Below are 230686 nucleotides of genomic sequence, written 5' to 3'. Positions count from 1 at the left end.
GCATTTGAATAAAAATTTTATTTTTGCCGTTCACTAAATTAAATTTTAAATGGCTACTTACAGTAAAAGAGGATATAAGACACCAAAAGAAAAAGAAGTAAAAGACGATGCAGTTGAGAATGTAATTATTGATGAGAAAGACAGTACTACTGCTGAGGTTTTTTCTAAATTAGACGAAACAGCTTCTAAAACAGAAGACTGGGTTGCTAAAAATCAAAAAATTATTTTTGGAGTTGTTGGTGCTATTACATTGGTAACTGTTGGGTATTTTGCTTATCAAAAATTTGTAGTAAACCCTAAAGAAGAAGATGCAGCGAGTGAAATGTTTGTGGCGCAATCTAATTTTGAAAAAGCAACTAATGGTGTAGCTAGTGATTCATTATATAAATTGTCATTGAATGGTTCTGAAGGTAAATTTGGATTTGTAAAAATTGCCGATGAATATTCTGGTACAGCAGCAGGTAATTTAGCTAATTACTATGCAGGAATTGCTTATTTGAATACTGGTAAATACGATGAAGCAATTACTTTTTTAGGTAAATTCACTTCAGAGGATGTTATTTTAGGTGCTTTGGCAAAAGGTGCTATTGGAGATGCTTATTCTCAAAAAAATCAACCAAAAGAAGCTTTAGATTACTATTTGAAAGCTGTTGAAACTAGTAAAAATGATTTTACAACTCCACGTTTCTTGATGAAAGCTGGAAAAGTAGCATTGGCTTTAGGAAATAAGGCAGATGCGTTGAAATATTTTACAGATATTAAAGAAAATTACGAAAACACTCCAGAAGGTGCTGTAGTTGATGGTTTGATTGGTTTGTCACAAGAGTAAAAAATGATTTAGGATTGTTGGTTTATGATTTCAAAGTTTTATCTTTATTATCTGAAATCTGAATTCTAAAATCTAAATTCTAAAATAAAATGGCTACCGTAAATAAAAATTTATCTGATTACGATAAAAACACAATCCCAAACGCGAAAGACTTTCGCTTTGGGATTGTTGTTTCAGAATGGAACGATACTATCACCGAAGGACTTTATAATGGAGCTCTTACGGCTTTGTTGGAAAATCAAGTGCCGTCTCATCATATTATTCGCTGGAATGTACCAGGGAGTTTTGAACTGATTTATGGCTCTAAAAAAATGTTGCAAACCCAAAATGTAGATGCAGTAATTGCAATTGGTTGTGTGATTCAAGGACAAACCAAACATTTTGATTTTGTGTGTGAGGGAGTTACTCAAGGGATTAAAGACTTGAATGTTCAAACGGATATTCCTGTTATTTTCTGTGTATTGACTGACAATACGATGCAGCAATCTATTGATAGAAGTGGAGGTATTCACGGAAACAAAGGAACTGAAGCTGCTATTGCGGCCATAAAAATGGCTTATATTCGTCAACAAGCTTCTTTGACCCACCAAATAGACAATCAACATTTGTTGTCTCCGGGTGCTTTGCGAATTGAAAATTTACCTTTACAAATAGAGGAATAATCAAATTTAGTGATTAGTAATAACTAAACACTAGTAACTAATAGCTAAAAAAGCCTATGCCATTCGCTGAATGGAATAGGCTTTTTTTATGCTTTTTTTGTGATTCACGGGATTTTACAGAATCTTCTTAATTGTTATATTTGATGCTGAACGTTTTAATTTAGAAAATAGAAGTTTTTGTGTCTAAATAAATGTTCATAGATCTTTTTGTTGTTGGTTTTAAAAGGATTAGCTGTAGGTGTAAATTTGATTTTTTTTATGACTCTCAAAGAGGTAAAACCCAATGGAAATTCATTAAATTTGTCCTCCTTTGGTTTTTTAAAAAAAGTCCCCATAAATTAAAAATAAGTTATTTAATGTCGAGTATAATTCAATTGCTTCCTGATCATGTTGCCAATCAAATTGCCGCTGGAGAGGTGGTTCAAAGACCTGCTTCTGTGGTAAAAGAACTGTTAGAAAATGCTGTTGACGCGAAAGCGACCGATATTAAATTAATCATAAAAGATGCAGGAAAATCATTGATTCAAGTAATTGACAATGGTTCTGGAATGAACGTAACCGATGCACGCTTGTGTTTTGAACGTCATGCAACATCCAAGATTCGTCAAGCCGAAGATTTATTTTCATTACATACTAAAGGTTTTCGTGGTGAAGCTTTGGCTTCTATTGCTGCGATTGCCCATATGGAAATGAAAACCAAATTGGAGCAGGAGGAATTAGGGACCCACATCATTATAGAAGGTAGTAAGTTTGTATCTCAAGACGTGGCTGTTTTACCAAAAGGTACTTCATTTGCTGTCAAGAATTTATTTTTCAACATCCCTGCGCGCCGTAATTTCTTAAAATCGGACACCGTGGAATATCGTCACGTAATTGATGAGTTTCAGCGTGTTGCTTTGGCACACCCTAAAATTCATTTTACGTTTTACCACAATGGTAATGATATGTACAATTTGCCACCATCGACTTTAAGACAGCGTGTTGTTAATTTTTTTGGTGGAAAGACCAATGAAAAGCTGGTTCCAGTTGTTGAAGATACAGAAATGATGCATATTCAAGGGTTTGTTAGTAAACCGGAATTTGCTAAAAAAAGTAGGGGAGAGCAGTTTTTCTTTGTCAATGATAGATTTATAAAAAGCCCGTATTTGCACCATGCTGTTATGGCTGCTTATGAAGGAATCCTGAAAGATGGTGCACAACCCAGCTATTACTTGTATTTGACTGTGCCTCCAAATACTATTGATATCAATATACATCCTACGAAAACTGAAATTAAGTTTGATAACGAAAGTGCGATGTATGCTATTTTAAGAGCATCGATAAAACATAGTTTAGGTCAGTTTAATGTAGCTCCCGTTCTGGATTTTGAACGAGATGCTAATTTAGATACGCCTTATCATTATAAAAATATGGAAGGTGAGGCTCCAACTATTCAAATCGATACTAATTTTAATCCTTTTGCAGAGGATAAGCCTAATAAATCTTTTTCAACTTATAAAAGAGTCGAACCTACTGCCAGTTGGGAGAGTTTGTATGTTGATGTAAAGCACGATACTGGTATTGTTTCCGGAGGTACTGAATTTGCTTCAAGCAATAATGACTATACTTTTGAAAATAATGAATTCGCTTTCGAAAACGAAGAGGTTACTTCGTCTTTGTTTAATGATCATGAAGTAGAACAAGCGGTTCATAAAACTTACCAGATTCATAAAAAATATATTGTTTCTCCCATAAAATCTGGGATGGTAATTGTCGATCAAAATAGAGCACATCAGCGTATTTTGTATGAACAATTTCTTGTAAATATGACTGTGCAACACGCTTCGAGTCAGCAATTATTGTTTCCAATCAATTTGTTTTATTCAGAAAGAGAAATGGAACTTATTGCGGAGCTACAGCAATCTTTAATCAATACGGGATTTGTTTTTGAAGAGTCTAATACAGATCATGTTGTAATTTCTGGTATTCCAGTAAATATTACCGAGAGCGAAGTAGCAGTTGTTTTAGACCAATTATTGAGTGATTTGCATAACGGAATCCCGGAAAATAGTTTCAGTCAAAACGATACTATAGCTAAGTCAATGGCCAAAAGTTTAGCAGTCAAAACTGGAGCTTATTTGACTGAAAAAGAACAAGAAAATTTAGTTAATGGTCTTTTTGCTTGCAAAGATCCTAATGTTTCCCCATTTCAAAAACCCACTTTCATCACCATGCGTGTGGAAGATTTAGATAAAAAATTTGCATTATGATGAATATCACACCTACAGTAAAGCAGTTGTTAATAATGAATATACTGTTTTATATTGGCTCTATGATCGTTGGAGAGCCTGCTTATAAATTGCTTTCGATGTATTTTTTCGAGAGTCCCGATTTTCATTTTTGGCAAATTTTTACGCATATGTTTATGCATGCGCCATTGCCTAATATTATGCATATTGCTTTTAATATGTTTGCTTTGTATTCTTTTGGATCGGCATTAGAGCATTTTTGGGGAGGCAGAAAATTTGTGTTCTTCTATATTTCTTGCGGTTTGGGAGCTGCGTTATTGCATACTGGAGTAAATTATTATTTTTTTGAAAACGGAATCAGCACTTTAGTTGCTAATGGATACCAAAAAGCTGAAATATTAAAAATCTTAAGTGAAGGAAAATACGATAATAGATGGCAAGAAGTTTTAACAGCTTCAGATTTTCAAGCGTTTATGAGTGCTTATTTAGGGAATGTTGTAGGAGCCTCAGGAGCCATTTATGGTTTGTTGGTTGCTTTTGCTTTCATGTTCCCGAATGCAGAATTGGCTTTGATGTTTATCCCAATACCTGTAAAAGCAAAGTATTTTGTGCCAGTATTGTTGTTAATTGATTTGTATTTAGGTGTTTCAGGAGGCTCTCTATTTGGAGGTTCAAGCGGAATTGCCCATTTTGCCCACCTCGGAGGGGCGTTAGTTGGCTTTTTGATGATGTGGTATTGGAAGAAAACACAGTTTGATAATAATCGTTGGAATTAAGAATAGTATTTGGTTTTTGCCACAATAGATATTGTGAGACTGAGCTCAGTTGTTAATCTAAAATCTAAAATCTAAATGAATATCATAGACGATTTAAAATTGCAATATAAATTAGGAGGAATTGCCCAAAGAATGATCTATTGGAATGTAGGTTGTTTTCTAATCTCATTAGTGTTTTTCTATCAATTTAAAGATGGTGCTTTTGATTTTCCCAATTGGATAGCTTTATCATCAGAACCAGCTGTATTCCTTTTAAGACCTTGGACACTTCTGTCCTATGCTTTCTTTCATGATGGATTTTTGCATTTGTTTTTTAACATGATGGTGCTAAATTTTGCAAGCTCTGTATTCTTAACTTTTTTTAACCCAAAACAATATTTAGGGCTGTATATTTTGAGTGCAATTTTTGCAGGATTAATATTTGTTTTAGGATTTTATATACTGCATTTTAGCGGAGCTATAGTTGGTGCTTCGGCTGCAATAATGGCAATTTTGGTAGCTGCTACGACCTATAGTCCTTTGATGAATTTGAGATTATTACTTATAGGGAATGTAAAGTTATGGCATATTACAGCCGTAATCCTTATTCTGGATTTAATGCAATTTCGATTAGAAAATTCAGGTGGACATATTTCACATTTGGCGGGCGCTTTTTTTGGTTTTATGTTTATTAAATTGCTTCAAAACGGAATTGATTTGAGCAAAATAGTAAGTGCTATTATCGATCTATTTGCGAATGGTTTCAAAAGACCATCAACCCCTTTTAAGAAAGTGCATAAGAATTATAAAAAGCCAGTCGAAAAATCGAGTTCAAAAATTGTGATAAAAGATAAAAAGCAACAGCAAATTGACGAGATTTTGGATAAAATTAGCCAATCTGGATATGATAGTCTGAATCAGGAGGAAAAAGAATTTTTGTTTAAGGCTGGAAAATAACGTATTTTTATTCAGATAATTCAATTGGTAAGTGTTTATTTTGCAGTAATTTAGTTTTAAATTTATTATAAATGAAGAACCTTTCATGGTTTAATAAAGGAATGTTTCTCTTGAATTTAGTGCTGATTGTGCTAACATTCATTGCTTATTTACTCCCTTTTTTGGCACCCAAAATATTTCCGCTTTTATCGGTATTTACATTGTTTATGCCTTTGTTTTTTTTAGCAAATGGATTGTTCTTTTTGTATTGGACGATTCAATTTAAAAAACGTATGATTTTGTCTGGGCTGGTACTCTTAATTGGGATTACTTTTTTTAATAAATTTTATAAGTTCTCAGCCAAAGAGTTTCAAGAAAGCGATAAAGATTTTACGATTATGAGTTATAACGTAAGATTGTTTAATGTGTTTAAGTGGTTGGATAGAGATGATGTTCCGGAAGTGATTTTAGCCTTTATAAATGAAAAAAATCCAGATATATTATGCATTCAGGAGTTTTCTAATTCGGCTAATATAGATTTAAAAGTATATCGATACAAATATGTTTTGATGGAAGGAAAACAAATTAAGACAGGTCAGGCGATATTCTCTAAATTCCCTATTATTGATCAAGGGAATATTGTTTTTCCAAACTCTAATAATAATGTTGTTTTTGCAGACATCAAAAAAGGGAAAGATATAGTGCGGATATATAATATGCATTTGCAGTCTATAAAGATTTCACCGGATGTAAATGAAATATCTGAGAATATAGATGTTATTGATCAACAAAAATCAAAGTCGCTTTTTATTCGAATAAGCAAAGCGTTTAAACAACAACAAGAGCAAGCAGCAATTTTTAAGGAGCATGAAAAGGATTGTAAATATCCTATTATCATTTGTGGTGATATGAATAATAGTGCTTTTTCGTATGTGTATCGAAATATAAAGGGGAAATTAAAAGATAGTTTTGAAGAAGCAGGAAAAGGTTTTGGAGCTACTTACAAATTCAAGTACTACCCAGCCAGAATTGATTATATTTTTGCTGATGAAACGATGGAAGTTAAGCAATTTGAAAGCTTTCCTGAATTTCAAAATTCAGATCATTACCCCATTATGGCTAAGTTATCTATGAAGTAGTTTTTGAGTGATCTCAAGCAAAAAAATAACCATTACAGTAATTAATTCTAAGCGAATCTATAATTACTGTAATGGTTTATTTTTTAATTAGGCTCTTCTTTTAAAAGAGTAAATGCATTATCGAATAAGTGTTTGACTTTTCAAATAATCCATTGCAAATTTACCTTCATTAAATAATAGGTCTAGGACGCTTAGATTGTTTATAAATCCATGTTTATCGTCAAAGACTTGCGGGTAGTTTTCAAAAACCGAAAGGTCTTTTTTCCCGTTTATCAGATATCGAAAATCTGTAATTTGGTTATTGTCTATTTCATGAAAATATTCTGTTGTAGTACCAAACTCTATTTTCATTCTTAAACATTTTGAGACTATCTCTAAAACTTCAAAATTGAGATCCATCAAAAAAGTATGCTTTTTTTGGAAAATAGGTAAGATATCATCTTCGAAATACTCAAAGAAAGGAGAACTTCTATAAGCGGCTTCCAACGATTTAAAATGTTGTTTTTGCCAATCAAACTCCGATTCTATTTTAATATCCTTAGTTTTCTGATGAGATGAACGAGAATGTTTTATAGGGATGTTCAATAACTGAACCCCATTTGGACTATAAATATAGGTTCTGTTACGATTGGTTTGTTTCTGGAAATTATCCTCCATTTCAAACGTAATACTGTCAGATTGAGCCATAGCAGCAAAATGACTGATAGATGGGAAATAGGAGGGGTGTATTAGGATATTCATTGTTGTTAAGGTTAGGGAGTTCAAAAAGTTAAGTTGTAAAAAACTTAACTTTTTGAAGTATGTAACTTTTAGGCTTTTTTCACTTTTCTTTTTTTCCAAAAATATTCCCCAACGAAAAAGATCGCAAGAGCAATCAAGAACAGTTTGAAGTACGATTGTGGTTGTCCTTCACCACTAACAGTTGTAAATACCCTATCCCAACGAATTTTATTTAGACCTTTACCATTGGTATCCCAACTCATCCAAATGAATATTGGTTTTCCTACGATATGGTTTTCTGGTACATAGCCCCAGTAGCGACTGTCTTCAGAGTTGTGACGATTGTCTCCCATCATCCAATAATAGTTCTGATCGAAAGTATAGGTAGTTGCAACTTTACCATCAATTCTGATTTCATTACCATTTACTTTTAAATCCTTTTTCTCATAATCAGTAATGATTGTTTTGTAGAAAGGCAAAGTTTCGGTTGTTAGAGCAACTGTTTTTCCTTTTTGAGGGATATAAATTGGGCCAAAATTATCGCGGTTCCACTTGTGAATATGCGGGAAAATACCATCTTCTACATCTTTAGAAATAATTCTGTTTACAGAAGAAATTCCCGGAACATGTTTCAATCTTTCAGCTCCAGCTGCAGTTAAAGCACTTACAAATAGGGTGTCTCTTGATTCATTGATGAATCCAGCTCCATCAGTAACGTCCATATCTTTCAATAAGTATTCAAAGTCTATAGGTGTTTTACCATCTAGAGCGACATTATAAGAAAACTGAGGTTTTGCACGCTCTGGTAAAGCTAGTTCTTTTCCGTTAATATAAACTAAACCGTCTTTTATAGATAAACTATCACCTGGAACTCCAACGCAACGTTTTACATAATTTGATTTTTTGTCTATTGGTTTATTTACGCGAAGTCCAGATCGGTCTCTGAATTTATAAACGGTATCAGCTGGCCAGTTAAAAACCACTATATCAGTACGGTTAATAGTTTGTAAACCCGGTAATCTAAAATAAGGCAATTGAGGCCAATTTAAATACGATTTTTGTTTTGTCATAGGTATCGTATCGTGTACCATTGGCATTGCAACAGTTGTCATAGGAACTCTTGCACCATAATTCATTTTACTTACGAACAAAAAGTCTCCTACCAATAATGATTTTTCTAATGACGAAGTTGGAATGGTATACGGTTGAATAAAATAGGTGTGAACAATTGTAGCTACAATTACTGCAAAGATTAAAGAACTAACAGTGTCGGCAGCTTTATGTTCAGGATTTAGATTTCTATCTGGTTCATAAGCCAAAGTTTGGGTATAATTGAGATAAAAAATGTAAAATCCGAATGTTCCTATTACAAGTAGTGTATCTATAAATGTTTTTTTGCCAAAACTACGAATAGTCTCTACCCAAATAACCGGGAACATAATAAGGTTGATAATTGGAATAAAAAGTAAAATAGTCCACCAAGTTGGTCTGCCAATTATTTTCATTAAAACAATTGCATTGTAAACAGGGATTGCTGCTTCCCAAGCTTTTCTTCCGGCAGTTTTGTATAATTTCCAAGTTCCTAAGAAATGTATAACTTGAACAGCTAAGAAAAATACAAACCAAAGAGATAGAGTCATAATATTATATTTTAGAAGTTAGATTCTAGATTTCTTTTAGAAATTTAAAACTATTTTTTATTTGGAATTTACATTTAGTACGTCTTTCATTGTGAAAACACCATGTTTTCCAGCTAACCATTCGGCAGCAATTACAGCTCCTAAAGCAAATCCTTCACGGTTATGGGCTGTGTGTTTTATTTCGATAGAATCAACTTCGGACTTGTAAGTTACCGTATGGGTTCCAGGAACAGTTCCAGTTCTTATAGCTTCTATATGAATTTCATTTTGTTTAGGATTGTCTAATGTCCATTGGGTATAGCTACTGTTTTCAATAACTCCTTTGGCTAATGAAATTGCTGTTCCGCTTGGTGCATCCAGTTTTTGATCGTGATGTATTTCTTCCATATCTACTTTGTAGTGGTCGAATTTTGACATGATCTTAGCTAAATATTCATTGAATTCAAAGAATAAATTTACTCCTAAACTAAAATTAGAACTAGAAATAAAACCACCATTTTTAGATTTACAAAGGGTAACCATTTCGTCATAATGTTCTAACCAGCCTGTTGTTCCTGAAACGACAGGTACATTAGCATTGAAACAATTGGAAATGTTGCTAACGGCAGCTGAAGGTACGCTGAAATCAATAGCGACATCTGCAGTAGAAAGTCCGTCATAAGTATTGAATTCGTCTTTCTTCAAAACAATTTCATGTCCTCTTTCTAAAGCAATTCTTTCGATTACTTTTCCCATTTTTCCGTATCCTAAAAGCGCAATTTTCATTTGTGTTTTGTTTTTTGATTTCTAAAAATAGATGAATAGTATTTTGTTCTAAAAACTATAGTTTAGGGTTAGTCCCATATTTGATTTAAATGTTACAGAATCTGTATTGAATTCTGGTCGTAACGATAAATTTTGATTTACATTAAATTGTATCAAAGCAGCATCAACATTAGCATCTATGATGTTTAATACATAAAAGCCTAGTGCACATAATGCAGATAATGAGGCATTTCTTTTGTATACATCCTGAGCTTTTATTAGCTGTTGATCAGAGAGATAATCGTACGTTGGGTCAGGATTACCTGCTAGTCTGCTTTTGTAAGCATCTCTGTATTGATTGTAGAGTTTTTTGTTGTCAATGTATAGATAAACGCTGGTTCCAATCGCACCATATACGATTGGAATTTTCCAGTATTTTTTATTGTAAGCTTGACCTAAACCTGGTAGAATTGCTGAATAAAATGCAGCTTTTGCAGGTGTTAGAGGGTTGTATTCATCGGATTTAATAGTGTCTTTTGTCTTTAGAACGGCATCATCTTTTTTTGCTTGAGCAAAAAGGGCTGCGTTTCCAAAAAGAAAAAGAAGTAGGCCTATGGAAATGATTTTATTCACTACCCTTTTATTAATTTGATAATTCTATTGAAGTCTTCTTCAGAATGAAATGGAATGGTAATTTTTCCTTTTCCGTTTCCTGCTACTTTTACATCAATTTTTGTTCCGAAATATTTGTTAAACGTGTCTTTATGCTCGTCTTCAATTACAAATGAAGCCGGTTTTGCTGAGCTAACAGGTTTTGGTTTTAAACTTTCATGGTAGTTTTTTACCAAGGTCTCAGTTTCTCTAACAGAAAGATTTTGACTAACTATTTTTTGATAAATGTCAGTTTGTATATCGTGATCATCAATGTTAATGATGGCTCGACCATGCCCCATGCTGATAAAACCGTCTCTAATTCCAGTTTGGATTATTGGATCAAGTTTTAAAAGTCTTAAATAATTGGTAATAGTAGAACGTTTTTTACCCACTCTTTCACTCATTTGTTCTTGAGTCAATTGAATTTCGTCAATTAATCGTTGGTATGAAAGTGCAATCTCTATCGGATCTAAATCATGACGTTGGATGTTTTCTACCAAAGCCATAACAAGCGATTCATTATCGTTTGCAATACGAATATATGCAGGAACTGATGTCAAACCAATCAAAGTAGATGCACGCAAACGACGCTCTCCAGAAATTAATTGGTATTTATTAAAGTCTAATTTACGAACAGTAATAGGTTGGATAACACCTAATTCCTTGATAGAAGTTGCTAATTCTCTTAGTGATTCTTCATTGAAATTACTTCTGGGTTGAAACGGATTTATTTCTATAGCATCAATTTCAAGCTCTATAATATTCCCTACAACTTTATCAGCATTTTTATCATCTACAGATTTAATATCGTTTTCAGGATCTTTTAATAATGCAGATAAACCCCTTCCTAAGGCTTGTTTTTTTATTGCTTTTGACATAGAACTATTTACTGTTTTTCTTTATAATTTCTTGAGCTAAATGAATATAATTTACCGCTCCTTTGCTTGTGGCATCATAGTTTATGATACTTTCACCAAAACTTGGGGCTTCACTCAATTTTACATTTCTTTGAATCACGGTATCAAAAACCATATCGTTAAAATGTTTTTGAACCTCTTCTACAACTTGATTGGATAAACGCAATCTAGAGTCAAACATTGTTAATAACAAACCTTCGATATCCAAATCTGGATTATGAATTTTTTGGATACTTTTTATAGTATTCAATAATTTACCAAGTCCTTCTAGTGCAAAATATTCACATTGAATAGGAATAACCACAGAGTCAGCCGCAGTTAAGGCATTCAAAGTTAATAATCCAAGGGATGGAGCACAATCTATGATGATATAATCATACTCATCTTTTACACTTTCTAATGCTTTTTTAAGCATATACTCTCTATTTTCCTTATCAACCAACTCTATTTCGATGGCAACAAGGTCAATATGTGCAGGAATTACATCTACATTTGGAGAAGAACATTTTATACTTGCCTCTACTGGAGTATGGCTGTGTTCTAGAATTTGATAGGTGCCAATTTCAACTGTTTCTACATCAATTCCTAAGCCTGATGTGGCATTTGCCTGAGGATCAGCATCTATTAGTAATACTTTTTTTTCTAAAACACCTAACGAAGCCGCTAGGTTAATAGAAGTAGTAGTCTTTCCAACTCCACCTTTCTGATTCGCAATCGCTATGATTTTGCCCATTTATTTTCTAAATTTTGAACGGTAAAAATACAATTATTTATGGGTTTAGAAAATCTATTTTGTTAACAAAAACAAATAGTTTTTAGATGCTTCAATTAATCGTTGTAATACCGTTTGTTCTTTGTTTTTTAGCTGCTATTTTAGTCAAAAAAAGAGAACTGTATGAGTAGTTCTCTTTTGTATTTATTGCCAAAACTTTATTTTTTAACACTAACAATACTTGCTGAAACGGATCATTAATGCCGTAAATTGTTAGTTTCTTTTCTTTGCTTTTATCATCATTTCTAACTGATCCCAAAGTTCTTCTGGTATGGCTTCAAGTAAATTGAATTGCCCTGCACCTTTAAGCCATTCGCCTCCATCAATAACAATTACCTCTCCATTTACGTAGGCAGAAAAGTCTGAAACTAAATAAGCGGCTAAATTAGCTAACTCTTGATGATCACCAACTCTTTTTAGTGGTACTTTTTTGGACATATCAAATTTTTCGGCTAGATCGCCAGGTAATAATCTGTCCCAAGCTCCTTTGGTAGGGAATGGTCCAGGGGCGATTGCATTGGTACGAATACCGTATTTTGCCCATTCTACTGCAAGACTTCTTGTCATGGCAAGTACTCCTGCTTTTGCAGTGGCACTCGGAACAACATAAGCCGAACCTGTCCATGCATAAGTTGTAACAATATTTAGAACTGTTGCCGAAGTTTGTTTGGTGTCTATCCAATGTTTTCCAAAGGCTAGGGTGCAGTTTTTAGTTCCTTTTAGGACAATGTCGATTACTGTATCAAAGGCATTGGCTGATAAACGTTCTGTTGGTGAAATAAAATTACCTGCTGCATTGTTCAGTAAAACATCTACTTTTCCGAAAGCTTTCAATACTTCCTGTAGCATGTTTTCTACTTCTTCATAATGACGAACGTCACATTGTAGCGGTAAACAAGTGCCTCCAGTTTCGGTTTCTAACTCCTTTGCTGTGTTTTTTAGTTTTTCTAAATCCCGGGAAGTAATGGCTACTTGAGCGCCTAATTCTAAGAAATATTTGGTCATAGCTTTTCCTAAGCCACTTCCGCCTCCTGTAACTACTATTACTTTGCCTTTTAAAGCATCGTCTCTTAACATTTTATCGGTATAATTCATATCTTTTTATTTTTTGAATTGTAAATATATTAAATAAAATAGTATGCATGCATATAAAATTACTGAATTTCTGAGTTATTAAGAGTCTAAAGAAAAAAGAACTTAGCAACTTAGTATTTATACCCGACTCAATCGTCTGGCGGCTTCTTCTAAAGTATAATTATCTTTGGCGAAGCAAAAACGTATTAATTTTAAATCTTTTCCATCGGCATAAAAGGTAGAAATAGGAATTGCTGCAACGCCATATTCTGTAATTAATCGTTTACAAAAATCGACATCATTTTCGTTAGATATTTTAGCATAAGATACTACCTGGAAATAAGTTCCTTCACAAGGCATTAGTTCGAATTTGCTATTTTGTAATAGTGATCTAAAATAATTTCTTTTCTCTTGATAGAATGCACTGATTTCGTTTACGTCAACCAGATCTAAATACTCGGAAACAGCCATTTGACAAATACTGTTGACGCTAAAGACCAAAAATTGATGCACTTTTTTGATTTCTTTCATCAAGTATTCTGGAGCTACAAGATAACCTATTTTCCAGCCTGTAACATGAAAGGATTTTCCAAAAGAAGAAACCGTGATGCAACGGTTCAGTAATTTTGTTCGAGTATGAGTTGAAATGTGTTTTTGTTCGAAGGTGATGTATTCGTAAACTTCGTCTGAAAGTAATACTACATTTTGGTATTTTTCTAAAAGGGCTTCTAATTTCTCAAAATCGGATTCATTTAGAATTTTTCCTGTAGGATTGTGAGGATTATTAATAATGATCATTTTGGTTTTATCCGAAAATGCATTTGTAATGGTTTTCCAATTGGGAGTGTAGTCATCATTGAGAGCTACCCGTATTGGTTTTGCCTGACTTAATAGTATTGGGGCTTCATAGCAATCATAGCTTGGATCAAGAATAATGACTTCATCATCTGGCTGTAATAAAGCAAGCAATGTTGTAAATAGTGCTTGAGTGGCACCGGCTGTAACAAGTATTTCGCTATCGGGTAGAATGTCTCTGTTGTAAGATTTTTTTACCAATGTTGCAATTTTGGCTAACAAAGGGGGATAACCGGACATAGGAGTGTATTGATGTACGTCTTTTTGAGCCAGTTGAGAAACAATCTTGGTCAGTCTTTCGTCTACAGGAAAGTTTGGGAATCCTTGTGAAAGATTGATTGCGTTGTGTTCGGCAGCCATTTTAGACATAACCGTAAAAATACTTGTCGTTACATTTGGTAGTTTACTCATGCAATAAATGAATTTATTTAGGAGTATAAATGTAGTTGATTTATCTGTATTTTTTTCTTTTTAGGAATGTAAAAGAAGGAATTTTAATTCGATACTGAACTCAGAAAATCTTTATTGGTAGGCTGAAATAGGTCTATGAAAAATGATTTTTTGTGTTTGATAAGTGTTGTTGTGAGCTGCGTGAGGGGTAGGAGCAAGTTACCTTGTAACGCGGATGACCCGACAGCATCTCTATAAAAAGGGGTGTCGACGCAAAGAGAATTGTCCTTTTTATAGAGATGGTGGCACGCCCAAAATGGTTTTTTACATTTTATGGATGATGAAAATAGTAGGACGTTTGTGTAAATCGATGGTTTCTTTTTTCCAGGCAGAAATTTTCTTTGTTTTGATGTATTCTGTTGGTAAAGTGATATCAGCAGCAATACATAAATAGGTCTCAGGGTGTAATGTTTGGATTAAATCTTCCAGTAATTTATTGTTACGATAGGGAGTTTCTATAAAAATCTGAGATTGATTTTTTTCGAAAGATATTCGTTCTAAACTTTTGAAACTAGCTCTTTTTTCGTCTTTTTCAATAGGCAAATAACCGTGAAAAGTAAAACTTTGACCGTTCATTCCTGAGGCCATCATGGCTAATAATATAGAAGATGGACCAACGAGAGGAATAACTTGGATTCCTTTTTCGTGGGCTAATTTTACGATTACGGCACCAGGATCTGCTACTCCAGGGCATCCGGCTTCGCTCATAAGTCCCATGTCTTTACCTTCTAATAATGGTTTGATGAACTCTTGATGGTCTTTGGTTTCGGTGTGTTTATTAAGGACAAAAAGTTTTAATTCGGATTGTTTTTTGTCAGGATTAACCAGTTTTATCGATTTTCGGGCTGTTTTGTCATTTTCAACCACATAGTAATCAATTAGATCAATGCATCTTTTTATGGTTTGTGGTAATACATCCATAGGGTCACAATCGCCCATGGTAGTTGGGATTAAATATAATTTTCCAAAAAGAGGTGCTGGTTTCATAAGTATTACTTTCGGTTTTTAGAAATAAAATCTTTTAGCCGTTTAATAATGGTTTCGGGCTACTGTTTACCGTTATGGCAAAGTTATATAAAACTATTTAGCTTTTTTAAGAATGTTTTGCAATCAATCTTTGGGCAAGGATTTCGCAAGCTTCGTCTAGCATTTGGTATACCATATCGAAACCATTCGCCAAACCGTAGTATGGATCTGGGACATCTACATTCTCGTCTGGAAATATTTCATTTAGAATGAGTTGCACTTTGTTTTTTTGCAATTCGTTTGTGGCTAGATCAAGTACATCGCTATAATTGTTATTGTCCATAACAAAGATGTAATCAAAAGTATCAAAATCTGATCTTTTGAATTGTCTTCCTTTTTGATTAGAAATATTTAAGCCATTTTTTTTTGCGGTCGCTATAGAACGATTGTCTGGTGCGCGACCGATATGCCATGAGCCAGTTCCTGCTGAATCTACAAGAAATTTTCCTTTTGGCAGTTTAGAAGCTAATATGCCTTCGGCCAAAGGCGAGCGGCAGATGTTTCCTAAACAAACCATTAAAATTTTGACTGGCATGGGGGATTATAGCGTTAATTTGGAATTAATGTCTTCGACGTATTTCTTAAATTGCTTGTCGGTTGCTACTAAATTATCTACAGTCTTGCAGGCGTGAAGTACTGTTGCGTGATCACGATCTCCTATTTGTGAACCAATATTGGCCAATGAGGCTTTAGTGAATTTTTTAGCAAAAAACATAGCTAGTTGTCTAGCTTGTACAACATGTCTCTTTCTTGTTTTAGATTGTAGTGTTTCTATATCCAATTGGAAATAATCGGAAACAATTTTTTGAATGTAATCGATAGAGATTTCTCTTTTTACATTTTTTACGAATTTCTCTACTACACTTTTGGCTAGTTCGATCGTTACTTCTTTTTTGTTGAAAGAAGACTGTGCGATCAAAGATATAATTGCGCCTTCAAGTTCGCGAACATTCGATTTTATGTTACGAGCTACATATTCTATGATTTCGTTTGGAATCTCAACTCCATCACGATATAGGATATTTTTTAAGATAGAAATTCTGGTTTCATAATCCGGTTGGTGTAACTCGGCTGATAGTCCCCATTTGAAACGTGATAATAAACGTTGTTCGATATCTTGCATGTCAACAGGAGCCTTGTCTGAAGTTAGGATAACCTGTTTTCCATTTTGGTGTAAGTAGTTAAAAATGTGAAAAAACACATCTTGTGTTCCTGATTTTCCAGAAAGGAATTGAACGTCGTCAATGATTAAAACGTCTATTAATTGGTAGAAATGAATAAAATCATTTCTGTTATTTTTCTTAACCGAGTCAATATATTGTTGGGTGAAAATTTCGGCCGAAATATATAAAACGGTTTTTTCAGGATATTTGTCTTTTATTTCAACACCAATAGCGTGGGCTAAGTGTGTTTTTCCTAATCCAACCCCTCCAAAAATCAATAACGGATTAAAAGACGTACCGCCTGGTTTATTGGCAACAGCCATACCTGCAGAACGGGCTAATCTATTAGAATCTCCTTCAAGAAAATTATCAAAACTATAGTTGGCATTCAATTGTGATTCGATTTTTAAATTACGAATCCCAGGAATGATAAACGGGTTTTTTAATTCTGGATTTAGGTTTTTTAAAGGAGCATCAACCTCTTGTGGTTTCATTGGTCCTCTGTTGGCACTTGGCAATTGTTCCGTAAACGGTTGTTTGTTGCCATAAGTGTTTTCCATTTTAATTTTATAAAGTAACTTTGCGTTTTTGCCAAGTTCCTTGGTTAGGGCCACTTTTAGTAATTTTACATAGTGTTCTTCTAACCATTCGTAGAAAAATTTACTAGGTACTTGAATATATAATGCATTATCGGTAAGTTCAACTGATTTGATTGGCTCGAACCATGTCTTGTAAGCCTGATCTTGGATGTTGTCCTTTATAAAGGATAAACAGTTTTCCCATACTGATTGTGCAGTTTTGTTCATATTCTAGTTAAATTTTATCTTATTTGGGTACTTATAATCTTATTAAAAGAATGTGAATAATATTCTTTTTTCGGGATAACAAATATGTGAACAATTATCTGTAAAAAAAAATATTTTAGGTTATAATTTTTCGAAATATTGTTGTAAGGCGCTTTTTAAAATTCAAATTTTTAACACATAATTAATGAAAGATCATCAAATTCAAGTTCGTGTTCGTTACTCAGAAACAGACCAAATGGGGGTTGTTTATCACGGAAATTATATACCCTATTTTGAGATAGGAAGGGTCGAATGGCTTAGAAATAAAGGGATTTCATATAAAAGGATGGAAGAAAGTGGTATTGGACTTCCTATTGTAAATATGAATATCAATTATAAAAAATCGGCTGTGTATGATGAGCTATTAACAGTGCACACTGTTTTCAAAAGTCAGACGTCTGTGAAGATTGAATTTGATTGTGCGATTTATAATGAGGCAAAGGAGTTATTAACAACTGCTCAATTTATGTTGGTTTTTGTGTCCTTAAAAACGGGTCGACCAACCGCTCCTCCGGACTACATTTTGGAACTAATAAAAACTTTTGAATAATCGTCAAAAGAAACTCTTTTTAATGAGAATTTATAGTTTTATTATATCGATTTCAAATAAAGATTTAAAAATGTCGAATACTATTTCGGCATTTTTTTTTCTAGTTTTTATTACAATTTTGCCAATTGGTAAATTAGTGTCTTCGTTTATTTCCATTTCTTGGGAAACAATATCTACTTTTTTTTCTTTGATCACGCGCATGACTTTGTTCATGTTTTTATAATCAAACGAAATCTGGAAATGAATATCAATTGTTTTTTCGATAATTTCAGAAGCTTCCAAGGTGATTTGGGCTGATGTCTTGTAAGCCGAAATTAATCCGCCCACTCCCAATTTTACGCCTCCATAAATTCGGACAACCACAATTAGGATATTGGTAAGTCCAAAAGATTGTATCTGACCATATATTGGAGTTCCAGCAGTATTACTCGGTTCTCCATCATCGTTAGCTCTGTATTGAATGTTTTCAATACCTATTTGATAAGCATAACAGTAATGACAGGCGTGTGGATGTTGTTTTTTCAAGACTTCTATAATGGGTTTTACTTCTTCCTCAAATTCGATTGGAAAAGCGTAACCAAAAAATTTACTGTTTTTTTCTTTAAAAAGGGTTTCTTCTGAGGGAAGTGCAATGGTGTTATAGGTATCTTTCATTTTCAACAGGAAAATTCAATTTAAATATGTAGGAGGGTAATGAGTTTGATTTTTTTACTTTTCATAGCCATTGAATTCTATCATTGCTATTGAAGTATTTTTTTATCAAACAAATCAACCACATCTTCTTCTCCAACCTTGAGATTCCATACTTGAAAACCAAGTGCAGATGCAGCATCTGTATTTTCTTTTTTGTCGTCTATAAATAGGGTTTGCTTGGCTTGAAGACCATGATTGTCTAAAAGGTAATTGTAAAGTTCTGCATTGGGTTTTCTCATTCCAACTTCATATGAAAAGTACACTTTTTCAAAGCATTGGTAAAAAGCGCTATAAAAAGAAATTCCGGATTTTTGTTCAAAAGTTTCAATATGAATAGCATCTGTATTACTCAATAAAAACAATCTGTATTTTTTAGAAAGCATTTGAAGAAATTCCAAACGATACAAAGGGAAGTCAAGTAATATGGCATTCCAGGCTTTGGAAATATCTTCAATGGATGCATTGTTGGTATGTTTTTGAATACCGGCGAGGAAATCTTCTCCTGAAATAGTTCCCAATTCGTATTTTAGATTCAGTTGGTCTAAATCTTCATTCCATTCGGATACACCAAGATCTTTTAAAGCATCCGTAGTGGCTTGCTTGTCTAAGTTGATGAATACATCTCCAAAGTCAAAAATAATAGTATTAATCATGATTTCTAGCTATTATAAGTTCATCATCACTGATCCATTTTTTTTTGTAGATTGATTTAGAAATCTGAGGGGCATTTATTCCTTTTTCAAGCGTCAATTTTCCGGTAAATATTCGAGCTTCATCCCAAAGATTAGCATCGATAAAGGTTTGCAAAGTCTGAAGGCCACCTTCAATTATAACAGATTGAATTTGATGTTGAAATAAAATTTGAACAATTTGTGACGCTATATTTTGATTAAAATTAACTACCTCAAAGATAGTATTTTCTTTGTTGATAGCGTTTCCTGATTTTGTAAATACAATAGTTTTAATTTGATTGTCAAAAACTGTGTTTTCTTCGGGAATGCGATTGTTTTGGTCTAATACTAAACGGATAGGGTTGTTTCCGTACCAATCTCTCGCATTCAGTTTTGGGTCATCATCAATAACAGTTTGTGTTCCCACTAGTATGGCTTGTTCCTCGGTTCGCCATTTATGGACCAATTGTCTGGAATAGGTATTGGTAATCCAAACCGGTTTTTTTTCGAGTTTTTGAAGAGGGGCAATAAAACCATCTTGACTTTCTGCCCATTTTAAAACGATGTAAGGTCTTTTCTTTTGGTGAAAAGTAAAGAAACGTTTGTTAAGCTCATTACATTCGTTTTCGAGAATACCAATAGTAACATGAATTCCGGCTTCTATTAATTTTTTGATTCCGTTTCCAGCCACTTTGATGTTGGGATCAACGGTACCAATAACAACATTTGGAATTTTATTTTTTATAATCAAATCACAACAAGGAGGTGTTTTGCCAAAATGGCTACACGGCTCCAAGCTCACATAAATAGTTGCTTTTTGTAGTAATGATTTGTCTTGTACGGAGTTTACAGCATTGACCTCGGCGTGGGGTTCACCAGCTTTTTTATGCCAGCCTTCGCCTATGATTTTGTTATTATAGACAATGACGCTCCCAACCATAGGATTAGGATAGGTAGTGCCTAGTCCGTTTTGGGCTAGGGCTATGCAACGTCTCATGTATTTTTCATGTGTTTTCACTTTGCAAAAGTACTAATTTTGAAATTAGTCTAGAAGCTTCGGGATTAGTTTTGAAACATAGGATGTTTTACCATTTACAATCTCTATTTTTGTGTACTGAATTAACAATAGAGTGCTTTATGGATAATTGGATTATCAGAAAAATACAAAAAGAAGACAATCAGCAGGTTGCTGAATTAATACGATCTGTTTTTGACGAATTGAATATTCCAAAAGTAGGAACGGCTTATGAAGACCCATATCTTGATTTGATGTTTGAAGAATATAGTAAGGCAAAATCGGTTTATTATGTGGTAGAGAAAGAAGGACATATAATTGGTGGAGCAGGAGTGGCACCACTGGCAAATGAAGCTGATACTTTTTGTGAGTTACAAAAAATGTATTTCCTTCCGGAAACTCGCGGTAAGGGAATTGGCAGCCAAATGATGGAACAATGTTTGCAAAGTGCTCGCGATTTTGGTTTCGAAAAATGTTATCTGGAAACTATGCCATTTATGTTAGATGCCCAAAAGTTGTATAAAAAAGTAGGTTTCGAAAATATTTGCTCTCCAATGGGAAACACAGGACATACGAGCTGTCCGGTTTGGATGCTTAAAGATTTATGATTTTAGATTATTAGAATGTTCGATTATTAGAATGTTCGATTTTTAGATTTCTAATGAATAAGCATCGTTAAAGATTACTTTGCGACTCTGTGTCTTTGCGAGCAAAATTTCACGCAGAGTCGCAAAGTAGGAAAATATTAAAGTTTGTAAAAAAGAATTAATAACCGATTTTAAGGGAGACAACAAATCCTAAATTTGGAATAAAAATGAAAATAAAAGAATATAGAACCCAATTTATTGATGAACTTACTTCGATTTATGATGCAGGAGAAGCAGAGAGTTTTTTCTATTTGATATTAGAAGAAAAACAGCAATTAAAAAGAATAGATTTGGCTTTGCAGCCCGATTTGGTTTTCTCTGAGGAAGAGATCGAGGTTTGGAATTCGATTTTAGAACAATTGAAGCTGGAAATCCCGATTCAGTATTTGTTAGGGAAAACGAGTTTTTATGGATTGGATTTTGAGGTCAATGAAAATGTTTTGATACCAAGACCCGAAACTGAGGAATTGGTGGATTGGATAATTTCTAAAAATCGAACAATCGAACAATCGAGCAATCTAAAAATTCTGGACATCGGAACAGGAAGCGGATGTATTGCTATTTCGTTGGTAAAGAATCTTCCGAATGCTCAGGTTTTTGCGATTGATGTCTCTGAAAAAGCTTTGGCAACCGCCAAAAAAAATGCTGAACGTAACGAAGTGAGAGTTACTTTTATATCCCAAAATATTCTTGAGACATTAGATTTAGGACAAGAGTTTGATATTATTGTTTCGAATCCACCTTATGTAAGGAATCTAGAAAAAGAGGAAATCAAGAAAAATGTTTTAGACAATGAGCCTCATTTAGCACTTTTTGTTGAGGATAATGATGCTTTGATTTTTTATAGGAAAATAGCTGAATTAGCTCAGAAGAACTTATCAAATTCAGGACAATTGTATTTTGAAATCAATCAATATTTAGGGAAAGAAATGATTGCCTTATTAGAAGAGATGAATTTTGAGAATATTGAATTGAGAAAAGACATTTATGGAAATGACAGAATGATGAGAGGTTTACGATTGTAATATTCAATTCTCGTTTTATGTAGCCCGCTGCGCAAGGATCTCCTGATTCTTTGCGCTTTTTTTGCGATATTATTTAGGTTAATGTGTTTGTTTACAGGGTAATATGCGCAAAGAATAAGTGTGTTTACTCATAATGTAAAGTAGTTATAATCAGTACTTTAGGTAAGGTTATTCTTTCTTTGGTGTTTAACGATGTAAAGAATGTTTTTTTAGAGTTTCAAAATAATTATTAATCATTTCAAAAAATAAAAAAGATGAAAAAATTAAAAAATTTAAACTTAGGAAAAGAGTTGAGTAGAGTAGAGATGAAAAAAATAAATGGTGGTGATGGTTTCTGCGAATGTTATCCTGGACAATGTTTTTGTCGTAGGCTACACGATCAAAACCTTGGGTATATATGCGGTGACCCACGTTTGTGTACTGCGGGAAGTGTTTAATAAATTTTAATGATCAAGAAGTACTTATTTCTCGTTATACTAGGATCAGAACTTCTTTAAGTAAAAGGGGCGACTAGCATGTATGCTGGATTGCCCCTTGTTTTTATACAGTTACACCAACATTAGCTTTGGCAACAGCTAAAAAAAAATGCAGAACGCAATCAAGAGGAGTAGTTTTTATATCTCAAAGTATTTTGAAGCATTAGATCTAGGTCGAGAGTTTGATGTTATTGTTTCTAATCCGCCTTATGTAAGGAATTTAGAAAAAGTAGAAATTAAGAAAAATGTTTTGGATAATGAACCTCATTTAGGATTTTTTATTGAAGATAATGATGCTTTGATTTTTATAGAAAAGTAGCTGAATTCTTTGCGCTTTTTTATAATGTTATTTAAGGCAACATGTTTATTTATATGGTAATATGTGCAAAGAATAAGTGTGTATACTCATAATATAAAGCAATTACAATTGATATTTTAGTAGGGTTATTCTTTCTTTGTTGTTTATTGTACAAATCAAGTGCACGTGGTGAATTGATATTTAACGATGTAAAGAATGCTTTTTAAAGTTTCAAAAATAATTATTAATTATCTAAAAAATAAAAAGATGAAAAAATTAAAAAATTTACAACTTGGAAAAGAGTTGAGTAGAGGAGAAATGAAAAATTTAAATGGAGGTGGTCGTCCTCTTTGTGAATGTATGCCAGGGAAGTGTTATTGTTTTCCTCCAAACTCAAACGTTGGGATTTTATGTGGTGATCCTCGTTTATGTCAGATAGGAAATGAATAATAAATTATAATGACAGAGTAGTGCTTATTCATTGAGGTGCTTCTCGATTATATATAAGAATCCAACCTTAAGAAAAGAGGGCGACTGGCATGTATGCTGGGTTGCCCCTTTTTTATATGGTCACGTCTACAAGAATTTTAGCGAACTAAAGAAGAAAAATGTTTAGAAAACGATAGGATTTCTGAAATTTACTCGTATCGCAATGCCTCAATAGGGTCCAGATTTGCAGATTTAATGGCAGGATATAAACCAGAAACCAAGGCTACTATAAAACTGGTCACGAAGGCGGCCATGATCGCTCCCCACGGAATTACAAAAACAAAATCTATAGCGGTAGATATTCCATAACCAATAGATATTCCAAAAATTATCCCTACTAAACCGCCTAATTGTCCGATAAGTAATGTTTCTATAAAAAACTGAAAAGCAATAGTACTTTTCTTTGCTCCTAATGCTTTACGAACTCCAATTTCTCGGGTACGTTCGGTTACAGAAACAATCATGATATTCATTAAGGCAATAGAAGAACCCAGAATAGTGATGACCCCAATGAGCCAAGAGGCAAACCCTAAGTATTTTGTGATGCCAAGGATTCTGTTAATCAAGTCATCGCTTCGGACTATAGCAAAATTATTGTCTTTTACCGGGCTTAATTTTCGAACTCTACGCATGACACTATTGGCATTGTCGATGGCTTGATCCAGCAATTCTTTTTTGGAAACCATAACACTCATGGTGTAGTTTATGTTGGGAGCTGTAAACAAGGAACGAGCCACTTGTATGGGAATCAAAACTCTTAAATCTTGGCTTTTACCAAACGTAGATCCTTTTTCTTTTAGGATACCAATAACTTTAAACTTGGCACCACGAATCGAAATGATTTTTCCAATAGGATTCACATCTTTTAAAATTCCTTTTTCAAAATCAGAGCCCACGATACAAGAGAAGGAGTTGTTACTGATATCAAAATTGGTAAAATTCCTTCCAGAATTGGTTTCAAGACCAGAGTTAACTAAGAAATGCTCGTCTACACCCAGAACGCTTATTTGAGGATCCGTTTTTTGGGCTTCATATTTTACTTCGGCAGTTGTGGTTGCAGTAAATGAAAGCGAAGTTTCGGTCAAAGGATAGTTGTATTTTTTTTTGAAAGCGACAGCTTCAGGGTATGAAATGACCGGATTTATTATTTCGCGCTCTTCAGGACCGTGTCTGCGAGTAGTATTTTCGTATTGGTTAATGTTGAAAGTATTGGCACCCATCGAGGCAAAATCGGTCGATAAAGTGTTTTCCAGGGCTGATACAACAGTTAGAATTCCAACAAGAGCCGTAATTCCAATAGCAATAATCATTACTGTGAGTATCGTTCGTAACAGTTGAGTTCGGATAGAACCAAACGCAATTCGTATATTTTCTATAAATAGTTTTAGCATAATAATCGTTTGACTCGAAAGTACAAATTTTGTTACAATTATGATTTCAGAAAATAGTCTAATATCTTTTTCAGGAGCTTTATCCAGCTGTCCACAATATCTTTTATGCCGAACCCCGGCATAAAAGGATATTTGCTACCATCTGGGCTAGGGCATTTCATTATTAAAGAGCATTAAATTAAATCACAAATTTTTTAAACTTAATTATTTTAAAAGTAGGATATTTGCAGCTGGAAATTTAAAACGTAACAATTTAGGTTTTCTTAGTAAAATATGATTTTGGATAATATATAAATCTAAAATCTACAATCTACAATCTAAAATCTAGAATTAACAAAATGGCATCAAAACCAAGTATTCCAAAAGGAACCAGAGATTTTTCACCGGCTGAGGTGGCAAAAAGACAATACATTATCCAAATTATAAAAAGTAATTTTGAGAAATTTGGATTCCAACCTATAGAGACTCCTTCATTTGAAAATTCCGAAACCTTAATGGGAAAATACGGAGAAGAAGGCGATCGATTGATTTTTAAAATATTGAATTCAGGAGATTTTTTGTCAAAAGCAAATGCTACTCATTTAGAGAATAAAGACAGTATTAAGTTGACTTCCAGTATCTCGGAAAAAGCATTGCGTTACGATCTAACAGTACCGTTTGCGCGTTATGTGGTGCAACACCAAAACGAAATCGAGTTCCCTTTTAAAAGATACCAAATACAACCCGTTTGGCGTGCTGATCGCCCACAGAAAGGACGTTTCAGAGAATTTTTTCAATGTGATGCGGATGTGGTAGGGTCTAAATCCTTATGGCAAGAAGTAGAGTTGGTGCAATTATATGATTCAGTTTTTACCGCTTTGGGATTGGAAGGTGTAACAATCAAAATCAATAATAGAAAAATACTTTCAGGAATTGCAGAAGTTATTGGCGCATCCGATAAATTGATTGATTTTACTGTGGCTTTAGATAAGCTCGATAAAATAGGCGAGGATGGAGTAAAAAAGGAAATGATCGAAAAAGGAATTTCCGAAGAAGCGATTGCCAAAGTGCAGCCTTTATTTAATTTCACTGGAACAATTTCGGAAAAAATCGAAAAACTTTCGCAACTTTTAGCCGCTTCAGAGGAAGGAATGAAAGGGGTAGAGGAACTACGTTTTATTTGCGATAATGTGATAAATCTAGGTTTGAGTACAGCAATTTTAGATCTGGATGTAACATTGGCCAGAGGATTAAATTATTATACAGGCGCTATTTTTGAAGTGGCACCGCCAAAAGCAGTTGCCATGGGATCTATCGGCGGCGGCGGAAGATATGATGATCTTACCGGAATTTTTGGTTTAAAAAATATGAGTGGAGTAGGGATTTCTTTTGGACTTGACCGAATTTATTTGGTAGTCGAAGAGTTAGGTTTATTTCCAGAAACAGTTACCTCAACATCTAAAGCATTATTCATTAACTACGGAGAGAAAGAAGCTTTTTATTCTATGAAAGCAATCAAGGAATTGCGTTCAGCAGGAATAAAAGTAGAATTATACCCTGATAATGCCAAACTGGCCAAACAGTTTCAGCATGCAGATAAACGCTTTATTCCTTTTGCAGTAATTGTAGGAGGAGAAGAAATGGAAGCGAACCAATATAGTTTGAAAGATTTGACTTCTGGAGAACAAAGAAAAGTGGGACTCGACGAATTAAAAGAAATTTTAAAATAACACCCCAAAAGTTTAAACAAGTTTATAATCAAATTTGATAATGATGAGCTCGATATTGTATCGGGCTCATTTTTTTTGAATTAGATTTTTCTTCCATTGTTGTAATAAATGATTATATAGTTCTATTTTTTTTAATCATATGGCATATGGATATAATTAGAATGTGATATTAAGTGAAAATAAATAGGAGGTTATAAATGTGTTAACATCTTAAATATTCTAAAAAACAGGTATTTATACCTAGATTTTCAAATATTTAAAAAATTAGATTTGGTTTCTAATAATGCTATAAAGAAGATTTTTACAAAAATTAAATTTCAAATAGTAGCTTTTATTGGATAACCATGAAATAATTATAAATTAAAAATTATAAAGATGTCATATTTAAACACTCCACGACTTACCTTTTCAGGACAGTTTCAAGCCGATCCATCAACGGTTAATAATGATCCAACACATTATAACAATGAAACATTTCAACCGGAATATCAAAACTACCAGACAGCTGATGCAGCAAATGGTTGGTGGAATCCTGATGGTACGGGGAACTGGCGATTTATAGGTTGTAAAATAACAAGCGTGACCTATCAGGATGGAACCAGTACTAATGATCCATTGTTAGACCCAATTATTGGTATGTCAATAATGGATACTGATAGTCGCACCGCTGCCAAAATTGTAGACTTAGATACCCAACAACAAATGGTGTCTGAACTTTGGGGACTTATTGTAAGGATTGTAAGTAATGACGGAAATACACTTCTGAAAGGAGATTATGAGGTAGCGGCATTCAGTAATATTTGGTTCACGAGATCGATTGATAAGACTCATGATGCAGCTGCGGGAGCTACTTATCAGTCAATTATCAAGAATCTTAATTGGAATTTTGGAGTATCGAATTCACGATACCTAAATGAACTAAAAAGCGTAAGTTCTGATCAGTTGTCAATACAGTTTACTCTAGATAGATATAATGGCAATAATACATCTCCTCAATTTACATTTGGTAGAATTGTGGGTTCAATAGGGCCATCAAGTAATAAAGAACCAAAACATTTTGTGTTAGGCAGACAATTATTCCCAAGTACACTTCCACAGAATTTGCAACCAGGACAAGTACAAACTTGTAATTATGCTACTGCATTGGTAGATGAAAAACTAAAACAAGTGGTCCTTGATTTTGGAAATGCACTGCAATTTAAAACAGGAGGTCTGGTAAATGAAACAAGAAATTTGCATCTGGTTATAAATAACAGTAGTTCAGCTTCACCAAGCTATGTAGATATAGGAAAAATAGATTATTCGGCTCCAGATTGGTATATGGGGACATCCGGTATATGTACTTTTGATCTTTCTGATGAACAATTAGACCTAGCAAATCAATACCCACTTGCCATTGTGGCATTGGTAACTACACCTAATGATGTTTTTACAATACAAACTACCACCACGTATAGCTATGTTTATAATGAGTCAGCTGAGTATGCATGTGCTGATAAATTTGTATTCCGTTTAGATCCAAAAGATAAATGTACAGTTCATTTTTATGCTACTAATCTCGGAAAAGCACTATCTAACGTAAAAATTCAATTCCAAGATGATACTGCAAATTTACTTGGACCACCACCACCAGTAATGGGTGTACCTAAAATCGCTTATTTTTCGGAAAAAAAGCCAGTCGAAATTACGACAGATGTAAATGGAAAAGCAAAGCTTCAGTTTAAAGCTCCAGATCCTGGAAATCCTAGAGGATATATCGATGGGCAAGTATATGCCATTTCTTATTTTTTAAGCACGCAAACTTTTGCTTATTGCAATCAATCGAATTATATCAGTACTCAGATTTATTCTGGTGCTCCAGAAACAGACATGGTACCTGATTGGGATAACTTTATCCAGCCTATCATGCAGCAATATGCAAATTTGTATCCCTTGATGTCAAAAGGAGTTTTTAATCTGGCAGACAAGACGGTGTTTGAAAATAATGCTCAAATATTAAAATTGGTTTTTAGCAAAGATCGCCATGATCCTAATTATATGCCTGCTACCAGAGACTTGTCAGGATATAAAAGAGCTGTTATTTTAGACTACCTACAAGGAGTTATTGATAAACAAGCGGAAATTACAGAAGAAAGCACAGCATATAAAAGTATCTAAAAAAATATAGTTATGATATTACTTAATACAATAAAAATTGAAACCCTTGCAGATCTAAAAAACGCTTTACAAACAGCAATCGAATTAGAGCATGCAACAATTCCGCCTTATTTAACGGCAAATTTTACACTTTTCAATACGGGAAATGATCAAATATCTAACTTAATAGGTTCAGTAGTTGGAGAAGAAATGCTTCACTTATCTATTGCCTGTAATATTTTGAACGCTATTGGAGGAAGTCCAGTGTTGAACAAACCAGGTTTTATTCCAACATATCCAGGGGTATTGCCAGGTGGTGTAGAAAACGGATTGCAAGTGCCATTGAAAAAATTCTCTTTGGAGCTTGTATATGATGTTTTTATGACAATTGAAGAGCCAGAAAACCCAGTTGAGATAAAAAGCCTTTTAGTAAGTTCTGATGTCTTGACTATTGGAGAATTTTATGCCAACATAAAAAATATTATCACTTCGCTTGAAGCCGAAGCTCAGGCCGATGGCAAAACAATTTTCACAGGTAATCCGAAGCGTCAAATGACTTTTGAGGATTTTTATCCATCCTCATTATTGTTTCCTATCATAGATGAGGAAACAGCTTTAAGAGGTATAGATATTATTATTGATCAAGGAGAAGGAACAACAACAGATCCATTTGTTTCACCTATTGATGATGACGACCATAGAGAATTGGCACATTATTATCGTTTTGAGGAAATTTATAAAGGTAAAACAATACAAAAAAATCCTTCTGGCGGATATATGTATGGAGAACCTCTAATTCCTTTTCTTCCGGAATTAGTTCCAAATATGTGGCCAAATCCTAAGATGAACGATTATCCTAAGGATTCTCAGGCATACATTAACAGCAAGCTTTTTAATTATAACTATACTTCGTTGTTAAATAGTTTGCATAAAACTTTTAATGGGGAACCTCATCAAATTAATGCAGCAATGGGAATCATGTTTTCTTTAAGATTATATGCGCTTAAATTGCTAGCTATTCCAGATCCAAATAATCCAGGTTATGTGGCAGGACCAAGTTTTGAATACGTTACTGGGGAATAATTTGTTTTGCAAAAAGTTATAAAAACCAAAATGAAATTTAAGTCTAAGGGGATTATTATTAAACTATCTGTGAGCGATATACTTAAATCCAAAAAATTCTATGAGAAAATTCTAGGATTTAATACAGATGATAGGTATACGCTCAATTCAGGTGGGAATTATGGAGCAGATTCCTTTATGCAATTATATTTAGGCCCAAAGGATAGAAGTATTTGTACTTTGGGCTTATATAAAGATATTGATAAACCCTTTAACCCATTACCTCAAACAGGAACGACTCCTACTTTTGTCGTAAACGATATAGAAGCAACACTAGATTATTTTAGAAGTGAAAAAGTAGTAATTGATGAGATAGATGGTCAAATCATTATCTCTAATACATCAGATAAAGGATATACAGATCACTTTTTCTTTTTCCGGGATCCTGATAATAATTCTTTGGTCATTCGGCAAGATATTTAGGCTTGATGCTCAAAATAAAGCAATTGGACGTAACACTATAGTTTATGCCAATAATGAAAGCATAACCTTTTGTTAAGAATTAGTTGTAATATTTAGTTGTAAGTTTTTTTTAATATTGATGTAAGAATGTTCGATCGGACTAAAGCTTTGTTCTATTGTCAATTAAGTTTGAAATATTCTTTTATTATGAATCTAAGATTCAATATTTATTAATTCTGTATTTAAAATGTATGAATATTGCGTTTTTAATAATGAAAGAAAAAGAAGTTTAAAATTATTTTTACATTACAACTTTTCTTATATTTTTGCAAAACACTAAACATGTATTGATTTTAAGAAATAAAATTGAAACAATGTAAGTGGGCTGCTAGAAATAGAGATATCGATTCGGATTTACTCGGCAAATTATAGATCTGTTTTTTTATAATTTATTTTGAATCAAATAGATCAATCTTAACTCTGTTTTGTGCTTAATTATAAAATTTAAGAAAATGTTGGAAACTTCAATTAAAACAAATTCAAAGAAAATATTGTATCCAATAATTCAGAGCAAACTTTCGAGTTCTGAATTAAATTGGCTTGAAAGTGTTCTCTCATTCGAAAATGAGGCTCTGTTTTTTCAGGCTTTTGGATTGATCTCCAGACGCATTTCATCAACTATTCCAGAATGGACAACGCAAGAAAAAGAGTCACTAGAACAACTATATCCTAGTTTTACAAAGAGTAGTTGGGACCTGCAACAGCTTTGTCGCAGTTTGTTAATGATCCACATTCCAATAGACCAAAACGAGGAAGTACTAAAAAAAATAGCCGAAATGGCAGATATAAAAGAACTTATCTGTTTGTATAAAGGATTGTTTTTTTTAGAGAATGCTCAGGATTTTGTTTCACTGGTTCAAGAAGGAATCAGAACCAATATGGTTGCTGTTTTTGATGCGATTGCATTAGAAAACCCATTTGCTGCAGAACATTTACCGGTTGATGCATGGAATCAATTGGTTCTAAAAGCCGTTTTTATGGGGCGCCCACTTTATCGAATTGTCGATTTAGATCTACGTAAAAACGAAAAACTTGCCCTAATAGTACATGATTATATTCACGAACGCTGGTCTGCAGGAAGATTAGTTACGCCCGAAATTTGGCGATTGGTTGCCGGATATGTAAATCAAGACATAGCATCAGATTTATTCAATGCTATAAATTCAGGAGATAGTTTAACCCAGCAAGCTGCTATAAAAGTCCTAAAAGACAGTTCATTTTATAATCAAGATACATTTCAAACCGAAGTAACACTAAATAGTGAAACTTCATGGGAAGAAATAGGAGAGCAACATTATTCACAATCAAATTTTTAGTTTATGTATTATATAGATCCGCACATTCACATGGTTTCCAGAACCACTGATGATTACCAAGCTATGCGTGCCGCAGGAGTTGTGGCTGTTATTGAACCTGCTTTTTGGCTAGGGCAAGCCCGAACAGAAGCATCATCTTTCAAAGATTATTTCAGCACCCTAGTGGGCTGGGAAAGATTTAGAGCCTCCCAATTCGGAATTAAACATTATTGTACAATAGGTTTAAACTCAAAAGAAGCAAACAATGAAGCTCTGGCAGAAAAGGTAATGGAGTTATTGCCTTTGTTTGCAGCGAAAGAAGGAGTGGTTGCTATTGGGGAAATTGGTTATGATGATCAAACTCCAGCTGAGGATAAGTATTTTAGATTACAGATTGAGCTGGCATTGAAATTTAATTTGCCAGTGATGGTTCATACTCCGCATAGAGATAAAAAAAATGGAACCATTAGAAGTATGGATGTGTTAGAAGAGCACGGAATTGCCCCTCATATGGTAGTTATAGACCATAATAACGAAGAAACAGCTAAGCACGTTTTGGATAGAGGGTACTGGGCCGCTTTTACGATTTATCCTAATACCAAAATGGGGAATGAACGTATGGTTGAGGTTGTGAAACAATATGGATCTGAAAGGATTATTGTTGATAGTTCAGCCGATTGGGGAGTTAGTGATCCTTTATCTGTTCCTAAAACAGCAGCTTTAATGCTCGAAAGAGGCATAGCCAAAGAAGATGTTCATTTGACATGTTATAAAAACGCATTAACCGCCTATTCTCAGAGCGGACAAATGAGCGAGGAAGATTGGAAAAGCGAAATGACAATTACACAAGATTCATTATTTGAAGGAAACGGTATATTGAGAGGACAAGAAGCTCAAGAAATTGTATATCCTAATATTATTATCGAAAACTAAATGTCTAAGAAAATATTTTATTTGCTTACCCTATTGCGCCCTGCTAATATCATTACAGCTGTATCTGATATTATAGCAGGTGTTGCTATTTCGGGAGTTCTGGTTTTCAATACAGCAAGTAATTATTTTATACTTGATTTAGTGTTACTCATATTATCTACTATTGGTTTATATGGAGGAGGAATTGTATTTAATGATATTTTTGATTTGGAAGCGGATACCATTAACCGCCCAGAGAGAATACTGCCTCGTGGTTTAGTGAGTAAAAATGAGGCTCTGTTGCTAGGATCTACAATGCTGTTAATGGGAATTGGAGTAGCTTTTGCAGTATCAGTACTTAGTGGTATTTTGGCACTTATTATTAGTCTGCTGGCACTTAGTTATGATAAAATAAGTAAGCATTATTCAGTTGCAGGACCTTTAAATATGGGACTTTGTCGAGGAGGAAATTTACTCTTGGGAATGAGTATTATTAATGATGCAGTTGCTAATTATTGGTACATTGGGATTATCCCTATTATATTCATAGCAGCCATAACGCTAACAGCAAAAAAAGAAGCGTTTGGAAATAATAAATCAGCGATACTTCTTGCGCTCATGTTAGATGCAATTGTAGTAGCCTTGTTTTTTTACATAGGCTACATAATTGGATTTAGATTTTGGGTTTTATTACCTTTTTTACTTTTTTGGTATGGCATTAATTTTTTCGCTAAATACAAGGCCTTCATTTACAATCAGCCTATATATATTCAAAAAGCTGTAAAAACAGGAGTGCTGTCACTAATTCCACTTAATGCAAGTTATGTGGCAGGTTCAGCAGGATTGTTTTATGCTTTGCCAGTTCTCGCTTTATTACCATTATCTATTTTATTGGCCAAAAAATTTGCGGTCACTTGATTATACCCCCACAAAAAATGAAACACCAACACATACTTCAACAAAATTTTCAAGTCTCATTTAATTATGATATTATTTTTAGTCGTTCCATATTTGATGTTAGCAATACATCACTTATAGAGGTGATTAAAAAGGAACCTTTTTTTCAGCAACCCAAAGTAGCAATTGTAATTGATAAAGGGGTTGTAGATTGTACAGACCAATTGGTCACAAACATTATTAGTTATTTTGAATATCATCAATTTATAGTTACTGAGACTAATTTTCTTGTAGTAGAAGGAGGGGAAGTAGTTAAGAATAATCCAAATCATATTGAAGAGGTTTTAGAACTAATCAACAATAACAAAATAGACAGACATTCGTTTCTTATAGCCATTGGTGGCGGAGCGGTACTCGATGCTGTAGGATATGCGGCAGCTATAGCCCATCGAGGTGTACGTTTAATTAGGATACCAACAACGGTTTTGTCACAAAATGACTCAGGGGTTGGGGTTAAAAACAGCATGAATTATTTTGGAAAGAAAAATTTCCTGGGAACATTCGCACCTCCTTATGCAGTACTCAACGATTCTGATTTTTTAAAAACACTTAGTCAGCGCGATTGGAGATCGGGTATTTCTGAAGCTATAAAAGTAGCGCTTATCAAAGATGTTGCCTTTTTTGATTGGATAGAAAGTAATACTCAATTACTCAATAATAGAGATACTGAGATTATGGAAGAGCTAATCATTCGTTGCGCAGCCTTACATACCCATCATATTTCTAAAGAAGGAGATCCTTTCGAAAAGGGTTCATCTCGTCCGTTAGATTTCGGACATTGGGCTGCACATAAATTGGAGCAACTCACTAATTATGAAGTTACACACGGAGAGGCAGTAGCAATTGGTATAGCACTTGATGTTACATATTCTTTTTTATCAAAAAAAATTGATGAGTATAGTTTAAATCGAGTTTTAAACTGTTTTATCGCATTAGGGTTTTCTATAACTCATCCTATGCTTACTATAAAACTAGATGAGGTTATAAAAGGTTTGGATGAATTTAGGGAACATCTGGGAGGACAACTTACTATTATGTTATTAAGAGAGATTGGCAAAGGTGAAGAAGTGCATTTTCTCGATAACACACAAATAGCTGATTCAATTCAACATATTACTTCGTTTCACCATTTAAATACCGCAATATGCTAATTAGTCAAAATGGTCATTTAAGTTATTGCACCAATATTCATGCTGGTGAATCATGGGAGGCTGTTTTTAAAAATATAGTGGACTATTGTGTCCCTATCAAAAAAAAAGTATCCCCTTATGAGCCTTTTGGTATAGGTTTGCGTCTTTCGCATCAAGCTGCCACCGAACTATTGCAAGATGGTAACTTATTGATGTTTAAAGTTTGGCTCCTGCAAAATGAGATGTATGTATTTACTATAAATGGATTTCCGTATGGCAATTTTCATGATGAAGCTGTAAAAGATAAAGTCCATTTACCAGACTGGACAAGTAACGAGAGATTGAGTTATACCCAGTTACTTTTTACGATTCTATGTGAACTCTTGCCATCTGACATGGAAGGTGGTATTTCAACTTCTCCGCTTTCGTATAAACATTGGCATAGAACAGAGGAAGAGCTTAATCAAGTGAAACAAACCGCAACAAAAAAGCTTGTATATTTAGTTGCTCAGTTAGTGAAATTCCACGAGACTAGGGGTAAAAAAATGCATTTGAATATTGAACCGGAGCCTGATGGAGTAATTGAAAATAGCGATGAATATATCGCTTTCTTTGAGGAGTATTTGCTTCAAGAAGGAGCTTCATTGTTAGCTTCTACTCTTATGTGCAGTAATTCGCAGGCACAAGAATACATGCGCACTCATATACAACTTTGTTACGATGTTTGTCATTTTGCAGTTGGCTTTGAAAAAAGTGAAGAGGTATTGCAAAAAATGGAAAAACATGGCTTGAAGATTGGAAAATTACAAATTAGTGCAGCCCTTAAATGCAAAGCTTCGGATACAGTCTCAATTGCTGATCAACAACAGCATTTGCGCATTTTTGATGAGCCTACCTATCTGCATCAGGTGGTAATAAAAACAATTGGTGGGGAGTTGCTGAAATTTGATGATTTAGGTAAAGGTATAGAGGCTATGAATTGTATTGACTTCGAGGAGCTTCGTACGCATTTTCACGTTCCAATATTTGTTGAAGATTTCCAACTATTGCAGTCTACCCAAAATGAAATTATTAGTGTTCTGGAAAGTTGGTGTAAAAAAGAGTTTACCAAACATTTGGAAATAGAAACCTATACATGGCAGGTATTACCTTCTCATTTGCAAACGGATTTGGTAGAATCTATAGAAAGAGAATTAGAGTGGGTTATGAATACAATAGCCAACGAAACATTTAAAAAAAATAGTTATTCAGCCATAGGGAATAGGGGATAAAAAAATAAAAATGTCGAGACTATGTAAAAGTACTCTCAATTAAATTGTTCTCAAAAACTATTTATGATTTAATAATTATCTGAATTGATACTTTAAAAGTACACAACAATATTAAAACCATGCAACAAACAGCCGTCATTAATGTAGTAGGACTTACAACTACTTTACTTCAAAATCCAGATTTATTTTTGCATCAATGGCTTAAAAAAAACGGACATTTAAGTATTATTGAGCCTGTATTACCGGCTCTTACCTGTTCAGCCCAAACAACTTACTTAACAGGTAAATGGCCTTCTGAGCATGGTATTGTAGGTAACGGTTGGTATGATAGAGAGGATGCCGAAGTAAAGATGTGGAAGCAATCAAATAAGCTGATACAATCTCCAAGAATATGGGATTTAGCAAAAAAGATTGATCCAACTTTTACTTGTGCCAATTTATTTTGGTGGTATAACATGTATTCAGATGCTGATTTTACAGTTACTCCTCGTCCACAGTATTGGGCTGACGGACAAAAAAAGCCGGATTCATATTCAAAACCTGCTGAGTTGCGTGATCGCTTACAGGACAAACTTGGTGTATTTCCGCTTTTTGATTTTTGGGGACCAAAAACAACCATTCTTTCCAGTCAATGGATTGCAGAGGCATCAAAGTTGGTTTATGAATGGCATAATCCCACGCTCAACTTAATTTATTTACCTCATTTGGATTATTGTTGTCAAAAATTTGAGCCCGGATCATCAAAAATCGATGCAGAAGTAAAAGCTATTGATCAAGTCTGTAAAAATTTGATTGAGTATTTTGAAAGTAAAGGAGTGCAACCTATTGTTTTATCTGAATATGGGATTACTAAATCTACTAATCCAATCCACATCAATAGATTTCTTCGTATTCACGGCTATTTACAGATTAGAGAAGAACGAGGGTTAGAATTATTAGATACAGGAGAGTGTAAAGCTTTTGCATTAGCAGATCATCAGGTAGCTCATGTATATGTAAAAGAAAAGAGTGATCTTTCTGAACTCAAAAAATTGCTGGAAAAAGTGCCTGGAGTAGCAATGGTGTTGGATGATGAAGGAAAAAAAGAGTATAATCTTAATCACAAACGAGCAGGTGATCTTGTTCTTGTATCAGAACAAGATAGCTGGTTTACCTATTATTATTGGTTAGATGATAGCAAAGCACCTGATTTTGCCCGTACTGTAGAAATTCATAAAAAACCGGGTTATGACCCTGTAGAGCTGTTTTTAGATCCTAAAAAGAAGTTTATTTTACCACGCATTGTGCTAAAATTAATTAGAAAAAAGCTAGGATTTCGTACCCTTATGAATGTTATTCCATTAGATGCTACATTGGTCAGTGGTTCCCATGGATGCATCCCAAAAAGCGATGGAGATAAACCTGTATTTATAGGTAAAGCAGCTATAGCAGACAAAATAGAAAGCAACTTAGTATGTCAGTACATATTGAATACTGTTTTTAAAAATCACAAAAGTGAATTAGTAAAAGAGGAACAGCTTTCAAAAATGAGTGATACTATTTGATAGTATTTTATGGAATGAATTTACATTGATTCAGCATCCAGTTATAGATTTTATCTTCTCTAAAATAATTTTCTACACTACCATGATTACCACCTTTAACAATAGTAAAAGTGAGGTTGGCATCTGGTTTACAAGTCTGAATGGCTTTGACCATTTTTTTGGATTCTGAAATTGGGACAATAAAGTCTTTGTTTCCATGAATAACCCATAATGGAACTGTTGCTAGATTACAAGCTTCTTTTGGATTTCCGCCTCCGCAAATAGCTACTGCTGCAGTAATTTTATCGGGATATTTACCAGCGAAATCAAAAGTACCATATCCTCCTAAACTCATTCCGCATACGTATACCCTAGATAAATCGGTATTGTAGTTGCTTTGTACGTATTCTAAAAGTTTTAAAAGTTTATCCGGATTCCAAGGTCCTGAAGACACTTGCGGAGCAATTACAATGGCAGGTATTTCTTTTCCTCTTTCGATTGCTCGGATTACACCGTAGCGTTTTACCCGGTTCAAATTAGTGCCGGATAAGCTTTTTCCGTGTAAAAATAGAATAACTGGTGCTTTTTTATCTAATACATCCTGATTAGGAAGATTAATCCAGAAAGGGTAATCGGTTTGGTCTGTGATGGCTTTTAATTGTGCTTGTGCAGTTGGAATTGTGCAAAGGATAAGTAGGTAAAATAGAATATAAAAACGCATTAATTTGGGGGTATTTTTTTGATTTGGGTTCGCAAATTAAGTTTTTATAATCGATGATGCCTAATTTTTTATGTACAAAGCGTGAAAAATTTTAGTTATTAAAATGGAGTTTTTTAGTTTAAAAAGCGTTAAGAACTATGTTTTTTATAAGCGCTATCTTTTTATAATGAGTATTTTATGCATGATTTAGCAAACATTTTTTCTAATGATTTTGCTCTGAAAATTTGCATAAAAAAATACCCCAAAAATGGTATTAAACATTTTTGGGGTATAAAATAAATGGTGTGATTTATTAAACTTGTTTGTAATCACTATGCCATACAGCCTCTTCTGGACCATCTCCTTTATGTCCGTCTAATTGAATTACGAAACTTTTAGCAGGGAAATAAGGTGTGATATGGATATCTAATAAAATTCTATCCTTTTGAGTCTTGTCTTGCTCAATTTTCATTACTGTAAACTTCTCAATAAGATTAGTTGGACCTTTAATTCCATCTAAAAACTTAATGATTTGACTTCTTAAGTCAGCTTCAGTTCTTGTAGTCCAGTTTTCGAAAGCTCTTCTGTTTAAGAAATCGAAAAGTACTTTTGTAATGTGGTCAAATACCCTAACTACTGAATACGTTTGTAAACCTAAGTTATCTCCATTAAATAATGTTTTAGCAGAGAAAGCCATGATTTTACTGTACTCATTTACCATTGGTACAAGCCCCATTTTTTCAAGTTCAGAAATTTCGCTTTTCTTCAAATCAAAACGAACACTTTCTACTTCATTTAGACCTCCAAACTTTTTACCCGCAACAACTTGAGACATTAAAGTTTTGTATATTTTACCAGCTAATGAAGTTGATGGTGGTACATATAAGTTGTCTTCTTCTCCTACTTCATCATATTTACTTCTTCCTAATAAATAGTTACAAGTCATGATGGTATTAGATTTATGTACATCTCCTCCTGTATGATTAGCGTTAAAGAAAATATCTATAACGTCATCTGGTGTTTCAAGATCTTGGAAGTCAGTCAATAAAACAGCTTTGTTTTCATGAGCTATCTTAGACCATTTGTCTAAAACGGCATTAGAACCTAAATACCCTGGTACAGAAAGAATAGAATAATTTTTTCTTAAATCTAATCTATCAAAATTTTGTTTCAACTCATTTGAAACATAATCAAAAAACAAAGTATTATCTAAATCTTTCAATTGAGATAAATCTGCATTTAAGATAGTTACATTTTTGATTTTATCACTTTCAGTATTCTTATAGAATAAAGCAACACTTCTATATGAAGTTTCTAATTCTCTAGAAACATTCAAAGCGTATTTTAAGTTCTTGTTTAATGTTAAATCTGTAGATGTAGCTTTTGCATTAGCCACTTCAATCATTGATTCAACAGAACCATTTCCTTTTAGTAAATCCAACCATAAATCAATTTTATTGGTAAGATTTGTTCTTTCACCTTCCCATTGAGCATCGTTAAGAAAAATATTTTTTCTTGCTTTTCTTGTAGGGTTTAAGTTAGATAATCCGTCAATAACGTTTTCTAAAAAGGCAAAACCTCCGTATTCGTTTAATAAATTTATTTTGCTACTTGGAGATTCTTGTAGCAATTGTTCGATTGAAGAACCTTGAACTTTTTGTTCTTTAGTTTGAGTTGCCATATTTATTGTTTGTTGTTATTGATTTCATTTTTAGCGTTTTCAAGTAATTCGATGATAGCATCCTTAACAGCAGGATCTTGAATAGCTTTGATTAAACCTCTATTGCTTGAGAGTTGACGCACAATTTTATAAGCTTGCTCTTTCTCTGTATTTAATTTATTCAAAAAAGGGCTGTTTTCTTTGATAGATTTTGCTCCAAAATCGCCTAAATTTTTAAATACCATCGATTCATTCAAATCGGAACCATCCTCAGTAGTAAATTCAAAATCTACACTAGGTTTGAATTTGTCAAAAACGGCTTCTACCGTTTGTAAATCATAAACTGCCTCGGGGCCGACAGGTTGCTCGTTTGTAAGTTTTTGGATTAATAGTGTTCTGTTAGAAGGAATTTCCAAAATTGATTCACTAGCATCAACTTTTACCTCATTGCCACCAATACCATAATTGAACATGCTCATAATTTTATAAGATTTTTAGTTACATAGTGCAAATTAATAAAAAAAATACTTGTAATTTAAGTTGATTAGTAAGTTTTTTATTTCGATTTTTGTACTGGTTTGTAAAAAAAAAACTAGTGGCCCCGATTTTGTTAAAAAACAATTTACCATTATTTAAAAATGAAATATCTAAAATATCCGGTTAATTTCAAATCTTTACTAAGAGGTTCTCAAGAGAATTTTTGTAAGATAGAAGAATCGATAGCGTATAATATTATGATGATAGTTACAACTTCTTTTGGAGAAATTCCAGAGACACCTCAGTATGGAACTATCATTTGGGATTTAGAATTTAATCAACATATCAAGAAAAGAGATTGGGAAGATTTGGTTCGGAAATCATTATTCGAATCCATTACCGAATTTGAAAAAAGGCTAGTTCTTAGTGAAGTTACCATTTCTTTAGATGAGATCGATGATAAAGAGTTAAGATCAAGCATCAGGAGAAAAGCCAACATAATCGTAAAAGGCTCTATCGTAGATAGTTCAGTTCCTTTTAATTTTCATACAAAATTAAATATAAGCCCAATTTCTCAATAATATAAGATATGAAAGACGCCAAGTTTATCGAAATAAAAAACAGGATACAAAAAAAATGCTTAGAAATTTGGGGAATAGATGATATCAATATGGCAGATCCTTTGGTGATGATGCTGTTAGAGATATTTGTACATGAACTTTATTATTTGCATCATGAAGGAGTAGAATCTGATAATAAAATTATCGAGCGTATAGCTCAGGAAATTGTACCAAGTCAATGGAATTTGCCAATGCCTGCTCATGCCTTAGCCAGTACAACCTCTACTAACGGTGTTGTTATTCTAAATGATGATACTGAGTTTGTCGTAAAATCGAGCATGATGAATAATATTAATTATGATATTCATTTTACTCCTTTTGCAAACGAAAACATTATTGAGGGTGAGGTTAGTTTCCAAATGTATGACTCCTTTTTGATTGACTCTTTAAAGAATGTCTCGAATTTGCCTCTAAAAAACAAGATCTTAGATCATCGTATATGGGTTGGATTGGATATTTCGAAAGAAAATCTGGAAATACTAAATTCCTTAAAATTTACATTTATAACCGAAAATTCATCATTGGATGCCTTTTTAAAATTTGTAACTGTAAAGGATACCGCTGGAAATATTCTTGAAATAGAAAATGAAACTTTCGATAAAGTTCGAGATAACAAGCATTATACAGAAACGGTAAAAGCATTCTATAAAAATTTTATTTATAAATTAAAACTAGATACAGAAAATCTAGTCTATGAAACCATTTTAGATAAGTTTCAAATAGATAAAGAAGTGCTAAAATCCAGCAAGTTAAATTCTGGATTGATTTGGTTAGAATTTGTGTTTCCTGAAATCTTTTCTAAAGAAGAATTGGATAAAATTCAAATAAAAATAAATACGTTTCCAATTGTCAATAGAAAATTAAATCATAGGGTTCATAATGCTAAGATTGAAGGACGTCTCTTTCCTATGAAAGCCGAAAGAAATACTCATTTTCTTGATGTGATGAAGATTTTTAACGAAAAGAATATTGAATTTATCAATGGTATAAAACAGCCCAATCATCTTACTTCAAATACATTTACCCTTTTTTACGGAGGTTTAGAAAATTATGATTCCCGTAATGCTAAATTTTTCCTTAAAAAATTAGCTCGTGCGTTAAGAGAAGACATTAGTATTTTTTCGAATATCAATGCAGATTATATTGATGCCACGATGACTAAAATCAATGAAGAAATCAATTCAATAGAAAACAAAATTAATAGCAGTTATAGTCAGGTAAATGATGAAGAAGAAGTGTATGCTTTGATTCATGAAACCGATAAATCTAAAATTCTATATTGCTCTTATTGGACTTCAAATGGGCAAGCTGCAAATAATTTAAAAAGCGGGACAATTTTAAAACAAACCGTTTTATCGGAATTAGCTCCGGATTCTACCGTTTTTGAAACCAGTTCAGTTGGAGGAATTTATAGAAATAATAAAGTCGAGAAACTAATCAATCTTAGATATGGTTTTTTATCCAGAGAGCGATTGGTAACCAAACAAGATATAAAATCAGCCGTACAATATCATTTAAGAGATATTACAGAAGAGATAGTAATAAAAGATGGAGTAGGTATTAGCGACCAAAGAAAAAAAGGCGTATTCAGAACCATTGACATAGAGGTCATTTTACAAGAAAAATATGCTTTACAGATAGAAAATAAGCAAAAAATAGGATTGTTTCTAAAAGAAACATTAGAAAAACAATCCGTTATGAACATCCCATTTCAAATTACAATAAACTAAACTTATGAATGAATTAGATTATAGTCCAAGCTTATTATCTGCAATTAAATCTGCTAAGTCATTAGCAATACAGGATGGGCATAGCACTTATGGTGTTGCACATTTGGCTTATGCATTATTATTTGAGCCAACGGGATTGGTAGAAGTATTAAGAACATTGTCAAAAGACATAGAATATATAAAAGAGTGGTTTGATGTGAGAAAAGAAGTATATACTTCGTCTCAAAACAATGATAATAGCATAACAGCTGATAATGAGGTTGAGCATGTTTTTTCAGAATCAAATTTCAATAAAATCAGATTAGGAGCAGATTATATCGATGCGTTTTGTGTTTTTATAGCCATTATAAAACCAGGATTGGTGTATAGTGACAAACAAATAGATGGATTAAATCTAAGTGATAAAGAGCTTCTAAAACATTTTGGATTGCGAAATACCCAAAAAAGTTTTAGTCTGGCAGATGAGTCTGATAGTGAGGAAACTATAGATATAAATTATTGCGATCCATTATATAAAAAGAATAATATTGAGGAAGGCAGCTATATTATTGGCAGAAATAAGGAAGTAAGACTGATTCTGGAAAATATAGAGCGATATGAGAATCACGGTATTTTATTGATAGGAGAGTCCGGTGTTGGAAAAACCAGTATCATAAAAAATCTTATTTATTATTTACACGAAACAGATCCTAATTTCTTTGAGGAGACACTTGTGCTGTCATTGAATGTATCCAAACTGGTGGCAAATTGTGCCAGCGAAAATGAAATTTCTAAGAAACTAATCGAAATTTTTGAAAAAGTAGCCAAAAACGGAAAAAGCATACTTTTTATTGATGACATACAGGTATTGTTAAACTCATCAAGCTCAAAATCGAATGCCGTAATCAATATTATAAATACACAATTAACGGAGGGTACGATCAATATTATAGCTTCAATTGATTCAGATTCTTATAGAAAATCAATAGAGGGAACCACCATAAATGGAAAGTTTGAAGATATCTTCATAGAAGAATTAGATTATTCATTATTGCTAGAATGTCTGGAAGTTTATAAAAACAAACTGGAAAAGCATTATAAAATAGCTATCAGTAGCGAGGTTATACAAGAAGCTATCCATTTGTCTAAGCGATTTTATAAAGAAAAAAAGCTGCCTTATGGAGCAATCGATTTATTAGACAGAACAGCTTCTTCAGTAATTGTTTCTAATGCAAATTCACTAGTTGAAATTGTAAAGATAAAAGAGCAAATAAAAGAATGTGAGCCAGATAATGAGTCAAAAATAAGTTTGCTGAAAAAGGAAATATATAACCGAATAAGCTGTGTAGTAACCAGTAAAGTTAATGCAGTTGAAAACGTTAAAAACTCCAAAAAAGAGGTAGTTACTTATGAGGATATAGAAAAGCTGTCAGCTGATATAGAAACTATTGCAAAAGAAAAAATTACAACCGTTACAAAATCTGAGATTTTAGCAGTTGTCTCTAATGCAACCGGTATACCATTGGGAAAAATAAGCGCTGGAGAAAAAGAAAAGCTGCTAACCATAGAGGATAAATTACAAGAAAGAGTAAAAGGACAGTCACATGCCATAAAAACGCTTTCGGAAGCAATTATTGAATCTCGAAGTGGTTTGAGCAATCCTAAACAGCCTATAGGATCATTCTTTTTCTTAGGTCCAACAGGAACCGGAAAAACAGAATTAACAAAATCATTGGCCGAATTGTTGTTTGACGATGAAAATGCCATGATCCGATTTGACATGTCAGAGTTTAAAGAAGAACATTCAGCCGCTTTATTATATGGAGCGCCTCCAGGATATGTAGGTTATGAAGAAGGAGGTATGCTGGTGAATAAAATCAGACAAAAGCCTTATTCAGTTGTACTTTTTGACGAAATCGAAAAAGCACACGCCTCTGTTTATGATGTGTTTTTACAAATTATGGACGAAGGTAAGGTTCACGACAAATTAGGACGCGAAGGAGATTTTTCTAATGCAATTATCATTTTTACCTCTAACATAGGTAGTCAATGGATTCAGGAACAAATAGAAAGCGGTCATTTACCTACTTCAAATCAATTAATTGATATTATGAGTCAGCATTTCAGACCTGAGTTTTTAGGACGTTTGACAGAAGTTGTACCATTTGCCCCAATTAATATAGAAATAGCAAAAGCTATCTTTAAATTACACCTTAGTCGCTTGCAGGAACAATTAAAGAGCATCAAAAATATTTCTTTTGATTTATCAGATAGTGCTTTAGAATATCTAACCAATAAAGGATTCTCTAAAAAATATGGTGCAAGACCTATTGCTGGAACAGTAAGAACGTATCTCAAGAAAACAATTTCAAAACTAATTATATCAGAAGCCATCCTTGAAAACGAAACAATAGTTTTAGATATAAAAGAGGATGAATTTATCTGGGAAAAGAAATAAGTTATGGAACAAGATATAGCAGTTTTAAAACAACAGCTTAATTTCAATTTAAGAGCAGAGATTCTTTTTTATGAATTGCAAAATGTTCTAAAAGGTGAAACCGAAGTTTTTGTTAGACACAAAGGGCTTTCAAAAAGAAATAACTCCAGAGATGCTATTGATATCTCTACAATGTTGTATCAGGAAGGTTCAAGACTTACTAAGGAAGCACTTGTTTTGCATCTGGCAAAAAATAGTATCTATCATAATTTGCCGGAATTACTTTTTCATCCCTTATCAGTCAGTAATCCAACAATGTCTAACAAAGAGATTGTAGAGGCTGTAAAAGAAAACAAAGAGGCAGAAAATGATGCTTTGGATTTCTTCATGCCATTTGATAACGAAATCTTTTTTGCAAATACAGATGCCTCAATAAGAAGTCTTCACCTATTTAATGATAAAATTGACTTGTTTCTAAATATAGTAGATGAGTTAATCGCCATTGAATTTGATTTGACTGAACTCCAAAAAAAGAACTTATTTATTTATCTGTGTGAGTCAGAAAAGCTAAAAGAAAACCTTCCGGAGCTGGAAAAAGTTTTAGAAATGCTATTGGGTAATGAGGTAAAACTAAAATATAAAAAACATGTTTTTACAGCATCACCTTTTTTAAAATTAAGCCAAGGTGTATTAGGTTTTGATTTAGGACTTTGCGGATCTGTAGAAAGTGAGATAGATGATGTAGAGGTTAGTCTGTATTTTGAAGGGAATATAGATTACTCCATTTTAGAGCGCAAGATGGCACTTACTCGTAAAGTATTAGAGTATTTTATCATTAGTAACAGAAAAATAGATATCGTTTTTTTTAATAACTATCAATTAGGGATAAAACTAAACGAAAACTATTTAGGCATAAATACCATTTTATAATTTTTAAACGACAATAAAGAAAAAAACATACCCCCATGAATACAATGCTTCCCTTTTTTTTAAAATACTTATTGGCACCGCTACTTATACTGATTATAACTTTTATAATGAGTCAGTTTTCCGGCATAAAAATCAAAACAAAATCGGCCATAGTATTTGTTTTATGCTTTTCGCTTATAGCGGCATTACCATGTTTATTCGCTTTTTTCAACAATGAGTTTATTTGGTTAGGCTTGTTGTTTTCTGTTTTTTACTATTTAATGCTCGGAATAGGACTGATATATTTTATGGATACCGCCTTATTTCAAAATATGAATGTTCAGGATAGCGCACCAGCAAAACTATTTTTGTTTTTAATTGTGACAATCCTATCCTCCTGGATATACTATTTAGTGTTTAATTATATAGCAATATCAAGCTATGCCCATATAAGTATGCTTAATATACTATGGGTATTTGTAGGAATCTTTTTTATAGAATCAAAAAAGAAATTTTTACAAATTCCAGACCCATTTTATGAATATTGGAGAGTAGGGAGAGAACGAAAAGATATTGATTATTGGGACAATATAGATAAGTTCCGCTTAATGCAGGTATCTATCAACATAAAGAAAAAAGCCAATTCTGAATTCTTTTCAAAATTTGACGTAAAAATAGCCCAGGAAGTAAATCTGGGGAATTGGTTTGATAAGTTTATTGAAGACCAGAATTATAGATTTCCAAATGATGCCATAGAATCCAGTGCAGAAAATGAAGATTCGGGCTGGATCTTTTATACCGCAAAGTATTTTAGTTTTCCGCTATTTATAAGAAAGCTGAATCCACATGAAACTATTGCAGAAAGCAAGCTAAAAAATAAGCAAATCATTTTTGCTAAAAGGGTTATCCTAAATAAAGGAGAAGAAAATCAAATTTTAGAGTAATGGGTAACATATGCTATTTTAAAAAATGATAACAGAACAATAATTTTTTGACGGACAAAAATCAAAATATTTAATAAAGACATTTAAAAAAACACATATAGAATTATGAAATCTAACAAGCATTTACCAATTAACTGGACAGATGGTGTAAAGCTAACCAAAGACCATTTTATCGATAATTATTTCAACTTTATAACAATAGTAAGTGACTATAATAAAGTTCAGTTAAACAATTTTAATTATGGTTGTATTCAAACAGCAAATGACAAATCAATTGATATTGAAATAAAAATAGAAGGAGGGCAATTAGTGGCCTATTTGAAAAAATGTGAATTAATCGCCAAAAATGGACATATAATTTCCTTCAACCAAGATATCTATGGTTCAAAATTGCCGGAAGTAAGCATTAATGCCAATGATTTAGATAGAAACTCTACTGAGGATTATTATGTAATAGTTTCTATAAATCCTTATGAGTTAATACCTGTGGGAATTCCAGATCCGGAGATGATTCCTTTACATCATCCGCATGCACTACCGGAAATAAAATTGCATATCATCAACAAAAAAGAAGTAAACGATAATTTCTTGGAAGGTTACTTTTTGATAGTCAGAAAAATAGCATTCCAAAACGGGACTTTCATTACAGATGATAAATATATAACTCCGGTTGTAAAAACGAAAAACAATGAAATTTTAAATCAGTTTATTACAAAAGTAAATAACGAGTTATATCTGTTAAATGATTTTTCAATAAAAATCCATAAAAAGAATGGGCAAAGCTCAGCAAATAACAGACTAGTGGCGAACACATTTAGTCTATGCACTAAAATAATAGATTATTATGCAGAGCACTGCTTCTATCTTAAAAACATAGCTTCAGAAGAGTCTCCGGTGTATATGTTTGACAAGATAATTGTTTTGGCAAATCATCTTCTTTCTACCTTAACCCTTATGGATGACAAAGAAAAAGAAGTACTGTTACAGTATTATTACGAATGGATTGATGTTAAGCCATCAGAATTATTAGCAGTATTGTTTGATGCTAAAAATGCAGTCTATGACCATAATGATATAGCACAAACGCTTGTAAAACTAAATCAATTTCTTGGAGTTTTAAAGCGCTTATGGCAAAAATTAAGCGAATTAGAATACATAGGACTTAGAAAAGAGAACATTGTAATTAGTGAAGAAACCAAAACTGCACCACAAAGAAGCAGTACATGGTCAATACTAGATTAGTGGTGAAATTATGAGATCGGCTAAATTATTTATTTTAGGAATCGAACGAGAGTTACTCTGGGTAAACACAAATTATTACAGATTTACTGCCGGAGATGGCTCAATAACCAGCGACGTAAATGGCGGTATGCTTACGGTAAGTTTTGTTTCGCAGGAAGATGATGATTGTTTTATTCATAATATGACAAAGGAAGTCGAGAAAGAAACGGATAGGATGGAGAAAGGAGAAATACACTTTTATAATAAAGGTGATGAAGATTCTCCAGTAAGGAAATATAAATTTAGGGATGCCTATTTGATACAATTTTCTGAAACATTCTATGCGTTTGGAACAGGAAACATGCAAACGGTATTGACTATTTCTCCAGCAATTCAAGATTATGGCAAAGAACTAATAAAACCTTGGCAAGTATCTTGGCTGCCGCCTAGTGAACCCAATTATTATACACCTAAAGAGGAAGAAGATCGTGTTGTATATATAAATGGACACTTTTATAATACAGAAGGTATTTTTGAAGGCAAAGTCAATAACAATGCAAATTCTGGAAATGTAGAAGATGTATATGTTTGTGAAGGAAAAGGTAAAGAGAAAGATACTTTTTTAAATATTAAAAAGTTGGACATTACACACGAAAATTTCTGCTACATAGCTGGCGTAATAAAAGCAGAAGATTCAAGTACATTTGAGAGTGCAGCTGCAACTACTCAAGCTACATTTAATGCCGTTAAGTTTGAGAAAGGATCTGATTTAGCAATGGGGGAACAAAGTAAGTTTGCTAAAAAGTTGTTAGCAACTGATTATTCATCAGTATCTTCAAAAACTGCATTGGATGATTCCAAAAAAAATACGGAGGACAAAAATGCAAGAAAGGGATTAATACACGTTCTACAAGGAAAAAAAGATTACTCTGAAGGAGCTGTATTATGGGATGGTATTGATTTTGCAGATAAAGGAATAAATCATAATAAAGCAACAAAGGATGGAGGAATAAGTATTACCAAAGAATTATGGGTGAAATTTATAAACAGTTGTGAATATAAACCCGACAGTAAAGGAGTACTGCGTCTTTATCGACATACGGGTATTAATCATGATAAAGATAAAACAAAAACGGAAGCCTTAGCTACCATACCTTTTGAAGAAAAAAAAGTAGTAACATCAACTTCTAATGAACTTTATGTTTTTGAACCTTTTCCTTCTCAGAATACCGATTGGAATTTTCCGACTGGATCACAAGATGAAAAAAACATAGACTATTATGAAACTGAAGGTACAAATAAATTCAATAAGGGAATGACGCTCAATAAAGCTACAGTAGTTGCAGGGAGACATATATTTTGGAAGGCTTATAAAGAAAATCCAAAAAATAAGGGGTATTACTGGAAATCATTCATGAATCGTTTATGAAAAATAAAATTTTAATGATTTTGTTTCTCTGCCATATAAGTTGCAAGAATCATATAGGAAAAACTGATTTTAAGGAAAAAGCGGTACAGATAACTAAAGAAACTGTTTTTATTGATAAAAGTGGAGATACAATTAAAACAGATTCTTTTAATCTAAAAAACAACTATAAATTGATAATTTTTCCTGCAATAGAAAACAATGAAGAGGTAATAAATTTTAGATTAATAAAAGGTAAAAAAGATAATACATATTTATTAGTTGATACGTTTATAGCAAATTATATGCGATATTTTCATGAAATTGATTTCCATGACTATTTCGTATTACATGGTAACGGAGGAGGGACTAGTCACTCTTATTTTTGGTTATATGATAAAGCAACAGGTAAAGAAGAGCTGACAGGAATAACGCACGATTTTGACCTAAAAAATGAATTGATTTTATATGAAGATGAAGGCAAAGATTATGAACTTTTTATATATGATGTAAACACTAAAAAGAAAACATTGATTGATATACCTAAATCATTTTTAGACAAACATATATGTATGCAATACAATGATTCTGAAAAATATTTATTTATAAAAGATGTTACAAAAGATTATTACTTGTTGGCATTTAAGAATTGTCCATCTTCAATTGTTTATAAGATTAAAAAATAAAAACAATACTTCTTAATACTTGATTTGGAAAATCTCAAAATAAAGAATAAAAAAAGAAGAAAATGTAACTTATTTATAAGGGAAAAGAGATTGTAAATGGGAAAGTATGGCAGCTTATGGAGGTGAAATTTAAAAGAAAAATTATTGGGTACATTTTTATGAAGATTTCATAAAAAAATAAAATTGAGGGAAATATGAAATTTATTTGTTACATCTTTTTAGCGGCTATATTTTTTATTTCATGTGATAAAATTGTAAAAAGGAGTAGAGAAAATGGAGGTTTTCCAAAAGATACTATTAAGAAACCTGAAAGGATTTTTTTAGACAAGAATTGTTTAGGACAAACTCAAGGTTATAAAGATAGATACGGACTGGTATTCTCAAACTATTATCGAGACAAAGTATTAAGTATAAATTTCGATAATGATGAAACAATAGATACAATTGCAGTTTTAAAGCCGTATTATGAAAACAGTAATGATGATTGTTATTCAGCAAATTCAGAATCGGATTTTCCTTTTCTAATTATATCAAAAACTATAAAGAATAAGAGTACTCTCTTTAAAATTTATAAAAACGCACTAAGAATTAATGGAGCAAATTATTATGAGGAAGTAAATATTAAAAATGATGGCTTTATTATTTCAAAAGATTATAATGGTAATAATGGTTTTTTTTCAAAAACTTATATTTCATTTAAAGAATCAGATTTTTATGTTGATAGTATAAGCGTAGAGTCTTGGGGCTCGCATCAATATAACAAAACGATTAAATTCAGAGATAAAGCTTTTGATTTGTCAAAATATAAAAGAACAGATATTGATTCGATAAGGAATTTATTGGATAAAGATTAAAATAATTTATATGAAAATGAAGATTATTGGAAGTCAGGAGATTTCTATTATGAAACGAAAGTGGAAACAGCTAATGGGAGTTCAAAGAAATTTAACACCATCAATCAATTATAAAAAACAACAATCAATAAAATAAATTAATGGAGAAAATTAAAACAGCGTTCGCAACAGAAAAATATCCTAAAAAATAAAACCATGAAACCACTTAATCATACTAAAATATTAGCTGAGAAACGCAAGTTCTACAGCATCTTTTCGATAACCTGCATTTTTATATTTGGTTGCCTGTATATCACATTAATAACAGCAAACAAAGGAGTGGCAGAGCTAGAGCAAAAACACAAATACTACAATGATATTGCAGTAAAACAAGGAGAAATGAACCTGCTTCTGGATGAAATCTTAGTCGAAATTAACGATTTGAGATTCAAAGACAGGACGCTAAACGAACGCAAAAATCTACAATCCTTAATCAATGAAAAAAGATTTGCAATCAATAATGAAATTCGAAAAGCCAAGACTGATTTGACAAATTCTTTTGTTTTATACGAAGAATTTTTAGCTGAGCTTCAGCAAATACAAACAAAAATTGATGTTTTAAAGGAGGCCGAAACCAGTTATAATATAAACAAAGTCCAGCTTGAAAAGTGTATCGATAAGCACAATCTAGAAAATAAAAAAAAATAATCCCGTAAGCATGAAAAAAGCATTAGAATTTGATGAAACATACTGGAAAAAGCTAAAGTTCAATTTATTATTTGTCATAAGCTTTTGTATTATATACATAGTTGTAGCAAAGTTTTTATTAAAAACACCCAATTTTAATAATACAGATATGCTCAATAGAATAAATGATTATGAAAAAATGCAGAAGGTTAAAATTGATTATGGTGATAAATCAAAACTAATTTTTAAGACCATCGATACTATAAAGTATGATATAAACCAGGTTCAGAGAATAGACGAAGTAAAAAGAAACATCTCAGAGTATAAGCAGTTGTATAAAGATAACGAATTCCATTCGGCGTATAATTTTTGTCTAATAGGCGGGAATTTATTGAACGTTTTTCTAGAAATAAATCTAGAGGAAAGTACAGTTCAAAAAAACGACACCTTAATACAGAGAAGCCTTAACGAATGTAAAGCAAATTTTAAAGATGAACATTAAGAACAAAACAGTAGTTATCATTTTGCTCTGCATAACGGTAATTTTAGTAGCAGTGGCATTGCTATTTCCTTTTAATAAAAAATTAAGCAATCTTGATTTTTCAATACAGGATACAAACGATAATCATCAGTATGAATTAAATGAAAAGTTGTCTTTCAAAATAAACGACAGTACTTTAATATCAGATAAAAAAGCCGTTTGGTATTTTGGTAATGGAGATTCAATAGTAAGCAAAGGAAATGTAAATTATACCTACAAAAGAGCAGGTAAGTATTTAATAACATTGAAAATTAACGATAAGTTCGATTTTTCAAAACAAATCAATATTGTCAACGGAAGAACCCTGACAGCAAAAGACTCGATACCAAAGATATTTTGTGAAGACTTTGGCTATGTAGGCGAAGAGATAGTATTTACGGGATATTCCCCAAGTTCTAATAATTGGTATTGGGAATTTGGAGAAACAGGAACAATAGATTCTTATGAGAAACAAGCCATTTATGTTTTCAACAAACCGGGTGTTTATACCATAAAACTGGAAACCGATAAAACCAGATACCCGATAACCAAGGAAATAGAAATTTTTCCGTTGTATGAACCATTCAAGGAACCAGAAGTAATAGACTCGGCCGGAATAGTATTAAATGATATAAAAAAACGATTACAGATCATAGCCAATCTGGGCGCGAGTGATACCAGAGCATACAAGGAGCAGGTTAACTACATAAAAAATAAGTACATCTGTAATAATTTATCAGATGTAGTAGTGGTGGTTAACGAAGAAAAATACAACGATTTTTTAAGTTACTGTCAGGGGCTACATTATTTAGATGGAAATGCTACAATCATTCAAGAAGTAAAATTGGATACCATTAAATGCTTTAAGCAAATAAATGTTACCCAAAAAACTAAAAAAGCAAAGTAATATATGAAAATTAGCATTTTACTTAGATATACATTTTTGATGGGCTTATTGGCAGCAAGCCCTGTTTTTTCGCAGGTAAATAATAGTACAAGTGTCATCGAAAAAACAGAGAAGACAATTAATACTTATGAAAATGAGGAGCAAAAAGAAAGGGAAAAAACGGAGCTTAAATTAGTTTACTCAGACAGAAATGATAATTATATATATGAGGAGCCCTATGGTTCAAAAATAAAAACTAAAATAAATATTTTGTCTCCAATGTATGTTATCAATGAAGACAAAAACTATTATGAAGTTGTGGTAGCCGACAAAAAAATGCTTGGCAAACCCAAAGGGACATTATCTTTTTTTAGAAATAAAAACACACATTTTTCTAATGCCAAGGAAGTACAATACTTGGGATGGATCAAAAAAGATAATGTGATAGAATATAGTAGAGCCATGCAAAACCAAGCCAATCTAAAATATGTAAAATATTTTATAGCATGTAATACATTAGAGAGTTTGTTTTCCAGTGATAAAAATGTCAAAAAAAGCACACTTTTATTAAAAACAGATCCCAATCTGGAATCAATATCTAAAAAAAATATTAAGCTAAATGATTTTGTGTATGTGTACAAAATAAATAAAACCACAAAATCAGCTTTTGTATCCAATTTTGATGATATAATGCCAAAGGATACAACCAATCTTAAATATGGTTGGGTACCTATGCAATATTTGAATCCGATAGAAGATAATATGGTTATAAAACTGAATCCAACAGATACGATTCAGTTTCCTTCAGGAAAAATTACATTTCAAGCCAACGAGTTATATAGAAATACTTTGTTTGTAAATGAGAATCAATCCAGTAAGCCAATCAGGTTTGATGTTTCAAATAAGATTTCGTTGCCAATAAATGTTTGGAATCATGATAAAAACAAAATTACGAATCTAAAAGGGGATGATATCTCGATAAAAACAATTGAGCAAATTGCCACACAAAGCAAAACCATTAACTTTTTTTATGTTTTTGAGAACAATAACTCAACGAGACAACATTTAAAAAAGACCCTTTCTGCATTGCAAAATCTAAAACTAACTATCAGTAGTGAGAAATATGCCAATTATAATTTTACTTATTCGTTCATTGCAAAGGGAAGCACCAAAAGCTATTATTTGATAAAATCACCTTCTTTTTCAAAATGGTTTGATTTAATCGAAAAAAGCATCAAAACACCGGATGAGATAACTAAAGAGAATATTTCATATAACAATATTAGTGATATAAGTAAGTATTGGAGTTCGGATATCAGTTTTGAAAACAACTTCTTTATATTGGCCGGTTCACATAGCACTGTAAATAGCACCTTGCCGGATAGCTTCAATGTATTGGCAAAAAACAATGCAAAGTTATTATTCATACTATTTGAAAATGAAAACACAGCCGAAAATCAGGACTTTATACTGCAAAGCAAAATGTACCTGAACGAAGCCAGTAATGCCAATAAAAGAGTTATCCAAAACTATTATGTAGACCCAAAACTGATTATAAAAAACGATCAGTTTATCTATAATGGAGAATCAGATAATAATTATATCTACGATGCACCTCTTAAAAGTAATTTTAACGGAGGTATTTTGTTCCCAAAACTAAATGGGGAGCTAACACCAATAACGATAAACAAAGCTATAGACAGTATCATTAATAAGACCATCAAAACAAACGATGTATTATTAAAATCATTGACACAATATAAAAATGAGTTTAGCTTTTTGAGAAGCCAACCGAGTAAGAAAATAAACAATCTGATTCAAAATTTTTCTCAAAAAGATGGTACAGACACTAATATACCAAAAAACTATAAGAACGAAACCTATGTAATAAATACAAAAGATACAGTTGGTAATAGCATAAATGACAAAGTAAATCTTTTGTTGACAGAGAATGAAATCAAGCAGCTAATAGAAAACTACAGAGAGTTAATTAGCAAAGAGTATACAAACGAGAATATTGACAAAGCCGAGATTTCGAATTTTAAAGACAAATGCGAAAAGATTGTTAAGAGCATTAGAAAAACAGATCAGATCAGATTCAGGAATTCTCTAGCGGATTTACTTTATTTCAAGACAAGGGTATTTGTAAATAGTTCATGGTTACATCAAACAAAAATTAGAGATATCGATAAGTTTAAGAGAAAACCAGAAGAGTTCAGAACGCTATTTACAGCATTAAATACAAAACTGGAAGTTTTAGAAAAAATGCAGCGCAACAACACTTTTGAGGTTTTTGATGATGAGTCACAAACAAAATATTATTACATACCAAAAAAACTTTTACTATAAACAAAGATTATGGAGACTATCAGCAGAATAGAAATAGCAAAACCTTTGCATGAAATAATTTTAGAATTATTTTATTTTGAAAGTAAAGGCAAACCTTGTGAACTGACCAAAAAGGAAATTTTATGGAAATTAAAAGATCCTAGTATTACAGAATACCAAATGGAGGAAGTGCTCAATTGGATGGTGCACCATAAAAAACTAAACGAAAATTTAGGACTTTATACTTTAGATCGTTTTGAGCTAATAGATTTAGAAGAAAAATTTAAAAGCGAAAGATTGAATCAAGAGAAAAAACAAGAGCCTATTTTTTTTACAAATTATAGCACGATAAACAATATTCATAATGCAGTAAAGCCAAAACCACTGGACATATTTATACAGTATATATTGCCAACTTTTTTACTCTCCTATATAGTCTTTATCTTTTTTTTGGTAAATAAGTTGAATAGCAGCTTCGAAATCAATAATAATAAAATAGAAAATGTTAGTGAGGTAACGCTTAAAGAACCAAAGACAGGAGTAATTAAGAAGAAAAAGGCCTTATCAGATAAAGAAGTGAAGAGATTGTTTTCTAATCAGCACCAAAACATTTTGTATTTAAACAGAACAATTGACTCATTACAGAAGCAAGTAAATAAAATAAACGAAATTCATACCACAGCCACCTTAGCTATAAATAGTCAGATAAATTCCCTGCAACCCCAAGTAAACACTATATTCTTACATATTGCAGTAGTTCTTTTAGGATTTATTTTATTATTTTTTTTAAAAAATGTTATAAGTTAATTTGGAGATTCAAATAATAGTCGTATATTCGTACAAGATTGATTGCGAATCACCTTCATCTTCCTACAAGAAGCAAATCAAAAAGTACGTTAGTACAAAAAGAGGTATTCTAAAATCAGTTAGAATACCTCTTTTTTTTGTTAATACTAGTCAGACAACTTAAAGGGGATTCTAAAAAAACAATTTTTAACAATTTAATTATTTTTATCATGGCATTTAAAGCAATTTTAGAATTCGAAGGAAACGAGTACCAAGTATTATTTTCAAAAGTTGATATGTTAAGACATACAGATGGTAAAGGAGCTGTTTCTTCTGAAATTAAAGGAGGTAGATTAAACGTAAGAGTAAAATCTACAGACAACACTACTGTTATTGAGCAAGCAGTAAACAGTCAACACAAACCAGTAAGCGGAAAAGTAAAATTTTTCAAAGCTGATTCTGAGCAAGTAATGAAAGAACTTTCTTTTGAAAATGCTTTTATTGTATTCTTCAGTGAGCAATTAGACGCTTTGGCTGAAACTCCAATGACTACTGAGATCACTTTCTCAGCAGAGAAAATTACATTAGGTAATGCAACATTAGATAACAACTGGGCTAAAGTATAATTTATCCCTATGACAAGAAGCGGTATCAAACCGCTTTTTGTTTTTATAATGTTTTAATGTTTGTCATGATTAGATGTTTTTCTCCAAAATATAAAAAAAAATCGACGAGTAAACTAATGATATTATTGCTACTTGTTTTAAGTTTTTCATGTAGTAAAAAAAATGAACTAGAAAATATCTTTATATCAAAACAAAATGAGTATTGGTGCTATAAAGACGATTGTCAGGGTCTTGGAGTTTATTTTAGGTTCAATAAAAAAGGGGATTATGATAAATACAATCGTGACATTTTCGATGGTTTCGAATTATTCAACAATGACGGTGATTTGATAAGTGGCCCAAGAAGTTGGAGTATAAAAAACGATTCTACTTTTGTTTGGAATGGAGAAGATTATAAAATTGAGAGTTGCAATACTAAAAAAATAATTTTATCCTATTATCATTATAAAGAAAAAAACAAAAAATGTAGAGTAACTTTTAATAAGGTAATAGATAAAAAGCCCTAATAGAAATACTAGTTCAGATTTATGTCGATATGGATTTAAACATAAGATTTATCCCTATAAAATATGAAAAAAACAACAAGTAAGCTAATAATATTATTGCTACTTGTTTTAAATTTTTCCTGTAGTAAAAAAAGAGAGCTAGAAAGTATATTTATATCAAAACAAAACGAGTATTGGAGTTATGATAATGATTGTCAAAGTCATGGAGTTTATTTTAGATTCAATAAAAAAGGTGATTATGACAAATACTTAAGTAAGCCTATAAATCAGGGTAAAGGTTTTGATTTGTTCAATAATGATGGAGATTTGAAAAGTGGTCCAAGAAGTTGGAGTATAAAAAACGATTCTACTTTTGTTTGGAATGGGGAAGATTATAAAATTGAGAGTTGCAACACTAAAAAAATAATTTTATCCTATTATCATTATAAAGAAAAAAATAAAAAATGTAAAATAACCTTTAATAAGGTACTAGATAAATAAGACTAATAGAAATGTAGCTAGCATTTATATAGATATGGGGTTAATGGCAAAGAGTTTTTGCGCAGATAGTTATAAAAACTTTAAAAATGAGAAATGCATTTAATATTCTATTGTATTCCTATTCAATCTTTATTATATCAATAATTGTGAGTTGTTTAAATGGGTATCTATGTTTTGGAAATGGGTTAGGAGATTTATACTATTTGATTTTTGGTACTGTTGTCTTGTTAATTGTATGGATTATTTTTTTTCTTAAAAATTCAACTTCAAATAAAACAAACTACGGTAAGTTTTTTGGAATATTTCTGATTGGATTTACCATAATAATTTTAACATCAAAATTAACTGTTTTAAGAGGATCGGAATGTTAATCGTTAGTGTTCTAAAAGACCTTTCTAATTTTTTCAAGCTTCAATTTTGAAATGATAACTCTTTTTGGACAAAGCCAAATATTTACAGCTATTTTAAATGAGATTATTTAGTTTTTCAAGGATATTTTTTACGAAAGCATTCCAATTAATAGTGCTGTTATTGTGCTTTAGTTGCTCAAAGACTGATAAGGAATTAAATAATTTGAAGGCTAGTTTAAATAGCTCCACAGATATTTCAAAAAAAACAGATGATAAAAATACCCTTCATAAACTGGAAAAATTATTTTGTGTTGGTGATTTTGATGGTGATGGAAAAAGAGATACCATTTTTCAACATAACTTTTCAAAATTAAGAAAAGGAGAAATTGAAAAATCTCCAGATCCTGCCAAAAATGAATGGGAAGACATTATAAAATGGTTCTCTAAGCAAGATTCAGATGTATATCTTGCTTTTAATAAAAAAGATAAAGACACATTGCACTTAGGTACTGTACAAGGGCTTTATTGTTTATTAAATATCGGAGATACTAATTTTGATGGTAAAGACGAAATGGCTTTTGTAATAGATAATTTAGATTTCAGCAATTTGAATAGTTGCAAAATTTATTCTTTATGCAAAGGAAAATGGGTAGAGCTAAAGCAATTTAATATTGATGAAAGTGCTTTTGATTTTACATCAACTAAAATTGCATCATCTGATATCCAAAATTATTTGGAACAAAAAGACAATAAGTGGTTTTACAAAGATAATTTACAAGATGAACCTAAAATGCAATTATTAAAACTAGATGAATGTCAATGATTTAGATAGTTTGCTTTGCAATTTTGAGTTTAAACAATTAAAAAAAGATTAATTATGTTTAGATCAATATCTTCAGGGAAATATAAAAATGCAAGCTCATTAGGCGTAAAAGGTCCTAGATTCAATCGGGAAACTGGTCAATGGGAAAATAGTAATGTTTTAGCAGCAATGATGGAAAGAAGAAATAATCAATATCGTGCTAATAATCCATTTGACGTTGTCCCATATTTAGTTACTTCATTAAAAAAGCCCTCTCATGATCCTATATTTAGAAAAGGAATTTTTACTAGAGAGCTTGGTCTTACAATGAGAGATATAATGAAAACTGCTACAGGTAGAAATTATATATCACTGTTTATGAAAAAAAACGATATGTTTTATGGTTATAAAGCAAGAACAGATGGAAAATATTCTGATGTCATACTTAATATAGTTCAATACGAATTAGACAAAGACAATAAAAAATATGAAGGAGCAGTAGGTTTTGCTTATCGTGAAGGAGTTGTTGAATTATCTGAATCAAATGGTAAATTAATGATTAATATTTATACAAATCATTCTGATATTGAGGCAATATCTCACGAGCTTTTTGTTCATAATGCTGGAGAGATAGAAGATATAATTCAAGGTTTCAGGAGAGGTGGTTTAGATGAAGCGAAAAAAGTACAGAAATATAGTGCAAATGATGATCATATAGCACTTCGAGATTTAGATTCAAATCATAATGGAGTCAAAATGTATAAAAAACTCAGTGAAGAATTAGAAAATGTTAATCCTAAATATAAGAAAATTTTTGATCAAATAGAGAAAACTAATTTGTCAAAATATAGTGATCTTAAATAAATATTTTGAACTAGCTATTCAAAAAAGTAAAAGGATGTTTTTTAAATAAAAAGTATGTATTACTATGATAATACAGATATATAAGTAATTAAAAAAAAATAAATAATGAAAAATATAATTTGGATAGTTACTCTTTTTCTGTTTTTAGGATGCAAAAAACAGAAAGAAGAAACTAAACTTCAAGATTCTAAATTTAGTGATATTAATCAAATCGTTGAAGTTATAATCAACCAAGATAGCTTATATATTTCCAAAAATGACAAAAGTTCAATAGCTTTTTGCATAGATCTAGTAAAAATAAATATTCAAATTCCAATAAAAAATAAAGAAAAATTATATGAACCCCCAACTCCATTTAATAGTGTGTCAATAAATCAATTATTAAGTTATAAAATAAACAATGATAATTTTTTCTCTAAAGCTGATTCTACGTATTTAGTTTCACAAAGTTTGGGACTAAAAGAATTTAAAATAGAACAAAAAATAATAGAAAAAATAAAATCAACAACATTTGACAAAGAAGAATTAAAGCAAAAAACTGGGAAAAAATATGATTTTTATGAAATGACAATACCTGTTTTTTCAAAAGATAATTCTAAAGCTTATGTCGAAATAAACCATTATTGTGGAGGTCTTTGTGGAAGTGGTAAAGCATTTTTCTTGTCTAAAATTAATGGAGAATGGAGAATTATAAATAAAACTCAAACTTGGATTAGTTAGATATTGCATAAATAGTTATAGAATATTTAAGATTGAAGTAATTAGTGATATAACTTTTAGCGTTCCTAAATAATAGTAATTATGAAAAAAATATTATCTATCTTTTTGACACTGCTTTTTTTTGCTATTTTTTATTTATTTTCATTTGTTTTTCTTACAATTATTGATGATAATACTCCCAACAGTGTTACTCCTTTAATAAGAAATAACTTTGATATTTTATGGATTGGATTAGCAATTATACTTACTTCATCATATCTTTTTTTATGCTATATAAATAATAAAAATTTCAACGAGTTTAGTGGTAAACTATTAATGGTTTTTGTTTTTTCATGTCTAATTAGTGGTTTATTAGTTTTTATGTTCGGAAATAGTCCTTATTGGTTTTTTAAATATACAATTGGATTTTTTGTTGGGTTGTTATTTTATTTATTCAATAGAAAAGAGGTTAATAAAAAAATAAATCTTTTATCAGGAGTTACTTCAATATTTGCTCTTCTGTTTGGTGAGCAAGTAGAATACTTTTTAATTATGGATCCATCAAGTTATCCAACAATTTTAACAATTAAATCATTTTCGAGTATTGTACTTTGGTTTATAACAATACTATTAGTTTTTTTCTCAGCATACTTTTTTTCTACAGGATTTTGGAAAAAAAATAAATACAACAGCTTGCTTAATAAGCAGATTTTTTACAATAACAACAATCAAAAAAAGATAAACTTATGACACCTCCAACAATCATTTTTGGAATAGATTCTAAAAAAATAAGTCACTTTACCAGTATCGAATTGGTACAAGTAATAAATGACCACCATCGATTTGAAATTCGTGTGCCGCATGCAGCTGTAGAGAGTCCTTTAGCGTACACTCTGGAAAATGCACAAGCATGGTTAGGCAAAGTGGTACATATTGTACTCGAAGAGAAGAATAACTTTTTGGGCGTTGTTACCAATATCGATTTTGATCAGGAAATGGGGCATTCAGGGAATCACATTGTAGTGTCCGGTTTTTCTAAAACCATATTATTAGAATCGGGAGAAAAGTTACATTCTTGGGAAGAATCAGCCTTAAAAGATATTGTAAAAGAAGTTATCAAAAATGGAGCAGGAGAGCAATTGCAAAACGATATAAATCCTGAATATGCCAGTAAAATGGAGTATCAGAATCAGTATTTGGAAACTGATTTTCAGTTCATTCAGCGATTGGCAAAACAATACAATGAATGGCTGTATTATGATGGGGAAAAATTAATTTTCGGGAAGCCAAAAAGTTTCGATGCTCCTATATCGTTAACTTACAACAGAGATATTTCTAAATTAAAAATATCAGTACAGGCAGTACCTAATAAATTTAGTGCTTTTACATACAATGAAAGTGCCGATAAACGCTATACAGCTAAGTCTAAAGATACAGTCGGAGGTTTACCAAAATTAGGAAACGAAGCTTTTGCAAGCTCAAAAGACGTATTTGCAACACCAGCTTTTACACACGGTATTGTGAGTACAGGCGATGATGCGGTTTTGGAATCCTTCTTGAAAAAGAAACAGGCAAGTGCAGCTGCCAATACTAACTACGTTAATGCAACTACAAAAAATTCAAAATTAAAAGTAGGAAGTATTGTTAATATACAATCCAGTGTTTTAGAAAACTCCAGCATGCTTACTCAAGAAGTAGGTTCATATATTATTACCGAAATTACACATTATGCTACACATTTAGGAGAGTATGAAAATAATTTTAGAGCCATACCATCTAAAGTGCTTAGCTTGCCGGAACCAGATGTGTCTTATCCAATTGCACAAACACAACAAGCAGTTGTAGAGAGTAATACAGACCCTAAAAATAAAGGAAGAATTAGAGTGCAAATGCTTTGGCAGCAAGGGACTTCTATGAAAACAGCCTGGCTTCGTGTTATGACTCCGGATGCGGGTAGTAGTGGTAAAGTAGGTACAAATAGAGGAATGGTATTCATTCCGGATGTAGGAGATCATGTAATGGTGCATTTCCGTTATGGCGACCCTAACAGACCTTTTGTACTAGGAAGTGTTTTTCACGGAAAAAGCGGTGGCGGTGGAGGAGCAAACAATAACAAAAGAAGCTTTGCAACCAGAGGAGGAACATCACTTGTTCTTGATGAAGAAAAAAACACCTTTACGGCAACAGACCCAAGTGGTAATATGGTAAAGCTTAACGGAGACGGAACAATGACACTTTATGCACCAAATAAGATCGATTTACAGTCTAAAGAAATAAATTTTATTGCCGAAGAAAAAGTAAACATCAATGGGGTAAATGAAGTAAATGTCGAAAGTAAGAAAGTATCTGTTATGGGTACCGATGAAATCACGCAAACAAGTAACACAAAAATTACTGATGAAGCGCCAAGTATCAATATAAAAGGGAAAAATAGCATTTTGGCAGAAGGAAAAGTTGTTGATATAGATGGTAAAGCAATGACAAATGTAAAAGGAGGAATCATAAATTTAAATTAAAACCAAAAATGAATAACGCTCACAATCCTATTGCTGTAAGGGTCGAAAATATTCAAAAAATATGGAATACAACCAGAGCAGCCAAACCAAAAGCACAAATCTTTAGTATGGTTTGTCATACCGAGGACTATCCTTTGGTAGACGGTTTTATTCGTTTAGAATCTTCGGCATATGGTAAATCAGATGATTCATTTGTCGCATTTGCGATTGATTTTTATGATAAAAAAGATTTCTACACCACCCTTATAGAGCAATGGATATTAACATTTGAGGAAGACCTGAAAAAAAATCCAAGCTGGAATTGGGAAGATTTCGATACTTTTAAAGGAGCACTGCCGGAAATTGAGAAACTAAGCATCGAAAATCTTAAAGATTTTTATATCAAAATGCTTGTAAGTTTTAAAAAATTTGAGGCAAAAACAGACAATCTTTTAATCGTTAGTCTTTTAATAAAAAAGGTCAGTGATTCAGATTTACTAAACGAGAGTATAAAAGAACTTATAGTTTTATTACCAGATAATATAGGATTCTTATTTATTGATTATCAAGAAAGAAAGCAGTATAAAGAAATAATTGATTCAGTAAAAGAAAAAGGAATCTTTATCGAAATCCCAAACCAAGATATCAGTAAGGCTTATAAAGAAATTGCCACACAAGGAAACCCAAATGATCCACAGGTGCGCTATAGAAAATGCTTATTTGAAATTGGTGAGGCAGCAAAAGATAAAAAACAAGAGAAAGTAAAAAAACTAGGCAACGAGCTTATAGATATCAGTAAGAGTACAGGGGAAACCAGTTTTTGGGCATCTTCCTATCTTATTTATGCCAGTTTTTTATTTCAGTTTAAAGACGAGAAAGAGCTTATTCATCAATTATTAGATAAAGGAATAAAAATAACGACACCAGTTTATAAAGAAAAACAGGATGTAGCGGGAATTTTATTGCAATTATTGGCATACAAAGGATCTCATTACAGTATTCTGAATCAGCCTAATCTGGCAATCGAATACTTTTTGAAACAAGTAGCCATTGCCAAAGAAGTACAGCAGGAAATGCAAGTTATAAATGGTTATAACTATGCTTTATTATTGGCTGCCAAAAAGAGAGACGGACAATATACAGAAATTTTAAATGACGCTTTTGAGTACGGATATGCATTGACAGATGACACTCTCAAAATCATCAATTTTACATTTATAGCCAATAGCTATTTAGAGAATGACCCTAAAATAGATTACTCAGAAAAAGAAGCTATTTCTGAAAGAATGGTGACCATTTTTGGAGAAAACTGGAAAGACAATCCAAAACAAATTGCAAAACAAATACAAGAGGAATATCAATTAAGTAATGCCTAATTAATTATGCTGTTAACCGATAATCATTTGACCATTGTGGTGGGTATAGATATCCATTTTACGACTTTACCACCTTTTAATCCTTTTCATCCCTATATTGGTATTGTCATAGATCCTTTTGATTATGTTCCTTTTCTAGGCACCAGTGTACATGTAAATGGCTTTAAACGTGGGAACTCAGATACCAGCGGGATTATAATACCATTGGTACATATTCCGCTGTTTACACCGCCATGGCTTATGACACCGATTATCGGGCATGAGAGTATGAACTTTTTTGCTTCGCAAACCGTATTCTCAGACAGCACCAGAATGAGTCCAAAAGGACACATGCTGATGACCTGTAATGATATTGGACTCCCGTTATCGTTATCAGTAGGGAAAGTCAAAGTAGGCAAGAAAATGTTACCCTTTGCACCAACATTATTTGCACCAACCTCATTTTCATTACCAATTCCAACCGGAAAACCCGTAATGGTGGGAGGTCCCTATCCACCGGATTGGGGAGGAATGTTAACAGGTTTATTGGCCAGTATAGGGTTTAGTACCTTAATGAAACTCGGAAAAAAAGCATTTAATAAACTCCTTAAAGGAGCTATGGGGCCTAATAAGCTTAGTAAGTTGTTGTGTAAAGCAGGATTCGAACCCGTAAACCTCATCAACGGGGCGGTGATTTACGAGGGTAGCGATTTTGATATTGCAGGCCCGATTGTGCTCAATTGGGAACGTAGTTGGTCCTCCGATTCAGGCTATGTGGGCTGGCTCGGACATGGTGTACACTGTAATTACGATCGCGCGGTAGAGTTATATCCCGAAGATGATGCTTTGGGACTTCGTATGGAGGACGGTAGACTCGTGGCATTTCCTGCCCTGCTGCCGGAAGAAGAATTTTACCTACGTCAGGAAAAAACAACCCTGAAAAGAACCCAAAACGGCTATCAAGCCTATGATCATAGCAGCAGACTCTTTTATGATTTTACCCTGTTTGATGGCAAAAAACACCAACTCACACAAATAGCCAATCATGATGGATTAGCTATTGTTTTTGAATTTACAGGATTTGGTTTAAGCAAAATTATAGATGCCGCAGGCAGAGAAATAAAAGTAAGCACCAAAGACGGATTCATCCAAAAGCTAGAACTTATAGCCCCACAACAAGACGAACTATTAGTGGCCTATGAGTACGATGAGCACTATAATATGGTGGCGATTCTAGATGCCCTGCAAAAACCAACTCAAATCGAATACAGTAACCACCTGATGGTTAAGAAAACCGACCGCAACGGACAAACCTTTTACTGGGAGTACGATGCGCAAAACCGTTGTATCCATACTTGGGGCGATGGAGGTTGGCAAGAAGGTTGGATCGAGTACCATACCGAGGAAGGCTACAACTTGGTAACCGATGCCAATGGTGCCGTAACCACCTATTACTACGAACCAAGCCAACTAGTAACCCAGGTAAAAGACCCAATGGGTAACAGTATTTTTTATGACTATACCGAGTTTATGGAGTTGTATCGTGAGATCGACCAAGAAGGTCGTATCTTGGGATTCAGTTATGATGATATGGGGAATAAAACAGGCACCACTTATCCTGATGGTACTGAAGAAATGACGCTGTATGATGACGAAAATCGTCCATCGATAGCCATAGATCCGGAGGGACAGAAAACAATCTATCTGTACAACGACCAAAAAGCACATCAGCTCAAAACCATAATAGCGCCAGACAAGACCAGTACCCATTTTACCTACAATAAAAACGGGCTATTGGCAACTGTAGCCAAGAACAATAACCAACTTGAACTAGTTTACGATCAGCAGTACAACCTAGTAGAATGGCGTGAAAATGACCAAAAGTTAAAATCCTGGGAGTACAACCATAGAGGGCGTGTACGAGCGGTCTATACTCCGATGCAAATGGCGGATTACTTTACCTATGATGCACTGGACAGGGTACAACAAATCGTGGAGAAAGACAGCAACATCATAGAATTTAGTTATAACAATTATGATGAGGTAATAGCTCTAAAAGACAGCAAGAACAGTATCAAGTTTAGCTATACTCCAATGGGAAGTCTTGCCAGTAGAGAACAGAACGGCGTAAAAGTACGTTTTGATTACGACAAGATGGAGCAGCTAACCAGCATAAAAAACGAAGACAACGAAGCCTATTATTTTGACCGAAATAAAGCTGGACATATCATAAAAGAAACCGCTTTTGACGGTATTATAAAAAAATACAACCGCAACTTGGTGGGTGAAATAACCCGAATAGACCACGGAGGTGGGAAATATACCGAGTACGAACAAGATGCCTTGGGACGCATCACCAGAGCCGATTACCACGATGGCACTTGGGAAACTTACACCTATAACAAAAACGGACTCTTAATAGAAGCTACCAACCAAAACGTGAGCATACGCTTAGAGCGGGATGCCAACGGACGCGTTGTACAGGAAACCCAAAAGCAGACTTTAGATAAAGATGAGAATGCTATAATCCTTACCTCAACTTACAACGATCTAGGACAGCGAACCAATATTAGCACCACATTAGGTGTTAATATAAACACCCATTATGACCAAAATGGGCAACTCGAGCGCATAGAAGCCCAAAGTAATGAACTCAAAGAGCAGCATAAGAATTGGGAAACCACGCTAAAGCGAGACGAATTGGGTCGCGAGATAGAGCGTTATGCTACAGGAGGCCTGCACATAAAAACCAGTTACAACAGTAGTGGGAAGCAAAAAGAACAAGAGGTATTTGTCAATGGCAAACGCACTGGTTCTCGTTATTACAATTGGGACACCAACCAGCAGTTGCGCAGTGCGGTAAACCAGTTGACCAAAAGCATGACCTATTTTGATTATGATGCATTTGGTAATCTTGCCAGAGCTGATTATGATGGCAAAGGGGAACTGTACAAAACACCAGATGCCGTGGGGAATCTCTATAAAACCCATGACCGCAGCGACCGTACGTATGGCAAAGGAGGCAAACTGCTGAAAGATGAAAAATACTATTATAAATACGATGAGCTGGGTAACTTAGTACACAAAAGTCCACGTGATATTAGTAAACCATTGGTTTTTGAAAAACCAACCAACTGGATAGACAAACTAGCGAGCAACAGGGAAGAAGAAAAACGCTTACAGCAAGAACACGAACAGTGGCAAAGTGGTGACACTACCTATACTTGGCTAGCTAACGGAATGTTGGAAAGCGTAACAAACCCTGATGGTAAAGTTGTGAGTTTTGAGTACGACGCTCTAGGCAGACGTACTGCAAAAATTGCAAACAAAGAAATAAATCGCTATGTTTGGGACGGTAATGTTTTTATTCATGAATGGAACTACGACTTAAAAGATAGACCAAGACTGGTTGTCCTTGAGGATGATTTATTGTATGATAAAGTTGAACCAATTGAGAATTTAATCACTTGGGTGTATGAGGGAAGAAATTTTGTACCAAGTGCTAAGATTGTTGGAGATAATAAATACAGTATTATAAACGATTACATTGGTCGCCCAGTACAAAGTTATGATGATAAAGGGAATTTAGTTTGGGAAACTGATTATGATATTTATGGAGGCTTAAAAGATTTAAAAGGCGATAGAGGTTTTATTCCTTTTAGACAATTGGGTCAGTACGAAGATGTAGAAACAGGTCTTTATTATAACCGTTTTAGGTATTATAATCCAGATACAGGAACATATTTGAGCCAAGATCCAATAAGGTTGAAAGGAGGTAACCCTAATTTTTATGCTTATACAAAGAATAATAATTATCAGGTAGATTTATTTGGACTAGACCCGCTAGGGACGGGAGGTTATTCCGTTTATGCACTTTATGAAACTGGCTCAACGAATCCATATTATATAGGAATTACTAAGCAAGAGGTTCAATCAAGAATGGATCAACATATGGATACTGGAAGATATGGTAATGATACAACTCATGAAGTTTTGCATAGTGATTTAACTATAGAACAAGCAAGAGGTTATGAGCAGCATTATATTGAAACATATGAAACTAAAACAGGAATTATTGGAGAAGAAATATCTTGGACAAATAAGGGTAATAAAATAAATTCATTCGATAAAGATAGAACCGATATAAGAGGAAAAGCGTTTAAAGCTGAATATGATAAAATAAAATGTCACTAATTATGAGTTATTTAGAAGAAAAAGAAGGAGGCGTATTTTGTATACCATTGTTTTTACCAAATGATCTAAAAGATAATAGAAAAAATTATTCCAGTTCTAAGTATGATTCTAACTTGGAATATGCTTTTGGAAGATTAATAGAAATAGATAAATCTACAGGAGATTTAATTGAAATTTTCAATTATATAGGTTCAATTCCAGTTGAAAAGAAAGTTATAATAGAATCAGGTCAAATGTTCACACCAATACGTATAACTCAAGCATTTGAAAAGAAAAGATGGAAGTTTATTTTTGAAAGTGAAAACTATAAAAAAGAAATAGATTCTAATTATAGCGAAATTTGTTTTGTACAAGGAGATAGGGATTTTCCAATTCTATGGAAGGGAGGCAATAAGTCTAACATAAGTATAGATGAAGCTAAAAAATACAAAAGATGGGTAATTCATCATCCAACAAGAATCGAAGAAGCTATTAGAAGTAAAGATTTTTCTATGATCATTTAGATTAATTTGAGTATTCTAAATATTTCAATATTTCTGGAAAATAGAATGAGAGGGTTAATATTAGTATATATTAAAGATGTGGTAGAAATAATTTGACATGAACTTTTAAAGAATTAGAGCAATATGAATATTGATAATCTTAAAGAATTAATTACCCCATTTTTTTGGGTTGAACATGAGAAAAGTGTTTCAGTATGCTTAAATGTTGGAGAATATAAGACTGAAATTTTCCAGGCAAGGGAAGAGGAAGGCTTTGAAGGTAACGGTTACGATTGGGCTTCCTTGGCACATGTTTTTTTAGAGGAACAAAAGCCTGAACTTATTGATGTCGTTAAATTTGATCCTGAGGGGAGTATGTTTTGCGCTTATTCTTCTGATGTAGAAGCACTAAAAGCTTTTATTATTTCGTTTAAAGAAGCCTGTGAGAATGAAAAGTTAATTCAAGATTTGTTTTCAAGGGCAGAATTAGATTAGAAGTATTTTAGATATTAATAATTTAATGATAATAGACTGCTTGGAAATTATTTTTCAAGCAGTTTTTATTTTTAAGTCTAAAATCATATTTTTTTGATTAGTTAGTGCACCAACATTTTTTACAGATAGTCTTGGTGTATATATTATTTCAAGCGGTAAAGAATCTTATGTAGGAAGTTCAGGTTATGGAAAGCGAGGAATGAAAAAAATACCTGCAAATTTTAGAGAAGGCATAAAAGAATCAGCGGATGCATTATTCTCTGAACTAGAAAAAAATTAAATAGTAGTGAGGATATGAGCTATGAAATGATCTTCTTAAAGAATTAGAATAATACCACAATCAGCAACACAAATTAAGAGTAATCTTGGTGATAAAAAGAGTTGTCGATATGTTTGGTGAAAGAGGAATGATTTTCCGATTGGGATGAAGTTGCTAAACTTTGTAAAAAATAAATAATAATGAGTAAAAAATATTTAACTAAAGTTGTCGGAGAAATAAAAAGTAATTTTGAAACAAGGGACAATACTAATGACGTTAAATTTTATTTAAATTGTATAAACGAATTTATCAATTCGGGTAAAAAAGAGTTTAGTTATGAATTTGAAGAGTTTGGTATGACTTTTACAAATCAATATCCTTTAAATGATATTATTAATTTTTTGTTTTATTATAAATCAGAAAAAGCAATAATTTCATTTGAGGAAAACCAAACACAAAACGAATTTGATAATTTGGTAGACGCTTTCAGTTGGTTAAATTTATCTTTTATTAGTGCTCAAAATGATGAAGTTAAACAGTCTGGAGAATTTTTCCAAGATATTGTTTTCTCTTGTTTGTTTGCTTATTGCTTTTACCCATCATCTTTAAAGCAAACTCTAAATTATTTAAATAATTATTATGATCAAGAATCTATAAATTGGTCTGTTGAAGATTTTAAAAATAACTATGGTTATTCTGATGTTTTACAGTTATTGCAGTTTATTCTTAATCGCGAAGGTATAGCATACAATCTTAAACTTAAAGAGCAGGAATTAATTAATAGCGAATATGATTTTGTTATAAAAAATCTTTTGGATAAGGATGAAAAAGTATTTTCTGAAATAATTAGTAAATTATCGAAATTTCATATCAATAATAAAGGCAAAAGCTATTTAGATACTTTTAATCATGATGCTTGGAAATATTTTCCTTTAGAGTTAATTGCTATATCTAAATTTAGAGCAAAGAATAACTTATCTAATACTATTAATTCTGATTTAATTAATAAATTCATCCCTTTTATAGATTTAGCAAAGTGTCCTTCTGAAGTAACAACTCTAGACTTGGATAGTAAACTAATTAAATAATTTTAGGTAATCAGAGTTTCTCGAAGTCTCACAACTTTGTACTGGTAAAGTGAATTCACAAAAAAAACTAAAACAAGCATTCTGAAAATTTGAAGGATGCTTGTTTTAGTTTTTTTTGGGTATCCATTTGGAATGGAAAAAGGTGGAAGATTTAGAAAGAAGTGCATTTGATAATTGGAGAAAAGAGTATCATGTTGATCTAGCTGAAACAGGCCTTAATGAAAGAAGAATGAAATGTAAATAAGAGATATGAAACAAGAATTAATTAATAAAATTAAAGTAATATTATCTAACAATGATTTTTTCGCAGGTAAGTCTGTTAGTGAAGAAATAATTAGTAATGCTGAAAAAGAGCTTAATGTGCATTTCGATAAAGACTATGTACAGTTTTTAAGTCTTTTTGGTGGTAGTTTTACAGGTTTTCCAGTTTATGGATTTAATAACTGCGAAATGTTATCGGAAGAAACAGTAATAGATTTAACAAAAGATTTTAGAAATAATTATTCAGTAGATAATAGGTGTGAATTAATACAATCTAGCTATGTTATTTCTATAAGCGGAAATGGGGACCCTGTATTTATTTCTCCAGATAACAAAGTTTGGATATATTATCATGATAATGATGAAACTGAAGTATTAAATGAATCTTTTGAAGAGCTAATAGGAGAAAATTTAATAGATTAATTTTCTGTGAACATAAATTACTAGAAATACTATTGATCGATCTCTTATTTTAATAATTAATTTTTGTAAAAATGGATGTATATAGAATTTCACAAAACTATGACGAGTATAAATTTTTTGTTTACAATGAAGACAATAATAATTCACAGCAAGCATTAGAATTTAAAGGGCAATTATTAGTAAGTAATTATCAAAAATTAGATTTTAAAATATTTATCGACCCTAAAAAGAAACAAGATAAAAGAAGAATTGATTTCGATGCTAGTTGTTATTACACAGGTATATTATTGATAAATGAAAAAAATATAGATACACTTATAAATAAATTAAATTCTGGAATAGAAGTATTAGATGTTGATACTGAACTACCTGAAAAATTCTATCTTATAAATTTACTAACAAAGATTGATTGTATAAATAAGGACAATAAATCTAATAGTGAAATTATGTCAATGATAAGAGAAAATAATATTTTGTTCAAAAAAGACAACATTTTAAACAGTATTGTTTTTAGAGATGATAAATTAACATCGTCTTACTTTTGTACAAATGAATTTGTTAATTTTATGAATGATAATGACATTAAAGGGCTTAGGTTTGAAAAAGTTGGAATAGCAGTATAATCAGCTGTTCGTAGTTTTTTACTTCTGAATATTTTTAAAAAAGCAGGGCAATATTCCCCTGCTTTTTTTAATTTAAAAACACTTTAAAATCAACATAAAAAGTATCAGTCTTGTGTTTTAGAGTCATAAAAAATAGTATTTGTACTATGTTTATGATAAATACAAAGAAATAAATCGCTATGTTTGGGATGGTAACGTTCTTATTCATGAATGGAAATATGATCTAGAGAGATAGATCAAAACTCATCGTTGATGAGGATAATATGGTCTATGACAAACTTAGTACAAAATGAGGGGAACTAAGTTAAAAGGACAATCAGCTTTGCAAAATATAAATAGAAATGCTGCATTGACAAGACGTGGTATATATGAAGGGTTATTTAGTAGAGATTGGGAGCCTTTAAATGCAAAAAGATATGCTACAGAATTAACAAATAAACTTAGAGAAGATGCAATTGATTTTGCAAAGAAACAAGGTTATATATGTCACTAAAATTAAAAAAGAATGAACGAATTGTATGCTACTTGTTTGATCTATGACAAGACTTTAGAAGCCAGAATAGGAGGAAAACCTCCTAAAGTTATTGAAAATGATATTCCGAAAGATTATAATTTTTATGCAGTTATTAATCATCCAGAGAAGCAAGATAAAATGCTCTCAATAGTGATACATAATAATCTTGATGTCCTTTTAGAAAATAATATTTATCCTGACATATCTGTAAAAGTGATAGAGCATGAATATTCCGAAATTGGAGACAGGGAAGATAAGGTGATCTCTGATCTTGGAATTTTCTCGATAAGTAATTATGCTACAGACAATTTAAGCGAATTCTTATTTATAAAAGTTGGTGGAGAGCCACGTTTGATTCAGCCTAAAAGTTATTTTTATGAAAAATTAGAGAAAGATAATTATTCATTTTTTTTACAAATAGAAGAAGAAGGATATTATGATGGTATGGATTATGTTTTTATGTATGGAGCATTATATTTGTATAAGCACAATGTAACAGGTGAAATAATAGCAGGTTTTTGGCAATATTCTTAGCTAAAATGCTAAGAGAAGCTTTTTGACTTGTAACAACAAGATTATAAAAAAAATAAACCCCGCTGAAATGAGTGGGGTTTGTTGTGAATACTAAATTATCTATTGTTCAATAAGTTTTAGACTTTTTCGCTGGTCTAATAATAAGGATATCTTTTATTACCGTAATGGTTAAATCCTTGTCGATAGCAAATCCGAAATGGCAGATGATGTGACAAAAATAGAATGGAAACTAGAAGTGTTTTAATTAAAAATATTAATTATGAAAATAAAAGAGATATATAAAACTCAAGATGATGATAACAAAGTAGAATTAATAAATAGCCTGAATTTTGATGATTTTGATGATAAATGGGACTTAATCTTAGAAGTGATAGAAGATGAAAAAGAATACGATTTGGCTAGAATAGAAGCCCTTAAAATTATAGAAATAGCAGACATTCCTAAAATAGTTGTAGAGGAACTATGTGATATCGTCATTAATTTATTAAAAAATGAGAATGATTATGATGTGAAAAACTATGCATTTATTGCTTCAAGAAATTTAATTAATGATAGTATTGAGATTAAAAATTACATTAATAAAATAGTATTGTCTAAAGAAGAAGATATAGATATAAGGCATAATGCATATTCTGCAATCTTAAAAATTACAAACCAAACAGATAAATCAAAAATTTTAAATTCATTATTAAATGATGAAGTCTTCTCTAAGTTTGCAAAAAAGGATATAAATTAAGGTAATATTGTAGAACCCTATAGCACAGATTCTCCAAGAAAAGTTGAAGGATTGAAATTTAAATATACTAACTAAGTAAATAAAAATAATAAAAAATGAAAATTTACAGTACAGCACCAGAAGGAAATCAAATGGCTGATTTAGAGTCAGCACGTTATTTTAATTTAGCTATACAACAAATTCAAAAAGCCGAAGAGTGGCTTAGAACTTCAGAAGAAGCTTGTCAGCCTTTGTTGGTTCATGTTGATGCTTTTGTATATTTAAGCAAAAGATATCCTGAAATGGCAAATTGGAGAGTAGAAGAATTAAATAGAAATCAAATAAAAGAAACTTTCAATTCTTGGTTTGAAAGATGTGGAAAAAAAATACCTGTAAGTTTTAGAGAAGGTATAAAAGAATCAGCGGATACATTATTCTCTGAACTAGAAAAAATTTAAATATTCAGTGGGGATATAAGCCATGTAATGATCTTTTAAAGAATTAGAACAATATGGACATTAATGATTTAGAAACAGTAATTAATCCATTTTTTTGGACAGAACATGAGAAAAGTGTTTCGGTATGCTTATATGTAGGAGAATATAAGACTGAAATTTTCCTGGCAAGGGAAGAGGAAGGTTTTGAAGGCAACGGTTACGATTGGGCTTCCTTGGCACATGTTTTTTTAGAGGAACAAAAACCTGAACTTATAGATATAGTTAGATTTGACCCGGAAGGTAGTATGTTCTGCGCCTATTCTTCTGATGCGGAGGCTTTGAAAACTTTCATTATTTCGTTTAAAGAAGCCTGTGAGAATGAAAATCTAATACAGGATTTGTTCTCAAGAGCAGAATTAGATTAGTAACTAACTTAATGATTACTAAAAGACTGTCTGGAAATATTTTCAGACAGTCTTTTTATTTTTAAGTCTAAATCACAAAAAGCTTAACTAAAAATACATCATTGCATTAGCGTTTAAATTCATGAATGAAATATGTCATATAAGGATATACTTGATCTCGTAATAGGCAAAGGTGATTGGGTTTATCAGGAAGAAAGTTTTGTACTAAGTGCTAAAATTGTTAGAAATAGTAAGTATAGTATTATAAATGATTATATTGGCAGACTAATAAAAAATTATAGGAGTGATATAGTTAAGGCTATAAAGATATACATATGAAACATATTGATTTTATTGATTTAATAGATGCGAAAACTGAAAATCTTCATAATGATAAATTATTGTTTTGGGATTTATGGTGTGTTGAGTTCTTATTTGAGAAAATAAAGGATTTAAATAATGAGTTGTTATTTAACTTAAAGAAAGTTAATGAATTATTATGGAAACTAAATGATAAAGAGATTAGCATAAATGATTTATTAAGCAATGATATAATAGATTTAGTATTATATAATTCTGAGGAGGATTTAGAAAATTTGAATGAAGATGAATTAGAAGAAAAAGCATTGTATGAAATTTTTATTGCTTATGAAAGTATTCTTTCAAATCTTAAAGAAAACGGGGAAGTGATTTATAATTGCTATGAACATTCATTAAATTATATTGATTATGAAATTGAAGGGATTTCTATTACTACAAGTAATGCAAATCCTATTTATTTAAAAGAAATTAATTCACAATTACAACTGTCGGAAAAATTAGATAATTCAGACGAAAAATTAACTTTTTTGAACAGAAAGATGTATAGATAAATTTTGTGTGTTTTCACGTTTTAAAATCAAGATAAACTTATTATTTATGTTTTCAATATTCTCTAAACCGATTATAGCTTCTTGTGAAGAAATCCAAGATTCTTGTATTTTAAATATTCAATTAAAATCCAATAAATGTGGTTTCATAAATATCTCACGAGAGCGTGTTACATTTCAATTTTCTTGTGGTTGGAGAAAGTTCGGAAAAGGTACATCAAAGATTGAAACCGTATCTTTTAAATACATGAATAATAAATTGATTATTTTTAAAATTAGCAATAATCAAGAAATACTTGCACTTGAATGCAATAAAAGTATATATGATAAAGCTTTTGATTTTCTAAAAGTAAAACAGAAAGAAAGGAAGGACCCTGAGTTTAGATCGAAGTCGGGTCAGTTCTTCGGACGTTAAGAAATAAACTAAATTATCCCATACTGGTGCAAACGTCTGGTTTTTCTTTAGACAATTAGGACAGTATGAAGATATAGAAACAGACTCATATTAGATAATAAAAAATGAAAATTTACAATACAGCACCAGAAGGAAATCAAATGGCGGATTTAGAGCCAGCACTTTATTTTAATACAGCAATAGAACAGATTTTAGAAGTTGAGGAATGGCTTAGAACATCGGATGAAGCCAGTCAGCCTTTATTGGTGCATATTGACATCTTTGTATATTTAAGTAAAAAATATCCTGAAATGGCAAATAGAAGAGTGGCAAAATTGAATAGAAGTCAAATAAAAGAAACTTTCAATTCTTGGTTTGAAAGATGTGGGAAAAAAATACCTGCAAGTTTTAGAGAAGGTATAAAAGAATCAGCGGATACATTATTCTCTGAACTAGAAAAAATCTAAATAGTAATGAGGATATGAGCTATGGAATGATCTTTTTAAAGAATTAGAATAATACCACAATTAGCAACACAAATTAAGAGTGATCTTGGTGATAAAAGAGTTGTCGATATGTTTTGAAAAATGATAAAAAAAATGTTAGTAAACTTTATAGTTGAAGGAGAGATTGATAAAAATGTAATTGTTAAAAAATATAAACTATGTCTGTAGATTATTTAAATGAATATTTAGAGTATAATGATAGTGATATTGAATTAGAATTTTGTTTAAGAATGAATGCAGAATGGAATGAAGAAAGTTTCAAAAAACTATTTAATATTTTGACATCATTTTTTGAACAGTGCAAAAATGAAAATGAAATTCCGAGTGAAATTGATTATTTTTTTACAAAAACAATAGATAGAATTATAGGTATTATATCAAACCCTATATTTACAGAAAATAACTTACTAGGTATTGATAATGAAGAGTATAAAAAAATCATTTCACAGAGAAAAGATGTGTTGGAAAAATTAAAAGCCATTTATGAAAAACGTCTTTTCTTTAAGTATCATTTTTTTTATGGATATGATAATCCCTTATCTTAATGGTATAACTCTGATGGGAATTAGAAACAAAATATAAATTACACTCGCTCCGCAAAGCCTCCTACTTTGAGGTAATATAAAAAACAAAAAAACTGTCGTTAACTGTACAGCCCAAAAAGTTAGACACTATTCGGGGCTGTACAATATTTTCAGACAGTCTTTTTTATTAAAAAAACAAACTACTTATAACTCAATTTTACAACAAAGCCAATTTTTGTAAATGGGAAAAAGATTATAAACGATAGTTTCATCAATCTTATATTTGGTTAATTATTAGATGTTCTAGTATATTTCTATACTTGCCAGAATTATTAAAGCAATTTAATAGGTATATAAATATCAATAATATGAAGATTTTCTGGATGTGATTTAGGATCATTTAAATGACTTAAAAAGAAATTTCGGTTATCAGGTTGGTATCCGTTTTCTTCAAACCAAATCTCATAAATGTAGTTCCATGTTTTAAAGCATTCAGACATAGGTGCTTCTTTATGGAAAATAGCATACAATCCTCCGCTTATTGTTGTATTACCTATCAATCCTTCTCCAACTATTTTATCAGGGACAGACAAACAAGCATCAGCTTGAAGCATTCCAGATATATTGGCATTGCTTCTATAAACCGTTAGCGCTTTGGTTTCGGGGAAATTAATTAAATTTCGTGGAGCCGCCCAACTAAATAGCTTTTCGAACATCTTACCAAATGTTTCACTATCATGTCTGTGAATATTGAGATTTCGAATATAGATAACATTAAACTCTTCAAGTTTTTTGATTTCAAAATCAAGTTTCATTGTTTCACTCATTTTACTATTTTTTAAATTATTTAATTTGAGTGCAAGGTAGTCTTGGATTTTGTCCTGCATTTGTCCAATATTGCTATCCGTTATTCCAATATTGCTACTTTCAAATGACTTGCGCCATTCTGTAGGTGTTACACCTTTAGCCTCGCGGAAACTTCTTGAAAAAGATGAAATACTTAGAAAACCACAATCAATAGAAATTTCATTAATGGTTTTTGATGGATTATTCATTAAGAAAAAAAGAGCTTTTTCAATTTTAGCATTCTTAATAAACTCATTTAAGGTTATTCCAGTCACAGATTTAAAAATTCTATGGTAATGAAATTTAGAGAAGCTGGAAAGAGAAGCCATTTTTTCTAAAGAAAGTTCTTCATTAAGATTTTCTTTAATATAATCAATGCTTTTATTGATTCTAAAGTAATATTCTTTGATAGACTCCTCCTTTTTCATATTGACTTTTATTACAATTTTCTCTGCGAATATATAACTATTATATTCTCCGGAGAATCTTAATATTAGTGTGGAGTTTATTTGCGTATTCAAAATGGGACTGCAACATTATAGTAATTTTTGTTTATATAAATTTTGAAGTGAGCAAGAAATAGGGGAGTAGAGTAAAACTAAGAAAAGCTCCAGATTTCTCTGAAGCTTTTTGTCTTAGTAGTGGGAAGCATTCAAATATCTAACCAGTTTATTGAGGATTATTATAGTGTTATAAAATGAGCATTTTAATTTTAATTGTGAAAGGTCACGATAATATGTTTGAAAAAAAATTAGACACTTTGCTGTGCTATTTGAAGCTATTGAAAGAATTTGATAAGTTCACGAATTACCCAAATGTTGCTTAATTTTTTCCTCTGCTTTTGTCTCTATACTTAAATAGAGATTGATGATAGATTTTCATTTGGTAATGAAAGCAGCAAAACCACCGAAATTTGCACCCTTGTTAGTTAAAGGTATTCAACAAATAAAAGACCATTTGATGAATTATGAAATAAAAATTCTGTTTTTGAAAACAAATAAACACTGACATTTCTCAGAAATATATACAAGTTAGCGGTTATTGTAGAGCTACACTCCAAAATACACATGCAAAGGAGCTAAAAATTTTGTCATAAAATTTGGTTTGTATTGCAAACTACTTTACATTTACAGAGTAAATTAATATCTTCTTTATGGAAAAAGAAATCAAATTGACACCACAACAGAGTTTGAAACTTATTACAGAAGTAATTAATCAAACCAAAGAAAACATCAAGTCACATAGCTTTATATTTTTGCTTTGGGGTTGGACTTTGGCTGCGGCAAGTATTCTTCAATTTTTGATTCAAACGAAAACTGATTTTAAATACTACTTTTTACCGTTCCCTATTTTGGTTGCTATTGCGTTGATAGTAACAATTAATTACAACCGAAATAAAACATCAGAAACTCATTTGAATTTTTTCCTTAAAAAACTTTGGATGGCTTTGGCTTTTGGATTTATTACCATAGTATTTGTAAGTGTATATCAAAAAATTGAACCCTTTACTTATACATTGATATTAGCCGCAATTGGCACAACAGTTTCGGGAATGGCAATGAAATTTAAACCGTTGATGTTTGGTGGTGTTTGTTTTCTTATTGCATCTATTTGTTGTGTTTTTATTACAGACGAATTCAAAGTTTTGCTTCACGGTTTTGCAATTATTGTAGGTTATTTAATTCCGGGATACATACTTAAAAATTCAAAATCATAATCGAATGGCGGAGACTTTTGAGGAACTAGACCCTGTTTTGAATGCACCTGTACGTTTGGCTATTGTTTCAGCTCTTGTAAAAATGAAACAAGCTGATTTTGGTTATCTGCAAGAGATAACCAAAACAACACAAGGCAATTTAAGCCATCAGATAAAGAAACTAAATGAAGCAAAATATATTGAAGTAGAAAAAACATTTAAAGGAAACTATCCGCAAACAATTTGTAAACTAACAAAAACAGGGAAAAATGCCTTTGAAAATTATGTAGAAACAATAAAAAAATATTTGCATCTCTAATTTTTTTGCTTTTTTAGTCTGCAATACAAACTAAAATTATTTACAAACTAAAATTACTTAATTATGATGAAAACGATCAACAAAGTATTTCTGACGCTACTCTTTTTAAATAGTATAGGAAACGTAAACGCACAACAAAAAACAACTAATAAAATGGAAACAAAAAAAGTAGCATACGCAGACAAAATATTGCTTCATATGCACCCAGAAAAGTTCTTGAACTTTTTACCAAACCTAAATGATGAGCAAATTGCACAGCTATACGGTATGTCAACAGAAGAATATCAATTAGCTAAAAAAGTTTATGATGACCAGGCCCAAAATACAGCATCAGAACTTTTGACAAATTCAGACTTTACATTTAAAATTGATAAACTCCCTTTTAAGAAAAATCAGACTGTTTTAGTAATTGGCGAAAGTACAGCAGATGCTTTAAACTCCTGGGTTTATATTTTGCAATACCTTTTAAATCAAAGACGACCACAAGACCATATTCGCATAATTAATGCTGCGATTTCAGGACAAACTACAACAGAAGCACTTCGCAAAATAACAGCACAAGTAAAATTAAGTCCCGATTGGGTAATTTGTCATTTGGGCGCAAATGATTGTATCCGTTATGGAAACCAAAAAACATCCGTTTCTTTAACAGAGACGATTGCAAACCTAAATGCTATAAAAGAAATAATTAATAAAGACACAAAAGCAAATATTGTTTGGTTGACACCAGCATCAATTGACGAGAAAAAAGCAGAAAATTTTCAGCCATTCAAAATGCAACAATTGAGTTTAAAAAATTCCGATTTAAATGAAATTAGTAAATATTTGAAAGCCCAACCAGAACCTGTAATTGATTTAACAGAAGAATTTGGAAATCCTGTAAATCCTGAATTCGTTCAGTATGATGGTATACACCTTACTATTGACGGGCAAAAAGCAATAGTAAAATCTTTAATCAATAAATTATCAAACACAAAATAGTATGAAAACGAAATTGACAAACCCGATTTTAATTGCCTGTATTATCTTTTTAAGTATAAGTGCATCAGCAGGGCTTTACGAACATTTATTTGGCATTCCAGAAATGCTAAAAAGTCCGTCAACAATGATAACCAGAAGTAATAACAACTTGGGGCAAGCCATAAAATTTTGGATACCCGTTCATCTTTTGATCTTATTTACAATCGTGTTATCATTAATTTTTAACTGGAAAATTCCAACTCGAAAAAAATTAGTCCTATCGGCATTCATCTGCTATATGTATATCACAGTAATAAGCATATTCTTTGCGAAAAAATTGGAAATATTTAAAAATATGACAGACAATATTGACTTTCAACAGCAGACTAGTCTTTGGATAACAGTTTCGTGGCATAGACCAATTTTGATGATAATAATTGAAATACTATTGCTTATAGCGCTTTCACGTCCTGCATTATACAGACAAGTATGATAGGGAAACAAAAAGCAACGAACCACTAACAAGGGTTTTGTAAAATGGGGACACAAGTACTAAATTTAAACATTAGTAATTCTAATTTACATTTGTAGCTTATTAAAAATTTCCCCTCTGAAAGCCCGCTCTTCTAAGAGTTATTATGGAAAACTGTGCAAATGTCATCGACTTTGTGCTGTTTTATTTTGTAAAGTTTATGCATAAAAAAAGCTTCAGATTTCTCTGAAGCTTTCTTAGTAGCGGGAACAGGACTCGAACCTGTGACCTTCGGGTTATGAGCCCGACGAGCTGCCTACTGCTCTATCCCGCGATGTGCGTTTTGTAATCTCAATAAGGCTACCTTAGTAGCGGGAACAGGACTCGAACCTGTGACCTTCGGGTTATGAGCCCGACGAGCTGCCTACTGCTCTATCCCGCGATGTTTCGGTTGCAAAGATACGACTAAAAACGACACTTTCGACAAAAAATTAAAAAAAATGTTTTATTTCGTCTATTGGCTTGATATGACTACCTTTGCAGCATAAATTATAGAAAAAATGTCACATAAAGCAGGTTTTGTAAACATCATAGGAAACCCAAACGTTGGAAAATCAACGTTAATGAACGCCTTTGTTGGTGAAAGGTTATCAATTATTACGTCTAAAGCACAAACAACACGTCATAGGATTCTTGGGATTGTAAACGGAGAAGATTTTCAAATGATCTTGTCAGACACACCTGGAATCATCAAACCGGCCTATGAAATGCAGGAATCGATGATGAACTTCGTAAAATCAGCTTTTGAAGATGCCGATGTTTTAATCTATATGGTAGAGATTGGTGAGCAGGAACTGAAAGACGAAGCTTTTTTTAATAAAATCATTCATTCGAAAATCCCGGTTTTGTTGTTGTTGAATAAAATCGATAATTCTAACCAAGAACAGTTGGAATCCCAAGTGGCTTTTTGGACTGCTAAAGTTCCTAATGCGGAGATTTATCCAATATCTGCCTTGCAGAATTTTAATGTGCCGGAAGTTTTTCAAAGAATCATTTCGTTATTACCGGAATCTCCAGCATATTATCCTAAAGATCAGTTGACAGATAAGCCGGAACGTTTCTTTGTAAACGAAACTATCCGCGAAAAAATATTATTGAATTACAGTAAAGAAATCCCGTACGCTGTTGAAATAGTAACCGAAGAATTTCTGGAGGATGAGAATATCATCCGCATTCGTTCTTTGATTATGGTAGAACGCGATACCCAAAAAGGAATCATCATTGGTCATAAAGGAGCTGCTTTGAAAAAAGTTGGAATGGATGCCCGTGTAGATTTAGAAAAATTCTTTGGGAAACAAATCCATATCGAATTGTATGTGAAAGTAAATAAAAACTGGAGAAGCAACGCGAATATGCTTAAGCGTTTTGGATATAATCAGTAGTCCTTTTAATTATAAGTTATGAGTTATAAGTTATGAGTTATAAGTTATGTGTGAAAGGATGATTTATTAAAATTTTAAATCAGCATTGGATTTTGTTCTAATGCTGATTTTTTTTGCAAATTAGTTTAGCTAAAGTACTTAATATTGTTTTTCTGACTGAGGAGAATACGATCGAAAGTGAACTTGCGAAACAATCTCCTTTTTATCTGCGAAAGTCTGCGAAAATCTGCGTGCCATTTTTTCACGCAGATTTTCGCAGATTTTTAAAAAACACACTAAAATGTAATTTGTTATACACTCGTAATTAGCCTTGAGTATGAAAATTAAAAATTTGTCCTAATTATTTTTAGATTATTAGTTAATGACCAACAACTAATAACTGACAAGTTGTGATTCTATGATTTCCAGAAACACTTTTTCGATATCATTCATTTGTTTTTTGCCATTGCTTCGGATTTGTTTGGCGATTACGTAGAGTAAAAACCAAGCAAAAACCATGAGGGACATAACAATGAAATCGGTTGTTGTGGATGCTTTTAGAACGTAATGGGAGTAGGCGATGCCGCAAAAAATGATGAATGTTCCAGCAATCATAAAATGCAGGAACATGAAAAATGTCCATAAATTGGGATCGGGTCCAAATAGTCCTCGAATGTGGGTTTGATTATCACCTTTTGATTCCATTTCAATGTGTAAATGAGGAGACCAATAGGCTTTTTTTGAGCCTTTTATATTAATCCAAATGTGGTATTCTTTTATTTTTAGAAAGAAATCCGGTGAATTGGTAGTGGTAAATTGAATGAATTTTTGACGCAGGGAATCTATGTTTTCATTGACTTCTTTGTAGAATCGCAAGCGCAAACGGATCTCATTATTGGTGTCCATAAAATTAGAAATGAAGGGATTAAGTAAATAAGGTATAGCGAATATACCAAAAAAATTGATAATCATGGTTTTATACACTACCTTTGCAGCCCGAAACTGCGAAGCGGTTGTACGGACGAAGTAAATATTTGAATTTAGATTATGAACAATATAGTTGCGATAGTAGGAAGACCTAATGTAGGGAAGTCAACCCTTTTTAATAGGCTGATACAAAGAAGAGAAGCTATTGTGGATTCGGTTTCTGGAGTTACCAGAGATAGAAACTACGGTAAAAGCGAGTGGAACGGAAAAGAGTTTTCTGTGATTGATACGGGTGGATACGTTCGTGGATCGGATGATGTTTTTGAAGGTGAGATCCGTAAACAAGTAGAATTGGCTATTGATGAAGCCGATGTTATTATATTCGTAGTAGATGTAGAGGAGGGGATTACTCCAATGGATGATATTGTTGCACGTTTGTTGCGCAAAGTGACCAAGCCGGTTTTATTGGCGGTGAACAAGGTAGATAATGCCATGCGTGAGAAAGATGCTGTAGAGTTTTACAATCTTGGTTTAGGAGAATATTTTACTTTTGCGAGTATTTCTGGAAGCGGAACTGGGGATTTATTGGATGCCTTAATTGATGCTTTCCCTGAGAAACCGGAACCTGTAAAAGCAGAGGTTGTTTTGCCTCGTTTTGCTGTAGTGGGGCGTCCTAATGCAGGGAAATCGAGTTTTATCAATGCATTGATTGGTAAAGAACGTTTTATGGTGACTGATATTGCTGGAACAACCCGTGATGCGATTGATACCAAATTCGATCGTTTTGGTTTTGAATTTAACTTGGTAGATACGGCGGGAATTCGTCGTAAAGCCAAAGTAAAAGAAGATTTAGAATTTTACTCCGTAATGCGTTCTGTACGTGCAATTGAGCATGCTGATATTTGTATCTTGGTAATTGATGCCACTCGTGGATTTGAAGGTCAGGATCAAAGTATTTTTTGGTTAGCCGAGAAAAACCGTAAAGGGGTTGTAATATTAGTGAATAAATGGGATTTGGTTGAAAAAGATACCATGTCAACCCGTGATTACGAAGAAAAAATCAAAAAAGAGTTAATGCCATTTACAGATGTGCCTATTCTTTTTGTTTCGGCTCTAACGAAACAACGTTTGTTGAAAGCATTGGAAACGACTGTTCAGGTTTATGAAAATAGACAGCAACGTATTCCTACTTCAAAATTCAATGAATTTATGCTAAAAGTGATCGAAGCATACCCGCCACCAGCAACAAAAGGGAAGTATGTAAAAATTAAATATTGTATGCAGTTGCCAACAGCCACACCACAATTTGTGTTTTTTGCCAATATGCCACAATATGTAAAAGAGCCTTACAAACGTTACCTTGAAAATAAAATTAGAGAAAATTGGGACTTCGCAGGAGTGCCAATCGATATTTATATTAGAGAGAAATAATAAAAAAGTCCCTGAACGGGGACTTTTTTTATTTTATTTTTGAAAGCTCGATTGCTTATTCTTCTAGACTTTCATTGGGGAAATCTTCATACCAATCCTTGAAAGTTTTTGAGGTCTTGTAATCATCATGTAAGACGGTGTAGACTAGAAAGAGTATTAGACACACTCCAAAAAGGTACATACTCATTATTATAGAAAGAAGTAATTCTGTCTGACATAATATTGCAAAAACCATAACATATATAGTGGTAAACCACGTTAGTTTAATTGCAAAATTTTTCATGAACATATCTTTATCCATTAAAGATACGCCACGATTGTATAAAATTTAGTTAATCCATGGTTAAATAATGGATTTTACTCAATGAACTAAAATTATAATAGTTTGAGCAAAACTCCCAAAAGAGCTGCGATACCAATAATGTGTGGTTCTTGCAGTTTTTTGACATAAATCAAAATTAGAACCGTTCCGGTTGCAATAAGTGCTGTGGGTATATCTACAATGGTTCGGGTGGCAATTACTATAACTGCGCCAACTAAAGCACCAATTACTCCAGCCGTTATTCCATCAACAAAAGCTTTGATGCTTTTGTTTTGTGATATCTTTTTGAAGTAAGGAGCAGGAATAACAGTAAATAAGAAACAAGGAAGGAAAACCCCTAGAGCAGCAATACTTGCTCCGGTAAATCCTGCTGCTAAATAGCCAATGAAACCAACAGTGATAACAACGGGTCCGGGTGTAATCATGGCTACCGCTACCGCATCTACGAATTGATTTTCAGTTAACCATCTGTGTTCGCTGACAACTCCAGCATGCAAAAAAGGAACAATAGCCAATCCGCTACCAAAAACAAAGGCTCCGGCTTTGATGAAAAACCAAGCAAGATCTCCTAATTTGTCAAGTTCTATAGCTGAGAATCCTGCTGTAGAAAGAAAAAAGAAAGAAGCCGTTTTAGGACGTTTAATCCATTGTGGCGGTGCTTTTACGATCATATAGATGAAACCTAAAATGAGAAATAACAGTAGTTCTTCTTTTTGGGTTACCGCTGTAAGAATGACGGCTGCGATGTAAAATAGCCAGAGTAGCCAATTGTTTTTTACGGCTGGGATTTCAAATTTACTAATAGATTTAACAGTAAGCTTGTAGGAACTCAAAACGATAATACCAATTACTGCTGCACTTATACCATAGAAAATAGCCTGCATCCATGGCAAACCGCCGTATGCTTGGTAGGCGATTCCTAATAAAACGACCATTATAAAAGAGGGTAAAACAAACGCTAATCCGGATAAGGTAGCACCTAAAACACCAAAATGTACAAACCCAATATAAATGCCCAATTGAGCTGCTAATGGACCGGGTGCTAATTGCGAAAGGGCTAATCCCTCTTTAAAATCAGAGTCGTTAATCCATTTTTTATTCTCAACAAGGTCGCGATGCATATACCCTACCAAGGCTACTGGGCCACCAAAGCCAGTAGTGCCTAGTTTGAAAAAATATTTTATTAAATCAATTAAGGTGTAATTAAGTTTTTCTGTACTCATATTTGTTATGCTTTTTGATGTTTTAAAAAGACATTTTTTTCATTAAACAAACCAAAAAGGTATAAGTCAAACTTTACTTAGGAATAGAACTTCCTAAAATCTTAATTGGTTTGTGTTTTGTTCTTTTCTTTTAGTTTTATTTTATGAAAAAGGGTAAACCGAATAATATCTCTATCAAAATAATCAACACCACTTGCGCGCTGTTGGAAACTGTTTAAATAACCCAATTCTAAAGCAATGTTTTTATTAACACCGTATTGCAAGGCGGCGTAAATTCTATTTTGGTCAAAGGTGTTATTAACAATGCTTTTTCCGGCATTAATCATTAATTCATCATAAACAACAGCTTTTAGATACTGACTTTCTTTTTTCCAACAGGAATATTCACCTTGTAGACGGTATCTAAATCTCCAAGAAAATGTAGTTCCTGGCTGTAATCCTTCTTTATTGGCATTGTGAATAAATCGTTCTTCTACTTGAAAGCGTTGATTCATTGTGAAGTTGCCATATTCTTGTTTCCAAGTGATGTCTTGCTGAGTTCTGTATTCTGGTACTCTAAAACCATAAGTAATATCCGGATTTTGTGTTGCTACAGAGAAATATGAAAAACCGACTCCTACGTCTAAATTAGTATTGATTTTATAGCGTCCGTGTTCACGAATCAGATATAAATTTTGTTCAAAAGGCTGAATAAAAACCCGATTGTCAAATTCAGTATGTAACGACCATTTGTGATTTAATGTCAATTGGTTGTAATAGCGTATCCAAAGCAGACTTTGATGATCTATATTTTTTTCAGTTTGAGCTCTGGAAACAAAACATACTAATAAAAGACAAAAGATTCTGATGGTTTTCATGGGGTTTTTTCTGTTTTTGGCAAATGTACATAAACTCTATCATATAAATAGAATTTATTTTTTGCTTTAGACCAAAAAGCCTTTTACATAATCCTTGGTTAGTTTTTCTTTTGGATTCAAAAGCACTTCTTCGGTAGGACCAAATTCAATAATCTCTCCCATATAAACAAAACCAATATAGTCAGAAACTCTTCTAGCTTGGCGCAAAATATGTGTAACAAGTACAATTGTGTATTTGTCTTTCAATTGCATAAATAATTCTTCGATAGCTTGGGTCGATATAGGATCTAAGGCAGATGTTGGTTCGTCTCCCAAGATAATTTCCGGTTCAATAGCCAGTCCTCTTGCTAAGCATAATCGCTGTTGTTGACCAATAGACAGTCGGGTAGCAGGAGATTTTAGACGGTCCTTTACTTCGTCCCAAAGATTCACACCACGAAGGTATTTTTCTACGATTTCGTCCAGTTCTTTTTTGTTATTATTTCCGTGAATGCGTTGTCCGTAAGCAATATTATCATAAATGTTCATTGGCAACGGAAAAGGTCTTTGAGAGAGCAAACCCATCTTTTTTCGGATGTGTGTCACTTCAGCTTTTGGATCGTATATGTTTTCACCATCCACCAGAACTTTACCATCTACATGCACATCATTTTGACGGTCGAGTAATCGGTTCATGGTTTTCAGTAAAGTTGTTTTTCCGCAACCGGACGGACCAATTAAGGAGGTTACTTTCTTGTCTGGAATGTCAAGATTAATGTTCTTCAGAATATGGTTTTCGCCAATGTGAACATTTAAATTTTGGATACTTATGTGTGGTTGAATGATCATATTTTATTTTTTGAAAGATTTTTGCTGGCTATTTTTGCCACAATGTTAATGACTAAAACGATAATGGTAAGGATTACTGCTGCGGCATACGCACGGTTTTGAACTTCTTTAATCGGGCTGCTTAATTGAAAAAATATAGACAGCGGCAAAGTTGCTGCAGGTTGATCGAGAGAAGTTGGGATGCTATCCGTAAAGCCTGCAGTAAACAGCACACAGGCGGCATCTCCTATAGCTCTTCCGAATGACAATAAGATGGCTGTTACAATTCCCGGAATGGATTGTCGCAATATGATCTTAGCCGATTCATAGCGTGTTCCCCCCAAAGAAAAAACTGCATTGCTCATGTCTTCCGGTACGACGCGAACGACTTCGTCTATAGCTCTTACCAATATTGGGATTATCATTAGTGTTACAGTAATGATTCCTGCCAATAATGAAGTTTTCAATCCCATATAAACCATGATAGCAAATCCAAAAGCACCGTAAACGATAGATGGAATCCCAAACAAGATGTCGTAGCTCAATCGGGTAATCGATGCTAAAGTTGCATTTCTTTTGGCATACACATTAATATAAATAACAATCGGAAGACTGATTAAAAGACCTAATAAAGTTGAACCTATGGTGATGTAAATAGAACCTACAATGGCATTCAGAATACCGCCTCCTTTACCAATGTAAAAACCACCTTCGGGGATTTTAGAAACCATGTCCCAACTCAATGAACCAATGCCCTTTGAGAACAAGGTGTACACTATCATAAACAAGGTACTGCTGATGATGACGGTACTTAGTATCATCAAAACTTTGAATATATTTTCTTCTATTTTTCTCATTTTGATTGGGTTTAGTTGTTTCTTTTTTCGATTCTATATAAAATGATTCTCGAGAGCGCATTGAATATAAAGATGATGACAAATAGGAGCAGAGCTGCAAACATCAATGCCGAATCATACATGGGAATAGACATCATTTCTCCATAATTATTCGCAATAAGTGCCGGAAGGGGATAAGCCGAATCAAATAGGTTTTGTGGAACTTGTGCCAAATTACCGCAAACCATCAAAACAGCAATGGTTTCCCCAAAGGCTCTGGAAATTGCGAGAACTACAGCAGCAACAATTCCGTCAATTGATTTTCGGAGAACTACTTTTTTGGTAGTTTGCCATTGCGTAGCACCCAATGACAAAGAGGCATTCCGTAAGTCTTGTGGCACATTATCAAAGACTTCAATCACAATGCTGATTATAAGCGGAAAAATCATAATTGCCAAAACGATCCCTCCAGCCAATACAGAATAACCTGTTGTGAATTCAACAAAATGTGGCGCTATTTGGTCTTGTATCAAAGGGATAATGACCAGAACTCCCCAAACACCATAAAGAACAGGAGGTATTCCCGACAATAATTCTATTAACGGCAAAACCAACTTTCGAACGCGAATGTGCGCATATTCAGAGAGATAAATAGCAGTTAGCATTGATAATGGTAAAGCAATAATAATGGCAATTGCGGTAACCCAAAGTGTGCCAACAATAAAAGGATAAAATCCGAAGGCTTCTTTGAAAGGTTTCCATTCGGACGAGAATAATAAATTATATAATGAAGTGCTGTTTAATATAGGCACTGACTTGTAGAACAAACCTAGCGCAATCAATACCACTGTTGAGATGGATAGGAGGGTAAGTGCTAAGAATATTTTACTGATAAGATGATCTTTGAGTAATCTTATGTTTTTCATTTAGATATAGTAGACCACCCCGGCAAAATTATTTTTAAGGGGCTTATTATTTTGGTATTTTGCCTTGGGGTGGATGTTTTTGATTTAGAAGTATTATTTAATCTTCCCTAATTCTTTTTTCAATTTTTCTTGCGAAAGTTTGATGTATCCGGCTTCCGAAACAAATTTTTGACCCTCCGTAAGAATGTATTTTAGGAATGCTTTGACAGCTGCATTTTTTGGTTTTCCAGTAGTTACAAAATACAAATCACGAGCGGGAGGTGATGGGTATTTGCCAGATGCAATTGCAGCAATTAATTTATCGATGTCACTATAAAAATTTTCATTCGGATCTAGTTTGCCATTATTGTTGAGGTCAATAGGGACAGCCACTATCCCATTAGTTGGTTTATTGGTTTTAGTGTCGTAGATATAAACGATATTGTTAAAACCAATTCCTGAAGGATCTCTCTGAACAGCCTGTGCCAATCCTGGATCTCCAAATACGGCAACTCCTTGTAAGTCTTCTTGCTTTTTGCCAAAATAGCTAGCCCAGGTTTCGGCAGCTCCAGCCGCATCGGATCTTGTGTAGACATGAATTGGAGCAGCGCTTTTGAAACCTAAAGTGTTCCAAGTTTTGTATTTTCCTGTGATGAAAATATTATTGAAAGCTTCTTTTTTTACCCCTTTTTGGTACAATACTTTTTTGTAAGGGTTAGAGGCGCTAATGGTTGGAATTACTGCATCTTTAGTAACAGCAATCGGATAAGCGCCTTTTTTGAATTCTGCTGCATTCAGTTCACGAGAAACCAGTCCAATATCGGTTACTTTAGACAGTACATCTGTTATACCTTTTCCAGCACCGCCGGCTTGAATGTCAATTTTAACTTTTGGATGTGCTTTTTTGAATTCTTCTGCCCATTTTACGGTAATAGGATATAAGGCAAAAGCTCCGGAAATACTGATGTTGCCTGATATATCTTGTGCAGAAACTTTATTAGGCGTTATGTTTGCTATTATTAGCACAGTTAATGATAACAGTGTTTTTTTGTACAGTTTCATTTTTTTTTTGTTTTTATGTTAGAAAAAAAATACTGAATCAAAAAGTTAACTTGTTTACTGTGTCAAGCTAACTTTTTGATTTTCTAAAATTATTATAGTGTATATTTTAAAGTAACTCCATAAGTGATCTGATCTCCCAGTACTGCGGCGTATTGCCCAGCATTTCCTCCAGCAGGCAATAATTGCTCGTAGTAATTTTTGTTTAAAAGGTTACGACCCCAAATATGAACCGATAAACCTTCTGATGCGCGGAAACCAAGACGTCCATTGAAAATAGAATAACCAGGAACCACTAGATATTTTGAAGCTGATGCACTTGATGAAAAAGAAGAACGGGAATAAGAATCTATTGCCAAGAAGAATTTTCCTGTATTCCCGAAGATTCTTCCACTTTTAGAATATTCTCCTCCTAAAGTTCCTGCCCATTTAGACACACCCGGTAAATCTGTACCCGAAACATCTTTGAATGCTACTGGTGCTCCAGTTTCTTCCAATGGCAATGGAGCATTTGTAAATTTTACATAGATCCCTTCAGTATAGGATAAGGCTCCACTGAAACTTAAATTTTTGTTTACAGATGCACTGGCATCTACTTCTACACCTCGTACACGAACTTTGTCAGCATTGGCAAGATACCCGCGATTAACACCTAATTCAGCTGCTTGAACATTGGTTTGATAGTCTTTAATTTCTGTATCGAAAGCAGTTAAATTCAATATAGAATTTTTAAAAGGAGATGTTTTTACACCTACTTCATAATGGTTTACCTCTTCTGGTTTAATTACGGCAAGCTCAAGTATTGGTTGACCGGCAAGAGTAGGAAGACCAGCTACGTTAACACCAACTGGTTTGTATCCTTTTGCATAAGTGGCGTAAGCATTGATTTTGTCCGAAGCTTTATAGGATACAGTTATATTCCCAGAATAGTCTGTGTCATCAGTAGCTGATTGAAAAGCTTGATCCGAGTAAACTGATTTTTTTAAAGCAATTAATGCTGGGTCAGTTGTTTGAAGTCCTCCATAGGTTTTACGATCATATTTAGCGTCTTTTTTGTCAAAATTATATCTAAGACCTGGCAATACATGAAGTTTGTCTGTTATTGCCCAATCCAATTGACCAAAAACTGCTGCACTGGATGATCTGATGCTGGAAACGGTTTTTATTCCATATCCTTCAAAAAGACCTGGGGTTTTCCATAATGAACTTGTGGTGCTTTGTGAAAATCTCCATTGAGCATCACCTGATTCTTCAGTTCCGTTTGTTTTTACTGTTTGGTCAATAAAGAATACGCCTACAACACCACTCAAATTGGAGCTAACCTGACCGGCATAACGAAGCTCTTGGGTGATTTGTGTTTGTCTTGATGGATTCTGTGATTTAGCAAGTACTTGCAATCCTGTAAAGTCCCTGTCGTTAGACGGATCCCAAGTCCAAAAACGCCAAGCAGTGGTTGAGGTAAGCGTTCCTCCTCCAATTTTAGTGTCAATGTTTAGAGACACACCTCCTAAATCTTGTCCTGAGCGCCATGGCGTATCGTGATCAATTTTGCGGTCAAAGGCATTAAGACTTGGTAATTGATAATTCAAATCGGCAATAATGGCGTTGAACTGGCGATAAGCTGGTCTTTGTGTAGGAGCCACACCTGCAACTACTTGTGCATATCCGTCTGGATGCTGGGTCGTAAGGTCAGCAGCCAAAGTGATGTTTGTGTTTTCTGTTGGAGTAAATAATAATTGACCTCTAAAACCTTGGTTATTAAGAGTGTTTGTATGTCTTCCTGTTGCAATATTTTCGATTAAACCATCACGTTGTGTTCCTGAAAATGAGATTCTACCTGCTATTTTTTTGCTCAAAGCACCAGTAACAGAGGCTTTGGCTTGTAGGTAGGCATAATTTCCGTAGCTAATTTCAAAATCGGCACCCGATGTAAAACTTGGTTTTCGAGAAGTTATGTTAAATGCACCGGCAGTCGTGTTTTTGCCAAATAAAGATCCTTGTGGTCCGCGCAATACTTCAATTCGGTCCACATCAATAAAATCTAGGGTTGTTGCTGCTGGACGAGCATAATAAACACCATCAACATAGAAACCAACACCTGGATCGATACCATCATTGGTTAGCCCAAAAGGAGAACCCAGACCACGAATGTTAATTCCTGTATTTCTTGGATTTGAAGAGTAAAGCTGTACTGATGGAATCAATTCTTTTATGCGGTTTACATTGAAAGATCCGGTTTGTTCTGCCTGCTTTCCAGTTACAACAGACACTGCAATTGGAACATCCTGGACTTTTTCTATTCGGCGTCTGGAAGAAACCACAACCTCGACTAGAACATTTTCGCTTTCAGGGATAAGAGTTATATCTAGAGGAGCATTAGTTAATTGATCTATTTTTAGTTCTTTAGAGGTAAAGCCAATATATTGTACTAGTAAAGAAAAAGGAAGCTTTTCTCTGGTTTCAATACTGAATTTTCCATCTGAATCGGAAATAGTATTGTACTTTGTTCCTTTCAGTACAATATTAACACCGGCTAAAGGATTTTGTTGATTGTCTTTTACGATACCTGTTACAATGCTTTGTGCAAAAGAGGTTGAAAAAATAAATAGGAGTAATAAACTTAAAATTGATTTTGAAAATATAGTTCTCATTATTATGTATGTTATATGTAATTAGTAGAGTTTAAATTTAAATTTTTTTTTGATAAACTAGCACATACACATACACATCAGTTGAGTGATGTTTTTTTCTATTCTTGAAGGAATTGTTTTCTTATTTTTTTTCCTGACTTTGGTTTTTTTGCTTTTAATCGTTTGCATAGGGGTAATTTTGATGGTTATCATTATTTTGATTCGGTGCAAATATATATAAATTCTATAAATATAGTCAAGTTTAAAAAATATTTTTTTATTTTTTTACCAATGAGGCGATTGTAATGCCTTGCATAGCTTTCAAAGTTTCGTCTCGAATAACCACCAACCCGTGTCGTAGATGGCATTCCGACTCGCTAACGCAATCTGAACAACGCTCGTAAAAATTTAATGAAGCACATGGAAGTAATGCGATTGCACCGTCAAATAATCGGTGAATATCAGCCAAAGTAATGGTTTCTTTGTCTTTCAAAAGATAATAACCGCCGTATTTTCCTTGTTTGCTGCCTACAAAATGACCTCTTTTTAAATCCAAAAGTATTTGTTCCAAAAACTTTTTAGGGATAGAAGCGCCTTCTGCAATTTCAATAGTTCTTGAAATGTGATTCTCATCTTGTTGAGCTAAATAGAGGAGTGCTTTAAGGGCGTATTTGGTTTTGTGTGAAAGCATTATGGAAATTGTTTTTTTAATAAATATAAAACCTAAAAAGATTTTTTTTGAAGAAAATCAAATATCAAATATAATTCTTTATTTTAAATCTTTAAAATTTAATTTTTGAAGCAAGAAGCCTTTGCAATGAAGTATGTGCATATGCTAAAAGATTCTAGTTTTTGTTTGCGTATTCAATTCACTTTATTTCTAAGTCATCTACAGCGGCAATTTGGTCAAGTATATTGGTTTGATTGGGCGAAATATAATTTTTTACCTCGCTAGTGTTTTCTTTTCTAAAAAGAAGGTCTAATGCATTGTATAGTTTAAGTAAAACCTCTTTGTCCTTTTTTTCAATTTCTAAAGCTGTATTAAAATTAAAAACATAATTATTTGAGTTACGAACTTCTACTTTTATCGTTTTTGGCGTGATTTTAAATTTGACTATATCCATATTGTTCCTTTGCTCTTTTTAAGTATTTGACATTCTTTTTATCGAATTCTGTTTTATAGTATTCTTCTTGTTCTGTAAATCTTGGGAATTTGTATAAAAAACTTTTTATTTTGGTTTTTTCTAGTTTTCCCATTTTATTCAAGAATTATTTTGTGTAAGGATACAAAAAAATCCTTGTATTCAACGAATGGTTTCTAAAAAGAGTGTTTAGTTCTAACAGTTTTATCAGCTTTAGGAATAAAATTATTGGATGAATTTTAAACGATAAAGGCGAAAAACTTGATTTTTAATATTCTTCCTGTTTACTATTTGTATTTCAATTTGTGAAAAAACCTTCCTCGGAACTCTCCTTTAATAAACTTCAAGTTGATTTTATCTAAGCATAATTCCAATAAAAAACCCTTAAACATTTCTGTTTAAGGGTTTTGCCTTTTGTAGCGAAGACGGGAGTTGAACCCGTGACCTCAGGGTTATGAATCCTGCGCTCTAACCAACTGAGCTACCTCGCCATATTCGGGATAATTTCTGTCCCTGAATGCGGGTGCAAATATAAAACAATAATTAGAGTTTGCAAGCAAAAATGATAAAAAAAATTTTTTTTTCAAAATGCTTTTTTCTTGTCGTAATATTCTATATATTTCACAAAAAATAAACGAAATTCATGGATTCTAAAATACGTTACGAAATCGAATTCCCCATAAATTCTTCTCCTCAATTATTGTATCAATATATCTCAACACCTTCCGGTTTATCCGAATGGTTTGCTGATAATGTTAATTCACGTGGTGAGTTTTTTACATTTATTTGGAACGACTCCGAGGAAAGAGCGAGGCTTGCATCTAAAAAATCTGGGGAAAAAGTAAAATTTAAATGGGTTGATGCTAATAATAAAGATACGGAGTACTTTTTTGAGCTTAATATTTTAGTTGATGAACTTACCAAAGATGTTTCTTTGATGGTAGTTGATTTTGCTCGTAAAGAGGAAATTGAAGAGGCTACTCAATTATGGGAAAATCAAATTTCAGACTTGAAACATGTAATTGGTTCGGTATAGTAAATTTGTATATTATAACTTATATTTGCGCCTGAATTAATTCAGGCTTTTTTTATGATAAATTTTAATGGAGCATTAGTACCTCAGGATGCAAATATAGCAGTTCAAAATCGTGGTTTTTTATACGGTGATGCCGTTTTTGAGACGGTAAAAATTGTAAATTCTAAAATTCTATTTATAGAAGATCACTATTTTAGGTTGATGTCTTCAATGCGTGTGATTAGAATGGAAATTCCAATGAATTTCACCATGGAGTACATGGAAGAGCAAATTCTTTCTTTAGTAAAGAATAATGGCTTAGAATCATCGGCACGCGCAAGAATAACTGTTTATAGAAATGAAGGAGGGTATTATTTACCTCAAGATAATACGGTTTCTTTTCTAATACAGGCAATTTCTATTGAGAATGGGTCGTATTCTGTTGATGAAAAAGAATATGAAGTTGATTTATACAAAGATTTTTATGTGACCAAGCATTTGTTGTCTTCTATAAAAACAACAAATCGTCTTGTAAATGTAACAGGGAGCATTTACGCTAATGAAAACGGATTGGATAACTGTATTTTGTTAAACGACAGTAAAAATGTTGTAGAGGTGCTTCAAGGAAATATTTTTATGTTAAAAGGAAATGTCTTAATTACTCCTCCAGTATCAGAAGGATGTTTGAATGGCGTTATGAGAAAGCAAATTTTAAAAATTGCTAAAAAAATGGACGGACTTGAAGTGTTGGAAGAAGTAATTTCTTCTTTTGATCTTCAAAAAGCAGATGAATTATTTATGACTAATGTGATAAAAGGGATTCAGCCCATTACAAGATATAGGAAAAAAACATTTTCGATCGAGTTATCCAAAGCTTTAGTAGCAGAGCTTAATAACTTAATAGTGTAGTTTTCTTAATAGTGTAGTTTAATTTAAATATGGATTCTCTGGTGCATTTGACCAGATGAGGTATTCTCCTCCAAGTTCTATGATTTGTTCTTTCCAGAAATGGGTTGCTGATTTGCCAATTATTTTGTTTTCATAACTGTTTTGGGTGATTATCCACGAATTGGCTTCCATTTCTGTTTCTAATTGATGCTCATCCCAACCAGTATAGCCTAAAAAGAAACGAATGTTGTCTTTTTTGATTTTACCGTTATTGATGAGTTCTTTAATTGATTCAAAATTACCTCCCCAATAAATTCCATTTGAGATCTCTATACTATTAGGGACTAATTCTGGAATGTTGTGGATGAAGTAAAGATTGTCTTGTTCTACCGGTCCTCCATTATAAATTTTGAAAGTAGCATCAATTTCTGGAATAAGATCATTGATGGTGTATTTCAAAGGTTTATTAATGATAAAGCCTACTGAGCCATCTTCGTTGTGGTCAGCTAAAAGTATCACAGATCTATTAAAAGATAGGTCTCCAATTATGGATGGTTCTGCGATAAGTAAATACCCTTTTTTTAATTTTTCGGAAATCATAAGGCTATATTTTTTATTTAAATTTAATTAAAAAACGATGTTGAGACCAAATATAATCGTTGAAAGTATAAAAAAAACCTTCCATAGGAAGGTTTGATTATATAAGTTAAACTATATTAGTTTACTGCTCCTTCTAAATCTGCACCAGCTTTGAATTTCACAACATTTTTTGCAGCGATTTGGATAGTTTTACCTGTTTGTGGGTTTCTTCCGTCTCTTGCAGCTCTAGATGACACTGACCAAGATCCAAAACCTACTAAAGAAATTTTTCCGCCTTTTTTCAAAGTTTCACCTACATTTCCTAAAAATGATTCTAAAGCTAATTTTGCAGCAGCTTTTGTGATTCCTGCATCAGCAGCGATAGCGTCGATTAATTCTGATTTGTTCATAATAATAAGGTATTAATTGTTGGTTAATAAGAATTGTTATTACAACAAATTTAATAGGAATAATGTTTCTTGCAAGGGTTTTACTTGATTTTAGTGCTTTTTGTTAATAACTTGGGTTCATTGTTCATAAAACAAGGTTTTTTTTCTTGAAAAATCATAAAACTCCCGTTTTTATTGATTCTAATAGGCTTTTGCACTTTCGGAAAAAACGATACCATTTAATAATTCATGCGTGTTCATTTTCTTTTTGCCTGGGAATTGTAAACTCAATATTTGGATGTAGCCGCCTGTAACGGCAATTTTCATTTCTTTTTTGGTGCAAAGCAAGCTTCCAATAGGATGTTCGTGTTGTTCCAAAATGATTTTGGCTTCATATATTTTTACATTCCACTCTTCATCCTTGTCACTAAAAAAGCACCAAGCCGCAGGATAGGGGCTTAGCCCTCGGATAAGGTTATTGATTTCTGATGCCGATTTCGCCCAGTCGATTTTACAATTCTCTTTATTTAGTTTATAAGCCGTTTTGATTTCTGGCGAATCGGTCTGAATAGTTGTGGTTACATTTCCGTTTTCTATTAATTGTAATGTTTCTATAACGGTTCCGCTTCCTAAATGCATTAAGCGATCGTGTAACTGCCCTGCATTTTCAGATTCAGAAATTTCAGTTTCGGAACTTAAGATCATGGCTCCAGTATCTATTTTGTCATCTATAAAAAAGGTAGTGACTCCGGTTTTTGTTTCTCCATTTATAATTGCCCAATTAATAGGAGCGGCACCTCTATAATTAGGAAGCAGTGAAGCGTGAAGATTGAAGGTGCCTAACGCAGGCATTTCCCAAACGACTTTAGGTAGCATTCTAAACGCCACAACAATTTGTAAATTGGCATTCAATGATTTTAATTCCTTAAGAAAGTTTTCGTCTTTTAGATTTGTAGGTTGTAGAAGAGGAAGGTTGTTTTCTAAGGCGTATTCTTTAACAGCTGAGTATTTTAATTTTTGTCCACGACCTGCAGGTTTGTCAGCAGCAGTAATTACTCCAACTACTTCGTAATTGTTCTTGATTATGGTGTTCAGAATTCCAACAGCAAATTCTGGGGTTCCCATGAATATAATTCTTAATTTTTCCATTATGATTTTAAGGTGTATTTATTATTCTTTAAAATGGTTAGGATTCCATTTTCTAGTAATTGTTGTAGTACAAAGATAATATCGTCTGAGGTATCTTTAATTATATTTTGGATTTCTCTTGAATTTAAATCTTCTGTTTGTAATAGCTTGATTATTTTTTTAGAAAGTGTATCGTAATCTTTTTGAGTGCTTGTTTTTGTTATACAATACGAGCAAATGCCACAATCGTTAGTTGCTTTTTCTCCAAAATAATCTAAAATCATTTTGCTTTTGCAAACATTGGTTTCTTTAATATAATGTAATACTGATTGCAGTTGCTCTTTTTTGAGCTGATTCTGTCTCTCTAAATATTTTGAGACTTTACTAATAGTTCTTTCGTCTTCTCGAATTTCATTAAATATTAAAGTAGCATCATTGTTCTTTGAGTGATAATCAATAATGTCTTTGTCTTTTAATTTGTGTAATACGGCTAGTACTTGGGCTTCAGAACGATTTGATTTTTTGGCTATTAACGGAAGGTTAAAAGCAGTTTGCATTTCATAAATTCCCGGATAGGTTCTTAGTATGGCCAAAATGATTTCTTCATCATTAGGGTTCAGGCTTGTGTAGCGAATGACTTCTTTTGATGGAATTATAAATTGTAATGTTATTTTTTCTGAAAATTCCTGAGATAAGGTAATAACACCTTGTCCGTCCAGAAAACGCATCGCGTTAAAGGTTTTTAGCGCAGGAAATCCATACTTTAAACAAAAATGATGTAAGTTAAATGTAAACTGTTCGTTAATCCCTTCTCCATAAGCAATTTGAAAATAATTACAGAGTTTGACATACATAGTGTTCAAAAAAGCTTTGTCGGGAAGGATATTTATAAATTGACTTTCGGTCTGAATAATATCAGATGGACTTGTCAATAATACAGCAAAGGCTTTATTGCCATTTCTACCGGCGCGTCCAGCTTCTTGGTAGTAATTCTCAATATTTTCTGGTAGCTGAATATGAATAACGGTTTTTACATTGGTTTTGTCAATTCCCATTCCAAAAGCATTTGTAGCCACTATGGCTTGGGCTTTTTCCTCCATCCACAACTGCATGTTTTTGTCTTTTTCTTTAGACGAAAGGCCTCCGTGATAATAAGTGGCTTTAAATCCTAACGATTGTAATTGGTTCGAAATATCTAGACATGATTTTCTGTTTCGGACGTAAATTATAGAAGGTTGCGGATTTTTTTTAAGGATTTGCTCAACTCTAAAAAGTTTATCTTCGACTTCAAAAACCATATAGGCAATGTTTTTTCGGGCAAAAGATTTTTCGAATTGCTTCGGGTTGTGCAAACCCAATTCAGTAATAATATCTTCTTTTACTTTTGGGGTTGCCGTTGCGGTAAGCGCCAGAAACGGAACTTTTGGAAAATGTTTTTTTAATGCGGAAATCTTCAAATAAGCAGGTCGAAAATCATGTCCCCATTGCGAAACACAATGTGCCTCATCTATAGTGATTAGGTTTATGGGAAGATTTTTTATTCGATCCATAATCCAATCCGATTGTAATCGTTCAGGAGATACGTACAGAAATTTATAATTTCCAAACTGACAATTGTCTAACAGATCAATCATTTCGTCAGATTTGATTCCGCCTGTTAATGCGATTGCTTTGATGTTGATTTTTTGCAAATTAGCAACTTGGTCTTTCATCAACGCTACCAAAGGCGAGATTACCAAACACATTCCCTCTTTCATCATGGCTGGAACCTGAAAGCAAACTGATTTTCCTCCGCCTGTTGGCATCAAGGCAAAAGTGTCCTGACCGCTTAAAACAGAATCAATTATTTCGTTTTGAAGAGATCTAAAATTATCGTGTTTCCAATACTTTTGAAGAATAGCTAATGCTTCTTGCATGAGTTCAGGTTTCAGGTAGTTAGATTTCAGATTTTGGCTCTCATAGATGACTAATGTTTTTATAAATACACTATCTAGGAACTGTAATCCGCTATTTGTAGACTACAATCTGAACACTAAATTTTATCTAATATATAAAGAATTCTGTTATCTACGCTATCTTTAGGTACTTCAATTAGGTTGTAACCATATTTTTGATAGGTTTCTATAAGGTGTTTGTAGATGGTTGTTGCTTGTTCAAAATTTTCATAACGTTCGCTATCACTTTCGTAAATCTCTTCCCAAGGAGGAAGAATAAAAATTTTGGTGTAATTATTTTCGCGGCAAGCCAAGTCAAAATGATCGGGATATGGATCTCCAATATAATCCAAGTATGCCACAACATCAGGAATACCACGGTCTATAAAAACCATCGGATGTGTTTCGTTTTGAGCATTATTGTATTGCTTAATTCTTCCATCAAGCAGCATTTGGCTAAACAGTAAAGGGTCTTCCAGGAACAATTGTTCAATGCCTCTTTTTTGAGCTTCAAGCGTTACTTCCCGAGAAATTTCAGGATAACAGCAATAGCCTTTTGCAATCAAACTATTTATAATAGAACTTTTCCCAGTACCAGGACCACCAATGATAACAATAATTTCTTTCTGCACTTTCTGTAATTAAACGGCAAAAATAATTAAAGTTATCGTTATTTGAAAAAAATAGTTTAGGATTTTTAGAGGTTTGCTTAGGAGCGAATTATTGTTTCTTTTTCAGGAGAAATGATTCCTGCTGTACGCTATATTCCCGATTAACAAAAACTACGGCAAAAAGCCTTGTTTTTCTAAATCGGGAGATGCCGCTTCCATCAGGGCTAAAGAGAAATGAATTGATTTTTTTGAGGTGTTTTATTGGGATAAAGTCTCTTTTAAATTCAAAATGGGTTAGAATATAAGGGGGTTTGAAAAAAACCTAAATTCTTAAGCGCAATTCTGAAATCTAAAATCTAAAATCTAAAATCAAAACCGTATATTTGCTTTTATTTTTAATTTAACAATGGATAACGATAAAGAAAAAGAAGCCAACGAATTTTACGAAAGACTGAAGGTTGAGTTAGATAAAAGTAATACTTGGCCTGCAGAGTATTTGTTTAAATTTATAGTTCCCACATCCGACGAGAATATCAAAAAAGTTGAAGAAGCATTTAACTGCATGGGAGCTGTAATCAATACAACAAAGTCTAGAACAGGAAAATTTACCAGTATATCAATAGATTTAGAGGTAAAAGATTCACAAGAAATAATAGATAAATACCGAGAAGTTTCTACAATAGAAGGTATAGTTTCCCTATAATTATGGTCGAAAAATATAAAAAAGAAATAGCGAGTGATGTTGTTTTTAATCTAGAATATAATTCTGAAAGAAAACATTTAATCATTCCTGAATATGGTCGTCATTTGCAAAAATTGATCGAACAGGCAACTCTTATAGAAGATGATGTAGAGCGTAATAAAACAGCAAAATACATTATTCAGGTAATGGGAAGTTTGAATCCTCATCTTAGGGACGTGCCAGATTTTCAGCATAAACTATGGGATCAGCTTTTTATCATGTCTGATTTCAAGTTGGTAGCCGATTCTCCATATCCAATACCTTCTCGCGAAGTTTTACAACTCAAACCAGATGCTTTAAAATACCCTCAAAACTTTCCAAAGTACAGGTATTATGGTAATAATATAAAGTATATGATTGATGTTGCCAACAAATGGGAAGAAGGTGAAATGAAAAATGCGTTGGTAAAAGTTATTGCCAATCATATGAAAAAATCCTATTTAAGTTGGAACAAAGACACTGTAAAAGACGAAGTGATTTTTGAACATCTTTATGAGTTATCAGACGGGAAACTGAATTTACTTCAGAGTTCAGAAGAATTATTAAACACTACCGATTTATTGCGAACCAATAAAAGGATTTCCAACAAAATAACACCTTCAGGACAACCTAAAATTCAAAGCAATAAAAATAACAAAACGGGAAAATCAAAACCGTTTAATAAGAAATAATTTAAAACGAGAAGTTAAGCTACTAAGTGGCTAAGGAACGAGCTGAAAAGTTTACAAGAGCCTTAGGAATTTAGAATCTTAGAGTCTTAGAACCTTAAAATAAACACATGGGAATTTTTAAAATCGAGGGTGGTATTCGCCTAAAAGGGGAGATCACACCACAGGGAGCCAAAAATGAAGCACTACAAATTTTGTGCGCGGTACTTTTAACCCCAGAAAAAGTAACAATCAACAATATTCCTGATATTATTGATATCAATAAATTGATTACACTATTGGGTAATTTGGGGGTTAAGATTGAGAAAATAGGTTCAGGATCTTATACTTTTCAAGCTGATGAGGTAAATGTGGGTTATTTAGAAACCGAAGCATTCAAGAAAGAAGGAGGATCACTTCGTGGTTCAATCATGATTGTGGGGCCACTTTTGGCACGTTTCGGAAAAGGATATATTCCTAAACCAGGAGGAGACAAAATAGGACGAAGAAGATTGGATACTCACTTTGAGGGGTTCATCAATCTTGGTGCTAAATTTAGATACAACAGAGAAGATCATTTTTATGGAGTAGAAGCTCCAGATGGACTTGTTGGTTCTGATATGCTACTTGATGAAGCATCTGTAACTGGAACAGCAAATATTGTTATGGCTGCCGTTTTAGCCAAAGGGAAAACAACAGTTTACAATGCTGCATGTGAGCCTTATCTGCAACAACTTTGTAAAATGTTGAACTCTATGGGGGCTAACATTACAGGAGTAGGATCTAATTTGTTAACTATAGAAGGAGTTGAAAAATTAGGAGGATGTGAGCATAGAATTCTTCCGGATATGATTGAAATTGGTTCTTGGATTGGTCTTGCGGCTATGACAAGAAGCGAAATAACTATTAAGAATGTGAGTTGGGATAATCTAGGGGTAATTCCAAATACCTTTAGAAAATTAGGAATCACACTAGAAAGAAGAGGGGATGATATATATATTCCTGAGCATAAAAATGGTTATGAGGTAAAAACGGATATAGATGGTTCTATTCTTACGGTTGCAGATGCACCTTGGCCAGGATTTACACCAGATTTATTGAGTATTGTTTTGGTTGTAGCCACTCAAGCAAAAGGAGATGTATTGATTCACCAAAAAATGTTTGAAAGCCGTTTGTTCTTTACAGATAAATTGATAGACATGGGAGCAAAAATCATGTTGTGTGATCCGCACAGGGCAGTTGTTATAGGTCATGATTTTAAATCACAGCTTAAAGCAACGACAATGTCTTCTCCAGATATTCGTGCAGGAATATCATTATTGATTGCTGCACTTTCAGGTAAAGGAACTAGTATTATTCAGAACATCGAGCAAATAGACCGAGGATACGAACGTATAGACGAACGTTTGAGAGCAATTGGAGCCAAAATAGTTCGAGAATAAAAAAGAATTATCAATTTAAAAATCGCTTAAATGAATTGTTTTCAGGAGAAAATAAAATTGTTTAAGCGATTTTTAGTATAAAAAAACGAAATATGTCTAATGAACAAACAGCTATAAAAGCAACCTATTTTAGTATCATCGGTAATACATCGTTGGCTCTTATAAAGGGATTAGCTGGCTTTTTCGGAAATTCATATGCTTTGATTGCAGATGCTATAGAGTCTACAACAGATATCTTTGCATCACTTTTGGTTTTATTTGGCATAAAATATTCAAATAGACCAGCAGATGAGAATCATCCTTATGGACATGGAAGGGCAGAACCATTAATTACTTTTTTAGTGGTTGGATTCCTTATTACATCGGCTACAATTATAGCTTATGAAAGTATAGTAAACATCCAGACGCCTCACGAATTGCCAAAATCTTGGACACTTTTTGTGTTGGGTGCTATTATCATCTGGAAAGAATATTCCTTTCGGTTGGTGATGAGAAGGAGTAAAGAAACCAATAGTTCCTCTCTAAAAGCTGATGCTTGGCATCATAGAAGCGATGCTATAACTTCGGTAGCGGCATTTACAGGGATTTCGATTGCCTTATTTTTAGGGAAAGGCTATGAAGCGGCTGATGATTGGGCAGCTTTATTTGCATCTACTTTTATTCTATATAATAGCTACCTCATTTTTAGACCCGCTCTTGGTGAAATAATGGACGAACATTTGTACGATGATTTGGTTGAGGAAATCAGACAAGTATCTCATCAAGTAGACGGAATTATTGATACAGAAAAATGTTTTATCCGAAAAGCAGGAATGAAATACCATGTAGATCTTCATGCCAGAGTAAATGGTGAAATAACAGTAAAAGAAGGACACGATTTATCCCATAAACTTAAAGATACTTTACGAGAAAAGATACCAGAATTAGGGCATGTCTTAATTCATATCGAGCCTAATTAAATGGACTCAAAACCTAAAAAAAACCAATACGATTCAAAAAAGTATTGGTTTTTTTATTGGTAAAGTTTACATCTAATTGAAAAAACTCAATCCAAGAATTACCCCGTCTTTTTGAAATCCATTTTGGTAGGAGCGAACATAATCCAATCGAAATATTTTGAATTTCCCAAAACCGAGATTGTTCAAACCTACGCTGTATTCTGCATAAGGACTTCTATTTGGTATGGCAAGCAAGTGATAACCTAAAACTAAGTTTGATTTAAGCATATTCAATAGCGGAATTTTATTCATTATATAGCCTTTGTCGTTGTGTTCTGTATGCAGCTCAAAATAACTGTCATTGGTGCTATTGGTATAATAAGGCATTAAATTAAATACATTCAAATAATTTTCGGAAAGTCCTATATAAGTTTGATTTCCGTTGAAATGTTTGTAGTCTACAAATGATATTTGGTTGGCATTAAACAATTTACCAGCTTTTGCATTTAGCGAAAAAGCACCTTTGTTTCCTAGCGTAGAGTTATAGAAGATCTTGGCTTTTGCGTGGTCAAATTCATATTTTTTCTCGCTTCCGGCAAATCCTTTTTCAAAACCCAATGTGAGTACAGGATAATTGCCTTTTGAAAAATTATATTTTCCGTCTGGACGTGTAATGTAGTCTTGATCAAAATTAATTTTTACCTCCATGTTAGCCTTTATCAAATTGTATTTTTCAAAAGCTGGCGTTATATAGTCATTTGGAGCCCACGGGTTGTTAGACGTATAGTCTTTTTCTTTTTGAAAAAAAGTTTGGTCTGTGGTGTTTGATAAAGGTTTGTTTTCTGAATAATCAATTTTAGCCTTTAGGAAAAATCCATTTGTAATTTCACGCTGGTATAAAAATGAGATGAAATTATTTTCATAAATCTTCATCAAATTTTCTTTGAAAAATAAAGTACTAACGGAATTCAATAGCTCCAGTATTGGCTTTTCTTCATTAAACTGGGTAACGCGATTCCCTCCAGTGATTTGAATTTCGCTTTTGTTGCTATTGTTAAATTTATGGATAAAACTTCCTGTTGATCTAAATTTGTCTTCGGAAAAACCATAATCAAAATCAGTTCTGAATTGAGTGTATTTTCCTTTTTCGCGATCGCTTTCTGTATAAGACAATCCAGTGCTAATTTTCCAACCCTGTACGGTGTTGAAATTAACTCCTGTTAATATGCCTTCATAATCGGCAGACCATTTTTGGAATGAATTTTTATAGGTATAGCCGGTAATAATATCAAAAACATGAAGTTTGTTATTCTTTTTATCTATAGAATCAAGATATACCTGTGATTTCTTTTTGGTCTGCAAAATATCTTTTTTGGTATAATCAGTGCTTTCTTCAATGGTTAATGGTACAGGTCTAATAGTATTCCAATAAGCATCTTCTTTCTTATTGGCATTTTCTTGAAATGTCAATACTTCTCTTGTAAATGTTTTTTTTGTGAATGGAGGATCGAATTCAAAATTAGAATATACATAAGTAAACTTTCCTGAAATATTAATGCCTAGTATTCCAGCTGTGAAATCGATTGTTTGAGTGTTTTTTACCCAAATTTTAGTAGCTGAATTGTAACCGAAGTTTTGTTTTAGAGTCAAAACGTTCAATGCTGGATTTTGCATTTGTTCTCCCTTAATGTTAACATCAACGGCATAAATAGCCCAACTGTCATCAACGATATAAATATAACCTTCCATGACAGGTTCTGACTCTCTTTTTGGGGTGACCTTTATTTTATTGATTTGTTGATTGTTTTCATTGTAAAATGATCCTTCCAGTTTGTATTTATAGTAATTAAAAGCATTGTCAGCAATTGGTGAAACTACATTGACATCAAAAGGTAAATAATTATCATAAAAATCAAAATTAGCTGATGCGGCATTGTTAAAACTGAATCCGTTATCATCACCACTTACTTTGGAGGCAATAATAGTTTCCTTCATTTTGTCTGGTTTCTGAAAAGAGATTTTAGAAACAGTTTCCGATAAGTAGAGAATGCCAGTTCTTGTAGAATCCAAAACTTCATCAAACATGTCCAGTTTTTGTCCTAGAATTTTTTTGGGAGCATTTTTGATTCGGAAAATACCGCGGGAATAGAAATCGGCTTTGTATCGAGCTGTTTTTTCGATATTTGCTTTTTTATTTGCAATAGCGTTTCTTATAATTTGATTGGCAGGATTATCTTTTGGATTAATTACAACTTCATTTAAAGAAAAACTTTCTTCAATCAATTTTACATCTAAATTATAGGGGAAGGAAGAGATATCAGCTGTTATCTTTTTAGTTTTAAAGCCTAAAAATTGAAAGACTATTACGTGCTGACCTAATTTTTTTGTGTTTAATTCGTAATATCCTTGCTCGTTTGATGTAGTTCCGTTATAGGTGTTTTCTTCGTATATCGTAACATAAGGCAATGGATTTCCTTTCTCATCTGATATCCTACCTTTAATTTGGGCAAAACTAAAAAAGTTAGTAACTAAAAAAAGGAACAAAAAAGCGTTTTTCATAAATTATTGTTTTTATGTTTGACGCTTTCTTGTAAGATTGTTACATGTAAAAATAGATGGCTTTTTATAAAAAAATGTTAAAAAGTGTTATATAAAAGACTGAATAGCCAGATCATAACTTTTTAAACCAAAACCAAGAATTACACCTTTTGCATTTCCGGAAATGTATGATTGATGCCTAAAACTTTCCCGGGCATAAGTATTCGAAATATGAACTTCGATTACTGGAGTTGTAACAGCTTTGATAGCATCACCAATTCCTATTGAAGTATGGGTGTAGGCTCCGGCATTAAGGATAATACCATCGTAACTGAACCCCAATTCTTGTATTTTGCCAATTAATTCTCCTTCGATATTGCTTTGATAGTATGTTAATTCTATTTGGGGAAATTTATTCTTTAGAATTTCAAAATAATCTTCAAAAGTTTGGGTACCGTAAACTTCAGGTTCTCTTTTTCCTAAAAGGTTCAAATTTGGTCCATTAAGGATGGCTATTTTCATAAAACTAGTTTTTGTAAAAATATACAAACGAATTCAATTTAAAGAATGGTTTTTTACAAAATAAGTTTTTGTTTCTATTGAAAAAATTTCGTTCATGATTTTCTGATTTTTAGTCAAAAAACATTACGACTTGTGTGATGCGTTGTTTTAAACTGTTTTGTCTTAAATCTATGATTATTATTATATTAGTCAAAACATTAAGATAATATTTGTACTCCTTTTATATATGTTTTTTAAAAATTTAGTTATATTTGTTAACATAAAATTATAAAAATCAAACACTATGAAAAAGATTATTTTAGTATTAGTAGCAATATTTGCTTTTAATTTTGCAAATGCTCAAGATTCTGGTGCTCCAAAAGCGACCTTTTCTAAAGGGGATATGTGGCTTGAAGGAGGGATTAGTTTGACTACTGGTGATAGTAGTAACGATTATTTTGCAATAACTCCTAAATATGGTTATTTTTTAGATGAAAAATGGGCTATTGGTGGAGATTTTAATGTTTCAACAGTGTCATATTTACCAAATACTAATAACCTAGACAAATCTAGTTCATTTGGAATAGGAGTATTTGCTAGATATTATTTCTTGAGCTTAGGGAATTTCAAGGCTTATGGTGAAGCAGGTTTAGGTTACAACCATACAAAATTAGAGTATTTAAATAATACGACTAATACCAATAATGGTATCAAAGCTAATATTGATTTAGGGATGAATTATTTCTTTACTCCAAAATGGGCTGCTACATTTGTTCTGGCTGAAGTTTTAAGTTATAATAATGCCAATCCTGAAAATGGAGCTAGTACTAGTGATCTAGTTATAAATGTTAACTTGTTTAATAATATTTTCGCTCAACCAAAATTTGGATTATTATACAAATGGTAGTTTGATATAGTTAGAAAATTATATAGACCTCCCAACTTGGGAGGTTTTTTTTTATGTTCAAAACAATCTTTTTTGTGGTGTGTTGACCCTTTATGTGTTTATTGTAAATTACGTTGATTTTAATTTTTTTACTATTTTAAAAAGTAAGAAAAACATCCTCTGTTTTTTTGCTTAAGATCGTAAATTTGGGATATATTTGTCTTGAACTAATATAATTGAATAAAATGAAGAAAAACATTCTGACAGCAGTTGTAGTATTAGCATTTGGATTTTTAAATGCACAAGAAGCTAGATTTGGAGTAAAAGCAGGTTTGAATTTGTCTACTCTTTCGGGAAATTATGTTAAGCAATCGCAAATTCAGCCAGGTATAGTACTTGGAGGTTTTGCAGCAGTTAAACTTTCTAAAGAATTTATTTTTCAACCTGAATTACTTTTTTCTTTTCAAGGGAGTGCTTATAGAAGCTATTATGATTTTGGAAATGTTGAAACCTATCAGCAAGATAATTTAAATTTAAGTTACTTATTGTTGCCAGTAATGGCTAAATATTATGTGGCGAAAAAGTTTAGTTTAGAGGTAGGGCCTCAATTTGGTTTCCTATTAGCAGCCAGATCTAATTATTTTAGCTATACAGATAGCGGTAATGATTATGTTAATTCAAAATCAAAAAATGTTACAGATCAATTTAAAACTTTCGATTTTGGTATAAATATAGGAGGAGGATATGATTTTACAGATAAATGGGGTATTGATTTAAGATATAATTTTGGCTTAAATAATGCTGCTCAAAATAGATTTGGAACAGATTTTCACGCTGACAATCGAGTTTTGTCGGTAACAGGTAGCTATAAATTTTAATGTTCATATGATTATAGAAGCCTCCCAATTCGGGAGGTTTTTTTATGACTAAAAAAGTCTTTACTTTGTTACTATGAATTGGGAATCGTATCTAAAAAGTTATCAGTCTTATCTCAAAATTGAAAGGGGGTTATCAAAAAATACTATTGATAATTATTCTTTTGATATTGAGCGATTGTGCTTGTTTTTGTCTCAAAATGAGATTCGTGTTTCACCTTTAGTCATAAGTGAAGAAACGTTACAGCAATTTATTTACAATGTTTCTAAAGAATTAAATCCCAGGTCACAGGCTAGAATAATTTCTGGATTAAAAAGCTTTTTTTCTTATTTAATATTCGAAGATTTTAGGAACGATAACCCAATGGAGCTGATTGAAACTCCAAAAACCGGACGTAAGTTACCAGATACATTGGCTATCGAAGAGATAGATTCGCTTATCTCAGCAATTGATTTGAGTACGAATGAAGGAGAACGTAATCGTGCGATGCTTGAAACCTTATACGGTTGCGGGCTTCGTGTTTCTGAATTGGTTTCCTTGAAAATTTCGGACTTGTTTTTTGAAGAAGGCTTCGTTAAAGTAACCGGAAAGGGAAATAAGCAGCGCTTTGTTCCTGTTGGAAATTTGACTCAAAAATTTATTGAGATTTATAAAAATAACAATAGAGCGCATCTTAATATTCAAAAAGGGTTCGAGGATACTTTGTTTTTAAATAGAAGAGGGAAGCAATTAACCCGAGCCATGATTTTTACTATTATTAAAGACTTAACAGTCAAAATAAACTTAAATAAAAACATAGGTCCACATACATTAAGACATTCCTTTGCTACTCATCTTTTAGAGAATGGAGCAGATTTACGCTCAATACAATTAATGCTTGGACATGAGTCTATCACAACAACAGAAATCTATGTTCATTTGGATCGAAAGTATTTAACCGAAGTTATGAATACCTTTCATCCGAGAAAAGGCTAAGTAGGGTAGGTTATATTGCTTAAGTACGGCCTATGAACAAGATTAATATAAGGCATAAAAAAAGACTTGCCGATTTTTAATCAACAAGTCTTTTTGATATTTTGAGAGCCTTAATTATTTAGCAATATTCACTGCTCTTGTTTCTCTAATTACTGTAACTTTTACTTGACCTGGATAAGTCATTTCAGTTTGAATTTTTTGTGAAATTTCGAAAGATAGAGTGGCTGCATTATCATCAGATACTTTTTCGCTTTCTACAATAACACGTAGTTCTCTACCAGCTTGAATGGCATAAGCATTTTTTACACCACTAAATCCATAAGCTACATCTTCAAGATCTTTTAAACGTTGAATGTAAGAATCTAATACTTGTCTTCTGGCTCCTGGTCTTGCTCCTGAAATAGCATCACAAACTTGAATAATTGGAGATAATAATGATTTCATTTCTATCTCGTCATGGTGAGCTCCAATGGCGTTGCAAACTTCTTCTTTCTCACCATATTTTTCAGCCCATTGCATTCCTAATAAGGCGTGTGGTAAGTCACTTTCTGTATCTGGAACTTTACCAATATCGTGAAGTAATCCTGCTCTTTTGGCAAGTTTAACATTCAAGCCCAATTCAGCAGCCATGATTCCGCAAAGTTTAGAAACTTCACGAGAGTGTTGCAATAAATTTTGTCCGTAAGAAGAACGGTATTTCATTCTACCTACTACTTTTATTAATTCTGGGTGTAATCCGTGAATTCCTAAGTCAATAACAGTTCGTTTTCCAACCTCAATGATTTCATCATCAATTTGTTTAGTTGTTTTGGCAACTACCTCTTCGATACGTGCTGGGTGAATACGTCCGTCAGTTACTAATTTGTGTAATGCCAAACGAGCAATCTCTCTACGCACTGGGTCAAAACAAGAAAGGATAATAGCTTCCGGAGTGTCATCTACAATGATTTCTACTCCTGTGGCAGCTTCTAATGCTCTAATGTTTCTTCCTTCACGACCAATGATTCTACCTTTTACATCATCTGATTCAATGTTAAAAACAGATACGCAATTTTCTACTGCTTCTTCTGTTCCTACTCTTTGAATGGTGTTAATGATGATTTTCTTAGCCTCTTGTTGTGCCGTTAATTTAGCTTCTTCAATAGTATCTTGAATATGAGACATTGCTTTGCTCTTTGCTTCAGCTTTTAAGCCTTCAACTAATTGCTCTTTAGCTTCATCCGCAGATAATCCTGAGATCACTTCTAATTGTTGCAATTGGCTTTTATGAAGTTTGTCTACTTCTAATTGTTTTTTGTCTAAATTCTCTATTTTAGAGGTGTATTCTAGATTTTTTGCTTCAAAATCGTCATTTATCTTTTTGGCTTTTGATAATTCGTTTGAAACTTGAGATTCTTTGTCACGAACTCTTTTTTCTACCTCTGCTACTTTCTTATCTCTTGCTAGAATTACTTGTTCATGTTCAGATTTTAGTTCGATAAATTTTTCTTTTGCTTGAAGAATTTTGTCTTTTTTAATGTTTTCTGCCTCAAGATTGGCGTCTTTTAGAATTGAAGCCGCTTCTTTTTTGGCGCTTTTAATTAAATTAGAGATATTGCTTTTTTCTATGACTTTGGCTATACTAAATCCTACTGCAATACCAGTAATTCCTGAAATAATTATTGTTAAGATGTCCATGTTTGTTAAAATTTATATATAAAAAAAGCCTACATTAGGTTGCTTGTATAAACTCGGAAATACAAGTTTTGAGCTAACTCACTGTTCAAGTTTCCTCGTCGAAGCGTGGCATGCTTTAGTAGTGATGATTTGCTCATTCTAAATTGTTAGTGTTGAGTTTACCAAAATGTGAACTAATGTAGGCAGTGTTTTTAGTCTGTGTAAAGAACGTTTATTTGTCGAGATATTCGTCTAAAAGCAAATTGATTTTGTTTAATCTTTCAACGGTTTCTTCACCATTTATAATATTATCAATCTGTTTTTGTTCTACTTGAGAAGCAAATTGTAAAGCACACATTGCTAATACATCTTGTTTGTCTCGAACGGCATAATTTTCTTCAAATTGCTTAATCATCGCATCAATTTTTCTAGAAGCACTTCTAAGTCCTTCTTCTTGAGAGAAATCCACCGTTAATGGGTAAACTCTGTCTGCAATTGATATTTTAATTTTAAGCTTTTCGTCCATATTTTTTACTAATCTGATAGCTGGGCTATACAGTAATCAATTTCACGAATTATTGAATTTATTTTAAGCTTTGTATCTCTTTTGTTGTCGTCACTGCCTAATAATGCATTGGCTATTTTGAGTGTCTCTAATTGTGTTTTTAAATCATCAATTTCTTTTGATTGATTTTGTATCACCACTGCAGCTCTATTTAACTCTACGGTTATATCTTGATTGGTTTTTTCTAAATTTTTAATTTTAAAAAAAAGCTTATCAATCTTATTTTCAAGAGTATCAATTATTTCTGCAATCACACTCATTATAATTCCTATTCATTTCTTAATCTTACAAAGTTAGTATTCCTTTTTATTATTGCAATATTTTATCGATTTTTTTACATTAAAAAAATGAATCAACTGTAAATCAAGATGTTGTATTTTGGCTTGTTTTGTCTTGTAAGTCTTACTTACTTTTTTTATTTTAGCAAAAATGTATTCCACGAAATGACCATGATTGTAAGTTGTTCGCAAAAACCAATGAAGATATGCGACCCGAACGATAGCGAACAGACGAAGCAATTACATATGACCGATAAAAACAATAATAGCAATATATGAAGTTTTCTTTTTTTCTGTTAGTTCTCTCTAGCACCCTCTTTGCTCAAACAGATTATCCTAAAAACTATTTTTGTCCACCGCTAGATATTCCGTTGCAATTGTCTGGAAATTTTGGAGAATTGAGACCCAATCATTTTCATGCAGGCTTTGATATGAAAACCCTTCAAAAAGAAGGATTAAGTGTGTATGCTGTTGCTGATGGATATGTTTCAAGAATCAAGATTTCTACTTTTGGAAATGGGAAAACCATTTATATTGATCATCCAAATGGATTCACATCAGTTTACGGGCATTTGCAAAAAGCGACCGATTCTATTGAGGATTTTATAAAGAAAACTCATTATAAAGAACAGTCTTTTGAAATTGAAATGTATTTTAAACCCAATGAAATGCCAGTCAAAAAAGGACAATTAATTGCTATTTCCGGAAATACAGGCGCTTCTGAAGGACCTCACTTGCATTTTGAATTTCGGGATACGAAAACAGAGAAAATTATCAACCCGATGTTCTTTGGTTTTGATGCTTTAATGAAAGATACTAAGAAGCCAATAGTTTCAAATTTATATGCTTATCCATTAGATTCAAAAACAATAGTAAATCATTCACAACGACCTATTCCTGTTAATTTATCCCTGCAAAAGGACGGAACGTATATGGCAGATAAGGTTATTGCCAATGGGAAAATTGGTTTTGCTATTGCTACTTTTGATTATGATGATGTGTCTTTTAACAAAAATGGTGTTTTCGATGTGAATTTGTCTTGCAATGGCAAATCTATTTTCGGATACCAATTTAACACTTATTCTTTTGATGAAATGAGGTATGTAAATGCGTTAATTGATTATTCGCTTTATAAAAAAACACAGCAGAGAGTTCAAAAGTTGTTTATGAATCCGCCTTATAATTTGAGTATCATAAAAACCGATGAAACAAATGGTGTTATCACGGTACTTCCTAATTTGACTTCGGTATGTAGTTTGGAGGTTTCAGATTTTTATGGAAATAAAACAACAATTGGGATTCCGGTGCAGTATGATTCGCTTTCGACTATAATAGAAAAAGAACCAGTTGTTTCTAATTATGTTGTGAAGGCTTCGAAAGATTGTCTTTTTGAAAAAGACAAATGCAGTGTTTTCTTTCCCGCAGGTACATTCTATGGTGACTTTAATTTAAATTTTGATGTAAAAAATAATGTTTTGGTTGTACATGATGATACAGTTCCGGCGCATACAAACTTTACAATTGCTATGGAAAGCGATAGTTATCCAGCAGATCAAAAAGACAAAGTATTCATTGGTCGAGTAGATGGAGGAAAGATAAGTTACAATACGACTCGTGAAAAAAATAATGTTTATGAGACCAGAGTTAAAACTTTAGGACAATATAAACTGGTGTTAGATACTATTGCACCTGTAATTACGATGGCAAAATCTATTGAGGGGAAAAAAATAGACAATCAAAAACTGCTTCAAGTAAGTATATCAGATAGTTTGTCTGGAATTAAATCGTATAATGGTTATCTTAACGGAAAATGGATCTTGATGGAATATGATAATAAAACAAGACTTTTGACCCATAATTTTAGCGATGGAATTGTTACCGAAGGAGATAATGAATTAAAAGTTGTTGTAGTTGATAATGTAGGGAATTCTTCTATCTTTGAAACTCATTTTCAAAGAAATCAAAAACAGTAAAAACGAAATCAATTGAATATTTTTAAATCTCTGTGTTGTTTTATTTTTTTGTGGATGGGAATGAATTCATTTGCCCAAAGTGCTTTTGTAAAAGGTATTGTTTTGGATGAAAAGAATCTTCCTATTGAAGGCGTGAATGTATCTTGTCTAAATAATAAAACCCAAACAAATGAAAAGGGATTTTATCAAATCGCTATTCCATCCAATCAAATAGTCACGGTAGAATTTACCCATATTTCTTTGAAAAAAACCAGTCTAAAAGTTTCTTTAAAACTAAATGAAGTGTATGTGTTTAATATGCATATGAATGATAGAGAGGAACAAATGGGAGAGGTTATTATAAATAGTAATAATAAGAAAGCAGTTCAGGGGATTATTACTTTTGAAGCCAAAGACATTCGTTTTATTCCTGGTGCCAATGCAGGTATTGAGAATGTTCTGAAAACATTGCCAGGAGTCAATTCTAATAATGAACTCAGTACACAATATTCGGTTCGCGGTGGGAATTACGATGAAAATTTGGTTTATGTTAATGAAGTCGAAGTGTACCGTCCTTTTCTCATTCGTTCAGGGCAACAAGAAGGATTGAGTTTTGTCAATACTGATTTGGTGCAAAATATAGAATTTTCGGCAGGAGGTTTTCAGGCAAAATATGGTGATAAAATGTCTTCAGTTTTAGATATCACTTATAGAAATCCTACTCAATTTGGAGCTATCCTAGAAATGAGTTTTCTTGGCGGAAGCCTCGCTATTGATGCAGTTTCTAAAGATAAAAAGTGGTCGGCAATTACGGGAGTTCGGTATAGAAACAATAGTCTTCTTGTTAATAGCCAAGAGACTCAAACGAATTATACACCTACTTTTGCCGATATTCAGACTAATATTAATTATCAGGCTTCACCTAAATGGCAATGGAGTTTTCTAGGGAATATTTCTCAAAATAAGTATTTGTATCAGCCGCTTACCCGTCAAACTAATTTTGGTACAGCAGATGCTCCAATGGCTCTTGCTGTTTATTACGAAGGCAAGGAAAAAGACAAATACGATACTTATTTTGGAGCTTTAAAAACTACTTATCAAGTAAGTGATACTTTTACATTAAAATTTATTGGGTCTCTATATCATACCATAGAACAAGAATATTTTGATATTTATGCACAATATCGTTTAGGAGAAGTAGATACTAATATCGGATCTGATACTTATGGTGATATTACCTTTTCAAGAGGAATTGGATCTCAATTGAATCACGCCAGAAATGATTTGGATGCTTTGATAGCTAATTTAGAAGTAAAAGGTTTGAAAAATTGGAAACAAAATCAGATCGAGTGGGGATTAAAATATACCAAAGAATCAATTCGAGACCGAGTTTCAGAATGGGAAGTAATTGATTCTGCTGGGTTTTCAGTAAGGCCTCCGATTTTTTTGCCTAAAAAGGATGAACCTTATCAGCCTTATGCAGGTTTGTTGGTACCATATCAATATGTAAGTGCAATTAATTTTACGGATATAGATAGATTTTCAGCCTATGCACAATGGGGGAGAAAAGACAATTTAGGGACAAACGATATATGGTATAATTTGGGTGCGAGAATGCAAAGTTGGGAAGTATCTGGGGGTAATTTGAATAGTAATATTCAAACTGTTTTTAGTCCGAGAGCTCAATTTGCCATAAAACCAGATTGGAAAAAAGACATGCTCTTTAGATTTACTGTCGGGATTTATAGCCAGCCACCTTTTTATAGAGAGTTGCGCGATTATGATGGAGTAGTACTACCTGATACAAAAGCTCAAAAATCTTTAAATATTGTTTTGGGGAACGATTATAGTTTCAAAATGTGGCAACGCCCTTTTAAACTGATTACCGAAGCCTATTATAAAAAGATGAAGGATGTAAATCCTTATACGGTTGATAATGTAAGAATACGTTATGCAGCGGATAATAATGCCGTTGCGTATGCACAAGGACTGGACGTTCGGCTTAATGGTGAATTTGTACCCGGGACCGATTCTTGGATTAGTTTTGGTTATCTAAAGACAGAAGAGAATATTGATAACAAAGGATATATTGCCAGACCAACGGATCAAAGATTAAAGTTTGGACTTTTGTTTCAAGATTATATGCCAAAGATCCCGAGTCTAAAGTTATATCTTAATATGGTTTATAATACAGGATTACCAGGAGGTTCGCCTGCTTATGCTGATCCGTATTTGTATCAGAACAGATTGAAGGATTATCGTAGGGTTGATGTTGGGTTTTCAAAAGTTTTTATAGATCAAAAGGTAGGAATGTCTAATAAGAAATTTTTCAAGCATTTCAAGGAGTTGACTTTAGGTTTTGAAATTTTTAATCTTTTTAACAATCAAAATGCCATTACCAATACTTGGGTTCGTGATGTGTATACCAAAACAGAATATGCGATTCCAAATTATATGACAACCCGAGTTTTTAATCTGAAGTTAAATGTGCGGTTGTAACCTGTTTTTACTGCATCACCAGAATTAATAAATCTGTTGTATATTTCCTTTCCATTTTTAAAAATGATTACATTTGAGTTTATTTTTTAATATTAGAATTATTATGAGAACATCACATTTTGTCTATATAGGGATTTCACTTTTGCTTTTAGCAAGCTGTAAAGAAGAAACAGAAAAGCCGAAAGTGATTTATGATGCTTCAAAAGCTGGACGAGAGCTTACCAAAGCCGATTCGACTCAAATAAAAATAGCCGATTTGCCAATACAAATGGAGGGAACCAATTACTTGATTCATCCAGTTGGGGATTTGAATGTTTATGAAAAAGGATCAAAAAACAGATATGGTTCTTCGAGTGTAAATGATTTGAGTTTTACGATATCAAACACATCAGAATATGAGATTACGGGCTATTTACAAAATATTAAATTCCAAAGAATAGATTCGGATTCCATAAAAGCATTAACAGATAAACCTGTTTTGATTCAGACAGTAAGTTACCTAAAGACTGTTGCAGATAGAACCAAAAATCAAATTATGGTTTATACCATGTATGATATGGATACCAATAAAGACGGAAAGCTTGATACCAGTGATATTAAAGCATTATATCTAAGTAAAATAGGTGGTGATAAATTCACAAAAATATCTACAGATCTTCAAGAATTAATTGATTGGAATTTAATAGAATCTAAAAACCGTTTGTATTTTAGAACCGTTGATGATACCAATAAAAACGGGAAATTTGATAGTAAGGATGTAGTGCACTACAATTACATCGATTTGGCGTCAAAAGAGTGGAAGATTGAGAATTACAATCCGATATGATTTTAAATCAAAATATTGCTTTCTAAATCTGATTTTTCAATTTCAAAATCAAAGCCCAGCTGCGTTACCAATTGAATTACCAGGTTTTTATACCAATTCTCGGATTTTGGGTGAATGTATATTTTTTCGATCAATTGGTTGATATCCACATTTATTTTTAAACCATCATTTAGTTTGATGGTGGTTTCTGTTACATCAGTAATGATGCGTACTTCGCGTTCGTATTGAAAGCTTTTGCGTTTGAATAGAAATGGGAAAAACAAATCATCAAATGGGATGTATTCTTTTTTGTAATCAATATAATTGACTTCGCCTATATATTGTTTGTGATTTTTTTCAGGAACTAAAGCATCTTGAAGTCTTTTTACTGTAGATTGTATGGCTAATCCTTCGCTGTTTTGAGTAAAAATCTGCCACATGGCAAACGATTCATATTCATTAATGTGCCAACTGCTAATGGCTACCTTCTCCCGGTGTGTTTTGTAGTAATTTAAAAAATCAGGATTGTTTGTAGAAAGTTTTTTGATTTCCTCGTATGTTGGCTCGCTAAAAGTTCCTTCATATTGGTCTTCAAATTTATCAGATCGCGACATGAAGAGTTTTCGCGAAAGCAATAAATCTAAAAACTTCGACAAGTCCAGATATTTCCATACAATGGTTTCTGGATCTTGTGGAAGTTTTATGTTGGGATTGTTAAGATACATTGTCCTAATTTAAATAAGTGACCATTAGAAATCTAAAGGTACTAATCTAAATTATGATTCAAAACTTTGCATCGTTACTAATTTGTTATAAGTACCATTCATGGCAGTAAGCTCTTCGTGTTTTCCTTGCTCTACTATTTTTCCTTTTTTCATAACCACAATTAAATCTGCTTTTTGTATGGTTGAAAGGCGGTGTGCAATTACAATAGAGGTTCTGTTTTGCATCATGTTTTCTAGAGCCACTTGTACCAGTTTTTCGCTTTCTGTGTCTAAAGCGGATGTTGCTTCATCCAAAATCATGATCGGTGGATTTTTCAACACGGCACGGGCAATAGATAATCGTTGTTTTTGACCTCCGGAAAGTTTGTTTCCGCTGTCTCCAATGTTGGTGTAAATCCCTTTAGGTAATTCTTTTACAAATTCATAAGCATTCGCTATTTTTAGAGCTTCGATGATTTCTTCATCGGTAGCGTCTAATTTTCCTAAGGATATATTGGCTTTTATAGTATCATTAAATAAAATACTGTCTTGTGTAACCAATCCCATTAATCCACGAAGTGATTGCAAATTCAAATCTTTTATGGCAACACCATCAATAGCTATGGTTCCTTCATTTACATCATAAAAACGGGTTAGTAGATTGGCAATGGTACTTTTTCCGCTTCCTGATTGTCCTACAAGCGCTACAGTCTGTCCTTTTTTTATGTTAAGAGAAAAATCCTTTAAAACCGTTTCATCTTCATATTTGAAGTTGATGTTGTTTATTGCGATTTGAGAATCGAAAGATGATTTTTCTATAGCGTCGATTTTACTGGTAATTGGGTTTTCCTGATCCAGAATTTCTAAAACGCGTTCTGCTGCTGCATTACCTCTTTTGATAGCATATGATGCTTTCGAAATAGATTTTGCAGGAGTAAGAATGTTATAAGCCAATCCCATGTAGGCAATAAAGGAAGCACCATTTAGTGTTTTGTCTATCAAAACCATGTGCCCACCATACCAAAGCAAAATGGCAATAACCATAATTCCCATAAACTCACTGGCTGGAGAAGCTAGATTTTGGCGGTTACCAATGCTATTGGATAATATAAAAAAGCGTTGAGTCGATTCTTTAAAAACGCGATTGAAGTAATTTTCAGAATTATATCCTTTTACAACTTTTAATCCACCCAAAGTTTCTTCAATGGTAGACAAAAAGATTCCTTGCTCTTCTTGTGCTCTAGTCGATTTCTTTTTTAATTGTTTTCCGATAAGGGAAATAACATAGCCTGAAACGGGAATAAAAATGAATACAAAAAGTGTTAATTGTACACTGATGGTTACCATTGTTATTAAAGTAAATACAATGGTTAGAGGTTCTTTTACAATAAGCTCCAGAATAGATAAAAAAGAAGTCTGAACCTCGTTAACATCTCCGGAAATTCTTGCAATAACATCTCCTTTTCTTTTTTCAGAGTAGAAGGCGAGAGGCAATTCAATAGTTTTTTTGTACATGGCATTTCGCATATCTCTCAAAACACCATTACGTAAGAAGGTAATGAAAAACATCGCCAGATAGTCACATAAATTTTTTAGCAAAAAGATAGAGATGATTATAGCGACCATTATGGTGAGAGTTCGCCCTACGCCAAATGTATCGGTAGTATGGGTAATGTAATAACTTAAATAATCTTCACCATATTTTTTGAGTTCCCATATTCCTTTGTAAACTGGCATTGTTGTGTTTCTTTTGGTTTGGTCAAATAAAACCTGCATCATCGGAATCAAGGATACAAAAGATAGCGTACTAAAAAGGGCATATAGAATATTAAAAAATATGTTCATATAAGCATACTTCTTATATGGAACTACAAAAGGGAATATTTTTTTAAAATTGTTCATTTATTTTCTGTTATTGTTTTCTGCTATAGCAATAGCTTTTTCTAATTTTTCTAGCAATAATTTTTTTTCTGGTAATTGAGTCAGGTATTCCGCTACTTTGATGTGCTCGTGGTTATCAAGCATTAAATAATTGATTTGCTCTGGAGATTTTTCGCTACAAAGAATTAAACCAACAGGCTTGTTTTCGCCTTCTTTTTGTTCGTTTTTTTCTAACCAACGAAGATATAGTTCCATTTGACCTTTGTAGCTCGCTTTGAATTTTCCAAGTTTCAAATCTATGGCAACTAGACTTTTTAATCCTCTATGGTAAAATAGTAAATCGATATAAAAATCTTCATTATCAATGGTTATTCTTTTCTGACGGGCTAAAAATGCAAATTCGCTTCCCATCTCAGTTATGAAATGTTGAAGCTGGGCCAAAATTGAACTTTCTAAATCTTTTTCAGAATAACTGTCATGTAAACCTAGAAAGTCCAGAAAATAAGGATCTCGAAATGCTAAATCTGGGCTTATTTTCTTTTCGGTCTCTAATGCTTTTAATTCGTTGACAATAGTTTGTTCTGGCTTTTTGCTGATAGCTGTTCTTTCAAAAAGCATGCTGTCTATTCGTTCTTGTAAAGTTCTTACACTCCATCTTTCGTGAATAGTCATTTGAATGTAGAACTCCCGTTTTATTTGATTTTCTATATTGATAATTGAATATAAGTGAGACCAACTCAATTGTGCAGACACTGTCTGCACAATTGTAATGTCTTGAAAAACAGTACTTAGTTTTATAAAACTATGTAAGTTTCTTTTGCTAAAGCCTGTTCCGTATCTGTTTTGTAGTTCTTGACTTAGGCCTAAAATTACTTTCTTACCATAATCAGCCCTGTCGTTTTTTAGAATTTCATCATTGATACTTTTTCCAATATTCCAGTACAATAAAGTCAGTTCTTGATTGACTGTTTTGGCAACAAAATGACGCGTTTGATCTATTAAATCGATAATCGAATTTAATAGTTGAGGAGTGTCATTTGTGTTGAGTTTGTCCATTTACTGGGTTAGTTCAATTGCATTGCAATAATTATATTTTTAATTTTTTCGTTCAGCACTTGTTCAATCTCAGTAAAATTGGCAACGCTATCTAATTCAGTTTTTACACTGATGTAAAATTTAATTTTAGGCTCCGTTCCGCTTGGTCTGGCGCATATTTTAGATCCATCCTCTGTATAATAAATCAATACGTCAGATTTTGGTATACTCATCGTTTCCTCTTCATCTGTAAACAAGTTTTTGGCGATCGATGATTTATAGTCTTCTACCATAACCACTCTTTGTCCGTCGATTTCTTTCAATGGATTTTCGCGTAAGGAAATCATCATCTGGTTGATTTCTGCCAATCCTTCCATTCCTTTTTTGGTAAGAGAAACCAAATGTTCTTTGTAGAAACCATAATCTACATAATGTTGTAGTAAGGTGTTGTAAACAGAATTGCCTTTAGCTTTGGCTTGAGCTGCAATTTCGCAGATTAATAAAGTAGCTGCAACGGCATCTTTATCACGAACGGCATCACCAACCATGTATCCAAAACTTTCTTCTCCACCTCCAATAAATTGCAGTTCAGGGAAGTCTTTAATCATTTTGGCAATCCATTTAAAGCCTGTTAAACCTACTTTGCATTCTACATCATAAGCCGTTGCTAATTCCATAATCATTGGAGTCGAAACGATAGTAGAGCCTACAAATTGTTTTCCGTTTATCTTGCCAGCTTTTTTCCATTGCTCTAATAAGAAAGCGGTCATCAAAATCATTGTTTGATTTCCGTTTAGCAAAGTCATTTTGCCTTCATTGTTTCTAACAGCAACGCCTAATCGGTCACAGTCCGGATCAGTACCAATAACAATGTCGGCATTCAATTTATCAGCAAGGGCAAGAGCCATTGTCAATGCTTCTGGTTCTTCAGGATTTGGTGATTTTACAGTTGGGAAATTTCCATCTGGTTTTGCCTGCTCCGGAACAATGTTTACATTGTTGTAACCTGCTTCTTCTAAAGTTGCAGGAACAGACATAATAGAAGTTCCGTGCAAAGAAGTAAAAACAATGTTTAAATTGTCTTTGGCTTCTTTTGGAGTATTGAAACTTGCATTTTGAACAGATGATTTTATAAAAGCTTCATCAACTTCGGTATCTATATATTGTATCAAACTTTCATTTGCCGAAAATTTGATTTCATCGTAATTTAATTTTTCAATAATTTCAATGATGGCTCCGTCTTGTGGAGGAACGATTTGACCCCCGTCTTGCCAATAGACTTTGTAACCATTATACTCCGGTGGATTGTGAGATGCAGTTAGTACAATACCGCATTGACAACCTAAATATTTAAGTGCAAATGACAATTCTGGAGTAGGTCTCAAGTCCGAAAATAAATAAACCTGAATACCATTGGCAGAGAAAACATCGGCAACCACTTTGGCTAATGATTGACTATTGTGACGGCAATCATAAGCAATTACAACTTTTAAATCCTGTCCAGGAAAAACAGTATGCATATAATTAGAAAGCCCTTGAGTATTTTTACCCAAAGTATATTTGTTGATACGGTTGTTTCCAACTCCCATCACACCACGCATTCCGCCAGTACCGAACTCTAAATTTTTATAAAAACTCTCTTCTAAATCTTTTGGTGATGTAGTCATTAATTCCTTAATAGCTACTTGTGTTTCATTATCAAATGTTGGGGTTAACCATTCGTTTACTGCGTCTAAAATGTTTTGCGGTATGTGCATTTTATATTTAGTTTATGTTGTTAATCTATGTTTATGAAAACAAGAAATTAGTTTAGTTAGGAGCTATTTACTTCGTTAGTTCGTTCAGCATGCGTCCTGCTATCCACTATAATCTTTTTCTCTTAAATCTTTTTTTCTAAGAACTGTCAGGAGCTTCCGTTGGTCGCTCTGTCTGTTCAAGAAAAAATAGATTTATTCAAAAAAGGATTTCCGCTTCTATCAGGGCTAAAATGAGAAACTTAATTCTTGTAACTTATTTTAATTTTTTATTTTCAGTAAATTGCTTTTATAAAACAAGTGGAAAATTAAAAATTCACTTCAGTCGAAACTTTATAACGTTCTTCGTTGTTTTTGGTTCTTAAAATAATTTCACCCAGAAATCCTGCCAAAAACAATTGTGTACCTAAAACCATTGTTGTCAATGCGATATAAAACCAAGGATTATTGGTTACTAAATTGTAGCGCATTCCCATATACATATGGTATAGTTTAGAAAAACCAATATATCCGGCCAATAAAAAACCAATAATAAACATAAAAGAACCTATGGCGCCAAATAAATGCATTGGTCTTTTTCCGAATCTAGAAAGAAACCAAATCGTTATTAAATCTAAGAAACCATTAATGAAACGCTCCATTCCAAATTTAGTTTCACCATATTTTCTAGCTTGATGCTGTACTACTTTTTCACCAATTTTTCCAAAACCGGCATTTTTCGCCAAAACTGGGATATATCGGTGCATTTCACCAGAGACTTCAATATTCTTTACCACTACATTTTTGTAAGCTTTCAATCCGCAATTAAAATCATTCAATTCTACACCAGATGTTTTTCTGGCTGCCCAATTGAATAGTTTTGACGGAATATTTTTGGCTACAACAGAGTCGTATCGTTTCTTTTTCCATCCCGAAACCAAGTCGTATTTTTCTTTGGTAATCATTTCATACAAATCCGGGATCTCATCCGGACTATCTTGTAAATCGGCGTCCATGGTAATAATAACATCACCTTTTGCTTTAGCAAAACCAGCATGCAAAGCTTGGGATTTACCAAAGTTTTTCATAAAACGAACTCCTTTTACATTTGGATTTTCTGAGGCAAATCCTGATATAATATTCCAGGATTCATCTGTACTTCCGTCATCCAGAAAAATGATTTCGTAGCTGTAATTGTTCGATTTCATAACCGAAATGATCCAAGTGTACAATTCTTGTAGTGATTCCTCTTCGTTAAGAAGCGGTATGAGTATGGATAAGTTCATTATTTGTATTCTTGGGATGATGAAGATTTGCTTTTAAAGAATGCGGCCATTAGCAAGCCTAGTATGATGCAAAAAAAGAGGTTGAAAATTGCTCCTTTTAATTGTTCTACGACTGAAAAAGGATCCGTGGCCTTAAGTTTAGAAATAGTTTCGCTTAGTGCAGATTTGGTTACTCCAAATTTTTCTGAAGTACTAATCAAATATTTTACAGTCATATCCAGTAGAGTGTCTTTTACGGATGGATCTATAAAATTAAATAAAACAATTTTAAAAGCGATAGAGATAAGCAATCCTATTGCAGCCGTAATAAAATAGGTCGTAAAGGCTTCTTTATAAGGAAATATGCCATTCAGCTCTTTTTTTGTTTTTACTAGTGCTATAATAGGTATAATGATAATTACAGAAAAGCTTAAAAGTGTGGTCCACCAAGCAATAAATAATTCTAAATTTGTTGCGTATATAGAAGCTGTAATTAAACATAATATGACTCCTGTAATTGCTCCATAGGTAATCCCGTTTCTTTTTACGATTTCATTTATCATTAGTAGTTGTTTTTTTAAGAATCCACAAAGATAGCAATTCCCAATATATTGACGTGTAAAAAAAGTTTTTTACCATAATATAAAAAAAGTTACGTAAAGGTTTGTATATTGGAAAATAAGTGTAAATTTGCAGACTCAAAATAATATTGTAAAACAAAAAATTATAGCGCGTTTATACCTTTTCTGTTAGAAAGAAAAGCTTCAAGACAAGTTGTAATTAACAAATAAAAAAGATTCAAGATGAAAAAAGGTGTACACCCAGAAAATTACAGATTAGTTGCTTTTAAAGACATGTCAAACGAGGATGTTTTTATCACTAAATCTACTGCTGATACTAAAGAAACTATCATTCACGAAGGTGTTGAATATCCAGTTGTAAAAATGGAGATTTCTAGAACTTCTCACCCTTTTTACACAGGTAAATCTAAACTTATCGATACTGCAGGACGTATTGATAAATTCAAAACTAAATACGCTAAACACGTTAAATAATTATAACCTGTTTCTAAATACAGTAAAGCCTCGCAAATGCGAGGCTTTTTTTATGGAATTTGCATTGGAAATCCCTGTATTATGGGGAGTTTCGTTTGAATAAACATGTAAAAATATTTGTAACTTTGCCGTGATAACCAAATCACATTTTAACAATTTACAAATCAATTTATGAACTATATTCTTTTTGACGGGCCGGCTCGGAACGCTTTATTACCCTTTACTTTTACCCGACCAGTTGCCGATATTCTAGTAGGTATTATGACCATTCGTCAAAAATGGGAAATGCGTCTGGGTTCTACAACAACAACCTTGACAGAGGAGTATTTATCAGATAAATACCCAATGGTAGAACTGGAAGATAATGTAATGATTAATGCTTCTTTTCTTCCTAATGATGTTTTAGCCGAAATGGTAAGCGACTTAAAACCGAATCAAGCTATTTTTAAGGGAGATGAAGTGATTGCTTTCTATACTCAAGAAGACCAGGAATCAGTAGATTTTGATACTTACGAGATTCTTGAATACAATGAAAAGTGTATAACCATAGAACGTACTTGGGATATCTTTTCTAAAAATGAAGAAGCTATTCGCGAGGATTTTGATTTTTTGACAGAAGACAGAAAATCACAACCAATACCTAAAAGTGTAAATGTAATTGCGCCTGAAAACATTTTTATAGAAGAAGGGGCTAAATTAGAATTTGTGACTTTAAACGCATCATCAGGACCAATATATATAGGTAAAAATGCCGAAATTATGGAAGGTACCGTAGTTCGTGGTCCATTTGCTTTATGCGAAAATGCACAAGTAAAAATGGGGGCCAAAGTTTATGGAGCTACTACAGTTGGGGCTAATTCCCGAATTGGTGGTGAAGTGAAGAATGCGGTTCTTTTTGCAAATTCAAATAAAGGACATGAAGGATATCTAGGTGATTCTGTTTTAGGGGAGTGGTGTAATATTGGAGCTGATAGTAACAACTCAAACTTAAAAAACAACTACGAACAAGTGAAATTGTGGAGTTATGAAACAGAAAGTTTTGCGAAAACGGGACTTCAATTTTGTGGATTAATGATGGGAGATCATAGTAAATGTGGCATAAATACCATGTTTAATACTGGTACTGTAGTTGGAGTGAGTGCTAATATTTTTGGAAGCGGGTTTCCTCGTAATTTCATTCCTAGTTTTTCTTGGGGAGGTGCAGCTGGGTTTACAACTTATGTAACCAAAAAAGCTTTCGAAACTGCAAAAATAGTTATGAGTCGCAGAAATGTGGAGTTTGATGAAAAAGAAGCTGCAATTTTAGAACACGTTTTTGAGTTGACCAAAAAATGGAGAAACTATTAATTAGATAATTAGTCAATTAGATAATTTGATAATGCTCCACAAGGCTGAATGCTTTGTGGAGTTTTTTTGTTTTTAATGTAATGCAGAATCTAAAAAAAAGCAGAATGTTGATTTTTAGCCCCGATAAAAGTGGAAATCCTTGTAAGCCGGTGTTTTGGTTTGCAAGATTACTTCGTCAGTTCGCTATCGCTCGTGTGAAACGGATAGCGGGAGTAATGTTGATAGAATGCTAAATGTTTCTGCTCCTAAAAAATATAAATTGAGTTGGATTTCAAAATTTTCACATTATCTAATTGACACATTTTCTAATTTACAAATTGCCTAATTATCTATTTAATCTATCTTTGCACCTTCAAAAAATAACTGCTAGGAGATCTAATAATCTTAGTAGTCTAAAAATCTAAAAATCTAAAAATCTAAATGATTACAATTAACGATATTTCAGTTCAGTTTGGTGGAACAACGCTTTTTAGTGATGTGTCTTTTGCAATAAATGAAAATGATAAAATAGCCCTTATGGGTAAGAATGGTGCGGGAAAATCAACGCTTTTAAAAATTATTGCAGGAGAAGGTAAGCCTTCTACTGGAAGTGTTTCTGTTCCAAAAGAAGCTGTTGTGGCTTATTTGCCTCAGCATTTATTGACTAAAGATGGAGCAACTGTAATGGAAGAAGCGTCAAAAGCGTTTGGCGAAATCTTTAAAATGAAAGCTGAAATCGATGAAATCAACGAACAACTGACTGTCCGTACTGATTATGAAAGTGATGCCTACATGAAATTAATCGAAAGAGTTTCGGACTTAAGCGAGAAATATTATGCGATTGAAGAAGTAAATTATGAAGCAGAAGTAGAGAAAATTCTAATAGGTCTTGGTTTTGAAAGAGAAGATTTTACGCGTCAGACTTCTGAATTTTCAGGTGGTTGGAGAATGAGAATTGAATTGGCTAAAATCCTTTTGAAAAAACCAGATTTGATTTTGCTGGATGAGCCTACCAATCACATGGATATTGAAAGTATTCAATGGTTGGAAGATTTCCTGATCAATTCAGCCAAAGCGGTTGTGGTAATTTCACACGATAGGGCTTTTGTAGATAATATTACCAATCGTACTATTGAAGTAACAATGGGTCGTATTTATGATTACAAAGCAAAATATACTCATTATTTAGAATTGAGAAAAGACCGTCGTATTCATCAGCAGAAAGCCTATGATGAACAACAAAAAATGATTGCTGATAACAGAGCTTTTATCGATCGTTTCAAAGGAACTTTTTCTAAAACTGATGCGGTACAATCTAGGGTTAAGATGTTGGAAAAGTTAGTAATTGTTCAGGTTGATGAAGTGGATACTTCTGCATTGCGATTGAAATTTCCTCCTGCTGCACGTTCTGGTCAATATCCTGTTATTGTAAAAGAAATGTCAAAATCTTATGGAGATCATGTGGTTTTCAAAGATGCTAATATCGTAATTGAAAGAGGGCAAAAGGTGGCTTTTGTTGGGAAAAATGGAGAAGGAAAATCAACAATGATCAAAGCTATAATGAAGGAATTTGCGCCTGATAGCGGTTCTGTTGAAATTGGACACAATTCCCAAATTGGATATTTTGCACAAAATCAAGCGGCTTTATTGGATGAAAATGCTACAATTTTTGAAACTATAGACGATATTGCTGTAGGTGATGTAAGAACACAAATAAAAAACATACTTGGAGCTTTCATGTTTCATGGAGATGATATTACCAAGAAAGTTAAGGTGCTTTCAGGAGGTGAAAAAACACGTTTGGCTATGATTAAATTATTGTTAGAGCCAGTAAACTTGTTGATTCTGGATGAGCCTTCGAATCACTTGGATATGAAAACTAAAGATATTATCAAGGATGCTTTACGTGATTTTGATGGAACTTTAATTTTAGTATCTCACGACCGTGATTTCCTTGACGGATTGGCTACCAAAGTTTTTGAGTTTGGAAACAAACGTGTGGTTGAACATTTTGAAGATATTACCGGTTTCTTGGCACACAAGAAAATGGATAGCATGAAAGAAATTGAGAAGTAGATTTTGATTTCTATTCAAAGAATTAAAAAAGGCAAAAGTTTATATCTTTTGCCTTTTTTTATATCATGAGTTTTTTAAAACCGATTTTTTCTTAAAATACAAAGCAAAGAAGGAGAGTATGGCGCATACAGTTCCAATGATTATCATATTGATTACGGGTCTGTATGTTTGGTAAAGTTCTCCGTTTTCTACACTTAAGATTCTAAATGCTTTTAGAAAATGAGTTAGCGGAATTACATTTGCTATATTTTGTACCCAAACCGGCATTTGGCTCAAGGGCCAGGTAAAACCACTCAAAATAAAGCTAGGTGTTGCAATAACCATCAAAATTTCGGTTGCTTTCAGTTGATTAGGGATTAGGATGCTAACTAATATTCCGATGAAAGAAACTGAGAGCACAAAAAATCCTGCAACAAATGTTAAGGAACCTAAATTGTTAAAAAAAGGTATTCGGAACCAAGTTGCAAAAGCCCAATATAAAAGCCATATTCCAAAGCTCATTATCATATAAGGAATGATCTTTACGGTCATCATTTTTACAACAGAAGGGCATTTATAAATTAAATCGATGAAAGTGTTGTTTTCGAATTCGGAGGCAAAAGAGAGGGCTAGTGCCAAAAGTAATACTTGTTGCAAAACGGTTGCTAAGACTCCAGGCCATAGAAAATACATGTAATTGGTGCTTCGATTGTATTTTTTTAAGAAAGTGGTTTTGAAAGGTTCGTATTGCGACTGTAAAAGTTTTTCTGGAGTTCCTTGTTTCCGGAGGGTTTCTAATTGAACTCCGGTTTTAAAAGTACCAAGGCATAATAATACTGCAGATGAGGCATAATTAGCAGTTAAGACATTTGCGGTATTTACTATGGTGGTGATTTCGGGATATTTTTTTGTAAATACCATTTTTTGGAATCCTTTAGGGATAATCACTACACAATTGGCTTCTTTTTCGATTGCAATATTCGAAAAGTTGTTCTGGTCATGTAAAACAGCAGCAATCTTAATGACTTCGTTGTCTTCAAACATTTGCATAATTTTAGTACTCATTTCGGTCCTATCCTGATCGATAACAATGATTGGTAAATCTGTAACTTTTCCTTTGCCATAAACATAACCCAATAAAATACCATATAAGATAGGTGCTCCAATAAAAAGCATTCGAAGGATTTTATTTTGCCAAAAGAATTGAAATTCTCTTTTTAGTAATGAAAAGAAATTTTGCATATTTATAAAGATAAGGTAACCGTTGTTTTCGTGATTAAATCTTTGCTTTCAGTACTGTTTTTTGGTGATATTTTTATTTCAAATAAACTTTCTTGCATTTCGTAATCAGGATAAGCAGTAGCGATAGAGCCGTATGCGCTTAATTGTTTTATGGAGGTTATGGTTCCCTTAATGTCTTTATTGAGGTAAGGAATTGAAACGGTAATTTCTTGCCTTTTTTTTATTTTATTTAGTTTGCTTTCTGGTAATGTAAATCGGAAATATGTACCATTGCTTATGGTGCCACTAAATAAGGTATAGCCAGGCAATGCAAGTTCTCCTATGCTTAGGGTTATGGTTTCTATATTCATGTCTTGCGGTGCAATAACATAGCGTTCTTTATTGGCGGTTTCAACTTCTTGCAAAGCTCCTATAGCTCTTTCTTGTTGCCCCAACGCCATGTCTTGTTGCTCGATTCGACCACCTTTTTTTGCATCATTCAATTCGGCAATAACAGCGTTGTACTGTGCTTGAGCTCCTTGGTATTTTGCAAATGCCTCATCGTAAGTTTGCTGTGAAACTAATGAGTCTTTGAGCATATTGCTCAATCTTTTGATTGATTTTTGAGCAAATTCATATTGTTCCTTCAAGCCTTGTTTTTTAGCTTCAAGTTGTAAAATCTGATTAGTAGTTGCGCCTTTTACAGCCATTGTATATTGCGCCTTTGCAGATAGGAGTGCGCCTTCGGCTTGATTTTTTTTAGCATCTACTTCAGGGATATCTAGAATAGCAAGGGTGTCACCTTTTTTAACAAAATTTCCTTCTTTTACCAGTAATTTTGCAATTTTACCAGGGATTTTGCTTACTACTGCAATTTGTTCATTCTCAACTTTTCCTTGGATAACAGCATTATCTTTTGGGTTTTTACAACTAATCGTTATAAGTATTAGTGATAATATGGTAAGAGCTCTTTTCATATGCGGATATTTATTGAGACAATTTATTAGATAATTCTCCGGTAGTGATTATGGTTTCAATAGCTGATAGTCGTTGTTCGATTAAAGTATTCAATTTTGTTACCGATACTTTAAAATAATCATTCTCTGCCTCCAAAAGCTCAGAAACATTGATGAGTCCTTCCTTGTATTGTTTTGAAGCTAAGTTGAGGTTGTTGTTTGCAATTTTTTCTTGCTGTGCTGATATTTCAATTCTCTTTAATAAGACGTTGTAATTTACAAGATTGTTTTCAAGTAGTAATTGCAGTTTTTCTTTAGTATCATCAATTTGGTTCTGAATTTGTTCAATGTTTAATTTGGCTTCGTGTACTTTGTGTTCTCTTTCAAAGCCTGCAAAAATTTCCCATTTAAGTGCAGCTCCTACCGTCAAGAGTGGACTTAATGAAAATTCATTTAGGCCTAGGCTCAAAGGTTGGTTTATAATGGGTACGGTTGATGTAGTTCCGTTTACATCAAATAAACTAGAATATACAATACCACCAAAAGCTCCTATAGTAGGGAGGTAGGTTCCTTTCTCTTTTTTTAAGAGATATTCACTAGCCAGTTTGAATGATTCTAATGCTTTGATTTCTTGTTTATTTTCGGTGCTTAATTTTTCTTCGGAAATTAAATAGGGAACTAGATTGTATTGAACTGCATTGATCTCCTCGTCCGAATAGTTGGTTAGATATCGTAGCTTTTTATAAAGTAAGGCACGTTTTCCGGTAAATTCAACTTTTTTAGATTCTAGTTCCAGTAACGCCAGTTTTATTTTATCTCTATCATAAGGAACAGCAAGGCCTTGTTCTATAGCTTTAGAAATTCTTTTGGTTTCGGATTTTAATCTCTTATCGCTGTCATTTATTAGTTTTTCAGTTTCATCTAGAAGTTTTAGCTGGTCGAAAGTATTAATGACGTCTTTTATTATTGCATCTTTTTCGGAGTCTTTTAGGTAAGTGGTTCCTATTGCTTTTTGTTTAATGGCATTGGCTCCGTTAGGTATTTGCATGCCACTAAATAAAACAGTTTTGGCCATCACACTTCCTATGAAGAAATTACCGGTATTATCATAAGTTGCCTTTTTGTCAAATAAAGGATAATTCACGATTGGTATAGTTGAGGAGGGTAGGTCGAGAGTTAAGTTACTGTCAAAATAGGAATAAAGAGCATTGGCTTCAATAGTTGGGATATATTTGTTGCGAACCCCTTTTTCTTGCAGGTTTAATTTTTCAATTTCAATTGCCTTATTTTGTATAGATGTATTTTTTTCTATCGCTTTATAAATGGCATTATTTAAAGAAGAAGATGTTTCTATTTGTGAATAGCTACTATAGGTGATAGAAAAAAAGAAGAAAAATGAGATTATAGGATATTTCATCATTTTAATTTTAAGTTTCGAATTATAAATTAAATTTTTGTGATTTAATTTTATCTTCCTTAGATAGGGTAATTGTAAAGATAGGATTTTTATCTTGTATTTTTTGAAGATTGAATCTTGTTTTTGCTTCTAGAGAGTGTTAATTGAGTTTTATTGTGGCTAAATATTTTAGTATTTTTCCGAGGGCTCTTAGGTAGAATTAAATACTTATATTATTGTTAAAATAAAGTTTTTGATTGTTATTTTGACTTACTTATGGGTAAATTGCCATAGAATTCAATAGTATTTGAAAAAGTTTTTCTACAAGGAGTGTTGGGAATATTTTTTCTTTTGTTGTTTGATTTTTTAACTTTTTCAAGTCTTAATGTTGATTTTGTATTGAGCTTTTGTTTGATATAACCAACATATCATTTAAATCAATTATGAGTAAGATTCCAGTGTATTTTATGCCAGGTTTGGCTGCTAGCGTTGCTATTTTTGAAAGGATTAAACTTCCGGAAGATCAATTTGAGATGGTGTTTTTGGAATGGGAAATTCCTCTAGAAAAAGAAACTTTGGCGGACTATGCCAAACGAATGACTGAAAAAATTAAACATGAAAATCCAGTACTGATTGGTGTTTCGTTTGGAGGTATTTTGGTACAGGAAATGGCTGGTTTTATAGCGACTAGAAAAGTAATTATTATTTCGAGTGTAAAAACCAATCTTGAATTTCCTAAACGAATGGGTGTAGTCAAAAAGACAAAGGCTTATAGGTTGATTCCGTTTAGTTTAGTTCAGAATATTGAAAGTTTGGCTAAGTTTTCTTTTGGCAAAAAAGTAAATCAAAGGCTTAAATTGTACGAAAAATTTCTTTCGGTTCGGGATAAGCGTTATTTAGATTGGGCAATCGAACAGGTTTTTTTATGGAATCGAACTGTAGCGGATCAAAAAGTAATTCACATACACGGGGACTTAGACGATATCTTTCCAATTAAATACATAAAAGACTGTATTGCTGTGGCAGGAGGAACACATATTATGATTCTTAATAAATACAAATGGTTAAATGCTAATTTACCTTCAATAATTATGGCTGATCCCGTTTAGATAGCGATAAAAAGGGTTTTGCGAAGTTTATAACAATGTTTAGTTATTGGTAAATCCCTTGTTGTTAGATATGGCGTTTACAAGGTTTTCATTAATGTCTTTGCTAAAGTAGTTATAACTCGTAATAATAGCTTGTTTTATAGGAGTTTTTAATTTAATGGTGTTTTCAAAATGTTTTACGCTAACCACATTTTTGTTTTCATCTATAAATATAGAAGTAGGAAATCCTAAAGTATGTTTGATGGTGGCAATAATGTGAGCATCTTTTGCGTAATTTTCGTTAGCGTAGCATACTTTAATATCATCACTAAATTTATGGGCAATATTTTTAATATCACTTTTCTTATCCCAAAATATCACAATGATTTGCATGTCATTACGATGTTCTTTGGCTAATATGTTTAAAGCGGGAATTTCTCCTTTAGCAATTACACACCAAGAAGAATAGGTAATTATAAAGATGGGTTTGTTGATTCGGTTTATTTTTACATTTTTTTCTTTGTACACTTTAAGGTTGAAATCGTCAAATTTGGTTCCGATAAGTTTGTTTTTTACTAAGGAATCAAAAAGATCTTTACCTTCTTTTACGTTATTTGCCTCGTATGCTTTATTGGATGCTTTAGTGTAAGGCTTGATATTTTTTTTTACAGCGTCAGAAAAATAACTAATTGTATTTTGGCTGTAGGAAAAGAAAGTGGATAAAGTAAATAATACGGTAAATAAAAATTTATGCATAATAACCTAATAATAAAACATTTAGTAAAAGTATTTGCTTTGTGTGTATAAGTACTATATTATCGACAAGATACATATAAATCCGATTAAGTACGTTAAAATTCAAAAAAAAACCATCCAAAAGCGGATGGTAGTTTATATAGTATCAAAAAATAGATAATTTTGTATAATAAATTATATTTTTTTCATTTGCTCCTTCATCATCAAAATTTGGTCTTTTAGCATGTTTTGCTTGTCTAATTTTTTGGCCTCGTTCAGTAATGCAGTAGCTTCTAATTTTCTTCTGCGTGTCATGGCAACTCCGGCAAGATTTAATTTGGCTACAGCAAGATCCATATCCATAGATAGTCCTAATTCTATTGCTTTTTTGAAGTATTTTTCAGCTTGATTAATATTGGTTTGCGAAAGCATAATTCCATGAAGATAATTAAAATAGCCTTGTTGTTTCCTTACTAGAGCAGTTTCAGGATTTTTTATGTATGCTAACCATTTTTTTGCTCCTTCAAAATCTTGCTTTCTTAGTTTTAAAAATGCCAGTAAAATAAATTCATTTTTAAAATATAAAAAGATAGGAATTCCAGATAATAAAATAAGAAATATTCCGTTACCAATGTTGCTTTCAGTGAATTGCCAAATACCAGTAATTATAACAAGTCCGGCAATGATAAGTTTAATATTTTTATGAAACATAATATATAAAGTTTTAAGGCTGCAAAGATAGTAAAAGGAATTAAAAATATTTTTTAAAAACTACTTGCCAGAAAAAAAAGTCTTTGTATATTTGCACTCGGTTTTAGAATAACGGTTATTCAAAAAATAAATAGACACTAATTAAGATTTTAAAGATACAAAGCAATGAGCAAAAGAACATTTCAACCATCGAAAAGAAAAAGAAGAAATAAGCACGGATTTATGGACAGAATGGCTTCTGCTAATGGAAGAAAAGTTCTTGCGCGTAGAAGAGCTAAAGGAAGACATAAATTGACTGTTTCTTGTGAACCAAGACACAAAAAATAATGTTTGTATAAACATAAATAAGGCGTTACTTTTTTTTAGTACCGCCTTTTTTTATACCCAAGCGGTAACGATGTTTTAAGATCGATATTTGAAGAATTTAACAAACTTCAAACTTTAAGTGATAAAAAAATAACTACAATAAGAAAATAAAATGCCAAAAGACACATCTATAAAATCAGTATTAATAATAGGTTCAGGTCCAATTGTAATTGGTCAAGCGTGTGAATTCGATTATGCAGGTTCACAATCTGCACGTTCTATGCGTGAAGAAGGAATTGAAGTGATTTTGATCAATTCAAATCCTGCTACAATTATGACTGACCCATCTATGGCGGATCATATTTATTTGAAACCTCTAACGACAAAGTCTATTATTGAGATTCTTAAAGCACATCCGCAAATTGATGCAGTACTTCCTACAATGGGAGGTCAAACAGCACTGAACTTGTGTTTGGAAGCTGATGAAAAAGGAATTTGGCAAGATTTTGGAGTGAAATTGATTGGAGTTGATGTTAATGCAATCAATATTACTGAGGACAGAGAGCAGTTCAAACAATTGTTAGAAAAAATTAATGTTCCTACGGCTCCAGCAAAAACAGCAACTTCTTACCTTCAAGGAAAAGAAATAGCTCAGGAGTTTGGTTTTCCATTAGTTATTCGTCCTTCTTTCACTTTGGGAGGAACTGGAGCTGCAGTTGTTTATAAAAAAGAAGAATTTGATGACCTATTGACCAGAGGTTTGGAGGCATCACCAATTCACGAGGTTTTAATTGATAAAGCTTTAATGGGTTGGAAGGAATACGAATTGGAACTGTTAAGAGATAAGAATGATAATGTAGTTATTATCTGTTCTATCGAAAATATGGATCCAATGGGAATCCACACAGGAGATTCAATCACAGTTGCGCCAGCAATGACGTTATCTGATAGAACTTTCCAAAAATTACGTGATTACGCTATATTGATGATGCGTAGTATCGGGAACTTTGCAGGAGGATGTAATGTACAGTTTGCGGTATCTCCAGACGAAAAAGAAGATATTGTGGCTATCGAAATCAATCCACGTGTATCTCGTTCATCAGCATTGGCATCAAAAGCAACAGGATATCCTATTGCAAAAATTGCTTCAAAACTTGCGCTTGGATACAACCTAGATGAATTACAAAACCAGATTACAAAATCAACTTCGGCTCTTTTTGAACCAACTTTGGATTATGTAATTGTGAAAATACCACGTTGGAACTTTGATAAGTTTGAAGGTGCCGATAGAACTTTGGGGCTTCAAATGAAATCAGTAGGTGAGGTTATGGGAATTGGACGCTCATTCCAAGAAGCATTACACAAAGCTACTCAGTCATTAGAAATCAAGAGAAATGGGCTAGGAGCCGATGGAAAAGGATATACAAATTACGAGCAAATTATAGAGAAACTAACATTTGCAAGTTGGGATCGTGTTTTTGTAATTTATGATGCTATCGCAATGGGAATCCCATTGAGTCGTATTCATGAAATCACAAAAATAGATATGTGGTTCTTAAAACAATACGAAGAGCTATTTACTTTAGAAAAAGAAATTTCGAATTATAAAGTAGAAACGTTACCAAGAGAATTATTGCTTGAAGCCAAACAAAAAGGATTTGCAGATAGACAAGTAGCACATATGATGGGCTGTCTTGAAAGTCAAGTACATACTTTACGCTCTACGATGAATATTAATCGTGTGTTTAAATTGGTTGATACTTGTGCGGCAGAGTTCAAAGCTAAGACACCTTATTATTACTCTACTTTTGAAGCTGAAATAGAAAAAGCTAACGGAGAGCGTTATGTAGATAACGAAAGTGTTTTAACTGATAAAAAGAAAATAATAGTTCTTGGTTCAGGACCAAACAGAATTGGACAAGGAATCGAGTTTGATTACTCTTGTGTACACGGAGTGCTTGCGGCCAAAGAGTGTGGTTACGAAACTATTATGATCAACTGTAATCCGGAAACGGTTTCGACAGATTTTGATACTGCTGATAAATTGTATTTTGAGCCAGTTTTCTGGGAGCATATTTATGACATTATACAACATGAAAAACCAGAAGGGGTAATTGTACAATTAGGAGGTCAAACGGCTCTTAAATTAGCAGAAAAATTATCTAAGTATGGTGTTAAAATTATAGGAACGAGTTTTGAAGCGCTAGATTTAGCCGAAGATAGAGGACGTTTCTCTGATTTATTGACAGAATTACATATTCCTTTCCCTAAATTCGGAATTGCAGAAACGGCAGAAGAAGCTTCAGCTTTGGCAGATACTTTAGACTTCCCATTATTGATTCGCCCTTCTTATGTTTTGGGAGGTCAGGGAATGAAAATTGTAATCAACAAACAAGAGTTAGAAGAGCACGTAATCAATTTATTGAAAACGATTCCAGGAAACAAATTACTTTTAGACCATTACCTAGACGGAGCAATAGAAGCTGAAGCTGATGCGATTTGTGATGGAGAAAATGTATACATTATTGGAATAATGGAACATATAGAGCCTTGTGGAGTACACTCTGGTGATAGTAATGCGACTTTGCCACCATTTAACTTGGGTGAATTTGTAATGCAACAAATAAAAGACCATACCCATAAAATTGCTTTAGCACTGAAAACAGTTGGTTTAATCAACATTCAATTTGCTATAAAAGACGATACGGTTTATATTATTGAAGCAAATCCTAGAGCTTCAAGAACAGTACCTTTCATAGCGAAAGCGTATGGTGAGCCTTATGTAAATTATGCTACTAAAGTAATGTTGGGAGAAAATAAAGTTACAGATTTTACTTTTAACCCACAGCTAAAAGGATACGCTATCAAACAACCGGTTTTCTCTTTCAGTAAATTCCATAATGTGAATAAAGCATTAGGACCAGAAATGAAATCTACAGGAGAGAGCATCTTGTTTATTGATGATTTGAAGGATGACCAATTCTACGAATTGTACTCTAGAAGAAAAATGTACTTGAGTAAATAAGCTTGAGTTTATATATTAAAAAAGCCCCTTTTTGGGGCTTTTTTGTTGATTTATTAGGTAGTTTATCTTTCAGGCTCTCTTAAAAAAGTTTTATACCATGTAATGGCCAGATCGGCTACTTCGGATAATTTTTCAGGCTCTTCAAAGAGGTGTGTAGCATCTGGGATTATCTTAATTTCTTTTACGGATTCTAATTGAGCAAATGCCATTTTATTCATACCAATAACAGCAATATCAAGTCCTCCTACTATGAGTAGAGTAGGAGCAGTTACTAGATGCAGTTCATTTATGACCAAATCAGGACGACCACCTCGAGAAACAACGGCTTTAATTGATTTTTTGAAATAGGCTGCCGCTTTCAGTGCAGATGCTGCTCCAGTACTAGCTCCAAAATAACCTATTGGTGTATCTTTTGTAATTTCGTTTGTCATTAGCCATTCGGTTGTTTCGATCAATCGGCTTGTTAATAAATCAATATTAAATCTGTTTTCGTAAATCTGATCTTCTTTTTCGGTTAGCAGATCAAAAAGAAAAGTACCAATATTTTGTTGTTGAATCAATTCTGCAACCATTTTGTTTCTTGGGCTAAATCTGCTACTGCCACTTCCGTGAGAAAACACAACTATTCCGATTGCATTTTCAGGAAGTACTAAATCTCCCTTCAATGTCACGGTTGACAATGGGATGTCTATGTCTGATTTATTCATGATTCATAAATTTTAAAAGAATCGATGTTGCAATTAAGGTTTTTAAATAATTGAATTTGTGATTCGTAACATTTGAATCACTTCATCATCTTCAACTTGATGAAATTGGTCGTAAAAAGCCCCAACAGACCTAAAACTACTTGAGGTAATAAGGTAGACAAATTCATCTGTTTGTTGTTTAAAGATTTCCAGAGCATCCAAAGGTAAAACGGGTACGGCAACAATTAGTTTTGCAGGGTTTCTTTTTCTCAGCATGCTTATGCTGGCTAATAAGGTATTGCCTGTTGCAATGCCATCATCAACAACAATCACATTTTTTCCGTTTATTTCCAGAGGCTCGCGAAACCCCATATAAAGCTTGTATTTTTCCTGTAATAATTCTTTTAATCTAATAATTTCATCTGATATATATTGCTTGGAAACTTCGGGGTGCTCGTCTATTATTGTTGCATCCATAGTCATTGCACCTATGGCAAATTCTTGATTTTTAGGATGGCCAATTTTTTTTGAAAGAATAACGTCTAAGGGGAGATGTAGTTTTTGGGCAATTTCATAGGCTACAGGAACTCCACCTCTAGGGACTGCCAGAACTATTGAGTTGGTATCTTGGTATTTTTTTAATTTTTCCGAAAGTAAAATACCTGCTTCTTTTCTGTTTGTAAGTCTGCTGCAATACATTTCTAAATAATTTAAAATACAATGAAATTAAAGTGTAAAGTTACTGATATATAGCTTATTATGTTTGTTTTTTGATACTGGATTTTATCAAGCTAGCTTTTTTTGAATTAAAGATAAAATCGGAAAGGAAAGTAATCATTTGAGTATTTGAAGATGCTGTTTATGTTGATTTGTACAGCCAAAAGCTTTAAAACAGTTTTTATTTATGTGCGTGTTGAATGTGTGTTTTAATTCTTAATCGTTTTGATTGGTTTTGTTTTAAATAATTGATAATCAATTTGTTTTTATTGGTTTTTAGAAAACATGTTTCTTTTTTTGTTAAATTTATGCTCCTTTTCAGAATAAAGCTTTGCTAAAAATCAAACAATTTTTCAGTATTAATTTAAATATTTAGAATTATGAAAAAGATTTTTTTATTTGTTTTGAGTGCTTCGGTATTTGTGAGTTGTAATAAAAAAGAAATTGCCGAAAAGAAAGTAGAAGCCGCTTTAATGGATACAGTAGCAAAACCCGCTGAATTTGCCGACCCTAAATATGCAGAAATGGGCAAAAAAGGTTTGGCTGATTTAGAAAAAGGCGATATAGACAGTTGGATGAACATGTATGCTGATAGCGCCGTTTATGTTTGGAATAGCGGTGATAGTTTGGTTGGCAAAGCTGCTATAGCATCATATTGGAAACAAAGAAGAGCAAATGTTATTGAATCCATTACTTTTAAGAATACAATATGGCTACCTATCAAGGTCAATAAGCCACAGAGTGTAGAAGCTAAAGGAGTTTGGTTGCTTGGTTGGTACAAAACGACAGCCAAATATAAAAAAGGAAAAGAAATGACTCAATGGATACACACTGATTATCATTTTGATGATAATGACAAAATCGATAGGGTAGTTCAATATGTAGATAAAGCGGCTATAAATGCAGCACTCCCGAAATAATATTTAATTGTTGAATTAGTTAATTGATGAAAAACGATGCTTTTGGGTGTCGTTTTTTATTTTGCAGCTGTCTTGTTTTTGAAAATAAATGCAGGATTGATATTGAGTAATAGTTCAATTTTTTAAAAATGAAATGCTTTAAGTTTAATCCATACCTAAAAACTAAAAACTATTCTTTACTTTTGTGCAAATCAATATTTGAACCATGTACAAGCTTTTTATCCGTCCTATACTTTTTTGTTTTGATCCTGAAAAAGTACATTATTTTACTTTCTCTATGATAAGAATGGTATCTAAAATACCAGGATTTCCAACCCTTTTTAAATCACTATATGAAGTCAATGACAAAAGATTGGAAACTGAGGTTTTTGGTTTAAAGTTTAAAAATCCTGTTGGTTTAGCTGCTGGTTTCGATAAAGATGCTGCTTTGTATCAAGAACTTTCTAATTTTGGTTTTGGATTCATAGAAATAGGTACACTTACACCAAAAGGACAGGAAGGAAATCCTAAAAAGCGTTTGTTTCGCCTTAAGGCAGATTCGGCTATCATTAATAGAATGGGATTCAATAATGGAGGTGTTCAAGAAGCGGTTGAGCGATTAAAGAAGAATAAAGATGTTCTTATTGGAGGGAATATTGGTAAAAATAAATTGACACCAAATGATGAAGCAACATCAGATTATGAGATATGTTTTGATGCTTTATATGATTATGTAGATTATTTTGTGGTAAATGTGAGTTCTCCCAATACTCCAAATTTGAGAGCATTGCAAGACAAAGAACCACTCACACAATTATTGCAAACTTTGCAAAATAAGAATTTGGCTAAGCCAAAACAAAAGCCAGTATTGCTAAAAATTGCTCCGGATCTTACCGATGAACAATTACTGGATATTATTGATATTGTAAATGAAACTAAAATTGCGGGTGTTATTGCAACCAATACGACTATTTCTCGTGAAGGATTGCAATCCGAAGCAAAAATTGAAACTGGAGGATTGTCTGGAAAGCCTTTAACCAAACGTTCAACAGAGGTAATTCGTTTTCTTTCTCAAAAGAGCAATAAGTCATTCCCAATTATTGGAGTGGGAGGAATACATTCAGCCGAAGATGCTCTGGAAAAACTAGAAGCAGGGGCAAGTTTAGTTCAGTTGTATACCGGTTTTATTTATGAAGGCCCAGCTTTAATAAAATCGATTAATAAAGCAATTTTGGCAAAAAAATAAAAATGATAGATAGCTATTAAGTGAATAGCGGACTGTTATTGATGATTTGCCATGAACCATATATTGTAAGATAAATTCCTTGAGGTTAACACGATAATTTTAATAAAAATGTTTTCTTGTTATAAGACATTTTTTTCGGTGCGTTCCAAGATTACTCACTTTTATTAATTATTCAGAGCCGAATATTTTTAAATTACTGTAATTTTTCTTACTTTGTAACTCAAAACCTTTTTCATATATTTGAAAGTTATGAAGACTATAAAAATTATCGAATGTCCACGTGATGCTATGCAAGGCATAAAATCATTTATTCCTACCGAAAGGAAGGTAGCGTACATTCAGTCCTTATTACGTGTAGGTTTTGATTCAATTGATTTCGGAAGTTTTGTTTCAGCAAAGGCTATTCCTCAAATGCAAGATACAGCAGAGGTCTTAGAACAACTTGATTTATCTCAAACCAAAAGCAAGTTATTAGCCATTATAGCTAATACACAAGGAGCAACTCTGGCTTCACAGCATAATGCAATTCAGTATTTAGGATTCCCTTTTTCAATTTCAGAGAATTTTCAAATGCGAAATACGCATAAAACCATTGCAGAGTCTTTAGTGACTCTACAGGAGATTTTAGATATTGCCGATAAGACCAATAAAGAGGTAGTAGCCTATCTTTCTATGGGTTTTGGAAATCCGTACGGAGATCCTTGGAATGTAGAAATTGTAGCACAGTGGACCGAGAGATTGGCTAGCATGGGTGTGAAAATTTTATCTCTTTCAGATACAGTCGGTAGTTCAACACCAGATGTAATTCAATATTTATTTTCCAGCCTGATTCCTCAATACCCTCAAATTGAGTTTGGCGCCCATTTGCATACAACACCAGATAAATGGTTTGAAAAAGTTGATGCTGCTTATAAAGGAGGTTGTTATCGTTTTGATGGCGCTGTTCAAGGTTTTGGTGGCTGCCCTATGGCTACCGATAATTTGACAGGTAACATGCCTACAGAAAAATTACTGTCCTATTTTACAGTTCAAAAAGAAAATACCAATTGCAGTCCAATGAGTTTTGAAAGCGCTTATAATGAGGCTTCTAAATTGTTTGGAGATTTTCATTAAAAATAATGAGCAGGTAATTCTAAAAAATAGCTTAAAGTTAAATAAATAGAATACTTGTTGTTTCTTTATTATTGTTTCAAGATTGTGTAAAGTTCAATGCTTAAATAACAGGGATATGGAATACTCTTTTTTTAAACGAATAATTTGCATTCTATCATTGATACTCACTTTTTCGTGTAGTAGCGATTTAGATTTTAATCAAGCGGATCAATTTAATATAAAGCCAGTTTTTACAACTAATTTGGCTTATTTTCCACTAGAGGCCAATCAATTTATTGTTGATGGAGTGGAACAAAGTACGTTTTCATACATTTCCAATGTTGATTTTTTTCATACCGGTTTTATTAGGGATGATTTAGTTAAAACTGAATTGTATTTCAGGGTAAAAAATACAATTAATAGAGCTTATACCTATAATATTGCTTTTCAGGACGCCAATAATATTACTATTCACAATGTAAACTTGGCAGTACCAGCCTATAATGGTACTGAAATAGTTGTAGAAAAAACCGAAAAATTTGACAGCACTAATATAGATATCTTAAAAAACACCAAAAACATAACATTTTCCATCGCAATGCTTCCAGGACCACCTTTAACTTCAACGAGTCCTGGTAGAGTAGAGTTAAGTTCAAGTATAACTGCTTATTTTGATGTAAAATGATGAAACTAAAGATCTTTATATGCCTATTGGCACCGGTGGTTTGTTCTTCTCAAAACAAAGAAATATTATATAATTTCACCCCGTTACCTCAATCATTATTAACAAATCCCGGAGCCGATGTAAAATACAAATGGTTTTTTGGTGTGCCATTATTGTCTGGTATTTCGGCTAATGTTGGTTCAACAGGAATTAATGCCTATAATTTATTTGCTAATGATGGAGTTAATTTCACAACCAAGGTCAAAAAGGTAATTGCAACAACCAATAGAAATGATTATGTTACGGCAAATCAACAATTAGAATTGTTTAGTGCAGGTTTTGGATTAGGAGGACCAGAAAATAGGTCGTATGTTTCTTTTGGGATGTACCAAGAATTAGATTCATTTATATACATCCCTACAGATCTTGCCATATTGGGTTTTTATGGAAACAAGGATTATATTGGGAAAACATTTAATTTGGGAGATTTAAGTGTAAAAGCCGAATTATTGTCTGTATTTCATGTAGGATTCAATAAACCGATTAATGAAAAACTTACACTTGGAGTGCGAGGGAAAATTTATTCCAGTATTTTTAATGCTACATCAACTAGAAATTCAGGCTCTTTTTATACGGTACAAGGGAAAGATTTAATTTATGATCAGGCTATACAATCTAATTTAGAACTAAATACTTCTGGAGCAGCAAAATATTTAGATGAAGATTATGATGGTGATCTTGGAAGTGATTTGGTAGAAGATGTAAAGCAGAAGGCACTTTTGGGAGGTAATCTAGGATTAGGTTTGGATATTGGTTTAACGTATTATCCTCAAAAAAATATTCAGGTAACGGCTAGTTTAGTAGATATTGGATATATAAAGCATACACAGGAAGTAGAAAGTTTTACTTTTAAAGGTCATTATGATTTTAAAGGTGTTATTACTGATTTTAATGCCGATGGTACGCCGGATAACGCTTACCAAGATTTTAAAGATGCTATTCCATTAGATACATTGTATACTCCTTATAAAACACAACGGCCATTAAAGTTTTATTCATCTTATCAGTATTCTTTTGAAGAAGTAAGACAAATGGAATGTGATTGTGAAACCGATGAAGATTCTTGGTATAGAAGTGCAGTTGGAGCTCAATTTTTTGCCATGTCTACGCCAAGAGCACCTATGGTGGCTTTGACAGCTTATTATAGAAGAAGATTTTTTAATGGATTGCAGATGAAAGCTACCTATACATTAGATTCCTATTCCTATAAGAACGTTGGTCTTGGATTGTATACTAAAGTAGGGATTGTAAATTTCTATGCACTTGCGGATAATCTCTTGGGTTATACGGATCTCGCAAAGGCAAATGCGCTCTCGTTTCAAATAGGGTTTAATATAATTTCGGGCGGAAGTAATAGATAAGTTGTGTCTTATTCAAAAAGAGATTATTCAAAAAAAAATCATATAAAATATATGTCTATATAAACCTCAGCGGTTCTAAAGTTTGCTAATGAATCTATTTCGTATATATGTTTTTAAAACTTTCTCATTTTTTTAACGGTTAAAATACTGCCTAAAAAAGAGAGAAACTATATCTAATTGATTTATACAGCGATTTAAAAATAAATTTTGGGTCTAATATGCTTTTTAGCTTAAGATTGTGTATATTTGCACGCAATTCAACTACAAATTGCAACATGAAAGCACATAACTCCAAGATTATCGGTGAAGGTTTAACTTACGATGATGTATTATTAGTTCCCAATTACTCAAATGTTCTTCCGCGCGAAGTGAGTATTCAATCCAAATTTTCAAAAAATATTACGCTTAATGTTCCTATTGTATCTGCAGCTATGGATACAGTTACCGAAAGTGCAATGGCAATTGCTATGGCTCAAGAAGGAGGAATAGGTGTTTTACATAAAAACATGACGATTGAGCAACAAGCAACCAAAGTTCGTAAAGTAAAGCGTGCAGAATCAGGTATGATTATCGATCCAGTTACTTTACCATTAAGTTCTACAGTTGCAGATGCTAAAAATGTGATGAAAGAATATGGTATTGGTGGAATTCCAATTGTAGATGAAAATAAAATTTTAAAAGGAATTGTAACCAATCGTGATTTGCGTTTCGAGAAAAACAACTTGAGACCAATTGTTGAGATAATGACAAGTCAAAATTTAGTGACAGTTGCAGAAGGTACTTCATTAGAACAAGCTGAAGTAGTTTTACAAGGTCATAAAATTGAAAAACTTCCAGTAGTAAATAGTAAAAATGAATTGGTTGGGTTAATCACTTTTAGAGATATTACTAAATTGACTCAAAAACCAAATGCCAATAAAGATAAATTCGGTCGTTTACGCGTAGCAGCTGCTTTAGGTGTTACTGCAGATGCTGTTGAAAGAGCTACAGCTTTAGTAAACGCAGGAGTTGATGCCGTAATTATTGATACAGCTCACGGACATACAAAAGGTGTGGTAGATGTATTGAAAGCTGTAAAAGCTAAATTCCCAGAATTAGATGTAATCGTTGGTAATATTGCTACTCCAGAAGCTGCTTTATATTTAGTTGAAAACGGTGCTGATGGTGTAAAAGTAGGAATAGGGCCTGGTTCTATTTGTACTACTCGTGTAGTTGCAGGAGTTGGTTTTCCTCAATTCTCTGCGGTATTAGAAGTTGCTGCAGCTCTAAGAGGAACAGGTGTTCCAGTTATTGCCGATGGAGGAATTCGTTATACTGGAGATATTCCTAAAGCTATCGCTGCTGGTGCTGATTGTGTGATGTTAGGTTCATTATTAGCAGGAACAATGGAATCACCAGGTGAGACTATTATTTTTGAAGGAAGAAAATTCAAATCTTATAGAGGAATGGGATCTGTTGAAGCGATGCAAGGCGGTTCTAAAGATCGTTATTTCCAGGATGTGGAAGACGATGTTAAGAAATTGGTTCCGGAAGGAATCGTTGGACGTGTACCTTATAAAGGAGAATTGAACGAAAGTATGCAACAATTCATAGGTGGTCTTCGTGCCGGAATGGGATACTGTGGGGCAAAAGATATTACTACTTTACAGGAAACAGGACGTTTTGTTCGTATTACTTCTAGCGGTATAACTGAAAGTCATCCTCATAATGTGACTATTACAAAAGAAGCTCCAAATTATTCAAGATAAGATTTATTCGAGAATAACTATAAATAACAAAAGGTGTAAATTTAAAATTTACACCTTTTTTGTTTTCATAAGGATTAGTAAAATCTGGAGTATTTAATCATGAGCCAAATTCCCTAATAATTTTCGATCACCAACAATCCATAAAATATCATCTTTTTCTAAAATAACATTCGATTCTGGATTTAGCATACGCTTTCCTCTTTTCTCGATACCTACGATCAATCCTTTTGTACTCTCACGTAATTTAGATTCCTTAATACTTTTCCCTAAAAAAGTGTGATTTTTTAATTCGATTTGGCGTAAAACAATATCGGGTTCTGTAATTTCTGGAGAAACATCCGTTTCATGTTGGTCTAAAAACTTTTTAAATTCCTGTACTTGAGCATCAGTACCAATAACGCAAATCTCATCTCCCGGAAAAAGACGCTCTTTGGCCGTTGGTATGTGAATTGTGATATCTCCTCTTTTGATGGAAGCGATATTGATTCCCATTTGTTCTCTAATTTGTAGTCTTTGCAATGTTTTCCCCGCAATATTAGATTCGGCAGCAATATCAAAGTAGGCCATGTGTCCATCCCAAGGAGATAAATCACTTCTGCTTCTTCGGGCTTTAGTGATTTCTCTTTCATTTAAATTAGACAAGAAATGATTCTCGATTTTATGATATTGTGCATTGAGTTTCCTCTGAAAAATAAAATATACAGTCGTAGCAATAATGAAAACTATAAATGCAATACGAGGAGAAAAAAAGATATTCAATAAAAAACCAATAAAGAAAGTAGAAAGCAGAATTCTGAACAAAAATAACATGGCCATTGGACCACGAGATTTTCTTTCTTCCAATAGAATAGCTACCTCTTTTACCGCTACTCTACGTAAAGAGAGAGCCCATAAAAAAGGGGATAAAATAGCTAACGTAATCAAAGCCCCCATTGTATTCCCAAAATGGTATTGTATTACCAAAGGCAAAATATAAGTTGAGGATAACAGAATAACAGCTAAAATAATTACGGACAATACAATTACTTGAGTCAAGTAGGCATTAAGAACAGTTTGCCAATTACTAACAGTTTTTATGGCCTGAGTATTGGCACTATAACGTTCAATTCGTTTGGTCCATCTTCGAGGTAATTTTTTGGATAAATATTCCGAAAAAGGAGCCGAAAGCTTAATCATAAACGGAGTAGTAAACGTAGTTACTGCCGAAACTGCCACGATAATAGGGTAAAGAAATGAACTTGTAACATGGAGAGTCATACCTAAGGTGGCAATGATAAAAGAAAATTCCCCAATTTGAGACAAACTCATCCCTGTTTGAATTGATTCTTTTAAGGGTTGTCCAGAAAGTAATGCACCAGTGGTAGAGCTTATGGATTGCCCAAAAATAGTAACAAAGGATAAAATCAAAACCGGAATTGCATGTTCATATAAAGCTTGGGGATTGATTAGCATTCCTACTGATACAAAGAATACGGCTCCAAATAAATCTTTAACCGGTTTTACTAAATGTTCGATATGCTCAGCTTGGGTTGTTTCTGCAATGATAGATCCCATGATAAATGCCCCCAACGCAGGTGAAAAACCAACATTTGAAGCCAGCATTACCATCATCAAGCACAAAGCAAGAGAGATAATAAGCAACATTTCATCAGAGAGTAGATGTTTTGTCTTTTTTAAGACAGTTGGAATTATAAATATTCCTCCCAAAAACCAAAGGACGAGGAAAAAGAACAATTTAAATATAGATTGCACTAATACGCTGCCAGAAAACTGATCGCTAGCCGCAATAGTCGATAATAAAACCATCATTAATATGGCAATAATATCCTGTACAATGAGGGAACCAATTACATTTCCGGCAAATTTTTGGGCTTTTACCCCTAATTCGTCAAATGTTTTAAGGATAATGGTTGTCGATGAGATAGAGAGCATAACTCCCAGAAAGATACTGTCCATTTTAGACCATTCTAACCATTGGCCAACTATAAACCCAAAAACAGTCATGGTAGCAATTTGTGTAATAGCAGTGACAGAAGCTGTTCCGCCTACTTTCATTAATTTCTTGAAACTAAATTCAAGCCCCAGACTAAATAATAAAATGATAATTCCAATTTCAGCCCAAACCTCAACGCTTTTCATATCAGTTACGGATGGGAAAAAATTAAAATGATTTCCTGCTAAAAATCCAGCTATTAAATACCCTAATACCAGTGGTTGTTTCAGCTTTTTGAAAATCAAAACAGCAATTCCGGCTGTCATTAAAATCAATCCTAAATCGGTTATTAAAGGTTCCAGATGTTGTGTTGTATCAGATATTGCACTCATAGATTTTTATTTTTTTAGGAGCTATTCTAGTTATTCATTATAAGATCCAGAAAAAAACTGTTTTTCTATTGGTCTTACAGGTGCTTTCTCCAGTCGCTCAGTAGGTACAAGAAAAAATAGTTTTTTTCTGGAGGTGTATCACTACAGTCTGGACTAAATTGTCAAGAATAGCTGTATGTTATAAAATTAAGACTTTTTGGGTCGAAATAGAATGAAATGATATTTTAATTTAAAATATTCAATTCCGATAAACTGTAAAATGTCATATTATGCTGTTTAACATAATTGCAAATCAGTTCTAATGTTTCTATTTTGGTTTGGTAGTTGGCGGTTATTTTTTGAACAGGTTTGTGACCAAATAATAACAGAATTTTATCTTTTCGTTTGGCATAATCCAGTAGCTTTAAAAGATACGGAATGCTAAATTTTGGATGATTGGTGTCTATACCTATTGCAAAAACTAATCTGGAGTTGTCGAAGTAGCAATTTTGAAAAAAAGGGTCTTCAGCTCCATAGGTAGTACCTCTTACAATTTTAAATTTTTTTAAAAGTGCCTCGTCTATTTCAGGGTTTCTAAAACCAAAAGGATATGCAAACGTAGTCACTTTAAAAGAATAAAAACGCATCAAATTCATCATTGAATTTATTTCCTGATCAATGTATTTGTTGATTCCATTTTTGGCAACAAATTTTGGAGCGTCAAAATGATGAAAGCCATGACCTGCAATTTCATGTCCTCCCTGTTGTAACATCAGGAGTTTGGTTATTTCGGAATGGCTTAAAGTATTTATGTTAGAAACACAAAAAGTAGCTTTCCAAGAATATTGATGTAATAGTTTGTCGGTTTCAAACCATTCGTTAATACTAGCATCATCAAATGTGATGACTACTCCGGCATCAGAATGCTTAGGTTTTATGACAGGAAGCTTTTTATTCTCACATGAAAATAGAAAGAAAGTACAAAGCAATATGAATTTAAAAATATTTTTGTTCATAATTGACTTTGTACTTTTGTGGATGTTTTTTCTCTAAATCCCCAAGAAATTACTTGGCGTAATCTTCATCAATTCTGTTTTAATGTCATCAGAAACATCTAATGTTGCTATAAAGCCATGAATCGCATTTTTGTCAATGGCTTCATTGGTTCTGGTTAAACCTTTTAAAGCTTCATACGGATTCGGGTAGGCTTCACGTCTTAATATGGTTTGAATTGCCTCAGCAACAACTGCCCAGTTTTTCTCTAAATCTTCATGAAATTTAGATTCGTTCAATAGTAACTTGTTCAAACCTTTTAATGTAGCTTCAAATGCGATTAAAGTGTGTCCCATTGGTACACCAACATTTCTTAAAACAGTACTGTCTGTCAAATCACGTTGTAATCTTGAAATTGGTAATTTAGCTGACAAATGCTCAAAAATTGCATTAGCTATTCCTAAGTTACCTTCGGAGTTTTCAAAATCAATTGGGTTTACTTTGTGTGGCATAGCTGATGATCCAATCTCACCCGCTTTTATTTTTTGTTTGAAATATTCCATTGAAACATATGTCCAAATGTCTCGGTCTAAATCAATAATGATTGTGTTGATTCTTTTTAAAGCATCAAAAAATGCTGCAAAATGATCGTAATGTTCTATTTGAGTTGTTGGGAAAGAATGGTGTAATCCCAAGTTGTTTTCTACAAATTTGCTTCCAAATTGTTTCCAGTCAATTTGTGGGTAAGCTACATGGTGTGCGTTGTAATTTCCGGTAGCACCACCAAATTTGGCAGCAAACGGAACGTTAAACAACAAACGCATTTGCTCTTCTAAACGCTCTACAAAAACAGCAATCTCTTTACCCAAACGAGTAGGAGAGGCAGGTTGTCCGTGCGTACGAGCTAGCATTGGAACGTCTTTCCATTCTTGGCTTAATTCTTTTAATTTAGATGTCAAAGTAATTAACGATGGCATGTACACTTTTTCAAAAGCCTCTTTTGTAGATAACGGAATCGCTGTATTGTTAATATCCTGAGAAGTTAATCCGAAATGGATGAACTCTTTGTATTCAGATAAACCTAATTTTTCAAAAGCATCTTTTATAAAATATTCAACTGCTTTTACATCGTGGTTGGTTACTTTTTCGGTTTCTTTTATCCAAAGAGCATCTTCGGTAGAAAAGTTTTTATAAATAGCACGTAAACTATCAAAAAGATTAGGGTTTACGTTTTTTAATTGTGGCAAAGGAACTTCACATAAAGTGATGAAATATTCAATTTCAACTAATACACGGTATTTGATTAAAGCTTCTTCAGAGAAGAAAGGAGCCAGAGAAATGGTCTTGTTTCTATAGCGTCCGTCAATTGGAGATATAGCATTCAATTCGTTTAATGTAGTCATTTTTTGTTGTTTTTTTGAAAGGCACAAATATAAAGAGAATTTGGGGATTAAGGGGCGGAAATTTATCGTTTGACATATAAATTAATGATAAAAAAGGATTCAATTTGTTAATTTTAGCGAATTATTTGCCAACAGAAAATGTTTTTTGACCTAATCTGGGCGATAATGAGCAAGCGAAGTAATTACATGAATTTTCTTTTTTTTAAATAATGACAAAACAACAAGTATCTATTTTTTGGTTCCGCCGCGATTTGCGTCTGGATGATAATGTGGCGTTGCATCATGCTTTGCAATCTAAGAATCCTGTAATTCCTTTGTTTATTTTTGATACGGATATTTTGGAGAGTTTACCCCAAAACGATGCTCGTGTTGGTTTTATACACGAATCACTCCAAAAAATAAATGCGCAATTAAATGCCATTGGCAGTTCACTGTTAATCAAAAAAGGAAGGACAACTGAGGTTTGGGAAAATCTTTTTAAGGAGTTTGCTATTTCAGAAATTTACTTTAATAAGGATTATGAACCCTACGCAATCAAAAGAGATTGGGATATTTGTGCATTAGCAAATGCGAACAATGCAGCTTGTTTTTCTTTTAAAGATCAAGTTGTCTTTGAAGAAAAAGAAATCATCAAAGCTGATGGACTGCCTTATACCATTTATACACCATATAAAAATAAATGGTTAGAGAAATACAAATCCTTGGCTCCACTAGAAGAATATGATACCCAAAATTACTTTTCCCATTTTTGCAAAAATCATTTTGATTTTCCGACCTTACAGCAAATAGGTTTTGAGGAAAGTGAGATAAAAGTAATTCCCTATAATCTGACGCAGATTGCTAATTACCAAGAAACAAGGGATTTTCCCGCTATTGATAGTACTTCGTATCTTTCGCCACATTTGCGTTTTGGAACAGTCAGTATCCGAAAGTTAGTGAACTGGGCTGCTCGCAAAAACGATGTTTTTTTGAGCGAACTGATTTGGAGAGAATTCTTTATGCAAATATTATTTAGCTTTCCCAAAGTAGTCACTCAAAATTTCAAATCGGCTTATGATGGCATACAATGGCGTAATAATGAGGAAGATTTCAGACGATGGTGTACAGGAACTACAGGCTATCCTATGGTCGATGCTGGAATGCGTCAACTTAATCAAACGGGGTATATGCACAATAGAGTGCGTATGGTGGTGGCGAGTTTTTTGTGCAAACATTTATTGATCAATTGGCAGTGGGGAGAAGCCTATTTTGCCCAAAAACTATTAGATTACGATTTGTCTGCCAATATAGGTAACTGGCAATGGGCAGCCGGAACGGGTTGTGATGCAGCACCTTATTTCAGGGTCTTTAATCCCGATATTCAGCTTAAAAAGTTTGATGAGAAAGGAATCTATATCCGCAAATGGATTCCTGAATTTGATTTGGGATATGGTGAACCTATGATAGAACATGCATTTGCCAGAGATAGAGCCATTGCGACTTATAAAGCAGGAATTTTGAAGTGATTCTGAATTTTCTCCGTTTCAGTTAATAAATGATTTTGTTAATTGCGCTTCTGTTTTTTAGTATGAAGAGGTTTACGTTTAACTAAACATTAATAATGAGGTGTTTAATAGTAACTTATATTTGTATAGTCATTAATTGACTGCCCTAATTTTGATTGCTATGAATAAGAATGTTTTAATAACGGGAGGGACTGGTTTTATTGGAAAGTATTTGACGAAAATGTTATTAGATAAAGGTTACACAGTTTCTATATTGACTAGGAGCAGTAAGCCTAACACCGAAGGTATTACCTATTACGTTTGGGATGTTACGAATCGAAGTATTGATGAAGAAGCGGTGCTCCGTGCGGATTATATTATTCATTTGGCAGGAGAGGGTATTGCCGAAAAAAGATGGACTGCCAAAAGAAAGGCTGAGATAATAGATAGTAGAACACTCTCAGCTCAGTTGATTTATACTATTCTGAAAAAGCATAATAAAAAAATTGAAGCTTTTGTATCAGCTTCTGCCGTTGGGATTTATGGAGCTTTAAATGGTGAAGGAATTTGCACAGAAAATACACTTCCTGGGAATGATTTTGTCGGGGTAACATGCCAAAAATGGGAAAAAACAGCCGATTTATTTGCCGATTTAGGCATTCGAACGGTAAAAATCAGAACTGGTTTAGTTTTAGGGAGAAACGGTGGACTTCTAAAAAAAATGGCTCCTATTTTTAAAGCTGGTTTAGGATCAGCATTAGGATCAGGGAAACAGTATATGCCTTGGATACATATATATGATTTGTGTGCCATTTATCTAGAAGCTATTGAAAACAAAGATATGACTGGTGCGTATAATGCAACCATAAATGACAGTACTACAAACTCATTCTTTTCAAAATTATTGGCAAGAGAGTATGGATATTTTATCTGGCTTCCGAATGTGCCTGCTTTTGTATTGCGACTGATTTTGGGAGAAATGGCTACTGCTATTTTGGCCGGTAGAAGAGTTTCATCTGATAAAATAAAAAGCCTGGGTTTTCGATTTAAGTTTAAAAACTTGAAAAAAGCTCTTGCGGATTGTATCAAATAGTTTTTCTGGTTTTTGTAATTTGTAATTAGTGAATGGTAAACAAATTACCACCCACTAAATGGTTACCGTAATATACATTCTACTTCTGTATTGGCAAGTTTTGAAACTTTAGCAATTACTATAGATGGGATTTCTATATTAAAATCATCAGTATTCAAAGTAAAATTAGAATTGATTTGGATTCCGTCTTTTACTTTTTTTATTCTTGCCAAAACTGCAATTATTTTAGATCGGCCATGAATTTCTATTTTTCCTTTTATTTGATAGTCCTTCTCAATTTCATTAATGTCTTTCATGTCAAATTTTTCGATAAGACCTTTAAAAATGGCTTTAGGATAACGATCACTTTCCATATAATTAGCATTAAAATGCTCTTTCATTAAATCTCTCTTAAATTGGAATTTTTTGATAATGGCAACAAAAGTAATTTGGCTTTTTTGAGGGATTAAAACACAACTAACTGCATCGTTTTTCGCTTCGACTGCTTCAAAAAGCGGGACAGACGCTTCAAAATGAATTACACAATCTGAAGAAGTCAGTTTTTCTTGGGCGTCAATGAAATAGATGTTTAACAGTAGAAATAATAGAGTAATTTTTCTCATCATTTTTTCTATTACAAAAATTATACAATTATATTTTTTGACCCGATTTTTTTCTGAAAGAATATTGACATAAACAAAATGTGCATATAATTCTTTTAAATTTTATCCTTTTCTTAAATCGGATTCACTCTTAAAGATACGTAATTTTAGCCACATTATTCTTAAAAAACAGTCAAAATAAATGACTTGAATCAAGAATTGTTGAGTTCTTGATTCAAATTTGTACTTTTTTTATTCTTGCGAGGATTGAAAACTATTCTGATTTTCCGATAGGGATATTGGAATCTAATTCGAGTTTAATATTGTATTTTGTTAACGCCAAAAGTGTATCTTTTGAGCTATAATCGAAGATTTCTTCATGTAGGTCCTTTTCTTTTTTTAATGCTATTTGTTTTAAGCAATTACAAAATCTTCGCACTTCATCAAAGGTAGAAAGGATCAAACCGGGAACAGTTACGCTTTTACCCTCACTATCCTTGGCAACCATTGTAAAATAAGAGGAATTGCAATGTTTTATATTTCCTGTTTGAATATTTTCGGCTTCTACACGAATACCTATAATCATAGAACTTTTTCCAACATAGTTCACTGAGGCTTTCATGGTTACTAATTCACCTACTTCAATAGGACTTAAAAAATTGACTGTATCTACTGAAGCCGTTACGCAATAGTTTCCGGAAAATTTAGAACCGCAAGCAAAAGCAACTTGATCCAGAAGTGATAAAATATAACCTCCATGTATTTTTCCGCTAAAATTGGAATGAGAAGGCAACATTAATTCAGATATACTAATGTATGATGAGGCAACAGTCTTAAAAGTTTTATCCATAGATGATTATTTTGGGTTAAAAGGAGATTTTTCCTTTTGTATTGATGTTATAAAAAATCTGGTTTCTCCCCACCAGACAAAGGTTCTGTATTTTTCTACATAGGTAAGTTTTACATAATGTCCTTGAAGATTCTTCATGCTTTCGATCACTTCTTTGTTACTATCTAAAATAGAAAATTTAAAGATTTGAGAGCCGGATACTCCTTGGCTCAATTCTCCTTCCCATGTTTTTATGATAATTCCTTTATGGCTTAATCGAATCAATTCTCCAGATCGGATTCCATCGCTAACAGGAACATAATAAATGAAGGCAAAATAAATTAGATTGCCAATGGTAATTAATGCTATAATTAGGACTAGAAATTTTTTCATGTTTGGTTAGTTTATAAGCGAGTTTTCATCGGTTTCGGCTCTTTTTAGAATACTATCCGGAAGGGCTTTTTTGGCCTTGGCACCCATTTTTTTAAGTTTTTCAATACTAATGATTAAATTTCCTTTTCCGTCTACCAGTTTATTCATAGCACCTTGATATTCAACTTTACTCTCATCTATTTTTTTTCCAATTTTTATTAAATCGGCAACAAAACCTTCAAATTTATCATATAGAGCACCCGCTTGACGTGCTATTTCAAAGGCATTTTCCTGTTGTTTTTGGTTGGTCCACATACTGTCTATAGTACGTAAAGTGGCCAATAGAGTTGAAGGCGTTACAATAACGATGTTTTTCTCGAATGCTTTGTTGTATAACGAAGTATCTTCGTTGAGCGCTATGGCAAATGCAGGTTCCATTGGGATAAACAATAAAACAAAATCAGGGCTTTCTATTTGATATAAATCCTGATAATTTTTATCTCCCAATTGTTCAACATGACGTTTTATAGAATTTACATGCTCTTTTAAATAACCTGTTTTAGCTACATCATCGTCTTCATTAATGTATTTCTCATATGCAGTTAAGGAAACTTTAGAATCGACAACCATCTTTTTGCCATCAGGAAGATTAATTACCACATCAGGATAAACACGTTGACCGTCTCCATTGATATGTGATTGTTGAACTTCGTATTCACGTCCTTTTTCTAATCCAGACTTTTCGAGTACACGTTCCAGAACCAGTTCACCCCAATTTCCTTGCATTTTGCTATCACCTTTTAGCGCTTTTGTCAAGTTGATGGTTTCCTTACTCATTTGAATATTCATTTCGCGTAAACCAAGTATTTGTTGGCGTAAAGCAGCATGATAATCAATACTTTCTTTATGTGTGTCTTCGACTTTCTTTTCGAATAACTGAATTTTATCTTGTAGTGGAGACAAGATGCTTTTCATGTTTTCTTTGTTTTGCTCGGTAAACTTATTCGATTTCTCGTCTAATATTTTATTGGCGAGGTTTTCGAATTCTTTGGTGAATTTTTCTTGAAGTTTTTCAACTTCTTCTTTTTGTTCCTTGTTGCGTTCCCAAAGATTTTCAAAATCAACTTCTTTTTTAGATAGTTGAATAGCCAGACTGTCTTTTTCGTTTCGGATATTTTCTTTTTCGGAATTGGATAATTCCAATTGCTTTTCGAAAGTGTTTTTATCTAATAAAAATTGTTCTTTTTGTTGACTGATTTGCGAATTAAGCGCGATTAGCTTCTCTTCCAAACTTACTTTTTCCGACTGAAATCGGGCAGAAAATATGAGTTTGCCAATAAAAACACCTATTGCGAGAGCGATAATAAAAACCAATAACAGAGGAAGAGTCGTTAACATAAATTTTTGCTTTTTTAAAAAAGTAAAAGTACTGATTAATACGGAGTACTTAATTTTAAAAAATAAAATTTCACGAACTATTCTGAATTTAATACTAAAAGAACATTTTTTTTACCATCGCAACGCAACCTTTTTATTAGAAAGTAATCTTAACTATATAATCTAATAAAATATAATATGAAGAATTTAATTTTGATGTTGTTTACTACCTTAAGTCTTTATTCATGTACTGATCCATCAGATAATAATAATACGATTGATTGTGGCAAAGTCACTAATGTTATGTATGAGAGTTTTAGTTATTGTGGTGTTTTGAAAGAGAACCCAAAACAACCTTCTTTTATAATTGTAAATTCTAATGAAGATATCCAGAAACTGTTTACAACGTGTCAAACTACAGATGTGGCACTGCCTGATTTTAGTCAGAAAAGAGTATTAGGTCTTTTGGCAGGACAAAAACCAACAGGTGGGTATACTATAAAAATTCAATCGGTGGTTGAAGACAATTGTCAAATTGTGGTAGAATATTTTGAACAAGAACCCAAAAAGGATGATTTTGTAACTACAGTTTTAACTTATCCTGCAGATTATGTAGTACTTCCAAAATCAAATAAACCTATTTTCTTTAAGAAAGTTAATCCAATTAATGATTATGTAGTTGTTGGAACTTATTTTGGTGAATGTTCAGGTGCTGATTGCCAGCAATTTTTTAGAATAGAAAACGAGAAAGTACTTCGTTATCTAAGAGTGAATTATGATTCTTATGATTTTAATCAATATGGTTATAAAGCATTAGGTTTTAAAGATGATTTTGCAGCTTTTCTTTTGAAAATTCCAACTGAGATTAAAGATCTAAAAGGTCAGACAAAAACATTTGGTTCACCTGATTCTCACGATCAAGGAGGTGTTTATTTTGAATGGAGTCAAGGAGGTGTTGTGACCAAAGTATATTTAGATGTAGATAATTCGGCAGATCAAACCCAAAATATTATTCTTTTTAAGAAAGTAATTCAAGATAAAATTTTAGAATTAAAAACCAAAGTATAGAATGTTGTAAATTAATAAGTTTTTTATTATCTTGATTTTGAAACGATTAGAAAGAATGAGACGTCGACTCTTGTAAAAATTAAATACGCAGCATATGAAAAATTTAATTTTAGTGTTTCTTGTGTTTTTTACATTTTGTTCATGCGCTTCTGATGAGGTAGGTTTTGAGCAAATTTCCAAAAAAGAAGTAATGGAAAGTTGGGCATGGAAAATTTTTATTTTTACAGATGTAGGAGAAAAAATGCCAGTTGGAAATGTCAAAGATAATTTTGATAATACTATAAAAGATAAGTCTATTTTTGTAAAAGATGTTTGGCAGAATTATAAAAATGACAATTTCTTTTTGAATCATCAAGATGTTGCATCCAGTGATGCAATAATGAATTATCAGTTTTACAGGAATTAAAACAAAAAAATAACGAAGTCAAAACCTAGTTTCTTGAAAGAAAATATAGAACCATATATTAAAAAATGTGTCGAAAACGACCGGGAAGCACAACTGAAAGTATATCAGTTGTTTTCTCCCGTTTTATATGGGTTATGTCTTAAATACATGAGAAATGAGGACGATGCCAAAGATGTTTTTCAGGAGGCTTTTGTAATTGCTTTTCAAAAAATAGGGCAATATAAATTTGAAGGAAGTTTTGAAGGTTGGATCAAGCGTATTTTTATTAATAAGTTACTGGAAACATTAAAGAAAAAGAAAAAAGATGTGCTGTTTTTGGATGTTTTTGATGCCGAAATAGTAGAGGAAGAGGAATTAGAATTGGCTCCAGTTGAACATGAAAAATTATTAGAATACATTCAAGAATTACCAGATCAATACCGAATGGTTTTTAATTTGTTTATTTTCGAAAAAATGAAACATAAAGAGATAGCAAAATTGCTCCAAATTACAGAAGGCACATCGAAATCTAATTTGAATAGAGCCAAGAGCATTCTAAAAAAAAGAATTTTGGCTGTATTAAATTGTAAAATAGCATAAAAGCAAATAACAACAACGCATGAAAAATAAAGAAGCAAAATCTATTTTTTCTTCATTGGAAAACTTCTCCAGTATTCCACCACCCGAGTTATGGGATAAAATTGAAGCACAATTAGACGAACCTAAAAAGAAGAAGCGTGCCATTATTTGGTGGTCTATTGCTGCTAGTTTACTAGTTGGACTTTCTGTTCCAACTATTTTGTATTTTAAATCTAACCAAGTGAATGGTTTTGAAAGAAGCATAGAAAATGATGCCAATAGTGTTGTACTACAAAAGGGATCACACAGGAATAATAATAATAATAATAACAATATCAATGAAAAAAACATTGATAATGAGAACAAGAATGCTAATGAAAAGGGTAGAAACATTAAAGAGAATAATGGGGTTGCAAATACCGATGTAAAAATAAATGATAGAGAGAACAACCTCAATGGTAATGAGAGTTTCAATGATAAAAAGAATAATGCGAGCAACGGTAAATTAAATAAAAATAGTATTCATTTAAACAATAATACGAATCAAGTTGCTGAGGCAAACATTTTGAATACTCCAATTAAAGCGAAAGAGCAGAACTTGAAATTGCAGAAAAATAATAAGAGGAATGCAATAGTTGTAGCTGAATCCAAAGTAAATACAGCAGTAGCGGATCAAAATTTACCGCTTACTGTTTCTACATCAAAATTGGTAAATGCAAAAGATGTTCAAACCAATAATTCAAATGCAAATAATAAAGTAGCTGTAAGTAACGAAAATGATGCATTTTCAGGAGCGAATATCAATAAAGTAGTTACAACAAAAGTAACTCCTAAATCGGTTCAAGCGAATAATATAAACGCAAATAGTAAATCAGTTGTAAGTAGCGAAAAGAATATTATTTCGGAATCGAATGTCGATAAAGTAGTTTCAACAAAAGTAATTCCCAAATCAGCTCAGGTTAATAATTTAAATGCCAATGATAAATCAGTTGTGGGTACCGAAAAGAATATTATTTCGGAATCGAATAACAATAAAGGAATTGCAGTAAATACAAGTTCGAAAGATTCTCTGGATAAAATCAAAAAAGAGGTTGCTCAGCTTGAGAATGCTTTAGCTCAATTGGATAAAGATAAAACTACGAAGAAAAAAGATCCTGAAAGTATTGATAAATGGTCGCTTCAGGTTTTTGCAGGAGTTATGAGTTCTCAAAATTATAATAATGCAAAATCATTAGGAAACACTATAGCATCAAAACAGTCTAATGGCTATGGCGTGAAGACCAATTATAAACTGAACAAAAAATGGGGTGTAAGCTCGGGTTTTAAAATTAATGAATTGGGACAAAAAATAGCAGGAGTTTCATATTATAATAAGCAAAGTTTGTCTAGTGCAGTTTCGGTACCTATAGCTAATGATAATTATGTACCTAATCCATCAACCAATTATCAATTTGTGTCTATTACGATTGATGATGAATATCTATTCGCATCCAGTTCTAAAAAAGAAAATGGTTTAGAAAAGGGCGATGTAACACAAAATTTGAAGTATTTCGAAATGCCTTTGGAGGTTTCGTACGCTCTTTTGAGCAAAAAGAAAACCAATATAATAATGAATACCGGAGGTTTTGTTGGGAAGTTAATTTCTAACGACATTGCTTTGGATGGGAATTCAATAGGAGAGAATAAAAACGTAAATCAATATGTTTATGGAACTTTATTGAGTAGTACTTTACAATATGAATTTTATAAAAAAACTAAAGTATTTGTAGAGCCTGGAATGAATTATTATATCAATCCATTAGAGAATCAATCGTTTAATCAATTTCAATGGATGTTTAATGTAGGTTTGAATGTTTCTTTCTAAAATTTATTAAAAGAAACATTAATCATAAAAAAATGCTAGATTCTTGTGAAAGAACCTAGCATTTTGTATTTAAAAAAGATTGGTTTATTGTATGATTATTTTGTCTTTGAGAACCACTTTATTATCAATACTTAATGTGTAAAAATAAAAACCAGACTGTAAATGACCCACAGGTATTTTAGTGGTGTTTCCATCTGAAGCTCCTTTGATTTCAATAGGATAACCAATTAATCTGCCATTTAGGTCAAAAAGTTTCAATAGAATGTTCTTTTCATCGTTTGATTGTACAGCTATAGTAACAACATCATTGGCTGGATTTGGATATGCCTTAGCGGATATTTTTTTCGATAAATCAAAATCTATATTCGACAAACTAGAGCTAATAGTTGCCACAAATGAAGTGCTTACGGTTCCTCCCAAACCATCGTTGGCAGTAATAGTTATTGTTGTTGCCCCCACTTTTTTAGATAAGATAGTAAGGGTTGAACCCGAAATGCTAAGATCAGCAATTGTAGCATCTGTTGTACTTACTGAATAAGTTAATACGTCAAGATCATCATCTGAAAATGCATCTTGAAGATTGATTTTTATCTGGTTAGGAATGGTTGTCGACTGTGATGAAACTACCTGTTTGACTATTGGAGTGGTGTTTGATTTTTTAAGCTCGAAACGAGCAATAACGGGACCATGATCCGAAGTGGTATTCACATAATTAGGGATGTCAGTTCGAGGATCGTAAACGGCAATAGAATTGGGTACATATTCATCTGTTAGTTCATTCGAAGTGATAATATGATCTAGAAAACCTCCTGAACTCAAGAAACTATAAGCTCCCGCTTTGCTGATATCTAATGTTAATGTATTATAGCGAGTCGTATCTTCGACTAATTTTTGGTACGATGAAGGATTCCCTGCAATAACAGAGGCTTTTACGTCGTCGTTAAAATCTCCCAAAATTATAAAATCGGTATCTGGATAATGAGCATCTAAGCTATCTTTTAAGAACTCTGCATCATATTTTCTCATATCGTATTTAGAGATGTCGGTTCCGCTGTTTGCACGAGCATGAAGATCTATGATGTTAATGTTTTTTTTAACTCCAGCAATATTAGTTTCTATTTCAACCATATAGGGTAAACGACCAGATGCGAAAAAACTAGTACTATTACCGCCTGGATAATTAGCTAAAGTAGTTTTTCCAGAACGGATATTGTCGTATAATTCACTGAACATCGCTCTGGTTTTTTTGACTTTTATAGTTTGTGTGTTGTAAAGTACCACTAGTTTTTGTGGAGGGAAATTAGGATCTGTAGGATTAAAAGAATACGACCAAACTGGTGAAATGGTTTTGTCAAAAGTCTTACCATTGATGTTTAATTTTTGGATTAACTGATCAAGAGAAGGCTCATCTGATACTTCTTGCACAACATAAACATCGGCATTCAATTTGTTCATTACTTTGGCAACATTGTCAACTTGTAGAGCATCGTCAGTTGGTCCAAATTCTACATTACTTGTGCTTTTTACATCACTACCAAAAAATTCTAAATTGTAACTAACGATATCAAAAGTTTCTGTTTTTGGCCATGATGAACCTGTAAAAGAACCTATTTGTTGATTTAAACCAGTAGCCGTTACTGTAAGGTTACCCGAAATAGTTAAGGCTTTAGTTGTAGGAGTAAATCGGGCATAAACTGTTTTACCAATTAATGCATCCACATCAGAAACGTTTATACTGGATTGAAAACTAAGATTATCTGTGGATAATTGATAATCTGTAGGAGCAGTTATCGTAAAGTCTCCATAGCCACCTGCTTTAAAAATAAAAGGCTGACTGTCGGAGGTTGAATTTGGAGAAACTTCACCAAAGTTTAAATTTGGATTGGAAGCTAAAAAAGTAGTTTCATTGGTAATACTTACATCATCAATTGTCCACTCGGCTGCATTATCTGCGTTATTTGTAATAGTTTCATAAACCCAAGCTAAATAAGTATGGTTTGTTTTATAAGCTTCCAGATTGATGTAATTGGATTTTTTGAAAACTCCAGTTGTAGTTGGAAAATCTCCTTCGAGCGCTGTCCAAGTAGCGGTTTCAGGGCTGCTTACACCATCATAATCAACAGAAACCATTAATTTTAAAGCAGAACCTGCATAAAATTTACGAGAGTAGAATGATAGTATTGGGAATTTATTAAAGGTGTCTAAACGTAATTTAGGAGAGATTAACCAATCTTTACTAGCTCCAATTTCTGTATAGCCATTTATTTGAATGGCAGCTGGTGAGCTGTTAAAACGGCTACTGGTACTTGCCCATTTTATTTTATTTCCCGTCACACTATAGGCAGTCCATCCACTATTGGATAGGACATTTACATCATTAAAATTTTCAAAATATGGATTTATTCCAATGCCAGATAAAGTTATGATTTTATCTGTGGCTCCTGTGGATTGATGGGTTATTTGCCCTAAAAAATCACCAGTATTATTTGGTGTGAAACGTACATAAACAGTTGGTGTATTATTGGCATCAAAATCTGTTTTATCAAAGGTTAAGGAAGCTTGAAAATTAGCATTTGATTCTTTTGAAATACTAAAATTTCCTGTTGAAGTAAGAGTGACGGCGCTATTTAAGTTATTAGCTTGTACTTGATATTTAAATGTATTGGAGTCAAAGTTTTGTTCCGAAAACCCTAGATTGAGTGAGTTGATTGTTGTTGTAATTGCTGGAACCAGAACGTTGGCAGTTGTAATGTTAAGTTGGTTACTGTCGGTTTGGATGTTACCATAGTTGTCCTCAGCTATGGAGAAAATAACATAGCTTGTATTTAATGTAAGACCAGTAATGGTTTTTGTTGAAATTAAAGAGGCGTCAGTAGTATTTATGACATCAGCTTGTAAAGCAGAATTTCCGTTGGCATCTAGTCCTGCCTTTATTTGAGTTGCATTTGGTTTGGTACTTCCTGCGGGCAATAGAACAAAATAGGTTTTACCAATTTCGTTTATTTGTGTAGAAAAATCAAAACCATTAGATAGTATATTGTCTATTTTTGGAAAACCACTTATATTCACAGGAGCTGTTACATCATTTTGAATGCTTATATTGTCAATGGCAAAAGACGGTCGGGAACCTGTTCCTGAATTTTGTTTGGAAATCCACCTGATTTGAACAATACTTTGATTTTCGCATTCAGCAGGTAAAATGACTTTTATAGGTTGTGAGTTTACTTCGGCAGTTGTAGTAGAAATTTGTTTGAAGGTATTGCTTACATAAACGGTAGATGTGAGTGTTGTAAAAGGAGCAGTAGTGCCTACTCGATATTGCAAAGCCATTTCGGATATTCGGGTGTTACTAGTACCGTCATAAGGATTACGTATTACCATAGCATCATATTGTACTACGATTCCAGTTTTTCCAGTTGTTGTAAAAGCAAATCCTAGAGTTAAGTCTAATGAACTTGTAGTCAGAAAACCAATTTTTCCATTGTAGTTATGGATGTTGCCACTTGTAGTAGCTGCAGTACTACTTGGTGTTAAAGCTTTGTCCGCAATGAGGGTAGCGCTAGTATTGTAATTACTTGGAGTAGGGATAGGTGTTGTACCTACTGTCCATCCTTGAAAACCGGCAGGATAGATATTGCTAGTTGCTGTCAGTGCATCAAAATTTTCTGAAAAAGGTAAATTTTGTATTGCTGGATGTGTTTGTCCCGAAAGAGAAAAAGAAAAGCAAAAAAATAGAGTTAAAAAAGATACTAAATGACATGTTGGGTAGATGTTTTTCATTTGTTAAAAAAAGTTGAGTTTTTAGAAATCAAATCTACAGGCTTTTAAGTTAAGTAAGTATTATGAAATCAAAAAGTTATTGTATTGTGTTTTTAAGGATATAGCAATATATCACTTGTAAAATGTGCTTTTTTTATGGGATTCGTGATTTATATGCTGATTTTGGTATGTATGTGTATTGATTTTTGATTTTGAAAAAATAAAATAGTTAGGTTAAAAAGGAATGTTTTCTACTGTTTTAAGTATTGAAAAAAAGAGATATTTAGACAGGAATCATTTGTTCTAAAATTATTTTATCTCACTTTCTTTATATTTTTTTATTGTAGTTCTATAATTCAGAATTCAAAATTGTAGTTTAGCCCCATAATTGATTTTTCATATTTATGCACCATCATTTCATCATCCATAAACCCTACGGTTATTTAAGTCAGTTTATTTACGAATTGAAGCGCAAGAAAAAACTTTTGGGGGAATTATATGATTTTCCTGTAGGGACAATGGCTATCGGTAGGCTTGATGAAGACTCCGAAGGATTACTGTTATTGACCACTGATGGAAAAATGAGTGAAATCATTAGGAGCAAAAAAGTCGATAAAGAATACTATGTACAAGTCGATGGTATTATTACTCCAGAAGCCATAGAACAATTGAAAAGAGGTGTCGAAATTGGTTTTAATGGTACAAAGTATATCACCAAACCCTGCGAAGCTTTTATTGTAAACGAGATTCCAAATTTTGGAGCAAGAGGAAAAAAGATTCGAGATGAACGTCACGGTCCTACTTCTTGGGCTTCTATTACGGTCAATGAAGGAAAGTTTAGACAAGTGCGTAAAATGACAGCGGCTGTTGGTTTTCCTACATTAAGATTGGTAAGAGTCCGAATAGGAAATGTATATTTGAATGAATTACAAGCTGGGGAAGTTCTAGAAGTAAAAAGTTTTTTATAATTGAAATATTTAAAAATGAAATCGAAAATCTTAGTTTTTGCACTGTTGTTATTATCAAGTTACGGATATTCCCAAAAAGTAATTTCTCAAGAATTATATGAAGGGAAAATAGACGGAAAAATAGAAATCTCCCTGTACCTAAAAGTTGCTGAAAATGGTTGTCCAACGATATATTCTGATGGAATATACAAGTATAAATCCAATAAGAATAAAGAATGGATTTTGTTTGATATAACGTTCTCAGAATCTCAGAATCAATTTACGATGGTAGAACATTTTAATACCGGAGTTTTTCTTTTGAAAAGAGAAAACAATCAATTGAAAGGTTTGTGGATTTCACCAGATGGGAAAAAACAGCTAAAAGTAGATTTAAAGAAAATAAAAGTAAGTGCTAAACAAATTGAGAGTTTAGAAAATGCACTTGAGAATGAAAACTATCAGGCTAATGATTGTTAGACCTTGATAAAAAACAACAAAAATAGTTATGTTAAATATTGTTCTCGTAGAACCCGAAATACCAAATAATACCGGAAATATTGGCCGTTTGTGTGTAGGCACCGAAAGCCGTTTGCATTTAATACATCCTTTTGGGTTTGTTATCAATGATAAGAATCTGAAGCGCTCCGGACTAGATTATTGGGTACACCTTGATGTTACCGAATATCAAAATGTTGCCGAGTGGATGTCTCAAATCCCAGATCAATCCAGAGTTTTCCTGATGAGTTCCCATGCAAAAAAGTCTTATTTAGAGAATCAATTTCAGGATGGTGATTGGTTAGTTTTTGGCAAGGAAAGTGTAGGTTTAAGTGGCGAAGTTTTGGCATTATTCGAAAATCATCTGACCATTCCTATGTCACCCTTAATTAGAAGTTTTAATATTGCCAATTCGGTTGCTTTTGTTGTAGGCGAAGCGAAGAGACAGATTGGATTAGGTGTTTAATTTGAAGTGGTTGAAATCTATTTGCTGCAAAAAACAATCTATTATTTTAAAGAGAATTTTTATATATTTGAGATAGACATTATATTCCTGTCTTAAATCTCTTTTTATGATAGATAACGTTTCCTTACGGAGTACTATTTTCAAACATCTCGACGGTTTAGTAACATCTCCAGTTGCATATTCCCTTTATAAAAAAGGGGTGTTAGCCCATATTTTAGACAAAAAAGAGGTACGCCTTTCAGAACTGACCTCAATATTCAAATCTAATGAAGGTTATCTCAATGTAGGTCTGCGTGTTTTGGCTTCTCAAGGTTTCGTTGATTATCATATAAATACAAGCACTGACGAGATTATCATTGCTATAAATGAGAAAAGCGAAATTGCTTTTTCTCTTTTTCCGTTATATAAAGATGTGGTGGATTTATTGAAATTTTCGATGGATTTTCATCCCAGATTATTTGAAGAAGCTCCTTTTGAACGTTTGAAATTTATTTTCGAAAAATACAAAGACAATTATGGAATTCTGTTCTCTGAGGATTCTTTGACCAATACTATTCAGCATCAAATCTTAAAACATATCGAGGGTTTTTTGGTTGGTCCAACAATAGTGCGTCTCGGTATGAGTGGCATGTTTCACAAATATTTTATGGAAATCTCTTTCCGTCCGGAAGAGTTTCATAAATCTCCTGAAAATTTCAAAATCATCCTTGATTTTTTGGTTTATTTAGAATGGTTTACCGAGAAAAAAGGCAATTATCAATTTACGGAAAAAGGTTTGTTTTTCGCCAAAAGAGCTTCTGCTTATGGCGTAACAGTTTCGTATTTGCCAACTTTTAGTAAAATAGATGAATTAATTTTTGGGAATCCTTCTGTTTTAAGAATCGTTGGGGATGGTGAAACAGAAATCCATGTAGATCGTGAGATGAATGTGTGGGGAAGTGGTGGAGCGCATGACACTTATTTTAAAGTGGTTGACGAAATTATTATCAAACTCTTTAATTTGCCTATAGAAGAACAACCAAAAGGAATACTTGATATGGGCTGCGGAAACGGTGCTTTCTTAGAGCACATTTTTGATGTAATTGACCGCCAAACTTTAAGAGGAAAAATGCTAAATACTCATCCTTTATTTTTGGTGGGGGTAGATTATAATGAAACAGCTCTTAAAGTGACTCGTGCCAATTTGATTAAAGCAGATATTTGGGCTAAAGTAATTTGGGGAGACATCGGTAGACCCGATTTGCTAGCCGATGATTTGTCTGAAAATTATAATATCGATTTAAAGGATCTGTTGAATGTAAGGACTTTTCTGGATCATAACCGAATTTGGGAAACGCCAAAACAAATCTCCGAAGGAAGAATAAGTAGTTCAACTGGAGCATTTGCACACAGAGGAGTACGTATTAATAATAATTTGGTCGAAGATAATTTATTGGAACATTTTAAGAAATGGTCGCCTTATGTACATAAATTTGGATTACTCATTATTGAATTACACACAATAGCACCACATTTAACAGCCGCAAATTTGGGTAAAACAGCTGCTACGGCCTATGATGCCACACACGGATTTTCGGATCAATATATTGTTGAGATTGATGTCTTACATAAAATTGCTGCTGAGGCGGGATTATTTCTGGATCTTAACTATTTTAAAAAATTTCCAGATTCAGACATTGCTACAGTGAGCATTAATTTATTGAAAGGAATTTAAAAGCCAGTATTTCAGTGTTCAGTTTTTAGTATTCACTCCTGTAACGGATAATGGGGCGGACTGTTGGGCTATGAAATTAATATAAGACTTTACAATTTTATTTGCGGTTTTTTCTAATGAAGGTTTTACGTCTTTATAATCGTCTTTGAGTTTTCCTTCAGGAGTAAAAAAATCAGCTATAGTAGTTTTCAAAGGTACTCTACCGGTATAAATTTCTTTTACAATAAACGTAAGTGTATATTTTTGGTCTTCTCTAAATACAATTTTGAGACTATATTTGATATCAAAATTATATTTTACAGCTATATTCCAATAGGAATAAGCATTTTCATAGACAGCTTCTATTGTTAAGGAATTTTCAGTCACGTCAAAAACATCTGAACCATCTTTATTGTAATAGGGAGCCCATTCTTTAGACTGCTCTAATAGTTTATTAATCGGTCGATTGGGCGTTTCTATTTCAAGAGGAGCAAAACCTTTAGGTGTCATTTCCAACTTTGTTTGTGCCAAACTTATGGTCATTCCAAAAAACAAAATAATTCCAAGTAAGTGTTTCATCTTTAAGATTTTACGACTCTTACAAAGATAAACAACTTATTATAGATTTTTGAAAGTAAATTTTCCTTTTTCTTTGTCGAAAAAAAGATTTTCGTCCTTAAATATATTGTCGAAAATTCCCTTTGATATCAAATTACAAGGCTCATCTTGAACCACAGTTTCGGGAGTCATAATAATCATTTCGTCACACAATTGGATAGCCATATCAATATCATGAGTCGAAAATAAAATACATTTTCCAGTTTCGTGTGATAGTTTTTTTAAGAGTTTCAGTAACGAAACTTTGTGTAATAAATCCAGATGTGTAGTAGGTTCATCGAGAATAATCAAAGGAGTATCTTGAGCCAATGCCCTTGCGATTAAAACTTTTTGTAATTGTCCATCACTTATTTCATAATGTTTTTTTTGGGATAAATGTTCGATCTGGGTTTGCGCTATTGCATCTTGAACAATTTGAATATCAGCATCTGATAAAGTGCCAATCCAATTAGTGTAGGGCTGACGTCCCAAAGCGACTAATTCGAAAACGGTTAAATTACTAGGAGGTAATTTTTCCGTCAAAACCATACTTAAATTTTGGGCTAAAGCCAATGGTTCGTAGCTGGATATTTTTTTATCATTCAGTAAAACAGTTCCGTGCAAAGGTTTTTGGATCCCAGTAATAGTGCGTAATAAAGTTGATTTTCCAATACCATTCGCCCCAATTAAAGCAATCAGTTTTCCTGTTTGAAAATTTAGGTTGAGGTTTTCAGCAATGGTAGTAATTCCTTTTTTGGAAGTGTAACCAATGCTTAAATTTTGAGTGGAGAGGATATTACTCATTTTGAGGGATTCTAAAATTCTTATTTAAAAACTGCATGATAAAAATATTACACCATAGATTTATTGCAATAGGTTGCTTTCTCAAAATCCCTAATGTTAATAGATAAAATGGGAACCTCAGGAAACATCACTTTTAATTGACTAATTATTTTGTGAGAGAGATTACTTTTTTGATCAGTTGTTCGGCCTTCCATTATGTTGGCAAAAATATGAATAAAATCATCTTCAGTATTCCCAATGTTGTAATATTGAAAAGGATTGATACGAACTTTGATATCTCCTTGGTCAAAAAGACCAGTGGATTCAGCAGTGTCATAAACGGCTTGCATAATTTCTTTAGGAGATTTTAGACTCAATATATTTTCAGAACAATCAATTACAAAATGCGGCATATTTTTTCTATTTAAAATTATAAATCTATAAACTACTATTATGGTTAAATGGACTACTTAAAATTCTTCTTTCGAACCAATAACCAAATAACTACGGGTGCTCCCAATATAGACGTGATGGCATTAATAGGCAGCGTAACTTCCATTCCTGGCATTTGGGAAACCACATCGCAAATCAACATAATGGCTGCTCCAAAAAGTAAAGTGCTCCAAAATAATACGCTATGGTTACTGGTTTGGAATACTAATTTGGCAATATGAGGAACCGCCAGTCCAATAAAAGCGATTGGACCTGCATAAGCCGTTATGCCTCCTGCCAAAATACTTGTTGCCAGAATGATAATAAGACGGGCTTTATTAAAATTTAACCCCATACTTTTGGCATAATTTTCACCCAGTAATAATGCATTCAAGGGTTTGATGCTTAGTAGACTGAGAAATAAACCCAATAACACACAAATCGATAAAATTAGAATGGATGGCCAAGATAAGTTGCCCAAATTTCCCATAGACCAAAAAGTAAATTTCTGTAATTGTTCAGCCGAACTGAAATAGGTAAGAACCCCAACAACGGCGCTGGTAAAACTACCAAACATAAGTCCAACTATCAAAATAGCCATAGTGTCCCGTAAGCGTTGCGAAACCAATAAGACCAATAATAATACGGAGGTACTGCCTAGAGTAGATGCTAAAACGATTCCGTAGGGAGATAATAAAATTCCACTCAAAAAAGAGGGCAATATACTTGCTCCCAATATTACAAAGGCAACGCCCAAACTTGCACCCGAGCTAAGGCCCAAAACATAAGGACCAGCAAGCGGATTCCGAAATAAAGTTTGCATTAATAATCCGCTTATAGACAATCCCATTCCAACTAAAACAGCGGTAATAGCTTTAGGCAAACGATAATTAATTATAATGTATTCCCAAGTAGATTTACTGGATTGACCACCGGTCAAACTAGTGTAGACTTCTTTGAAAGGGATAGTAATCGATCCCAAACTAATGTTTACAAAAAATAAGATGATGAGCCCCAAAAAGAGCAATGAGAATAAGATTGTATTTCGTTTTTGATTGTTCAAACCCCTTTTTTTAGAAAAAGACCTAACTCGTTTCAATAACGAATTAGGTCAGTCAATTTGTATTTAATTCAATTTTTTAGCAAAAGTAAAAGTATAGTCAGGAAGCAATTCAGGATGAAAAATTTTGATGTAATCTTTCAACACTAAATCAGGTCGGGCAGGAGAAAGTTCATAAAAAACAGTACCACCGGTAGCTCCTAATTTTCCTTCAAAAGTATAAATGTTTTTATTGGTAAAAGCATCAAACTGGCTATAATGTGGGTTGGCATTTTCTAATTCAGATAAAGATTTGAAGGAACCAGTTGCAATCCAAAAATTAGCTGTTTTTGCTTTGTCTAATATGTTTTCAAAAGATAATCCAAGGCTTCCCGTACCTTCAAGTGTTGCCCAAAGATAATTTGCTTTGGCATCTTTCATGAATTGGGCAACCCAGCTGCTACCTCTGGCTACAAACCATTGATCTTGGTACATTGAGCCATACAATACGGTAGAAGTTGGTTTTTTGGCAGCAACCAATGCTATAGCATTATTGTATTCTTTTACAATATCTTCAAATAAAATATCAGCCTCTTTTTCTTTACCAAACAAAGCACCATAGAGTTTTAACCACTCCGCTTTTCCAAGAGGGGATTGTTCCATCCAATCAGCTTGGATTAATACATTTAAGCCGCTTTTCTGTAAATTTTCAAGAGTAGGATTGTTGTTGTCAATTCCAAAAGTCACAATGAGTTCCGGAGCTAATTCGATAAGCTGTTCGATGTTGAGTTTTTCGTTTTGTCCAACATTTTTAACATGACCAGCATCAATTAATGCTCTGGTTTTTTCGGATGAAATATAATCTGTATGTGGGAATCCAACAAGTGATTTTTCTACACCCAGCATTTCCAGAAAAGGTACATTTGTGGTCGAAGTCACAACAATAGATTGTAGTGGAACGGGAATTTGATTGTATTTTTTTAAGCTATCAGGAACAATTCCGTTTTTCTCCTTTAGAATATAAGTAAAATTTTTAACAGCATCTGGCCAAGGATTTGACACAGTTACTACAGTATAACCTTTGTGTTTATAAATGGCTAAACTTTTGGCATATCGAATGCTATTTGCAGTGCTAGCGTCATTTGTTATGTCTTTTGTTTCATTTTTTTTGCATCCAATAAATGAAAATAGAACGATGAATAAGAGAACTTTGTAGAACGAAAATTTCATATTATAATTTTTTCAATAACGACAAAGGTATATTAAATTATAAATTTCTTGTTTAATTTTTGCAGTAAAAAATGAGACAAATACTATCTTTACAAAATGAATGCTATAAAAGTAAAACATTGTTCTAGTTGTAAAACACCTTTTAATTGTGGAGATACATTAGATGGTGAAAAATGCTGGTGCAATGATTTTCCTCCCATTTTCAATCCTTATGATATAGCTGATTGTCTTTGTCCTACTTGTTTTGCAACAGCTTGTTCAACAAAAATTGATGAATTTGTAGCTACTGTAACTCCCGAAACTGCAAAAGGAAATAAAGCTTCATTATTGCCTGAAGCCACCAATATAATAGAAGGAATAGATTATTATTTAGAGGATGGTAACTATGTTTTTAAAGCTTGGTTTCATCTCAAACGAGGGCATTGTTGCAAAAACGATTGTCGTCATTGTCCATATTGATAAAAAGAAGAGCATAATTTAGTAACAACATAATTTGCAGACTATGATAGAAAATTTGCCTCCCTTCGTTTCGATAATTTTCTTGATAACCACATTGGTTACTTTAGCACTTTTTTATTGGGTTATCAATAGTTCAAGTACAGAAACTATAAGAAAAAAAGCGAGTATTATTTTATTTGGTTCGATAATTTGGTTGTTTATTCAAGCCGTTTTGACCTTTAATAATTTTTACAATTCTAATGTAAATTTATTTCCGCCTAAAATTGCATTATTTGGAGTTTTACCTCTCATTATTACTATTGTGCTATTGTTTGCCAAAGCAAGAGGAAGGAAATTTATAGATAGTTTACCTTTGGCAAAAATTACTTATTTGCACATGCTAAGGATTCCGGTTGAGATAGTTTTGTTTTGTTTATTTCTTAACAAAGCGGTTCCGGAAGTAATGACTTTTGCTGGGAGAAATTTTGATATAATAGCGGGATTAACCGCACCTCTTATTGCCTATTACGGATTTAAGAAAAGAGCCTTGAATAGAAAAATTATTTTATTCTGGAATTTCATTTGTCTAGGCCTTTTAGTGAATATTGTAGTAATTGCAATATTGTCAATACCTTCGCCAATGCAAAAGTTTGGATTTGACCAACCCAATATAGCAGTCTTGAATTTCCCGTTCAGTTGGTTGCCTACTTTTATAGTTCCAATTGTTTTCTTTGGACATTTAGTGTCCATCAGACAATTGTTAAAAAAATAATTTATTACCTAATTAGAGTCATAATCCTTAGGGGAGAAGTTTAAAATAAAAAAATGATATACTTAATAACGGGCGGAGAGCGTTCAGGAAAAAGCAGTTATGCCGAAAATTTGGCCAAAGATTTATCTAAAAATCCAATGTATGTGGCAACAGCCAGAAAATGGGATGAAGATTTTCAAAAACGCGTAGATCGTCATCAAAAAGATCGTGATGAACGTTGGGTAAACATAGAAAAAGAAAAACATTTAAGCGAAATTGATTTTTCCGGAAAAGTAGCAATTGTAGATTGTGTGACGCTTTGGTTAACCAATTTCTTTGTAGATACCAAGAATGATGTTGCTTTAAGTTTAGAGCAAGCCAAAGCCGAATTGGATGCGATTGCTCAACAGGAAAATACGAAAATCATTATTGTCACCAATGAAATAGGAATGGGAGTTCATGCTGATACTCACATCGGAAGAAAATTCACAGAACTTCAAGGTTGGATGAATCAATACATAGCTCAGAAAGCCGAAACTGTTGTGTTAATGGTTTCTGGAATTCCTGTGAAAATAAAAGGATAGATTTTATAAAAATAAGTTTCTAAATTTGGGCGTTCCCACAAGGGTCGGGCTATTCGCTGTATTCCCGATAATAAAAACTACGGCTAAAAAGCCTTGTTTTTATAAATCGGGAGATGCCGCTACTATCCCTAACGCAAAAATACCACATAGTAATGACCTTAGATGAAATTATAAAATCCCGTCGGGATACGCGCCATTTTACAAATGATGCAATACCGGATGAAGTGATTCAAAAAGCGCTACAGGCAGGACATTATGCCCCCTCAGTAGGATTGACAGATGCAACAAAATATTATATAATCAAGTCTGCTGAGATAAAAAAAGCAGTAAAAGACTTGTTCTTGGATTATGATAAAAAGGCATCAAACTCAACGGATGATGAGCAGCAAAAAGCACAATACAAATCTTTAAAATTAGAAGCGATTGAGGAAGCACCACTCGGATTGGTGATTGGTTACGATCGTTCGGTTTTGAATAATTTTACTATTGGAACAGTTGGTAGCAATGAAGCAATAAAGTTTAGTGCGGTATGCGCAGCCCAAAACATTTGGCTATCATTGACAGAGCAGGGATATTCCATGGGATGGGTTTCAATCCTGAATTATTATCAATTCAAACAACTTTTGGGATTACCTGAACATATTGAGCCTTTAGGATATTTTTGTGTAGGCAAACCAGCTACGGATTACGATAATCAACCCATGTTGCAACAATTAAATTGGAAACAAAAACAAGAAAATCCAATTATTGAGGAGATTTTAATCTCAACTCCTCCAAACTCAGTTCCAGACTCATTGCGAGGAACGAAGCAATCACACACCAATGATTCTATAATAGTTAAAGAACTTCAACAAAAAATAGATAATAAAACAAAGCCAACAGGTTCATTAGGAGTGTTAGAAAGTTTGGCGAAACAAATAGGAATCGTTTTTCAAACTTTAGAACCCAAAATAACAAAGCCAAATATAGTTGTTTTTGCTGCCGACCACGGAATTGCCAATCATGGAGTTAGTGCTTACCCACAAGATGTTACCCGACAAATGGTCACTAATTTTTTAGAAGGAGGAGCAGCTATCAATGTGTTTTGTAAACAAAACGATATTGCGTTAACCATTGTAGATGCTGGAGTAAATTATGATTTCCCAACAAATACTAATTTATTTTCGGCCAAAATAGGGAAGGGAACTCAATCGTTTTTGCAGAATCCTGCAATGACCCAAACTGAATTAGACTTGTGCTTTACGAAAGGAAAAGAAATAGTCAATTCTATTTTTGAAACGGAATGCAATTGTATCGGTTTTGGCGAGATGGGAATAGGAAATACTTCTACGGCTTCGGTTTTGATGAGCATACTCCTAGAATTACCAATTGAGGATTGTGTCGGAAAAGGAACTGGTGTTGTAGACGAAAAGTTAATTCAGAAACAAAATATTCTAAAAAAAGCACTCAAAAATTATAGTGGTCCAAATGATTTGCAAAGCAAGCTAGCTTATTTCGGAGGATTCGAAATTATGCAAATGGCAGGCGGAATGCTTCAAGCCAAGCAAAACAATATGCTCATTTTGGTTGATGGATTTATTTGTACAGTAGCATTTTTAATAGCTTATAAAATGAATCCTTCGGTAAAAGAGAATGCTATATTCTGTCATTCATCTGCAGAACAAGGACATCAAAAAATACTGGATTATTTAAATGTTCAAGCATTGCTGCAGCTTGATTTGCGATTGGGAGAAGGTACAGGTTGTGCTGTGGCATTTCCAATTATCCAATCGGCGGTATGTTTCCTGAATGAAATGGCTAGTTTTGAATCTGCTGGCGTTAGCGGTTCGTAAATCAAATAAAAAAAATGAAAAGACAATTACATATATTTTTTACGGCATTGATGTTTTATACCCGAATTCCGTGTCCTAAAAACATCGATCATAATCCTGATTATTTAAACAAGGCATCTCGTTATTTTCCTTTAATTGGTTGGATTGTTGGGGGGATTTCTTTTTTTGTTTATTATTTGTCAAGTATTTTATTTACCAATGAAATTGCAGTAATTCTGGCAATCATTGCTGGAATTCTAACCACAGGAGCTTTTCATGAAGATGGATTTGCTGATGTTTGTGATGGTTTTGGAGGAGGTTGGACCAAAGAAAAAATCCTTTTGATAATGAAAGACAGCGCTATTGGTGCGTATGGAAGCATTGGTTTGGTTTTACTTTTTTTATTGAAATTTGAAGCAATTTTTAATTTGATTTCAAAATCAGAAATCATTAATCTAAAATCGCCAATCTACAATATCCTGCTCTTTGTTTCCGCTCACTCAATAAGCCGTTTGGCTGCAGTCTCTATAGTTTTTACACATGAATACTCAAGAGAAGATGCCTCTAGTAAGAGCAAACCAATTGCCCAAAAATTTACTTGGAAAGAAGTAGTTGGAGCTATGCTATTTGGATTATTACCACTCGTGATTCTGTCTTTTTTTCAATGGCAACTGTTATTGGCTTTAGTGCCGGTTTTTATCGCTAGGTTTTTTCTTGCCCGTTATTTTCAAAAATGGATTGACGGTTATACAGGAGATTGCTTGGGAGCAACGCAGCAAGTTTGTGAAGTGATTTTTTATCTGTCAATTATTGGAATATGGAAGTTTATTTAGTACGCCACACCGAAACAGTTTGCGAAAAAGGAATTTGCTACGGTCAGAGTGATGTTGGTATTATCGAGCCTTGCAATGCTGTTTTTGAATCTATTGTAGAGCAATTGCCACAAGATGCCATTTTGTATTCCAGCCCATTGCAACGCTGTGTTATTTTGGCTGAATATATCAAAGAAAACACTCAAATTAGTTCAGTAATTGAAGATTCAAGATTGATGGAAATGAATTTTGGAGATTGGGAATTAAAAAGTTGGGATGCTATTCCGCAAGAAGTTCTAAATCCCTGGATGGAAGATTTTGTAAATATACGCGTTCCTAACGGAGAATCATTTGTTGATTTGAATGACCGAGTTTTAGATTTCTGGAAAAATAGATTAACAAGTGGGAGTGAAAAACCAGTGATTATCGTAGCGCATGCTGGAGTTATTCGTAGTTTTTTATGTAAAATAAATGATTTATCACTAAAAGATGCTTTTCAGAATAAAGTTAATTTTGGTGATACGATTAAAATAGAAATTTTATAAGTTATTGCTTAAAAATGCTTTAAAGTAGTTAAATACTGATTATTTTTTATTTTTTTTTCTAAAAACTGTATAAATTTGATTTTTCAATATTTTTAACTTTATATTTGCACCCGAATTAAGGTTGTGTTTTACATTTATGAAACACATTAAAAGGGAATTAGGTTCAAAACCTAAGCTGTTCCCGCAACTGTAAGCTATCAAGCTTGTTGTTATCTACAAAACCACTGTTTTAAATTGTAGATTTTAGAATTCAGATTTCTTAGATTAAGTCTAAAATCTAAACTCAAAAAATCTAAACTCAAAAATGGGAAGGTAAACAACAAGACGCAAGCCAGGAGACCTGCCTTTTTTCTTAACGAATATCGAACTTTCGGGAAAAAGGGTTCAGAAATTATGACTTTTAGAAAACTATTATCTTGTCTTTTTGTTTTAATGTGCCAATTGATTTCGGCGCAAAATGATTCTATAACCAATTTAAAGGAAGTTGTAGTTGCTGACCGTACTTTATATTCAAGCAATAAATCACAATCGATCCAGGTACTTAATGATTCGGTTATTAGAAAAAATCAAGCTTCACTCACCAATTTATTAAATTATAACAGTGTATTGTATTTTAAGGAATACGGACGCGGTATGTTGTCAACTGTTTCTTTTAGAGGAACTACAGCTTCACAGACAGCCGTAGTTTGGAACGGAATAAATGTCAATTCACAACTCAACGGAAGTGCCGATTTCAATACATTCACTGCTCCTGATTTTAGTAGCATAAGTGTCAAAGCAGGAGGAGGAAGTGTTAGTTATGGGAGCGGAGCTATAGGAGGAACTGTCCATCTAAACAATAATTTGGTTTTCAAAAACAAATTCGAAAATGACTTGCGATTGGATTATGGTAGTTTTAATACCATTGGTGCTAATTACAAACTAGCGTTTTCGAACAAAAAATGGAGTACACAAGTTGGTTTTTCCCGAAATAGCTCAGACAACGATTACGATTATTTAGGACTTTATACTTGGCAAGGTGTTCAACGAAAAAATGAAAACGGACAATATGCAACTACGAATTTGTCTGCCAATGTGGGATATAAAATTAACCCTAATGCAGTCCTTACCTTTTACAGTCAATCTTCAAACACAGATAGGCATCTTTCATTAGTTTCTGAATCCGATTCAAAAACGAAATACGTTAATACTTTTAGTCGAAATCTTTTAGAATACAATACAAGCAAAAATCGTTTCAGTAGCAACTATAAATTGGCATATCTCACAGAACAGTATCAATATTTTGCAGATATAGAAAGTAAGCTTTTTAGTTTTGGAAAATCGGAATCGCTTATCGCTAAAATGGATTTTGGTTATCAATTGATAGAATCCATTAAATTAAATGGGATTTTAGATTACAATCGTACAAAGGGTTTCGGTACCAGTTTTGGTGATAATACGAGACAAATAGGAGGAATAGCAATCAAAGCGGTAGAGCAACATAATGAAAAATGGCAAAACGAATTGGGCTTTAGAAAAGAAATAAGCTCAGATTATGATAGTCCATTTTTGTTTTCATTGGGTTCATCCTATGTTTTTAATTCTTTTTATAATCTAAAAGTAAATCTTTCTCGAAACTTTAGGATTCCAACGTTTAATGATTTGTATTGGGAATCAGGTGGAAATCCCGATTTAAAACCAGAGAGTTCTTATCAGGCAGAGGTTGGAAATGTTTTTAAATATAAAAAATTCACCTTATCAGAAACTGTTTATTTTATAAAAATAAACGATATGATTCGTTGGATTCCTGGAAAAGGCGATAATTGGTCTCCAGAAAACACGGATCGCGTAAATACGTATGGAGCAGAAACAATCTTGGGTTGGTCTAATACGTATGGCAAAAATAATTTTGCTGTCAATGGAACTTATGCATACACAGTTTCAAAAAATATAGATACAAATAAGCAATTGTTCTTTGTTCCTTATCATAAAGCAACAGCCTCATTTGCTTATTCTCGTAGTAATTTCTCAGCTAATTGTCAGTTTTTGTACAATGGATTCGTGTATACTCGATCTGATAATGATCCAAATGAAATTATAGAAGGTTATCCCGTGTCAAACGTTGGTTTTGATTATGATTTTGGGTTGTTAAACTCATCAAAATTAGGCTTTCAAGTTTTGAATGTTTTTAACCAAAAATATGAAAGTCTAGAAGATAGACCAATGCCAGGACGTAATTTTAATATGTATATAATCCTTAAATTTTAAATAATTATGAAGTTTAGTAAGTTGTTTTTTGTAGCTCTTGTGAGCGTTTCAGTATTCGTTTCGTGTACGAATGATGATGATAAAGTAGATTCTGGTGATTACAATGAAGGTGTTTTAGTTCTTAATGAAGGTAGTTCAGGACAGGGATCGGTTTCTTATATTAGTAATGATTTGAATGCTTTCACTCAAGATGCTTACACTACCGTAAATGGATCTGACTTACTGGGTAAATTTGTGCAATCTATATTCTTTTATGGAGACAGAGCTTATATAATAGCTGGAGGTTCTAATAAAATTACGATTGTAAATAGAAATACTTTTAAGATTCTTGCTAAAATAGAAACAGGACTTATAACTCCAAGATACGGTGTGGTAAAAGATGGTAAAGCATATGTAACAAATGCTAATACTTATGCAAATTTTGGAGATCCAGCTGATGCAGTTGGAAATACGGATGATTTTATAGCAGTTATCGATTTAGCAAGTAATAAGGTAGAATCTAAAATAGAATTGAAAGCTACAGCTAATAGAATTGTACTAGAAAACGGAAAATTATATGTAACTGAGCCTTATAACAATGATAAATTATTAGTGGTAAACACAAGTACAAAAACTTTGGAAGCTCCAATAAACATTGGTTCAGATGCTGATGGTATGGAAGTAAAAGATGGAACTTTGTATGTTATGAGAAGCCCATACGGAGTATCTAGCGAAATAGTAAAAGTGAAATTATCAGATAATAGTTTGAGCAAAATTACTTTTCCTGCAGATTTACAAGGGGCTAAAAATATTGATATAGAGCAAAATAAAATTTATTATACAGTTGGAACCTCAGTTTACGGAATGGATCTTGCTGCCACCGAGGCTTCAAAAACGCCTATATTAAACTATACATCTACTTCTAAATATGGTAAAATGTATGGATTTGCAGTAAAAAACAACCGTATTTTTATTGCTGATGGTGGAGATTTTTCGGCAAATAGTAAAGCATATGTTTATTCACTTACTGGAACTTTAGAAAAAGAGTTTACAGTTGGTGTTGGACCAAACGGGTTTTATTTTAATGATTAATTTTTAGGTTTGTTTATGAAAAGAAAAAGGCTTTCAGTGATGAAAGCCTTTTTTGATTATGATTTTTTTTTATTTTAATTCTGATAGGAAGGATATTATATTTTTGGCAATTTTATTTTGTTCTTCATCATCTGTCAAGTATTTTTTATCGTTGGGATTACTTAAATAGCCAAGTTCAATAAGTACGGCTGGCGAATCTGATTTTTTTAGAATATTGTAAGGAGCTTTTTTTACATCAGATACTTTTAGTGTGGTGTTTTTTGTAAATTCTTGATTTAATTTGTTCGCTATTTCGTTTGATTTTTCAAAAAAAGAAGAATCATTAGATACATAAAAATCGACACCTGATTTTTGATGGTCAGAACTAGAATTTACATGTAAAGATAAAATTAAGTCCGGTTTGACAGAGTTTATATAATTTGTTCTTTTGTCTAATGTTATAAATTCATCCGAAGTTCGAGTAAACAAAATAGTAATGTCTTTGTTTTCATTCAAAGACTTCACTTTTTCTGCAATTTGAGATACAATTACTTTTTCATAAGTGTCATTTGAAGTTGCTCCAAAATCATATCCTCCGTGTCCAGCATCGATAACTACTGTAATTGGTTTAGACTCGTTTACAATGGGTTTAATAAAGGCTGACGAAATAAGCGCAATAATAGCTAGAAATAATAGAGATGTCTTTTTCATGAGTTTTCTTTGTTAAAAAGTTATAACATGAAAACGCATTTATTTGTAGTATTATTGTGTCAAAAAAGGCTTTTTATTCCAAGGATTTTAAAAGCCCAGCTGGTACTTTGTCAACATACATTTGGTTTTGGACTCCATTAATTGATTTTGAATCTTCAAAATAAGAGAATTCTTTTCCTTTACTGGTTTTAACCATTTTGGCAGTTCCGGTAATTTTTCCAATTGCTGTACTTAATAAAGGCTCAGTACTAGTTCCCAATACACCTAAATCGGCTAAGTTTTCTTTTAAAGAATAAGTTGGTGTTAAACCATTAAAGTAATCTCCAAAATCATTTGCATTTACAATTTTTAGAACAATTGGTTGCATGGCATAACGGTGATTTGGGTTTCTATTTTCTTTTCCAAAAGTAGGGGAATCATAAATGGTAATAGATCCAACATTTTTTCCAGTAGTAATGTCTCCAATTTGAACTACATCAATATAAGGTTTTAAACCGTTTATAACCAACTCACTTGCTGAAGCCGTACTTTTTGTAGTTAAAATGTAAATCTTGGTAAGATTTAAACTGTTTATTGGTGTACCTTGAATATTGTTTGTAAATATATTGTTTAATGCTTCAGGATCTTCAGACTCGAAATAAGCATTGATTTTGGCATTCCATTTTTGTTTAGAAAATATTTTGTCGGTAAATTGTCCAGTAATCATACTAGCCAAACGTGTCGCTGTCTGAACAGAACCACCACCGTTGTATCTTAAATCCAGAACTAAATCAGTAATGCCTTGTGATTTTAATGTAGCAAAAGCATCATTCAATTGTGAGTCATAGTTTGGATAAAATCCATTGTACATAAGGTATCCTATTTTATGACCACTAGCTTCAATTACATTGTTTACTAAAATTGGATTTTCAGAAAGCTCCGTTTTTGTTAAGGTTACTGATTTTCCGTTAGGTGTAATTTGACCATTGTTATAATCAGCTAAATTTAAGGTATAATTTTCTGAATTTAATAATAAGGTTTGGTAATTACTTGCAGTAAGTTGCGTTCCATTTACAGCATAAAAGATATCACCGCGCTTAATAGCCTTGGTTGATGCATCAGAATTAGGTATAATATAACGTACCCAACCAAAGATTTCTTCAGGATTTGATGATTTACGGTATAGACCAAAATCAACACCGTCATTTTTTGTTGTACCTTGCAGCATACCTTCTAATTCGCGATAATCACTTACAATCCAGCTGAATCGATCAATAGATTTACTCACTCTTAGTGCGTCAAATAAAGCTTCTGGTGTTGGATAACCTCTTAAAAAAGCATTTAAATCGGCTTGATTCGCAAATCGATTATCAGCTAAATCAGGGACATCGGCTTGCCATAAATAATATAAATTAAGACCTTTCCATATGAAATCATTGACTTCTAAGTTCTCAGGAGCCGCAACATCATCCATATCTTCGCAACTCTGTAAAGTAAAAAAGGCTATGAATAATAAAAGTATAATTTTGAAAGATGTCTTCATATTATTAAATTATTTGTAGGTATAGAACGCAAAAATACTAACTTTAGTTTAATTTAAATTTTTTTTGTAACAAATATAATTGTGATTCGTCTTGATTATATAACCGAATTAATATAACCACCTATATGAACCAAAATGAATTCGTGAATTTAATCAATCCATTCAAAGACAAGCTCTTTCGTTTGGCAAAGCGATTGCTAGTAAGTACAGAGGAAGCTGAAGATGCAACTCAGGAAATTTTGGTGAAATTATGGAGTAAAAATGGAAATTTAGATTCGTATAATAGTGTTGAAGCAATGGCAATGACCATGACTAAAAATTATTGTTTAGATCAGTTAAAATCAAAAAGAGCCAGTAATCTTAAAATTGTGCATAATAATTTTACGGATAAGGAGCCAAGTTTGGATAAAAAGGTTGAAGACAATGATAGTTTGAATTGGGTAGAAAAAATTATCGATCAATTGCCAGAACAACAACGACTAATTATTCAGTTAAGAGACATAGAACAATGCGAGTTTTCAGAAATCGCAAAAATAGTGGAGATGAATGAAACTGCCGTGCGAGTGGCACTTTCAAGAGCAAGAAAAACAATTAGAGAATACATGTTAAAAACACACAGTTATGGAGTTCAGTAAAATGGAAGCACTTTTAGAAAAATACTTTGAAGGAGAGACGAGTATTGCAGAAGAAAACGAGTTAAAAGAATATTTTTCTTCTTCAAATGTAGCGGAACATTTAGAACAATACCGCCCCTTATTTGGGTATTTTGGAGAAGCAAAGAAAGAGAAGCTTACAAATAATGTAATGCTAATTTCTAAAAAACGAAAAGTAGCATGGTTGTCGCTTGCGGCTTCGGTTGTTGTTATGTTAGGAATTGGGACCTACACTTATTTTAATGCAAATACGGTGAAGGAAAATAAAGAGTTGGGAACTTATGATAATCCGGAAGAAGCTCTTGCAGCAACCCAAAAAGCATTAGCAATGTTATCCAATCATGTAAATGTAGGGATAGAGAGCGTTCAATACATTCAAATGTATGAAGTAACCAAAAATAAAGCATTTGTTGAATAAAAATAAAGCGAGAATGATTCTAGAGTATTTAAGCCGAGTAGTTGAATTTAAATTTTAAAAATAATCATTAAATCAAAATAAAATGAAGAAGTTAATAATCACATTAGTAATAGTATTAGTATCAAGTCCGTTTTTTGCCCAATCAGCATTCGATAAGTTTGACGGTCAAGATGATGTAACATCAATTGTAGTCAATAAAAAAATGTTCGAATTGATGAGTAAAGTAAAAGTAGATACATCAGATAAAGAGGCTCAACAATACATGAATCTGATCAAGAAATTGGATAATTTGAAAGTGTTTACAACACAAAGTACAAGAGTTGAAGGCGAAATGAAAGCTACAGCGGATAAATATATAAAAACTGCTGGTTTAGAAGAGCTGATGCGTGTAAATGATAAAGGAAGAAACATCAAAATTATGGTGAAATCTGGCGCCAAAGACAGTCAGATTAAAGAACTGTTAATGTTTATTGATGGAGGAAAGGCAGATGATACTGTTCTAATGTCATTGACAGGTGATTTCGATTTGAACGAGATTTCTGTACTTACAGATAAAATGAGAATTCCAGGTGGAGATGATTTGAAAAAAGCAACTAAAGGTAAAAAGTAAAATGAGATCTCTATTATTTGTTACTGTATTGTTAATCGGTTTGGTTTTTGGAAGTTGTAATTCAGAGCCTACTTTGCAAAAGTATTTTGTTGAAAATACGGAGAAGAAAGATTTTATAGCCTTTGATATTTCATCAAGTATTTTGAATATTGATAAAGCCAAGTTGTCAGCGGCTCAGGCGGATGCTTTGAATTCTTTTGATAAAATGAATGTTTTGGCTTTCAAATTGAATGATAAAAACAAAGCACAATTTGAAGCAGAGCGTGCTAAAGTTAATTTGATTTTAAAAGATAGTATCTATCAACAACTGATGAAGTTTGGTTCTGGCAAAGAAGGAGCTTCAGTAAGCTATGTCGGAGCTGATGATCATATTAATGAGTTTGTATTTTTTGTCAATAAAAAAGATGCGGGTTTTGCTATTGTTAGAGTCTTGGGTAAAGACATGAATCCTACTAATATCATGAATGTGGTTTCAGTTTTGAAAGACTCCAAAATTGATTTGGCACAATTAAAACCATTGCAGGAGTTAATAAAGAAATAAGGTTTAGTCTTAATTGTATGAAAAAAGCGTTTCGATAACTTTCGAAACGCTTTTTTATTAAGGTTATTTTAATTTTAAATGAATCTAGAATTTCATCGTTTTATAACGTTCAATGCTTTTGGAGGAAATTTGAGACAAACTATATTTTTCGAATAATTTATCAAAGTATAGTTTTGATTTTTTGAAATTTTGGCAATCGAAATAATAATTTCCCAAATACTCATACATTTCAACGGATTCGTATCCTTTACTAGTAATTCTTTCGTATGTTTTATGGACGTCAACCAGTACATATTTTTGTTTGTTAACAGAATCATAGTGTACTTTTTGTGCTTTGGTATTTAATATTGATAAAAACATAAAGGAGAATGTGAAAAAGGGCAATAAATTAACTTTTGTAGGTTGTGTAGGTTTCTTCATATTTATATTATTTAAGGGGTTGTTAATTAATAAAATATATAAAAACAAATTTACATTTTTTATTTAGAATATTAGTACTAAAATATTTCATTTTCAATGATTTATGTGTTAATTAGTGCTAATTTTAAGGCTTTGACTCTAGGGAATTTTTGGTTTAATAAGATTAGTTGTACTTCTTGTCTTTGCTCGAACCTAAAAGGAGTTTTTTTGGTGAGTTTTTAGATTGTAATACATTGAGGTAACAGTAATTTAATACTATAGTTCTGAATTGTTATTAGAATCACTCTTTACTTATGATTCTTAACTTGTACTCTGGATTTGGGAATGGAGGTAATTAACTTATTTAAAAATAATAAACGGCTTTAAATAAGGTTAAAATTGTGACCATGGTGGGATTTGAACTTGTACGTTCCTGTTAGTAACGTCTTTTCAGGGTGATAAGTCTATCGATTCTCAATGTGGTTTTAAAAAATAAAAGGTTGAGTAATAAATTACTCAACCTTTTGTGACCCGACTGGGGCTCGAACCCAGGACCCCATCATTAAAAGTGATGTGCTCTACCGACTGAGCTATCGAGTCTATGACTTTATATAGATATGTATGGATCAAAAATATTAGTGACCACGGTGGGATTTGAACCCACACGCCCTTGCGAGCACCACCCCCTCAAGATGGCGAGTCTACCGTTTCTCCACGTGGCCTTAAAAAAAAAGGTCAAGTAATGAATTACTCAACCTTATTGTGACCCGACTGGGGCTCGAACCCAGGACCCCATCATTAAAAGTGATGTGCTCTACCGACTGAGCTATCGAGTCATTGATTCAAGGAAGGATATGTGTTAATCACAAATTAGTGACCCGACTGGGGCTCGAACCCAGGACCCCATCATTAAAAGTGATGTGCTCTACCGACTGAGCTATCGAGTCATATTCTTTCCTTGAACGCGGGTGCAAATATAAGGACTTTTTTTTGAAGTTTCCAAGCTATTTTATTATAAATTTGTCTTTTTTTAGTAAAAAAACTTAACGCCTTAATACGTAGGCTCTTATTCAAATGAAAAAAATTATATTATTAGGGTATATGGGTTGTGGCAAGTCTACAATAGCCAATAAACTTTCTGGAATGATTGAAATTCCATATGTTGATTTAGATGAATATATCGAAAAGAAGACAAAATTGACCATAAAAGAGATTTTTGAAGTTCATGGAGAAATCTATTTTAGAAAATTAGAGCATACTTTTTTTATAGAATTATTGAATATGCCCGAAAAAAGCATAATCGGTCTAGGAGGTGGTACACCTTGTTATGCTAATAATCATGAATTATTAAAAGGTGATGGGGTGACTTCTATTTATCTTAAGGCATCAATAGATACTTTATTTAATAGATTAGTGGCTAATAAGAGCAAGAGACCGCTTATAGCAGATAAAAGCGAAGAGGAAATGAGAGAATTTATCGCCAAACACCTTTTTGATAGAAGTTTTTATTATAACCACGCACAATATAAGGTGAGTGTAGACGATAAATCAATTGAGGAAACTGTGAATGATATTTTGAATCTATTAACTTAGGCTGGCATAACTGTCGCCATTAGATTCAAAAACAACATCGACATGTTCTAATAAGGAAGTAGAAAGTGATATTCCTTTAAAATCGGCTTTAATAGGGAATTTTTTGTGGTTTCTGTCTACAAGAACAACTGTTTTAAACTTTTTTAAAGGAACATCCAAAAAATGTCTTACACCATATATTAATGTAGTACCAGAGCTTAAAACATCATCTACAAGTACCAAGCCTTTATTGCTGTATTGTTCTTTTGTTAAAGAAGTGGTTATAGGTTGTTCTGGATTGTGTTTATTGATATGAACTTCACAAAGTGAAATCTTGATGGGTGAAATGGTAGTTAATACCTGTGCAATCTTTTCGGCAAAAGTATAGCCATTAGAAGTTATTCCAGCAATTACAACCTCATCTTCCTCTACAAATGTTTCGTAGATTTGGTAAGCAATTCTCTTGATGGTGTGTTCTATCTGTTGGTTGGTAAGTATGATATTTTTGCTCATGGGGTATTTTGTGTTATTTTTTCAAAGATAAAAAAGTTAGACTAATATCGAATCATTAATTAGAGGGTCTAAGTCATAAACCTAAATATCTTGGTCTATTTCATCGTTATCTGTTTTTATTTCATTTCCAAATTCATCAATATCTCTTCGGTCTTTTTTGGTAGGCCTTCCGGTTCCTGTTTTTCTATAATGCTCTTTTGATAATTTTAGTAATTCTAAGTGAGCATAGGCCTCGGGAGGAGTTTCGTTTTTTTGATACATATCAACAAGTTTGGCGCCTACACGATTATCAGGAATGTCAAGGACGGTTATGATTTGTGTAATTTGATCTTTTCTAAAAGTGATTTTATCTGTAGGAAAAACTTCTTTCGAAGGTTTGGCAATAATACCATTTACGGTAATGTGATTTTTTTTGCAAGCCTCGGTTACCATGTTTCTGGTTTTGTAATACCGAACACACCATAAATATTTGTCTATTCTCATGAATTTTCTAAAATCAAAGTTAAATACTTTACAAAAGTAAATCATTAATGTATATTTGCGACCTAAACCGCACCTATAATGAGCAAAATTAAGTTTTATTTTATTTTATTGATAGCAACTATTGCGATAGTTTCTTGTTCTAAGGATAAGAATGATGATGAGTTTGAACCCCTAAGAGATTATACTACACAATATGCTACAGAAAGTGTTGCTATAGAGGATTATTTGAAAACAAATTATATTAGCGAAATAGTTAATCATCCTGGTTTTCCAGATGATCAAGATGTGACAATAAAAAAAATCACTGATGCTGCAACGCAGCCTTCCTTGTGGTCTTATTTGAATAGTCCTACTCTGCCAAGATTAACTAGTAGAGAAGTGGTTAAGCATGAGGTTCATTATAAAATTTATACTTTGGTAATTAGGGAAGGTATAAAAGGAGGGACTACTGCATCTGGTGGAGAGTATCCTAGTAATGTAGATGCTGTTTTTGCAGGCTATAAAGGAACTTTGTTGGATGGGACGGTATTTGATTCTTCAAATAATGGACAGAAACAGTACAATCTTGATGGTTTTGCGGCTCATGATGGCGGGATTCCTGTTATTAGTGGTTGGTCTGAGTGTTTTCCGCAATTTAAGACAGGTTGGGTTTCTTCTGATGCGAGTGGAACGATAAAGTATAATGATTTTGGAGTGGGGGTAATGATTCTCCCTTCAGATTTTGGATATTATGGTAATGCTCAAACAGATATTCCGGTCTATTCACCTTTGGTTTTTAGTGTAAAATTGTATGCATTAAAAAGATTTGATCACGATTCAGACGGTATTCTTTCTTTTCAGGAAGATATAGATGGAGATAGGTATTTGAATATTTTAGCGACGGGTGTGTCAAATCCAGATGATACTGATGGTGATGGAGCTCCGGATTTCTTAGATTTTGATGATGACGGCGATAATTACGCAACAAGAGGTGAGGTTAAAGATGCTAATGGGAAATATTATGAGTTTGATAAAATACCGGATTGTTCAGGTGATCAGACTACTGTAGGTAGATTGAAAAGGCATTTAGATAAAAATTGTATTAAAATGAATCAATAATAGAAATCCCATTCGTATGAATGGGATTTTTTTTGTCCAATGTCTTGTCTTGAAATAGCGATACACAAAAAGTAGCGTTATGAAACACCTTCAAGAAAATCACTATGTAAAGCGCATAGAGAACTACACGATGCTTTAAAATGTGAGATTGCCTCGTTACTAAAGACTTTGTGGTGTCTTGTGGTGTCGAAGAAATCTCACTAAGAAAAGTAAATACATAAAAAAATCCCATCTCATTTTTTACAACGAGATGGGATTTTGTATTATGGTGAAAGATTATTTTCTTTTGATTACTTTTTCTACAGCTTCAACAATTGCTTGATTGTTTAGCTTGTATTTTTCCATTAATTGCTCAGGTGTTCCAGATTCTCCAAAGCTATCATTTACAGCTACAAACTCTTGTGGAGCAGGAGTGTTTAATGCTAAAACTCTAGAAACGCTTTCTCCAAGACCTCCAAGGATGTTGTGCTCTTCAGCAGTAACGACACATTTGGTTTTTGCTAATGATTTTAAAATAGCTTCTTCGTCTAGTGGTTTAATTGTATGGATGTTGATTACTTCGGCAGAAATTCCTTTTGCTTCTAAAGCTTCAGCAGCGATTAAGGCTTCCCAAACTAAATGTCCTGTAGCAACAATCGTTACATCAGTACCTTCGTTTAAAAGGATTGCTTTTCCAATTACGAATGGCTCATCAGCTGGAGTGAAATTAGGTACAACCGGACGACCAAAACGCAAGTAAGCTGGACCATGATGATCTGCAAGAGCTATTGTTGCAGCTTTAGTTTGATTGTAATCACAAGTATTGATTACTGTCATTCCTGGTAGCATTTTCATTAATCCGATATCTTCTAAGATTTGGTGTGTTGCTCCGTCTTCTCCAAGAGTTAATCCAGCGTGAGAAGCACAAATTTTTACATTTTTATCAGAATAAGCTACAGATTGACGAATTTGATCGTAAACTCTTCCTGTAGAAAAGTTAGCGAAAGTTCCAGTAAATGGAATTTTTCCTCCAATTGTTAATCCTGCTGCGATTCCGATCATGTTTGCTTCTGCAATACCAATTTGGAAAAAACGCTCTGGATGATTTTTCTTGAAATCATCAAATTTTAATGATCCTATTAAATCAGCACAAAGTGCCACTACGTTTTCGTTTTTTTGACCTAATTCAGTCATTCCCGCTCCAAAACCCGAACGAGTATCTTTACTTCCTGTATTTGTATATTTTTTCATTTTTCTTTTAAAGTTGAAAGATTAAAAAATTGAAAGATTAAAAATTCTGTAATCAGAAATAATTAATTCGACAATCTTAATTCTTAGTAGTCTAGTTCGCCTCCAGTATTATAGTTTTGAGCTAGAGCATTTTCAAGTTGAGCATCATTCGGCGCTTTACCGTGCCATGCATGAGTGTTCATCATAAAATCTACACCATTACCCATTTCGGTATGTAGTAATACACAAACTGGTTTTCCTTTTCCGGTTCTTGATTTTGCATCGGTCATACCAGCAATAATCGCCTCAAGGTCGTTTCCTTCTGTGATTTCTAGAACGTCCCAATCAAAAGCTTCAAATTTTGCACGGATACTTCCCATACATAAAACTTCGTCAGTAGTTCCGTCAATTTGTTTTCCGTTAACGTCGATAGTTGCAATAAGGTTGTCTACATTTTTAGCAGAAGCATACATAATAGCTTCCCAGTTTTGACCCTCTTGTAATTCACCATCACCATGAAGGGTGTAAACGATATGGTTGTCACCGTTTAGCTTTTTAGCCTGTGCAGCACCAATTCCTACAGATAATCCTTGTCCTAATGATCCAGAAGCCATACGAACACCAGGTAATCCTTCGTGTGTAGTTGGGTGTCCTTGCAAACGAGAGTTTAATAATCTGAAAGTTGCCAATTCCTTTATTGGGAAATAACCGCTTCTTGCCAAAACGCTGTAAAATACAGGTGAAATGTGACCATTTGAAAGGAAGAAAATATCTTCTCCAATTCCGTCCATGTCAAATCCTTTTTTGCGATCCATAAGGTTTTGGTACAATGCTACTAGAAATTCTGTACATCCTAGAGATCCTCCTGGGTGACCTGAATTGACAGCATGAACCATTCGAAGAATATCTCTTCTTACTTGGATAGTTAAATCGTTTAATTGTTGTGTGTTAGGCTTCATTTTGTGTGTAAAAGTTAAACTGCTGCAAAAGTAATTGTTTTTTACCGTAAGACAAATGATTTCAATAGCAATTTCGATAATATTTTCAAGAATTAACTGAAATTAAAAACCTAAATACATTCATTTTTCAATTGGCAATTTGGTTTTTCAAATCAATTGGGTGCGCTACTATAAGAAAAAAGGGCTGACTAATCTTATCGCTTAGTCGCCCCTTGTTTCTCATTTTTGAATAGCTAATTATTATTCATCAAGTGCTATATTTATTACAATTTGCTTTGCAGGCTTCTCCATCCATCACCATTATGTACATCAGTATAGCCATGTGTTTTTAGGATGTTTTTTGCTCTTGCACTTCTCATTCCTGAAGCACAACAAGTGATAATGGGTTTGTTTTTGTCTTTTAATTGAGATAAACTATTTTTTAAAATATCTACAGGGATATTTATAGAACCTTCTATATGTCCGCTGGCATATTCTACCTTGCTTCTTACATCTAGGATAACACCTCCTTGCTTTACAAGTTCAGAATAATCTACAGTAGATCCAAAACCGAATATTTTTTTTAGTTTATTTATCATTTTGTTTTTTTATTTGGATTGATAATAATTGACATCCAGCCATGAACCTCCATTGTGGCAGTCAATTTCTTTTTGCGAAAGATAATGCTGGGCTTGTCCACTTCGGTTTCCGGAAGCGCAACAAAGAACTAATGGTGATTTTAGGTTTTGTATTTCTTCAAATCGGTCCTGAACTTCGTTTAGTGGGATATTAATTGATCCAACAACATGTCCTCCGCTGAATTCTTCTCGAGTTCGTACGTCTACAATCGTGCATTGTTTCTCTTTTATTATATTTTCTAAAGTCATAGTGTTTATTTTTAAGGGTAATTTTTTGTAATACAAAATTACAACAGAAATTGTGGTCGTACAGTAACTTTTGTTACATATAGGGTATTAGCGGATATCCTAACTGCAATTGAGAATGGGATACTACCTGTTTATTGTCAAAACAAAACATTTTTGGATTTAGTAATTATCTAATTTTTAAATTAGACTATCTTTGCCGACTGATAAAAAGTCTATATGAAGTTTGATTTACTAAAAACAGACCCGCAATCGAAAGCTCGTGCGGGAAGTATTACTACTGATCACGGTGTTATTGAAACACCTATTTTTATGCCTGTTGGAACCGCCGCTTCAGTAAAGGGGGTGCATCAAAGGGAATTGAAAGAAGAAATAAACCCAGATATTATACTTGGGAATACCTATCATTTGTATTTGCGTCCACAAACCGAAATCATTGAAAAAGCGGGTGGATTGCATAAATTTATGAATTGGGATCGTAATATTTTGACGGATTCTGGAGGATATCAAGTGTATTCTCTTTCGGCAAACAGAAAAATAAAAGAAGAAGGAGTGAAGTTTAAATCACATATTGATGGTTCTTATCATGTGTTTACTCCAGAAAATGTTATGGAAATTCAGCGTACCATAGGTGCCGATATTATCATGGCTTTTGATGAGTGTACACCTTATCCTTGCGATTATCGTTATGCACAACGCTCAATGCACATGACGCACCGTTGGTTGGATCGTTGTATCAATCATTTGGAGAAACTACCTTTTAAATATGGTTACGAGCAAACGTTTTTCCCAATTGTACAAGGGAGTACTTATAAAGATTTAAGAAGACAATCAGCAGAATATATAGCCAATTCCGGTCAACAAGGTAATGCGATTGGTGGACTTTCGGTAGGAGAGCCTGCAGAAGAAATGTATGCTATGACCGAAGTAGTTTGTGAAATTCTACCTGAGGATAAGCCTCGTTATTTGATGGGAGTGGGAACTCCAATTAATATTTTGGAGAATATAGCACTAGGAATCGATATGTTCGATTGTGTGATGCCTACACGTAACGCTAGAAATGGTATGTTGTTTACGGCCAACGGAACGATCAATATCAAGAATAAAAAATGGGAAGCTGATTTTTCTCCAATTGATGAAATGGGACACACTTTTGTAGACACTGAATATTCTAAAGCATATTTACGTCATTTATTTGCTGCCAATGAATATTTAGGAAAGCAAATTGCAACTATACATAATCTTGGTTTTTATATGTGGTTGGTTCGCGAAGCCAGAATGCATATCTTGGCTGGGGATTTTAAGCCATGGAAAGAAATGATGGTGAAAAATATGAGTCAAAGATTGTAAAATAATTATGAGTTATTAATTATGAGCTACAAGCTAACTCATAATTAATAACTCATAATTCATAATTCATAAAATATGCTAACAATAATAGACAGATACATTTTAAAAAGATATTTAGCCACTTTTGCGGTGATGCTTTTGTTATTTGCTCCTATTGGGATGATTATTGATATATCCGAAAAGATCAATAAGATGATTGAAAATAAAGTGCCGATTTTGAAAATCGCTATTTATTACTATCATTTTACGATTTATTTTATGAATAATCTCTTTCCGATATTTTTGTTTATATCGGTAATTTGGTTCACCTCAAAATTGGCAAATGACACAGAGATTATTGCAATTTTAAGCTCTGGTATTTCGTTTACTAGATTTATGAGACCTTATATTATTGGGGCTTCCATTATTTCCATTTTAGTATTACTAATGGGTTTTTGGGTTATTCCTGTTTCAAGTGAGGGGTACAATAATTTCAGGTACACTTATCTGAGGAACGATGGTAAGGCGCTCATGCGGGGTGATAATACGGATGTTTATAGACAAATAAGTGATAACGAGTTTATTTATGTAAACAGTTTTAATAATGAGTCTCAAATGGCTTTTAATTTTTCTTTGGAAAGATTCAAAAAAGAAAAATTAGAATATAAAATTACAGCTAGCAGAATCAAATGGAATCCTAAAGAAAAGAATTATTCTTTATACGACTATACCAAACGAATAGTTGGTCCTGAAGGAGATGTGATAGAAAAAGAACCTGAGAAGAAGATGAAATTTAATTTTGATCTTGAGGATTTGGCGCCAGTGGTTTATATAGCCGAAACATTAAGTTTAGGGGATTTGAAAGCTTTTATCGATAAGGAAAGAAAACGTGGTTCATCTAATATCAATGTCTATTTGGTTGTATTGTATAAAAAATTCAGCGTACCTGTTTCGGCATTTATACTTACAATAATTGCTGTCTCAGTATCTTCAATGAAGAGAAGAGGAGGGATGGGAGTCAATTTGGCTATTGGAATTGCAGTAGCATTTTCATTTGTCTTTTTTGATAAAATATTTGGTGTATTGGCTGAAAAATCATCGTTTTCGCCTCTTTTGGCAGTTTGGTTACCTAATATAGTTTTTGGAATTTTAGCAATTTATTTATTACGAAATGCAAAACGATAATTTAAAGAGTTACCTTAATTTACATTTCATTGTCTTTATTTGGGGTTTTACGGCTATTTTAGGGGCTTTAATTACTGTGCAATCAGATTTTTTGGTTTGGTATAGAATGTCGTTTGCTTCAATTTTTTTAGCAGCCTTTATCGCAATTAGAAAGAAATCATTTCGGTTAAGCTCCAAATCATTTTTTAAATTAGTTGTAGTCGGGTTGATAATTGCTTTGCATTGGGTATTTTTTTTCGAAGCTATAAAAAATTCGACTGTTTCAATAACTTTATCAGTTTTCTCGCTGGGAGCATTTTTTGCATCACTTTTAGAGCCTTTATTTTTTGGACGAAAAGTCCTTTGGTATGAAGTGTTTTTTGGGCTAATTATTATTGCTGGATTAGGTTTAATTATGCAAGTTGAGATTAATTATTTAAACGGAATGTTGTTAGCATTGGTCTCGATAATATTAGGTGTTTTGTTTACTTTAATGAACGGAAAGTTAATAGTAGATCATGATCCATCCGTTATATCTTTTTATGAGTTTCTGGCAGGATCAGCATTTATTTCGATTTATTTTTTATTTCAAGGTAAATTCACAGCAGATTTTTTTGTACTAACAACAAAAAACTGGATTTTAATTTTGATTCTGGCTTCTATTTGTACTGCTTATGCTTTTACTGCTTCAGTAGAAGTAATGAGACGACTTTCTCCTTATACAGTGATGCTGACTACTAATTTAGAGCCTGTTTACGGAATTATATTAGCCTTTTTTATTATCGGAGGAAAAGAAAAAATGAGTACAGCATTCTACATTGGTGCTGTTATAATTGTGATAACAGTTATATTGAACGGAGTAATTAAACACTATAGAAAAGAAGATCAATTAGAGTAAAAATTGATATTATTTTATACTTAAATAAAAAAACAAGTATAGAACGATATTAAGTTTTATATTTGCAGTTCCAAAACGAAAAATTAAAACAATAATAAAACCGCACAAATGCTATGGAATATTTAGATTTTGAGCTTCCAATAAAAGAACTTGAAGAACAATTAGATAAATGCGTTGTTATTGGTCTAGAATCAGATGTTGATGTTACAAATACCTGTAAGCAAATCAGTAAGAAATTAGAAGAAACCAAAAAGCAAATTTATAAAAACTTAACAGCTTGGCAACGTGTACAGTTATCAAGACATCCTAGTAGACCTTATACATTAGATCATATCAAAGGATTGTGTAAAGAGACTTTTCTTGAGCTACATGGCGATAGAGGTTTTAAAGATGACAAAGCCATGATTGGTGGTTTAGGTAAAATAGGAGGGCAGTCTTTTATGATTATTGGTCAGCAAAAAGGATTCAATACAAAGACTCGTCAATATAGAAATTTTGGAATGGCTAATCCAGAAGGATACAGAAAGGCTTTGCGTTTGATGAAAATGGCAGAGAAATTTGGTATTCCGATAGTTACTTTAATTGATACTCCGGGTGCTTATCCTGGATTAGAAGCTGAAGAACGTGGTCAAGGAGAAGCTATTGCTAGAAATATATTCGAAATGGTACTTCTTAAAGTGCCAATTATTACTATCATTGTTGGAGAAGGTGCTTCGGGAGGAGCATTAGGAATAGGTGTTGGAGATCGTGTTTATATGCTTGAAAATACTTGGTATTCTGTAATTTCTCCAGAGTCATGTTCTTCTATTTTATGGAAAAGCTGGGACTATAAAGAGAAAGCAGCAGAAGCTTTAAAGTTGACTTCTGCCGATATGAAAAAACAAAAATTAGTTGATGATATTATTCCAGAACCACTAGGAGGAGCTCATTATGATAGAGAAGCTACTTTTACTACAGTTGAACAATATATCATGAAAGGATATAATGAACTCAAAGATTTATCAACAGAGGATTTAATTGCTCAAAGGATGGATAAATACTGTAAAATGGGTGAGTTTAAAGAGTAAAATCCTACTTTATTAATCTTAATCCGAAGCCTTATAGTTTCGGATTTTTTTTTGGTTATAAACAAAAAACAAGTACTTATAAACAATCAATTGTAATAACTCAATAATTGTTTTTTTAGAATTTTAGTTATTTTCGTTACATGGAAAACTTCAAGAATATAAGTCCAGTTAAAGTGGATAAAACAACTATAATAAACCTTGAAAAAGGAAAATTACCCCCACAAGTACCAGACTTGGAAGAGGCAGTACTTGGTGCAATGATGATTGATAAAAAAGGAGTAGATGAGGTAATTGATATCCTGCAACCAGATGCTTTTTATAAAGAAGCGCACAAACATATCTTTGAAGCCATTGTTCAGTTGTTTACAGATACACAGCCAATCGATTTGTTGACTGTATCTGCTCAACTCCGAAAAAATGGGAAATTAGACTTAGCTGGAGGTGATTTTTATTTGATTCAGCTTACGCAAAAGATTTCTTCATCAGCTCATATCGAGTTTCACTCTAGAATTATTCTGCAAAAGTTTATTCAACGCAGTTTGATTCGAATTTCATCTGAAATTATTGAAGATTCCTATGATGAAACTACGGATGTATTTGATTTATTAGATAAAGCCGAATCTAAGCTATACGAAGTTACACAAGGAAATATCAAGAGAAGTTCTGAAACAGCACAAAGTTTAGTGTTGCAAGCCAAGAAAAGAATTGAAGAAATTGCTGGACAGGAAGGATTAAGTGGAGTTGCAACAGGTTTTGATAAATTAGACAAACTAACTTCGGGTTGGCAACCAAGTGATTTAATTATTATTGCGGCGAGACCTGCGATGGGAAAAACGGCTTTTGTATTGTCTATGACCAGAAATATTGCCATCGATTTTAACCAGCCGGTTGCTTTGTTTTCCCTTGAGATGGCATCGGTACAGTTGATTACCCGTTTGATTTCTTCCGAGACAGGATTGTCATCAGAGAAGCTACGTACCGGAAAATTAGAAAAACACGAGTGGGAACAGCTTAGTACCAAAGTTAAGAACCTTGAAAAAGCTCCTATTTTTATTGATGATACCCCTTCTTTGTCCATTTTTGATTTACGTGCAAAGGCAAGGCGTTTAGTATCACAACACGGAATAAAAATTATTATTATTGATTATTTGCAGTTAATGACGGCTGGAGGTAATGGAAAAGGAGGAGGAAATAGAGAGCAGGAGATATCTACTATCTCTCGAAATTTAAAAGCATTAGCAAAGGAATTAAATGTTCCTGTAATTGCACTTTCTCAATTGTCGCGTGCCGTTGAAACCCGTGGTTCCAGTAAAAGACCTTTACTTTCGGATCTTCGTGAATCTGGAGCGATTGAGCAAGATGCTGATATCGTTTCATTTTTATACCGCCCTGAATATTATAAAATTGATGAATGGGATGATGATGAAGCATCACCAACAGCTGGTCAGGCCGAAATTATGATTGCTAAGCACAGAAATGGGGGTATAGAAAATGTTCGTTTGAAATTTATTGGTCATTTAGGTAGATTTGATAATCTCGAAGATTATAGCGGAGGTTATGATGATTTGCCTTCAAGTATGAATCATGACGAAAGTTCGTTTATTACCAAAAATCTGCCATCAGCAAACGAGGCATTTGGAAGTAATTTTAATGATGATGACGATGATGGTGATGTACCTTTTTAAAATGTAATTTGAATTAGATTTTAATATATTAAGGGAGTTAAAAAAAATATAGGATAAGTAAAGAAAGAGGCTACTTCAAATTAATTTTGATGTAGCCTCTTTTAGGATAAAAACAGAATACAAAAATTGTTTTTTGTATTCTGCTAAATTTATACCTTCAAATAAAATTAAAAATTCCAACCTAATGTTGCTCCAAAAGCTACAGGTCGAATTTCTGCATTTTTATCTGTACTATACAGCCCATTGGCTTCTCTATTTGAAACCGATGTAGGATTGTAACCTATATAAGATTCATTTTTGTCTTGATCAAGTATTGAACCATATCCATTTTCAAGAAACATTGCAGCATACAAAGCATTTTTTGCCCCCATTTCAAATGTGAAACCTAACTCAAAAGAACTCATTATCACTCCCTTTGTTTTATACTCTCCTGATGCAGAATAATTGCTTTGTACACCAAAACCATATTCTGGTAAATCATCAATTTTTAAATTGACATCTGGATAATAACCAGTACCATTTACATAATCTGCAGTGGCTTCTATTTTATAATTTACAGGTAAAAAGTATTTAGCTCCTGCTCTAAAATTAAAATCGATTCCTTTATTAATATTGGTCTTGTACTGCAAGAAAAGTGGAATTTGTAGGGCATGTAGAGTTTGCTTTTCTTTATAATTACTTGTGGTAGTAGTATAAACGAATGCTGAGCCTGTAATATCAACTTCATTAGTTGTAAGAGTTGATGATGGATTATTTAAAAAAACGTCTTGCTTATATTGAGCAAATTCTAATCCAGTCCCAATTCCTATATGATTTGTCAAAGAATAGATATAACCTGCTTTTACAGCACCACCGAGTCTATGTCCTGCCGAGGTACCTTTAACATCACTTTGAATATTTCCTATTCCTGTTTGGACTCCTACATAGAACTGAGCGGTTATTCCTTGGGAAATTAAAATTATAGCGATAGCTATTACATTTTTTATATTATATTTCATATTTATATTTTTAATATTAGAATAATCCATCCTCATTTATAGTAAATGAGGATTTCATACTCTTAAATTATTTAATTTTTAACTAGAAGGTTTTTTGTGAAATATTTGCCATTTGCCAAGGTCATTTTTACAATATAAACGCCTTCAACAGTAGGAGCTTTTAAAGTTACTATATTCTCACTAGTAATTTTATCTTCCATTAATAATCCTCCAATGCTATATACTTTAATATGTGCATTCTGTAATTTTGAGGAAGACACATTAGTAACAAGTTGATAGCTTGAATTTGTTTTAGCTGGATTTGGAACAATTTTTATATATTCTTCTTCTACTGTTGGAGAAAAAGTCAATGGACAAGTGTTAACTAATGTACCATCTAATTTTGTAGCTATAGCATAATAAGTACCATTCAAAGCCCCATTTTCTTTAAAATATTGAGTGGTTTGATTTGGGACTAAAACGCCATTTTTATACCAACTGTAAGCTTTAAAACTCTTAGAGCTATTATCAAAGAAAAGAATATTTTCAAAATGTTTTTTAATAAAATTTGGTTGACTATTTACAAATGGTAACACTACTACTGGGGCAGGATTGTAATTATTGTCTCCTGCTTGAGATGCTGTAATGGTTGCTTGCCCATAGTTCTGAAAAATCAGCAATTTATCTGAAACTGTTCCAACATTAGTATCAGAAGAAGTATAAGTTATTGCTAAACCACTACTAGAAGTAGCCGTTAAGATAACTGTAGACTCTCCATCACAACCTAATACTAAAGTTTGATCCCAAGAAATTATCTGATCTGCCTTAGTAATATTAAAATTTGAACCTACATATGTACTTGTATAATTTGAACCAGCACTCAATGTTCCTTGTTCAATTACATATGTTCCTACATTCTCTCCTGCTACTCTTGTTAAAGCTCCGGTAAATGTATCTCCGCTTACTAAACCTGGTGAAACTGAATAAGTATAAACAGGATTAGTAGTTCCGTAAATTTTCGTTTGAGAAGCATTTGCAGTAATTGTAATTGACTTGGCTGTGATACCAAAGTCCTTACTAACATAAGTAATGGTATAATTTGAGCCAGCGCTCAATGTTCCTTGCTTAATAGTATACATTCCTACATTCTCACCTACTATTCTTGTTAAAGCTCCTGTAAATGTATCTCCACTTACTAAACTTGGTGAAACTGAATAAGTAAAAACAGAATCAGCTGTTCCATAAATTTTCGCTTGAGAAGCATCTGCTATAACTGTAATTGGCTTGGCCGTGATAGCAAAATCCTTACTAGCATAAGTAATAGTGTAATTTGAACCAGCGCTCAATGTTCCTTGTTCAATTGCATATGTCCCTACATTCTCTCCAGCTACTCTTGTTAAAGCTCCAGTACATGTATCACCACTTACTAAACCTGGTAGAACTGAATAAGTAAAAACAGAATCAGCGGTTCCATAAACTTTTGTTTGGGAAGCATCTGCTGAAACTGTAATTGGCTTAGTTGTGATAGTAAAGTCAGCACCAACATAAGTAATTGTATAATTTGAGCCAGCACTCAATGTTCCATTTGTAATAGCATAAGCACCTACATCTTCTCCTGCTACTCTTGTTAAAGCTCCAGTAAATGTATCTCCACTTTCTAAACTTGGTGAAACTGAATAAGCAAAAACAGGGTCAGTTGTTCCATAAATTTTCGTTTGAGAAGCATCAGTTGTAACTGTAATTGGCTTGGGTGTAATAGAAAAGTCAGCACTAACATAAGTTATTAAATATTTGGATCCTGCTGAAAGTGAACCTTGATTTATAGCATAATTACCGATGTTTTCACCTGTAACTCTAACTAAACTACCTGAAAAACTATCCCCAGATAACAAACTTGGTGTTGCCGTATAAGTTAAAACAGGATCGCTTTGTCCATAGACTTTGGTTTGAGAGGCTGTTGCTGTGACGGTAATTGGTATTTGATTTAACTTTAATATAAAATTATATGTTGTAGTACAACTGTTTCCATCTGTAACCGTAACTGTAAAATTACTATCGGCAATCTGAGATGAAGTTCCTACTATATCACCATTTGAAGATAGGGTAAAGCCTGAAGGCAAACTACCTGCAGTAACTGCGTAGGTTTTAACTCCTGTGCCTCCTGTTACGACAATACTTTGGTTATATGATGAATTATAATCATAGTCGGGTAAAGTTGCTGTTATTAAGCTAAATGCCGTAGGTTGAGTAATAGTAAAGCTTTTAGTTATTGAACAACTATTGGCATCTGTAATGGTACAAACATAAGCCCCGGCAGTTAATCCCGTTGCGGTGTCAGCTGTTCCACCAGAAGGAGACCAAGAATAGGTTAAAGCACCAGTTCCGCCAGAAGCTGTTACTGAAGCTACACCATTATTCCCACCGTTACATGATAGATTCGTTTGGGAAGTTGTTGCTGTAATTGCTGTTGGCTCCGTTATTGTAAAATTACGAGTAGCTGTACAGCTATTTGCATCAGTTACGGTTACTGTATAACTTCCTGCCGCCAGTCCTGTTGCTGTTGCTGCTGTTCCGCCAGAAGGAGACCAAGAATAAGTGTATCCTGGAGTTCCGCCAGAAGGAGAAACTGATGCGACACCATTTGTTCCGCCGTTACAAGATACGTTCGTTTGAGATCCTGTAGCAGTGCTGATTGCTGTTGGTTGTGTAATCGTATAGTTTTGAGTTGCCGTACATCCGTTAGCATCTGTTACGGTTACGGTATAGCTTCCTGCTGCCAGTCCTGTTGCTGTAGCTGCCGTTCCACCAGAAGGCGACCATGAATATATATATCCTGGAGTTCCACCAGAAGGAGAAACTGATGCGACTCCATTTGTTCCGCCGTTACAAGATACGTTTGTTTGTGACCCTGTAGCAGTGCTGATCACTGTTGGTTGCGTAATCGTATAGTTTCTAGTTGCTGTACAACCGTTTGCGTCAGATACAGTTATTGTGTAACTCCCTGCTGCCAGTCCTGTTGCTGTAGCAGCCGTTCCACCAGAAGGTGACCAAGAATAGCTATATCCCGGAGTCCCACCAGAAGGAGAAATTGATGCGACTCCATTTGCTCCACTGTTACAAGATACGTTCGTTTGAGATCCTGTAGCAGTGCTGATTGTTGTTGGTTGTGTAATAGTGTAGTTACGAGTTGCTGTACATCCATTTGCGTCAGTTACAGTTACGGTATAACTTCCTGCCGCCAGTCCCGTTGCAGTAGCAGCTGTTCCGCCAGAAGGCGACCAAGAATAAGTATATCCCGGAGTCCCACCAGAAGGAGTAACTGATGCAACGCCATTTGTTCCTCCGTTACAAGCCACGTTTGTTTGTGATCCTGTAGCAGTGCTGATTGCTGTTGGTTGTGTAATAGTATAGTTTCGAGTTGCAGTACAACCGTTAGCATCCGTTACGGTTACAGTGTAGCTTCCTGCTGCCAGTCCTGTTGCAGTAGCCGCTGTTCCGCCAGAAGGTGACCAAGAATAAGTGTATCCTGGAGTTCCACCAGAAGGAGTAATCGATGCGACTCCATTTGTTCCTCCGTTACAAGATACGTTTGTTTGTGATCCTGTAGCAGTGCTGATTGCTGTTGGCTGAGTAATAGTATAGTTTCGAGTTGCAGTACATCCGTTAGCATCCGTTACGGTTACAGTGTAGGTTCCTGCTGCTAGTCCTGTTGCTGTAGCAGCCGTTCCACCAGAAGGAGACCAAGAATAAGTATATCCTGGAGTTCCACCAGAAGGAGTGACTGATGCAACGCCGTTTGTCCCGCTGTTGCAAGATACGTTCGTTTGTGATCCTGTAGCAGTGCTTATTGCCGTTGGCTGTGTAATAGTATAGTTACGATTTGCAGTACATCCGTTAGCATCCGTTACGGTTACAGTGTAACTTCCTGCTGCCAGTCCCGTAGCTGTAGCCGCCGTTCCACCAGAAGGCGACCAAGAATAGGTATATCCTGGAGTTCCACCAGAAGGAGTGACTGATGCGACACCATTTGTTCCTCCGTTACAGGCTACATTCGTTTGTGATCCTGTAGCAGTGCTGATTGCAGTTGGCTGTGTAATTGTATAGTTACGAGTTGCCGTACATCCGTTAGCGTCGGTTACGGTTACAGTGTAGCTTCCAGCCGGTCGACCTGTTGTTGTTGCTGACGTTCCGCCTGAAGGCGACCAAGAGTAAGTATATGCTGGAGTTCCACCAGAAGGAGAAACCGATGCTACACCATTTGTTCCTCCGTTACAGGCCACGTTCGTTTGAGATCCTGTAGCTGTACTGATTGCTGTTGGCTGTGTAATAGTAAAATTTTTGGTGATTTGAGTTGATTCACTATCAGTTATAGTACATGTATAAGATCCTGCGGACAAACCTGTAGCAGTTGATGCTGTACCTCCTGAAGGTGACCAAGAATAGCTATAAGTGGTAACTCCGCCTGAAGCTGTTACTGAAGCAGTACCATTGGTGCCTCCGTTACAAGGCACATTGCTTTGGCTGGTTGTTGCTGATAAAGCGGCATTTGTGGTGAAAGTTAAATTACTTCCATAACTGGTACCTGCAGAGTTTATCGCGTAGGCCCTAAAATTTATTAAAGTACCGGGAAGTAATGATGATACAAGTGAGCTAAAACTTCCTGTTCCAGAACCAATAGTAACTTTATTATCGGATGTAGTAGGGTTAGCAGTTGTTGCCCAGACAATTCCCCGTTCGGTTACCGTTCCGCCACCATCTGCAGTAACATCACCTCCCAAAGTAGCTTTTACGGCACCTACACCCGTGGCTGCAGTTGTAGTGACTGTTGCTGGTAATGCAGATGACTCAAATAAACGAAAATTGTCAACAGCAATTTCTTGAGATGCAGAAGCATTAACAGAACAATTTAGTCGGATGTCTAAAGTAGTTCCAGTTGCAGGAATATTTGCTGTTAATTCTGTAAAGGTATAGCTTAATGCTGTTCCATCACCTATTAAATCATTGTCAGTATCAACACTAAAAACATTTGAAGATGTTGTTGTACTTGCATAGATTCCAATTATTTTAGTCCAAGATCCCCCATCTATTCGGTATTCAATTGCTATGAAATCTTGAAGTGGATCAAAAGAGGTACCTTGATAAGAGCCATTAAAGTCATTGTCGGCAAAAAGTCCTTTAAATGAGAGCCCCGTTTTGCCTGAAATATTGATACCAGTCCAAGTAACTTGTTGATTTGGAGTGATGGAATTATTTACACACGTTGACCCTTTGTCAATGTCCTCAGCTGCGAAAAATTTAGTGCCTTGAAATCCACTATATGTTCCGCTTTGTAGTGCAATTCCAGCTAGAGCCGTTCTAAAAAAATAGGCAGTTGCAGGTGGTCCACCGCAAGAAAATTCTGTAATTGAAGGTGTTCTTGTACCTGAACTTGGGGCTCCAGTATCTTCAAATGTGTCACTCCAAAACTGAGTTTGGGAATTTCCTTTTATATAAAAGAAACACATTAGTATTGTAAAAATAAATGTAAAGTTCTTTTTCATAATCAAATGGGTTTAAATTAGGGATTGTTTCTACATTTTAATCAAATCATTAGTTATTGTTGGTCTTAATACAGCAAACTGTTGTGCAGTCATAATGCCGTAGTCTGTACTAAGTATTTCAACTGCAATTTGTTGATTATCTTCGCATGCGATGTTAAGTGTATTAGTCATGGATACAATTGTACCAACTTGACTGTTATGAGGTTGATCTAATAAAGTTGCAGAGATTATTTTGATTTGTTCTCCGTAAAGTGATGCGTCTGCACCAGTATTCCAAGGATTACAGGCGTTAATTAATGAAATGATTTCATGGGCAGACATTCGTTTCCAATTAATATAAGTATCTGCTAACTCTGGTTTTTCATAATAATAGGATAAATTTTCATCCTGAGGTTGGCTTGGAATGATGCTTGCAAATTGTATCATATTAGCCATATTTAAGGCTACATGCGCGATACGTTCGCTTAATTTTACGGTTAGTTTGCCATAAGTATCTTCTTTCTCGATGATGATAGGATCGTTAAAAATAATATTTCCTTCATCGAATCTTGCATTCATAAAATGAGCACAAATGGCAGTTTCTGTCTCCTGATTTTTGAGCACTTCAAAAATGGGCATTGGTCCGCGATATTGTGGTAAAGGTCCAGAATGGAAGTTGATGAACTTATTCTCTCCATAAGACAAAACTGTTTCGGGAAGTAAAAAAGGGAATGAGATGCAGAATATATAATCAGGTTGGATGATATCAATCCAAGATCTCATTTCGGTGATGCTTTTTTTATTGGGAAAAGATTTAAAACCGATGTTATTGTTTTCAGATTCTTTTTCTAATGCTTCTATAATTGTGTCGTTGCTTTTACCAATGCCGATACCGCAAATAAATTTTTCATATGCGAGTAATTGCAATGTTTGAAAAGCGAATTTTCCGCCACATAGCACTAATATTTTTTTTTGTTTTTCCATATTAAATACAGACATAACTATTATGCCATGCAGATGTAGCTTTGTCTATGTCTTGGTTAATTAATCTCTCGAAGTTTTTATGTATTTCATCAATTTCACCTTCTAATTGTACTTCGCATTTCCCTTCATCGTTGGGTACAATACTTGCTTTATACAATGGTGAAATAGAAGTATTTGTTTTTGAATTAAAATAAATATTTCCTCTAGGACTTGTAAATTCAAATGAATGTAGACTTGATGCAATTTGTATTATATTATTTTGATGCTCATCAATCAATTCAAGAACTCTTAGTGCGATTGTAGCGCTTTCCCAACTTAATAGTGAAAATAAATTAGGTGTTCTTCCTGTGGCTATTATTGCTTTTTTAAAGATTTCATTTTCTTCGGACTTTATTTTTTTTGACCAAGCAGCTATACCTTTTACATTGTTATTAGGATATACGGCATTGGTAAGCATTGTTTCTTCAAATCCAAAAGGGGGTAAATAAATAGGGATATTTTCATCTCCAAATGAGTTTTTGATTCCTTCAAAATACCATTGTACAAAATCACCACTAAAAATACTTAGCAAGGCACTGTCAGGATATTGTTGTAAATGATCCTTCAAAGGTTCTACTGTAAAATCCTCTGTTTTGTATCCAGTGGCGTGGTTAAAGGAAATTTTACCACCATTATCTTCAAAACTTTTAGAAATGCTATAAGTGTGTAAATAGCCACCATCGTAGTAACCGGTAACCATTCCTGCATTTTTATAGCCATGATTCAATGCTTCTTTTGCTGTAAACCAAGCTCCTAAAGCGTTGTGTAGTGAATGATAAAAAATATTTGGACAACTAGGCCATTCATGAGGTAAGTTAGCGCCAGTATCTAAAACAATCAACATTTTATTAGCAGCAAGAAAAAGCGGACGAAGTAATTGTGCAGTGCGATGTCCTATATAGGCAATTACTAAAGAGACGTTCTCTTCTAGTAAAAGTTTTTCTGCGCTGCGATAGCATTGTTGTTTTTCTGCGCCAAACCCGATGTTTTCTGTTACTATTCTAACATCAGTTCGTCCCAATTGTTTTAATCCAGATCTAAGCCCTTCATATAGATCAAAACCTATAGTGTGATAATAAGTAGATCTTGCTAGTAAAATTCCTATTGTTTGCATATTTTTTTATTAATTAAAAGAGGAAACTTTCGATTTGAAAATTTCCTCTTTATATTATTTTAATTAATTTCTACTTGGGAATATTCCTTCTGTAGCAATAGAATAATTGATAACCAGATAAGGATTAAGTATATCTATTGGTAATCCAGATCCTGTTATATCGGTATTACCAGAAAGCTGAACACCACCGGTAAAAGTTCCAGCGGTTGGTCCATTGCCAGAGTAAGTAGCACTAGAAGCAACAGCCGGATAATTACCTTGTGCAGATACTTCATCAGCAGTTGCTGATGACGCCTGTAATTTTGCCGATAAGCCAGTCAAAGTATGAATATGCGCTGGCATATTTGTTGTTAATATCGATACGCTTGTTGTTCCTGCTTTTTCTCCAATATCATAATTTGGAAGCCCAGGACCCTGACCTTGACCAATTGGCACACGGCCTTGTAAGTCAGGTAAAGCAAATGTTGTTTGTCCGTTTCCGCCATAATAAGTTCCTAACAAAGAAAACAAGGCTGTGTTTGTACTAATTGGTAAAATTTGACCGCTACAGGTTTGGTAGCCTCTTGGAGCAAAATTAAATCCCAAAATTTTAATTTCCCCAATGAATGGTTCTGTTGACATAGTTTTTAGTTTTATGGTTAAAAAATAAATAAAAAAAAAAATTGCGAATTGGATATACGTAATTATACCTGTTTTTGTAATTATCATAAAATTAGATAATTACTCATTATTTTATAGAGAAATGCCATCAAGGGCTTTTTTCTTGTCATGAGAGAAGAAAATCGATATATGTAAGAAAAGATATTGTAATGATGAAGATATAAAAAATGAATATCGTTATAATTCAGTTTGTGTAATTTGTATTATTTCAGCTTATTAAAAGCATAGTTTTTGGCCAAATTCTGCTAACTATTGCAAACTAAAAATGATTAATTATTAATATAAGAATTATCTTAACATGATGTAATAAAAAAATGTTTTTATTAGGAAAATGACTAATTTTAAATTATATTTGTCTGTAAAATTCATATAAAATCGATGAAATGCTTATTTATTTAGTAAATACAGGATGATTACTTACAATTTTAATATCTATATTTTTAAAGAGATTAAAAATAATTTATCTAAAATGAATAAATAGTTAGTCACATTTTTAATAATGTAAGAATTATGGAAGAGGAACTAGAACTTAATAACTTAGATGATTTTCTAAAAAGTAACCAATTAGTATCAGTGATACGAACATTAGAATCAGATAGGAAACGGATTGCACATGAATTGCATGATGATATAAGTTCAAAATTGAATGTGATCTCATTGAATTGCCATCTTCTAAAAATTCCTAATTTATCTCCAAAAGAGAGTGAAGAAATTACCCAAAACATTATTGAGTACAGTTCTAAAGCGCTAAATAGTTCAAAGAAAATGGCACATAGTTTGCTCCCTCCAGTGTTGGAAAAATTTGGACTTCATGCAGGAATAGAAGAGTTATGTGCTGAATTTAGTAATGATGAATCTGTAACGGTTCAATATGAAAACAAACTAAAGTTTGATTTTGAAGAGAATGAATCTCATATACATGTCTTTAGAATTTTGCAAGAGTTACTAGCTAATTCAATACAACACGGAAAAGCAACAGCTATTTTTGTTCTTTTTGATGAAATAAATGGAAAAAAAACCTGTATTTATTCAGACAATGGGATTGGTTTAGATTTGAAGCAAGTAGAAAGTCATAATGGTCTAGGATTGAAAAATATTGTGAGCAGGGTTGCCGTCCTAGGGGGAGATATCACGATTGATTCTCAATTGAATAATGGAATTTCTGTGGTTTTTAATTTCTAAAATATGAAATCGATTAGATTTTATATTTCATAAAAAAACAAATATTATCATATGAATGAAACTATAAAAGTAATTTTAGTTGACGATGAAGTGTTATTTAGAAAAGGGATTTCTTTTTTATTAGATAAAGAAGAAAGTATAGAGGTAATTTTTGAAGCTTCTGATGGAGTAGAATTAATTGATTTTCTAAGAGGAGATAATCCAAAACCCGATATTATAATCATGGATTTGAAAATGCCATTGCTAAATGGGATAGAAGCTACCAAAATTATTAATAAAGAATTTTCAGAAGTGAAAATTATAGCTTTAACAAGTTATGACTCAAAGGCATTTATAGCAAATATGATTGACGTGGGGGCAGTTTCTTACTTGATCAAAAAAGCAACACCTCAAGAATTATTTATAACTATTAAAGAAGTGGCCAGAAGAGGTTTCTATTATTCAGATTATGTTATGAATATTATCCAAAACGATGTTATTGCAAATAAAAAATCAAAATGTAGTTTTGATACCAGTTTTATTACTTCACGAGAACTGGAGGTTTTGCAACTCATTTGCAAACAAAAAAGTACTGTTGAAATAGGTGAAAAACTATTCATTAGCCCTAGAACGGTTGAGGGGCATCGAAATAATCTATTACTTAAAACAGAGTCTAGAAATATTGCGGGATTGGTCGTTTATGCCATACAAAATGCAATAGTTTCTTTGGATATTTAATACTAGAATATTAAAAAGTTTTACTTTGCATAATTATAAAAGATAAAAAGAGTACTTTAGATTGCTTCCCATTATCTTTGTTTTAAATTAGTTTAAAAATGATACGCAAAAGACTTCTTTTTATATTTATTTTTCTTTTATCGATTTCAGTAAAAGCTTCTTTTATTTTGTTGCCAATGGATGAGACTACGCAGCAAAATCATCTTAAGGCATATGGAATTACCTATTGGTGTTTAGCCAAAAGTTATAAAGCAAGCTGGTTACTCAATTACCGCGGCGGTTCTTTTTTATTGCCTGATGCCGATGAAATTAGGAAGGAATGCCAAATTCGAGGTGTAAGTTTCGAAGTGATTTCTGATGCAGAGGAAACTGCTATTCTGAATGAAATTTCTAGTCCATCACAAAATATGGAATCTGTAATTCTTGAGAAAGCCCCAAAAATTGCAGTATATACTCCAAAAGGAAAACAACCTTGGGATGACGCCGTAACTTTAGTTTTGACGTATGCCGAAATCCCGTTTACACCTATATATGATGAAGAAGTATTAAGTGATCAACTATTACTTTATGATTGGTTGCATTCCCATCACGAAGATTATACAGGGCAATACGGAAAATTTTATGGAGCTTATAAAAATGTGCCTTGGTATATAGATCAAAAAAGAGATGCTGAGGCCCTAGCTAAAAAATTAGGCTATGAAAAAGTGTCTCAAGAAAAAGGAGCGGTCGCTAAAAAAATAAGAGATTTTGTAATAGGAGGAGGGTTTTTGTTTGCCATGTGTTCTGCAACAGATAGTTTTGATATAGCTTTGGCAGCAGATGGAGTTGATATTTGTGAGCCAATGTTTGACGGAGATCCAAGCGAAGCTAATTATCAATCGAAGCTAAATTATGGTAATACTTTTGCTTTCAAGGATTTTACTTTAGAGAGAAGACCAGAACAATATGAGTTTTCGGATATAGATATGACTTTGAAGAGAAAAATACCAATGGAGAAAGATTACTTTACTTTAATGGAATATTCAGCGAAATGGGATTTTATTCCTAGTATGCTGTGTCAAAATCATACTCAATTGATTAAAGGTTTTATGGGACAAACTACTGCATTTGATTCAGAATTGATAAAATCGAATGTTTTAGTAATGGGAACTTGTGAGCTTAATGGAGAAGCACGTTATATACATGGTGAAAAAGGAAAAGGAATGTTTACTTTTTATGGAGGGCATGATCCTGAAGATTTCCAGCATCAAGTGGGAGATCCTCCAACAGTTCTGGATTTGCATCCCAATTCTCCTGGTTATCGATTAATTTTGAATAATGTATTGTTCCCAGCTGCTAGAAAGAAAAAACAGAAGACATAAAAGAATAATTCTAATAAAAAAGAATCCCAAACTCAAGATTATAGTTTTGAGATTGGGATTTTTTTATATTATTTAATTAATGTATGGAAAATTCAAGCCAAATAGGGATGTGATCGGATATTTTTCGAGCTTCCTTTAAAGAGACAAATTTTTGATAAAATAAAATAACATCCGATTTTATGAAGTTTAAGGAACTGGTTTTGTAAAACATATTATCAAATTCTGAGGCCAAGTAACTTTCTCCTTTGCGCTTCATTTTTAGAGATGTTTTTTGATTCTTTAAAATAGGAGCATAGCCAATTTTTTTTAAAGGATCGAAAACGGAATGCGATTGAGAACAATTAAAATCACCTGTAAAAAGTAAATTCAAATTGGGATATTCTTGTGGCAAAAGCTTGAAATATTTTATCTCAGTTTCGGGCTGCATACTTTTTGTAATAGCGTGAAAAGTGACAATGGTTACGTCTTTTCCTTTTATTTCAAAAGTGGCAAAATAAGGCTCACGATCTATTTCCAAATGGTATTTTTGTTCTAGCCATGGTTTGCCTTTTAGTTTTAGGTTACTGGTTTTCCAAAGAAAAGCATAACGCTCGGTTTTATAGGCATTACTAGAAGTAGGATTGCTTATTCGATAATCCCATTTCGTTCCTTTTCGATTGAGCTCATCTGCCAATCTTGCTACAGCTTGAGTTCCCCCGTTTCCTGCCACAACTTCTTGAATGGTAACGATGTCACAATCTTTTATCGTATTTGCAATAAAGGCAATCTCTTCATCAGATTTGGATTTACCAAAATTCTCTAAATTCCATGAAAGGAGTTTGGTTTGAGAATAAAAAGTATTGAAAAAAAGTAAAAAGAGAAGACAGTATGTTTTTTTCATAGATAGGAATTAATCCCCAAATATAAAGATTGTAAATCAATTATTAGTCTTCCCAACCACAAAGTGTAAGTCCATTATTTTGGGCTTGCTTTAGAGAAATTTTTACAGTTTGGTCACTACAGGCGTTTAGCCCACGACATGATTCATTGTAATGGTATTTTTTTGCTCCAGTTTTACCGCAAACATAGACTTTAGTGTCTGTAATAGAATTTGCTGAGAGATAAAAAAAGAATAAGGTTGCAATTAGTTTCATATTTTTTGTTTTTTAGTTATTATTTAGCTTCAAGTTGGTAGTTGTTGCCTACCTCATCAATGCCTTTTAGTTTGCCATAATCAACCCATTCCACTTGTATGTCTATGTTTTTTTTATCTTTATTGATAATGATACCTGCACCATACTTACCTTTTATATTAATAGTACCCGATACGGAGTCTCCTTCTTGATCCACCCCATTTATCTCATAGTTGTATTCATAATTGCCAGAAGTTCCCGTTCGATACTCATATTGATATTTTAAATCTTTATGATACGTTTTGGCTTCTTCGGGTGTGATGGTCTTGATATCATCTGGAGTGATAACTTCTTTATAAAAGGTTTGGGTTTGTATGTTTGGTTGTTCCTTTTTGCAAGAAGTTATCAGCCAAAATGAAAGATGTATAAAAAGTAATTTTTTAATCATGCGCTTTTTATTTCAAATTTAGAGTGATCACTGTTTAAATCCTTACTGGAATCCGTAATAGTCTAATAATAAATAGTTTTTTATGTGCTTACTAAAAGGATATTCTATTAAATCTTTTTGGAGATAAAATCCTTTATTATTTTATCCATATTAGATGGCAAATCTGCATTCCTTATTTCAAATCTTTTTACTTTCATTACTTGAAACCAATTTGTCCAATAGGTTTTTATTACATCTTCTTCATAAGGATTTTTTGTGTCCGGATTAATACCTAGCACAAGAATTTCGAGATTTGATAAGTTGGTGTTAGCTTTTAGAAAACCAAATTTTTGATCAATTCTTTTAGTATTCCAAGAGGAAGTATTAAGGTTGCCACTTTTTATTAGTTCAGGAGTGAGATAAGATGTTAAGTTTCCTTCTTTCATTTGTGTGTCTTTGTAATAGATATAACCATCAGTTAATATCACTAGAATATTTCGATATTCCTTTTCTATACAATAATCATTAATTTTAGTTTTAAAGAATCGCCATATATCAGAGCCAATATAATTACCATCTTTAATAGCAAGCTTGTATATTTCTAAAGGATTTTTTGCATAGATAGTTTTGGTGTTATTTATTAGCTCTCTTGATACATTTCCTTTGTTGATTTCAATTTTTAAATCTTTGGAAATTTTGTTTATTTGAGGATTAAGTGGAGTTGGATCAAAGAATAATTGAATTTTATCTTGAGCTTGTATTACTTTTTTACTTCGGACATGTTCTGTAAATGCTTCAGAAACCGAATTAATATAACCAACATCTCTCAGGTAATATTCCATTGTTGGATTGGGATATTTCGTTGGACTGATTCTATCTGATAAATCAAGTAACAGACTGATGTTTAAATTTTCAGAAACGTCTTTTGTTTTAGCAACATTGTTGTTTTCTTCTTTTTCTTCATTTTTACAAGAAAGAGTAAGAATAGTAAATAACAGTATGATTATTAGTTCTATGTTTCGTTTCATTGTGTTTAATTTTTTGAATATACTAAGTGTTGAAAATCAGGATCAATAAGGTTTAGCTGCTTCAGGTGTTCTATCGATGTAGATTCACAGTTAGCTAATAATTCTTCTTTTTCTTTGTATGGCAATGCAATTTCAGTTCCAATTGCCTGATACCATCCCTCTTTGTATTGATGATGATAATTAAGATATTCTTTTACAGGGAAAACAAATCCGTCTATTTTGGACTGTAATTCTCGGATTGTGCCATTAATGCTTATCACTTTTTGTTTGAAATCATTTATTTTATTTGAATTCTCTAATTTAACTTTCTCTAAATTGGTTAATTCTTCTTTTTTTCCACGGATGAATACTCTAATTTTATCCATATTTTCATGTTCTTTCATCACAAAGTCAAATACTAATCCCCAGATGATATACACTACAAAACCAGCAAAAATTATCATCCAGAATTCAGCTTGTTGTAACGCAATTTTTAAATTATAAGCAGGTGAATCTGGTGTTTTATTGAAATCGTATATTTTTTTTTCAATTATATAAGCCAATAATCCATCAAATAGAAAGGTAATGGTAAATAAGGCAATCATTCTAAATGTATTTTTTATTCCCTTGCCTTTTTGAACCATATGAATTATATATCCTAGCCCCATAAATACAAAAGGGATGGTAATGACTAAAACACCTTCTAGCCAGCTCGCTTTGAAAGAATTGGTAAGAGCATTTGCGTCAAAAATAGCAGCGGTTAAGCTATCGTCTGAAAATTCTTTAAAGAATGCAGAGTAAGATGCTGATATATAGAAAACTAATAAATAAAGTGTTATAGGAAGTATTAGGATTAGACCAACATAGAATTGTGCTTTTTGTCCTTTACCCTCATCGATATATTTATTTGGATTGACTTTTACATCAACCATCTCTTGTTGGATGTTGTCTATTATGACATTAAATTCGTGTTCTTTTTGTTCATAAATAGCGATTGCTGTTTCATTTTTTTTAAGCTCAGTTCTACTTTTTTCTTGTTCCTCTTTGTAAGGTTGTTTTAATCTTTCTTGCTCTAGAATCTGTTTTCTGCATTGATCTTCAAAACTACTGAATAAGTTTTGTAAGCACGCTCTTAAAACGATGGGTTTCCCAGTAGCTTTAACGGATGCTGCAAAGCCACTTTGGTAATAAGTTATTCGGATTTGCTCTCTGTCTTCCTTATTTTCTTCGAAAGAGTTTGATTGCGGTTCTCCAACTTTTTTCAAACTAAATAATTGTTGCAGTGATTTCATAAATTAAGAATTTAATTGATTAATAATTTCTTGCTTGCCAATTTCTTTTTGGACGCAATCAATCAGGTAATTTGCTAACTCATCTATGTTTTCTTCCTGAAATTCAAATTTTTTGCAATACTTTTTTAGAGTGTTCATTTCATCAATAGTGATTTGACCATCAGCCCAAATGATTCTAGTTAAATCGTATAAATATTCAACTCTTGTATTTAGGTCACTTGGAATATTTAAATCATTATTTATTGGATTTAAGAATAATTTATCTAATTCTTCTTTTGGAATTCCTCTTTCATCAGCAAATTGATATAACATTTGAAGTTCTAAAACATCAAAGTTATCATCTGCCAAAGCCATTTGATAAAGTCTAAGAAAATGGCTTTTTAGTTCTAGTGTTATCATTTTTTTTAGTTTAGTTTTCAAATTCATAAAGGCCAACGGTCTCTAGCAACTCTTTTTCAAACAAATAAATATCATCTATGGTTTGAATAGATTGTCGTACTTCGCTTTTATCAGCATTGAAAAGGCCAATGTATTTTTTTCCGTTGTTGAGGTGTAATCGACATAAGGGTTTACGATTGTTATCGTCTAATAAAACTCCAAAATAGGATTGAGTATCACGAGAAGCAATTCTGCTAGTTGGCAGTTTGCGTCTCAAAATGGCTACTACTATGCGATAGGCTTCTAATTCTTCTTCGCTAGTGCAAATTTTACTTTCTTCTACCGTAGGTTCAATTTGTTTTTCTTGTTGTAGGGATTCTTTAGAGAGAGCAGCTTTAAGACGATCGTTTACTTTATCACTAATAAATTGATTGAACCCTTTTTGAACCAAATCTTTAAACTCTTCCATTACTTTTTCGGTTAATCGTCCAGAATAGACTTTATTGGCAAATAGTTTTGCAAATTCATTAGATGGATTAGACAGTTCGTCATTAATCTGTTTTCTGATTTCTTGTATATATTTCAATGAGCTTGCATTGCTTACAATATGATTTACATCAAAACTGGATTTTTGGAATTTTGCTATTTCATTAACCACGTTATCTTTTAGTGAAATGATGTCGAATTCTAGAAAAGGTTTTGCATCCATTTTATTTTTTTCATCCAAATCGGTAAAAAATTGATAGGTAATTCCGTTGGTTAAAAGAGCAAAACGAGTTTTGGTAACATGGAAATAGCGAAATAATTGTGAATTATGAACGGATAATTTCTCTTTCCAATTCTTGCATTCAATAATGAGGATTGGTGCTCCTTCTTGAATAATGGCATAATCAACTTTTTCTCCTTTTTTGAGACCAATGTCAGCTGTAAATTCGGGTATTACTTCGGTTGGATTAAAAGTGTCGTAGCCTAAAATATTGATAAAAGGAAGTACAAAAGCATGTTTTGTAGATTCTTCGGTTTCAATTTTATCCTTTAGCTGATTGATTTTATCTGCTAAAGATTTGAGTTGGGTAGAAAGTTCCATAGATTTTATGAATTAAGTTAAATCTTCAGTTTCTGCTATTGGTGCATCAATTTTTACTCTTTCAATTGCTGTATCTCTATCGGATACGTTTGGGTACATATTGCTGGTTCCAATTATTTGACCATTATTTTGAGACTTTAGAACAAAATAATATTTGGAATTATCGGATGTTTTTCTGTCGTAATTTTTATCCAATGGAGCATTTGTTTTTACGGACTCAATTCCGTTTTTGCAATTTTGTTTTGCAGTATACATTTCACTTTTTAAAACAATAACCTCATCTTTGGACCAAAGGTTAAAATAGAATTGATTATTGATACTTTTTTTAATTATAAATTTTGGAAACTTCATGGTTTGTTTTTTATTTGATTAATAATCGTTCTGCTATTTCGTTCTCATCAATTATAATTCTTGAAGGAAGTAGCATATTGGTTTTATTGTTTACTGGATTTTTGAAAATTTGAATAGCTACTCGGCAATTTTTATATCTAAACCAAAAAGCTTTTAATCCTTTTAAAAATCCTTGTTGTTGTGTGATTTCATAAACATAATGTGAGCATGATTTTTTAAAAACACATTTAGGTCTACTATTCTTTGGTTTGGAAAGCCAATACATCTTAATAATTAAAAGGATTAAAAATTTCATATTATTTCTCAAAAACTATCATTTGTCGAGTTGTTGTATAACCGGGTTTTGCACCTAGACCAAAACAGCCTGCATCTGGTTGTATAAATGTTGAGACACTTTCTAGTCTAATGTATTTCCAACCTTTCGAGTTGTAATTCATTATCAATTCTTCTAATTGTTGGGCCACATGCTGCGAGGTTCCTTGTTTTGAATCTATTGATGCCACGAAGGGGATTACTTTATATTCCATGGTTTTATAAATTAGCGATAATAACATCATTTACATCTATCTGAATAGCATAATCAACTCTTTTTAGTTTGCTTTTTAGTTTTGCTTTCTCTAGGTCATTTTTTATTGTATTTATCGCATCTATTCTTGTCACTCCATCTTTAAAAGTTACTTTCCATGCAGTATCTAAATTGGATATTTTTGTCCATTTTTCATCTTTTAAGACTTGATAAAAAATCTCTCTTTGTTCTTTTGTTGCCTCAGGCAGGTCTAATGTTACTAATGCTTTGTATGACATTGTTTAAAATTTTAAGTGTTAATAATAATCAAACTTAAATACATTATAAATCAATTGCTTACGGGAAACCGTAAAGGGCTTTTTTATTTGCTAATTGAGATTGAGAAGTTTTTAAAAAAAACAAAGCATCAGAAGGAACTGATGCTTTTATATATTGAATTAAATAATGAACTAGATTTTTTTGAATCTATATCTTAAAGCGCTTAGGATGGAAACGAGCATAAAAGATAACATTAGAGGAATATAGCAAATTCTGTAATCTAAAGATTTGAAATGGCATGTTACTCCCAAAAGGATGAGACTTATTATAACACCAATTATTATAATCATGGAGTTTAAATAGATGTTATTTTTGGATAAGTGTTTTACAAATAAATTTGCCTTGGGAGTTACTGTTCCCAAGCTGTTTTTCTTTTTTAAATTATATTTTGAAGCAGCAGTTTTGACAGAATTATTTGCTCGCATTGTGTTTGAAATATTGAAACAAACTTAAATTCATTAAAGAAAACTTCTTTACTGGAAACCGTAAAAGCCTATTTTTAAAGTGTAATTTATATATTAAAAGGAGTAAATTTTTTAATCCAGAAATATAAAAGTACTTTCTAGTAGATAAAAACTTTAGAATTAAACCAATCCTAAATCTTTGGCAATTGCCACAAGGTGAGTGGTGTTGTTAGCTTTGAAGTATATTTTGAGTTTGTTGATGCGTTTTTCAATAGTGCTTTTGCTGTTTGGAGTAATACCAGCCTCTTTAAATGTAGCCTCCATATTTTCCTGAGCTACGCCTTTAGAAAGATACTTCATCAATTGAATGTCATAATTGTCTATTTCATTGACAGTTTTGTCCCTAAGAATATGATTCAATTCGGGTGACAGGTAGTTTTGAGTGTCTTCATAAACGACTTCGACTGCTTTTTTAAGTTCTGCAATACTAGAACGTCCTTTCATAACAAAACCATTGATTTTATATTTGTCAAATAATGATTTTATACGATAGGATTTATCTTCAATTGAAAAAGCAATTATTTTTATTTCGGGAAACAATTGTTTTACTACTGCTATTAATTCTTCGCCAGAGTTGAGTGTGTTTTCTCTATGATCAACTTTAAACGACAAATCTGAGATTAACAGTTGATAAGGTTCATTGTCTTTGTAGGCCTTTTTAATTTTTAATAGTGCATCATCACAATATTTTGAAAATGCAATTTCTGGAACTTCAAGTTCTTCGAGTACTTGTACGGCTGCAATATCATTAAAATCGATGTCATCTACTATTAAAACTTTTTTGAACATAATCAGTAATTATTTAGGTATTGCTATTTTAGCTTTAAAACCTTTATTGGTTTCTATGTCAAAAGTAATGGTTCCATTTATGGACTGAATACGGTTTTCCACATTATGAAGGCCATTTTTTAAAATTTGTGTATTGTTCATTCCAACTCCATTATCGGCATAATCAATTTGAATGAATTTTTCATTCGAATCAAAACTAACAGCAGCAAAGGAACACTGACTGTGTTTTTTCATGTTAACCATCAGTTCTTGCAATACTCTGTATAGCGCAATTTTCTTTTCAGTTTGAATTTTTATCCAATTAATATCGCCATTGTCTTTAATAATTATTTTGATCTGATTGTTGTTGTAACCGGAAAGCATTTCTTTTAGTTCTTCTTCAAAGTTAATTCCAGTTTCAATTTCACTGTTTTCTCTCGAGATGTTTCTGGTTCTGGCATATATTTTATCGAGACTACCTAGAAGGTTTTCTTTTTTTACTGGGTTTTGTAAATCTTGGGTTTCAACAAAAGCCATTGTTTGGTAAACATCATTGGCTAATTCATCGTGAAGTTTTTTAGATATTCTAGTTTCGCTGTCATATACTGCTTTAGCTTTTTCGCGTTTCCCTTTTGTAGTTAAATAATAGTAAAGAAATAAAAGAAAGCTTGAGACCAACACAATAATAATGTAAGAAGTTAGGCTTCGGTTTTTTTCTTGCTCTAACAGCAAGTCATTCTCAGCTTTTTGGGTTTTAAGTTTTAGATTTTCGTTTTTTTCTTTAGTAGAATCATACTTGATTTTTGCAAATTGATTTTTTGCCTTTTGCCTTACTTTATTAAGACTATCGTTGATGTGGAGGTAATTTGTTGTAAATTTTTTGGATTGATTTCCGGTACTATTTTTAATTAATTGCTCTAAAGATTCTAGTCGATCATTTGCATTATTTATTTTGGTAGCCTTTGCATAGGATGCTTTTGCATAATGGTAGGACAAAACAGGATTGGTCTTGTTGTAAAAATCAGATAGGTGGTAATAGGATGTTGTTATTCCAAAATCATCTTTTATTTGTTCTCTAATTTTTAGGGCTTGATTGATATAATCCAAACCTTTTTTTGAGTTTCCTGTTTTGAAATATGAAAAGCCTAAATTGTCAAGAATTCGGGCGTAATTTTCATCATTGTCTGTAACTTTTTTTATAGATACTAATGGGGTAAGAATTGATATGGCATTTGGGTAGTCTTGCTTTTCCATGTACACAACAGCAACGTTGTTTTTAAGTATTGCTTTTTGTAATTCATCTTCAGCTAAATTAAAAGCTTGATTATAATAATAAATACTATTGTCATAATCAAAAAGATTTACATAGTTAATTCCTAAGGTATTATAAATTGCAATTTTGTATTGATTATCTGTTGTTTTGTCGAAAAACGGAATGGCTTCCGTAGCAGTACTTTCACTGCTGGTGTAATCTCCTTGGGTTTGTTGTATAGCTGCCATTTTAAGTAAAGAATAAATAATTTTGACTTTATCCTTAGATGGGTCACAAGCTAATTTCGATTTGTTATAATAAAAAAAGGCGCTGTTGTATTGTGATTTTGCAAAATATTTTTCAGCATAATCAATATAAGTTTGATAAGCAGTATTTATTTTTTTGTCTTTAAGAATTGACTGTTCTTTAGAGCAAGAACTTATTACAAGTAGTAATATTAGTAATAAATAAAAATTCGGGAAACATAACTTTTTTGCTATCATTTCCCGAAAATACTGAAATTAATTAAAACAGTATGAATGTTTTAATTGATTTTTTTAAAATTTATGGCTTAGGTGGGGTAGTTGGTATTTGACCATTCTGCCCGTCTATAGGAGCATCCGCTCTGACTTGTTGTTTACTAGTTTTTGGAGTTGTTTCCACTTCATCATTAGTACAAGAAACCATAACTACGCTTGCGATCATAAAACATGATACTAAAAATATTTTTTTCATTTTGTTTGATTTAAAAATTTGACATAGGTTTGGCCGTTCGATTTTGAAATCGAATCATTGCCGGACTAGGCGAGCCATTTAAAAACAGATTGTTTTTTTACTTGTGGGAAGTGAAGTGTGGCTAAAACAGAATAGTATTATTTATACTTCCCGAACAAACGTACTACGCTGTTTAGCAACACTTTTTTAGAATTAGTTTTGTACATTTGTTCATATCGCGAAATAGAACATGAACTAATTCTGAAGCAAAGGAATAGAGTTTCTGTTGAATGATTTCAATGGAATTCCGATAATTCCAGTAATTCCGATGTATTCCAAAAATTCCAAAAAATTCCGATCATGCTTATGGACAAAACTACTTTTGAAGAATATAAAAGTGCTATTAAAGCGCAATACCGAGCCCAGAAAACTGATAGCATTTATGGCAGTACACCAGCCCAATTGAGAGATTTATGTTTGAATATTTTTGAAAACCGTTTGACTAAATCTGATGAAAATATATTTAGGTCGTATTTTGGAGCCAAAGAAGATGAAAAATTAGGAAGAGCTATAGAAAATTTTGGTACTGGAAGATTGAAGTCGGTGATTTCATTTTTGAAAGGAGAGAAAGATTCCGGGAATAAAATTAGAGTAGAATTGGCGGCTATTGTTATAGATTTTGAGCTAAGACCTCTTAGTAAGTACAGTCAGTATAAAGGAACAACGGATATAATTAGTATTGAGATCCCCACAGGGAAAGAGCAAAATGTTACTGTTGATAGTATTGATGATTTAGAAGAGTTTACTGGAAACGAAGTAATTATTGAGGATAATATTAAGAATAAGAAACTAATCAGAAAGATAATTCCTTTTTTGACTGGTTTCTTATTCTTGTTTTTTATGATGTATACAATAAAAGATATAATCTCACCAACTAAACAATGCATGCAATGGAAAGGGAATCATTACGAAGCGGTAGATTGCACTAATGAGAAATTAGGAATTGGTCAATTGAATAATATTGTTCCTATTGATGAGAACACTATGGAGTTAAGGAAATTAGATCCAAAAGCTGCATTAGTGTTTTTTAAAAATGGTAAAGCTTTAGTTTGGTATTCTAAGAATGATGGAGAAATAGAGCTTTTTAATCAACCGGGATTTAATCCAGAAACTGATAAGCCATTAAAGGCTATTACAAATTATATTATTAAAAGTCATAGACTAAAAGAAAAGGAATAAACTTAAACACACACATAAAGTGTTGGTTCTTAAAAACTTGTTTTTTTTTGATGGTTTCTTCATAATACTAGATATTTTTGATTCCTTTTTTCAACTGACATATATCATATTTATAAAATAATATGCAAAGTATTTTTGCATAATGAAGTTTCTAAAAGTTATTTTAATTAATTTTAGTACGAATTTTGTTTATTGATTTAATCCTTTTGTCATTTTGAAAGCTATATCAAAAATTCTAGTTTCATTATTTCCATTTTTATTGTTTGGGCAAACACCTCAAACAAAAGAAGTGAATCAACAATTGCAAACTTGGGTTTCTTTGAACACGGTAACAAAATTTAGTGACCATTGGGGTATAGTAGCTGATGTTCATGTTAGGGAAAATGATTTTTTTGAAAGTAATAATTTTTATTTTTTAAGAGGCGGAATTACCTATATACCAAATTCAAGCGTTTCTCTAACGGGGGGATACGCCCATATGTGGTTGGCTCCTACCAAAGAAGGATGGTCAACCTATGCAGATGAAAATAGAATATACCAACAAGCACAATTAAATACAAAAATTGGAAAAGTGGGGGTAATTCAAAGACTGCGTAATGAGCAAAGATGGCAAGAAAAAATGGCCAACGATGAACCTACAGGCGAATGGAGATTTACAAATAGAGTGCGGTATTTGGCAAGTTTTAATATACCAGTGTCTAGTAATAAAAAGTGGCCTTCACTGGTTTTGTCCGACGAAATTTTGATTCACTTTGGGAAAGAAGTGATTTATAATACGTTTGATCAAAATAGATTATTCATAGGGATCAAACAAAACATAAATCCCAATTTGAGTTTTGATTTTGGATATATGAATGTTTATCAGCAAAAATATTCAGGTTATCAATATGATATGAATCATACCATACGATTGTTTTTTTACTTAAATACCACGATAAAGCATAATGTTTCAGAAGCACCAGCTAATTCTGGAGATGAATGATTTTTTTGGATTTTAATTCTTTTTTTTTGGATTTAAGACAAATGAGTAGATGTATTTTCTGGTTTTAAAACATAAGAATAATGAATCCTTAATAAGAATTTGATTGTATAATTATTAAAACTGTAGTAGTTTTATGTTTTTAAAATTGAAACTAATACTAGTTTTAATCTTTTAAATAGTACCTGTTTTAAAATCCGCTTACCACTAAGCTCAAGAAATAATTAGATTTATTCGTTTGGAAAAGAAATAAATAAAAGTTCCAGACAAAATATAAATGAATATTAATTTTAAAGCATATTCACAATGGATGAAAATACTGGTTATTCGATTTTGCGTAATCCACGTCTTAATAAAGGAACGGCTTTTACTCAAGAGGAAAGAGAAAAATATGGATTATTGGGGATGTTGCCAAATGCGGTTGAGACTATTGAAACGCAGATTTGTAGAATTACAGAACAACTGGAAAATTTTACAAAGCCAATAAACAAGTACATATATCTTATGCAGTTATTGGAAAACAATGAAACTCTGTTTTTCAAAACGATTACCAGTGAACCAGCTAAATTTTTGCCCTTGGTTTATACACCAACTGTAGGTGAGGCTTGTCAGAAATTTGGACAAGTGTCCAGAAGGCCAAGAGGTTTATATATATCTATAGATCAAAAAGACCATATAAAAGATATTTTGAGAAATTGGTCCGAAAAAGATGTACGATTCACTGTTGTGACAGATGGTGGCCGTATTTTAGGATTGGGGGATTTAGGTATTTTTGGATTAGGAATTCCTATAGGAAAATTAGTTTTATATACAAGTTGCGGGGGAGTTCCGCCAGAATATACATTACCTATAGTTTTGGATGTAGGTACCAATAATGAAGAGTTTCTAAATGATCCACTTTACCCAGGTTTAAAATGCAAAAGAATTCGAGGAAAAGAATTTGATGATTTTGTAGAAGCTTTTGTTATTGCAATGAATGAAGTTTTTCCAAAAATATGCATTCAATGGGAGGATTTTCCAGGAGTAGATGCTATCCGTATTTTGAATACCTACAGAAATAAAGTAAGTACTTTTAATGATGATATACAAGGAACGGCTGCTATAGCTACTGCTGGTTTTATTTCTATAAGTCGTTTGATGAAAAAATCGTTTAAAGAGCAACGGTTTTTATTTTTAGGTGCAGGTGCAGCAGCTTTTGGTATTGCTGATATGTTGGTCGAAAAATTTATACGAGATGGCTTGACAAAACAGGAAGCTTTAAGTCAAATTTGGATGTTTGATGTGAACGGCTTATTGGTGAATAGCAGAAATGATTTAGCTGAGCATCAATTGCGATTTGCGCATGATAGTGAGCCATCAGATAATTTTGCAGATGTGATACTAAAAATTAAACCTACAGCTATTGTTGGAGTAAGTACTGTGGGAGGCGCTTTTAATCAACAGGTTATCGAGAATATGAGTGCTGTAAATGAGCGACCTATTATTTTTCCGTACTCTAATCCAACGTCACATTCAGAATGTACGGCAGAGCAAGCGTATACATGGAGTAAAGGCAAGGCAATTTTTGCCAGTGGTAGTCCATTTGCCCCAGTTCAATATGAAGGGAAAACATTTACGCCTGGACAGGGGAACAATGTTTTTATTTTTCCGGCTTTGGGTTTGGCAATTTTCGCGACAGAAGCAAAAAGAGTTACAGACGATATGCTATTGACTGCAGCTGAGGCAGTAGCCGAACAAGTAACTCAAGATGATTTTGAAAAAGGATTGATTTATCCTAGTGTAAATGATATTTTGAAAGTGTCTATTGCAGTTGCGATTAAGGTAGCCGAGGAAATTTTTAACAGCGGACTGGCTAGTATAGAAAGACCTGAAAATATCAGTGATTTTATAAAAAGCAAAATGTATGTTCCGGAGTATAAATGATAAAAAAATATTCTTGGATCATTTATAAATTCGTTAATTAAAATCAGTGTTTTTGTATTTTAATATATAGAGTTCCTATTAAAACCAATTTATTAAGAAATTAAAAATTAACAAGATTATCTCATTAAATATTAAGAATTTGTTTTTAATGTGTTAGATAACAGTGCTATATGTTTGGGTTGAGTATTGAAAAAAAATGATTTTTTTATAAAATGTTAAAATATTTAGTGTTAAATTTAGTGTTAATTAAGATTTCTCTGTTTTGGATTATTGAAAAAATTAGTTGTTCGCTTTAATTTATTTTAAATTCAATTGCTATGGTAATTTTTATAAAGATATTACGAGAACATCCTGAATTGGCCGTTTTTTTGGTACTAGCATTTGGTTTTGCATTAGGTCATATCAAAATAGGTACTTTTAAAATAGGAGTTGTTTTAGGAACCTTGTTTGCAGGAGTTCTAATAGGTCAAATGGATATTGAAGTTCCTTCTATAGTAAAAGTTATTTTCTTTGATTTTTTTCTTTTCGCTACAGGCTATAAAGTAGGACCTCAATTTTTTCAAGGACTCAAGAAAAATGCATTCCCGCAATTGATGTTAACGGTAGTTATTTGTGTTTCTTGTTTATTAATATCTTTTGGAATTTCTAAATTATTGGGTTACGATGTTGGTACTTCTGCTGGACTTTTGGCAGGGTCTTTTTCAGAATCTACACTTATTGGTACAGCTTCAGAAGCCATAAATAAGCTTCCAATGTCTGAAATTGAAAAAGCACGATTAATAAATAATATACCAGTTGCTTATTCAGTAACCTATCTTATAGGTGCTACTTCCCTTGTTTTCTTTCTAACCACAATAGCTCCAAAATTATTGGGAATAAATTTAGTGGATGAAAGCGAAAAATTAAGTAAAACACTAACCGGGGAAACCGAACACGAACCGGGTATACAATCAGCTTATCAAAGATGGATAATCAGAGCCTATCAAATTACGAATGAGAAATGGATAGGAATGACTATCGCAGAATTTGAAAGCAACAACAAAGATTTAAGATTAGCCATTCAAAGAATGCGGCATAATGAAAAATTAATAGAGCCATCACCCGAAACTATAATCCATAAGGATGACATATTGGTAATTATGGCTCAGCACGGTATTATTTTAAATAGTCTTTCAATCATAGGCCCAGAAGTTTTAGATGAAGAGTTATTGAAATTCCCATTAGCTCATATGGATATTACGATAACAAATAAAGAGATTGCAGGAAAAACAATAGGTCAATTGAGAAATCATTTTGGAAATGGTTTAATGTTGGATAAGATTACCAGAGAGTATCATGAAATCCCTTTTAATTTGAATACCGTTTTGTTGCGAGGTGATGTTTTGAAAGTTACGGGTAAAATGGTTTTAATGGAGAAAGCAGCCAAAGAAATAGGATATTTAGATAGACTTAGTTCAGCCACGGACATAGTTTTTTTAGGTTTAGGGATTGTATTAGGAGGACTATTTGGGCTACTTTCGGTTACTGTTTTTGGGATATCAATTACTTTGACTACCAGTGGAGGTGCATTGGTAATGGGATTGATTTTTGGATGGTTGCATTCAAGAACCCCTATATTCGGTAGTATTCCAGAGGCAGCATTATGGATTTTTGATAATGTAGGGTTGGCCACTTTCATAGGACTCGTAGGTCTTGCAGCTGGTCCAACTTTTATATCAGGACTTAAAGAAATGGGGTTTAGTATCATTTTGGCAGGTTTAGTCGTTGCCATAGCCCCGCATATTATAGGACTATTTTTTGGAAAATATGTCCTTAAAATGAATCCAATAATTTTATTGGGCGCTCAAACAGGTGCAGGAACATCAACTATAGGACTAAAAGCAGTTCAAGACGCATCAGCCAGTAAATTCCCTGTATTGGGATATACAATTCCGTATGCTCTTGGGAATATACTTTTAACGGCTTGGGGACCAATTATAGTTTCTTTGATGAGCTAATCAAAAAATAATAAGTCAAATTTAAAATAGAATAAAAACAATCAAACAATCTAAGTTTATTATGGGATCAACAAGAAAAGAACACGATTTTTTAGGAGAATTAGATATTCCAGATCATTTGTATTATGGAATACAAACTTTTAGAGCTGTAGAGAATTTCAATATTACAGGGATTCCTATTTCAAAAGAACCCTTGTTTATAAAGGCTTTGGGCTATGTGAAAAAAGCTGCAGCAATGGCAAACAAAGATTGTGGCGCAATAGATGCAAAAATTGCTGAAGCAATTTGTTACGGAAGTGATCAGCTCATTGCAGGTAACTTTGATAAGGAATTTGTTAGTGATTTAATACAAGGAGGAGCGGGAACATCTGTTAATATGAATGCCAATGAAGTAATTGCAAATATTGGTTTAGAATATTTAGGGCATAAAAAAGGAGAATACAACTTTTTGCACCCTAATAATCATGTTAATTGTTCTCAATCTACAAATGATGCTTATCCATCAGCATTTAGAATTGCTTTATATTTAAAGATGGATCATTTTATTAAAACTGTAGAAAAATTAGAAATTGCATTTACAGCCAAAGGAGAAGAATTTAGTAAGGTCTTAAAAATGGGGCGTACTCAATTACAAGATGCGGTTCCGATGACTTTAGGGCAAGAATTTCACGCCTATGCAACTACAATAGGAGAGGATGTAAGAAGAATAAAAGATGCCCAAAGCTTACTTTTAGAAATAAATATGGGGGCCACCGCAATTGGAACCAAAGTAAATGCTCCAGAAGGATACCCAGAAATTTGTGTAAAATATTTGGCTGATGAAATTGGTATTCCTTTAACATTATCACCAGATTTAATTGAAGCAACCGTAGATACAGGTGCTTATGTACAAATAATGGGTACGTTAAAAAGAACTGCAGTTAAGATCTCTAAAATTTGCAACGATTTAAGATTACTTAGTTCAGGACCAAGAACAGGTTTAAATGAAATTAACTTACCGGCACGTCAGCCTGGTTCTTCTATCATGCCAGGAAAAGTAAACCCAGTTATTCCAGAGGTAGTAAACCAAACTTGTTTTTATGTTATTGGTCAAGATTTAACAGTTACTATGGCGGCAGAAGCTGGTCAATTGCAATTGAATGTTATGGAACCAGTAATAGCTTTTGCAATGTTTACTTCTTTAGATTATTTGTCAAATGCATTAGAAACATTAATAGATAAATGTATCAATGGCATTACAGCAAATGAGAAACATTGCTACGATATGGTGATGAATAGTATTGGGATTGTAACACAATTGAACCCAATTTTAGGATATGAAGAAAGTGCTAGTATAGCAGGAGAGGCCTTAAAAACAGGTAAAAGCGTACATCAAATTGTAGTTGTAGAACGTAAATTAATTTCTCAAGATAAATGGGAAGAGATTTATTCAATAGAAAATTTAATTAATCCAAAATTTATTACTTCTTAAATATTGTATTTAAGGTTCCGAAGAGTTTTATATATTAACTAAACAAAAAAATCATGAGAAGAATTATTATACTAGTAATGATGTCTGTTTTTGCATTTCAAGCTCAGGCTCAAGGCCAATCGACTAAAACATCTCCAAGAATAATTATTTTGGCAACTGGAGGAACCATCGCCGGATCGGGAGCTTCTTCAACAAAAGCGGCTTATACAGCAGGAAAAGTGCCTATTGATGATTTATTAAACGCAGTACCACAAATCCATGATTATGGAAAAATATCTGGTGAGCAAATTGCACAAATAGGTAGTCAGGACATGAATGTTGCTACTTGGCTAAAATTATCAAAAAGAATAAATGAAATTTTCAAAAACAATGAAGCTGACGCTATAGTTGTTACTCATGGAACTGATACACAGGAAGAAACGGCTTATTTCTTGGATTTAACCGTAATGTCTGATAAACCGGTAGTTTTAGTGGGAGCTATGCGTCCTTCTACAGCTATGAGTCAAGACGGGAATAGAAATTTATTAGATGCCGTAATGGTGGCAGCAAATCCTAAAAGTCAAGGAAAGGGAGTAATTGTTGCTATGGATGAAAAGATTTATGATGCAAGAGATGTGACTAAAACGAGCACTACAAATTTAGAAACTTTTCAGTCTCGTAATTTTGGACCAATAGGTTTGATATATGATGGTAAAGTAAATTATTACTATCAATCATTAAGAAATCCTTCTAAAAAGTTTGATGTTACAAAATTAACTTCATTGCCTCAGGTAGAAATTGTTTACGGATATGCAGATGCAAGTCCGGTATCTGTGACAGGTATAATAAATTCTGGTGTAAAAGGAATTGTTTATGCGGGAATGGGGAATGGTAATTTTGGAGAGCCAGTAGGGAAGGCATTAGCAGAAGCTTCTAAAAAAGGAATCTTGGTATGTCGTTCTGGAAGAGCGGGATCTGGAAGAATTACTTTGGAGAATGAAGTAAAAGATGCAGAACTTGGTTTTGTGGTTTCTGATGATTTAAATCCGCAAAAGTCTAGAGTATTATTGATGTTGTCTTTAACGGAAACTTCTGATAGGTCAAAAATTCAACAAAATTTCTTTGAATATTAATTGTTTGAAAAGGGAATCTTTCATTTGTTAAGATTCCCTTTTTAAACTTTAAATTAAATAGTGATAACCTTAAAAAAAGTCTATATATGATTTGGATTGAATTTGCTGTTCTTATTACAATGATTCTCATCGGTTCACAAATGAAAGGAATTGGATTAGGAGTCATGGGAATGGTTGGTTTGTTTGTTTTTCTTTTTGTTTTCAAAATGAAACCAACAGATCCGCCTCTTGATGTAATGTTAATTATTATGGCCATTGTAACAACAGCAGCCACATTACAAGCCTGTGGAGGATTAGACTATCTTGTGAGTTTAGCCGAAAAAATTATTAGAAGTAACCCCTCCAATATCACATTTATAGCACCATTTACAGTATACTTTTTGTGTTTATTTGCGGGGACAGCACATATAGTTTATTCTTTATTGCCCATTATTTCGGAAGTATCCGCTAAGAAAAGAATT

The 230686-nt window shown here is 32.9% G+C and carries 224 protein-coding genes, 7 tRNA genes and 1 riboswitch (1 of these 232 running past the window's edge); of the genes, 130 read left to right on the top strand and 101 right to left on the bottom strand.

The features are described 5' to 3' along the window. Positions 1-49: 49 nt before the first annotated feature. From OZP08_RS19020 to OZP08_RS18995, 6 genes are all read left to right on the top strand, one after another. Positions 50-829, top strand: coding sequence for a tetratricopeptide repeat protein (locus OZP08_RS19020; protein WP_268847622.1), 780 nt, complete (start codon positions 50-52; stop codon positions 827-829). Between the two features lie 89 nt (positions 830-918). Next, a complete protein-coding gene (ribH, locus tag OZP08_RS19015; RefSeq protein WP_281322606.1) occupies positions 919-1491 on the top strand; it encodes a 6,7-dimethyl-8-ribityllumazine synthase in 573 nt (190 codons plus the stop codon). 356 nt (positions 1492-1847) lie between these two features. Then, positions 1848-3740: a DNA mismatch repair endonuclease MutL gene (mutL, locus tag OZP08_RS19010; protein WP_281322605.1), complete on the top strand. Its 1893-nt coding sequence runs from the start codon at positions 1848-1850 to the stop codon at positions 3738-3740. Further along, positions 3737-4495 carry a rhomboid family intramembrane serine protease gene (locus tag OZP08_RS19005; protein WP_268847621.1) on the top strand — a complete coding sequence of 253 codons (759 nt, stop codon included), beginning with the start codon at positions 3737-3739 and terminating at the stop codon, positions 4493-4495. Before mutL ends, OZP08_RS19005 begins: the two co-directional genes overlap by 4 nt. Before the next feature lie 75 nt (positions 4496-4570). After that, positions 4571-5431, top strand: coding sequence for a rhomboid family intramembrane serine protease (locus OZP08_RS19000; RefSeq protein ID WP_281322604.1), 861 nt, complete (start codon positions 4571-4573; stop codon positions 5429-5431). Positions 5432-5502: 71 nt separating this feature from the next. After that, on the top strand, positions 5503-6549 hold the full coding sequence (locus OZP08_RS18995; RefSeq protein WP_281322603.1) for an endonuclease/exonuclease/phosphatase family protein: 1047 nt from the start codon (positions 5503-5505) through the stop codon (positions 6547-6549). A 117-nt stretch (positions 6550-6666) separates the two neighbouring features. Here OZP08_RS18995 and OZP08_RS18990 read toward each other — a convergent pair whose 3' ends face one another. From OZP08_RS18990 to dnaA, 11 genes are all read right to left on the bottom strand, one after another. Continuing rightward, positions 6667-7290, bottom strand: coding sequence for a WbqC family protein (locus tag OZP08_RS18990; protein ID WP_281322602.1), 624 nt, complete (start codon positions 7288-7290; stop codon positions 6667-6669). Positions 7291-7358: 68 nt separating this feature from the next. Then, the gene (gene lepB, locus OZP08_RS18985) at positions 7359-8909 is read right to left on the bottom strand and encodes a signal peptidase I (RefSeq protein WP_268847618.1); all 1551 of its coding nucleotides are present in this window, start codon (positions 8907-8909) and stop codon (positions 7359-7361) included. A 57-nt stretch (positions 8910-8966) separates the two neighbouring features. Continuing rightward, a complete protein-coding gene (dapB, locus tag OZP08_RS18980; protein WP_268847617.1) occupies positions 8967-9674 on the bottom strand; it encodes a 4-hydroxy-tetrahydrodipicolinate reductase in 708 nt (235 codons plus the stop codon). 48 nt (positions 9675-9722) lie between these two features. After that, positions 9723-10286, bottom strand: coding sequence for a DUF5683 domain-containing protein (locus OZP08_RS18975; RefSeq protein ID WP_281322601.1), 564 nt, complete (start codon positions 10284-10286; stop codon positions 9723-9725). Next, the gene (locus OZP08_RS18970; RefSeq protein ID WP_268847616.1) at positions 10286-11185 is read right to left on the bottom strand and encodes a ParB/RepB/Spo0J family partition protein; all 900 of its coding nucleotides are present in this window, start codon (positions 11183-11185) and stop codon (positions 10286-10288) included. Before OZP08_RS18970 ends, OZP08_RS18975 begins: the two co-directional genes overlap by 1 nt. 4 nt (positions 11186-11189) lie before the next feature. Further along, positions 11190-11957, bottom strand: coding sequence for a ParA family protein (locus OZP08_RS18965; protein WP_281322600.1), 768 nt, complete (start codon positions 11955-11957; stop codon positions 11190-11192). A 252-nt stretch (positions 11958-12209) separates the two neighbouring features. Further along, positions 12210-13091 (bottom strand): SDR family oxidoreductase, encoded by an 882-nt coding sequence (locus OZP08_RS18960; protein WP_268847615.1) that lies wholly within the window; start codon positions 13089-13091, stop codon positions 12210-12212. A 117-nt stretch (positions 13092-13208) separates the two neighbouring features. Further along, positions 13209-14336 (bottom strand): methionine aminotransferase, encoded by a 1128-nt coding sequence (locus OZP08_RS18955; protein ID WP_281322599.1) that lies wholly within the window; start codon positions 14334-14336, stop codon positions 13209-13211. A gap of 303 nt (positions 14337-14639) precedes the next feature. Further along, positions 14640-15362, bottom strand: coding sequence for an SAM-dependent methyltransferase (locus tag OZP08_RS18950; protein WP_281322598.1), 723 nt, complete (start codon positions 15360-15362; stop codon positions 14640-14642). A 106-nt stretch (positions 15363-15468) separates the two neighbouring features. Beyond that, a complete protein-coding gene (locus tag OZP08_RS18945) occupies positions 15469-15936 on the bottom strand; it encodes a low molecular weight protein-tyrosine-phosphatase (RefSeq protein WP_281322597.1) in 468 nt (155 codons plus the stop codon). A gap of 6 nt (positions 15937-15942) precedes the next feature. Then, positions 15943-17370, bottom strand: coding sequence for a chromosomal replication initiator protein DnaA (gene dnaA / locus OZP08_RS18940; RefSeq protein ID WP_281322596.1), 1428 nt, complete (start codon positions 17368-17370; stop codon positions 15943-15945). Positions 17371-17554: 184 nt separating this feature from the next. Between dnaA and OZP08_RS18935 the strand changes: the two genes are divergently transcribed. Beyond that, positions 17555-17959: an acyl-CoA thioesterase gene (locus OZP08_RS18935; RefSeq protein WP_268847613.1), complete on the top strand. Its 405-nt coding sequence runs from the start codon at positions 17555-17557 to the stop codon at positions 17957-17959. 30 nt (positions 17960-17989) lie between these two features. On the opposite strand, the gene OZP08_RS18930 is transcribed toward OZP08_RS18935, so the two are convergent. The 3 genes from OZP08_RS18930 to ribD all read right to left on the bottom strand — a co-directional run bounded on the left by OZP08_RS18930 (position 17990) and on the right by ribD (position 20341). Next, entirely contained in the window at positions 17990-18619 is a 630-nt protein-coding gene (locus OZP08_RS18930; protein WP_281322595.1) for an IMPACT family protein, read from the bottom strand. Between the two features lie 80 nt (positions 18620-18699). Beyond that, positions 18700-19305, bottom strand: coding sequence for an HAD family hydrolase (locus OZP08_RS18925; protein ID WP_268847612.1), 606 nt, complete (start codon positions 19303-19305; stop codon positions 18700-18702). Further along, a complete protein-coding gene (gene ribD / locus OZP08_RS18920; protein WP_268847611.1) occupies positions 19298-20341 on the bottom strand; it encodes a bifunctional diaminohydroxyphosphoribosylaminopyrimidine deaminase/5-amino-6-(5-phosphoribosylamino)uracil reductase RibD in 1044 nt (347 codons plus the stop codon). Before ribD ends, OZP08_RS18925 begins: the two co-directional genes overlap by 8 nt. Before the next feature lie 119 nt (positions 20342-20460). Here ribD and OZP08_RS18915 point away from each other — a divergent pair, with 119 nt between their 5' ends. From OZP08_RS18915 to OZP08_RS18895, 5 genes are all read left to right on the top strand, one after another. Next, positions 20461-20946, top strand: coding sequence for a GNAT family N-acetyltransferase (locus tag OZP08_RS18915; protein ID WP_281322594.1), 486 nt, complete (start codon positions 20461-20463; stop codon positions 20944-20946). A 206-nt stretch (positions 20947-21152) separates the two neighbouring features. After that, positions 21153-22010 (top strand): peptide chain release factor N(5)-glutamine methyltransferase, encoded by an 858-nt coding sequence (prmC, locus tag OZP08_RS18910; RefSeq protein WP_281322593.1) that lies wholly within the window; start codon positions 21153-21155, stop codon positions 22008-22010. Positions 22011-22264: 254 nt separating this feature from the next. After that, complete coding sequence (locus tag OZP08_RS18905; RefSeq protein ID WP_268847610.1) at positions 22265-22447, top strand: hypothetical protein; 183 nt, start codon at positions 22265-22267, stop codon at positions 22445-22447. 148 nt (positions 22448-22595) lie between these two features. Further along, entirely contained in the window at positions 22596-22805 is a 210-nt protein-coding gene (locus tag OZP08_RS19745; RefSeq protein ID WP_432419624.1) for an Eco57I restriction-modification methylase domain-containing protein, read from the top strand. Between the two features lie 195 nt (positions 22806-23000). Then, positions 23001-23234, top strand: coding sequence for a hypothetical protein (locus OZP08_RS18895; protein WP_268847609.1), 234 nt, complete (start codon positions 23001-23003; stop codon positions 23232-23234). Positions 23235-23422: 188 nt separating this feature from the next. On the opposite strand, the gene OZP08_RS18890 is transcribed toward OZP08_RS18895, so the two are convergent. Then, the gene (locus OZP08_RS18890; RefSeq protein ID WP_281322592.1) at positions 23423-24664 is read right to left on the bottom strand and encodes an ABC transporter permease; all 1242 of its coding nucleotides are present in this window, start codon (positions 24662-24664) and stop codon (positions 23423-23425) included. Between the two features lie 338 nt (positions 24665-25002). Between OZP08_RS18890 and hisS the strand changes: the two genes are divergently transcribed. From hisS to OZP08_RS18840, 10 genes are all read left to right on the top strand, one after another. Beyond that, entirely contained in the window at positions 25003-26373 is a 1371-nt protein-coding gene (hisS, locus tag OZP08_RS18885) for a histidine--tRNA ligase (RefSeq protein ID WP_281322591.1), read from the top strand. A 375-nt stretch (positions 26374-26748) separates the two neighbouring features. Next, on the top strand, positions 26749-28530 hold the full coding sequence (locus OZP08_RS18880) for a hypothetical protein (RefSeq protein ID WP_281322590.1): 1782 nt from the start codon (positions 26749-26751) through the stop codon (positions 28528-28530). Positions 28531-28542: 12 nt separating this feature from the next. Then, positions 28543-29592 carry a ferritin-like domain-containing protein gene (locus OZP08_RS18875; RefSeq protein ID WP_281322589.1) on the top strand — a complete coding sequence of 350 codons (1050 nt, stop codon included), beginning with the start codon at positions 28543-28545 and terminating at the stop codon, positions 29590-29592. A gap of 69 nt (positions 29593-29661) precedes the next feature. After that, positions 29662-30054, top strand: a complete 393-nt coding sequence (locus tag OZP08_RS18870; protein ID WP_281322588.1) for a VOC family protein — start codon at positions 29662-29664, stop codon at positions 30052-30054. A gap of 491 nt (positions 30055-30545) precedes the next feature. After that, complete coding sequence (locus OZP08_RS18865; RefSeq protein WP_281322587.1) at positions 30546-31409, top strand: EboA domain-containing protein; 864 nt, start codon at positions 30546-30548, stop codon at positions 31407-31409. Positions 31410-31412: 3 nt separating this feature from the next. Continuing rightward, on the top strand, positions 31413-32321 hold the full coding sequence (locus tag OZP08_RS18860; RefSeq protein ID WP_281322586.1) for a TatD family hydrolase: 909 nt from the start codon (positions 31413-31415) through the stop codon (positions 32319-32321). Beyond that, positions 32322-33218, top strand: coding sequence for a UbiA-like protein EboC (gene eboC, locus OZP08_RS18855; RefSeq protein ID WP_268847599.1), 897 nt, complete (start codon positions 32322-32324; stop codon positions 33216-33218). Between the two features lie 17 nt (positions 33219-33235). Beyond that, complete coding sequence (locus OZP08_RS18850) at positions 33236-34408, top strand: 3-dehydroquinate synthase (RefSeq protein ID WP_281322585.1); 1173 nt, start codon at positions 33236-33238, stop codon at positions 34406-34408. Next, positions 34402-35658, top strand: a complete 1257-nt coding sequence (eboE, locus tag OZP08_RS18845; protein WP_281322584.1) for a metabolite traffic protein EboE — start codon at positions 34402-34404, stop codon at positions 35656-35658. The genes OZP08_RS18850 and eboE overlap by 7 nt, the downstream gene beginning before the upstream one ends. Positions 35659-35777: 119 nt before the next feature. Further along, complete coding sequence (locus tag OZP08_RS18840; protein WP_281322583.1) at positions 35778-37202, top strand: alkaline phosphatase family protein; 1425 nt, start codon at positions 35778-35780, stop codon at positions 37200-37202. 7 nt (positions 37203-37209) lie between these two features. Here the strand turns inward: OZP08_RS18840 and OZP08_RS18835 are convergent, their stop codons facing one another. The 3 genes from OZP08_RS18835 to OZP08_RS18825 all read right to left on the bottom strand — a co-directional run bounded on the left by OZP08_RS18835 (position 37210) and on the right by OZP08_RS18825 (position 40020). Further along, positions 37210-37902: a carboxylesterase family protein gene (locus tag OZP08_RS18835; protein ID WP_281322582.1), complete on the bottom strand. Its 693-nt coding sequence runs from the start codon at positions 37900-37902 to the stop codon at positions 37210-37212. A 292-nt stretch (positions 37903-38194) separates the two neighbouring features. Further along, positions 38195-39562: a DUF5458 family protein gene (locus tag OZP08_RS18830; RefSeq protein WP_268847592.1), complete on the bottom strand. Its 1368-nt coding sequence runs from the start codon at positions 39560-39562 to the stop codon at positions 38195-38197. A gap of 2 nt (positions 39563-39564) precedes the next feature. Then, positions 39565-40020, bottom strand: a complete 456-nt coding sequence (locus tag OZP08_RS18825; RefSeq protein WP_349293462.1) for a hypothetical protein — start codon at positions 40018-40020, stop codon at positions 39565-39567. 159 nt (positions 40021-40179) lie between these two features. Here OZP08_RS18825 and OZP08_RS18820 point away from each other — a divergent pair, with 159 nt between their 5' ends. The 38 genes from OZP08_RS18820 (at position 40180) to OZP08_RS18635 (ending at position 76909) form a co-directional block, all read left to right on the top strand. Beyond that, positions 40180-40599 carry a GPW/gp25 family protein gene (locus tag OZP08_RS18820; RefSeq protein ID WP_281322581.1) on the top strand — a complete coding sequence of 140 codons (420 nt, stop codon included), beginning with the start codon at positions 40180-40182 and terminating at the stop codon, positions 40597-40599. A gap of 8 nt (positions 40600-40607) precedes the next feature. Continuing rightward, positions 40608-42368, top strand: coding sequence for a hypothetical protein (locus tag OZP08_RS18815; protein WP_281322580.1), 1761 nt, complete (start codon positions 40608-40610; stop codon positions 42366-42368). 4 nt (positions 42369-42372) lie between these two features. Next, positions 42373-44805, top strand: coding sequence for an AAA family ATPase (locus tag OZP08_RS18810; protein ID WP_281322579.1), 2433 nt, complete (start codon positions 42373-42375; stop codon positions 44803-44805). 3 nt (positions 44806-44808) lie between these two features. After that, on the top strand, positions 44809-45714 hold the full coding sequence (locus OZP08_RS18805; protein WP_281322578.1) for a hypothetical protein: 906 nt from the start codon (positions 44809-44811) through the stop codon (positions 45712-45714). 35 nt (positions 45715-45749) lie between these two features. Beyond that, a complete protein-coding gene (locus OZP08_RS18800; RefSeq protein ID WP_281322577.1) occupies positions 45750-46637 on the top strand; it encodes a TssN family type VI secretion system protein in 888 nt (295 codons plus the stop codon). A gap of 105 nt (positions 46638-46742) precedes the next feature. After that, positions 46743-47879: a hypothetical protein gene (locus tag OZP08_RS18795; RefSeq protein WP_281322576.1), complete on the top strand. Its 1137-nt coding sequence runs from the start codon at positions 46743-46745 to the stop codon at positions 47877-47879. Positions 47880-47889: 10 nt separating this feature from the next. Further along, on the top strand, positions 47890-49287 hold the full coding sequence (gene tssD / locus OZP08_RS18790; protein ID WP_281322575.1) for a type VI secretion system tube protein TssD: 1398 nt from the start codon (positions 47890-47892) through the stop codon (positions 49285-49287). After that, positions 49284-49949, top strand: coding sequence for a hypothetical protein (locus OZP08_RS18785; RefSeq protein ID WP_268847581.1), 666 nt, complete (start codon positions 49284-49286; stop codon positions 49947-49949). Before tssD (OZP08_RS18790) ends, OZP08_RS18785 begins: the two co-directional genes overlap by 4 nt. Positions 49950-50143: 194 nt before the next feature. Further along, the gene (locus tag OZP08_RS18780) at positions 50144-50803 is read left to right on the top strand and encodes a hypothetical protein (protein WP_281322574.1); all 660 of its coding nucleotides are present in this window, start codon (positions 50144-50146) and stop codon (positions 50801-50803) included. 195 nt (positions 50804-50998) lie between these two features. Further along, the gene (locus OZP08_RS18775) at positions 50999-51490 is read left to right on the top strand and encodes a hypothetical protein (protein WP_281322573.1); all 492 of its coding nucleotides are present in this window, start codon (positions 50999-51001) and stop codon (positions 51488-51490) included. Positions 51491-51500: 10 nt separating this feature from the next. Continuing rightward, a complete protein-coding gene (gene tssO / locus OZP08_RS18770) occupies positions 51501-51971 on the top strand; it encodes a type VI secretion system TssO (protein WP_281322572.1) in 471 nt (156 codons plus the stop codon). Next, positions 51961-52896: a PKD domain-containing protein gene (locus tag OZP08_RS18765; protein WP_268847579.1), complete on the top strand. Its 936-nt coding sequence runs from the start codon at positions 51961-51963 to the stop codon at positions 52894-52896. The genes tssO and OZP08_RS18765 overlap by 11 nt, the downstream gene beginning before the upstream one ends. Before the next feature lie 3 nt (positions 52897-52899). After that, a complete protein-coding gene (tssR, locus tag OZP08_RS18760; protein WP_281322571.1) occupies positions 52900-55224 on the top strand; it encodes a type VI secretion system protein TssR domain-containing protein in 2325 nt (774 codons plus the stop codon). Positions 55225-55233: 9 nt separating this feature from the next. Beyond that, positions 55234-56010, top strand: a complete 777-nt coding sequence (locus tag OZP08_RS18755; protein WP_281322570.1) for a DUF5457 domain-containing protein — start codon at positions 55234-55236, stop codon at positions 56008-56010. A 209-nt stretch (positions 56011-56219) separates the two neighbouring features. Beyond that, the gene (gene tssD / locus OZP08_RS18750; RefSeq protein ID WP_268847574.1) at positions 56220-56615 is read left to right on the top strand and encodes a type VI secretion system tube protein TssD; all 396 of its coding nucleotides are present in this window, start codon (positions 56220-56222) and stop codon (positions 56613-56615) included. A 116-nt stretch (positions 56616-56731) separates the two neighbouring features. Beyond that, the gene (locus OZP08_RS18745) at positions 56732-57121 is read left to right on the top strand and encodes a hypothetical protein (protein ID WP_281322569.1); all 390 of its coding nucleotides are present in this window, start codon (positions 56732-56734) and stop codon (positions 57119-57121) included. A 63-nt stretch (positions 57122-57184) separates the two neighbouring features. Next, positions 57185-57601 (top strand): hypothetical protein, encoded by a 417-nt coding sequence (locus OZP08_RS18740; protein ID WP_281322568.1) that lies wholly within the window; start codon positions 57185-57187, stop codon positions 57599-57601. Between the two features lie 468 nt (positions 57602-58069). Next, the gene (locus OZP08_RS18735; RefSeq protein WP_281322567.1) at positions 58070-58774 is read left to right on the top strand and encodes a hypothetical protein; all 705 of its coding nucleotides are present in this window, start codon (positions 58070-58072) and stop codon (positions 58772-58774) included. Between the two features lie 54 nt (positions 58775-58828). Beyond that, the gene (locus OZP08_RS18730) at positions 58829-59617 is read left to right on the top strand and encodes a hypothetical protein (RefSeq protein WP_268847571.1); all 789 of its coding nucleotides are present in this window, start codon (positions 58829-58831) and stop codon (positions 59615-59617) included. A gap of 105 nt (positions 59618-59722) precedes the next feature. Beyond that, positions 59723-60337 carry a hypothetical protein gene (locus tag OZP08_RS18725; protein ID WP_268847570.1) on the top strand — a complete coding sequence of 205 codons (615 nt, stop codon included), beginning with the start codon at positions 59723-59725 and terminating at the stop codon, positions 60335-60337. An 81-nt stretch (positions 60338-60418) separates the two neighbouring features. Further along, entirely contained in the window at positions 60419-61066 is a 648-nt protein-coding gene (locus tag OZP08_RS18720; RefSeq protein WP_281322566.1) for a hypothetical protein, read from the top strand. Next, complete coding sequence (locus OZP08_RS18715; protein ID WP_281322565.1) at positions 61063-62832, top strand: type VI secretion system Vgr family protein; 1770 nt, start codon at positions 61063-61065, stop codon at positions 62830-62832. Before OZP08_RS18720 ends, OZP08_RS18715 begins: the two co-directional genes overlap by 4 nt. Before the next feature lie 8 nt (positions 62833-62840). Beyond that, positions 62841-64187 carry a hypothetical protein gene (locus tag OZP08_RS18710; protein WP_281322564.1) on the top strand — a complete coding sequence of 449 codons (1347 nt, stop codon included), beginning with the start codon at positions 62841-62843 and terminating at the stop codon, positions 64185-64187. 6 nt (positions 64188-64193) lie between these two features. Further along, positions 64194-68360 carry a DUF6531 domain-containing protein gene (locus OZP08_RS18705; protein ID WP_281322563.1) on the top strand — a complete coding sequence of 1389 codons (4167 nt, stop codon included), beginning with the start codon at positions 64194-64196 and terminating at the stop codon, positions 68358-68360. A gap of 2 nt (positions 68361-68362) precedes the next feature. Further along, positions 68363-68863: an Imm26 family immunity protein gene (locus tag OZP08_RS18700; protein ID WP_268847563.1), complete on the top strand. Its 501-nt coding sequence runs from the start codon at positions 68363-68365 to the stop codon at positions 68861-68863. Positions 68864-68986: 123 nt separating this feature from the next. Next, a complete protein-coding gene (locus tag OZP08_RS18695; protein WP_281322562.1) occupies positions 68987-69337 on the top strand; it encodes an immunity 51 family protein in 351 nt (116 codons plus the stop codon). Between the two features lie 459 nt (positions 69338-69796). Continuing rightward, on the top strand, positions 69797-70684 hold the full coding sequence (locus OZP08_RS18690; protein WP_268847560.1) for a hypothetical protein: 888 nt from the start codon (positions 69797-69799) through the stop codon (positions 70682-70684). Positions 70685-70933: 249 nt separating this feature from the next. After that, on the top strand, positions 70934-71368 hold the full coding sequence (locus OZP08_RS18685; protein WP_268847558.1) for an SMI1/KNR4 family protein: 435 nt from the start codon (positions 70934-70936) through the stop codon (positions 71366-71368). A 71-nt stretch (positions 71369-71439) separates the two neighbouring features. Then, positions 71440-71991, top strand: a complete 552-nt coding sequence (locus OZP08_RS18680) for an imm11 family protein (RefSeq protein WP_268847557.1) — start codon at positions 71440-71442, stop codon at positions 71989-71991. Positions 71992-72280: 289 nt separating this feature from the next. Further along, complete coding sequence (locus tag OZP08_RS18675) at positions 72281-72484, top strand: hypothetical protein (protein WP_268847556.1); 204 nt, start codon at positions 72281-72283, stop codon at positions 72482-72484. Between the two features lie 12 nt (positions 72485-72496). Further along, on the top strand, positions 72497-73039 hold the full coding sequence (locus OZP08_RS18670) for a hypothetical protein (protein ID WP_268847555.1): 543 nt from the start codon (positions 72497-72499) through the stop codon (positions 73037-73039). Between the two features lie 259 nt (positions 73040-73298). Next, the gene (locus OZP08_RS18665; RefSeq protein ID WP_268847554.1) at positions 73299-73775 is read left to right on the top strand and encodes a hypothetical protein; all 477 of its coding nucleotides are present in this window, start codon (positions 73299-73301) and stop codon (positions 73773-73775) included. Positions 73776-73870: 95 nt separating this feature from the next. Beyond that, on the top strand, positions 73871-74212 hold the full coding sequence (locus OZP08_RS18660; protein ID WP_281322561.1) for a hypothetical protein: 342 nt from the start codon (positions 73871-73873) through the stop codon (positions 74210-74212). A gap of 53 nt (positions 74213-74265) precedes the next feature. Continuing rightward, positions 74266-74616, top strand: coding sequence for an immunity 51 family protein (locus OZP08_RS18655; protein WP_281322560.1), 351 nt, complete (start codon positions 74266-74268; stop codon positions 74614-74616). Between the two features lie 314 nt (positions 74617-74930). Further along, entirely contained in the window at positions 74931-75467 is a 537-nt protein-coding gene (locus OZP08_RS18650; RefSeq protein WP_268847552.1) for a hypothetical protein, read from the top strand. A gap of 46 nt (positions 75468-75513) precedes the next feature. Further along, positions 75514-75879, top strand: a complete 366-nt coding sequence (locus OZP08_RS18645) for a hypothetical protein (protein WP_268847551.1) — start codon at positions 75514-75516, stop codon at positions 75877-75879. Between the two features lie 104 nt (positions 75880-75983). Continuing rightward, positions 75984-76325: a hypothetical protein gene (locus OZP08_RS18640; protein WP_268847550.1), complete on the top strand. Its 342-nt coding sequence runs from the start codon at positions 75984-75986 to the stop codon at positions 76323-76325. A 197-nt stretch (positions 76326-76522) separates the two neighbouring features. Beyond that, the gene (locus tag OZP08_RS18635) at positions 76523-76909 is read left to right on the top strand and encodes a hypothetical protein (protein WP_268847549.1); all 387 of its coding nucleotides are present in this window, start codon (positions 76523-76525) and stop codon (positions 76907-76909) included. Between the two features lie 311 nt (positions 76910-77220). On the opposite strand, the gene OZP08_RS18630 is transcribed toward OZP08_RS18635, so the two are convergent. Next, positions 77221-78162, bottom strand: a complete 942-nt coding sequence (locus tag OZP08_RS18630) for an AraC family transcriptional regulator (protein ID WP_268847548.1) — start codon at positions 78160-78162, stop codon at positions 77221-77223. A 269-nt stretch (positions 78163-78431) separates the two neighbouring features. Between OZP08_RS18630 and OZP08_RS18625 the strand changes: the two genes are divergently transcribed. The 5 genes from OZP08_RS18625 (at position 78432) to OZP08_RS18605 (ending at position 81202) form a co-directional block, all read left to right on the top strand. Beyond that, complete coding sequence (locus OZP08_RS18625; protein ID WP_281322559.1) at positions 78432-78560, top strand: hypothetical protein; 129 nt, start codon at positions 78432-78434, stop codon at positions 78558-78560. Positions 78561-78887: 327 nt separating this feature from the next. Further along, a complete protein-coding gene (locus tag OZP08_RS18620; protein ID WP_268847547.1) occupies positions 78888-79451 on the top strand; it encodes a hypothetical protein in 564 nt (187 codons plus the stop codon). 4 nt (positions 79452-79455) lie between these two features. Beyond that, positions 79456-79749 (top strand): winged helix-turn-helix domain-containing protein, encoded by a 294-nt coding sequence (locus tag OZP08_RS18615; RefSeq protein ID WP_264529042.1) that lies wholly within the window; start codon positions 79456-79458, stop codon positions 79747-79749. Positions 79750-79812: 63 nt separating this feature from the next. Then, positions 79813-80730 (top strand): SGNH/GDSL hydrolase family protein, encoded by a 918-nt coding sequence (locus OZP08_RS18610; RefSeq protein ID WP_268847546.1) that lies wholly within the window; start codon positions 79813-79815, stop codon positions 80728-80730. 1 nt (position 80731) lies between these two features. After that, positions 80732-81202, top strand: a complete 471-nt coding sequence (locus tag OZP08_RS18605; RefSeq protein ID WP_268847545.1) for a hypothetical protein — start codon at positions 80732-80734, stop codon at positions 81200-81202. A 240-nt stretch (positions 81203-81442) separates the two neighbouring features. Here the strand turns inward: OZP08_RS18605 and OZP08_RS18600 are convergent. Both OZP08_RS18600 and OZP08_RS18595 read right to left on the bottom strand, forming a co-directional pair. Beyond that, positions 81443-81515 (bottom strand) — tRNA-Met (locus OZP08_RS18600). 35 nt (positions 81516-81550) lie between these two features. Continuing rightward, positions 81551-81623 (bottom strand) — tRNA-Met (locus OZP08_RS18595). Positions 81624-81741: 118 nt separating this feature from the next. On the opposite strand from OZP08_RS18595, the gene era reads away from it, so the two are divergent. After that, a complete protein-coding gene (era, locus tag OZP08_RS18590) occupies positions 81742-82623 on the top strand; it encodes a GTPase Era (protein WP_268847544.1) in 882 nt (293 codons plus the stop codon). Positions 82624-82995: 372 nt separating this feature from the next. Here the strand turns inward: era and OZP08_RS18585 are convergent, their stop codons facing one another. Then, positions 82996-83508, bottom strand: coding sequence for a hypothetical protein (locus OZP08_RS18585; RefSeq protein ID WP_281322558.1), 513 nt, complete (start codon positions 83506-83508; stop codon positions 82996-82998). A 141-nt stretch (positions 83509-83649) separates the two neighbouring features. On the opposite strand from OZP08_RS18585, the gene der reads away from it, so the two are divergent. After that, entirely contained in the window at positions 83650-84960 is a 1311-nt protein-coding gene (der, locus tag OZP08_RS18580; RefSeq protein ID WP_281322557.1) for a ribosome biogenesis GTPase Der, read from the top strand. A gap of 375 nt (positions 84961-85335) precedes the next feature. Here der and OZP08_RS18575 read toward each other — a convergent pair whose 3' ends face one another. The 11 genes from OZP08_RS18575 to OZP08_RS18525 all read right to left on the bottom strand — a co-directional run bounded on the left by OZP08_RS18575 (position 85336) and on the right by OZP08_RS18525 (position 95232). Beyond that, the gene (locus OZP08_RS18575; RefSeq protein ID WP_281322556.1) at positions 85336-86505 is read right to left on the bottom strand and encodes a chromate transporter; all 1170 of its coding nucleotides are present in this window, start codon (positions 86503-86505) and stop codon (positions 85336-85338) included. Positions 86506-86606: 101 nt separating this feature from the next. Beyond that, positions 86607-87362 (bottom strand): DUF2490 domain-containing protein, encoded by a 756-nt coding sequence (locus OZP08_RS18570; protein ID WP_268847541.1) that lies wholly within the window; start codon positions 87360-87362, stop codon positions 86607-86609. A gap of 66 nt (positions 87363-87428) precedes the next feature. After that, the gene (gene pstB, locus OZP08_RS18565; protein ID WP_268847540.1) at positions 87429-88190 is read right to left on the bottom strand and encodes a phosphate ABC transporter ATP-binding protein PstB; all 762 of its coding nucleotides are present in this window, start codon (positions 88188-88190) and stop codon (positions 87429-87431) included. After that, positions 88187-89026, bottom strand: coding sequence for a phosphate ABC transporter permease PstA (gene pstA / locus OZP08_RS18560; RefSeq protein WP_268847539.1), 840 nt, complete (start codon positions 89024-89026; stop codon positions 88187-88189). The genes pstB and pstA overlap by 4 nt, the downstream gene beginning before the upstream one ends. A gap of 11 nt (positions 89027-89037) precedes the next feature. After that, positions 89038-89931 carry a phosphate ABC transporter permease subunit PstC gene (pstC, locus tag OZP08_RS18555; RefSeq protein ID WP_268847538.1) on the bottom strand — a complete coding sequence of 298 codons (894 nt, stop codon included), beginning with the start codon at positions 89929-89931 and terminating at the stop codon, positions 89038-89040. A gap of 93 nt (positions 89932-90024) precedes the next feature. Then, positions 90025-90972: a PstS family phosphate ABC transporter substrate-binding protein gene (locus OZP08_RS18550; protein WP_281322555.1), complete on the bottom strand. Its 948-nt coding sequence runs from the start codon at positions 90970-90972 to the stop codon at positions 90025-90027. Between the two features lie 92 nt (positions 90973-91064). After that, a complete protein-coding gene (locus OZP08_RS18545) occupies positions 91065-93620 on the bottom strand; it encodes a TonB-dependent receptor (protein ID WP_268847536.1) in 2556 nt (851 codons plus the stop codon). A gap of 256 nt (positions 93621-93876) precedes the next feature. Then, a complete protein-coding gene (locus tag OZP08_RS18540) occupies positions 93877-94290 on the bottom strand; it encodes an RrF2 family transcriptional regulator (protein WP_268847535.1) in 414 nt (137 codons plus the stop codon). 178 nt (positions 94291-94468) lie between these two features. Next, the gene (locus OZP08_RS18535) at positions 94469-94723 is read right to left on the bottom strand and encodes a hypothetical protein (RefSeq protein WP_268847534.1); all 255 of its coding nucleotides are present in this window, start codon (positions 94721-94723) and stop codon (positions 94469-94471) included. Then, entirely contained in the window at positions 94704-94856 is a 153-nt protein-coding gene (locus OZP08_RS18530; RefSeq protein ID WP_268847533.1) for a hypothetical protein, read from the bottom strand. The genes OZP08_RS18535 and OZP08_RS18530 overlap by 20 nt, the downstream gene beginning before the upstream one ends. A 302-nt stretch (positions 94857-95158) precedes the next feature. After that, positions 95159-95232, bottom strand: a tRNA-Met gene (locus OZP08_RS18525). Between the two features lie 152 nt (positions 95233-95384). Between OZP08_RS18525 and OZP08_RS18520 the strand changes: the two genes are divergently transcribed. Both OZP08_RS18520 and OZP08_RS18515 read left to right on the top strand, forming a co-directional pair. After that, positions 95385-95777 carry an START-like domain-containing protein gene (locus OZP08_RS18520; RefSeq protein ID WP_268847532.1) on the top strand — a complete coding sequence of 131 codons (393 nt, stop codon included), beginning with the start codon at positions 95385-95387 and terminating at the stop codon, positions 95775-95777. Between the two features lie 54 nt (positions 95778-95831). Then, positions 95832-96665 (top strand): aminotransferase class IV, encoded by an 834-nt coding sequence (locus OZP08_RS18515; protein ID WP_281322554.1) that lies wholly within the window; start codon positions 95832-95834, stop codon positions 96663-96665. A gap of 18 nt (positions 96666-96683) precedes the next feature. Here OZP08_RS18515 and OZP08_RS18510 read toward each other — a convergent pair whose 3' ends face one another. From OZP08_RS18510 to OZP08_RS18490, 5 genes are all read right to left on the bottom strand, one after another. Further along, on the bottom strand, positions 96684-97244 hold the full coding sequence (locus OZP08_RS18510) for a YqgE/AlgH family protein (RefSeq protein ID WP_268847531.1): 561 nt from the start codon (positions 97242-97244) through the stop codon (positions 96684-96686). A gap of 116 nt (positions 97245-97360) precedes the next feature. After that, positions 97361-97633, bottom strand: a complete 273-nt coding sequence (locus OZP08_RS18505; protein ID WP_268847530.1) for an HU family DNA-binding protein — start codon at positions 97631-97633, stop codon at positions 97361-97363. A 180-nt stretch (positions 97634-97813) separates the two neighbouring features. Further along, on the bottom strand, positions 97814-98761 hold the full coding sequence (fmt, locus tag OZP08_RS18500) for a methionyl-tRNA formyltransferase (protein WP_268847529.1): 948 nt from the start codon (positions 98759-98761) through the stop codon (positions 97814-97816). Continuing rightward, positions 98761-100656, bottom strand: a complete 1896-nt coding sequence (locus OZP08_RS18495; protein WP_281322553.1) for a RecQ family ATP-dependent DNA helicase — start codon at positions 100654-100656, stop codon at positions 98761-98763. Before OZP08_RS18495 ends, fmt begins: the two co-directional genes overlap by 1 nt. 116 nt (positions 100657-100772) lie before the next feature. Next, entirely contained in the window at positions 100773-101306 is a 534-nt protein-coding gene (locus OZP08_RS18490; protein WP_268847528.1) for an AAA family ATPase, read from the bottom strand. Between the two features lie 385 nt (positions 101307-101691). Between OZP08_RS18490 and OZP08_RS18485 the strand changes: the two genes are divergently transcribed. From OZP08_RS18485 to OZP08_RS18470, 4 genes are all read left to right on the top strand, one after another. Continuing rightward, positions 101692-101988 carry a DUF493 family protein gene (locus tag OZP08_RS18485; RefSeq protein WP_268847527.1) on the top strand — a complete coding sequence of 99 codons (297 nt, stop codon included), beginning with the start codon at positions 101692-101694 and terminating at the stop codon, positions 101986-101988. A 2-nt stretch (positions 101989-101990) separates the two neighbouring features. Continuing rightward, positions 101991-102698, top strand: a complete 708-nt coding sequence (locus tag OZP08_RS18480; RefSeq protein ID WP_268847526.1) for a DUF4290 domain-containing protein — start codon at positions 101991-101993, stop codon at positions 102696-102698. Positions 102699-102805: 107 nt separating this feature from the next. Then, the gene (gene murA, locus OZP08_RS18475) at positions 102806-104116 is read left to right on the top strand and encodes a UDP-N-acetylglucosamine 1-carboxyvinyltransferase (RefSeq protein WP_281322552.1); all 1311 of its coding nucleotides are present in this window, start codon (positions 102806-102808) and stop codon (positions 104114-104116) included. A 92-nt stretch (positions 104117-104208) separates the two neighbouring features. Beyond that, on the top strand, positions 104209-105075 hold the full coding sequence (locus tag OZP08_RS18470; RefSeq protein WP_268847524.1) for a cation diffusion facilitator family transporter: 867 nt from the start codon (positions 104209-104211) through the stop codon (positions 105073-105075). Between the two features lie 72 nt (positions 105076-105147). On the opposite strand, the gene OZP08_RS18465 is transcribed toward OZP08_RS18470, so the two are convergent. Both OZP08_RS18465 and aroQ read right to left on the bottom strand, forming a co-directional pair. Beyond that, a complete protein-coding gene (locus OZP08_RS18465; protein ID WP_281322551.1) occupies positions 105148-107613 on the bottom strand; it encodes a DUF5686 and carboxypeptidase regulatory-like domain-containing protein in 2466 nt (821 codons plus the stop codon). 87 nt (positions 107614-107700) lie between these two features. After that, positions 107701-108114: a type II 3-dehydroquinate dehydratase gene (gene aroQ / locus OZP08_RS18460; protein WP_268847522.1), complete on the bottom strand. Its 414-nt coding sequence runs from the start codon at positions 108112-108114 to the stop codon at positions 107701-107703. Positions 108115-108397: 283 nt separating this feature from the next. On the opposite strand from aroQ, the gene OZP08_RS18455 reads away from it, so the two are divergent. The 3 genes from OZP08_RS18455 to xerD all read left to right on the top strand — a co-directional run bounded on the left by OZP08_RS18455 (position 108398) and on the right by xerD (position 110830). Further along, entirely contained in the window at positions 108398-109000 is a 603-nt protein-coding gene (locus OZP08_RS18455) for an outer membrane beta-barrel protein (protein ID WP_268847521.1), read from the top strand. 224 nt (positions 109001-109224) lie between these two features. Continuing rightward, positions 109225-109857, top strand: coding sequence for a porin family protein (locus OZP08_RS18450; RefSeq protein ID WP_268847520.1), 633 nt, complete (start codon positions 109225-109227; stop codon positions 109855-109857). Positions 109858-109930: 73 nt separating this feature from the next. Then, positions 109931-110830 (top strand): site-specific tyrosine recombinase XerD, encoded by a 900-nt coding sequence (gene xerD / locus OZP08_RS18445; RefSeq protein WP_281322550.1) that lies wholly within the window; start codon positions 109931-109933, stop codon positions 110828-110830. 114 nt (positions 110831-110944) lie between these two features. Here xerD and rny read toward each other — a convergent pair whose 3' ends face one another. From rny to OZP08_RS18430, 3 genes are all read right to left on the bottom strand, one after another. After that, positions 110945-112507 carry a ribonuclease Y gene (gene rny / locus OZP08_RS18440; protein ID WP_281322549.1) on the bottom strand — a complete coding sequence of 521 codons (1563 nt, stop codon included), beginning with the start codon at positions 112505-112507 and terminating at the stop codon, positions 110945-110947. A 211-nt stretch (positions 112508-112718) separates the two neighbouring features. Next, positions 112719-113012 (bottom strand): cell division protein ZapA, encoded by a 294-nt coding sequence (locus OZP08_RS18435; RefSeq protein ID WP_268847519.1) that lies wholly within the window; start codon positions 113010-113012, stop codon positions 112719-112721. An 8-nt stretch (positions 113013-113020) separates the two neighbouring features. After that, positions 113021-113311, bottom strand: coding sequence for a hypothetical protein (locus tag OZP08_RS18430; protein WP_268847518.1), 291 nt, complete (start codon positions 113309-113311; stop codon positions 113021-113023). Positions 113312-113604: 293 nt separating this feature from the next. Here OZP08_RS18430 and OZP08_RS18425 point away from each other — a divergent pair, with 293 nt between their 5' ends. The 3 genes from OZP08_RS18425 to OZP08_RS18415 all read left to right on the top strand — a co-directional run bounded on the left by OZP08_RS18425 (position 113605) and on the right by OZP08_RS18415 (position 118606). Beyond that, positions 113605-115302 (top strand): M23 family metallopeptidase, encoded by a 1698-nt coding sequence (locus OZP08_RS18425; RefSeq protein WP_281322548.1) that lies wholly within the window; start codon positions 113605-113607, stop codon positions 115300-115302. 54 nt (positions 115303-115356) lie between these two features. After that, a complete protein-coding gene (locus tag OZP08_RS18420; protein WP_281322547.1) occupies positions 115357-117780 on the top strand; it encodes a TonB-dependent receptor in 2424 nt (807 codons plus the stop codon). 103 nt (positions 117781-117883) lie between these two features. Then, positions 117884-118606, top strand: coding sequence for a CREC-EF hand family protein (locus OZP08_RS18415; protein ID WP_268847517.1), 723 nt, complete (start codon positions 117884-117886; stop codon positions 118604-118606). Between the two features lie 2 nt (positions 118607-118608). Here the strand turns inward: OZP08_RS18415 and OZP08_RS18410 are convergent, their stop codons facing one another. The 6 genes from OZP08_RS18410 to OZP08_RS18385 form a co-directional block, all read right to left on the bottom strand. Then, on the bottom strand, positions 118609-119310 hold the full coding sequence (locus OZP08_RS18410) for a DUF2971 domain-containing protein (protein WP_268847516.1): 702 nt from the start codon (positions 119308-119310) through the stop codon (positions 118609-118611). 51 nt (positions 119311-119361) lie between these two features. Beyond that, positions 119362-121191, bottom strand: coding sequence for an ABC transporter ATP-binding protein (locus OZP08_RS18405; protein WP_281322546.1), 1830 nt, complete (start codon positions 121189-121191; stop codon positions 119362-119364). Beyond that, the gene (locus OZP08_RS18400; RefSeq protein ID WP_281322545.1) at positions 121192-122226 is read right to left on the bottom strand and encodes a PDDEXK nuclease domain-containing protein; all 1035 of its coding nucleotides are present in this window, start codon (positions 122224-122226) and stop codon (positions 121192-121194) included. It abuts the gene before it with no gap. 8 nt (positions 122227-122234) lie between these two features. Then, positions 122235-123962: a phospho-sugar mutase gene (locus OZP08_RS18395; protein WP_281322544.1), complete on the bottom strand. Its 1728-nt coding sequence runs from the start codon at positions 123960-123962 to the stop codon at positions 122235-122237. A 305-nt stretch (positions 123963-124267) separates the two neighbouring features. After that, positions 124268-125224 carry a glycosyltransferase family 2 protein gene (locus OZP08_RS18390; RefSeq protein ID WP_268847514.1) on the bottom strand — a complete coding sequence of 319 codons (957 nt, stop codon included), beginning with the start codon at positions 125222-125224 and terminating at the stop codon, positions 124268-124270. Next, complete coding sequence (locus tag OZP08_RS18385) at positions 125224-125766, bottom strand: DUF4199 domain-containing protein (RefSeq protein ID WP_268847513.1); 543 nt, start codon at positions 125764-125766, stop codon at positions 125224-125226. Before OZP08_RS18385 ends, OZP08_RS18390 begins: the two co-directional genes overlap by 1 nt. A 240-nt stretch (positions 125767-126006) precedes the next feature. Between OZP08_RS18385 and OZP08_RS18380 the strand changes: the two genes are divergently transcribed. The 3 genes from OZP08_RS18380 to OZP08_RS18370 all read left to right on the top strand — a co-directional run bounded on the left by OZP08_RS18380 (position 126007) and on the right by OZP08_RS18370 (position 129660). Beyond that, the gene (locus tag OZP08_RS18380; RefSeq protein ID WP_077375626.1) at positions 126007-126258 is read left to right on the top strand and encodes a type B 50S ribosomal protein L31; all 252 of its coding nucleotides are present in this window, start codon (positions 126007-126009) and stop codon (positions 126256-126258) included. A gap of 171 nt (positions 126259-126429) precedes the next feature. After that, positions 126430-127605 carry a GlmU family protein gene (locus OZP08_RS18375; RefSeq protein WP_281322543.1) on the top strand — a complete coding sequence of 392 codons (1176 nt, stop codon included), beginning with the start codon at positions 126430-126432 and terminating at the stop codon, positions 127603-127605. 420 nt (positions 127606-128025) lie between these two features. After that, positions 128026-129660 carry an ABC-F family ATP-binding cassette domain-containing protein gene (locus tag OZP08_RS18370; RefSeq protein WP_281322542.1) on the top strand — a complete coding sequence of 545 codons (1635 nt, stop codon included), beginning with the start codon at positions 128026-128028 and terminating at the stop codon, positions 129658-129660. A gap of 63 nt (positions 129661-129723) precedes the next feature. Here OZP08_RS18370 and OZP08_RS18365 read toward each other — a convergent pair whose 3' ends face one another. From OZP08_RS18365 to OZP08_RS18355, 3 genes are all read right to left on the bottom strand, one after another. After that, on the bottom strand, positions 129724-130815 hold the full coding sequence (locus OZP08_RS18365) for an ABC transporter permease (RefSeq protein ID WP_349293461.1): 1092 nt from the start codon (positions 130813-130815) through the stop codon (positions 129724-129726). 68 nt (positions 130816-130883) lie between these two features. Further along, positions 130884-131837 carry an HlyD family secretion protein gene (locus OZP08_RS18360; RefSeq protein WP_281322540.1) on the bottom strand — a complete coding sequence of 318 codons (954 nt, stop codon included), beginning with the start codon at positions 131835-131837 and terminating at the stop codon, positions 130884-130886. Positions 131838-131847: 10 nt separating this feature from the next. Continuing rightward, positions 131848-133233 carry a TolC family protein gene (locus tag OZP08_RS18355; protein WP_281322539.1) on the bottom strand — a complete coding sequence of 462 codons (1386 nt, stop codon included), beginning with the start codon at positions 133231-133233 and terminating at the stop codon, positions 131848-131850. 422 nt (positions 133234-133655) lie between these two features. Between OZP08_RS18355 and OZP08_RS18350 the strand changes: the two genes are divergently transcribed. Next, positions 133656-134321: an alpha/beta hydrolase gene (locus OZP08_RS18350; RefSeq protein ID WP_268847512.1), complete on the top strand. Its 666-nt coding sequence runs from the start codon at positions 133656-133658 to the stop codon at positions 134319-134321. A 39-nt stretch (positions 134322-134360) separates the two neighbouring features. Here the strand turns inward: OZP08_RS18350 and OZP08_RS18345 are convergent, their stop codons facing one another. Both OZP08_RS18345 and OZP08_RS18340 read right to left on the bottom strand, forming a co-directional pair. After that, the gene (locus OZP08_RS18345) at positions 134361-135056 is read right to left on the bottom strand and encodes a TlpA family protein disulfide reductase (protein WP_281322538.1); all 696 of its coding nucleotides are present in this window, start codon (positions 135054-135056) and stop codon (positions 134361-134363) included. Positions 135057-135230: 174 nt separating this feature from the next. Further along, the gene (locus OZP08_RS18340) at positions 135231-135746 is read right to left on the bottom strand and encodes a DUF2892 domain-containing protein (protein WP_268847511.1); all 516 of its coding nucleotides are present in this window, start codon (positions 135744-135746) and stop codon (positions 135231-135233) included. Between the two features lie 165 nt (positions 135747-135911). Here OZP08_RS18340 and rpmH point away from each other — a divergent pair, with 165 nt between their 5' ends. Both rpmH and carB read left to right on the top strand, forming a co-directional pair. Next, complete coding sequence (gene rpmH / locus OZP08_RS18335) at positions 135912-136073, top strand: 50S ribosomal protein L34 (protein ID WP_007136275.1); 162 nt, start codon at positions 135912-135914, stop codon at positions 136071-136073. Between the two features lie 151 nt (positions 136074-136224). Beyond that, on the top strand, positions 136225-139077 hold the full coding sequence (gene carB / locus OZP08_RS18330; RefSeq protein WP_281322537.1) for a carbamoyl-phosphate synthase large subunit: 2853 nt from the start codon (positions 136225-136227) through the stop codon (positions 139075-139077). 62 nt (positions 139078-139139) lie between these two features. On the opposite strand, the gene OZP08_RS18325 is transcribed toward carB, so the two are convergent. Next, the gene (locus tag OZP08_RS18325; RefSeq protein ID WP_281322536.1) at positions 139140-139784 is read right to left on the bottom strand and encodes a dienelactone hydrolase family protein; all 645 of its coding nucleotides are present in this window, start codon (positions 139782-139784) and stop codon (positions 139140-139142) included. Positions 139785-139826: 42 nt separating this feature from the next. Then, a complete protein-coding gene (locus tag OZP08_RS18320; RefSeq protein WP_268847508.1) occupies positions 139827-140462 on the bottom strand; it encodes a phosphoribosyltransferase in 636 nt (211 codons plus the stop codon). Positions 140463-140860: 398 nt separating this feature from the next. Here OZP08_RS18320 and OZP08_RS18315 point away from each other — a divergent pair, with 398 nt between their 5' ends. From OZP08_RS18315 to guaB, 6 genes are all read left to right on the top strand, one after another. Continuing rightward, positions 140861-141400 (top strand): nuclear transport factor 2 family protein, encoded by a 540-nt coding sequence (locus OZP08_RS18315; RefSeq protein ID WP_268847507.1) that lies wholly within the window; start codon positions 140861-140863, stop codon positions 141398-141400. A 205-nt stretch (positions 141401-141605) separates the two neighbouring features. Beyond that, positions 141606-142625: a quinone-dependent dihydroorotate dehydrogenase gene (locus OZP08_RS18310; RefSeq protein WP_268847506.1), complete on the top strand. Its 1020-nt coding sequence runs from the start codon at positions 141606-141608 to the stop codon at positions 142623-142625. 249 nt (positions 142626-142874) lie between these two features. Next, complete coding sequence (locus OZP08_RS18305) at positions 142875-143738, top strand: hydroxymethylglutaryl-CoA lyase (protein WP_281322535.1); 864 nt, start codon at positions 142875-142877, stop codon at positions 143736-143738. Between the two features lie 115 nt (positions 143739-143853). Next, entirely contained in the window at positions 143854-144402 is a 549-nt protein-coding gene (locus tag OZP08_RS18300) for a hypothetical protein (protein ID WP_281322534.1), read from the top strand. Next, on the top strand, positions 144399-145802 hold the full coding sequence (locus OZP08_RS18295) for a DUF5723 family protein (RefSeq protein WP_281322533.1): 1404 nt from the start codon (positions 144399-144401) through the stop codon (positions 145800-145802). The genes OZP08_RS18300 and OZP08_RS18295 overlap by 4 nt, the downstream gene beginning before the upstream one ends. Before the next feature lie 275 nt (positions 145803-146077). After that, positions 146078-147550 carry an IMP dehydrogenase gene (gene guaB / locus OZP08_RS18290; RefSeq protein WP_268847503.1) on the top strand — a complete coding sequence of 491 codons (1473 nt, stop codon included), beginning with the start codon at positions 146078-146080 and terminating at the stop codon, positions 147548-147550. 93 nt (positions 147551-147643) lie between these two features. Here the strand turns inward: guaB and OZP08_RS18285 are convergent, their stop codons facing one another. From OZP08_RS18285 to purB, 3 genes are all read right to left on the bottom strand, one after another. Continuing rightward, on the bottom strand, positions 147644-149875 hold the full coding sequence (locus OZP08_RS18285; RefSeq protein ID WP_281322532.1) for a cation:proton antiporter domain-containing protein: 2232 nt from the start codon (positions 149873-149875) through the stop codon (positions 147644-147646). A 224-nt stretch (positions 149876-150099) separates the two neighbouring features. Next, positions 150100-150870, bottom strand: a complete 771-nt coding sequence (locus OZP08_RS18280; protein WP_281322531.1) for a polysaccharide deacetylase family protein — start codon at positions 150868-150870, stop codon at positions 150100-150102. A gap of 33 nt (positions 150871-150903) precedes the next feature. Next, the gene (gene purB, locus OZP08_RS18275; RefSeq protein WP_268847501.1) at positions 150904-152250 is read right to left on the bottom strand and encodes an adenylosuccinate lyase; all 1347 of its coding nucleotides are present in this window, start codon (positions 152248-152250) and stop codon (positions 150904-150906) included. A 209-nt stretch (positions 152251-152459) separates the two neighbouring features. Here purB and OZP08_RS18270 point away from each other — a divergent pair, with 209 nt between their 5' ends. Together OZP08_RS18270 and OZP08_RS18265 are read left to right on the top strand one after the other, a co-directional pair. Then, entirely contained in the window at positions 152460-153755 is a 1296-nt protein-coding gene (locus OZP08_RS18270; protein WP_281322530.1) for a cryptochrome/photolyase family protein, read from the top strand. A gap of 160 nt (positions 153756-153915) precedes the next feature. After that, entirely contained in the window at positions 153916-154827 is a 912-nt protein-coding gene (locus tag OZP08_RS18265) for a TIGR01777 family oxidoreductase (RefSeq protein WP_281322529.1), read from the top strand. 62 nt (positions 154828-154889) lie between these two features. On the opposite strand, the gene OZP08_RS18260 is transcribed toward OZP08_RS18265, so the two are convergent. From OZP08_RS18260 to OZP08_RS18245, 4 genes are all read right to left on the bottom strand, one after another. After that, on the bottom strand, positions 154890-155432 hold the full coding sequence (locus OZP08_RS18260; protein ID WP_349293460.1) for a YceI family protein: 543 nt from the start codon (positions 155430-155432) through the stop codon (positions 154890-154892). A gap of 250 nt (positions 155433-155682) precedes the next feature. Then, positions 155683-156258 (bottom strand): acyl-CoA thioesterase, encoded by a 576-nt coding sequence (locus tag OZP08_RS18255; protein ID WP_268847498.1) that lies wholly within the window; start codon positions 156256-156258, stop codon positions 155683-155685. A gap of 6 nt (positions 156259-156264) precedes the next feature. Beyond that, positions 156265-156630: a 6-phosphogluconate dehydrogenase gene (locus OZP08_RS18250; protein WP_268847497.1), complete on the bottom strand. Its 366-nt coding sequence runs from the start codon at positions 156628-156630 to the stop codon at positions 156265-156267. Positions 156631-156636: 6 nt separating this feature from the next. Then, a complete protein-coding gene (locus tag OZP08_RS18245) occupies positions 156637-158007 on the bottom strand; it encodes a DNA recombination protein RmuC (RefSeq protein WP_281322528.1) in 1371 nt (456 codons plus the stop codon). A gap of 177 nt (positions 158008-158184) precedes the next feature. Between OZP08_RS18245 and OZP08_RS18240 the strand changes: the two genes are divergently transcribed. The 4 genes from OZP08_RS18240 (at position 158185) to OZP08_RS18225 (ending at position 161882) form a co-directional block, all read left to right on the top strand. Then, positions 158185-159054, top strand: a complete 870-nt coding sequence (locus OZP08_RS18240; RefSeq protein WP_268847496.1) for a protease complex subunit PrcB family protein — start codon at positions 158185-158187, stop codon at positions 159052-159054. 94 nt (positions 159055-159148) lie between these two features. Continuing rightward, on the top strand, positions 159149-159460 hold the full coding sequence (locus OZP08_RS18235; RefSeq protein ID WP_268847495.1) for a hypothetical protein: 312 nt from the start codon (positions 159149-159151) through the stop codon (positions 159458-159460). Positions 159461-159493: 33 nt separating this feature from the next. Next, complete coding sequence (locus OZP08_RS18230) at positions 159494-160039, top strand: RNA polymerase sigma factor (protein ID WP_281322527.1); 546 nt, start codon at positions 159494-159496, stop codon at positions 160037-160039. 19 nt (positions 160040-160058) lie between these two features. Then, a complete protein-coding gene (locus OZP08_RS18225; protein ID WP_281322526.1) occupies positions 160059-161882 on the top strand; it encodes a hypothetical protein in 1824 nt (607 codons plus the stop codon). A gap of 84 nt (positions 161883-161966) precedes the next feature. Here the strand turns inward: OZP08_RS18225 and OZP08_RS18220 are convergent, their stop codons facing one another. Next, positions 161967-165662 (bottom strand): T9SS type A sorting domain-containing protein, encoded by a 3696-nt coding sequence (locus OZP08_RS18220; protein ID WP_281322525.1) that lies wholly within the window; start codon positions 165660-165662, stop codon positions 161967-161969. 383 nt (positions 165663-166045) lie between these two features. On the opposite strand from OZP08_RS18220, the gene OZP08_RS18215 reads away from it, so the two are divergent. The 4 genes from OZP08_RS18215 to OZP08_RS18200 all read left to right on the top strand — a co-directional run bounded on the left by OZP08_RS18215 (position 166046) and on the right by OZP08_RS18200 (position 169263). Then, complete coding sequence (locus OZP08_RS18215) at positions 166046-166609, top strand: pseudouridine synthase (RefSeq protein WP_268847489.1); 564 nt, start codon at positions 166046-166048, stop codon at positions 166607-166609. A 15-nt stretch (positions 166610-166624) separates the two neighbouring features. Beyond that, on the top strand, positions 166625-167065 hold the full coding sequence (locus tag OZP08_RS18210; RefSeq protein WP_268847488.1) for a hypothetical protein: 441 nt from the start codon (positions 166625-166627) through the stop codon (positions 167063-167065). A 28-nt stretch (positions 167066-167093) separates the two neighbouring features. Continuing rightward, positions 167094-167549, top strand: coding sequence for a tRNA (cytidine(34)-2'-O)-methyltransferase (locus OZP08_RS18205; protein ID WP_268847487.1), 456 nt, complete (start codon positions 167094-167096; stop codon positions 167547-167549). Between the two features lie 106 nt (positions 167550-167655). Further along, entirely contained in the window at positions 167656-169263 is a 1608-nt protein-coding gene (locus OZP08_RS18200) for a class I SAM-dependent methyltransferase (RefSeq protein ID WP_281322524.1), read from the top strand. Positions 169264-169281: 18 nt separating this feature from the next. On the opposite strand, the gene OZP08_RS18195 is transcribed toward OZP08_RS18200, so the two are convergent. From OZP08_RS18195 to OZP08_RS18175, 5 genes are all read right to left on the bottom strand, one after another. Beyond that, positions 169282-169821 (bottom strand): hypothetical protein, encoded by a 540-nt coding sequence (locus OZP08_RS18195; RefSeq protein WP_268847486.1) that lies wholly within the window; start codon positions 169819-169821, stop codon positions 169282-169284. 39 nt (positions 169822-169860) lie between these two features. Further along, positions 169861-170643, bottom strand: coding sequence for an ABC transporter ATP-binding protein (locus OZP08_RS18190; RefSeq protein WP_281322523.1), 783 nt, complete (start codon positions 170641-170643; stop codon positions 169861-169863). A gap of 47 nt (positions 170644-170690) precedes the next feature. Then, complete coding sequence (locus OZP08_RS18185) at positions 170691-171035, bottom strand: 5-carboxymethyl-2-hydroxymuconate Delta-isomerase (RefSeq protein WP_268847485.1); 345 nt, start codon at positions 171033-171035, stop codon at positions 170691-170693. Between the two features lie 53 nt (positions 171036-171088). Beyond that, positions 171089-172117 carry an iron ABC transporter permease gene (locus OZP08_RS18180; protein ID WP_281322522.1) on the bottom strand — a complete coding sequence of 343 codons (1029 nt, stop codon included), beginning with the start codon at positions 172115-172117 and terminating at the stop codon, positions 171089-171091. Positions 172118-172180: 63 nt separating this feature from the next. Continuing rightward, complete coding sequence (locus tag OZP08_RS18175) at positions 172181-173323, bottom strand: ABC transporter substrate-binding protein (protein ID WP_281322521.1); 1143 nt, start codon at positions 173321-173323, stop codon at positions 172181-172183. Between the two features lie 96 nt (positions 173324-173419). Here OZP08_RS18175 and OZP08_RS18170 point away from each other — a divergent pair, with 96 nt between their 5' ends. The 8 genes from OZP08_RS18170 (at position 173420) to OZP08_RS18135 (ending at position 181582) form a co-directional block, all read left to right on the top strand. Further along, entirely contained in the window at positions 173420-173782 is a 363-nt protein-coding gene (locus OZP08_RS18170) for a C1orf53 family protein (protein ID WP_281322520.1), read from the top strand. Between the two features lie 43 nt (positions 173783-173825). Further along, the gene (locus OZP08_RS18165) at positions 173826-174533 is read left to right on the top strand and encodes a DUF8737 domain-containing protein (RefSeq protein WP_281322519.1); all 708 of its coding nucleotides are present in this window, start codon (positions 173826-173828) and stop codon (positions 174531-174533) included. 53 nt (positions 174534-174586) lie between these two features. Then, entirely contained in the window at positions 174587-175096 is a 510-nt protein-coding gene (cobU, locus tag OZP08_RS18160) for a bifunctional adenosylcobinamide kinase/adenosylcobinamide-phosphate guanylyltransferase (protein WP_268847482.1), read from the top strand. Between the two features lie 152 nt (positions 175097-175248). Next, positions 175249-176928 (top strand): nicotinate-nucleotide--dimethylbenzimidazole phosphoribosyltransferase, encoded by a 1680-nt coding sequence (cobT, locus tag OZP08_RS18155; RefSeq protein ID WP_281322518.1) that lies wholly within the window; start codon positions 175249-175251, stop codon positions 176926-176928. 14 nt (positions 176929-176942) lie between these two features. Next, positions 176943-177740 carry an adenosylcobinamide-GDP ribazoletransferase gene (locus OZP08_RS18150; RefSeq protein WP_268847480.1) on the top strand — a complete coding sequence of 266 codons (798 nt, stop codon included), beginning with the start codon at positions 176943-176945 and terminating at the stop codon, positions 177738-177740. Further along, positions 177725-178264, top strand: coding sequence for an alpha-ribazole phosphatase (gene cobC / locus OZP08_RS18145; RefSeq protein ID WP_268847479.1), 540 nt, complete (start codon positions 177725-177727; stop codon positions 178262-178264). The genes OZP08_RS18150 and cobC overlap by 16 nt, the downstream gene beginning before the upstream one ends. A gap of 101 nt (positions 178265-178365) precedes the next feature. After that, positions 178366-178626, top strand: a riboswitch (cobalamin riboswitch). Positions 178627-178657: 31 nt separating this feature from the next. After that, a complete protein-coding gene (locus tag OZP08_RS18140) occupies positions 178658-180511 on the top strand; it encodes a TonB-dependent receptor plug domain-containing protein (protein ID WP_268847478.1) in 1854 nt (617 codons plus the stop codon). 6 nt (positions 180512-180517) lie between these two features. After that, entirely contained in the window at positions 180518-181582 is a 1065-nt protein-coding gene (locus OZP08_RS18135) for a YncE family protein (RefSeq protein ID WP_268847477.1), read from the top strand. Between the two features lie 69 nt (positions 181583-181651). Here OZP08_RS18135 and OZP08_RS18130 read toward each other — a convergent pair whose 3' ends face one another. Both OZP08_RS18130 and OZP08_RS18125 read right to left on the bottom strand, forming a co-directional pair. Continuing rightward, positions 181652-182272, bottom strand: a complete 621-nt coding sequence (locus OZP08_RS18130; RefSeq protein ID WP_281322517.1) for an N-acetylmuramoyl-L-alanine amidase family protein — start codon at positions 182270-182272, stop codon at positions 181652-181654. A gap of 73 nt (positions 182273-182345) precedes the next feature. Then, on the bottom strand, positions 182346-183794 hold the full coding sequence (locus OZP08_RS18125; protein ID WP_281322516.1) for a GFO_1087 family putative carboxy terminal peptidase: 1449 nt from the start codon (positions 183792-183794) through the stop codon (positions 182346-182348). A 125-nt stretch (positions 183795-183919) separates the two neighbouring features. Between OZP08_RS18125 and OZP08_RS18120 the strand changes: the two genes are divergently transcribed. The 4 genes from OZP08_RS18120 to OZP08_RS18105 all read left to right on the top strand — a co-directional run bounded on the left by OZP08_RS18120 (position 183920) and on the right by OZP08_RS18105 (position 186016). Next, on the top strand, positions 183920-184429 hold the full coding sequence (locus OZP08_RS18120; RefSeq protein WP_268847475.1) for an RNA polymerase sigma factor: 510 nt from the start codon (positions 183920-183922) through the stop codon (positions 184427-184429). Then, positions 184416-184865, top strand: a complete 450-nt coding sequence (locus tag OZP08_RS18115; protein WP_268847474.1) for a PG0215 family putative anti-sigma factor — start codon at positions 184416-184418, stop codon at positions 184863-184865. The genes OZP08_RS18120 and OZP08_RS18115 overlap by 14 nt, the downstream gene beginning before the upstream one ends. Positions 184866-184947: 82 nt before the next feature. Beyond that, positions 184948-185475 carry a DUF4252 domain-containing protein gene (locus OZP08_RS18110; protein ID WP_268847473.1) on the top strand — a complete coding sequence of 176 codons (528 nt, stop codon included), beginning with the start codon at positions 184948-184950 and terminating at the stop codon, positions 185473-185475. 1 nt (position 185476) lies between these two features. Continuing rightward, a complete protein-coding gene (locus OZP08_RS18105; RefSeq protein WP_281322515.1) occupies positions 185477-186016 on the top strand; it encodes a GFO_1091 family lipoprotein in 540 nt (179 codons plus the stop codon). 84 nt (positions 186017-186100) lie between these two features. Here OZP08_RS18105 and OZP08_RS18100 read toward each other — a convergent pair whose 3' ends face one another. The 5 genes from OZP08_RS18100 to OZP08_RS18080 form a co-directional block, all read right to left on the bottom strand. Next, positions 186101-186436, bottom strand: coding sequence for a hypothetical protein (locus OZP08_RS18100; RefSeq protein WP_268847472.1), 336 nt, complete (start codon positions 186434-186436; stop codon positions 186101-186103). Positions 186437-186942: 506 nt separating this feature from the next. Further along, a tRNA-Lys gene (locus tag OZP08_RS18095) sits at positions 186943-187015 on the bottom strand. A gap of 39 nt (positions 187016-187054) precedes the next feature. Continuing rightward, a tRNA-Leu gene (locus OZP08_RS18090) sits at positions 187055-187137 on the bottom strand. 41 nt (positions 187138-187178) lie between these two features. Further along, positions 187179-187251 (bottom strand) — tRNA-Lys (locus tag OZP08_RS18085). A gap of 38 nt (positions 187252-187289) precedes the next feature. Further along, positions 187290-187362 (bottom strand) — tRNA-Lys (locus OZP08_RS18080). A 127-nt stretch (positions 187363-187489) separates the two neighbouring features. On the opposite strand from OZP08_RS18080, the gene OZP08_RS18075 reads away from it, so the two are divergent. Further along, positions 187490-188008, top strand: coding sequence for a shikimate kinase (locus OZP08_RS18075; RefSeq protein ID WP_281322514.1), 519 nt, complete (start codon positions 187490-187492; stop codon positions 188006-188008). Here OZP08_RS18075 and OZP08_RS18070 read toward each other — a convergent pair. Beyond that, a complete protein-coding gene (locus OZP08_RS18070) occupies positions 188000-188500 on the bottom strand; it encodes a phosphoribosyltransferase family protein (RefSeq protein ID WP_281322513.1) in 501 nt (166 codons plus the stop codon). The genes OZP08_RS18075 and OZP08_RS18070 overlap by 9 nt on opposite strands. 81 nt (positions 188501-188581) lie before the next feature. Then, entirely contained in the window at positions 188582-188983 is a 402-nt protein-coding gene (locus OZP08_RS18065; RefSeq protein WP_268847471.1) for an RNA-binding S4 domain-containing protein, read from the bottom strand. Positions 188984-189061: 78 nt separating this feature from the next. On the opposite strand from OZP08_RS18065, the gene bamM reads away from it, so the two are divergent. Continuing rightward, a complete protein-coding gene (gene bamM, locus OZP08_RS18060; protein WP_281322512.1) occupies positions 189062-190081 on the top strand; it encodes a BamM family beta-barrel-assembly machinery protein in 1020 nt (339 codons plus the stop codon). 276 nt (positions 190082-190357) lie between these two features. Here bamM and OZP08_RS18055 read toward each other — a convergent pair whose 3' ends face one another. The 4 genes from OZP08_RS18055 to OZP08_RS18040 form a co-directional block, all read right to left on the bottom strand. Then, on the bottom strand, positions 190358-191311 hold the full coding sequence (locus OZP08_RS18055; protein WP_281322511.1) for a transketolase family protein: 954 nt from the start codon (positions 191309-191311) through the stop codon (positions 190358-190360). Between the two features lie 83 nt (positions 191312-191394). Beyond that, a complete protein-coding gene (locus OZP08_RS18050; protein ID WP_268847467.1) occupies positions 191395-192249 on the bottom strand; it encodes a transketolase in 855 nt (284 codons plus the stop codon). A gap of 263 nt (positions 192250-192512) precedes the next feature. Continuing rightward, positions 192513-192827: a rhodanese-like domain-containing protein gene (locus tag OZP08_RS18045; protein ID WP_268847466.1), complete on the bottom strand. Its 315-nt coding sequence runs from the start codon at positions 192825-192827 to the stop codon at positions 192513-192515. Positions 192828-192836: 9 nt separating this feature from the next. Then, complete coding sequence (locus tag OZP08_RS18040; RefSeq protein WP_268847465.1) at positions 192837-193115, bottom strand: rhodanese-like domain-containing protein; 279 nt, start codon at positions 193113-193115, stop codon at positions 192837-192839. Between the two features lie 216 nt (positions 193116-193331). On the opposite strand from OZP08_RS18040, the gene tgt reads away from it, so the two are divergent. The 5 genes from tgt (at position 193332) to dnaB (ending at position 199255) form a co-directional block, all read left to right on the top strand. Continuing rightward, positions 193332-194462 carry a tRNA guanosine(34) transglycosylase Tgt gene (gene tgt / locus OZP08_RS18035; protein ID WP_281322510.1) on the top strand — a complete coding sequence of 377 codons (1131 nt, stop codon included), beginning with the start codon at positions 193332-193334 and terminating at the stop codon, positions 194460-194462. A gap of 75 nt (positions 194463-194537) precedes the next feature. Continuing rightward, entirely contained in the window at positions 194538-195626 is a 1089-nt protein-coding gene (locus OZP08_RS18030) for an LptF/LptG family permease (RefSeq protein ID WP_268847464.1), read from the top strand. Beyond that, entirely contained in the window at positions 195613-196503 is an 891-nt protein-coding gene (locus OZP08_RS18025; RefSeq protein WP_281322509.1) for a DMT family transporter, read from the top strand. The genes OZP08_RS18030 and OZP08_RS18025 overlap by 14 nt, the downstream gene beginning before the upstream one ends. Positions 196504-196616: 113 nt before the next feature. Next, the gene (locus OZP08_RS18020; protein WP_268847463.1) at positions 196617-197570 is read left to right on the top strand and encodes an acetyl-CoA carboxylase carboxyltransferase subunit alpha; all 954 of its coding nucleotides are present in this window, start codon (positions 196617-196619) and stop codon (positions 197568-197570) included. Between the two features lie 140 nt (positions 197571-197710). Further along, entirely contained in the window at positions 197711-199255 is a 1545-nt protein-coding gene (gene dnaB, locus OZP08_RS18015) for a replicative DNA helicase (RefSeq protein ID WP_281322508.1), read from the top strand. 167 nt (positions 199256-199422) lie between these two features. Here dnaB and OZP08_RS18010 read toward each other — a convergent pair whose 3' ends face one another. The 5 genes from OZP08_RS18010 to OZP08_RS17990 form a co-directional block, all read right to left on the bottom strand. Continuing rightward, positions 199423-200253 carry an outer membrane beta-barrel protein gene (locus tag OZP08_RS18010; RefSeq protein ID WP_268847462.1) on the bottom strand — a complete coding sequence of 277 codons (831 nt, stop codon included), beginning with the start codon at positions 200251-200253 and terminating at the stop codon, positions 199423-199425. Between the two features lie 71 nt (positions 200254-200324). Continuing rightward, complete coding sequence (locus tag OZP08_RS18005) at positions 200325-205772, bottom strand: MBG domain-containing protein (RefSeq protein WP_281322507.1); 5448 nt, start codon at positions 205770-205772, stop codon at positions 200325-200327. 30 nt (positions 205773-205802) lie between these two features. Continuing rightward, complete coding sequence (locus OZP08_RS18000) at positions 205803-206735, bottom strand: methionyl-tRNA formyltransferase (protein WP_281322506.1); 933 nt, start codon at positions 206733-206735, stop codon at positions 205803-205805. A 1-nt stretch (position 206736) separates the two neighbouring features. Further along, entirely contained in the window at positions 206737-207888 is a 1152-nt protein-coding gene (locus OZP08_RS17995; protein ID WP_281322505.1) for an ABC transporter substrate-binding protein, read from the bottom strand. A gap of 63 nt (positions 207889-207951) precedes the next feature. Beyond that, positions 207952-208509, bottom strand: a complete 558-nt coding sequence (locus OZP08_RS17990) for a phage tail protein (protein ID WP_268847455.1) — start codon at positions 208507-208509, stop codon at positions 207952-207954. 549 nt (positions 208510-209058) lie between these two features. Here OZP08_RS17990 and OZP08_RS17985 point away from each other — a divergent pair. The 3 genes from OZP08_RS17985 (at position 209059) to OZP08_RS17975 (ending at position 211808) form a co-directional block, all read left to right on the top strand. Then, entirely contained in the window at positions 209059-209730 is a 672-nt protein-coding gene (locus tag OZP08_RS17985; RefSeq protein ID WP_268847454.1) for a sensor histidine kinase, read from the top strand. 51 nt (positions 209731-209781) lie between these two features. Then, complete coding sequence (locus OZP08_RS17980) at positions 209782-210447, top strand: response regulator transcription factor (protein WP_268847453.1); 666 nt, start codon at positions 209782-209784, stop codon at positions 210445-210447. 98 nt (positions 210448-210545) lie between these two features. Next, the gene (locus OZP08_RS17975) at positions 210546-211808 is read left to right on the top strand and encodes an asparagine synthetase B (RefSeq protein WP_281322504.1); all 1263 of its coding nucleotides are present in this window, start codon (positions 210546-210548) and stop codon (positions 211806-211808) included. 76 nt (positions 211809-211884) lie between these two features. On the opposite strand, the gene OZP08_RS17970 is transcribed toward OZP08_RS17975, so the two are convergent. From OZP08_RS17970 to OZP08_RS17905, 14 genes are all read right to left on the bottom strand, one after another. Continuing rightward, entirely contained in the window at positions 211885-212688 is an 804-nt protein-coding gene (locus OZP08_RS17970; protein WP_281322503.1) for an endonuclease/exonuclease/phosphatase family protein, read from the bottom strand. A 43-nt stretch (positions 212689-212731) separates the two neighbouring features. Continuing rightward, positions 212732-212941, bottom strand: a complete 210-nt coding sequence (locus OZP08_RS17965) for a hypothetical protein (protein ID WP_281322502.1) — start codon at positions 212939-212941, stop codon at positions 212732-212734. A gap of 19 nt (positions 212942-212960) precedes the next feature. Then, complete coding sequence (locus OZP08_RS17960) at positions 212961-213368, bottom strand: hypothetical protein (RefSeq protein ID WP_281322501.1); 408 nt, start codon at positions 213366-213368, stop codon at positions 212961-212963. Positions 213369-213475: 107 nt separating this feature from the next. After that, on the bottom strand, positions 213476-214375 hold the full coding sequence (locus OZP08_RS17955; protein ID WP_281322500.1) for a hypothetical protein: 900 nt from the start codon (positions 214373-214375) through the stop codon (positions 213476-213478). A 5-nt stretch (positions 214376-214380) separates the two neighbouring features. Beyond that, a complete protein-coding gene (locus OZP08_RS17950) occupies positions 214381-215646 on the bottom strand; it encodes an ABC transporter permease (RefSeq protein WP_281322499.1) in 1266 nt (421 codons plus the stop codon). 3 nt (positions 215647-215649) lie between these two features. Then, positions 215650-216045, bottom strand: a complete 396-nt coding sequence (locus OZP08_RS17945; RefSeq protein WP_281322498.1) for a tellurite resistance TerB family protein — start codon at positions 216043-216045, stop codon at positions 215650-215652. A gap of 10 nt (positions 216046-216055) precedes the next feature. Then, positions 216056-217111 (bottom strand): type I restriction endonuclease, encoded by a 1056-nt coding sequence (locus tag OZP08_RS17940; protein WP_268847447.1) that lies wholly within the window; start codon positions 217109-217111, stop codon positions 216056-216058. 12 nt (positions 217112-217123) lie between these two features. Then, entirely contained in the window at positions 217124-217462 is a 339-nt protein-coding gene (locus tag OZP08_RS17935) for a YegP family protein (protein WP_268847446.1), read from the bottom strand. 10 nt (positions 217463-217472) lie between these two features. Continuing rightward, entirely contained in the window at positions 217473-217757 is a 285-nt protein-coding gene (gene yidD / locus OZP08_RS17930; RefSeq protein WP_281322497.1) for a membrane protein insertion efficiency factor YidD, read from the bottom strand. Between the two features lies 1 nt (position 217758). Then, positions 217759-217965: a hypothetical protein gene (locus OZP08_RS17925; protein ID WP_349293459.1), complete on the bottom strand. Its 207-nt coding sequence runs from the start codon at positions 217963-217965 to the stop codon at positions 217759-217761. A gap of 28 nt (positions 217966-217993) precedes the next feature. Beyond that, complete coding sequence (locus OZP08_RS17920) at positions 217994-218266, bottom strand: hypothetical protein (RefSeq protein ID WP_281322496.1); 273 nt, start codon at positions 218264-218266, stop codon at positions 217994-217996. 624 nt (positions 218267-218890) lie between these two features. Next, on the bottom strand, positions 218891-219559 hold the full coding sequence (locus OZP08_RS17915; protein ID WP_281322495.1) for a response regulator: 669 nt from the start codon (positions 219557-219559) through the stop codon (positions 218891-218893). Between the two features lie 9 nt (positions 219560-219568). After that, on the bottom strand, positions 219569-221038 hold the full coding sequence (locus OZP08_RS17910) for a tetratricopeptide repeat-containing sensor histidine kinase (protein WP_281322494.1): 1470 nt from the start codon (positions 221036-221038) through the stop codon (positions 219569-219571). A 316-nt stretch (positions 221039-221354) separates the two neighbouring features. Beyond that, positions 221355-221495 (bottom strand): hypothetical protein, encoded by a 141-nt coding sequence (locus OZP08_RS17905; RefSeq protein WP_268847442.1) that lies wholly within the window; start codon positions 221493-221495, stop codon positions 221355-221357. Positions 221496-221864: 369 nt separating this feature from the next. Here OZP08_RS17905 and OZP08_RS17900 point away from each other — a divergent pair, with 369 nt between their 5' ends. The 7 genes from OZP08_RS17900 to OZP08_RS17870 all read left to right on the top strand — a co-directional run. Then, positions 221865-222743, top strand: coding sequence for a hypothetical protein (locus OZP08_RS17900; RefSeq protein ID WP_268847441.1), 879 nt, complete (start codon positions 221865-221867; stop codon positions 222741-222743). Between the two features lie 214 nt (positions 222744-222957). Next, a complete protein-coding gene (locus tag OZP08_RS17895) occupies positions 222958-223725 on the top strand; it encodes a DUF2490 domain-containing protein (RefSeq protein ID WP_281322493.1) in 768 nt (255 codons plus the stop codon). 303 nt (positions 223726-224028) lie between these two features. Beyond that, complete coding sequence (locus tag OZP08_RS17890) at positions 224029-225645, top strand: NAD-dependent malic enzyme (RefSeq protein WP_268847438.1); 1617 nt, start codon at positions 224029-224031, stop codon at positions 225643-225645. Positions 225646-225962: 317 nt separating this feature from the next. After that, entirely contained in the window at positions 225963-227642 is a 1680-nt protein-coding gene (gene aspT, locus OZP08_RS17885; RefSeq protein ID WP_268847437.1) for an aspartate-alanine antiporter, read from the top strand. A 61-nt stretch (positions 227643-227703) separates the two neighbouring features. Further along, positions 227704-229113 (top strand): aspartate ammonia-lyase, encoded by a 1410-nt coding sequence (gene aspA, locus OZP08_RS17880; protein ID WP_268847436.1) that lies wholly within the window; start codon positions 227704-227706, stop codon positions 229111-229113. 53 nt (positions 229114-229166) lie between these two features. Beyond that, positions 229167-230225, top strand: coding sequence for a type II asparaginase (locus OZP08_RS17875; RefSeq protein ID WP_281322492.1), 1059 nt, complete (start codon positions 229167-229169; stop codon positions 230223-230225). Between the two features lie 86 nt (positions 230226-230311). Next, positions 230312-230686 carry the 5' portion of an anaerobic C4-dicarboxylate transporter family protein gene (locus OZP08_RS17870; protein ID WP_268847435.1) on the top strand. 966 nt of this gene lie beyond the right edge of the window, so only the first 375 of its 1341 coding nucleotides appear in the window; its start codon is at positions 230312-230314; the stop codon falls past the right edge of the window.

Source organism: Flavobacterium aestivum, from assembly GCF_026870175.2.
GTDB lineage: Bacteria > Bacteroidota > Bacteroidia > Flavobacteriales > Flavobacteriaceae > Flavobacterium > Flavobacterium aestivum.
The sequence above is the reverse complement of the archived record's forward strand: the minus strand, read 5'-3'. Positions and strand labels throughout refer to the sequence as shown.

What these genes read in the sequence shown, in the direction of transcription:
- OZP08_RS19020 (WP_268847622.1), top strand. Translation starts at nt 50, where the DNA reads ATGGCTACTTACAGTAAAAGAGGATATAAGACACCAAAAGAAAAAGAA.
- ribH (WP_281322606.1), top strand. Translation starts at nt 919, where the DNA reads ATGGCTACCGTAAATAAAAATTTATCTGATTACGATAAAAACACAATC.
- mutL (WP_281322605.1), top strand. Translation starts at nt 1,848, where the DNA reads ATGTCGAGTATAATTCAATTGCTTCCTGATCATGTTGCCAATCAAATT.
- OZP08_RS19005 (WP_268847621.1), top strand. Translation starts at nt 3,737, where the DNA reads ATGATGAATATCACACCTACAGTAAAGCAGTTGTTAATAATGAATATA.
- OZP08_RS19000 (WP_281322604.1), top strand. Translation starts at nt 4,571, where the DNA reads ATGAATATCATAGACGATTTAAAATTGCAATATAAATTAGGAGGAATT.
- OZP08_RS18995 (WP_281322603.1), top strand. Translation starts at nt 5,503, where the DNA reads ATGAAGAACCTTTCATGGTTTAATAAAGGAATGTTTCTCTTGAATTTA.
- OZP08_RS18990 (WP_281322602.1), bottom strand. Translation starts at nt 7,290, where the DNA reads ATGAATATCCTAATACACCCCTCCTATTTCCCATCTATCAGTCATTTT.
- lepB (WP_268847618.1), bottom strand. Translation starts at nt 8,909, where the DNA reads ATGACTCTATCTCTTTGGTTTGTATTTTTCTTAGCTGTTCAAGTTATA.
- dapB (WP_268847617.1), bottom strand. Translation starts at nt 9,674, where the DNA reads ATGAAAATTGCGCTTTTAGGATACGGAAAAATGGGAAAAGTAATCGAA.
- OZP08_RS18970 (WP_268847616.1), bottom strand. Translation starts at nt 11,185, where the DNA reads ATGTCAAAAGCAATAAAAAAACAAGCCTTAGGAAGGGGTTTATCTGCA.
- OZP08_RS18965 (WP_281322600.1), bottom strand. Translation starts at nt 11,957, where the DNA reads ATGGGCAAAATCATAGCGATTGCGAATCAGAAAGGTGGAGTTGGAAAG.
- OZP08_RS18960 (WP_268847615.1), bottom strand. Translation starts at nt 13,091, where the DNA reads ATGAATTATACCGATAAAATGTTAAGAGACGATGCTTTAAAAGGCAAA.
- OZP08_RS18955 (WP_281322599.1), bottom strand. Translation starts at nt 14,336, where the DNA reads ATGAGTAAACTACCAAATGTAACGACAAGTATTTTTACGGTTATGTCT.
- OZP08_RS18950 (WP_281322598.1), bottom strand. Translation starts at nt 15,362, where the DNA reads ATGAAACCAGCACCTCTTTTTGGAAAATTATATTTAATCCCAACTACC.
- OZP08_RS18945 (WP_281322597.1), bottom strand. Translation starts at nt 15,936, where the DNA reads ATGCCAGTCAAAATTTTAATGGTTTGTTTAGGAAACATCTGCCGCTCG.
- dnaA (WP_281322596.1), bottom strand. Translation starts at nt 17,370, where the DNA reads ATGAACAAAACTGCACAATCAGTATGGGAAAACTGTTTATCCTTTATA.
- OZP08_RS18935 (WP_268847613.1), top strand. Translation starts at nt 17,555, where the DNA reads ATGAAAGATCATCAAATTCAAGTTCGTGTTCGTTACTCAGAAACAGAC.
- OZP08_RS18925 (WP_268847612.1), bottom strand. Translation starts at nt 19,305, where the DNA reads ATGATTAATACTATTATTTTTGACTTTGGAGATGTATTCATCAACTTA.
- OZP08_RS18915 (WP_281322594.1), top strand. Translation starts at nt 20,461, where the DNA reads ATGGATAATTGGATTATCAGAAAAATACAAAAAGAAGACAATCAGCAG.
- prmC (WP_281322593.1), top strand. Translation starts at nt 21,153, where the DNA reads ATGAAAATAAAAGAATATAGAACCCAATTTATTGATGAACTTACTTCG.
- OZP08_RS18905 (WP_268847610.1), top strand. Translation starts at nt 22,265, where the DNA reads ATGAAAAAATTAAAAAATTTAAACTTAGGAAAAGAGTTGAGTAGAGTA.
- OZP08_RS19745 (WP_432419624.1), top strand. Translation starts at nt 22,596, where the DNA reads ATGCAGAACGCAATCAAGAGGAGTAGTTTTTATATCTCAAAGTATTTT.
- OZP08_RS18895 (WP_268847609.1), top strand. Translation starts at nt 23,001, where the DNA reads ATGCTTTTTAAAGTTTCAAAAATAATTATTAATTATCTAAAAAATAAA.
- OZP08_RS18890 (WP_281322592.1), bottom strand. Translation starts at nt 24,664, where the DNA reads ATGCTAAAACTATTTATAGAAAATATACGAATTGCGTTTGGTTCTATC.
- hisS (WP_281322591.1), top strand. Translation starts at nt 25,003, where the DNA reads ATGGCATCAAAACCAAGTATTCCAAAAGGAACCAGAGATTTTTCACCG.
- OZP08_RS18880 (WP_281322590.1), top strand. Translation starts at nt 26,749, where the DNA reads ATGTCATATTTAAACACTCCACGACTTACCTTTTCAGGACAGTTTCAA.
- OZP08_RS18875 (WP_281322589.1), top strand. Translation starts at nt 28,543, where the DNA reads ATGATATTACTTAATACAATAAAAATTGAAACCCTTGCAGATCTAAAA.
- OZP08_RS18865 (WP_281322587.1), top strand. Translation starts at nt 30,546, where the DNA reads ATGTTGGAAACTTCAATTAAAACAAATTCAAAGAAAATATTGTATCCA.
- OZP08_RS18860 (WP_281322586.1), top strand. Translation starts at nt 31,413, where the DNA reads ATGTATTATATAGATCCGCACATTCACATGGTTTCCAGAACCACTGAT.
- eboC (WP_268847599.1), top strand. Translation starts at nt 32,322, where the DNA reads ATGTCTAAGAAAATATTTTATTTGCTTACCCTATTGCGCCCTGCTAAT.
- OZP08_RS18850 (WP_281322585.1), top strand. Translation starts at nt 33,236, where the DNA reads ATGAAACACCAACACATACTTCAACAAAATTTTCAAGTCTCATTTAAT.
- eboE (WP_281322584.1), top strand. Translation starts at nt 34,402, where the DNA reads ATGCTAATTAGTCAAAATGGTCATTTAAGTTATTGCACCAATATTCAT.
- OZP08_RS18840 (WP_281322583.1), top strand. Translation starts at nt 35,778, where the DNA reads ATGCAACAAACAGCCGTCATTAATGTAGTAGGACTTACAACTACTTTA.
- OZP08_RS18835 (WP_281322582.1), bottom strand. Translation starts at nt 37,902, where the DNA reads ATGCGTTTTTATATTCTATTTTACCTACTTATCCTTTGCACAATTCCA.
- OZP08_RS18830 (WP_268847592.1), bottom strand. Translation starts at nt 39,562, where the DNA reads ATGGCAACTCAAACTAAAGAACAAAAAGTTCAAGGTTCTTCAATCGAA.
- OZP08_RS18825 (WP_349293462.1), bottom strand. Translation starts at nt 40,020, where the DNA reads ATGAGCATGTTCAATTATGGTATTGGTGGCAATGAGGTAAAAGTTGAT.
- OZP08_RS18820 (WP_281322581.1), top strand. Translation starts at nt 40,180, where the DNA reads ATGAAATATCTAAAATATCCGGTTAATTTCAAATCTTTACTAAGAGGT.
- OZP08_RS18815 (WP_281322580.1), top strand. Translation starts at nt 40,608, where the DNA reads ATGAAAGACGCCAAGTTTATCGAAATAAAAAACAGGATACAAAAAAAA.
- OZP08_RS18810 (WP_281322579.1), top strand. Translation starts at nt 42,373, where the DNA reads ATGAATGAATTAGATTATAGTCCAAGCTTATTATCTGCAATTAAATCT.
- OZP08_RS18805 (WP_281322578.1), top strand. Translation starts at nt 44,809, where the DNA reads ATGGAACAAGATATAGCAGTTTTAAAACAACAGCTTAATTTCAATTTA.
- OZP08_RS18800 (WP_281322577.1), top strand. Translation starts at nt 45,750, where the DNA reads ATGAATACAATGCTTCCCTTTTTTTTAAAATACTTATTGGCACCGCTA.
- OZP08_RS18795 (WP_281322576.1), top strand. Translation starts at nt 46,743, where the DNA reads ATGAAATCTAACAAGCATTTACCAATTAACTGGACAGATGGTGTAAAG.
- tssD (WP_281322575.1), top strand. Translation starts at nt 47,890, where the DNA reads ATGAGATCGGCTAAATTATTTATTTTAGGAATCGAACGAGAGTTACTC.
- OZP08_RS18785 (WP_268847581.1), top strand. Translation starts at nt 49,284, where the DNA reads ATGAAAAATAAAATTTTAATGATTTTGTTTCTCTGCCATATAAGTTGC.
- OZP08_RS18780 (WP_281322574.1), top strand. Translation starts at nt 50,144, where the DNA reads ATGAAATTTATTTGTTACATCTTTTTAGCGGCTATATTTTTTATTTCA.
- OZP08_RS18775 (WP_281322573.1), top strand. Translation starts at nt 50,999, where the DNA reads ATGAAACCACTTAATCATACTAAAATATTAGCTGAGAAACGCAAGTTC.
- tssO (WP_281322572.1), top strand. Translation starts at nt 51,501, where the DNA reads ATGAAAAAAGCATTAGAATTTGATGAAACATACTGGAAAAAGCTAAAG.
- OZP08_RS18765 (WP_268847579.1), top strand. Translation starts at nt 51,961, where the DNA reads ATGAACATTAAGAACAAAACAGTAGTTATCATTTTGCTCTGCATAACG.
- tssR (WP_281322571.1), top strand. Translation starts at nt 52,900, where the DNA reads ATGAAAATTAGCATTTTACTTAGATATACATTTTTGATGGGCTTATTG.
- OZP08_RS18755 (WP_281322570.1), top strand. Translation starts at nt 55,234, where the DNA reads ATGGAGACTATCAGCAGAATAGAAATAGCAAAACCTTTGCATGAAATA.
- tssD (WP_268847574.1), top strand. Translation starts at nt 56,220, where the DNA reads ATGGCATTTAAAGCAATTTTAGAATTCGAAGGAAACGAGTACCAAGTA.
- OZP08_RS18745 (WP_281322569.1), top strand. Translation starts at nt 56,732, where the DNA reads ATGATATTATTGCTACTTGTTTTAAGTTTTTCATGTAGTAAAAAAAAT.
- OZP08_RS18740 (WP_281322568.1), top strand. Translation starts at nt 57,185, where the DNA reads ATGAAAAAAACAACAAGTAAGCTAATAATATTATTGCTACTTGTTTTA.
- OZP08_RS18735 (WP_281322567.1), top strand. Translation starts at nt 58,070, where the DNA reads ATGAGATTATTTAGTTTTTCAAGGATATTTTTTACGAAAGCATTCCAA.
- OZP08_RS18730 (WP_268847571.1), top strand. Translation starts at nt 58,829, where the DNA reads ATGTTTAGATCAATATCTTCAGGGAAATATAAAAATGCAAGCTCATTA.
- OZP08_RS18725 (WP_268847570.1), top strand. Translation starts at nt 59,723, where the DNA reads ATGAAAAATATAATTTGGATAGTTACTCTTTTTCTGTTTTTAGGATGC.
- OZP08_RS18720 (WP_281322566.1), top strand. Translation starts at nt 60,419, where the DNA reads ATGAAAAAAATATTATCTATCTTTTTGACACTGCTTTTTTTTGCTATT.
- OZP08_RS18715 (WP_281322565.1), top strand. Translation starts at nt 61,063, where the DNA reads ATGACACCTCCAACAATCATTTTTGGAATAGATTCTAAAAAAATAAGT.
- OZP08_RS18710 (WP_281322564.1), top strand. Translation starts at nt 62,841, where the DNA reads ATGAATAACGCTCACAATCCTATTGCTGTAAGGGTCGAAAATATTCAA.
- OZP08_RS18705 (WP_281322563.1), top strand. Translation starts at nt 64,194, where the DNA reads ATGCTGTTAACCGATAATCATTTGACCATTGTGGTGGGTATAGATATC.
- OZP08_RS18700 (WP_268847563.1), top strand. Translation starts at nt 68,363, where the DNA reads ATGAGTTATTTAGAAGAAAAAGAAGGAGGCGTATTTTGTATACCATTG.
- OZP08_RS18695 (WP_281322562.1), top strand. Translation starts at nt 68,987, where the DNA reads ATGAATATTGATAATCTTAAAGAATTAATTACCCCATTTTTTTGGGTT.
- OZP08_RS18690 (WP_268847560.1), top strand. Translation starts at nt 69,797, where the DNA reads ATGAGTAAAAAATATTTAACTAAAGTTGTCGGAGAAATAAAAAGTAAT.
- OZP08_RS18685 (WP_268847558.1), top strand. Translation starts at nt 70,934, where the DNA reads ATGAAACAAGAATTAATTAATAAAATTAAAGTAATATTATCTAACAAT.
- OZP08_RS18680 (WP_268847557.1), top strand. Translation starts at nt 71,440, where the DNA reads ATGGATGTATATAGAATTTCACAAAACTATGACGAGTATAAATTTTTT.
- OZP08_RS18675 (WP_268847556.1), top strand. Translation starts at nt 72,281, where the DNA reads ATGAGGGGAACTAAGTTAAAAGGACAATCAGCTTTGCAAAATATAAAT.
- OZP08_RS18670 (WP_268847555.1), top strand. Translation starts at nt 72,497, where the DNA reads ATGAACGAATTGTATGCTACTTGTTTGATCTATGACAAGACTTTAGAA.
- OZP08_RS18665 (WP_268847554.1), top strand. Translation starts at nt 73,299, where the DNA reads ATGAAAATAAAAGAGATATATAAAACTCAAGATGATGATAACAAAGTA.
- OZP08_RS18660 (WP_281322561.1), top strand. Translation starts at nt 73,871, where the DNA reads ATGAAAATTTACAGTACAGCACCAGAAGGAAATCAAATGGCTGATTTA.
- OZP08_RS18655 (WP_281322560.1), top strand. Translation starts at nt 74,266, where the DNA reads ATGGACATTAATGATTTAGAAACAGTAATTAATCCATTTTTTTGGACA.
- OZP08_RS18650 (WP_268847552.1), top strand. Translation starts at nt 74,931, where the DNA reads ATGAAACATATTGATTTTATTGATTTAATAGATGCGAAAACTGAAAAT.
- OZP08_RS18645 (WP_268847551.1), top strand. Translation starts at nt 75,514, where the DNA reads ATGTTTTCAATATTCTCTAAACCGATTATAGCTTCTTGTGAAGAAATC.
- OZP08_RS18640 (WP_268847550.1), top strand. Translation starts at nt 75,984, where the DNA reads ATGAAAATTTACAATACAGCACCAGAAGGAAATCAAATGGCGGATTTA.
- OZP08_RS18635 (WP_268847549.1), top strand. Translation starts at nt 76,523, where the DNA reads ATGTCTGTAGATTATTTAAATGAATATTTAGAGTATAATGATAGTGAT.
- OZP08_RS18630 (WP_268847548.1), bottom strand. Translation starts at nt 78,162, where the DNA reads ATGAAAAAGGAGGAGTCTATCAAAGAATATTACTTTAGAATCAATAAA.
- OZP08_RS18625 (WP_281322559.1), top strand. Translation starts at nt 78,432, where the DNA reads ATGAGCATTTTAATTTTAATTGTGAAAGGTCACGATAATATGTTTGAA.
- OZP08_RS18620 (WP_268847547.1), top strand. Translation starts at nt 78,888, where the DNA reads ATGGAAAAAGAAATCAAATTGACACCACAACAGAGTTTGAAACTTATT.
- OZP08_RS18615 (WP_264529042.1), top strand. Translation starts at nt 79,456, where the DNA reads ATGGCGGAGACTTTTGAGGAACTAGACCCTGTTTTGAATGCACCTGTA.
- OZP08_RS18610 (WP_268847546.1), top strand. Translation starts at nt 79,813, where the DNA reads ATGATGAAAACGATCAACAAAGTATTTCTGACGCTACTCTTTTTAAAT.
- OZP08_RS18605 (WP_268847545.1), top strand. Translation starts at nt 80,732, where the DNA reads ATGAAAACGAAATTGACAAACCCGATTTTAATTGCCTGTATTATCTTT.
- era (WP_268847544.1), top strand. Translation starts at nt 81,742, where the DNA reads ATGTCACATAAAGCAGGTTTTGTAAACATCATAGGAAACCCAAACGTT.
- OZP08_RS18585 (WP_281322558.1), bottom strand. Translation starts at nt 83,508, where the DNA reads ATGGACACCAATAATGAGATCCGTTTGCGCTTGCGATTCTACAAAGAA.
- der (WP_281322557.1), top strand. Translation starts at nt 83,650, where the DNA reads ATGAACAATATAGTTGCGATAGTAGGAAGACCTAATGTAGGGAAGTCA.
- OZP08_RS18575 (WP_281322556.1), bottom strand. Translation starts at nt 86,505, where the DNA reads ATGAGTACAGAAAAACTTAATTACACCTTAATTGATTTAATAAAATAT.
- OZP08_RS18570 (WP_268847541.1), bottom strand. Translation starts at nt 87,362, where the DNA reads ATGAAAACCATCAGAATCTTTTGTCTTTTATTAGTATGTTTTGTTTCC.
- pstB (WP_268847540.1), bottom strand. Translation starts at nt 88,190, where the DNA reads ATGATCATTCAACCACACATAAGTATCCAAAATTTAAATGTTCACATT.
- pstA (WP_268847539.1), bottom strand. Translation starts at nt 89,026, where the DNA reads ATGAGAAAAATAGAAGAAAATATATTCAAAGTTTTGATGATACTAAGT.
- pstC (WP_268847538.1), bottom strand. Translation starts at nt 89,931, where the DNA reads ATGAAAAACATAAGATTACTCAAAGATCATCTTATCAGTAAAATATTC.
- OZP08_RS18550 (WP_281322555.1), bottom strand. Translation starts at nt 90,972, where the DNA reads ATGAAACTGTACAAAAAAACACTGTTATCATTAACTGTGCTAATAATA.
- OZP08_RS18545 (WP_268847536.1), bottom strand. Translation starts at nt 93,620, where the DNA reads ATGAGAACTATATTTTCAAAATCAATTTTAAGTTTATTACTCCTATTT.
- OZP08_RS18540 (WP_268847535.1), bottom strand. Translation starts at nt 94,290, where the DNA reads ATGCTTTCACACAAAACCAAATACGCCCTTAAAGCACTCCTCTATTTA.
- OZP08_RS18535 (WP_268847534.1), bottom strand. Translation starts at nt 94,723, where the DNA reads ATGGATATAGTCAAATTTAAAATCACGCCAAAAACGATAAAAGTAGAA.
- OZP08_RS18530 (WP_268847533.1), bottom strand. Translation starts at nt 94,856, where the DNA reads ATGGGAAAACTAGAAAAAACCAAAATAAAAAGTTTTTTATACAAATTC.
- OZP08_RS18520 (WP_268847532.1), top strand. Translation starts at nt 95,385, where the DNA reads ATGGATTCTAAAATACGTTACGAAATCGAATTCCCCATAAATTCTTCT.
- OZP08_RS18515 (WP_281322554.1), top strand. Translation starts at nt 95,832, where the DNA reads ATGATAAATTTTAATGGAGCATTAGTACCTCAGGATGCAAATATAGCA.
- OZP08_RS18510 (WP_268847531.1), bottom strand. Translation starts at nt 97,244, where the DNA reads ATGATTTCCGAAAAATTAAAAAAAGGGTATTTACTTATCGCAGAACCA.
- OZP08_RS18505 (WP_268847530.1), bottom strand. Translation starts at nt 97,633, where the DNA reads ATGAACAAATCAGAATTAATCGACGCTATCGCTGCTGATGCAGGAATC.
- fmt (WP_268847529.1), bottom strand. Translation starts at nt 98,761, where the DNA reads ATGGAAAAATTAAGAATTATATTCATGGGAACCCCAGAATTTGCTGTT.
- OZP08_RS18495 (WP_281322553.1), bottom strand. Translation starts at nt 100,656, where the DNA reads ATGCAAGAAGCATTAGCTATTCTTCAAAAGTATTGGAAACACGATAAT.
- OZP08_RS18485 (WP_268847527.1), top strand. Translation starts at nt 101,692, where the DNA reads ATGGATAACGATAAAGAAAAAGAAGCCAACGAATTTTACGAAAGACTG.
- OZP08_RS18480 (WP_268847526.1), top strand. Translation starts at nt 101,991, where the DNA reads ATGGTCGAAAAATATAAAAAAGAAATAGCGAGTGATGTTGTTTTTAAT.
- murA (WP_281322552.1), top strand. Translation starts at nt 102,806, where the DNA reads ATGGGAATTTTTAAAATCGAGGGTGGTATTCGCCTAAAAGGGGAGATC.
- OZP08_RS18470 (WP_268847524.1), top strand. Translation starts at nt 104,209, where the DNA reads ATGTCTAATGAACAAACAGCTATAAAAGCAACCTATTTTAGTATCATC.
- OZP08_RS18465 (WP_281322551.1), bottom strand. Translation starts at nt 107,613, where the DNA reads ATGAAAAACGCTTTTTTGTTCCTTTTTTTAGTTACTAACTTTTTTAGT.
- aroQ (WP_268847522.1), bottom strand. Translation starts at nt 108,114, where the DNA reads ATGAAAATAGCCATCCTTAATGGACCAAATTTGAACCTTTTAGGAAAA.
- OZP08_RS18455 (WP_268847521.1), top strand. Translation starts at nt 108,398, where the DNA reads ATGAAAAAGATTATTTTAGTATTAGTAGCAATATTTGCTTTTAATTTT.
- OZP08_RS18450 (WP_268847520.1), top strand. Translation starts at nt 109,225, where the DNA reads ATGAAGAAAAACATTCTGACAGCAGTTGTAGTATTAGCATTTGGATTT.
- xerD (WP_281322550.1), top strand. Translation starts at nt 109,931, where the DNA reads ATGAATTGGGAATCGTATCTAAAAAGTTATCAGTCTTATCTCAAAATT.
- rny (WP_281322549.1), bottom strand. Translation starts at nt 112,507, where the DNA reads ATGGACATCTTAACAATAATTATTTCAGGAATTACTGGTATTGCAGTA.
- OZP08_RS18435 (WP_268847519.1), bottom strand. Translation starts at nt 113,012, where the DNA reads ATGGACGAAAAGCTTAAAATTAAAATATCAATTGCAGACAGAGTTTAC.
- OZP08_RS18430 (WP_268847518.1), bottom strand. Translation starts at nt 113,311, where the DNA reads ATGAGTGTGATTGCAGAAATAATTGATACTCTTGAAAATAAGATTGAT.
- OZP08_RS18425 (WP_281322548.1), top strand. Translation starts at nt 113,605, where the DNA reads ATGAAGTTTTCTTTTTTTCTGTTAGTTCTCTCTAGCACCCTCTTTGCT.
- OZP08_RS18420 (WP_281322547.1), top strand. Translation starts at nt 115,357, where the DNA reads ATGGGAATGAATTCATTTGCCCAAAGTGCTTTTGTAAAAGGTATTGTT.
- OZP08_RS18415 (WP_268847517.1), top strand. Translation starts at nt 117,884, where the DNA reads ATGAGAACATCACATTTTGTCTATATAGGGATTTCACTTTTGCTTTTA.
- OZP08_RS18410 (WP_268847516.1), bottom strand. Translation starts at nt 119,310, where the DNA reads ATGTATCTTAACAATCCCAACATAAAACTTCCACAAGATCCAGAAACC.
- OZP08_RS18405 (WP_281322546.1), bottom strand. Translation starts at nt 121,191, where the DNA reads ATGAACAATTTTAAAAAAATATTCCCTTTTGTAGTTCCATATAAGAAG.
- OZP08_RS18400 (WP_281322545.1), bottom strand. Translation starts at nt 122,226, where the DNA reads ATGGACAAACTCAACACAAATGACACTCCTCAACTATTAAATTCGATT.
- OZP08_RS18395 (WP_281322544.1), bottom strand. Translation starts at nt 123,962, where the DNA reads ATGCACATACCGCAAAACATTTTAGACGCAGTAAACGAATGGTTAACC.
- OZP08_RS18390 (WP_268847514.1), bottom strand. Translation starts at nt 125,224, where the DNA reads ATGAACTTATCCATACTCATACCGCTTCTTAACGAAGAGGAATCACTA.
- OZP08_RS18385 (WP_268847513.1), bottom strand. Translation starts at nt 125,766, where the DNA reads ATGATAAATGAAATCGTAAAAAGAAACGGGATTACCTATGGAGCAATT.
- OZP08_RS18380 (WP_077375626.1), top strand. Translation starts at nt 126,007, where the DNA reads ATGAAAAAAGGTGTACACCCAGAAAATTACAGATTAGTTGCTTTTAAA.
- OZP08_RS18375 (WP_281322543.1), top strand. Translation starts at nt 126,430, where the DNA reads ATGAACTATATTCTTTTTGACGGGCCGGCTCGGAACGCTTTATTACCC.
- OZP08_RS18370 (WP_281322542.1), top strand. Translation starts at nt 128,026, where the DNA reads ATGATTACAATTAACGATATTTCAGTTCAGTTTGGTGGAACAACGCTT.
- OZP08_RS18365 (WP_349293461.1), bottom strand. Translation starts at nt 130,815, where the DNA reads ATGCTTTTTATTGGAGCACCTATCTTATATGGTATTTTATTGGGTTAT.
- OZP08_RS18360 (WP_281322540.1), bottom strand. Translation starts at nt 131,837, where the DNA reads ATGAAAAGAGCTCTTACCATATTATCACTAATACTTATAACGATTAGT.
- OZP08_RS18355 (WP_281322539.1), bottom strand. Translation starts at nt 133,233, where the DNA reads ATGAAATATCCTATAATCTCATTTTTCTTCTTTTTTTCTATCACCTAT.
- OZP08_RS18350 (WP_268847512.1), top strand. Translation starts at nt 133,656, where the DNA reads ATGAGTAAGATTCCAGTGTATTTTATGCCAGGTTTGGCTGCTAGCGTT.
- OZP08_RS18345 (WP_281322538.1), bottom strand. Translation starts at nt 135,056, where the DNA reads ATGCATAAATTTTTATTTACCGTATTATTTACTTTATCCACTTTCTTT.
- OZP08_RS18340 (WP_268847511.1), bottom strand. Translation starts at nt 135,746, where the DNA reads ATGTTTCATAAAAATATTAAACTTATCATTGCCGGACTTGTTATAATT.
- rpmH (WP_007136275.1), top strand. Translation starts at nt 135,912, where the DNA reads ATGAGCAAAAGAACATTTCAACCATCGAAAAGAAAAAGAAGAAATAAG.
- carB (WP_281322537.1), top strand. Translation starts at nt 136,225, where the DNA reads ATGCCAAAAGACACATCTATAAAATCAGTATTAATAATAGGTTCAGGT.
- OZP08_RS18325 (WP_281322536.1), bottom strand. Translation starts at nt 139,784, where the DNA reads ATGAATAAATCAGACATAGACATCCCATTGTCAACCGTGACATTGAAG.
- OZP08_RS18320 (WP_268847508.1), bottom strand. Translation starts at nt 140,462, where the DNA reads ATGTATTGCAGCAGACTTACAAACAGAAAAGAAGCAGGTATTTTACTT.
- OZP08_RS18315 (WP_268847507.1), top strand. Translation starts at nt 140,861, where the DNA reads ATGAAAAAGATTTTTTTATTTGTTTTGAGTGCTTCGGTATTTGTGAGT.
- OZP08_RS18310 (WP_268847506.1), top strand. Translation starts at nt 141,606, where the DNA reads ATGTACAAGCTTTTTATCCGTCCTATACTTTTTTGTTTTGATCCTGAA.
- OZP08_RS18305 (WP_281322535.1), top strand. Translation starts at nt 142,875, where the DNA reads ATGAAGACTATAAAAATTATCGAATGTCCACGTGATGCTATGCAAGGC.
- OZP08_RS18300 (WP_281322534.1), top strand. Translation starts at nt 143,854, where the DNA reads ATGGAATACTCTTTTTTTAAACGAATAATTTGCATTCTATCATTGATA.
- OZP08_RS18295 (WP_281322533.1), top strand. Translation starts at nt 144,399, where the DNA reads ATGATGAAACTAAAGATCTTTATATGCCTATTGGCACCGGTGGTTTGT.
- guaB (WP_268847503.1), top strand. Translation starts at nt 146,078, where the DNA reads ATGAAAGCACATAACTCCAAGATTATCGGTGAAGGTTTAACTTACGAT.
- OZP08_RS18285 (WP_281322532.1), bottom strand. Translation starts at nt 149,875, where the DNA reads ATGAGTGCAATATCTGATACAACACAACATCTGGAACCTTTAATAACC.
- OZP08_RS18280 (WP_281322531.1), bottom strand. Translation starts at nt 150,870, where the DNA reads ATGAACAAAAATATTTTTAAATTCATATTGCTTTGTACTTTCTTTCTA.
- purB (WP_268847501.1), bottom strand. Translation starts at nt 152,250, where the DNA reads ATGACTACATTAAACGAATTGAATGCTATATCTCCAATTGACGGACGC.
- OZP08_RS18270 (WP_281322530.1), top strand. Translation starts at nt 152,460, where the DNA reads ATGACAAAACAACAAGTATCTATTTTTTGGTTCCGCCGCGATTTGCGT.
- OZP08_RS18265 (WP_281322529.1), top strand. Translation starts at nt 153,916, where the DNA reads ATGAATAAGAATGTTTTAATAACGGGAGGGACTGGTTTTATTGGAAAG.
- OZP08_RS18260 (WP_349293460.1), bottom strand. Translation starts at nt 155,432, where the DNA reads ATGATGAGAAAAATTACTCTATTATTTCTACTGTTAAACATCTATTTC.
- OZP08_RS18255 (WP_268847498.1), bottom strand. Translation starts at nt 156,258, where the DNA reads ATGGATAAAACTTTTAAGACTGTTGCCTCATCATACATTAGTATATCT.
- OZP08_RS18250 (WP_268847497.1), bottom strand. Translation starts at nt 156,630, where the DNA reads ATGAAAAAATTTCTAGTCCTAATTATAGCATTAATTACCATTGGCAAT.
- OZP08_RS18245 (WP_281322528.1), bottom strand. Translation starts at nt 158,007, where the DNA reads ATGTTAACGACTCTTCCTCTGTTATTGGTTTTTATTATCGCTCTCGCA.
- OZP08_RS18240 (WP_268847496.1), top strand. Translation starts at nt 158,185, where the DNA reads ATGAAGAATTTAATTTTGATGTTGTTTACTACCTTAAGTCTTTATTCA.
- OZP08_RS18235 (WP_268847495.1), top strand. Translation starts at nt 159,149, where the DNA reads ATGAAAAATTTAATTTTAGTGTTTCTTGTGTTTTTTACATTTTGTTCA.
- OZP08_RS18225 (WP_281322526.1), top strand. Translation starts at nt 160,059, where the DNA reads ATGAAAAATAAAGAAGCAAAATCTATTTTTTCTTCATTGGAAAACTTC.
- OZP08_RS18220 (WP_281322525.1), bottom strand. Translation starts at nt 165,662, where the DNA reads ATGAAAAACATCTACCCAACATGTCATTTAGTATCTTTTTTAACTCTA.
- OZP08_RS18215 (WP_268847489.1), top strand. Translation starts at nt 166,046, where the DNA reads ATGCACCATCATTTCATCATCCATAAACCCTACGGTTATTTAAGTCAG.
- OZP08_RS18210 (WP_268847488.1), top strand. Translation starts at nt 166,625, where the DNA reads ATGAAATCGAAAATCTTAGTTTTTGCACTGTTGTTATTATCAAGTTAC.
- OZP08_RS18205 (WP_268847487.1), top strand. Translation starts at nt 167,094, where the DNA reads ATGTTAAATATTGTTCTCGTAGAACCCGAAATACCAAATAATACCGGA.
- OZP08_RS18200 (WP_281322524.1), top strand. Translation starts at nt 167,656, where the DNA reads ATGATAGATAACGTTTCCTTACGGAGTACTATTTTCAAACATCTCGAC.
- OZP08_RS18195 (WP_268847486.1), bottom strand. Translation starts at nt 169,821, where the DNA reads ATGAAACACTTACTTGGAATTATTTTGTTTTTTGGAATGACCATAAGT.
- OZP08_RS18190 (WP_281322523.1), bottom strand. Translation starts at nt 170,643, where the DNA reads ATGAGTAATATCCTCTCCACTCAAAATTTAAGCATTGGTTACACTTCC.
- OZP08_RS18185 (WP_268847485.1), bottom strand. Translation starts at nt 171,035, where the DNA reads ATGCCGCATTTTGTAATTGATTGTTCTGAAAATATATTGAGTCTAAAA.
- OZP08_RS18175 (WP_281322521.1), bottom strand. Translation starts at nt 173,323, where the DNA reads ATGAAATTTTCGTTCTACAAAGTTCTCTTATTCATCGTTCTATTTTCA.
- OZP08_RS18170 (WP_281322520.1), top strand. Translation starts at nt 173,420, where the DNA reads ATGAATGCTATAAAAGTAAAACATTGTTCTAGTTGTAAAACACCTTTT.
- OZP08_RS18165 (WP_281322519.1), top strand. Translation starts at nt 173,826, where the DNA reads ATGATAGAAAATTTGCCTCCCTTCGTTTCGATAATTTTCTTGATAACC.
- cobU (WP_268847482.1), top strand. Translation starts at nt 174,587, where the DNA reads ATGATATACTTAATAACGGGCGGAGAGCGTTCAGGAAAAAGCAGTTAT.
- cobT (WP_281322518.1), top strand. Translation starts at nt 175,249, where the DNA reads ATGACCTTAGATGAAATTATAAAATCCCGTCGGGATACGCGCCATTTT.
- OZP08_RS18150 (WP_268847480.1), top strand. Translation starts at nt 176,943, where the DNA reads ATGAAAAGACAATTACATATATTTTTTACGGCATTGATGTTTTATACC.
- cobC (WP_268847479.1), top strand. Translation starts at nt 177,725, where the DNA reads ATGGAAGTTTATTTAGTACGCCACACCGAAACAGTTTGCGAAAAAGGA.
- OZP08_RS18140 (WP_268847478.1), top strand. Translation starts at nt 178,658, where the DNA reads ATGACTTTTAGAAAACTATTATCTTGTCTTTTTGTTTTAATGTGCCAA.
- OZP08_RS18135 (WP_268847477.1), top strand. Translation starts at nt 180,518, where the DNA reads ATGAAGTTTAGTAAGTTGTTTTTTGTAGCTCTTGTGAGCGTTTCAGTA.
- OZP08_RS18130 (WP_281322517.1), bottom strand. Translation starts at nt 182,272, where the DNA reads ATGAAAAAGACATCTCTATTATTTCTAGCTATTATTGCGCTTATTTCG.
- OZP08_RS18125 (WP_281322516.1), bottom strand. Translation starts at nt 183,794, where the DNA reads ATGAAGACATCTTTCAAAATTATACTTTTATTATTCATAGCCTTTTTT.
- OZP08_RS18120 (WP_268847475.1), top strand. Translation starts at nt 183,920, where the DNA reads ATGAACCAAAATGAATTCGTGAATTTAATCAATCCATTCAAAGACAAG.
- OZP08_RS18115 (WP_268847474.1), top strand. Translation starts at nt 184,416, where the DNA reads ATGGAGTTCAGTAAAATGGAAGCACTTTTAGAAAAATACTTTGAAGGA.
- OZP08_RS18110 (WP_268847473.1), top strand. Translation starts at nt 184,948, where the DNA reads ATGAAGAAGTTAATAATCACATTAGTAATAGTATTAGTATCAAGTCCG.
- OZP08_RS18105 (WP_281322515.1), top strand. Translation starts at nt 185,477, where the DNA reads ATGAGATCTCTATTATTTGTTACTGTATTGTTAATCGGTTTGGTTTTT.
- OZP08_RS18100 (WP_268847472.1), bottom strand. Translation starts at nt 186,436, where the DNA reads ATGAAGAAACCTACACAACCTACAAAAGTTAATTTATTGCCCTTTTTC.
- OZP08_RS18075 (WP_281322514.1), top strand. Translation starts at nt 187,490, where the DNA reads ATGAAAAAAATTATATTATTAGGGTATATGGGTTGTGGCAAGTCTACA.
- OZP08_RS18070 (WP_281322513.1), bottom strand. Translation starts at nt 188,500, where the DNA reads ATGAGCAAAAATATCATACTTACCAACCAACAGATAGAACACACCATC.
- OZP08_RS18065 (WP_268847471.1), bottom strand. Translation starts at nt 188,983, where the DNA reads ATGAGAATAGACAAATATTTATGGTGTGTTCGGTATTACAAAACCAGA.
- bamM (WP_281322512.1), top strand. Translation starts at nt 189,062, where the DNA reads ATGAGCAAAATTAAGTTTTATTTTATTTTATTGATAGCAACTATTGCG.
- OZP08_RS18055 (WP_281322511.1), bottom strand. Translation starts at nt 191,311, where the DNA reads ATGAAAAAATATACAAATACAGGAAGTAAAGATACTCGTTCGGGTTTT.
- OZP08_RS18050 (WP_268847467.1), bottom strand. Translation starts at nt 192,249, where the DNA reads ATGAAGCCTAACACACAACAATTAAACGATTTAACTATCCAAGTAAGA.
- OZP08_RS18045 (WP_268847466.1), bottom strand. Translation starts at nt 192,827, where the DNA reads ATGATAAATAAACTAAAAAAAATATTCGGTTTTGGATCTACTGTAGAT.
- OZP08_RS18040 (WP_268847465.1), bottom strand. Translation starts at nt 193,115, where the DNA reads ATGACTTTAGAAAATATAATAAAAGAGAAACAATGCACGATTGTAGAC.
- tgt (WP_281322510.1), top strand. Translation starts at nt 193,332, where the DNA reads ATGAAGTTTGATTTACTAAAAACAGACCCGCAATCGAAAGCTCGTGCG.
- OZP08_RS18030 (WP_268847464.1), top strand. Translation starts at nt 194,538, where the DNA reads ATGCTAACAATAATAGACAGATACATTTTAAAAAGATATTTAGCCACT.
- OZP08_RS18025 (WP_281322509.1), top strand. Translation starts at nt 195,613, where the DNA reads ATGCAAAACGATAATTTAAAGAGTTACCTTAATTTACATTTCATTGTC.
- OZP08_RS18020 (WP_268847463.1), top strand. Translation starts at nt 196,617, where the DNA reads ATGGAATATTTAGATTTTGAGCTTCCAATAAAAGAACTTGAAGAACAA.
- dnaB (WP_281322508.1), top strand. Translation starts at nt 197,711, where the DNA reads ATGGAAAACTTCAAGAATATAAGTCCAGTTAAAGTGGATAAAACAACT.
- OZP08_RS18010 (WP_268847462.1), bottom strand. Translation starts at nt 200,253, where the DNA reads ATGAAATATAATATAAAAAATGTAATAGCTATCGCTATAATTTTAATT.
- OZP08_RS18005 (WP_281322507.1), bottom strand. Translation starts at nt 205,772, where the DNA reads ATGAAAAAGAACTTTACATTTATTTTTACAATACTAATGTGTTTCTTT.
- OZP08_RS18000 (WP_281322506.1), bottom strand. Translation starts at nt 206,735, where the DNA reads ATGGAAAAACAAAAAAAAATATTAGTGCTATGTGGCGGAAAATTCGCT.
- OZP08_RS17995 (WP_281322505.1), bottom strand. Translation starts at nt 207,888, where the DNA reads ATGCAAACAATAGGAATTTTACTAGCAAGATCTACTTATTATCACACT.
- OZP08_RS17990 (WP_268847455.1), bottom strand. Translation starts at nt 208,509, where the DNA reads ATGTCAACAGAACCATTCATTGGGGAAATTAAAATTTTGGGATTTAAT.
- OZP08_RS17985 (WP_268847454.1), top strand. Translation starts at nt 209,059, where the DNA reads ATGGAAGAGGAACTAGAACTTAATAACTTAGATGATTTTCTAAAAAGT.
- OZP08_RS17980 (WP_268847453.1), top strand. Translation starts at nt 209,782, where the DNA reads ATGAATGAAACTATAAAAGTAATTTTAGTTGACGATGAAGTGTTATTT.
- OZP08_RS17975 (WP_281322504.1), top strand. Translation starts at nt 210,546, where the DNA reads ATGATACGCAAAAGACTTCTTTTTATATTTATTTTTCTTTTATCGATT.
- OZP08_RS17970 (WP_281322503.1), bottom strand. Translation starts at nt 212,688, where the DNA reads ATGAAAAAAACATACTGTCTTCTCTTTTTACTTTTTTTCAATACTTTT.
- OZP08_RS17965 (WP_281322502.1), bottom strand. Translation starts at nt 212,941, where the DNA reads ATGAAACTAATTGCAACCTTATTCTTTTTTTATCTCTCAGCAAATTCT.
- OZP08_RS17960 (WP_281322501.1), bottom strand. Translation starts at nt 213,368, where the DNA reads ATGATTAAAAAATTACTTTTTATACATCTTTCATTTTGGCTGATAACT.
- OZP08_RS17955 (WP_281322500.1), bottom strand. Translation starts at nt 214,375, where the DNA reads ATGAAACGAAACATAGAACTAATAATCATACTGTTATTTACTATTCTT.
- OZP08_RS17950 (WP_281322499.1), bottom strand. Translation starts at nt 215,646, where the DNA reads ATGAAATCACTGCAACAATTATTTAGTTTGAAAAAAGTTGGAGAACCG.
- OZP08_RS17945 (WP_281322498.1), bottom strand. Translation starts at nt 216,045, where the DNA reads ATGATAACACTAGAACTAAAAAGCCATTTTCTTAGACTTTATCAAATG.
- OZP08_RS17940 (WP_268847447.1), bottom strand. Translation starts at nt 217,111, where the DNA reads ATGGAACTTTCTACCCAACTCAAATCTTTAGCAGATAAAATCAATCAG.
- OZP08_RS17935 (WP_268847446.1), bottom strand. Translation starts at nt 217,462, where the DNA reads ATGAAGTTTCCAAAATTTATAATTAAAAAAAGTATCAATAATCAATTC.
- yidD (WP_281322497.1), bottom strand. Translation starts at nt 217,757, where the DNA reads ATGAAATTTTTAATCCTTTTAATTATTAAGATGTATTGGCTTTCCAAA.
- OZP08_RS17920 (WP_281322496.1), bottom strand. Translation starts at nt 218,266, where the DNA reads ATGTCATACAAAGCATTAGTAACATTAGACCTGCCTGAGGCAACAAAA.
- OZP08_RS17915 (WP_281322495.1), bottom strand. Translation starts at nt 219,559, where the DNA reads ATGTTCAAAAAAGTTTTAATAGTAGATGACATCGATTTTAATGATATT.
- OZP08_RS17910 (WP_281322494.1), bottom strand. Translation starts at nt 221,038, where the DNA reads ATGGCAGCTATACAACAAACCCAAGGAGATTACACCAGCAGTGAAAGT.
- OZP08_RS17905 (WP_268847442.1), bottom strand. Translation starts at nt 221,495, where the DNA reads ATGATCGCAAGCGTAGTTATGGTTTCTTGTACTAATGATGAAGTGGAA.
- OZP08_RS17900 (WP_268847441.1), top strand. Translation starts at nt 221,865, where the DNA reads ATGCTTATGGACAAAACTACTTTTGAAGAATATAAAAGTGCTATTAAA.
- OZP08_RS17890 (WP_268847438.1), top strand. Translation starts at nt 224,029, where the DNA reads ATGGATGAAAATACTGGTTATTCGATTTTGCGTAATCCACGTCTTAAT.
- aspT (WP_268847437.1), top strand. Translation starts at nt 225,963, where the DNA reads ATGGTAATTTTTATAAAGATATTACGAGAACATCCTGAATTGGCCGTT.
- aspA (WP_268847436.1), top strand. Translation starts at nt 227,704, where the DNA reads ATGGGATCAACAAGAAAAGAACACGATTTTTTAGGAGAATTAGATATT.
- OZP08_RS17875 (WP_281322492.1), top strand. Translation starts at nt 229,167, where the DNA reads ATGAGAAGAATTATTATACTAGTAATGATGTCTGTTTTTGCATTTCAA.